The 223,917-nt window shown below is 64.5% G+C and carries 223 protein-coding genes, 1 tRNA gene and 1 riboswitch (2 of these 225 only partly in view); of the genes, 98 read left to right on the top strand and 126 right to left on the bottom strand.

Annotated features, from left to right (window positions below; translation table 11 throughout):
* Both rpoC and IM701_RS14710 read left to right on the top strand, forming a co-directional pair.
* A protein-coding gene (gene rpoC, locus IM701_RS14715; RefSeq protein ID WP_039337853.1) for a DNA-directed RNA polymerase subunit beta' crosses the window boundary here: on the top strand, window positions 1–1,462 show its final stretch. Its footprint begins 2,822 nt before the window's first position; only the last 1,462 of its 4,284 coding nucleotides appear in the window; its start codon lies off the left edge, out of view; its stop codon occupies window positions 1,460–1,462.
* A 179-nt stretch (window positions 1,463–1,641) separates the two neighbouring features.
* Window positions 1,642–3,444, top strand: a complete 1,803-nt coding sequence (locus tag IM701_RS14710; protein ID WP_193827338.1) for a methyl-accepting chemotaxis protein — start codon at window positions 1,642–1,644, stop codon at window positions 3,442–3,444.
* A 60-nt stretch (window positions 3,445–3,504) separates the two neighbouring features.
* On the opposite strand, the gene glpX is transcribed toward IM701_RS14710, so the two are convergent.
* The gene (glpX, locus tag IM701_RS14705) at window positions 3,505–4,488 is read right to left on the bottom strand and encodes a class II fructose-bisphosphatase (protein WP_156451962.1); all 984 of its coding nucleotides are present in this window, start codon (window positions 4,486–4,488) and stop codon (window positions 3,505–3,507) included.
* Window positions 4,489–4,896: 408 nt separating this feature from the next.
* On the opposite strand from glpX, the gene IM701_RS14700 reads away from it, so the two are divergent.
* On the top strand, window positions 4,897–5,175 hold the full coding sequence (locus tag IM701_RS14700; protein WP_193827337.1) for a hypothetical protein: 279 nt from the start codon (window positions 4,897–4,899) through the stop codon (window positions 5,173–5,175).
* A gap of 12 nt (window positions 5,176–5,187) precedes the next feature.
* On the opposite strand, the gene IM701_RS14695 is transcribed toward IM701_RS14700, so the two are convergent.
* Both IM701_RS14695 and IM701_RS14690 read right to left on the bottom strand, forming a co-directional pair.
* Window positions 5,188–6,495, bottom strand: a complete 1,308-nt coding sequence (locus tag IM701_RS14695; protein WP_193827336.1) for a homoserine dehydrogenase — start codon at window positions 6,493–6,495, stop codon at window positions 5,188–5,190.
* Between the two features lie 111 nt (window positions 6,496–6,606).
* Window positions 6,607–7,500, bottom strand: a complete 894-nt coding sequence (locus IM701_RS14690; protein WP_193827335.1) for a hypothetical protein — start codon at window positions 7,498–7,500, stop codon at window positions 6,607–6,609.
* A 333-nt stretch (window positions 7,501–7,833) separates the two neighbouring features.
* Here IM701_RS14690 and IM701_RS14685 point away from each other — a divergent pair, with 333 nt between their 5' ends.
* The 4 genes from IM701_RS14685 (at window position 7,834) to IM701_RS14670 (ending at window position 10,467) form a co-directional block, all read left to right on the top strand.
* The gene (locus tag IM701_RS14685) at window positions 7,834–8,496 is read left to right on the top strand and encodes an energy transducer TonB (RefSeq protein ID WP_039333390.1); all 663 of its coding nucleotides are present in this window, start codon (window positions 7,834–7,836) and stop codon (window positions 8,494–8,496) included.
* Window positions 8,497–8,577: 81 nt separating this feature from the next.
* On the top strand, window positions 8,578–9,333 hold the full coding sequence (locus IM701_RS14680; RefSeq protein ID WP_039333391.1) for a MotA/TolQ/ExbB proton channel family protein: 756 nt from the start codon (window positions 8,578–8,580) through the stop codon (window positions 9,331–9,333).
* Between the two features lie 120 nt (window positions 9,334–9,453).
* Window positions 9,454–9,981: a biopolymer transporter ExbD gene (locus IM701_RS14675; RefSeq protein ID WP_082013322.1), complete on the top strand. Its 528-nt coding sequence runs from the start codon at window positions 9,454–9,456 to the stop codon at window positions 9,979–9,981.
* Window positions 9,982–10,026: 45 nt separating this feature from the next.
* Window positions 10,027–10,467 (top strand): biopolymer transporter ExbD, encoded by a 441-nt coding sequence (locus IM701_RS14670; protein WP_039333396.1) that lies wholly within the window; start codon window positions 10,027–10,029, stop codon window positions 10,465–10,467.
* Window positions 10,468–11,646: 1,179 nt separating this feature from the next.
* Here IM701_RS14670 and IM701_RS14665 read toward each other — a convergent pair.
* The gene (locus IM701_RS14665) at window positions 11,647–11,994 is read right to left on the bottom strand and encodes an arsenate reductase (protein ID WP_193827334.1); all 348 of its coding nucleotides are present in this window, start codon (window positions 11,992–11,994) and stop codon (window positions 11,647–11,649) included.
* Window positions 11,991–12,302, bottom strand: a complete 312-nt coding sequence (locus IM701_RS14660; RefSeq protein ID WP_062346706.1) for an antibiotic biosynthesis monooxygenase — start codon at window positions 12,300–12,302, stop codon at window positions 11,991–11,993. Before IM701_RS14660 ends, IM701_RS14665 begins: the two co-directional genes overlap by 4 nt.
* A gap of 75 nt (window positions 12,303–12,377) precedes the next feature.
* Between IM701_RS14660 and aroC the strand changes: the two genes are divergently transcribed.
* Window positions 12,378–13,460 carry a chorismate synthase gene (aroC, locus tag IM701_RS14655; protein ID WP_193827333.1) on the top strand — a complete coding sequence of 361 codons (1,083 nt, stop codon included), beginning with the start codon at window positions 12,378–12,380 and terminating at the stop codon, window positions 13,458–13,460.
* Between the two features lie 90 nt (window positions 13,461–13,550).
* Complete coding sequence (locus IM701_RS14650; protein ID WP_082734705.1) at window positions 13,551–14,870, top strand: dicarboxylate/amino acid:cation symporter; 1,320 nt, start codon at window positions 13,551–13,553, stop codon at window positions 14,868–14,870.
* 3 nt (window positions 14,871–14,873) lie between these two features.
* On the opposite strand, the gene IM701_RS14645 is transcribed toward IM701_RS14650, so the two are convergent.
* Genes IM701_RS14645 through dapB form a run of 3 tightly spaced genes read right to left on the bottom strand, consistent with a single transcriptional unit; the run spans window position 14,874 to window position 16,715 of the window.
* A complete protein-coding gene (locus IM701_RS14645; RefSeq protein ID WP_062346710.1) occupies window positions 14,874–15,278 on the bottom strand; it encodes a hypothetical protein in 405 nt (134 codons plus the stop codon).
* Entirely contained in the window at window positions 15,275–15,985 is a 711-nt protein-coding gene (nth, locus tag IM701_RS14640) for an endonuclease III (RefSeq protein ID WP_062346712.1), read from the bottom strand. The genes IM701_RS14645 and nth overlap by 4 nt, the downstream gene beginning before the upstream one ends.
* 1 nt (window position 15,986) lies before the next feature.
* Window positions 15,987–16,715 (bottom strand): 4-hydroxy-tetrahydrodipicolinate reductase, encoded by a 729-nt coding sequence (gene dapB, locus IM701_RS14635; protein ID WP_039333406.1) that lies wholly within the window; start codon window positions 16,713–16,715, stop codon window positions 15,987–15,989.
* A 35-nt stretch (window positions 16,716–16,750) separates the two neighbouring features.
* On the opposite strand from dapB, the gene IM701_RS14630 reads away from it, so the two are divergent.
* Both IM701_RS14630 and IM701_RS14625 read left to right on the top strand, forming a co-directional pair.
* Complete coding sequence (locus tag IM701_RS14630; protein WP_039333689.1) at window positions 16,751–17,464, top strand: NAD-dependent deacylase; 714 nt, start codon at window positions 16,751–16,753, stop codon at window positions 17,462–17,464.
* A 70-nt stretch (window positions 17,465–17,534) separates the two neighbouring features.
* Window positions 17,535–17,942 (top strand): thioesterase family protein, encoded by a 408-nt coding sequence (locus IM701_RS14625; protein WP_062346714.1) that lies wholly within the window; start codon window positions 17,535–17,537, stop codon window positions 17,940–17,942.
* 161 nt (window positions 17,943–18,103) lie between these two features.
* Here IM701_RS14625 and IM701_RS14620 read toward each other — a convergent pair whose 3' ends face one another.
* Together IM701_RS14620 and ubiG are read right to left on the bottom strand one after the other, a co-directional pair.
* Complete coding sequence (locus IM701_RS14620) at window positions 18,104–18,283, bottom strand: hypothetical protein (protein WP_039333409.1); 180 nt, start codon at window positions 18,281–18,283, stop codon at window positions 18,104–18,106.
* A 3-nt stretch (window positions 18,284–18,286) separates the two neighbouring features.
* Window positions 18,287–19,039, bottom strand: coding sequence for a bifunctional 2-polyprenyl-6-hydroxyphenol methylase/3-demethylubiquinol 3-O-methyltransferase UbiG (gene ubiG, locus IM701_RS14615; protein ID WP_039333411.1), 753 nt, complete (start codon window positions 19,037–19,039; stop codon window positions 18,287–18,289).
* Window positions 19,040–19,138: 99 nt separating this feature from the next.
* Between ubiG and IM701_RS14610 the strand changes: the two genes are divergently transcribed.
* A complete protein-coding gene (locus tag IM701_RS14610) occupies window positions 19,139–20,380 on the top strand; it encodes an aspartate kinase (protein WP_174544600.1) in 1,242 nt (413 codons plus the stop codon).
* Between the two features lie 12 nt (window positions 20,381–20,392).
* Here IM701_RS14610 and IM701_RS14605 read toward each other — a convergent pair whose 3' ends face one another.
* Both IM701_RS14605 and IM701_RS14600 read right to left on the bottom strand, forming a co-directional pair.
* Entirely contained in the window at window positions 20,393–21,985 is a 1,593-nt protein-coding gene (locus IM701_RS14605; protein ID WP_193827332.1) for a hypothetical protein, read from the bottom strand.
* A gap of 76 nt (window positions 21,986–22,061) precedes the next feature.
* A complete protein-coding gene (locus IM701_RS14600) occupies window positions 22,062–22,736 on the bottom strand; it encodes a pentapeptide repeat-containing protein (RefSeq protein WP_193827331.1) in 675 nt (224 codons plus the stop codon).
* Between the two features lie 307 nt (window positions 22,737–23,043).
* Here IM701_RS14600 and IM701_RS14595 point away from each other — a divergent pair, with 307 nt between their 5' ends.
* Both IM701_RS14595 and IM701_RS14590 read left to right on the top strand, forming a co-directional pair.
* The gene (locus IM701_RS14595; RefSeq protein WP_193827330.1) at window positions 23,044–24,054 is read left to right on the top strand and encodes a nitronate monooxygenase family protein; all 1,011 of its coding nucleotides are present in this window, start codon (window positions 23,044–23,046) and stop codon (window positions 24,052–24,054) included.
* 4 nt (window positions 24,055–24,058) lie between these two features.
* Window positions 24,059–25,294 carry an MFS transporter gene (locus tag IM701_RS14590; RefSeq protein WP_193827329.1) on the top strand — a complete coding sequence of 412 codons (1,236 nt, stop codon included), beginning with the start codon at window positions 24,059–24,061 and terminating at the stop codon, window positions 25,292–25,294.
* A gap of 97 nt (window positions 25,295–25,391) precedes the next feature.
* Here the strand turns inward: IM701_RS14590 and IM701_RS14585 are convergent, their stop codons facing one another.
* On the bottom strand, window positions 25,392–26,027 hold the full coding sequence (locus IM701_RS14585; protein ID WP_039333422.1) for an HNH endonuclease: 636 nt from the start codon (window positions 26,025–26,027) through the stop codon (window positions 25,392–25,394).
* 240 nt (window positions 26,028–26,267) lie between these two features.
* Here IM701_RS14585 and gyrB point away from each other — a divergent pair, with 240 nt between their 5' ends.
* On the top strand, window positions 26,268–28,772 hold the full coding sequence (gyrB, locus tag IM701_RS14580; protein WP_193827328.1) for a DNA topoisomerase (ATP-hydrolyzing) subunit B: 2,505 nt from the start codon (window positions 26,268–26,270) through the stop codon (window positions 28,770–28,772).
* A gap of 44 nt (window positions 28,773–28,816) precedes the next feature.
* Complete coding sequence (locus tag IM701_RS14575; protein WP_193828472.1) at window positions 28,817–29,026, top strand: hypothetical protein; 210 nt, start codon at window positions 28,817–28,819, stop codon at window positions 29,024–29,026.
* Window positions 29,027–29,128: 102 nt separating this feature from the next.
* On the opposite strand, the gene IM701_RS14570 is transcribed toward IM701_RS14575, so the two are convergent.
* The 3 genes from IM701_RS14570 to IM701_RS14560 are packed head-to-tail and all read right to left on the bottom strand — an operon-like array spanning window position 29,129 to window position 35,067.
* On the bottom strand, window positions 29,129–31,543 hold the full coding sequence (locus tag IM701_RS14570; RefSeq protein WP_193827327.1) for a ligase-associated DNA damage response DEXH box helicase: 2,415 nt from the start codon (window positions 31,541–31,543) through the stop codon (window positions 29,129–29,131).
* Window positions 31,544–31,565: 22 nt separating this feature from the next.
* A complete protein-coding gene (locus tag IM701_RS14565) occupies window positions 31,566–33,338 on the bottom strand; it encodes a hypothetical protein (protein WP_193827326.1) in 1,773 nt (590 codons plus the stop codon).
* A 10-nt stretch (window positions 33,339–33,348) separates the two neighbouring features.
* Window positions 33,349–35,067: an Hsp70 family protein gene (locus tag IM701_RS14560; RefSeq protein WP_193827325.1), complete on the bottom strand. Its 1,719-nt coding sequence runs from the start codon at window positions 35,065–35,067 to the stop codon at window positions 33,349–33,351.
* 177 nt (window positions 35,068–35,244) lie between these two features.
* Here IM701_RS14560 and IM701_RS14555 point away from each other — a divergent pair, with 177 nt between their 5' ends.
* Entirely contained in the window at window positions 35,245–36,138 is an 894-nt protein-coding gene (locus tag IM701_RS14555; RefSeq protein WP_230487724.1) for a BON domain-containing protein, read from the top strand.
* Here IM701_RS14555 and pgmG read toward each other — a convergent pair.
* From pgmG to IM701_RS14540, 3 genes are read right to left on the bottom strand one after another with little or no spacing between them, the layout of a single operon-like run.
* Window positions 36,122–37,531, bottom strand: a complete 1,410-nt coding sequence (gene pgmG, locus IM701_RS14550; RefSeq protein WP_193827324.1) for a phosphoglucomutase/phosphomannomutase PgmG — start codon at window positions 37,529–37,531, stop codon at window positions 36,122–36,124. The genes IM701_RS14555 and pgmG overlap by 17 nt on opposite strands.
* Before the next feature lie 24 nt (window positions 37,532–37,555).
* Window positions 37,556–37,846 carry a molecular chaperone DnaJ gene (locus tag IM701_RS14545; protein ID WP_193827323.1) on the bottom strand — a complete coding sequence of 97 codons (291 nt, stop codon included), beginning with the start codon at window positions 37,844–37,846 and terminating at the stop codon, window positions 37,556–37,558.
* On the bottom strand, window positions 37,846–38,676 hold the full coding sequence (locus tag IM701_RS14540) for a division plane positioning ATPase MipZ (protein ID WP_193827322.1): 831 nt from the start codon (window positions 38,674–38,676) through the stop codon (window positions 37,846–37,848). Before IM701_RS14540 ends, IM701_RS14545 begins: the two co-directional genes overlap by 1 nt.
* Window positions 38,677–38,775: 99 nt before the next feature.
* Between IM701_RS14540 and panC the strand changes: the two genes are divergently transcribed.
* Together panC and IM701_RS14530 are read left to right on the top strand one after the other, a co-directional pair.
* Window positions 38,776–39,636, top strand: a complete 861-nt coding sequence (gene panC / locus IM701_RS14535; RefSeq protein WP_193827321.1) for a pantoate--beta-alanine ligase — start codon at window positions 38,776–38,778, stop codon at window positions 39,634–39,636.
* Window positions 39,633–39,977 carry a DUF2322 family protein gene (locus tag IM701_RS14530; protein ID WP_230487723.1) on the top strand — a complete coding sequence of 115 codons (345 nt, stop codon included), beginning with the start codon at window positions 39,633–39,635 and terminating at the stop codon, window positions 39,975–39,977. Before panC ends, IM701_RS14530 begins: the two co-directional genes overlap by 4 nt.
* A 15-nt stretch (window positions 39,978–39,992) precedes the next feature.
* Here the strand turns inward: IM701_RS14530 and IM701_RS14525 are convergent, their stop codons facing one another.
* From IM701_RS14525 to IM701_RS14510, 4 genes are all read right to left on the bottom strand, one after another.
* A complete protein-coding gene (locus IM701_RS14525) occupies window positions 39,993–41,399 on the bottom strand; it encodes a methyl-accepting chemotaxis protein (protein WP_193827320.1) in 1,407 nt (468 codons plus the stop codon).
* A 160-nt stretch (window positions 41,400–41,559) separates the two neighbouring features.
* The gene (locus tag IM701_RS14520; protein ID WP_039333698.1) at window positions 41,560–42,408 is read right to left on the bottom strand and encodes a metallophosphoesterase; all 849 of its coding nucleotides are present in this window, start codon (window positions 42,406–42,408) and stop codon (window positions 41,560–41,562) included.
* Window positions 42,409–42,442: 34 nt separating this feature from the next.
* Complete coding sequence (locus tag IM701_RS14515; RefSeq protein WP_052242214.1) at window positions 42,443–43,315, bottom strand: diacylglycerol kinase family protein; 873 nt, start codon at window positions 43,313–43,315, stop codon at window positions 42,443–42,445.
* Between the two features lie 25 nt (window positions 43,316–43,340).
* A complete protein-coding gene (locus tag IM701_RS14510) occupies window positions 43,341–43,607 on the bottom strand; it encodes a hypothetical protein (protein WP_039333440.1) in 267 nt (88 codons plus the stop codon).
* 250 nt (window positions 43,608–43,857) lie between these two features.
* On the opposite strand from IM701_RS14510, the gene IM701_RS14505 reads away from it, so the two are divergent.
* Window positions 43,858–44,184 carry a UrcA family protein gene (locus IM701_RS14505; protein WP_052242216.1) on the top strand — a complete coding sequence of 109 codons (327 nt, stop codon included), beginning with the start codon at window positions 43,858–43,860 and terminating at the stop codon, window positions 44,182–44,184.
* 128 nt (window positions 44,185–44,312) lie between these two features.
* On the opposite strand, the gene IM701_RS14500 is transcribed toward IM701_RS14505, so the two are convergent.
* On the bottom strand, window positions 44,313–44,807 hold the full coding sequence (locus tag IM701_RS14500) for a helix-turn-helix domain-containing protein (protein WP_174544601.1): 495 nt from the start codon (window positions 44,805–44,807) through the stop codon (window positions 44,313–44,315).
* A gap of 156 nt (window positions 44,808–44,963) precedes the next feature.
* Here IM701_RS14500 and IM701_RS14495 point away from each other — a divergent pair, with 156 nt between their 5' ends.
* The 5 genes from IM701_RS14495 to IM701_RS14475 all read left to right on the top strand — a co-directional run bounded on the left by IM701_RS14495 (window position 44,964) and on the right by IM701_RS14475 (window position 49,245).
* Window positions 44,964–45,320 (top strand): hypothetical protein, encoded by a 357-nt coding sequence (locus IM701_RS14495; RefSeq protein ID WP_052242217.1) that lies wholly within the window; start codon window positions 44,964–44,966, stop codon window positions 45,318–45,320.
* A 205-nt stretch (window positions 45,321–45,525) separates the two neighbouring features.
* Complete coding sequence (locus tag IM701_RS14490) at window positions 45,526–46,164, top strand: hypothetical protein (protein WP_193827319.1); 639 nt, start codon at window positions 45,526–45,528, stop codon at window positions 46,162–46,164.
* Window positions 46,165–46,211: 47 nt separating this feature from the next.
* Entirely contained in the window at window positions 46,212–46,610 is a 399-nt protein-coding gene (msrB, locus tag IM701_RS14485; protein WP_039333442.1) for a peptide-methionine (R)-S-oxide reductase MsrB, read from the top strand.
* Between the two features lie 156 nt (window positions 46,611–46,766).
* Window positions 46,767–48,899 carry a transglycosylase domain-containing protein gene (locus tag IM701_RS14480; RefSeq protein WP_193827318.1) on the top strand — a complete coding sequence of 711 codons (2,133 nt, stop codon included), beginning with the start codon at window positions 46,767–46,769 and terminating at the stop codon, window positions 48,897–48,899.
* 103 nt (window positions 48,900–49,002) lie between these two features.
* A complete protein-coding gene (locus IM701_RS14475) occupies window positions 49,003–49,245 on the top strand; it encodes a hypothetical protein (RefSeq protein WP_039333446.1) in 243 nt (80 codons plus the stop codon).
* A gap of 66 nt (window positions 49,246–49,311) precedes the next feature.
* On the opposite strand, the gene IM701_RS14470 is transcribed toward IM701_RS14475, so the two are convergent.
* From IM701_RS14470 to IM701_RS14450, 5 genes are read right to left on the bottom strand one after another with little or no spacing between them, the layout of a single operon-like run.
* Window positions 49,312–49,512 (bottom strand): DUF1737 domain-containing protein, encoded by a 201-nt coding sequence (locus IM701_RS14470; protein WP_193828469.1) that lies wholly within the window; start codon window positions 49,510–49,512, stop codon window positions 49,312–49,314.
* A complete protein-coding gene (locus tag IM701_RS14465) occupies window positions 49,512–49,997 on the bottom strand; it encodes a GNAT family N-acetyltransferase (RefSeq protein ID WP_193827317.1) in 486 nt (161 codons plus the stop codon). Before IM701_RS14465 ends, IM701_RS14470 begins: the two co-directional genes overlap by 1 nt.
* Window positions 49,994–51,295: an ATP-dependent protease ATPase subunit HslU gene (gene hslU / locus IM701_RS14460; RefSeq protein WP_039333451.1), complete on the bottom strand. Its 1,302-nt coding sequence runs from the start codon at window positions 51,293–51,295 to the stop codon at window positions 49,994–49,996. The genes IM701_RS14465 and hslU overlap by 4 nt, the downstream gene beginning before the upstream one ends.
* On the bottom strand, window positions 51,295–51,852 hold the full coding sequence (gene hslV, locus IM701_RS14455) for an ATP-dependent protease subunit HslV (RefSeq protein WP_039333452.1): 558 nt from the start codon (window positions 51,850–51,852) through the stop codon (window positions 51,295–51,297). The genes hslU and hslV overlap by 1 nt, the downstream gene beginning before the upstream one ends.
* 45 nt (window positions 51,853–51,897) lie before the next feature.
* Window positions 51,898–52,392, bottom strand: a complete 495-nt coding sequence (locus IM701_RS14450) for an outer membrane protein assembly factor BamE (RefSeq protein WP_193827316.1) — start codon at window positions 52,390–52,392, stop codon at window positions 51,898–51,900.
* 190 nt (window positions 52,393–52,582) lie between these two features.
* Here IM701_RS14450 and IM701_RS14445 point away from each other — a divergent pair, with 190 nt between their 5' ends.
* From IM701_RS14445 to IM701_RS14435, 3 genes are read left to right on the top strand one after another with little or no spacing between them, the layout of a single operon-like run.
* Entirely contained in the window at window positions 52,583–53,101 is a 519-nt protein-coding gene (locus IM701_RS14445) for a ubiquinol-cytochrome C chaperone family protein (protein ID WP_039333455.1), read from the top strand.
* Complete coding sequence (locus IM701_RS14440; protein WP_370584330.1) at window positions 53,098–53,613, top strand: DUF177 domain-containing protein; 516 nt, start codon at window positions 53,098–53,100, stop codon at window positions 53,611–53,613. Before IM701_RS14445 ends, IM701_RS14440 begins: the two co-directional genes overlap by 4 nt.
* Before the next feature lie 4 nt (window positions 53,614–53,617).
* Window positions 53,618–55,063: an MATE family efflux transporter gene (locus tag IM701_RS14435; protein ID WP_193827315.1), complete on the top strand. Its 1,446-nt coding sequence runs from the start codon at window positions 53,618–53,620 to the stop codon at window positions 55,061–55,063.
* A 21-nt stretch (window positions 55,064–55,084) separates the two neighbouring features.
* Here IM701_RS14435 and IM701_RS14430 read toward each other — a convergent pair whose 3' ends face one another.
* From IM701_RS14430 to IM701_RS14410, 5 genes are all read right to left on the bottom strand, one after another.
* Window positions 55,085–56,794 carry an ATP-binding protein gene (locus tag IM701_RS14430; protein WP_039333458.1) on the bottom strand — a complete coding sequence of 570 codons (1,710 nt, stop codon included), beginning with the start codon at window positions 56,792–56,794 and terminating at the stop codon, window positions 55,085–55,087.
* Between the two features lie 92 nt (window positions 56,795–56,886).
* A complete protein-coding gene (locus IM701_RS14425) occupies window positions 56,887–57,636 on the bottom strand; it encodes a TIGR02186 family protein (RefSeq protein WP_193828467.1) in 750 nt (249 codons plus the stop codon).
* 14 nt (window positions 57,637–57,650) lie between these two features.
* Window positions 57,651–58,565: a sulfite exporter TauE/SafE family protein gene (locus IM701_RS14420; RefSeq protein ID WP_039333460.1), complete on the bottom strand. Its 915-nt coding sequence runs from the start codon at window positions 58,563–58,565 to the stop codon at window positions 57,651–57,653.
* A 75-nt stretch (window positions 58,566–58,640) separates the two neighbouring features.
* Window positions 58,641–59,738 carry a hypothetical protein gene (locus IM701_RS14415; RefSeq protein ID WP_193827314.1) on the bottom strand — a complete coding sequence of 366 codons (1,098 nt, stop codon included), beginning with the start codon at window positions 59,736–59,738 and terminating at the stop codon, window positions 58,641–58,643.
* The gene (locus tag IM701_RS14410; protein WP_193827313.1) at window positions 59,735–61,159 is read right to left on the bottom strand and encodes a glycosyl transferase family protein; all 1,425 of its coding nucleotides are present in this window, start codon (window positions 61,157–61,159) and stop codon (window positions 59,735–59,737) included. The genes IM701_RS14415 and IM701_RS14410 overlap by 4 nt, the downstream gene beginning before the upstream one ends.
* A 168-nt stretch (window positions 61,160–61,327) precedes the next feature.
* On the opposite strand from IM701_RS14410, the gene nhaA reads away from it, so the two are divergent.
* Window positions 61,328–62,425, top strand: coding sequence for a Na+/H+ antiporter NhaA (gene nhaA, locus IM701_RS14405; RefSeq protein ID WP_370584329.1), 1,098 nt, complete (start codon window positions 61,328–61,330; stop codon window positions 62,423–62,425).
* A gap of 100 nt (window positions 62,426–62,525) precedes the next feature.
* Window positions 62,526–62,981, top strand: coding sequence for a Dps family protein (locus tag IM701_RS14400; protein WP_062343374.1), 456 nt, complete (start codon window positions 62,526–62,528; stop codon window positions 62,979–62,981).
* A 19-nt stretch (window positions 62,982–63,000) separates the two neighbouring features.
* On the opposite strand, the gene gspN is transcribed toward IM701_RS14400, so the two are convergent.
* From gspN to IM701_RS14350, 10 genes are all read right to left on the bottom strand, one after another.
* A complete protein-coding gene (gspN, locus tag IM701_RS14395) occupies window positions 63,001–63,711 on the bottom strand; it encodes a type II secretion system protein N (RefSeq protein WP_193827311.1) in 711 nt (236 codons plus the stop codon).
* The gene (gspM, locus tag IM701_RS14390; protein ID WP_193827310.1) at window positions 63,708–64,184 is read right to left on the bottom strand and encodes a type II secretion system protein GspM; all 477 of its coding nucleotides are present in this window, start codon (window positions 64,182–64,184) and stop codon (window positions 63,708–63,710) included. The genes gspN and gspM overlap by 4 nt, the downstream gene beginning before the upstream one ends.
* Window positions 64,184–65,287: a type II secretion system protein GspL gene (gene gspL, locus IM701_RS14385; protein WP_193827309.1), complete on the bottom strand. Its 1,104-nt coding sequence runs from the start codon at window positions 65,285–65,287 to the stop codon at window positions 64,184–64,186. The genes gspM and gspL overlap by 1 nt, the downstream gene beginning before the upstream one ends.
* Before the next feature lie 9 nt (window positions 65,288–65,296).
* Window positions 65,297–65,770 carry a type II secretion system major pseudopilin GspG gene (gene gspG, locus IM701_RS14380; RefSeq protein ID WP_370584328.1) on the bottom strand — a complete coding sequence of 158 codons (474 nt, stop codon included), beginning with the start codon at window positions 65,768–65,770 and terminating at the stop codon, window positions 65,297–65,299.
* Window positions 65,770–66,999 (bottom strand): type II secretion system inner membrane protein GspF, encoded by a 1,230-nt coding sequence (gene gspF / locus IM701_RS14375; protein ID WP_193827308.1) that lies wholly within the window; start codon window positions 66,997–66,999, stop codon window positions 65,770–65,772. Before gspF ends, gspG begins: the two co-directional genes overlap by 1 nt.
* Window positions 66,999–68,543 (bottom strand): type II secretion system ATPase GspE, encoded by a 1,545-nt coding sequence (gspE, locus tag IM701_RS14370; RefSeq protein WP_193827307.1) that lies wholly within the window; start codon window positions 68,541–68,543, stop codon window positions 66,999–67,001. The genes gspF and gspE overlap by 1 nt, the downstream gene beginning before the upstream one ends.
* 3 nt (window positions 68,544–68,546) lie before the next feature.
* On the bottom strand, window positions 68,547–70,763 hold the full coding sequence (gene gspD / locus IM701_RS14365) for a type II secretion system secretin GspD (RefSeq protein WP_230487722.1): 2,217 nt from the start codon (window positions 70,761–70,763) through the stop codon (window positions 68,547–68,549).
* A gap of 26 nt (window positions 70,764–70,789) precedes the next feature.
* On the bottom strand, window positions 70,790–71,626 hold the full coding sequence (locus tag IM701_RS14360) for a type II secretion system protein N (protein ID WP_193827305.1): 837 nt from the start codon (window positions 71,624–71,626) through the stop codon (window positions 70,790–70,792).
* Window positions 71,627–71,798: 172 nt separating this feature from the next.
* Entirely contained in the window at window positions 71,799–72,218 is a 420-nt protein-coding gene (locus IM701_RS14355; RefSeq protein ID WP_039333473.1) for a DUF983 domain-containing protein, read from the bottom strand.
* Window positions 72,219–72,309: 91 nt separating this feature from the next.
* Window positions 72,310–74,118, bottom strand: coding sequence for a S9 family peptidase (locus IM701_RS14350; protein ID WP_052242229.1), 1,809 nt, complete (start codon window positions 74,116–74,118; stop codon window positions 72,310–72,312).
* Between the two features lie 208 nt (window positions 74,119–74,326).
* On the opposite strand from IM701_RS14350, the gene IM701_RS14345 reads away from it, so the two are divergent.
* Genes IM701_RS14345 through IM701_RS14330 form a run of 4 tightly spaced genes read left to right on the top strand, consistent with a single transcriptional unit; the run spans window position 74,327 to window position 76,904 of the window.
* Window positions 74,327–75,031 (top strand): ferritin-like domain-containing protein, encoded by a 705-nt coding sequence (locus IM701_RS14345; protein WP_230487721.1) that lies wholly within the window; start codon window positions 74,327–74,329, stop codon window positions 75,029–75,031.
* Between the two features lie 44 nt (window positions 75,032–75,075).
* The gene (locus IM701_RS14340) at window positions 75,076–75,687 is read left to right on the top strand and encodes a lysophospholipid acyltransferase family protein (RefSeq protein ID WP_193827304.1); all 612 of its coding nucleotides are present in this window, start codon (window positions 75,076–75,078) and stop codon (window positions 75,685–75,687) included.
* A complete protein-coding gene (locus tag IM701_RS14335; protein WP_193827303.1) occupies window positions 75,680–76,489 on the top strand; it encodes a DUF1295 domain-containing protein in 810 nt (269 codons plus the stop codon). Before IM701_RS14340 ends, IM701_RS14335 begins: the two co-directional genes overlap by 8 nt.
* 1 nt (window position 76,490) lies before the next feature.
* Window positions 76,491–76,904 (top strand): hypothetical protein, encoded by a 414-nt coding sequence (locus IM701_RS14330; RefSeq protein WP_062345370.1) that lies wholly within the window; start codon window positions 76,491–76,493, stop codon window positions 76,902–76,904.
* A gap of 278 nt (window positions 76,905–77,182) precedes the next feature.
* Here IM701_RS14330 and IM701_RS14325 read toward each other — a convergent pair whose 3' ends face one another.
* On the bottom strand, window positions 77,183–78,931 hold the full coding sequence (locus tag IM701_RS14325) for a bifunctional UDP-sugar hydrolase/5'-nucleotidase (protein WP_193827302.1): 1,749 nt from the start codon (window positions 78,929–78,931) through the stop codon (window positions 77,183–77,185).
* Between the two features lie 184 nt (window positions 78,932–79,115).
* On the opposite strand from IM701_RS14325, the gene IM701_RS14320 reads away from it, so the two are divergent.
* Entirely contained in the window at window positions 79,116–79,751 is a 636-nt protein-coding gene (locus tag IM701_RS14320) for a TetR/AcrR family transcriptional regulator (protein WP_062345449.1), read from the top strand.
* Between the two features lie 56 nt (window positions 79,752–79,807).
* On the opposite strand, the gene IM701_RS14315 is transcribed toward IM701_RS14320, so the two are convergent.
* Together IM701_RS14315 and IM701_RS14310 are read right to left on the bottom strand one after the other, a co-directional pair.
* Window positions 79,808–80,266 carry a thermonuclease family protein gene (locus tag IM701_RS14315; protein WP_062780469.1) on the bottom strand — a complete coding sequence of 153 codons (459 nt, stop codon included), beginning with the start codon at window positions 80,264–80,266 and terminating at the stop codon, window positions 79,808–79,810.
* Window positions 80,267–80,591: 325 nt separating this feature from the next.
* Window positions 80,592–80,939, bottom strand: a complete 348-nt coding sequence (locus tag IM701_RS14310; RefSeq protein WP_039333480.1) for a DMT family protein — start codon at window positions 80,937–80,939, stop codon at window positions 80,592–80,594.
* Window positions 80,940–81,050: 111 nt separating this feature from the next.
* Between IM701_RS14310 and IM701_RS14305 the strand changes: the two genes are divergently transcribed.
* Entirely contained in the window at window positions 81,051–81,401 is a 351-nt protein-coding gene (locus IM701_RS14305; protein ID WP_193827301.1) for a hypothetical protein, read from the top strand.
* Window positions 81,402–81,409: 8 nt separating this feature from the next.
* Here IM701_RS14305 and IM701_RS14300 read toward each other — a convergent pair whose 3' ends face one another.
* The 6 genes from IM701_RS14300 to IM701_RS14275 all read right to left on the bottom strand — a co-directional run bounded on the left by IM701_RS14300 (window position 81,410) and on the right by IM701_RS14275 (window position 84,774).
* Window positions 81,410–81,733 (bottom strand): hypothetical protein, encoded by a 324-nt coding sequence (locus tag IM701_RS14300; RefSeq protein WP_062345379.1) that lies wholly within the window; start codon window positions 81,731–81,733, stop codon window positions 81,410–81,412.
* Between the two features lie 150 nt (window positions 81,734–81,883).
* Window positions 81,884–82,756, bottom strand: a complete 873-nt coding sequence (locus tag IM701_RS14295) for a 3-hydroxyacyl-CoA dehydrogenase NAD-binding domain-containing protein (protein ID WP_193827300.1) — start codon at window positions 82,754–82,756, stop codon at window positions 81,884–81,886.
* Between the two features lie 87 nt (window positions 82,757–82,843).
* Window positions 82,844–83,410 carry a cob(I)yrinic acid a,c-diamide adenosyltransferase gene (locus IM701_RS14290; protein WP_062345380.1) on the bottom strand — a complete coding sequence of 189 codons (567 nt, stop codon included), beginning with the start codon at window positions 83,408–83,410 and terminating at the stop codon, window positions 82,844–82,846.
* Window positions 83,411–83,428: 18 nt separating this feature from the next.
* Window positions 83,429–83,659, bottom strand: coding sequence for an HIG1 domain-containing protein (locus tag IM701_RS14285; RefSeq protein ID WP_039333487.1), 231 nt, complete (start codon window positions 83,657–83,659; stop codon window positions 83,429–83,431).
* Window positions 83,656–84,501, bottom strand: coding sequence for a tRNA glutamyl-Q(34) synthetase GluQRS (gluQRS, locus tag IM701_RS14280; RefSeq protein WP_193827299.1), 846 nt, complete (start codon window positions 84,499–84,501; stop codon window positions 83,656–83,658). The genes IM701_RS14285 and gluQRS overlap by 4 nt, the downstream gene beginning before the upstream one ends.
* A 135-nt stretch (window positions 84,502–84,636) precedes the next feature.
* Window positions 84,637–84,774 (bottom strand): hypothetical protein, encoded by a 138-nt coding sequence (locus IM701_RS14275; RefSeq protein ID WP_156135743.1) that lies wholly within the window; start codon window positions 84,772–84,774, stop codon window positions 84,637–84,639.
* Window positions 84,775–84,931: 157 nt separating this feature from the next.
* On the opposite strand from IM701_RS14275, the gene guaA reads away from it, so the two are divergent.
* Together guaA and IM701_RS14265 are read left to right on the top strand one after the other, a co-directional pair.
* The gene (guaA, locus tag IM701_RS14270; protein WP_193827298.1) at window positions 84,932–86,506 is read left to right on the top strand and encodes a glutamine-hydrolyzing GMP synthase; all 1,575 of its coding nucleotides are present in this window, start codon (window positions 84,932–84,934) and stop codon (window positions 86,504–86,506) included.
* Window positions 86,497–86,910, top strand: coding sequence for a GNAT family acetyltransferase (locus IM701_RS14265; protein ID WP_039333494.1), 414 nt, complete (start codon window positions 86,497–86,499; stop codon window positions 86,908–86,910). Before guaA ends, IM701_RS14265 begins: the two co-directional genes overlap by 10 nt.
* Here the strand turns inward: IM701_RS14265 and IM701_RS14260 are convergent.
* Window positions 86,907–87,908, bottom strand: a complete 1,002-nt coding sequence (locus IM701_RS14260; RefSeq protein WP_193827297.1) for a DUF3047 domain-containing protein — start codon at window positions 87,906–87,908, stop codon at window positions 86,907–86,909. The two genes, IM701_RS14265 and IM701_RS14260, sit on opposite strands and share 4 nt — an antisense overlap.
* Window positions 87,909–88,101: 193 nt before the next feature.
* Here IM701_RS14260 and IM701_RS14255 point away from each other — a divergent pair, with 193 nt between their 5' ends.
* Window positions 88,102–90,846 carry a [protein-PII] uridylyltransferase gene (locus tag IM701_RS14255; RefSeq protein ID WP_193827296.1) on the top strand — a complete coding sequence of 915 codons (2,745 nt, stop codon included), beginning with the start codon at window positions 88,102–88,104 and terminating at the stop codon, window positions 90,844–90,846.
* 58 nt (window positions 90,847–90,904) lie between these two features.
* Window positions 90,905–91,465 (top strand): YqgE/AlgH family protein, encoded by a 561-nt coding sequence (locus tag IM701_RS14250; RefSeq protein ID WP_039333498.1) that lies wholly within the window; start codon window positions 90,905–90,907, stop codon window positions 91,463–91,465.
* A gap of 68 nt (window positions 91,466–91,533) precedes the next feature.
* Here the strand turns inward: IM701_RS14250 and IM701_RS14245 are convergent, their stop codons facing one another.
* The 3 genes from IM701_RS14245 to hflK all read right to left on the bottom strand — a co-directional run bounded on the left by IM701_RS14245 (window position 91,534) and on the right by hflK (window position 95,152).
* Window positions 91,534–93,057: a Do family serine endopeptidase gene (locus IM701_RS14245; RefSeq protein WP_174544599.1), complete on the bottom strand. Its 1,524-nt coding sequence runs from the start codon at window positions 93,055–93,057 to the stop codon at window positions 91,534–91,536.
* Between the two features lie 126 nt (window positions 93,058–93,183).
* The gene (gene hflC / locus IM701_RS14240) at window positions 93,184–94,035 is read right to left on the bottom strand and encodes a protease modulator HflC (protein WP_193827295.1); all 852 of its coding nucleotides are present in this window, start codon (window positions 94,033–94,035) and stop codon (window positions 93,184–93,186) included.
* Between the two features lies 1 nt (window position 94,036).
* A complete protein-coding gene (hflK, locus tag IM701_RS14235; protein ID WP_039333728.1) occupies window positions 94,037–95,152 on the bottom strand; it encodes a protease modulator HflK in 1,116 nt (371 codons plus the stop codon).
* A 361-nt stretch (window positions 95,153–95,513) separates the two neighbouring features.
* Between hflK and IM701_RS14230 the strand changes: the two genes are divergently transcribed.
* The 7 genes from IM701_RS14230 to IM701_RS14200 all read left to right on the top strand — a co-directional run bounded on the left by IM701_RS14230 (window position 95,514) and on the right by IM701_RS14200 (window position 104,271).
* Complete coding sequence (locus IM701_RS14230) at window positions 95,514–96,281, top strand: Mrp/NBP35 family ATP-binding protein (protein ID WP_230487866.1); 768 nt, start codon at window positions 95,514–95,516, stop codon at window positions 96,279–96,281.
* Between the two features lie 5 nt (window positions 96,282–96,286).
* Window positions 96,287–98,587 (top strand): xanthine dehydrogenase family protein molybdopterin-binding subunit, encoded by a 2,301-nt coding sequence (locus IM701_RS14225; RefSeq protein WP_193827294.1) that lies wholly within the window; start codon window positions 96,287–96,289, stop codon window positions 98,585–98,587.
* A gap of 20 nt (window positions 98,588–98,607) precedes the next feature.
* Window positions 98,608–99,624 carry a ferrochelatase gene (gene hemH / locus IM701_RS14220; protein WP_156135744.1) on the top strand — a complete coding sequence of 339 codons (1,017 nt, stop codon included), beginning with the start codon at window positions 98,608–98,610 and terminating at the stop codon, window positions 99,622–99,624.
* Window positions 99,625–99,688: 64 nt separating this feature from the next.
* On the top strand, window positions 99,689–101,098 hold the full coding sequence (locus tag IM701_RS14215; RefSeq protein WP_193827293.1) for a cytochrome P450: 1,410 nt from the start codon (window positions 99,689–99,691) through the stop codon (window positions 101,096–101,098).
* Between the two features lie 113 nt (window positions 101,099–101,211).
* Window positions 101,212–101,472, top strand: coding sequence for a 30S ribosomal protein S20 (gene rpsT, locus IM701_RS14210; RefSeq protein ID WP_039333732.1), 261 nt, complete (start codon window positions 101,212–101,214; stop codon window positions 101,470–101,472).
* A 548-nt stretch (window positions 101,473–102,020) separates the two neighbouring features.
* Complete coding sequence (dnaA, locus tag IM701_RS14205) at window positions 102,021–103,439, top strand: chromosomal replication initiator protein DnaA (RefSeq protein ID WP_370584366.1); 1,419 nt, start codon at window positions 102,021–102,023, stop codon at window positions 103,437–103,439.
* 64 nt (window positions 103,440–103,503) lie between these two features.
* The gene (locus tag IM701_RS14200) at window positions 103,504–104,271 is read left to right on the top strand and encodes a HesA/MoeB/ThiF family protein (protein ID WP_039333510.1); all 768 of its coding nucleotides are present in this window, start codon (window positions 103,504–103,506) and stop codon (window positions 104,269–104,271) included.
* A 76-nt stretch (window positions 104,272–104,347) separates the two neighbouring features.
* Here IM701_RS14200 and acnA read toward each other — a convergent pair whose 3' ends face one another.
* Window positions 104,348–107,020, bottom strand: coding sequence for an aconitate hydratase AcnA (gene acnA, locus IM701_RS14195; protein ID WP_039333512.1), 2,673 nt, complete (start codon window positions 107,018–107,020; stop codon window positions 104,348–104,350).
* A 240-nt stretch (window positions 107,021–107,260) separates the two neighbouring features.
* Window positions 107,261–108,148: a DMT family transporter gene (locus tag IM701_RS14190; RefSeq protein ID WP_193827292.1), complete on the bottom strand. Its 888-nt coding sequence runs from the start codon at window positions 108,146–108,148 to the stop codon at window positions 107,261–107,263.
* A 238-nt stretch (window positions 108,149–108,386) separates the two neighbouring features.
* On the opposite strand from IM701_RS14190, the gene IM701_RS14185 reads away from it, so the two are divergent.
* The gene (locus tag IM701_RS14185) at window positions 108,387–109,697 is read left to right on the top strand and encodes a L,D-transpeptidase family protein (RefSeq protein WP_370584365.1); all 1,311 of its coding nucleotides are present in this window, start codon (window positions 108,387–108,389) and stop codon (window positions 109,695–109,697) included.
* 189 nt (window positions 109,698–109,886) lie between these two features.
* On the opposite strand, the gene IM701_RS14180 is transcribed toward IM701_RS14185, so the two are convergent.
* Window positions 109,887–110,510 carry a murein L,D-transpeptidase catalytic domain-containing protein gene (locus IM701_RS14180; RefSeq protein WP_039333517.1) on the bottom strand — a complete coding sequence of 208 codons (624 nt, stop codon included), beginning with the start codon at window positions 110,508–110,510 and terminating at the stop codon, window positions 109,887–109,889.
* Window positions 110,511–110,561: 51 nt separating this feature from the next.
* Window positions 110,562–111,089 (bottom strand): GNAT family N-acetyltransferase, encoded by a 528-nt coding sequence (locus IM701_RS14175; RefSeq protein WP_193827291.1) that lies wholly within the window; start codon window positions 111,087–111,089, stop codon window positions 110,562–110,564.
* A gap of 57 nt (window positions 111,090–111,146) precedes the next feature.
* Here IM701_RS14175 and IM701_RS14170 point away from each other — a divergent pair, with 57 nt between their 5' ends.
* Window positions 111,147–111,689 (top strand): hypothetical protein, encoded by a 543-nt coding sequence (locus IM701_RS14170; protein ID WP_193827290.1) that lies wholly within the window; start codon window positions 111,147–111,149, stop codon window positions 111,687–111,689.
* 4 nt (window positions 111,690–111,693) lie between these two features.
* Here IM701_RS14170 and ispG read toward each other — a convergent pair whose 3' ends face one another.
* The 5 genes from ispG to IM701_RS14145 all read right to left on the bottom strand — a co-directional run bounded on the left by ispG (window position 111,694) and on the right by IM701_RS14145 (window position 115,632).
* Complete coding sequence (gene ispG / locus IM701_RS14165; RefSeq protein ID WP_193827289.1) at window positions 111,694–112,830, bottom strand: flavodoxin-dependent (E)-4-hydroxy-3-methylbut-2-enyl-diphosphate synthase; 1,137 nt, start codon at window positions 112,828–112,830, stop codon at window positions 111,694–111,696.
* 40 nt (window positions 112,831–112,870) lie between these two features.
* Window positions 112,871–113,383, bottom strand: coding sequence for a GNAT family N-acetyltransferase (locus tag IM701_RS14160; protein ID WP_193827288.1), 513 nt, complete (start codon window positions 113,381–113,383; stop codon window positions 112,871–112,873).
* A 41-nt stretch (window positions 113,384–113,424) separates the two neighbouring features.
* Window positions 113,425–113,847: a hypothetical protein gene (locus IM701_RS14155; RefSeq protein WP_039333524.1), complete on the bottom strand. Its 423-nt coding sequence runs from the start codon at window positions 113,845–113,847 to the stop codon at window positions 113,425–113,427.
* Window positions 113,848–113,942: 95 nt separating this feature from the next.
* Entirely contained in the window at window positions 113,943–115,382 is a 1,440-nt protein-coding gene (gene tldD, locus IM701_RS14150) for a metalloprotease TldD (RefSeq protein ID WP_193827287.1), read from the bottom strand.
* A gap of 49 nt (window positions 115,383–115,431) precedes the next feature.
* On the bottom strand, window positions 115,432–115,632 hold the full coding sequence (locus tag IM701_RS14145) for a zinc-finger domain-containing protein (protein ID WP_039333527.1): 201 nt from the start codon (window positions 115,630–115,632) through the stop codon (window positions 115,432–115,434).
* A 70-nt stretch (window positions 115,633–115,702) separates the two neighbouring features.
* Between IM701_RS14145 and IM701_RS14140 the strand changes: the two genes are divergently transcribed.
* Both IM701_RS14140 and nadB read left to right on the top strand, forming a co-directional pair.
* A complete protein-coding gene (locus IM701_RS14140) occupies window positions 115,703–116,662 on the top strand; it encodes an ABC transporter ATP-binding protein (protein ID WP_193828462.1) in 960 nt (319 codons plus the stop codon).
* A gap of 372 nt (window positions 116,663–117,034) precedes the next feature.
* Window positions 117,035–118,657 carry an L-aspartate oxidase gene (gene nadB, locus IM701_RS14135; RefSeq protein WP_230487719.1) on the top strand — a complete coding sequence of 541 codons (1,623 nt, stop codon included), beginning with the start codon at window positions 117,035–117,037 and terminating at the stop codon, window positions 118,655–118,657.
* Window positions 118,658–118,665: 8 nt separating this feature from the next.
* On the opposite strand, the gene IM701_RS14130 is transcribed toward nadB, so the two are convergent.
* From IM701_RS14130 to IM701_RS14120, 3 genes are all read right to left on the bottom strand, one after another.
* The gene (locus IM701_RS14130; RefSeq protein WP_193828461.1) at window positions 118,666–119,193 is read right to left on the bottom strand and encodes a hypothetical protein; all 528 of its coding nucleotides are present in this window, start codon (window positions 119,191–119,193) and stop codon (window positions 118,666–118,668) included.
* 130 nt (window positions 119,194–119,323) lie between these two features.
* Window positions 119,324–120,091, bottom strand: coding sequence for a sulfite exporter TauE/SafE family protein (locus IM701_RS14125; RefSeq protein WP_062345416.1), 768 nt, complete (start codon window positions 120,089–120,091; stop codon window positions 119,324–119,326).
* Between the two features lie 119 nt (window positions 120,092–120,210).
* Window positions 120,211–120,930 carry a tRNA (guanosine(46)-N(7))-methyltransferase TrmB gene (locus IM701_RS14120; protein WP_039333533.1) on the bottom strand — a complete coding sequence of 240 codons (720 nt, stop codon included), beginning with the start codon at window positions 120,928–120,930 and terminating at the stop codon, window positions 120,211–120,213.
* Between the two features lie 112 nt (window positions 120,931–121,042).
* Here IM701_RS14120 and IM701_RS14115 point away from each other — a divergent pair, with 112 nt between their 5' ends.
* A complete protein-coding gene (locus IM701_RS14115; protein ID WP_230487718.1) occupies window positions 121,043–121,861 on the top strand; it encodes a helix-turn-helix transcriptional regulator in 819 nt (272 codons plus the stop codon).
* Window positions 121,862–121,879: 18 nt separating this feature from the next.
* On the opposite strand, the gene IM701_RS14110 is transcribed toward IM701_RS14115, so the two are convergent.
* From IM701_RS14110 to IM701_RS14100, 3 genes are all read right to left on the bottom strand, one after another.
* On the bottom strand, window positions 121,880–122,086 hold the full coding sequence (locus IM701_RS14110; RefSeq protein WP_039333742.1) for a DUF2945 domain-containing protein: 207 nt from the start codon (window positions 122,084–122,086) through the stop codon (window positions 121,880–121,882).
* A gap of 148 nt (window positions 122,087–122,234) precedes the next feature.
* A complete protein-coding gene (gene ctrA, locus IM701_RS14105) occupies window positions 122,235–122,936 on the bottom strand; it encodes a response regulator transcription factor CtrA (protein WP_011443965.1) in 702 nt (233 codons plus the stop codon).
* Window positions 122,937–123,242: 306 nt separating this feature from the next.
* Window positions 123,243–124,253, bottom strand: a complete 1,011-nt coding sequence (locus tag IM701_RS14100) for a tetratricopeptide repeat protein (RefSeq protein WP_193827286.1) — start codon at window positions 124,251–124,253, stop codon at window positions 123,243–123,245.
* Between the two features lie 288 nt (window positions 124,254–124,541).
* Here IM701_RS14100 and IM701_RS14095 point away from each other — a divergent pair, with 288 nt between their 5' ends.
* Genes IM701_RS14095 through IM701_RS14080 form a run of 4 tightly spaced genes read left to right on the top strand, consistent with a single transcriptional unit; the run spans window position 124,542 to window position 130,734 of the window.
* Complete coding sequence (locus IM701_RS14095; RefSeq protein ID WP_230487865.1) at window positions 124,542–127,070, top strand: cyclic nucleotide-binding domain-containing protein; 2,529 nt, start codon at window positions 124,542–124,544, stop codon at window positions 127,068–127,070.
* Window positions 127,071–127,074: 4 nt separating this feature from the next.
* Complete coding sequence (locus IM701_RS14090) at window positions 127,075–127,971, top strand: hypothetical protein (protein WP_193827284.1); 897 nt, start codon at window positions 127,075–127,077, stop codon at window positions 127,969–127,971.
* A gap of 7 nt (window positions 127,972–127,978) precedes the next feature.
* Window positions 127,979–129,862, top strand: coding sequence for a cytochrome c3 family protein (locus tag IM701_RS14085; protein ID WP_193827283.1), 1,884 nt, complete (start codon window positions 127,979–127,981; stop codon window positions 129,860–129,862).
* 20 nt (window positions 129,863–129,882) lie between these two features.
* On the top strand, window positions 129,883–130,734 hold the full coding sequence (locus tag IM701_RS14080) for a phosphodiesterase (protein WP_193827282.1): 852 nt from the start codon (window positions 129,883–129,885) through the stop codon (window positions 130,732–130,734).
* A gap of 4 nt (window positions 130,735–130,738) precedes the next feature.
* Here the strand turns inward: IM701_RS14080 and rpoN are convergent, their stop codons facing one another.
* Both rpoN and lptB read right to left on the bottom strand, forming a co-directional pair.
* Complete coding sequence (rpoN, locus tag IM701_RS14075; RefSeq protein ID WP_193827281.1) at window positions 130,739–132,226, bottom strand: RNA polymerase factor sigma-54; 1,488 nt, start codon at window positions 132,224–132,226, stop codon at window positions 130,739–130,741.
* 43 nt (window positions 132,227–132,269) lie between these two features.
* Window positions 132,270–133,046 (bottom strand): LPS export ABC transporter ATP-binding protein, encoded by a 777-nt coding sequence (gene lptB / locus IM701_RS14070; protein ID WP_039333545.1) that lies wholly within the window; start codon window positions 133,044–133,046, stop codon window positions 132,270–132,272.
* Between the two features lie 228 nt (window positions 133,047–133,274).
* Here lptB and IM701_RS14065 point away from each other — a divergent pair, with 228 nt between their 5' ends.
* On the top strand, window positions 133,275–133,640 hold the full coding sequence (locus IM701_RS14065; protein WP_193827280.1) for a hypothetical protein: 366 nt from the start codon (window positions 133,275–133,277) through the stop codon (window positions 133,638–133,640).
* Between the two features lie 89 nt (window positions 133,641–133,729).
* A complete protein-coding gene (locus tag IM701_RS14060) occupies window positions 133,730–135,076 on the top strand; it encodes a TldD/PmbA family protein (RefSeq protein ID WP_193827279.1) in 1,347 nt (448 codons plus the stop codon).
* A 62-nt stretch (window positions 135,077–135,138) separates the two neighbouring features.
* Here IM701_RS14060 and ppa read toward each other — a convergent pair whose 3' ends face one another.
* The 3 genes from ppa to IM701_RS14045 all read right to left on the bottom strand — a co-directional run bounded on the left by ppa (window position 135,139) and on the right by IM701_RS14045 (window position 138,374).
* Window positions 135,139–135,675, bottom strand: a complete 537-nt coding sequence (gene ppa, locus IM701_RS14055; RefSeq protein WP_039333549.1) for an inorganic diphosphatase — start codon at window positions 135,673–135,675, stop codon at window positions 135,139–135,141.
* 85 nt (window positions 135,676–135,760) lie between these two features.
* A complete protein-coding gene (locus IM701_RS14050; protein WP_193828460.1) occupies window positions 135,761–136,393 on the bottom strand; it encodes a DUF1345 domain-containing protein in 633 nt (210 codons plus the stop codon).
* 22 nt (window positions 136,394–136,415) lie between these two features.
* Entirely contained in the window at window positions 136,416–138,374 is a 1,959-nt protein-coding gene (locus IM701_RS14045) for a M61 family metallopeptidase (RefSeq protein WP_193827278.1), read from the bottom strand.
* Window positions 138,375–138,475: 101 nt separating this feature from the next.
* On the opposite strand from IM701_RS14045, the gene hisS reads away from it, so the two are divergent.
* The 6 genes from hisS (at window position 138,476) to metK (ending at window position 145,953) form a co-directional block, all read left to right on the top strand.
* Window positions 138,476–139,723, top strand: coding sequence for a histidine--tRNA ligase (gene hisS, locus IM701_RS14040; protein ID WP_039333555.1), 1,248 nt, complete (start codon window positions 138,476–138,478; stop codon window positions 139,721–139,723).
* Window positions 139,724–139,841: 118 nt separating this feature from the next.
* Window positions 139,842–140,906, top strand: coding sequence for a peptide chain release factor 1 (gene prfA / locus IM701_RS14035; RefSeq protein ID WP_193827277.1), 1,065 nt, complete (start codon window positions 139,842–139,844; stop codon window positions 140,904–140,906).
* Between the two features lie 9 nt (window positions 140,907–140,915).
* The gene (prmC, locus tag IM701_RS14030; RefSeq protein WP_193827276.1) at window positions 140,916–141,782 is read left to right on the top strand and encodes a peptide chain release factor N(5)-glutamine methyltransferase; all 867 of its coding nucleotides are present in this window, start codon (window positions 140,916–140,918) and stop codon (window positions 141,780–141,782) included.
* A 205-nt stretch (window positions 141,783–141,987) separates the two neighbouring features.
* A complete protein-coding gene (locus tag IM701_RS14025; RefSeq protein WP_193827275.1) occupies window positions 141,988–143,016 on the top strand; it encodes a DUF4167 domain-containing protein in 1,029 nt (342 codons plus the stop codon).
* A gap of 60 nt (window positions 143,017–143,076) precedes the next feature.
* Entirely contained in the window at window positions 143,077–144,669 is a 1,593-nt protein-coding gene (gene lnt, locus IM701_RS14020; protein WP_193827274.1) for an apolipoprotein N-acyltransferase, read from the top strand.
* Window positions 144,670–144,741: 72 nt separating this feature from the next.
* A complete protein-coding gene (metK, locus tag IM701_RS14015; protein WP_039333563.1) occupies window positions 144,742–145,953 on the top strand; it encodes a methionine adenosyltransferase in 1,212 nt (403 codons plus the stop codon).
* A gap of 39 nt (window positions 145,954–145,992) precedes the next feature.
* On the opposite strand, the gene IM701_RS14010 is transcribed toward metK, so the two are convergent.
* The gene (locus tag IM701_RS14010; protein WP_193827273.1) at window positions 145,993–147,291 is read right to left on the bottom strand and encodes an acyl-CoA dehydrogenase family protein; all 1,299 of its coding nucleotides are present in this window, start codon (window positions 147,289–147,291) and stop codon (window positions 145,993–145,995) included.
* Window positions 147,292–147,296: 5 nt separating this feature from the next.
* Window positions 147,297–148,610 (bottom strand): phosphotransferase, encoded by a 1,314-nt coding sequence (locus IM701_RS14005; RefSeq protein WP_193827272.1) that lies wholly within the window; start codon window positions 148,608–148,610, stop codon window positions 147,297–147,299.
* Window positions 148,611–148,827: 217 nt separating this feature from the next.
* On the opposite strand from IM701_RS14005, the gene IM701_RS14000 reads away from it, so the two are divergent.
* On the top strand, window positions 148,828–149,796 hold the full coding sequence (locus IM701_RS14000) for a serine hydrolase (RefSeq protein ID WP_193827271.1): 969 nt from the start codon (window positions 148,828–148,830) through the stop codon (window positions 149,794–149,796).
* Window positions 149,797–149,963: 167 nt separating this feature from the next.
* Here the strand turns inward: IM701_RS14000 and IM701_RS13995 are convergent, their stop codons facing one another.
* The gene (locus IM701_RS13995) at window positions 149,964–150,149 is read right to left on the bottom strand and encodes a hypothetical protein (protein ID WP_039333570.1); all 186 of its coding nucleotides are present in this window, start codon (window positions 150,147–150,149) and stop codon (window positions 149,964–149,966) included.
* A 280-nt stretch (window positions 150,150–150,429) separates the two neighbouring features.
* Here IM701_RS13995 and polA point away from each other — a divergent pair, with 280 nt between their 5' ends.
* Window positions 150,430–153,267 carry a DNA polymerase I gene (gene polA, locus IM701_RS13990; protein WP_193827270.1) on the top strand — a complete coding sequence of 946 codons (2,838 nt, stop codon included), beginning with the start codon at window positions 150,430–150,432 and terminating at the stop codon, window positions 153,265–153,267.
* A gap of 3 nt (window positions 153,268–153,270) precedes the next feature.
* Here the strand turns inward: polA and IM701_RS13985 are convergent, their stop codons facing one another.
* Window positions 153,271–153,969, bottom strand: a complete 699-nt coding sequence (locus IM701_RS13985) for a hypothetical protein (protein ID WP_193827269.1) — start codon at window positions 153,967–153,969, stop codon at window positions 153,271–153,273.
* A gap of 171 nt (window positions 153,970–154,140) precedes the next feature.
* On the opposite strand from IM701_RS13985, the gene IM701_RS13980 reads away from it, so the two are divergent.
* On the top strand, window positions 154,141–155,649 hold the full coding sequence (locus IM701_RS13980) for a YifB family Mg chelatase-like AAA ATPase (RefSeq protein ID WP_193827268.1): 1,509 nt from the start codon (window positions 154,141–154,143) through the stop codon (window positions 155,647–155,649).
* Window positions 155,650–155,651: 2 nt separating this feature from the next.
* On the opposite strand, the gene IM701_RS13975 is transcribed toward IM701_RS13980, so the two are convergent.
* The gene (locus IM701_RS13975) at window positions 155,652–155,900 is read right to left on the bottom strand and encodes a GlsB/YeaQ/YmgE family stress response membrane protein (RefSeq protein ID WP_039333578.1); all 249 of its coding nucleotides are present in this window, start codon (window positions 155,898–155,900) and stop codon (window positions 155,652–155,654) included.
* Window positions 155,901–156,393: 493 nt separating this feature from the next.
* Between IM701_RS13975 and IM701_RS13970 the strand changes: the two genes are divergently transcribed.
* Both IM701_RS13970 and IM701_RS13965 read left to right on the top strand, forming a co-directional pair.
* Window positions 156,394–158,397, top strand: a complete 2,004-nt coding sequence (locus IM701_RS13970) for a ribonucleoside-diphosphate reductase subunit alpha (RefSeq protein WP_039333748.1) — start codon at window positions 156,394–156,396, stop codon at window positions 158,395–158,397.
* A gap of 245 nt (window positions 158,398–158,642) precedes the next feature.
* Complete coding sequence (locus IM701_RS13965) at window positions 158,643–159,020, top strand: PepSY domain-containing protein (protein ID WP_193827267.1); 378 nt, start codon at window positions 158,643–158,645, stop codon at window positions 159,018–159,020.
* A 308-nt stretch (window positions 159,021–159,328) separates the two neighbouring features.
* Here IM701_RS13965 and IM701_RS13960 read toward each other — a convergent pair whose 3' ends face one another.
* The gene (locus tag IM701_RS13960; RefSeq protein WP_039333750.1) at window positions 159,329–159,601 is read right to left on the bottom strand and encodes a DUF2171 domain-containing protein; all 273 of its coding nucleotides are present in this window, start codon (window positions 159,599–159,601) and stop codon (window positions 159,329–159,331) included.
* Between the two features lie 584 nt (window positions 159,602–160,185).
* On the opposite strand from IM701_RS13960, the gene IM701_RS13955 reads away from it, so the two are divergent.
* The 8 genes from IM701_RS13955 (at window position 160,186) to IM701_RS13920 (ending at window position 163,624) form a co-directional block, all read left to right on the top strand.
* Window positions 160,186–161,241, top strand: coding sequence for a ribonucleotide-diphosphate reductase subunit beta (locus tag IM701_RS13955; protein ID WP_039333582.1), 1,056 nt, complete (start codon window positions 160,186–160,188; stop codon window positions 161,239–161,241).
* Between the two features lie 26 nt (window positions 161,242–161,267).
* Window positions 161,268–161,510: a DUF4160 domain-containing protein gene (locus IM701_RS13950; RefSeq protein WP_193827266.1), complete on the top strand. Its 243-nt coding sequence runs from the start codon at window positions 161,268–161,270 to the stop codon at window positions 161,508–161,510.
* The gene (locus tag IM701_RS13945; protein WP_193827265.1) at window positions 161,494–161,748 is read left to right on the top strand and encodes a DUF2442 domain-containing protein; all 255 of its coding nucleotides are present in this window, start codon (window positions 161,494–161,496) and stop codon (window positions 161,746–161,748) included. The genes IM701_RS13950 and IM701_RS13945 overlap by 17 nt, the downstream gene beginning before the upstream one ends.
* A gap of 246 nt (window positions 161,749–161,994) precedes the next feature.
* The gene (locus IM701_RS13940) at window positions 161,995–162,480 is read left to right on the top strand and encodes a nucleotidyltransferase substrate binding protein (RefSeq protein WP_230487863.1); all 486 of its coding nucleotides are present in this window, start codon (window positions 161,995–161,997) and stop codon (window positions 162,478–162,480) included.
* On the top strand, window positions 162,477–162,782 hold the full coding sequence (locus IM701_RS13935) for a nucleotidyltransferase family protein (RefSeq protein ID WP_193827264.1): 306 nt from the start codon (window positions 162,477–162,479) through the stop codon (window positions 162,780–162,782). The genes IM701_RS13940 and IM701_RS13935 overlap by 4 nt, the downstream gene beginning before the upstream one ends.
* Before the next feature lie 14 nt (window positions 162,783–162,796).
* The gene (locus IM701_RS13930; RefSeq protein ID WP_193827263.1) at window positions 162,797–163,078 is read left to right on the top strand and encodes a hypothetical protein; all 282 of its coding nucleotides are present in this window, start codon (window positions 162,797–162,799) and stop codon (window positions 163,076–163,078) included.
* Entirely contained in the window at window positions 163,050–163,376 is a 327-nt protein-coding gene (locus IM701_RS13925; RefSeq protein ID WP_230487716.1) for a DUF1294 domain-containing protein, read from the top strand. Before IM701_RS13930 ends, IM701_RS13925 begins: the two co-directional genes overlap by 29 nt.
* A 65-nt stretch (window positions 163,377–163,441) precedes the next feature.
* Window positions 163,442–163,624 carry a hypothetical protein gene (locus tag IM701_RS13920; protein WP_039333589.1) on the top strand — a complete coding sequence of 61 codons (183 nt, stop codon included), beginning with the start codon at window positions 163,442–163,444 and terminating at the stop codon, window positions 163,622–163,624.
* A gap of 90 nt (window positions 163,625–163,714) precedes the next feature.
* Here IM701_RS13920 and IM701_RS21930 read toward each other — a convergent pair whose 3' ends face one another.
* Window positions 163,715–163,804 carry a PEP-CTERM sorting domain-containing protein gene (locus tag IM701_RS21930; protein ID WP_230487715.1) on the bottom strand — a complete coding sequence of 30 codons (90 nt, stop codon included), beginning with the start codon at window positions 163,802–163,804 and terminating at the stop codon, window positions 163,715–163,717.
* A 4-nt stretch (window positions 163,805–163,808) separates the two neighbouring features.
* Between IM701_RS21930 and IM701_RS21925 the strand changes: the two genes are divergently transcribed.
* Window positions 163,809–164,441: a hypothetical protein gene (locus IM701_RS21925; protein WP_230487714.1), complete on the top strand. Its 633-nt coding sequence runs from the start codon at window positions 163,809–163,811 to the stop codon at window positions 164,439–164,441.
* Between the two features lie 569 nt (window positions 164,442–165,010).
* On the opposite strand, the gene ruvB is transcribed toward IM701_RS21925, so the two are convergent.
* From ruvB to IM701_RS13865, 10 genes are all read right to left on the bottom strand, one after another.
* Complete coding sequence (gene ruvB, locus IM701_RS13910; protein WP_039333591.1) at window positions 165,011–166,039, bottom strand: Holliday junction branch migration DNA helicase RuvB; 1,029 nt, start codon at window positions 166,037–166,039, stop codon at window positions 165,011–165,013.
* The gene (locus IM701_RS13905) at window positions 166,036–166,332 is read right to left on the bottom strand and encodes a type II toxin-antitoxin system RelE/ParE family toxin (RefSeq protein WP_193827261.1); all 297 of its coding nucleotides are present in this window, start codon (window positions 166,330–166,332) and stop codon (window positions 166,036–166,038) included. The genes ruvB and IM701_RS13905 overlap by 4 nt, the downstream gene beginning before the upstream one ends.
* Window positions 166,325–166,573: a hypothetical protein gene (locus IM701_RS13900; protein WP_062345920.1), complete on the bottom strand. Its 249-nt coding sequence runs from the start codon at window positions 166,571–166,573 to the stop codon at window positions 166,325–166,327. The genes IM701_RS13905 and IM701_RS13900 overlap by 8 nt, the downstream gene beginning before the upstream one ends.
* Window positions 166,570–167,388: a hypothetical protein gene (locus IM701_RS13895; protein WP_193827260.1), complete on the bottom strand. Its 819-nt coding sequence runs from the start codon at window positions 167,386–167,388 to the stop codon at window positions 166,570–166,572. Before IM701_RS13895 ends, IM701_RS13900 begins: the two co-directional genes overlap by 4 nt.
* Window positions 167,389–167,393: 5 nt before the next feature.
* The gene (gene ruvA, locus IM701_RS13890; RefSeq protein ID WP_039333598.1) at window positions 167,394–168,011 is read right to left on the bottom strand and encodes a Holliday junction branch migration protein RuvA; all 618 of its coding nucleotides are present in this window, start codon (window positions 168,009–168,011) and stop codon (window positions 167,394–167,396) included.
* 161 nt (window positions 168,012–168,172) lie between these two features.
* Window positions 168,173–168,682 (bottom strand): nucleoside deaminase, encoded by a 510-nt coding sequence (locus tag IM701_RS13885; RefSeq protein WP_230487713.1) that lies wholly within the window; start codon window positions 168,680–168,682, stop codon window positions 168,173–168,175.
* A 36-nt stretch (window positions 168,683–168,718) separates the two neighbouring features.
* Entirely contained in the window at window positions 168,719–169,195 is a 477-nt protein-coding gene (ruvC, locus tag IM701_RS13880) for a crossover junction endodeoxyribonuclease RuvC (protein WP_039333600.1), read from the bottom strand.
* 1 nt (window position 169,196) lies between these two features.
* On the bottom strand, window positions 169,197–169,547 hold the full coding sequence (locus tag IM701_RS13875; protein ID WP_193827259.1) for a DUF3147 family protein: 351 nt from the start codon (window positions 169,545–169,547) through the stop codon (window positions 169,197–169,199).
* Window positions 169,548–169,550: 3 nt separating this feature from the next.
* Window positions 169,551–170,114: a hypothetical protein gene (locus tag IM701_RS13870; RefSeq protein ID WP_193827258.1), complete on the bottom strand. Its 564-nt coding sequence runs from the start codon at window positions 170,112–170,114 to the stop codon at window positions 169,551–169,553.
* Window positions 170,114–170,878 (bottom strand): YebC/PmpR family DNA-binding transcriptional regulator, encoded by a 765-nt coding sequence (locus IM701_RS13865; protein WP_039333607.1) that lies wholly within the window; start codon window positions 170,876–170,878, stop codon window positions 170,114–170,116. The genes IM701_RS13870 and IM701_RS13865 overlap by 1 nt, the downstream gene beginning before the upstream one ends.
* A gap of 107 nt (window positions 170,879–170,985) precedes the next feature.
* Here IM701_RS13865 and IM701_RS13860 point away from each other — a divergent pair, with 107 nt between their 5' ends.
* Window positions 170,986–171,675: a type II CAAX prenyl endopeptidase Rce1 family protein gene (locus IM701_RS13860; RefSeq protein WP_193827257.1), complete on the top strand. Its 690-nt coding sequence runs from the start codon at window positions 170,986–170,988 to the stop codon at window positions 171,673–171,675.
* On the opposite strand, the gene IM701_RS13855 is transcribed toward IM701_RS13860, so the two are convergent.
* From IM701_RS13855 to IM701_RS13845, 3 genes are all read right to left on the bottom strand, one after another.
* Window positions 171,672–172,532, bottom strand: a complete 861-nt coding sequence (locus IM701_RS13855; protein ID WP_193827256.1) for an SDR family oxidoreductase — start codon at window positions 172,530–172,532, stop codon at window positions 171,672–171,674. The two genes, IM701_RS13860 and IM701_RS13855, sit on opposite strands and share 4 nt — an antisense overlap.
* Before the next feature lie 76 nt (window positions 172,533–172,608).
* Window positions 172,609–172,860, bottom strand: a complete 252-nt coding sequence (locus tag IM701_RS13850; RefSeq protein ID WP_039333612.1) for a DUF2312 domain-containing protein — start codon at window positions 172,858–172,860, stop codon at window positions 172,609–172,611.
* 227 nt (window positions 172,861–173,087) lie between these two features.
* Complete coding sequence (locus IM701_RS13845) at window positions 173,088–173,396, bottom strand: DUF1244 domain-containing protein (protein WP_370584326.1); 309 nt, start codon at window positions 173,394–173,396, stop codon at window positions 173,088–173,090.
* 28 nt (window positions 173,397–173,424) lie between these two features.
* On the opposite strand from IM701_RS13845, the gene pyk reads away from it, so the two are divergent.
* Together pyk and IM701_RS13835 are read left to right on the top strand one after the other, a co-directional pair.
* On the top strand, window positions 173,425–174,921 hold the full coding sequence (gene pyk / locus IM701_RS13840) for a pyruvate kinase (protein WP_052242250.1): 1,497 nt from the start codon (window positions 173,425–173,427) through the stop codon (window positions 174,919–174,921).
* Window positions 174,922–175,034: 113 nt separating this feature from the next.
* Window positions 175,035–177,362, top strand: coding sequence for a TonB-dependent receptor (locus IM701_RS13835; protein WP_193827254.1), 2,328 nt, complete (start codon window positions 175,035–175,037; stop codon window positions 177,360–177,362).
* Window positions 177,363–177,401: 39 nt separating this feature from the next.
* Here IM701_RS13835 and IM701_RS13830 read toward each other — a convergent pair whose 3' ends face one another.
* Both IM701_RS13830 and IM701_RS13825 read right to left on the bottom strand, forming a co-directional pair.
* Entirely contained in the window at window positions 177,402–178,703 is a 1,302-nt protein-coding gene (locus IM701_RS13830) for a GGDEF domain-containing protein (protein ID WP_193827253.1), read from the bottom strand.
* A 115-nt stretch (window positions 178,704–178,818) separates the two neighbouring features.
* Window positions 178,819–179,484 (bottom strand): YggS family pyridoxal phosphate-dependent enzyme, encoded by a 666-nt coding sequence (locus tag IM701_RS13825; protein WP_193827252.1) that lies wholly within the window; start codon window positions 179,482–179,484, stop codon window positions 178,819–178,821.
* A 22-nt stretch (window positions 179,485–179,506) separates the two neighbouring features.
* Here IM701_RS13825 and IM701_RS13820 point away from each other — a divergent pair, with 22 nt between their 5' ends.
* The 6 genes from IM701_RS13820 (at window position 179,507) to bioD (ending at window position 187,335) form a co-directional block, all read left to right on the top strand.
* The gene (locus IM701_RS13820; protein WP_062345989.1) at window positions 179,507–180,040 is read left to right on the top strand and encodes a thiamine phosphate synthase; all 534 of its coding nucleotides are present in this window, start codon (window positions 179,507–179,509) and stop codon (window positions 180,038–180,040) included.
* A 95-nt stretch (window positions 180,041–180,135) separates the two neighbouring features.
* Entirely contained in the window at window positions 180,136–182,550 is a 2,415-nt protein-coding gene (locus IM701_RS13815; RefSeq protein ID WP_230487712.1) for a DNA translocase FtsK 4TM domain-containing protein, read from the top strand.
* Window positions 182,551–182,665: 115 nt separating this feature from the next.
* Entirely contained in the window at window positions 182,666–184,369 is a 1,704-nt protein-coding gene (locus IM701_RS13810) for a diguanylate cyclase (protein ID WP_193827251.1), read from the top strand.
* A 133-nt stretch (window positions 184,370–184,502) separates the two neighbouring features.
* The gene (bioB, locus tag IM701_RS13805; RefSeq protein ID WP_193827250.1) at window positions 184,503–185,570 is read left to right on the top strand and encodes a biotin synthase BioB; all 1,068 of its coding nucleotides are present in this window, start codon (window positions 184,503–184,505) and stop codon (window positions 185,568–185,570) included.
* The gene (locus IM701_RS13800; RefSeq protein WP_193827249.1) at window positions 185,570–186,718 is read left to right on the top strand and encodes an 8-amino-7-oxononanoate synthase; all 1,149 of its coding nucleotides are present in this window, start codon (window positions 185,570–185,572) and stop codon (window positions 186,716–186,718) included. Before bioB ends, IM701_RS13800 begins: the two co-directional genes overlap by 1 nt.
* On the top strand, window positions 186,715–187,335 hold the full coding sequence (bioD, locus tag IM701_RS13795) for a dethiobiotin synthase (RefSeq protein WP_039333627.1): 621 nt from the start codon (window positions 186,715–186,717) through the stop codon (window positions 187,333–187,335). The genes IM701_RS13800 and bioD overlap by 4 nt, the downstream gene beginning before the upstream one ends.
* A 516-nt stretch (window positions 187,336–187,851) precedes the next feature.
* Here bioD and IM701_RS13790 read toward each other — a convergent pair.
* The 5 genes from IM701_RS13790 to IM701_RS13770 form a co-directional block, all read right to left on the bottom strand.
* On the bottom strand, window positions 187,852–188,643 hold the full coding sequence (locus IM701_RS13790; RefSeq protein ID WP_039333629.1) for a cyclase family protein: 792 nt from the start codon (window positions 188,641–188,643) through the stop codon (window positions 187,852–187,854).
* Window positions 188,644–188,788: 145 nt separating this feature from the next.
* Complete coding sequence (locus tag IM701_RS13785; protein WP_193827248.1) at window positions 188,789–189,124, bottom strand: hypothetical protein; 336 nt, start codon at window positions 189,122–189,124, stop codon at window positions 188,789–188,791.
* Entirely contained in the window at window positions 189,125–190,282 is a 1,158-nt protein-coding gene (locus tag IM701_RS13780; RefSeq protein WP_193827247.1) for a S9 family peptidase, read from the bottom strand.
* Window positions 190,283–190,285: 3 nt separating this feature from the next.
* Window positions 190,286–191,200 (bottom strand): VOC family protein, encoded by a 915-nt coding sequence (locus IM701_RS13775; protein ID WP_193827246.1) that lies wholly within the window; start codon window positions 191,198–191,200, stop codon window positions 190,286–190,288.
* Between the two features lie 27 nt (window positions 191,201–191,227).
* Window positions 191,228–192,343: an FAD-dependent oxidoreductase gene (locus IM701_RS13770; protein ID WP_193827245.1), complete on the bottom strand. Its 1,116-nt coding sequence runs from the start codon at window positions 192,341–192,343 to the stop codon at window positions 191,228–191,230.
* A gap of 239 nt (window positions 192,344–192,582) precedes the next feature.
* Here IM701_RS13770 and IM701_RS13765 point away from each other — a divergent pair, with 239 nt between their 5' ends.
* Both IM701_RS13765 and IM701_RS13760 read left to right on the top strand, forming a co-directional pair.
* Window positions 192,583–193,785, top strand: coding sequence for an MFS transporter (locus tag IM701_RS13765; protein ID WP_193827244.1), 1,203 nt, complete (start codon window positions 192,583–192,585; stop codon window positions 193,783–193,785).
* Window positions 193,785–194,213 (top strand): nuclear transport factor 2 family protein, encoded by a 429-nt coding sequence (locus tag IM701_RS13760; RefSeq protein WP_193827243.1) that lies wholly within the window; start codon window positions 193,785–193,787, stop codon window positions 194,211–194,213. The genes IM701_RS13765 and IM701_RS13760 overlap by 1 nt, the downstream gene beginning before the upstream one ends.
* Before the next feature lie 35 nt (window positions 194,214–194,248).
* On the opposite strand, the gene IM701_RS13755 is transcribed toward IM701_RS13760, so the two are convergent.
* On the bottom strand, window positions 194,249–195,271 hold the full coding sequence (locus tag IM701_RS13755) for an aromatic ring-hydroxylating dioxygenase subunit alpha (protein WP_062345993.1): 1,023 nt from the start codon (window positions 195,269–195,271) through the stop codon (window positions 194,249–194,251).
* Between the two features lie 65 nt (window positions 195,272–195,336).
* Here IM701_RS13755 and IM701_RS13750 point away from each other — a divergent pair, with 65 nt between their 5' ends.
* Both IM701_RS13750 and IM701_RS13745 read left to right on the top strand, forming a co-directional pair.
* Window positions 195,337–195,957, top strand: coding sequence for a TetR/AcrR family transcriptional regulator (locus IM701_RS13750; protein WP_193827242.1), 621 nt, complete (start codon window positions 195,337–195,339; stop codon window positions 195,955–195,957).
* Window positions 195,958–196,048: 91 nt separating this feature from the next.
* The gene (locus IM701_RS13745) at window positions 196,049–196,966 is read left to right on the top strand and encodes an SDR family oxidoreductase (RefSeq protein WP_193827241.1); all 918 of its coding nucleotides are present in this window, start codon (window positions 196,049–196,051) and stop codon (window positions 196,964–196,966) included.
* Between the two features lie 154 nt (window positions 196,967–197,120).
* Here IM701_RS13745 and IM701_RS13740 read toward each other — a convergent pair.
* Together IM701_RS13740 and IM701_RS13735 are read right to left on the bottom strand one after the other, a co-directional pair.
* Window positions 197,121–197,207, bottom strand: a tRNA-Leu gene (locus tag IM701_RS13740).
* A 131-nt stretch (window positions 197,208–197,338) separates the two neighbouring features.
* Complete coding sequence (locus IM701_RS13735; protein ID WP_193827240.1) at window positions 197,339–198,196, bottom strand: MJ0042-type zinc finger domain-containing protein; 858 nt, start codon at window positions 198,194–198,196, stop codon at window positions 197,339–197,341.
* A 148-nt stretch (window positions 198,197–198,344) separates the two neighbouring features.
* On the opposite strand from IM701_RS13735, the gene ftsE reads away from it, so the two are divergent.
* The 5 genes from ftsE to IM701_RS13710 are packed head-to-tail and all read left to right on the top strand — an operon-like array spanning window position 198,345 to window position 202,543.
* Entirely contained in the window at window positions 198,345–199,094 is a 750-nt protein-coding gene (gene ftsE, locus IM701_RS13730) for a cell division ATP-binding protein FtsE (RefSeq protein ID WP_039333651.1), read from the top strand.
* A complete protein-coding gene (locus tag IM701_RS13725; protein ID WP_193827239.1) occupies window positions 199,091–200,026 on the top strand; it encodes an ABC transporter permease in 936 nt (311 codons plus the stop codon). Before ftsE ends, IM701_RS13725 begins: the two co-directional genes overlap by 4 nt.
* Window positions 200,023–200,583, top strand: coding sequence for a YdcF family protein (locus IM701_RS13720; RefSeq protein ID WP_230487711.1), 561 nt, complete (start codon window positions 200,023–200,025; stop codon window positions 200,581–200,583). Before IM701_RS13725 ends, IM701_RS13720 begins: the two co-directional genes overlap by 4 nt.
* Complete coding sequence (locus IM701_RS13715) at window positions 200,580–201,278, top strand: lysophospholipid acyltransferase family protein (protein ID WP_370584325.1); 699 nt, start codon at window positions 200,580–200,582, stop codon at window positions 201,276–201,278. The genes IM701_RS13720 and IM701_RS13715 overlap by 4 nt, the downstream gene beginning before the upstream one ends.
* Window positions 201,275–202,543: an NRAMP family divalent metal transporter gene (locus IM701_RS13710; protein WP_193827238.1), complete on the top strand. Its 1,269-nt coding sequence runs from the start codon at window positions 201,275–201,277 to the stop codon at window positions 202,541–202,543. The genes IM701_RS13715 and IM701_RS13710 overlap by 4 nt, the downstream gene beginning before the upstream one ends.
* On the opposite strand, the gene IM701_RS13705 is transcribed toward IM701_RS13710, so the two are convergent.
* From IM701_RS13705 to metA, 15 genes are all read right to left on the bottom strand, one after another.
* On the bottom strand, window positions 202,526–203,470 hold the full coding sequence (locus IM701_RS13705) for a prephenate/arogenate dehydrogenase family protein (protein ID WP_193827237.1): 945 nt from the start codon (window positions 203,468–203,470) through the stop codon (window positions 202,526–202,528). The genes IM701_RS13710 and IM701_RS13705 overlap by 18 nt on opposite strands.
* Complete coding sequence (hisC, locus tag IM701_RS13700; RefSeq protein WP_193827236.1) at window positions 203,467–204,582, bottom strand: histidinol-phosphate transaminase; 1,116 nt, start codon at window positions 204,580–204,582, stop codon at window positions 203,467–203,469. Before hisC ends, IM701_RS13705 begins: the two co-directional genes overlap by 4 nt.
* Window positions 204,583–204,766: 184 nt before the next feature.
* Window positions 204,767–206,185: an ammonium transporter gene (locus IM701_RS13695; RefSeq protein WP_193827235.1), complete on the bottom strand. Its 1,419-nt coding sequence runs from the start codon at window positions 206,183–206,185 to the stop codon at window positions 204,767–204,769.
* 35 nt (window positions 206,186–206,220) lie between these two features.
* Window positions 206,221–206,559 (bottom strand): P-II family nitrogen regulator, encoded by a 339-nt coding sequence (locus IM701_RS13690; RefSeq protein WP_039333663.1) that lies wholly within the window; start codon window positions 206,557–206,559, stop codon window positions 206,221–206,223.
* Between the two features lie 210 nt (window positions 206,560–206,769).
* Entirely contained in the window at window positions 206,770–207,483 is a 714-nt protein-coding gene (locus IM701_RS13685) for an endonuclease/exonuclease/phosphatase family protein (protein ID WP_193827234.1), read from the bottom strand.
* Window positions 207,484–207,490: 7 nt separating this feature from the next.
* Window positions 207,491–208,048 carry a pyridoxamine 5'-phosphate oxidase family protein gene (locus tag IM701_RS13680; RefSeq protein WP_039333665.1) on the bottom strand — a complete coding sequence of 186 codons (558 nt, stop codon included), beginning with the start codon at window positions 208,046–208,048 and terminating at the stop codon, window positions 207,491–207,493.
* Complete coding sequence (locus tag IM701_RS13675; protein ID WP_039333667.1) at window positions 208,048–208,920, bottom strand: alpha/beta fold hydrolase; 873 nt, start codon at window positions 208,918–208,920, stop codon at window positions 208,048–208,050. The genes IM701_RS13680 and IM701_RS13675 overlap by 1 nt, the downstream gene beginning before the upstream one ends.
* Window positions 208,921–208,979: 59 nt before the next feature.
* Window positions 208,980–210,500 (bottom strand): peptide chain release factor 3, encoded by a 1,521-nt coding sequence (locus IM701_RS13670; protein WP_193827233.1) that lies wholly within the window; start codon window positions 210,498–210,500, stop codon window positions 208,980–208,982.
* Window positions 210,501–210,511: 11 nt separating this feature from the next.
* Complete coding sequence (locus IM701_RS13665; RefSeq protein ID WP_193827232.1) at window positions 210,512–211,396, bottom strand: aldose 1-epimerase family protein; 885 nt, start codon at window positions 211,394–211,396, stop codon at window positions 210,512–210,514.
* Window positions 211,393–213,783 carry a phenylalanine--tRNA ligase subunit beta gene (gene pheT / locus IM701_RS13660; protein ID WP_193827231.1) on the bottom strand — a complete coding sequence of 797 codons (2,391 nt, stop codon included), beginning with the start codon at window positions 213,781–213,783 and terminating at the stop codon, window positions 211,393–211,395. Before pheT ends, IM701_RS13665 begins: the two co-directional genes overlap by 4 nt.
* On the bottom strand, window positions 213,780–214,880 hold the full coding sequence (pheS, locus tag IM701_RS13655) for a phenylalanine--tRNA ligase subunit alpha (RefSeq protein ID WP_193827230.1): 1,101 nt from the start codon (window positions 214,878–214,880) through the stop codon (window positions 213,780–213,782). The genes pheT and pheS overlap by 4 nt, the downstream gene beginning before the upstream one ends.
* 44 nt (window positions 214,881–214,924) lie before the next feature.
* Window positions 214,925–215,803 carry an AraC family transcriptional regulator gene (locus tag IM701_RS13650; protein WP_230487710.1) on the bottom strand — a complete coding sequence of 293 codons (879 nt, stop codon included), beginning with the start codon at window positions 215,801–215,803 and terminating at the stop codon, window positions 214,925–214,927.
* Window positions 215,804–215,935: 132 nt separating this feature from the next.
* The gene (gene rplT, locus IM701_RS13645; protein WP_039333676.1) at window positions 215,936–216,298 is read right to left on the bottom strand and encodes a 50S ribosomal protein L20; all 363 of its coding nucleotides are present in this window, start codon (window positions 216,296–216,298) and stop codon (window positions 215,936–215,938) included.
* Window positions 216,299–216,311: 13 nt separating this feature from the next.
* Window positions 216,312–216,515, bottom strand: a complete 204-nt coding sequence (rpmI, locus tag IM701_RS13640) for a 50S ribosomal protein L35 (protein WP_039333769.1) — start codon at window positions 216,513–216,515, stop codon at window positions 216,312–216,314.
* 205 nt (window positions 216,516–216,720) lie between these two features.
* Window positions 216,721–217,626, bottom strand: coding sequence for a homoserine O-succinyltransferase (gene metA, locus IM701_RS13635; RefSeq protein ID WP_039333678.1), 906 nt, complete (start codon window positions 217,624–217,626; stop codon window positions 216,721–216,723).
* A gap of 48 nt (window positions 217,627–217,674) precedes the next feature.
* Window positions 217,675–217,794: riboswitch (SAM-I-IV-variant riboswitch) on the bottom strand.
* A 129-nt stretch (window positions 217,795–217,923) separates the two neighbouring features.
* Here metA and IM701_RS13630 point away from each other — a divergent pair.
* The gene (locus tag IM701_RS13630; protein ID WP_193827229.1) at window positions 217,924–218,100 is read left to right on the top strand and encodes a bacterioferritin-associated ferredoxin; all 177 of its coding nucleotides are present in this window, start codon (window positions 217,924–217,926) and stop codon (window positions 218,098–218,100) included.
* 107 nt (window positions 218,101–218,207) lie between these two features.
* Window positions 218,208–218,687, top strand: coding sequence for a bacterioferritin (bfr, locus tag IM701_RS13625; protein ID WP_118073027.1), 480 nt, complete (start codon window positions 218,208–218,210; stop codon window positions 218,685–218,687).
* 23 nt (window positions 218,688–218,710) lie between these two features.
* Here the strand turns inward: bfr and atm1 are convergent, their stop codons facing one another.
* From atm1 to IM701_RS13605, 4 genes are all read right to left on the bottom strand, one after another.
* On the bottom strand, window positions 218,711–220,537 hold the full coding sequence (gene atm1, locus IM701_RS13620; protein ID WP_193827228.1) for a heavy metal ABC transporter ATP-binding protein/permease Atm1: 1,827 nt from the start codon (window positions 220,535–220,537) through the stop codon (window positions 218,711–218,713).
* An 86-nt stretch (window positions 220,538–220,623) separates the two neighbouring features.
* Window positions 220,624–221,586 carry an aspartyl protease family protein gene (locus IM701_RS13615; RefSeq protein WP_230487709.1) on the bottom strand — a complete coding sequence of 321 codons (963 nt, stop codon included), beginning with the start codon at window positions 221,584–221,586 and terminating at the stop codon, window positions 220,624–220,626.
* A gap of 52 nt (window positions 221,587–221,638) precedes the next feature.
* Window positions 221,639–223,162, bottom strand: coding sequence for an oligosaccharide flippase family protein (locus tag IM701_RS13610; RefSeq protein ID WP_193827227.1), 1,524 nt, complete (start codon window positions 223,160–223,162; stop codon window positions 221,639–221,641).
* A gap of 2 nt (window positions 223,163–223,164) precedes the next feature.
* On the bottom strand, window positions 223,165–223,917 hold the 3' portion of the coding sequence (locus IM701_RS13605) for a glycosyltransferase (protein WP_230487708.1). 303 nt of this gene lie beyond the right edge of the window; the window shows 753 of its 1,056 coding nt (coding positions 304–1,056); its start codon lies off the right edge, out of view — the gene reads right to left on this strand; it ends in the stop codon at window positions 223,165–223,167.

Raw genomic sequence — 223,917 nt, 5'->3', positions numbered from 1 at the left:
GCAGTCGCACCTCGAGGCGATCTCGGATGGTACCGTGGTCTACCGCGACATTCCGACGATCACCGACAAGCGCGGCCGTCGTCTGTCGCTGGCTCGCAACGGCGAAATCGTGGTCATGGACACCGAGGGCCGTGAGCGCGCGATCCACCGCGTGCCTTACGGTACTCACCTGCTGCACGAGAACGGCGCCATCATCTCGCAGGGCGATCGCCTGGCCGAGTGGGACCCGTTCACCCTGCCGGTGATCACCGAAAAGCCGGGTATCGTGCGCTATCAGGACCTTGTCGACGGCAAGACCCTGACCGAGCAGACCGACGAAGCCACCGGCATGTCGAGCCGCGTCGTCACCGAGAACCGTGCCGCCGGCCGGGGCAAGAAGGAGGACCTGCGTCCTCGCCTGACCCTGCTCGACGACGATTCGGGCGAAGCTGCACGCTACCTGATGGCTCCGGGCACCACGCTCTCGGTCGAGGACGGCCAGCGCGTCGAAGCGGGCGACATCCTCGCCCGTGCATCGCGCGAAGCCGCCAAGACCCGCGACATCACCGGCGGTCTGCCGCGCGTTGCCGAACTGTTCGAGGCCCGCAAGCCGAAGGACAATTCGATCATCGCCAAGATCGCAGGGCGCATCGAGTTCGTGCGTGACTACAAGGCCAAGCGCAAGATCGCGATCATCCCGGAAGAGGGTGAACCGGTCGAGTACCTCGTGCCGAAGAGCCGCGTGATCGACGTGCAGGAAGGCGACTACGTCAAGAAGGGCGACAACCTGATCTCGGGCTCGCCCGATCCGCACGACATTCTGGAAGTGATGGGTGTCGAGGCTCTGGCCGAATACCTCGTCGCGGAAATCCAGGAAGTCTATCGCTTGCAGGGCGTGAAGATCAACGACAAGCACATCGAGGTGATCGTTCGCCAGATGCTGCAGAAGGTCGAGATCACCAACGGTGGCGACACCACCCTGCTGCCGGGCGAACAGGTCGACCTCGAGGAGATGCTCGAAACCAACGCCAAGCTGGAAGAGGGCATGCAGCCCGCCGAAGGCAAGCCGGTGCTGCTGGGCATCACCAAGGCCTCGCTGCAGACGCGCTCGTTCATCTCGGCCGCGTCGTTCCAGGAAACCACCCGCGTGCTCACGCAGGCGGCCGTGGAAGGCAAGAAGGACTCGCTGATCGGTCTCAAGGAGAACGTGATCGTCGGTCGTCTCATCCCCGCCGGTACCGGTGCGGGCATGAACCGCCTGCGCGTCGCCGCCTCCTCGCGCGATGCCGCGCTGCGTGCCTCCTACCGCAAGCTCCAGGAATCGCTGATCGCTCCGGCGACGGCAGCCGAAGAGCATGCAGCCGAGCTGGCGCAAGGGCCGGAAGCCGCAATCGGTGACGATCCGCTGGCGGCGGTCGAGGGCGAGACCCACGGCACCGACGCCGATGCCGGCGATTACCTGATCGAGGGCGACGAGGCGTAAGGCTTCGTCGATCCGTCAGGGACAGTTTGAAGGCCTCGCCGGAGCGATCCGGCGGGGCCTTTTTACGTCTGCTTGACAGGGGCGCCGGGCTTCTACGGCAGTAGAACTTCCTACGCTCCTGACACGCCAATCTAACTTCGTTGCCTCATGCCATGTATACCAATCTCAAGGGACACGGCATGCTCAGTGAGCAGACTTCACGTGGCGCCAAACTGGTCGTCGCATTGATACTCGCGGCGATCCTGATCGTGGGCGTGGCGGTCAGCTATATTCGGTTCGGCGGACCGCTCCACAAGCAGAACCTGTTGCAGGACGAACTCCTGGCAGACATCCTGCCGCCGCCGGCGTTCGTCGTCGAACCCTATCTTCACGCCACATGGTCGCTGACCGACCCCGCGCACGCCGTTCACGCAAAGGCGGAACTCGCCGAAGAGCGCGCGCTGTTCGAACAGCGCAAGGCCTATTGGGCCACGGCGCCTGTGCCTGATGAACTGCGCAACGAAGTGCAGGCCACCATCGGCACTGCCGATGCATTCTGGCAGGCCATCGACCAGCGATTTCTTCCGGCTCTCGAATCCGGGGATACCGCGACGATGCTGCGAGTCCAGCAGGAGGAACTTGCCCCAGCCTACCTGAAACAGCACGACGCGGTCGAGCATCTCGTTGAGCGGTCCACCGCCTATCGCGCCGCGCTGATGGAAAATGCCAATCGCCTCGTGTTCATCCTGATCGCAGCGTTCGCGGCGATTGCCTGCGCTGTTCTCGCTATCGTGCTGTTTGCCGCCAGGATGATCCGGCAGCGCGTCGTTGCGCCGTTGGTCGAGACTGCCGGGACGATGCAGCGCATGGCCGAAGGCGATTATCGCACCGAGGCTTCGGGGGCGGAGCGGAATGACGAGATCGGCGTGATGGCACGCGCCATTGGTGTTTTCCGGGAGAACGGCATCGCCCGGGCCAAGGCGCAGGAGGAGCAGCAGGCAGTCGTTGCGGCGCTATCGGCAGGCCTTGACTGCATGGCGCGCCAGAATCTCGAACATCGCATCGACCAGCGCTTCCCCGAAGCCTACGAGGAGCTGCGGACGAACTACAACATCGCCGTCGATGCCCTTGCATCGGCAATGCGCACCGTACGTGTGGGCGCAGCGAGTGTGCTCAATTCGATCGCCGAGATCCGCGATGCCAGCGACGATCTGGCGCGGCGCAACGAGCAGCAGGCATCGAGCCTCGCCCAGACCGCATCGGCCATGCAAAGCGTGACCGGCAGCGTGCGGGAAACCGCATCGGGGGCAAAGGATGTCAATGTTGCGATCAGCTCGGCCCATGGCGAGGCCAGCAGTGGCGGCGAAGTGGTGCAGCAGGCCATTGCCGCGATGGCCGCGATCGAAGCATCGGCGCAGGAGATCAGCAATATCATCTCGGTCATCGATGGAATCGCGTTCCAGACCAACCTGCTGGCCCTGAATGCTGGTGTCGAGGCCGCACGCGCGGGCGAATCCGGCAAGGGCTTTGCCGTTGTCGCAACCGAAGTCCGTGCCCTTGCCCAGCGCTCTGCCGAAGCCGCGCAGAACATCAAGACTCTGATCGAGAACAGCACGAGCCAGGTGGAGGAGGGTGTCCGACTGGTTGGCGAAACCGGCTCCCGCCTGACCGGCATCGTCGATCAGATCGCAGCAGTCGATGCTTTGGTCACGCAGATCGCGCAGGCCGCGGCGCGACAGGCGGAAAGTCTTGAGCAGGTCAACGTGGAAGTGGCCGCCATGGACCGGATGACGCAGGCGAACGCGGCAATGGTGGAGGAATCCTCGGCGGCAACCCGCAGCCTGTCCTCCGAGGCGGAGCGGCTGACCGATCTGGTCTCGACCTTCCGCACGCGCGATATCGAAAACCGGCCGACAGAGGTGCCCAACCCGCAGGTCTTGCGGCGCTCTTCCGCGCTCCAAGAGGATGTGGCGCCACCCAGGATCCTGCGCTTCGGTACATGAAAATGCAGCAAGGCCGGACGCCCATGGCATCCGGCCTTGCAGTCAACCCATGCACAGTGGTCAGCGGCCCCTGCGGTGCTCGCCCTTGACCCAGCGCACGGTGCCGGATGAGGCGCGCATCACCACGCTTTCGGTGGTCATCACGCCGCTCTTGTGCACCTTGACGCCTGCCAGCAGCGAGCCGTCGGTCACGCCGGTAGCGGCAAAGATGCAGTCACCCTTGGCCAGCTCGATCAGGTCATACTGCTTGTTCAGGTCCTCGATGCCCCACTTGCGGGCGCGGGCCTTCTCGTCCTCGTTGCGGAACAGCAGGCGGCCCTTGAACTGCCCGCCAACGCAGCGCAGCGCTGCTGCGGCAAGCACGCCTTCCGGAGCGCCGCCAGTGCCCATGTACATGTCGACGCCGGTTTCCTCGTTGGTCACCGCGATCACGCCCGCCACGTCACCATCGGGGATCAGCTTGATGCCGCAACCCAGCGAGCGCAGCTCAGCAATCAGGGCAGAATGGCGCGGACGATCCAGCACGCAGACGTTGATGTCGCCGGGAGCGACGCCCTTGGCCGCTGCCACGGCCTTCACGTTCTCGGTGGGCGACTTGTCGAGGTCGATGATCCCGTCGGGATAGCCGGGGCCACAGGCCAGCTTGTCCATGTAGACGTCCGGTGCGTTGAGCAGGCCGCCTTCTTCAGCCACGGCCAGCACGGCAAGTGCGTTGGGGCCATCCTTGGCGGTGATGGTCGTGCCTTCGAGCGGATCGAGAGCGATGTCGATCTTCGGGCCCTTGCCTGGCGCCGCGCCGACCTTTTCGCCGATATAGAGCATTGGCGCCTCGTCGCGCTCGCCTTCGCCGATCACCACGGTGCCGTCCATGTAGAGTTCGTTGAAGGCAGCCCGCATGGCTTCCACTGCCGCAGCATCGGCGGCCTTCTCGTCTCCACGGCCGATCAGGCGCGAGGCGCCAATCGCCGCGGCCTCGGTCACCCGGACCATTTCGAGCACGAGGACGCGGTCAAGAACCTGCGAAGCGGCGGGATTTTTGGTCATTTCGGTCACGATGGCTCCAGCTTGGTCGGGTGGTGACGAATCTAGCACGAGTATTGTCATGGTTCAGCCGATGTGCAGCATTTCCCCGGCAGACCCGGCTCGACGCGGCGCACAAGCTGTGCAAACGTATGCGCAAACATCACTATGTCTCGCAAAAGGCAATGCGTGGCACAGATGACGCTGGTGTGACCTGGCACTAGACGTGAGGTAAGGGTCTTGTCGAGACAGAGAGTGGCAGTTCTGGCAGGCCTTGCGCTTCTTTTTGGCGCTTGTCCCGCGTCTGCGCAGGATCAGGCGCCCGCGGCAACTCCGGCGAAGCAGGGGCCGGTCGTACCTGGTGCGGCGACCAGCGACGCGGAAGTTGCGCGAAACCTGCTGACCACTTCCCAGACCCAGCGGTGCAGGCCGATGCAGAGGTCTGACGGAACCATCGTGGTCTGCGGCGGCAAGGACGCGAGCGACCGCGAGCGCGTGCCGCTTCGTGACGAAACCGACGGCGCAAAGTCGACCGACGACGGCCTGCCCCGCGCGCCGAACGTCTCGGGCCTGCGCGATTGCAGCCGGGGCTGCATCGGCCTTGGCGGCAAGCCCCACGAGATCTACATGTTCGATATCAAGGCGCTGCCGCCACCGCCGCCGGGCTCGGATGCGGACCGGATTGCCAAGGGCGAAATCCCCGCGCCCTGACGGCGGCGGTCGTTATTCGCCGAGGATATGCATGACCAGCGGCGGCTCTGCCAGAACCGGTGAGCCATCAAGCAGGCGCAGCGCTTCGCTGATCGCGCTTTCCGGCCCTTCGTGCGTGACCAGCGAGACCATGACCGGCGCGTTGTCGGCCCCGCCCTTCTGGATCAGGCTTTCGATGGATACGCCCGCATCGCGCATCGCCGCAGTGATCTCGGCCAGAACACCGGGGCGGTCCGCGACGTTGAAGCGGATATAGGCCTTGCCGGTACGGTGGCCCACGTCTGCGGGAGCCGCATGATCGAGTTCGGCCACGGGAATCGAGAACGGCGCACCGATATCGCCGCGGGCAATGTCGATAAGGTCGGCCACGACCGCACTGGCCGTGGGGCCATCACCGGCGCCCGCGCCCTGAAACAGCAGGCGGCCGACGAAGTTGCCCTCCGCGACGACGGCATTCGTGGCACCATCGACATGGGCGAGCGGGTGGTCGCGGTGGACGAGATGCGGGTGCACGCGCTGGAACAGGCGGCGGTTGCCGGCGGCGTCGACCTCCGTCTCGGCCATGCCGATCAGGCGGATATAGTAGCCGAGCGCATCGGCCTGCGCGATATCGGCCGCCAGCACGCGGCGAATGCCGGTCGCTGCAACCGGCGCGAAGTCTACCGCGGTGCCGAACGCGATCGAGGAGAGGATCGAGAGCTTGTGGGCAGCGTCGATGCCGTCGATGTCGAAGGTCGGATCGGCCTCCGCATAGCCCTTGGCCTGCGCCTCGGCGAGGACGTCGGCAAAGTCGCGGCCGGTGTCCTCCATGGTCGAGAGGATGTAATTGCAGGTGCCGTTGAGGATGCCGTAGACCCGCGCGATCTCGTTGGCGGCAACGCCTTCCTTCAGGCCCTTGATGACCGGGATGCCACCGGCGACTGCCGCCTCGAACTTGAGAGCGACTTTCGCCGCCTCGGCCTTCGTCGCCAGTTCCACGCCGTGGTGCGCGATCATGGCCTTGTTGGCGGTGACCAGCGCCTTGCCTGCTTCGAACGTGGTGCGAGCAAGCGCGAGCGCCGGACCATCGGCACCGCCGACCAGCTCGACCACCACGTCGACGTCGGGCCGCTCGCCCAGGATGACCATGTCGTCTTCCCAGGCATAGCGCGAGACGTCGAAGCCCCGGTCCTTTTGGCGATTGCGCGCGCTGACGGTGGTAATGACGATCGGACGACCCGCACGCCTTGCGATGAGGTCCGCATTGGCCTCGATCAACCGGATTACCCCGCCGCCGACCGTGCCCAGCCCGGCCAGCGCGATGCGCAAAGGTTCGCTCATGTCATTCCCGTCCGCTGAAACTGGCAGATGCCATCAGCAAATTATGCCAATAACAGATTCTGCGCGGCGGGCCTTAGGAGACATGAGCGAGGCGGGCAACCTCGCGTTTGATCAGCGCTCCACTGCGGGCCGGTTGCGGCTGCACTCGCCAAGCTGGGCAATGACGAAGGCGTAATCGTCGGCTGCGGCGCGGACGTGCGCAGCGCTGCCGGAGAGACTCGCGCCCGGTGGCATCTGCGCAGGCAGGCTGCAGGCAAGGCGATACCACGTAAGCGTGTCGCGGGCGGGCGGGCGGGCTGCCTGGTCGACGATCTCGGACAGGCTGACACCCCAGGTCCGCCCCATGCCCGGGCGGCGGACGACAGAGAGCGACACGGGCGCATTGTTCTGGGTTTGCAGGAACACCTGCGTCTCGCCTTCGCCGACAAGATTGCCGGGAACATGCAGGACCTCGCGCACGCCCTTGATCCGCGGCGGCGCGTCGGGCGAAAGCATTTCGGTGAGAATCGCGCGCGTCCGCATCTCGGTTTCGCCTGACCAGGGCAACTGCGCGCCCGCATCGACAAGGCTGATCTCTCCGGCGCGACCGGGCACGGTCCTTGCAAACAGCAGCATGACCGCCTTCGAAAGCTTCGGGACTTTCCCCCGGGCATCGAGCGGAACATCGGCCAGATAGCGCACGGTCTCGCCCATGGCGGGGCCAGTCAGCACGGTCTGGGTGCGGGCTTCGATCAGCACGCGGGCCATTCCCGGGGCTACGCCGGGAGCCTGTTCGGGCTTGAGCCGCGATGCCTTGCGCACCTGCACGCGCAGCACGGTCTCGGCAGCGTCGGCCAGCGAGGCAAGGTCGGCGTAGGTAACAGAAGGCGCCGCCCCGGCGGTGACAGCGCCGTCATCACGCCGAATCGCTGATTGCTGAGCGCTGGCCGAGGTGGCTGCGAATCCTGAAAAGAGCATTGCGAAGGCAGCGGCAGGGAGCGCAGCATTCGATACAAACCTAGGCATAACAGGGTCTCCGGCGGAATCCGCGCTTCGTTTCTGGCTGATTTCAGGCAGTGCAACCATGAATCACGAGTTAACGGATAAAGCATTTGCGCGCCTTTGGCTTCGCCGTTAAAGATGCGCCGGTTCGGGCAATCCAAAACAAGCAGCCCGACGCTTGCCGCCGCCAAACCCCCTGGTTTGATGTCGGCGGACCGGGTTGCCGGCAGGGTGGATTGAAATTTGCTGGATTGGCCTTCGGGCAGGACGGTGATCCTGCGCGCGGGCACCACCTTGGTCAGGGCCGTCATGCGCGTGCTCCGGGCCCGGGTGGGCGATCAGGAGTATTGGAGCTGAATGGCATACGCTGACCAACAGATGAGCGGTAACAAGATCACCGCGCTCATCGTCGTTGCGATTCTTCATGTCGCCGTTGGCTACGCGCTCGTTACGGGCCTGGCTCAAGAGGCGTTCAAGAAGGTCAAAGAGGTGACCTCGGCGGTCAACATCGAGGAAGAGAAGCCGCCGGAGGAGCCGCCGCCGCCGCCGCCTCCGAAGGAGAACACGCCGCCGCCGCCGATCGTCGCGCCTCCGCCGCCGATCAGCTTCAACGCGCCGGCGCCGCAGGTTCAGACGGTCAATGAAGCTCCTCCGATTCCGGCTCCGCCGGCGCCGGTTGCGCTTCCTGCACCGCCTGCCGCTCCGCCCCCGCCGCGCTTCCAGCCCAAGGGCGCTGCGCCAAAGGGCAATCCCGGCAACTGGGCGACGTCGAACGACTACCCCTCGCGTGCGCTTCGCGAAGAGCGTGAAGGCACCACGGGTTTCCGTGTCACGGTCGGTACCGACGGCAAGGTGACGGACTGCCAGATCACCAGATCTTCAGGCAGCCCGGATCTTGACGAGGCGACCTGCGCCAACGTCCGCCGCCGCGCGCGTTTCACGCCCGCGACCGACGGTGAAGGCCAGCCGACCACGGGCTCGTATTCGAACTCGATCCGCTGGGTCATCCCGAAGGATTGATCCGCACCGCGGAGCTGACACGAGAGCCTGGTCCGACCGGCACTCACGCACTTTGATTTGAATTGAAGAGGAAGACTCGCAATGTTCATCTACGCTCTTGCTGCCGCCGCTGGCGCCGCAGCGCCGCAGAAGTCCTTCGGCATCAAGGAAGCCCTGTTCCCGAACGGTCAGCCGAACTGGATCGGCATCGCCACCCTCGTGATCCTCGCGATCATGTCGTTCGGTTCGTTCTACATCCTGTTCACCAAGCTCATGGAGCAGAACAAGATCATCGGCCAGTACAAGAACATCGGCACGTTCTGGCGCGCTCCCTCGCTGCGTGAAGGCGCTGCGAAGCTCGAAAAGAACTCGGCATGGCGCCAGATCGTCGACGACGGCATCGCCGCCGAAGACCAGCACGGCAAGATGACCGACGCCATGGAAGCCCATGACTGGCTGCACGGTTCGCTCGCCCGCTCGGAAGCGTTCGTGAACGCTCGCCTCGCCGGCGGCCTTCCGTTCCTCGCCACCGTCGGTGCTACCGCTCCGTTCATCGGTCTGTTCGGTACCGTGGTCGGCATCTACAACGCGCTGATCAACATCGGCCTCGCCGGTTCGGCCTCGATCGACAAGGTCGCAGGTCCGGTCGGTGAAGCTCTGATCATGACCGCGCTGGGTCTTCTCGTCGCCGTTCCGGCCGTGCTTGCCTACAACTGGCTGCAGGCTCGGAACAAGAAGATCGCAGAGCTGCTCTCGGGCTTCTCGACCGACATCCTGGCGAACATCAACTCGAAGGGCGCTGTGAAGCCTGCTCTTCCGGCTGCTCCGGCCACCCCGGCCGCTCCGGTCAAGAAGTAAGCAAAGAACCGGGTCGGCGGCATGTCGCCGGCCCCTTTCCGGAACGCGGGTCCCAGGCCGGAGTCTTTCTCCGGATCGCTCCGGCCCCTCTCGCGGCTCAAAACGGATAGGATGTAACCCATGGCAATGTCTGTAGGCGGCGCTGGCGGAGAAGAACGCCCGATGTCGGACATCAACACCACGCCGCTCGTGGACGTGATGCTGGTGCTGCTGATCATCTTCCTCATCGCGGTGCCCGTCGCGATCCAGTCGATCGAGAAGCTCAAAGTCCCCGTGCTTGTCAGCGAGGAATCGCAGGACAAGGTCGAGAACCTGATGCTGTCGGTCGTCTCGACGGACGCCGCAGGCCGTAGCCCGAAGGAACCCGGTTACGAGGGTTCTTCGCGCACCGGCCAGTGCCGCGTCTATTTCAACAACATCACCCCGGTGGACAACCAGGAGCTGTACCAGCAGGCTTTCAATCGCCTCGATGCGATCGTGAAGCGTGAAGGCGGCGCCGCCAACATGGACCCCGAGAAGATCCCCGAAGTGCATATCCGTGGCGACGTGAACGTGCCGTGGAAGTGCATCGCAGGGGCCATCTACAACGTCCAGTCCGCTGGCTATCCCAAAGTCGGCTTCATCTCGACGCCGGTCGATCCGGGCTAAGCCCGGACCCTCGACAGGTCCAGAGAGCGAACAGGAGTACCAACCATGGCAATGAGCGGCGGCAAGGATGATGGCTCGCCGATGATGGAAATGAACACGACGCCGTTGATCGACGTCATGCTCGTTCTCCTCATCATGTTCATCATCACCATCCCGGTGGCCACGCATGCGGTGAACATCGACCTCCCGCAGCCGACGAACATCCCCAACAACGTCACGATCGATCCGATCAAGAACAAGCTGGTGCTGACCGCGACCAACCAGATCCTCTGGAATGGTGCTTCGGTAAGCGAAGGCCAGCTGGTCTCGATCATCGCCTCGACGAAGGGGATCAACCCCGAGCCGGAACTGCAGTTCCAGCCCGAGGAATTCGCCAGCTACGAGATCGCGAACCGGCTGATGAAGATCATCACGGACGCCAAGGTCACGAAGTTCGGCTTCGTCGGCAACGAGAACTTCGCCACTTTCGAAAAGGGTCCGAACTAAGGACTTAGCCCGAGGGCTGAAGACAAGAGGGAGCGGTGCGAACCGCTCCCTTTTTTGTTGTGGCAAAGCTTCTGCACCCACGCCTGCTTGGGAAGGGTGTTTCGCGCGGAGGCGCGGAGAAGGTTACGCGCTTGTTTCTCGCAAAGGCACAGAGGGAGCAGAGATCGCAGAGAAGAAAGAGGTATCTGACCCAACGATACAAAGACACGAAGATGGCGCGCCATGTGGCAAAGCCGCCTCACAATGCTGGCATTTCGTGCGATCGGCACTGAAGGCCTGCGGCGCGCGCAATCCCTTTGCGTCTTCCCGTCTTTGCGCATGACAGCCCGGGCGCAGGCCGTACTCTTTTCCGCGATCTCTGCTCGCTCCGCGCCTCTGCGAGAAACCCTTCTTCTCTCCAACAAAGAGCATCATCCGCTGGCGAATGCGGACCGGTGACGCCGGGGGAGGTGCAGATCGCGCGACCGGTGCGGTGCCGTTGTGGCACGCAGCGGGGAGGGCGCGGGACCGGGTGCGAGTGGCCGGGGGGCGGTTCCGGGCCCCTTGTCGGCTCAGCCTGATGGTCGGACACATGTGAAAGGACGAAGCCTTGGCAGCGGCTCGCGTACTGCCTTGGCTTCTGGCAAGCGGCTGCGTGAAAAGAACCTGTCGTTTGTGCTGACACTGTCGCACAATCATGGCGGGTTCCGCATCCGCAGCGTCGCTCAGGGTTCGGCGCCGTGCTATCAGCCCTGGGGTGTCCTGTCTGTCCTTGGGTAACGGCAGGGTTTGCCCGGTGGGTCTGGGCTTTACGCCCCGCATTGAACCCGCTGCGCACCTGCCGCACCGATCGCGCCGGAAGCCTCCGCACACAGCGTCAGCTTCCGAAGGGAGAGGAGCGGGTTGGCCTTGTGCCCTCTCCTGACCTGTGGGCGGAGCATGTAACCTATATGGTTCGTTTTGTCAAGTTATCTTTGCACCACCCTCAGTCGTCATCCCGGGCTTTGACCCGGGATCCCGCTCCCTTGGTTCACAGGAAGCGCAGAAGAAAAGCCCAGCCCCGGGTCAAGCCCGGGGCGACGACTGTTCTTGGAGTGTTGGTGGCGCGCGAGGACAGAGAGACTCCGGCTCCAGACCAGCACGACGATTAGGATCGCTGATAACTGCAAGGGCAGATCGGCGTCACGTTACGAGACGAAATCAGGTTAATGCCGAGGTCCACTCCGCCTCCTTGAAACCGACCAGCAAGCCGCCCCGATGCTCCACGATAGGGCGCTTGATGACGGAAGTGTTTTCGGCGAGCACGGCGGGGGCGTCGTCTCCGGCAAGGGTGGCCTTCTGGGCGTCGTCGAGCTTGCGGAATGTCGTGCCGGCCTTGTTCACCACCTTGTCGAGTCCGGCGGCGGCGATCCATCGGGCGATCCGGGCGGGGTCGGCACCCTGCTTCTTGTAGTCATGGAAGGTGTAGGCGATGCCCTGCTTGTCGAGCCAGACCCGCGCCTTCTTGACCGTGTCGCAGTTGGGGATGCCGTAGACGGTGATGCTCATGAGTCCTGCCTGTTGAAGCGGTGCACGCGCGTTGGCGTGCCCGCGAAAAGGGTATAGCTCTCGTAGTATTCGGTGCGGCCCCTTGCCTGCATTTCGGCGTGATGGGCAACGCGGCGCCATGCCAGTGCCGATGCCTCATCCTCCCATTCAGACAGGGCAATGACCTCGCCGTCGTCGGCAGTATAGCTCTTGAAGGCGAGGTAACCGGGCTGCCGGGCGGCGAGCTCTTCCATCGCCTGGGCATCGGCAGAGTAGGCGGCGGCATCGATATCGGCGCGCTTGCGGTTGCGGAAGACGACGAGGAACATGGGGCAAGCGATAGCGCGATGGCCCGCGCGCCGAAAGGTGGACTTTTCCGCGCATCTGCGACAAAGCGCCATCCCATGAGCCTGAACAGCTTCGGTCACCTCTTCCGTTTCACCACCTGGGGCGAAAGCCACGGGCCCGCGATTGGCGCGGTGGTCGACGGCTGCCCTCCCGGCCTTGCCATCAGCGAGGCACAGATCCAGCCGTTCCTCGACGCGCGCCGCCCCGGCCAGTCGCGCTTTACCACGCAGCGGCAGGAGCCGGACCAGGTGCGCATCCTCTCGGGCGTGTTCGAGGGCCCAGATGGTGTCAGACGCACGACGGGAACGCCGATCAGCCTGATGATCGAGAACGTGGACCAGCGTTCGAAGGACTATGGCGACGTGGCCAAGGCCTATCGCCCCGGTCACGCCGACTATGCCTATGATGCCAAGTACGGTTTCCGCGACTATCGCGGCGGCGGGCGCTCGTCGGCGCGCGAGACGGCTTCGCGCGTGGCCGCTGGCGCCGTGGCGCGTCTGGTCATCCCCGAAGTCCAGATCCTTGCCTGGGTCAGCGAAATCGGTGGCGACCGCATCGACATGGATCACTTCGATGCCGACGAGATCGGCCGCAACCCGTTCTTCTGCCCGGATTCGTGGGCGGCGGCGCGCTGGGAAAAGCGGGTCGACGAGGCGCGCAAATCGGGCTCGTCGCTGGGTGCGGTGGTGGAATGCGTGGCGACGGGGGTTCCGGCCGGCTGGGGCGCACCGCTCTATGCCAAGCTCGATGCCGAACTCGCCCATGCGATGATGGGCATCAATGCGGTCAAGGGCGTGGAGATCGGCGACGGCTTCGAAGCGGCGCGCAATACCGGCGAAGGCAACGCCGATCCGATGCGGCCGGGTTCCGGGGCGCCTGAATTCCTGGCGAACCACGCGGGCGGCATTGCCGGCGGCATTTCGACCGGGCAGCCGGTGACGGTGCGCGTGGCGTTCAAGCCGACGTCCTCAATCCTCACGCCGATGCCGACGATCACGCAAGAGGGTGAGGCGACCGAGCTGTTCACCAAGGGCCGCCATGACCCATGCGTGGGCATTCGCGGGGTTCCTGTGGTTGAGGCGATGATGGCGCTGGTGCTGGCGGACCAGAAGCTGCTGCACCGGGGGCAAGTCGGCTAAAAGCGGCTGCTGTTAAAAGATCGGCGGCGGTTGAGCCGCTGGTGAAAGGTCGTTAGTCTCCTCTGCAACAAAATTGCGGGAGCACGTTTCTTGGCCAAGCGCCTTACCCTCTACATCGTGATCGGCATGGTGCTCGGCATCCTCGTCGGTTACGTGCTCAACACCAGCTATCCCAAGGGCGACGAAACGCTGGCGCAGATCGCCGATACGCTGAAGCTGCTGCCTGACATCTTCCTGCACCTGATCAAGATGATCATCGCGCCCCTGATTCTGGCGACGCTGGTGACGGGCATCGCCGGAATGGGCGACAGCGCGGCGCTGGGCCGGATCGGCGGGCGGGCGCTGGCATGGTTCATCACCGCCAGCCTGATCTCGATCGGTCTCGGCCTCTTGCTGGTGAACCTTTTCAAGCCAGGGGTGGGGCTGGAATTCACGGCCGCCGGGCCAGTGGGCGATCTGGCGACGGCGGACTTCACCTTGCGCCACTTCGTGCTCGAGATTTTCCCGACCAGTGCCCTCGACGCGATGGCTAAGAACAACGTGCTGCAGATCCTCGTGTTCTCGCTGTTCGCGGGCGTGGCGCTGTCGGCCATCGGCGAGACCGGGGCGCCGATCGTGCGCGGCTGCGAGGCGCTGGCGCATCTCATGCTGCAGATCACCGACTATGTCATGCGCATGGCGCCGCTTGCCGTGTTCGGGGCGCTGGCTTCGGTGATCGCGACCAAGGGGCTCGGCATCGTCGTGACCTATGGCGTGTTCGTCTCGGAGTTCTACTTCGGGCTGCTGCTGCTGTGGATCATCCTGCTGACGCTGGGCGGGATCTTCCTCAAGGGCCGCATCTTCCTTCTGGCGCGTTACATTCGCGAGCCGCTGCTGCTGGCGTTTTCGACCGCGAGTTCCGAATCAGCGCTGCCCAAGCTGTTCGAACAACTCGACCGCTTCGGCGTGCCGCGCCGCATTTCAGGGTTCGTGCTGCCGCTGGGCTACAGCTTCAACCTCGACGGTTCGATGATGTACACCAGCTTTGCGACGATGTTCATCGCGCAGGCCTATGGCATCGAGCTTTCCATGGGGCAGCAGATCGCCATGCTGCTGACGCTGATGGTGACCTCGAAGGGCATTGCCGGGGTGCCGCGCGCAAGCCTCGTGGTGATTGCCGCCACGCTGACGCAATTCGGGCTGCCGCTCGAGGGCATCGCCCTGCTGCTCGGCGTCGATACCTTCCTGGACATGGGGCGCACCGCCACCAACGTCGTCGGCAATGCAGTGGCGACCTCGGTCATCACCAAGTGGGAAGGCATGTTGCAACCGCCGCTGGACCCCGATGCCGAGCCACCGCACGCACCTGCCCATACCGTGGCCGATGGTCGGGCAGGGCTTAACCTCGACCCGGTCAACTACGAGAAGTAGGCCCTATTTCTCCAGTTCGACCGGAGTGAATTCGCCCAGACCGCAGGCGCCCCGGTTGATCGGGCCGGGGCCGCCGTTGTTCACCAGCACCGTGATGATGTCGACATTGCAGAGCTGGGTGAGCGAGGTCGAGTAGGAGAAAGCGCGCTCGAACCCGAGGCTGAAGCAACGGTTGGGCAGGGTGTTGCGATACCACTGGCCGCCGCTGGTGCGGAAGTCGATGGTCCAGTCATCGCGGACCTGGCTTTCGCGGATGGTCTGGAGAGGCAGGCAATTGACCGGCTTGCCGACGACCTTTGCCTTGGGAATGTCGCTACGGTGGCCGTCATTGCCCTGTTTTGCATCGGCAGTGCAGCCGGCCACGGCCAGTGCCACCCCTGCGATCAGAAATGGAGTCACGCGCTTCATGCCTTGCTCTCCTTCCTTGCCTTCTGGCCTGCGGGAGCCTTTGCCTTCCTGGCCTGGGCGGGCCTGGCTCCTTTCTCCAGAACCTTGCCCTTGAAGCTGCAAAGATCAACCAGCCCGCAGTGCCAGCATTCGGGCGTCCGCGCCTTGCACACATAGCGTCCGTGCAGGATCAGCCAGTGGTGCGCGCCGACGCGAAACGGCTGGGGAACCTTCTTCTCCAGCCCTTTCTCAACGGCGAGTGGCGTCTTTCCCTTCGCAAGGCCGGTGCGATTGCCGACACGGAAGATATGCGTATCGACCGCAAAGGTTTCCGCGCCGAACGCGCAGTTCATCACGACGTTGGCGGTCTTGCGGCCAACGCCGGGGAGCTGCGTGAGGAGATCGCGGTCTGCCGGAACCTCGCCGCCGTGTTCGCGCACAAGGATTTCGGCCATGGCCATGACGTTCTTGGCCTTGGAATTGAACAGGCCGATGGTCTTGATGTGCTGCTTCAGGCCCTCCTCGCCAAGGTCGAGCATGTCCTGCGGCGTCTTGACGATGGCGAACAGCTTGCGCGTCGCCTTGTTCACGCCGACGTCGGTCGCCTGTGCCGAGAGCGTGACGGCCACCAGCAACTGGTAGACGTTGCCGTATTCCAGCTCTGTCTCGGGCGAGGGGTTGGCCTCGGCGAGGCGGCGGAAAAATTCGAAGATGTCCGCCGACTTCATGTCAGAGGCCCAACACCTCGGGCATGGTGTAGCGGCCCGGTGCCTTGCCGATGATCCACTCCGCCGCGCGGATCGCGCCCTTGGCGAAGATGCCGCGATTCTCGGCAAGGTGGGAGAAGGTCAGGCGTTCGTTATCGGCAAGGAAGTGGACCGAGTGGTCGCCTGCGACAGAGCCGCCGCGCAAGGCGGCAAAGCCGATCGTGCCGGCCTTGCGCGCGCCGGTGATGCCATCGCGGCCACGCACGGCTTCATCGGCCAGATGCACGCCGCGCCCCTTGGCTGCCGCTTCGCCGAGCAGCAGCGCGGTGCCCGAGGGCGCGTCGACCTTCATGCGGTGGTGGGTCTCGACGATCTCGATGTCCCAGTCCTCGCCGAGGCGGGAGGCAGCTTCGCGCACCAGGTGGCTGAGCAAGGTCACGCCCAGCGAGGTGTTCCCGGTCTGCAGCACGGGGATGCTTACCGCTGCCGAATCGATCAGCCAGTGGTGGCGCTCCTCGAGCCCGGTGGTGCCGATGACGATGGGCACGCCGGTGTGGATCGCGGCATCGAGATTGAATTCCAATGCGCCCGGAGCGGAGAAATCGACCAGCACGTCACTGGACTGGGCGAGGGCGAGCGGGTCGCCGCCCTTGTCTATCCCGCCGGCAAATTCGTGCCCGGCTGCTGCAACTGCTGCCTGCAGCGCATTGCCCATTCGTCCAGCGCTGCCGATGATTCCGATTCTGGTCATTGCCTATCCTTCACGTCGCGTGCTTCATGGTCGTGATGAGCACCCCACGCAATATCGTCATTCTTACCGGAGCCGGAATTTCTGCAGAGTCCGGTATCGATACCTTTCGCGGAGGCGGGGGGCTATGGGAGCAGCACCGGGTCGAGGACGTGGCGACGCCCGAGGCCTTCGCGCGTGACCCGAACCTGGTGCTGCGGTTCTATGACATGCGGCGCGAGGCGATCCAGACCAAGGAGCCCAACGCCGCCCATTACGCGCTGGCCCGGCTCGACCGGGAATGGGCGAAGCGGGCGGGTGGCGAAGTGCTGATCGTCACGCAGAACGTCGACGATCTGCACGAGCGGGGCGGTGCGCTGAACGTGCTGCACATGCATGGCGAGCACCTCAAGGCGTGGTGCACCTCTTGCGACCGGCGGCACCGCTGGACCGGGCCGCTGCTCCATCGGCCAGAGTGCCCGACTTGCGGCATGCAGGCGCTGCGTCCGGACGTGGTGTGGTTCGGGGAAGTGCCTTACCGGATGGACGAGATCTATCGGGCGGTTTCGGAAGCGGATCTGTTCGTATCGATCGGCACGTCTGGTGCAGTCTATCCGGCGGCGGGGCTGGTCCGCACCGCGCGGGACCTTGGCGTGCAGACGCTGGAGCTCAATCTCGAGCGTAGTCAGGGGTCGGCGTGGTTCCACGAAACCCGTCTTGGCGCCGCTACGGAGATCGTCCCGGCATGGGTTGAGGAACTTCTCTCAAGTTAAAGTGTTGCTGCAGCGAAAAGGGTGATCTCGCGCCTGTCAAAGTGCCGCGAATCATGTTACCTACATCAGTGTGAGCAACGTGATCCCCCATCTCGTCCCAATCGCCGTAAAGCCCGATGACATCGACTTCATGGGCCACGTCAACAACGCCTCATACCTCACGTGGGTGCAGGATGCGGTGATCGACCACTGGCGTGCGCTGGCCCCGGCCGAGGCGGTCGCCGCGCACCTGTGGGTCGCGCTGAAGCATGAGATCACCTATCGCCGCCCGACCTTTCTCGATGACCAGGTGATAGCCCACGTGATCCTCGAGAAAGTGCAGGGTGCGCGCGCGTTCTACGAGACGATCATCAAGCGCGGCGAAGAAGTGCTGGCCGAGGTCAAGTCGAGCTGGTGCTGCCTCGATGCCGAGACGCTCCGCCCGGCGCGGCTGGCGCGCGAACTGGTCGAGAAGTTCCTGCCTTCTGCGGCGGAGTGAACCTCGTAGCGCCTTCGTGCCAAGCCAGTGTCCTTCGACAAGCTCAGGACGAGCGGATTTTTTTGCAAATTCATCACCGCCGCTCATGCTGAGCCTGTCGAAGCATCGTGCGCCAGGCAGCCTTCGACAAGCTCCGGATGAGCGGGGGCAGGGCAGAGGCCTCAGCGCAGCTTGGCGATGGAAAGGCCGTCGTTCTTGGCGCGCTGCTTGACCGATTCCTCGCTGCGGGTGAGGGCCTTGGCGATGGCCTTGAGGGCCATGCCTTTCTTGGCGAGCGTGTGCAGCTTGCTGATTTCGTCGGCGGTCCAGGCCTGCTTGTGGCGTTCGAAGCGTTCGGCCATGGCTCAATCCTTCCGGGTCACGGTGGCGATGTAGTTGAGCGCGAGGTCGTCGGACAGGTGCAGGCCCTTCGACACGCTCCATGCGATGCCCATGGGATTGCCCATCTTGAGGCCCGCGTCCTCGAGCAGGTCGTGCAGTTCGACCGGCGTGATGAAATCGTCCCAGTGGTGCGTACCCCGGGGCACCATGCCGATGGCCTCTGCGCCTTCGACCAGCAGCAGGCGCGAGCGCGTGGTGCGGTTGGGGGTGGAGAGGATCATCAGCCCGCCGGGGGCGAGCGCAGCCTCCAGTGCAGCAATGAAGGCGGCCTTGTCGGCCACGTGTTCGATCACTTCCATCGAGGTGACGAGGTCGTAGCCTGCAAGGCCGAGCTGGCCGACATCGCCGCAGCGGTAGTCGATGCCGAGCCCTGAACCTTCTGCATGGAGCCGGGCGGCGGCGATGTTCTCTTCGGCTGCGTCCACCCCGGTCACTTCCGCGCCGAGCCGGGCCAGCGGTTCGCACAGCAGGCCGGCGCCGCAACCGACGTCGAGCGCCCTTTTGGCAGCCAGTGGCCTTGCTGCGCGCGAATCGTTGCCGAAATGCGCGTCGATGGCGTCGCGAATGAAGGAGAGGCGCACCGGGTTGAGCTTATGCAGCATGGCCGAGGAGCCCTTGGGGTTCCACCAGTCCGCCGCCAGCTTGCCGAAGTGGGCGGCTTCAGATTCTCTGATGGTCGCTGGGCGAATGGTATTCGCAGAGGTTGCATTGCTCATAAGCCGTCCCTAAAGCGCCCGCGCTGCAAGGTCCACCGACCTTGCGGGCAAGATTCTTACGCGCAAGACTTCAGGAGCAAGCCCTTGGCCCGCATCGTGATGAAATTCGGCGGCACGTCGATGGCCGGAACCGAGCGCATCCGCCGCGTGGCGCGCATCGTGCAGCGCCAGCAGGCCGCGGGGCACGAGGTTGCGGTGGTCGTCTCGGCCATGGCGGGAGAAACCGACCGCCTCGTCAACTTCTGCCGCGAGGCAAACCCGCTTTACGATCCGGCCGAATACGACGTGGTCGTTGCCAGCGGCGAGCAGGTGACGTCTGGTCTTCTGGCGATGCACCTGCAGGCGCTGGGCTGCAAGGCGCGTTCATGGCTCGGCTGGCAGTTGCCGATCCACACCGACGATGCCCATTCCAAGGCGCGCATCGAAGGCATCGATTCGGAAGCGGTGCTGGCCTCGATGGCATCGGGCGAGATTGCCGTGATCCCCGGCTTCCAGGGCGTGTCTGACAAGGGCCGCGTGACCACGCTGGGCCGTGGCGGTTCGGATACCTCGGCCGTGGCCGTGGCGGCGGCGGTCAAGGCCGATCGCTGCGACATCTACACCGACGTCGACGGGGTCTATACCACCGACCCGCGCATCGTCGCCAAGGCGCGCAAGCTGAAGAACGTCACCTACGAGGAAATGCTCGAACTGGCCTCGGTCGGCTCGAAGGTGCTGCAGACCCGTTCGGTCAGCCTTGCCATGAAGGAAGGCGTGCGCGTGCAGGTGCTGTCCTCGTTCATCGACGACGATGCGCCCGCTGCCGACACGATTCCGGGAACGATGATTGTCTCTGACGAAGAGCTTGAAGGATTGGATATGGAACGCCAGCTGATCACCGGCATCGCTGCCGACAAGAACGAAGCCAAGATCACCCTGACGCGCATTTCCGACCGTCCGGGCGCGGTTGCCGCGATCTTCGGCCCGCTGGCCGCCGCCAACATCAACGTCGACATGATCATCCAGAACATCGCCAAGGACAAGGGCGAGACCGACGTGACCTTCACGGTCCCGCTGGCTGACCTCGCCCGTGCCCAGGCGCTGCTGGAAGAGCGCAAGGACACGATCGGCTATTACCGCATGCTGGCCAATAGCAAGGTCGCCAAGATCAGCGTCGTCGGTGTCGGCATGCGCAGCCACGCAGGCGTTGCCGCAACGATGTTCCGCGCGCTGGCCGATCGTGGCATCAACATCCAGGCGATCACCACCAGCGAGATCAAGGTCTCGGTGCTGATCGACGAGGACGAGACCGAACTCGCCGTGCGCGTGCTGCACACCGCCTACGAGATGGACGGCGAATAATCCTTCTGACCCTTAGGGGGACGACAGCGAGAAGACCGCGAGCTGGCGCACGATCCGGCCCGGTCTTCCTCCGCCATGGTGGGGAAACCAGCGCACTGTCAGGCGGCTGGGGTCGCCCCCGTTCGCGCTGATTGCCACGCGCATGGTCTTTTCGATGGCCTCGGGCCGATAGCTGCGGATATCGGCGACCACGGCAAGGACGGGGCAAGGATCGGTCCCGGCGATCCGGGCAGCGAGCAGATCACGCGGCGCCCATGCGTGCACGTAGGCTCCGTGCATGATGACGAAAGGGCGGTAATCGTGCCAGGTTGCGCGCTCATAGTAGCCGAACCGGTCCTGCATATGCTGGCGCAGGCCGATTTCCTTGGCAGGCGAGAAGTCCGGGACTTCCTCGACATTGCGCAAGACGGGGATGGCTGCGTTCCTGCAGCCAGGGAAGCTGGCGAGATGGCGGGCGAGGGACCTGAAATCCTGCTTTGACGGCAAGGGTGTGGGGCGTTGCCAGGTTGCCAGTTCGAGCGCGGTGACAAGGAGCGCGGCGAGGCCGGCGATCGTTGTCAGCGTTGGCCATCTGCGCGAAAGGCTGTCCAGCAGGCCGATCAGCCCGCACCAGCCGAGAACCAGTCCCACCTGAGGACCGCGATAATTCATGCTGGGCACCACGAGAGTGACAATCAGCCCGGCCAGCGTAACGATGACCGGGCCGCAGAGCAGGGCGAGGTCGTGCAGCAGCGGCGCCTTTTCCTGGCGCGGCGTCTTGCGCTTGCCGATCAGGACAATCGCGCCGCCAAGCAGGCATGTCGCGGCCAGAACAAGCATGGCCGGGGTTCCGCCCGTGCGCAGGCCGTTTTGCACGCTGGCGGCCAGGAACCTCACGCTCGGCGCGAAGATCTTGGCCGAGACGCCGAAGTCGTGGAACAGGAGGATCTGGGCGGCATAGGCCATCCCCGCCAGCGCCGTCCCGGCCAGGCCGGCGAGCGCGAGCCGCCACGCCTCCGGACGCGCCAGCACCAGCGCCACGCACATCCAGCACGATGCGTAGAGCGCGAAGAGGTGGGTCGCGCTGGCAAGCGTTGCCGCAGCGACGAACATGCCACCCCAGACACTTGCCGGACCTGCAGCCGAAGTTGCCGCAGCCACGCGCGACGATGCCAGCGCGGCAACGGCGAGCACGAAGCTTACCATCGCATAGGATCGGACCTCCGCGGCGTGTTCACCCCAGAAGGGCGAAGATGCCACCAGGGCGGCAACCAACAGGCGAGGGAGCAGCCTTGTGCCGGGCCGGGGCAAGACCAGCACGGCGGCGATCAAGCCGAGCGAGAATGCCACCGACAGGAGCCGCGCAGACGGCTCGTCAAAGCCCGCCATGCGGACCCATCCCCACAGCAGGGAGTAGAAGGTCGGCGGGTGCGTGTCCTGCACCGCGCGCGCGAGCATGGCCGTAAACGTCGGCTGCTCTGCCAGACGCATCGAGAAGATTTCGTCCTGCCAGAAGCTGCTGACGGAAAGGCCCGCGAAAAGGCGCCAGATTGCCCACAGGACAAGGCCGCCTGCCATGACGGCAGCGATCCTGCCCGCTGCAAACCTTCCGAAAGCCTGACGCATTTCCCGTTTCCCCACTCGGCCCGGAGACGCTGTCGCCTGGCTCTCGACTGGCAGCCAGGCGCCCGGCAGGCAACAGTTACCTGATCAGCAGGCCCCAGCCTGACAGCAGTTGTTCGGCCTGCTCGCGCGAAATCACGGCACCACGGAAGACCCGGGCGTCTTCGAGTTGCAGCCCGCCGAGGTCCGCGCCGCGAAGGTCTGCGCCGGCAAACTGCGCGCCATCGAGATTGGCTTCGCGCAAGCTGCACCCTTCAAGCACGGCGCCGCGGAAGTCGCACTTGGCAAGGTCCGCCTGCGCCATGTCGAGCCGCACCAGCTTCTCCTTGCGGAACGAGAGGCCGGGCAGGCGCGCGCCAACCAGCAGCACTTCCTCGAAGGTGAAGCCCATGCCCTTGGCCATGTGCAGGTCCGCGCCGGTCATGCGCGTGGAGACGACCTTGGCCGAGCCGATGTTGGCGCGGCGCAGCGATGCGTTGTTGAGATCGCAGCCTCGGATCTGCGCTTCTTCAAGATCCGCGCCGGTCAGGTTGGCAAACGGTGCCTTGGTCGACCGCCAGACCGTGCGGGCGAGCCTCCCGCCGGAAAGATCGGCGTGGCGCATCGAGCAGCGTTCGAACGTCCAGCCCGAGAGGTCGAGCTTGGAAAGGTCCGCCTCGTCGAGGTCGCAGGATTCGAGGTGTTGCGGGGCCTTGCCGGCAAGCGCAGCGATGTCGGCACGAACAAGCGTCTGGCCCGAGAGGATTTCCGTCATGCCTCGCGCTTAGGCGAAATCTGCGGCCAGGCAAAATGAAACCCCGCCCTCCGGCCCGATCCGGAGCTAAAGGGCGGGGTGCGACCCGGGCCAGTCTGGGAGATTGAGACGACCGGCTCTCGGGGCTCGGTGGGTGAGGGGGAACCCACTTGATGCAAGCCTTCTACCGGACATGGCATGATCGGTAAAACAGGTTAACTTGCGCAGAGTTATCGCTTCTGGCGATGATGCGGCCAAGTCCGGCCTTGTTGCCGCCCCAAACCCGCCCTAAAGCGCGCGCCGGACTTTCGGACGGGATTCTCGAAGCATGCCTGCAACACCCAAGACATCAGCCCTCATGCGCCGTGGCGCCGAATTTCTCGGCACGGAGCAGGCCATCCTATGCGGAGCGATGAGCTGGGTGTCGGAGCGCAACCTTGTTTCGGCAATCAGCAACGCCGGGGGCTTCGGCGTGATTGCCTGCGGGGCGATGACGCCCGAACTCCTCGATACCGAAATTGCCGCAACCAGGGCGCTGACGGACAAGCCCTTCGGCGTGAACCTGATCACGATGCACCCGGCGCTGTTCGACCTGATCGCGGTCTGTGCGAAGCACAAGGTCGGCCATGTCGTGCTGGCAGGCGGCATTCCGCCCAAGGGCAGCGTCGAGGCGATCAAGGCCTTTGGCGCCAAGGTCATCGTCTTTGCGCCGACGCTGGCGCTGGCGAAGAAGCTGCTGCGTTCCGGTGCGGACGCGCTGGTGATCGAAGGTTCGGAAGCGGGCGGCCATATCGGCCCTGTTTCCACTTCGGTGCTCGCGCAGGAATTCCTGCCCGCGCTGGCTGAAGACCACGTGGTGTTCGTGGCAGGGGGCATCGGGCGGGGGGAGATGATCGCCAGCTATCTCGAGATGGGTGCTTCGGGCGTGCAGCTTGGCACCCGCTTTGCCTGCGCCACGGAATCGATTGCGCACCCGGCATTCAAGGCGGCGTTCTTCCGTGGCAATGCGCGCGATGCGGTCGCTTCAGTGCAGGTCGATCCGCGCCTGCCGGTGATTCCGGTCCGCGCGCTCAAGAACAAGGGCACCGAGGAGTTTACCGCGAAGCAGGTGGAAGTGGCCAAGCTGCTCGACGAGGGCAAGCTCGACATGGCCGCCGCCCAGCTCGAGATCGAGCACTTCTGGGCAGGCGCGCTGCGCCGTGCGGTGATCGACGGCGACGTCGAGCGCGGTTCGGTCATGGCTGGCCAGTCGGTCGGCATGGTGACGAAGGAAGAGCCGGTGGCCGAGATCATCGCCCAGCTCATGGCCGAAAGCGAGAAAGCGCTCTCGCGGCGCTGATCGCATGGCGGCAGGGGCAGCATCAGGGCATCGCGCCTCTTTCGGCGTCGTCTTTGCGATTGTCCTGATCGACATGCTCGGCTTCGGCGTGGTGACGCCGGTGCTGCCGGGCCTGATCATGGACCTGACGCATGTCGATATCGGCACGGCGGCAGGTTACGCCGGCTGGCTGGGGGCGGGCTATGCGGCGATGCAGTTCGTGTTCGCGCCGGTGCTGGGCAATCTCTCCGACCGCTATGGCCGCCGCCCGATCCTGCTCGCGGCGGTGCTCATGCTCGGGCTGGATTACCTGCTGCAGGCGATGGCGCCCAATTTCGGGTGGCTGATTGCCGGGCGGCTGATTGCGGGCGTCACGGGGGCCAGTTTCTCCCCGGCCTATGCCTATATTGCCGACGTTACCCCACCCGAAAAGCGCGCGGCGAACTTCGGGCTGATGGGGCTTGCGTTCGGCATCGGCTTCGTCGTCGGCCCGGCGATGGGCGGGTTGCTCGGGTCGATCGACCCGCGCCTGCCGTTCTACACCGCCGCCGGGCTGGCGCTGGCCAATGCCGTGTTCGGGTTCTTCTTCCTCAAGGAATCGCTGGCCCCTGAAAACCGCCGCCCGTTCGACTGGCGGCAGGCAAACGCCATGGCCTCGCTGCGCGCGCTGAAGGGGCAGAGCCCGACAGTGCTGTGGTTCGTGGCGGCGCTCGGCACGTGGCAACTGGCGCATATCGTCTATCCGGCGGCGTGGTCCTACTTCGCGATTGCCGCCTACGGATTCACGGTCGGCCAGGTCGGCGTGGCGCTGGCGCTGGTGGGGTTCAGCAGCGCGCTGGTGCAGGGGGTGGGCCTGCGCCTGTTCCTGCCGGTGCTGGGTGAGAAACGCGCGGTTGTGCTTGGTGTGGCAGGCCTGTGCGTTTCGGCGGTGCTTTACACTTTGGCGCAGGAGCCTTGGCAGGTCTACGTGGCGATTGGAGTGGGCGCCTTGCAGGGCTTCGTGCAGTCACCGATCTCGGCGTTCAACAGCCGCGCGGTCGATGCGCGCAGCCAGGGCGAGTTGCAGGGCGCGGTGCAGTCGATCGGATCGATCGCAGCGATCATCGGACCGCCGATGTACACGCAGACGCTGGAGAAGTTCAGCGGTCCGAACGCGATATATCACTTGCCGGGAATGCCGATCCTGCTGGCGGCGGCGATTTCTCTGATCACGCTGGCGCTGTTCCTGAAGGGGGCCGCCCTGCTGGAGCGGCGGGCTTAGTTCCAGCGTCCTTCGACAGGCTCAGGACGAGCGGGGATCTCCATAAAACCCGCTCATGCTGAGCTTGTCGAAGCATCTGCCCGCATCGGCTACCGCCTCAGCTTTCCAGTTCGACGTCCCAGTAGAGCCAGTCGCGCCAGGTTTCGTGCAGGTAATTGGGCGGGAAGGCGCGGCCGCGCTCCTGCAATTGCCAGGTGGTCGGGCGGATCGCGCGGTTCATCAGCCGCATGTGCGCCTGTTCTGGGGTGCGTCCGCCCTTCCTGAGATTGCAGGGTGAGCACGCCGCTGCCACGTTCTCCCACGAGGTGCGCCCGCCGAGGCGACGCGGCACGATATGGTCGAAGGTCAGCAGGTCGGGGCTGCCGCAATACTGGCACTGGAAGCGGTCGCGCAGGAACAGGTTGAAGCGGGTGAAGGCGGGATACTCGCTCGGCCGCACGTATTGCCGCAGCGCGATGACCGAGGGCAGCCTCATGCCGAAGCTGGCGCTGTGGACCTCGCGGTCGTACGTCTCGATGATGTCGACGCGTTCGAGGAACACCGCCTTGATCGCGGTCTGCCACGGCCACAGGCTCAAGGGGTAGTAGCTGAGCGGGGTGTAGTCGGCATTGAGGACCAGCGCGGGGCAGTTCGCCAGATGCCGGTCATTGTGCAGAACATCGTTGAAGGCGGTGCTGTCACCGCTGTTGGGCCTGGCCGAAGCCGCCCGATCGATCAGCGCCTTATGGAGCACGTCCCGACTTCTTCCCTGCACACAGAGGCGGGAGCGCCTCCGCAGGGGCAGTCATGGCTTTGCCTGGTGACCGCAGTGTTACACATGCGCTCATGGAACACGCCTGCGAGTCTGGCGTCAAGGGGCTGAATGGGTGCATTTCCACAGCCTGCCTTCGCCGCGCGCCGATCGGGGCTTTCCCTTGTGTAAAACAGGCCGGATTCGCTTGGGTTTTTGCCCTTTCGTGCCTATGTGCAGACTATGTCGAGCACCAACGAAAACACACCCAACACCAACGCCTATGGCGCCGATTCCATCAAGGTCCTGAAAGGCCTCGATGCGGTGCGCAAACGCCCCGGCATGTACATCGGCGATACCGACGATGGTTCGGGCCTGCACCACATGGTTTTCGAGGTTTCCGACAACGCGATCGACGAGGCTTTGGCCGGTCACTGCGATCTGGTGCTGATCGAATTGAACCCCGATGGCTCGGTCTCGGTGGAAGACAACGGGCGCGGCATCCCGACCGACATTCACGCCGAAGAGGGCGTCTCTGCGGCCGAGGTCATCATGACCCAGCTTCACGCGGGCGGCAAGTTCGAGAATACCTCGGACGACAACGCCTACAAGGTTTCGGGCGGCCTCCATGGCGTCGGCGTGTCGGTGGTCAATGCGCTGTCGGAATGGCTGGAGCTGACGATCTGGCGTGACGGCAAGGAGCACTGGATGAAGTTCGCGCACGGCGATGCCGTTGCGCCGCTCGAGGTGCGCGGGCCGGCGCCGGAAGGCAAGAAGGGCACGCGCGTGACCTTCCAGGCGAGCCACGAGACGTTCAAGAACGTGCTTGAGTTCGATTTCGACAAGCTCGAACACCGCTACCGTGAGCTCGCCTTCCTCAATTCGGGCGTGCGCATCATGCTGCGCGACAAGCGGCACGAGGAAGTGAAGGAGCACGATCTCTATTACGAAGGCGGCATCGCGGCCTTCGTGAAGTATCTCGACCGCAACAAGCAGCCCCTGATGCCCGAGCCTGTGGCGATCTCCGCCAACCGCGATGGCATCGGCATCGACGTCGCGCTCGAATGGAACGACAGCTACTACGAAAACGTTCTGTGCTTTACCAACAACATCCCGCAGCGCGATGGCGGCACGCACCTGGCGGCGTTCCGCGCGGCGCTGACCCGCACGCTGAACGGCTATGCCGAGCGGTCGGGCCTGCTCAAGAAGGAGAAGGTCAGCCTTACCGGCGACGACATGCGCGAAGGCCTCACCGCCATCGTCTCGGTCAAGCTGCCCGATCCGAAGTTCTCCTCGCAGACCAAGGACAAGCTGGTTTCGTCGGAAGTGCGTCAGCCGCTCGAAAGCCTGATGGCCGACAAGATGGTCGAATGGCTGGAGGAAAATCCCGGCCACGCCAAGGCCATCGTGCAGAAGGTGATCGACGCCGCCGCCGCACGCGAAGCGGCCAAGCGCGCCCGTGAGTTGACCCGACGCAAGGGCGCGATGGACATCGCCTCGCTGCCGGGCAAGTTGGCGGACTGCCAGGAGCGCGATCCGGCCAAGTGCGAACTGTTCCTGGTCGAGGGTGACTCGGCAGGTGGTTCGGCCAAGCAGGGGCGCGATCGCAAGACGCAGGCGATTCTGCCCTTGAAGGGCAAGATCCTCAACGTGGAGCGAGCCCGCTTCGATCGCATCATCGGCTCGAAGGAAGTCGGCACGCTGATCCAGGCGATGGGCACTGGCCTGCGCGATGAATTCAACATCGACAAGCTGCGCTATCACAAGATCGTGATCATGACCGACGCCGACGTCGACGGCGCGCATATCCGCACGCTGCTGCTGACGTTCTTCCATCGCCAGATGCCCGAGATCATCAAGGCCGGGCACCTCTTCATCGCCCAGCCACCGCTCTACAAGGTCGCCAAGGGCCGCAGCGAGGTTTACCTCAAGGACAACGCTGCGATGGACCGCTATCTGGTCGAGGCGGGGCTTTCGGGCCGTATTCTTGAAACCGCCGGTGGTGCGCGCAGCGGCCCCGATCTCGAGGCGCTGGTCGACCATGCCCTGCGCATGCGCAACCTGATGGGCTTCGTGCCGCGCCGCTATAACCCCTCGATCATCGAGGCGCTGGCGCTTTCGGGCGCGCTCGAGCCGGAGATGGACGCCGAGCAGCGCGATGCCGCTCTGGCTAAGGCGGCAGACTGGCTCAACCGCGGCGATACCGAAGCGCGCTGGAGCGTCGTGGTATCGGAAGAGGGTGGTTATCACGTGCAGCGCCTGTGGCGCGGGGTGACCGATCATCACATGATCGAAGCGGGCTTTCTCGTCAGCGCCGAGGCGCGCAAGCTGGCCAAGCTCGCCGCCGAGAACGCCGAGGTCTATGCCGGGATGGCCCGTCTGGTGCGCGCGACGGCTGCCGAGGCAGAGCCTGCGCCGGTCCTGGCCGAAGGGGATGATGAAGCACCCGCTGCGCCGGCAGCCAAGGTCAAGGATGCAATCACGCGGCCTTCCGAACTGCTCGATGCAGTCTTTGCCGGTGGCCGCAAGGGTCTGTCGATCCAGCGCTACAAGGGCCTTGGCGAGATGAACGCCGAGCAGCTCTGGGAAACCACGCTCGATCCAGACAACCGCTCGCTGTTGCAGGTCAAGGTCGAGGACGCCGACGTGACCGACGAGATCTTCACCCGTCTGATGGGCGACGTGGTGGAGCCGCGCCGCGACTTCATCCAGGAAAACGCGCTCAACGTGGCGAATCTGGACGTTTGATCGTGGCCTTCACCGACGAAATCCCGTGGGACCAGCCCGCCACGATGATCGACCTTGAGGGCCGCGGCCCGATCATCGGCACGATCCGTGACTGTGCGCTGCACTACGGACTCTACAAGCCCCACGCGCGTGACAATGCCCGCGTGCTGCTGACCAAGCCGATCCACCGCGAGGGCCGGGCGACGCGGACGTGGCTGCTCGATCCTTCGGAAATCGCCGAGCTGGCCGACCGGCTGGCGCGCGAGACGAATTGACGAAGAAGCGGGACCCCGGGTCAAGCCCGGGGTGACGAAGGACATGATGCGCTGAAACAACCGCCACCCCGGACTTGATCCGGGGTCCCGCTTTTTTACGCCTCAATCAGCCCGCATCGCCGCAGCGGCAAGACTCTCCGCCTCGACCAGAAGCTCATCATCCGCAGCGCCCGCTGGCGTGGTCTCGCGGCCGATCATCACCAGCACCGGCACGGCGAGCGGGCTGACGCGGTCCAGCTCGACGTGGACCAGTTGGCCAGCCGCGCGATCGAGCAGGTCGCCCAGCCGGCCGACGTCGGTCATCCGCGCGCGGGCATCGGCCCATGCGGCCTGGATCAGCAGGTGGTCAGGCTCGTACTTGCGCAGCACGTCGTAGATCAAGTCGGTCGAGAAGGTGACCTGCTTGCCCGACTTGCGCTTGCCCGGATGCTGCCGTTCGACCAGTCCCGAGATCACCGCCACCTCGCGGAAGGCGCGGCGCAGCAGGTGCGATTCCTGCACCCACTCCACGAACTCGTGCGCGAGGATGTCGGATGAGAGCAGCGGCGCGGGATCAAGGACCGGCCTCGCACCCCAAACGGCCAGCGAATAATCATTGGCCACAAAGCCCAGCGGGGCGAGGCCCAGCTCGTTCATCCGGCGCGTGATCAGCATGCCGAGCGACTGGTTCGCGTTCCAGCCCTCGAACGTGTAGTAGACGGTGTAGTGCTTGTTCTGGTGGGGGAAGCTTTCGGCCAGCAGCATGCCCGGCCCCGGCAGCCGGCTGCGCCAGTCCTGCATTTCCAGCCATTCGCGCACGTCATCAGGGAAGCGCGACCAGCCTGCTCGATCGACCATCAGCCCCCGCACGCGATCGGACAGGTGCGTGGTCAGCGGCAGGCGCGCGCCCATGTAGCTGGGGATCTGACCCGGCTTCTTTGCCGCCCGCACGATCAGTTCAAGATCACGCACGCCTTCGACCTCAAGGTCCATCCCGGCAAAGCGGATCGTATCGCCGGGGGAAAGCGTCGCGCCGAAGCTCTCTTCGACCTTGCCGAGCGAACGGCCGTTGCGAAAGCGCACGTCGAGCATTTCGGAATCGACGATGATTCCGGCATTGAGGCGATGGCGCGCGGCATGTTCGGGGTGGGTCAGTCGCCAGGTACCATGCTTGTCGCGCACGATGCGCTTGAAGCGGTCATAAGCGCGCAAGGCATAGCCGCCGGTTGCCACGAATTCGAGCACGCGCTGCCACTGCGCTTCATCGACCCAGCGGTAGGGATGGGCGGAGCGGACCTCGGCATGGAGCGCCTTCTCGTCAAACGGTCCGGCGCAGGCGCAGGCCATGACGTGCTGCGCCAGCACGTCGAGCCCGCCGGGGCGGAAGTCCTCGCCATCGCGCCGCCCCTCGTGGACCGCTTCCTGCGCCGCGAAAGCTTCGAGAAATTCGAAGCGGTTGCCGGGCGCAAGCAGTGCCCGGCTGGGGCAATCGAGGCGGTGGTTGGCGCGGCCGATGCGCTGCAGCAGGCGCGACGAGCCCTTGGGTGCGCCCATCTGCACGACCAGGTCGACATCGCCCCAGTCCACGCCAAGGTCGAGGCTGGCGGTGCAGACCAGCGCGCGCAACTCGCCGCGGGCCATCGCCCCTTCGACCTTGCGTCGTGCTTCCTTCGACAAGGAGCCGTGGTGGATGCCGATCGGCAGCTTGTCGTCGTTGATGTCCCACAGCAGCTGGAAGATGTATTCGGCGAGGAATCGCGTGTTGGTAAAGATCAGGGTGGTCTGGTTGCGCTTTATCTCGTCATAGAGCTGCGGCACGGCCCAGGCGGCGGCATGCCCGCCCCAGGGCACCCGCTCGTCCTCGGGGTTCATGATCGAAAGTTCCGGCCTTGCGCCCGCTTCGCCCTCGACCAGCCGCACCGAGGCGGCATCGCCATCGGGCGCCAGCCACGCGCAGAAGTCCTGCGGATCGGCCACCGTCGCCGAAAGTGCCGCGCGCCGCATGTCGGGGGCAATTGCCTGCAGCCGCGCCAGCGAGAGCGCCAGAAGATCGCCGCGCTTGCCGGTGGCAAAGGCGTGGACCTCGTCGATTATCACCCGCTTCAGACCCGCGAAGATCGTTGCCGCTTCCGCATAGCTCAGCAGCAAGGACAGCGATTCAGGCGTTGTCAGCAGCACATGCGGCGGCTTGGCGCGCTGGCGGGCCTTGCGGTCCGAAGGCGTATCGCCGCTGCGCGTCTCCACCCGGATAGGCAGGCCGATTTCCTCGATGGGCGTGAGAAGGTTGCGCTGCACGTCATGCGCCAGCGCCTTCAGCGGCGAGACGTAGAGCGTGTGCAGTCCGTCGCCCGGTAGTTCATCGCCTGCGAAATCCTGCAGCGTCGGCAGGAACCCCGCCAGCGTCTTGCCCGCGCCGGTATCGGCCACCAGCAGGGCATGATCGCCCGCACGGGCTGCTTCCAGCATCTCGCTCTGGTGACGCCGCACGCGCCAGCTGCGGCTTTCGAACCAGTCAGTGATCGAGGGAGCGAGCGTCATCGCCCCCAAGATAGGCACGGCCTTACAGAACCGAAAGGATCGCCTCTCGTTCTGTCGCCACCTTCCAGCCAAGCGCGGCGTCGATCAGGCCGATGGTCACCGCGCACTGGTCGGCGTCCGAACCCTTGCCACCCATCGCCTGCCGCACGCGCTTGTCGGGTATGCCGGTTTCGGTGATGACCTTGCCGATCAGTTCACCCGGCACGCTTGCCGTCCCCGGCTTGATCCGCTGCGGCGGGCCGAGCTGGCGGGCGTCGAGCATCTTCACCGCAAGGGTGCGTTCGCGTTCCAGCACGGCAGGAGGAACCTTGACCCCGGATGCCATGCGGCGCGTGCGGAGGAAAGCCATGCAGGCATCAGGCCCGGTCTTTCGCGCGGCGCGCAGCAGGTCGGCACGAATGCGCTGCACATCGGCCAGCAGACCCCCTTTTTCGACAAGCGCAGTCGCATACATGCGTTCGCGCACCAGATCCTGCACTTTCGCGGTGTAGGCCTCATCACTGCTGCCATCTGCGCGCGCGATGGTGCGGTTGGCGCTGAACAGTGCGGCGAGATCGGGCTGGAGCGACTGCAGGCCATCGAAGGTGATCTCTGGCCCGAACACGGCGGTAACCGCGCGGCCGACGATTTCCTTCTCTTGCGCACTCTGGCTGATCGAAATCTCCGGCACCGGCGGGGGTTCGGTCGAGCTGTCGTTGCTGCTGAACACGACCCGCAGGATCTGTACGCCGAAGATGACCGCCAACAGGATCAGTCGACCGCTGCTGAACCAGCCCTGCCCGACGTTTGCGCTGGTGTTCTTTTCCCACAGCGCCACGCGCCACGGATCGAAGTAGTGCTCCACTTCCGGAAAGTTCTTGCGCACGCCTTCGAGCAGTTGCTCCACGTCGGCGCGCTTGACGAACCAGCCCTTGCGGCTGCCCTGTTGCGCGGGCGTGGTCAGTTCGTTCCACGCCTTGTGCAGCGGGTGTTTCGGGTCCTGCACCTTTTCGCGGAAGCGCAGGCCGCGCAGGCGGGCGTTGAGGAAGGCTATGGCCGGCCTTTCCGAAACTTGCCCGCGCTCGCTTTCCCAGCCGAAGACCTTGGCGGCAGGCTCCAGCAGCGGGGCCGAGCGTGGCCAGCTGCGGGCAAGGATACCGGCCAGCCAGTTGTCGATCTCGTCAAAGGCGGTGACGCTGACGGTTTCGGCATTGCGCAGCACGGCCTTGAGGTGGCCGAGCGCCATGGCCTCCTCCCAGCCTTCGAGCGGCGGCAGGGTCTCCTCGTCGTCCACCATGTCTGGCAGAAGCAGCCGATAGAGCGCCTGCTCGTGCGCCCATGCCGGCATGACCGCGTCCGAGGTCGGCTCCAGACCCAGCAGGACGGGGCGTTCGAACGGATCGCGCTTGACCGCGATGGCCTGCTCAGCCGGGGCCTGCGCGGCGACGAAGCCTGGCGTCACGTCAAGCTTCGGAACCGCCTCGCCGAGCTTGCGCGTCAGGCTGGGATCAACCTCGCCCTTCACTGCAGGGGCGGCATAGAGCCAGCTTGATTGTTCGGCCTCGGGAGCGGCCGCTCCGGCATCCCCGAGCGGCGTCACGCCCGCGAAAGGATCGAACTCCTCGTCCGCAGGCGGTGCTGCCTGCATCTTCGCCCAGCGCAGGGCGCTGTCACGCGCCTCGCGCAGCCGGGCATAGCCATCGACGTCCTTGTCGACGTCCATGGCTTTCAGGCGCTCGGCATAGGCTCGCCGGATCGCCGCCACGTCCGGCGTCTTCGCGATCCCGAGGACCTTCCAGGCTTGAGTGGGTGTCATCCCTCTGGCGTCACAGCGGCGGGTTGGCTTCGAGCATGTCGAGAAGCTCTGTCAGCATCGCCGAGGCATCGGCAATGCGCCGCGGTTCCTGGCTGTCGAGCGCGGCCACGAACATGCGGGTGCGATCACCGATGACGGCGCGGACATCGCCCAGGAATTCCTCGTAGCACCGCTCGGCGCGGGCCAGCAGCGCCTGGTTGCCCGCCTCCTCGCGCGGGTGGTGCTTCAGCGCGGCCAGCGCCTGGCGCCGGGCATCGAGATCCTTCGCGGCCTTGCGGTCTTCCTCGTCGATGATGAGGAGGTTGTGCCTGGCGCCGGTCAGCGGCACTTCCACGTCCACCTCGAGCAGGCCCGAACTGTCGTAGGAGAAGCGCACATCGATCGAGACTTCGCCCGCAGGCTTTGCCGGGACCGGCACCTTGATCTGCCCGAGGTGGACGTTGCCCGAAACCTCGCGCGCCTCGCCCTGGTAGATCTTCACCTCGATCTGCTTCTGGTTGTCGCCCATCGTGCTGTAGATACCAGAACGGCTGACCGGGACCGGCGTGTTGCGTTCGATGATCGGCGAGAACAGGCCCTGCTGGATCGTGCCGCGCGCCGAATGCTCAGCTGTCTCGATGCCCAGCGTAAACGGGCAGACGTCGGTGATGCGGATTTCCTCGAGCCCGCCGTCGCGCGCGATCAGCCCGCCCTGGATGGCCGCGCCGAGCGCCACCGCATGGTCAGGATGGACCGAGGAATTTGGGAAGCGTCCGAACAGTCGCGTGATCGCCTTGCGCACCACCGGCATGCGCGTCGCCCCGCCGACAAGCACGACTTCGCTCAAGGACGCGGCGTCGATCTGGCTGTCGCGCAGGGCGCGCACCACCGGATCGCGCAACCGGCGAATCAGCCCTTCGGCCTGGGCCTCGAATTCGCTCGTGGTGATCGTGGTGGAAAGCCGCTGGTCCTCGACCGTCACTGCAAATTCGGCTTCCTGCCCCTCGCTCAGCGCGCGCTTGGCACGTTCGGCGGCCTGCAGCAGCAGGGCCTGTGCGCGCGGTTCTTCCAGCTTGGCGAGCAGGCCGTCGGGATCGAGCCGCCCACGCACGGCCATCGCCAGAGCGGCATTGAAATCATCACCGCCCAGCCGGTTGTCCCCTGCCGAGGCGCGGACCTCGACGATGCCCTCGAACATCTCGACGATCGAGACGTCGAAAGTGCCTCCGCCCAGGTCGAACACCAGAAACGGCTCGCGCTCGGCCTTGTCCTGCAGGCCGAAGGCGAGCGCGGCGGCGGTTGGTTCGTTGATCAGGCGGCGTACGGTTAGGCCCGCCAGTTCACCGGCGCGGCGGGTCGCCTTGCGCTGGCGGTCGTTGAAATAGGCGGGCACGGTGATGACGGCTTCGGTGGGGCGGGTGCCGGTGCAGGCGGCCACATCGTCGCGCAGGGCCATGAGCACGAGCGCGGACAGGTCCTCGGCAGAGAACTCCTTCTTGCCCAGCTTCACCTTGCGGTCGGTGCCCATGAATCGCTTGAAACTGGTTGCGGTGGCCCCATCCTTGAGGCCCATCCGCTCCAGCGCGGCGGCTCCGACCAGCGTCGTGCCATCGGGCAGGACCGAAACGGCAGAAGGGGTGAGCAGCGCCCCGAGGGCATTCGGCACGAGCTTTGCCTCTCCGCCGTTCTCGTTTGCCTGCCACACGGCCACCGCACTGTTGGTGGTCCCCAGATCGATCCCGATGAGCATTCGTCTTCCTGCAGATATCAACCGGCGTGATGCGACAGGGCCCGCGCGGTTGGCAAGCGCAAAGCGCGCCGGGCAGCAGGCACGACGGGATGGACCGTGGATGCGCCGGGGCGAGGGGGCAGGGCGCGCCCCTGTCCGTTTTCTTTCCATGACAACGCCTTGAAAGGAGAAAAAGCCATGGGCCAACGCATGGATTGGAACTCGCGCGACCGCTGGCAGGACGAAGAGCGACGCCAGAGCCGCGATTATTCCGGCGAGTTCGCCCCGGAATTCAACCGGGATCGGTATGACCGCAGCGACCGCGACCGTGACCAGTGGGGTCGCTCCGGCTCGACCGGGGCTTCAACGCCGCTGGGCGATCCGCCAACCGGATGGATGGACCAGGACATGCGCGGCGATCGGCGTACCCACGATTGGGAAGTGGGCGACCGGCACTACACGGGGCAGGCCCGCGCCCCGCAGGGCCGCTCGCGCTGGCGCGATACGGCCAGCGGCAACGCCGCAAACACCGCCGATTATTTCACGGCAGAAGACTATGGCGAAGGCCGTCGTGCCTGGGGCGGGCCAGCCGGATACGGGGCCTATGGCACCGGCTCGGCCGGAGGTTACCCGTCATCCTACGGCTACAGCGGTCGCGGCGGTTACGGCGACCATGATCCCCGCGGCTTTTTCGACCGTGCTGTCGACGAGGTGCGCGGCTGGTTCGGCGCTGATGACGACCGGGACAATAGCCGACGAGGGGGCCAGCGCGAGAGCCATCGCGGAAAGGGCCCGGGCGACTACACGCGCTCGGACGAACGCATCCGCGAGGACGCCAACGATCGCCTGACCGACGACCATCACATAGATGCGCGCCAGATCACGGTGATGGTCACCGAAGGTGAAGTGACGCTGGCCGGCACGGTTGGCAGCCGCGCCGAAAAGCGCCGCGCGGAAGACGTCGTCGAGGACATCGGCGGGGTGAAGCACGTGCAAAACAACCTGCGCGTGAAGGCCGGCAGTGGTCTCGAAGGCCAGGGCGGCACGCTGGGCTGGGGCAACGGCGACCGTTCGGTCACGACGGACGCCTGATCCCCACGGCAGCAAGGCGGGTGTCGACTTCGGCCATGAGCCGGTCGAGCCCGCCTTGGTCGGCGGACTCCGCGCGAACCACCAGCACATCCTCGGTGTTGGATGATCGCAGCAACCACCAGCCGTCGGCCGTGTCGACGCGTACGCCGTCGGTGTCGTTCACCTCGGCGCCATCCGTGCGGAGATTCTGCAATACCTCGGCCACCGCTGTGGCCTTCCGTTCGCGGGGCACGGCAAAGCGCAACTCGGGCGTTGTGACCATTTCGGGCATGGCATCGCGCATCTGCGTGACCGACTTGCCCAGCCTGACGGTTGCCGCGATCAGCCTGACGGCGGCATAGAGCGCATCGTCATATCCGAAGTAACGGTCGGCAAAGAACATGTGGCCGCTCATTTCCCCGGCCAGCGGGGCAAGTGTCTCCTTCATTTTGGACTTGATCGGCGAATGCCCGGTTTTCCACATCAGGGGCGTTCCGCCCAGCTCTGCAATGCGTGCAAACAGCGTTGAGCTGGCTTTCACATCGGCGATAATCGTGGATTTCGGGCGCTCGCGCAGGACTTCCTCGGCATAGATCGCCAGGAGCTGGTCGGCCCAGAGCACGCGACCCCGGCCATCGACAGCCCCGATCCTGTCTCCATCCCCGTCGAATGCCAGTCCGAAGTCGAGGCTTCCCGCCGCGACAGCGCGGCGAAGATCGGTGAGATTGGCTTCCACAGTCGGATCAGGATGATGGTTGGGAAAATGGCCGTCCACGCTCGTGTGAAGAAGGACATGCCGACCGGGCAGCCGGGCGGTCAACGCCTCGATCAGGGGGCCGGCAGCGCCGTTGCCCGCGTCCCAGCCGATGGCGAGTCCTTGCAGCACATCCAGGCCGATGCCATCCAGCGCGCCGATCAGGCAATCGACGTAGGCGGCGGAAACGTCGGCGTCCTCGACGCGCCCGTTGCCGGAAGTCCACGCGCCTTCCTCGGCGATCCGCCCGAGATCGACTATGTCGCTCCCGAAGAACGCCGCACCTTCAAGTACCATCTTGAAGCCATTGTGATTGGCGGGATTGTGGCTGCCGGTTACCTGAACGCCGCCCTGCACCTCTGGGGCTAATCCGCCCGAACCCGGTGTTGCCGCGAAGTAGAGCATCGGGCTCGGCCCCAGTCCGATCCGAACAACGTCAACCCCGCTGGCGGTCAGTCCTTCGACCAGCGTATGTTCCAGCACCGGCGTGCTGATGCGCCCGTCGCAGCCGACCGCTACGCGGGCGCCGCCACGTGATCGTACCACCGAGCCAAAACTGCGCCCCACCGCGCGGGCATCGTCCGCACTCAGCGTTTCGCCGAAGACGCCGCGAATATCGTATTCGCGCAGGATCGAAGGGTGGAAGCGGTGCGCGGTCATCCGGTTGCTGCCTCGGCGACCCGATCAGGCTCCGCGCCGGTCGGCCAGCCGCGCCAGCAGCAGGTCGCGCGCGGCATTGGCCTCATGCACGGCCTCGTTGCTGCCGCCGCGATCGGGATGGACCTTCTGGAGCAGGCGGCGATGCGCCTCGATCACTTCGTCATACCCCGCCTGCGGCCCGATGCCGAGGAGGTTGCGCGCCCGCGCCTCGTTGGCGGCGCGTGGGTCTCCTTGCAAAAGCTCCCACGGCCAGCGCCCTGCCAGCAGCTTGCACGCAAGGCTGGCCAGGATCGCAAGCGTGAGCAGCTTGATCATCAGGCGGCGCTTTCCAGCTTCGGTTCGGGTGCGGTCTTGCCCGGCATCGGCAGGTTGAGGCCCGAGACCAGCGTGCGCAATTCCTGCCGTGCGACGAGGTGGCTCGTGCCCAGTTCGCCCAGGTGTCCCTTGTCGAGCAGGGTCAGCCCGCTCGGGAACAGTTCGCGATAGATCACGCGCTCCGAAAGGCCGCTCGCCACGCGGAAGCCGACGCGCTTGGACAGTTCGGTCAGCGCCTGGTCGATACGGCGCTGGTTGCGCGCTTCGGTATAGCCGGTGCGGTTGCGCACCACGACCCAGTCCATCTCGCGGCGCGCGTCCTTGATCGTTGCCATGGCCCGCTTCTTGCGCGCTTCCCAGATCAGCTCGGCATAGAACGACAGGCGGCGCACCTTGAAGGTTTCGGCATCGACCTGGCCGATCAGGTCGAAGTCGACGAAGCTGTCGTTGAGCGGGGTGACCAGCGAATCCGCCCGCGTCGCAACGTGGCGGGCCAGCACGTCGTCACGCCCGGGGGTATCGAAGATGATGAAGTCGTGGGTTTGCGAAAGCCGCTCGGTCAGCGCGTCGAGCTCCTCGATGCTGTCCCCGCCATAGACCTCGAACGTCGCGGTCGGCAGCGTGATCTCGCGCCGGCGCATCGTCTCGGCCCGGTTCTCGAAGTAGCGGTGCATCGTGCGCTGGCGGGCATCGAGGTCGATCGTCGCCACGCGAGCGCCTTGGTAGGCGAGGGCAACAGCGACGTGGACCGCCGTCGTCGACTTGCCGGTGCCGCCCTTTTCATTGGCGAAGACGATGCGATGCGGGCCAGGGGACGAGGCGCTGGACAAGGCTGGTAACTCACGTGGTTGATACGCTGCACGGGGTTGCGAGAGGCGTCCGCCGCCCGTATCGCCCGTGGCATCTGACTTAGTGGAGTGGCTGCCAAGGTGCAAACGATCAACCGGCTGGAAGACCTGCGCAATGCGGTCGACGCGCTCAAAATCGGGGGAAAAACCGTGGCCTTCGTCCCCACCATGGGCGCGCTGCACGAAGGTCACCTGACGCTTGTGCGCGAAGCGCGCGCACGGGCCAGCCACGTGGTCGCCTCGATATTCGTCAATCCGCGCCAGTTCGGCCCGAACGAGGACCTCGATGCCTACCCGCGCCGGCTCGCCGCCGATGCCGCGCTGCTCGAAGCCGAAGGCGTCGCCGTGCTGTGGGCGCCCACGGTCGATCAGATGTATCCGCAAGGCTATGCCACCAACATCTCGGTCTCGGGCGTCAGCGAGGTCGCCTGCGGCGCCGCACGCCCGGGCCATTTCGATGGCGTCGCCACAGTGGTGTGCAAGCTGTTCAACCAGGTTCGCCCGGACTTTGCCCTGTTCGGGGAGAAGGACTGGCAGCAACTGGCGATCATCCGCCGCATGGCGCGTGACCTTGATCTCACCCAGCCGCACGTTTCGAACATCATCGGGGTCGAGACCGTGCGCGAGACAAGCGGCCTCGCCCTCAGCAGCCGCAACCAATACCTGACGGACCGGGAGCGCGAACAGGCGGCCGGCCTCTCGGCGGCGATGCGCCGCGCGATTTCGGCAATCGAGAGCGGCGCGTCGGTGCCGCAGGCGCTTGACTCGCTCAACGCCGACATCATCGCCGCCGGATTCGCTTCGGTCGACTATGCCGACTTGCGCGATGCCGCCACGCTTGAGGCTATCGAAACCTTCACCGGGCAAAGCGCCCGCCTTCTCGTCGCCGCCCGCATCGGCGCGGCGCGTCTGATCGACAACATGGGAGTGGGCCCGAAATGAGTATCGCAATGACGCCGGTTGCACCGACCGCATCGTTCAAGGACAACCTTGCCCTGCTGCCCTCCATCGACGGCATTGCGCGTATCGATCTGCTCGACGCTTCGGGCACGGTCGTGGCGACGATCCCCAACGAAGCGGGCAAGCAAGGCTCGCTCAAGGTCTACAACTACCTTCAGGTCTGCTTCGGCAGGCTCGATGCCGCGGCTGCCGAGCACGGCCTTGCGATCTTCGCCGAGCACACGCCCGATGCACGGGCGCGTCCGGGCGCTCACCCCAATATCGACCGCATGATCGACGTGATCGTAAAGGGAACTTCGCTGACGATCAGGGCTGTCCCCTGAACTGCCCGAACGTCGTCAGAACTCCGACCAGTCGGTCTCCGGCTCCATTTTCAAAGCCGCATTGCCGGTGCTTCGGTAAGGTGATGCGGCAACGGGGGCGGCGGGCGAGGGGGGCGCCGCCGCAGGGCGGATCGCGGCGACATTGTTCTGCCCTCCGGCGAAACGCTGCACCACGTCTGTCAGGTCGCTCGCCTCACGCGAAAGCGAGCGTGCCGCTGCCGTCGATTCTTCCACCATCGCCGCATTCTGCTGCGTCACGCGGTCAACGTCGGCGACAGTGCGGTTCACCGTGTCGAGGCTGTTCGCCTGTTCGCGGGCCGTGGCCGCGATCTGCGAGACAAGGTCGCTGATCTCGCTCACGCGATTGACGATGCCAACCAGAACCGATCCCGTCTGGCTGACGAGGCTGACGCCCGACGTCACCTGTTCGCCCGATTTCGAGATCAACGTGCGGATGTCGTGGGCCGCGTCGGCTGACCGCTGTGCCAATGCGCGAACTTCCGTGGCGACGACGGCAAAGCCCTTGCCGGCATCACCTGCGCGCGCCGCCTCGACACCGGCGTTAAGCGCCAGCAGGTTGGTCTGGAAGGCGATCCCATCGATCAGGCCGACGATCTTGCCGATCTGGTCTGAGGAAACCGCAATGGCCGACATCGCCTCGACCGCCTTTTCGACGACCCTCCCGGCATTGATCGCCTCCCCCTGCGCCTGCGCGATCGCATCCCACGCTTCGTGGGCCGATTGCGCCATGGCGTTCACGCCCTGTGTGACCTGGTTCAGCGAAGCCGATGTCTGTTCGATGCTTGCGGCCTGATGTTCGTTGCGACGGGCGAGGTCGTTCGAGGCCACGTTGATTTCTTCCGAGCCGTTCATGACGCTGAGGGCGGCTTGGTGAACGCTGCTGAACGCCTTGACCAAGGCATCCACTGCCTGATTGAAATCGCTGCGCAAGTCGTCATAGCCGCCTGGCAGTGGGTCGCGGATGTGGCAGTCGAGCCGGTTGTCGGCCAGCGCGCTCAGCGATGACTTGAGCGTGCTCACGATTATTTCCTGCGTTGCCCGCGCCTTGCGGATCTCTACTGCGTTCTCATTGAATGCAGCCATGGCCTGGGTCATCCTGCCCACGCAGTCGCGGTAATCGGTGTGCAAGATCGCGCTTTCCGTATCGCCGGCGGCCAGCGCTTCCATCCGCAACACGGTATTGACATAGGGCGTACAGATGCGCTCCCGGGCGATCTCGGTCGTCGCCATGATGGCCACGAGCGAAACCACCCCGAGGCCGAGGTTCACCCAGATCGGTGCCAGATCGAAGCAGGCAAGCGCGGTGCCGGTCAGTCCGATGATCGAAAGCACGCTGTATACCAGCAACAGCGCGCGAAACTTCAGGCGGATCGGCGCCTTCCGTTCAAACCAGTCAAGCATTGCGACGCCTTTCCCTTATGCGGGGATCAGCAGCGTGACGTGAGTTGACGCGATAATCCCGGACGTGCCCGCGTCTAGCGGCCAACAACGAAACAATGCCCAAAAGTGCATACGAGCATTTACGGAGGGCAGCGCCCGCCAGGGACCCTTTGCAGAGCGTTCAATGCACCGGCGGATCGACCGCTGGCACGGCCGCCACCGGGGCCACCGGTTCGCCCTCGGTCCGGGGCGGGAGCGCGTTCTCCGGCACGTCGTCGATCAGCATGTCGCGCGTCGGCACGTGTTCGAGGTTGCGGACGCGGACGGTGATATTGTCGCCATCGAGCGTCAGTTCGTTGAAGCTGGGCGGGGTGGAGCGGACGCGCTGGCTGAGCGTGCCCGCGCCGATCATCCGCACCGGCCCGTTGGCCGTGGGGTGGATCAGGTCGAACGCATCGTGGACGTGGCCTGACAGCACGGCGAGGACGTTGCGCCGGGCCAGTTCGGCCAGCGCATGGTTGCCGCCGCGAGTCAGCGCCTTGCCGCGGGTGCCGGCTTCGACCAGGGGGTGATGGCAGGCAACGATGGCGCGTGTGCCGGGCGGGAGCGCGTCGATCGCCGCCAACGTCTGCGCCAGCGCCGCCTTGCCCACAGTGCCTTTCGACCAGTTCAGGCGGAACTGCGCGCGCGCGGTTGTCTTGAGGGGCACGATCTTCGCGCCGGGAATCGGCAGTTCCCGCTCCAGCACGCCTTCGATCGAACGGAATCGACGGTAGGGATCGATAAAGCGTTCGATCAGGTTGAAATAGGGCAGGTCGTGGTTGCCCACCTCGACCGTCACCGGCACGTCCAGCGCCTGGATCCAGTGGCAGGCGGCGGTGAATTCGCGGTGCCGTGCGCGCATCGTCAGATCGCCGGTGATGGCGACGGCATCGGGCTTTTCGCGCGCGATGCATTGCGCGACCCAATCGAGGGCGCGCCGGTCTTCAAGGCCGAAATGGATATCGCTGATGTGGAAGAGGCGGGTCATCGGGCAGGCTTGATCGTCGCTGGGCCCGCTGCGGTCAAGCACCGGGTGCGATAGTGCAAAGGAAGTCGAGCGCGAATTCCTCGCAGGTGACTTCCTCGCGCATGCCGCCTTCGCGCCGCTCGCCGTCGATCATCATGGCGATCGGGCCGTCGCTTTCGAGTGTTGCGGACGAACATTGACCCAGTTCGTCGTGGGGGCCCTGCCGGAAATCGCGCTTCACCAGCATGGCAAAGCCTTGCGCGGCAAACTCGCCCCAGTCGGAAAAGTCGTATCCGTCCACTTCCATGCTGTCACCGTCCAGCGGTGCCATGCGCACGGCGCGATATCCTTCGGGCTGCGCTGCTGTCGCGGGTGCGGATAGGCGAACGCCCGGCCCTTCGCGGGTTTCGCGCAGGGCCGTGGTGAAAGTCTCGGCGATGGTCGGCAGATCAAGATCGCGCACGCTTTCGCGCACGTCGGCCCACATCGCGCCGGGGCCGGCCAGCAGTTCGATGAGTGCGACGCCTTGGGAGGTGCGCAGCGCCTGCCGCCGCACGCGTCGCGCCGAGCCGAGCTTGCCGGTCACTTCCTCTGCCGGAACGTCGCCATGGAGAGACTTCGACAGGAGGTTCTGCGTGCCGCCGGGAAGGACGAGCAGCGCACCGCCCCAGCCTTCGAGTGCTGAGGCCGCGGTATTGATCGTGCCGTCGCCGGTGAAGACGGCAAGCGTCGCGATCCCCTCTGCTTCAAGCTGCGCGCGCGTGGGCAGCTCCTCATCGGGAAAGCGGATGACCCGCGCCGGCGCGCACCCGGCGGCCGAGAGCGAGGCGACGAGATCATCGACCGCCGCGTCGCTGTTGCTGCCGCTTGCGGCGTTCGTCACGAGCCAGAGAGGAGAGAGCGTCATCACCGGCAGAACCGGCAGCACGCGCGGCGGTTCCGCAGCGGCTGCTCTAAACGCGATCTGTCAGGATCAGCCAGGCCGAGAAGCTGTTGAGCATCGAATAGATGACGTAAGCGATCGGTCCGCTGACCACGCCTTCCGAGGCAAACAGCAGCGCGCCGAGCAACAGCAGGAACTCCAGCAGCAGGGTGAAGCGCCCGCCAAAGGCGTGGACCATCCACGGCAGGCGGGCAAGCAGCGGGTGCCCGCTGTCCATCACGGCGCGGTGCAGCGCGAAGTTGCCGATGCCCAGAAGGAAAGTGATCAGAATCGCCATGGACCGGAAGCGACCTTTAGGGAATCGCGCAGGGATTGTCACACCTGCAGTTCGTGGAGTGGACATTGCGTTTCGTCGGACGGGCTGAACACTTGTCGTTCGTAACGGAAAGCTGGTCGAGACGCGCAAGATTTCATCGACCACCGGGCGTAGCGAGAATGCATGCGGTGCACCCGACCAACCGGATCAGCCGCTGAAACGCCCCCCAAGGCCGGTCCCCCCGCCGGCTCCCGTGTCGAAGGAAGTTGCCATGTTTGCCAAGACCCTGTTCTCCGCCGGCCTCCTCGGCCTCGCTCTTGCCGCCAGCCAGCCTGCCTCTGCCGGCACGCGCTCGGTCGTCTATTCCGATCTCGATCTCACCACCAAGCAGGGCGAGGCCCAGCTCAACGCCCGCCTTCGCCAGGCCGCCAAGGACATCTGTGGCCTGAACAAGGCGGACCTGCCGACCAGCGAATGGGAATCGGCGCGCGATTGTTTTGCCCGCTCGATGGCCGATGCCCGCCGCGCCAAGGCCGAAGTGAAGGCGACCGCGCTGGCCGCTGCTCAGAAATCCAAGACCGATCTTGCTGTCCGCTGATCCCGGCAGCTTGCAAACCCGGCGGATCCAGTCCCCCACCGGGTCAAACTCAAGGGACCGTCGCTAGTCCGGCGGTCCCTTTTTCCTGATGGCCCGTCAGTTTGATGGCCAGTCGGCCCAAAGGTCAGTCAGCCAATTTCGCGAAGCTCGGCAGGCTTTGGTTCGGCTTCGATCTCGCCCCGATCACGCCAGGTCAGGTCATTCGGCGTCAGTTCGCGACCGTCGTGCGAAAGAATGCCGATCGGAGCGATCGGCCGTCCGTCGCGGCAATCGCAAAGCACTGGATTGGCAGGCGTGCCCAATTCCCACTTCTCGCCCCACTGGCGCAACGCCAGCATGGCGGGGAGCAGGTCGAGACCCTTCGGCGTCAGGCGATATTCGATGCGGCGCCGGTCATCGGCGCAGTGCTCGCGCTTGAGAATGCCGGCCTCGACCAATCTTGACAGCCGGTTGGAAAGGATGTTGCGGGCGATGCCCAGCGCTTCGAGGAAATCCTCGAAATGGCGCACGCCGTTGAAAGCGGCGCGAAGGATCATGAAGGACCATCGCTCGCCCATGGCTTCGAGCGCAAGGGGCAGGCCGCATTGGGCGATTTCGCCGAGAGGTTCGCGAAGCTTTTCCATGTCGTCCTCTGCATAGCCCATGATCGCCGCCTATTTAAGTTTCTAGTTGCAACCTGAAACCTATCCTGATAGGTAGCGATTCGCAACGGAAATAGCATCCTCTCCAGAACCCTGCAATTTCCGTGGCCCTAACAAGGTTGTTTCAGGGGAAGAACGATGATCTCAGCAAATTCCAGCAGCGCTCTGCGCCAGCTCCTTCCGGCCGTCCTCGCGCTGGTCGGCACCACGCTCAGCTTCGCGGTAACCGCCAACACGGCCCGCGCCAACACCGGCGGCTCGTTCTATTCGGCCACGCTGACCCGTCCGATGGACGGTGCGCAGAAGGTCATCCAGAAGGGTGTCCTGTGGAAGTGCGAAGGCGCCGAATGCTCGGCCCCGCGCGATACATCGCGCCCGGTCATCGTCTGCGCCCGCCTTGCCCAGAAGGTCGGCCCCGTCGCGCGCTTCGCCACCCCGCAGGGCGATCTCGCCGCCGAGGACCTCGCCCGCTGCAACGAGGCAGCGGCCGGATAAGTCCAGCACCAGTCTCCAGCGCGCACTCCCTCTCGTTACCCTGCCGAGTGCGCAATCCCTGACCGTGAAGGTCACATGGGCCGTGAACAGCAAGTCTGTTCGCGGCCCCTTTTTTCGCTATGCTCGTGCCATGCGAATGCCTTCGAGAGTTAGCGCTCTGCTCGCCAGAGTTGCCCTTCTGCCCCTGACAGTTGGATTTGTGCCGGTGCAGGCCCAAGCCCAAGCCCAGGCCCAGGCAGCGCCGCAACTTACAGCTCAAAGCCGCGAGGATCTGCGCTGTTCGGCGGCCTTTGCCATTGTCGCGCTTGAACAATCGGGGGGCGATGCGCTGGAAGGCTGGCCGCCGCTGGCGGTGCGCGGCAAGACCTTCTTTGCCGATTCGGGCGAGCGCGCGATGAAGGAGGGTGCGCTGACCCGCGAGCAGGTGCGCGACCTGATCGCCGAGCAGGTTCAGGCGCTCCAGACCGCGCCCGATCCCGACAAGGCCCTGTCGGCGCTTGCCGGGCCTTGCCTCGCAAGGCTTGACGCCACCGTCCCGCCGCTGATCGCGCCGACCCTCAAGCAATGCGCCGCGATCCTCGGGCTTGCCTACAACGAGGTCCATACCCGCGAAGGGATGAGCACTTCGGCGCAGGATCTCAAGACACTGGAATCGGTGCTTTCATCGCGCGAACGCGAGGCGATCATCGCTGCCGGTGGCAGCGGCGACGACGCTGACCGCACGCTGGCGCAGGCGCGCGAGGCGATGGCGGCTGAGGCGGCGGACGGAAAGGGCGGGGTCGACAAGTACGACATCGCGCGCTGCTACTTGTTCGCCAAACCGCAGGAAAAATCGCACTATTGAGCGGGCGGGGCGGGCTTCCCATATTGGCGGCAAAGGAGATCCCCGCAATGTCCGACAAGATGAACCTGACCGACGCCGAGTGGCGCGAGCGTCTTTCGCCCGAGCAGTACCAGATCCTGCGTCAGGGGGGCACCGAGCGTGCGTTCACCGGGGCTTACGAGAAGAACAAGGCACCCGGCGAGTACCACTGCGCCGGTTGCGGAGCGCCGCTGTTCACATCTGACACCAAGTACGACAGCGGTTCCGGCTGGCCGAGCTTCTACGCCCCGGTCGAGGCCGAGGCGGTCGAGGAAATCGTCGATCGCTCGCACGGGATGGTCCGCACCGAAGTGCGCTGCGCGCGCTGCGACGGGCACCTTGGCCATGTCTTCCCCGATGGTCCGAATCCCACCGGCCTGCGCTATTGCATGAACAGCGCTTCGCTGGATTTCACGCCGAAAGACTGAGTCGGAAAGCGCTCTGAACCGGCAGCATTGGCCGTTCGCCGATTTTGCGGTTAACCCTGCGTTACAACTGCCCTATGCAAAGGGCCGCAGATTTGCGTGGACGGCCTGCGCCGATACCGGAACGAGGCCGAGAATGAGGGAAGCGGTACAAGACTGATGGCCAGACGGGACATTCCCCGCCGCCCCGAGGGCGGCAGGTCGGAGCCGCAACCCAAGAGCAGATCGATGCTGGGCCGATGGGTTCGGCGGTTGCTTGCCTGGGGTGCCGGCTTTGCGCTGCTGGGCACGATCGGGCTGGTGGTGGCCGTTGCCGTCACGGTGCGCTCGCTGCCCGGCTATGGCGAACTGAAATCGAGCCAGACCGGCCAGATGATCGTGGTGCGTGCCGCCGACGGCTCCGAGATCGTGACCCTGGGGCCAAGCTACGGCAAGTGGATCCCTTACGAGCGCATCCCGCAGGACATGAAGGATGCGATGATCTCGGTCGAGGACCGGCGTTATCGCAGCCACTGGGGCGTGGACCCCATCGGCATCGTCCGTTCGCTGATGGTGCGCGTGGAAAGCGGCACATGGAAGCAGGGCGGCTCGACGATCACGCAGCAGCTTGCCCGCAACATCTTCCTCAACAACACCAAGACCTTCGGCCGCAAGGCGCGCGAATGGGTGCTGGCGCTGGCGCTCGAACAGAAGTTCTCGAAAGACCAGATCCTCGAGCTGTACCTCAACAAGGTCTACTTCGGCGGCGGTGCCTATGGCATCGACAGCGCCGCACGCAAGTTCTTCGGCCATTCGGGCGAGGAAATCACGCTGCCTGAGGCGGCGATCATCGCCGGGTTGGTCAAGGCGCCGTCACGATATTCGCCAACGGCCGATGCCGAGGCGGCCGTGGGCCGCGCTGGCGTGGTTCTGCAGACTATGCAGAGCGCGGGCGTGCTGACCGCGCAGGAAGCGCAGAGCGTGGACCTGAAGGCCGTGAAGATGGTCTCGGACAGCGCAGGCCAGAACTCTGCACGCTATTTCACCGACTGGGCGCTGCCGCAGCTCGACCTGATCCTGCCGGAGAACGACAAGCCGATCGAAGTGTGGACCACGCTCGATCCGATCGCGCAGAAGGCCGCGACCAGCGCAGTGGCCGGATTTGCGCCGAAGGGCGCGCAGGGCGCACTTGTTTCCCTTGATCGCGACGGTGCGGTTCTCGCCATGGTCGGCGGCACGGACTATGTAACCTCGAATTACAACCGCGCAGTCAACGCCGTCCGCCAGCCCGGTTCGGCGTGGAAGCTTTTTGTCTATCTCTCGGCGCTCGAGGCGGGATACACGCCGGATGACCGCGTGGTCGACGAGCCGGTGACGATCGATGGCTGGACCCCGCGCAACGACGGCAATCGCTATGCCGGCGAGATCGACCTGCGCACGGCCTTTGCCTATTCCAAGAACACCGTGGCGGCACAGCTGGGCAATGAAGTGGGCTTCGGCACCGTTGCCAACATGGCGCGCCGCTTTGGCATCACCACGCCGATCAACACGCTGCCCTCGATGGTCCTGGGTTCGTCCGAAGCGCGCGTGATCGACATGGTGCGCGCTTTCGCCTCGGTTCAGGCAAAGGGCATGTCGATCACGCCCTACGGCATCCGCAAGGTGACGACGACCGACGGCGAAGTGCTCTACACGCACCGCACGGAGACCGCGCAGCAGCTCGTCCCGCCCTATGTCGCTGCCGCGATGACCGACCTGATGCAGACCGCGGTCAATATCGGCACAGGCCGCGCTGCGCAGATCGGCAGGCCGGTTGCCGGCAAGACCGGCACGACATCGTCAAACAAGGACGGCTGGTTCCTGGGCTTTTCGAGCGGTATCACCACCGGCGTGTGGATGGGGCGCGACGATGCCAAGGCCGTGCCCGGCCTGCAGGGCGGCGCCGCACCGGCGCGCGCCTTTGCGGCCTACATGAAGGTCGCCACGCGCAAGCGCCCGGTCGAACAGTTCGACACTGAACTCAAGCTGCCGGAATGGCAGCTCGAACCCGATGATGAGGCGATGCAGGGCAACCCTGACGACTACTTCTATGTCGACGAGCAGGGCAACCTGGTCGATCCGTCGCGCCGGCGTGGTGATGACGGTGCAATTGATCCCAATGCACCACCCGAGGGCATACCGCCGGAGGTTCCGCAGGCCGCGAACGACGATTTCCTCAACCGCGCCACTGGTCGGCGCGACGGCAACGACCCTGCAGCGGCAGGCGCGAGGCCCCGTCCGACCAATACTCCGCGCCCTGTTCCCCAGCCATGAGCATGCCCAGCAGGAATTCTCGAGCCTGAACCTTTCTGCGGTTCGGGCGTTTGCCTGATCGAGAGGGAAGGCTGCGGGCCTTCCGCCAATCAGGAGACGTGTAATGAGCCTGCTGCAATGGGCCGTCGCAGGAGCGGCGGGATATGCTATCTGGCGCGTGGCGCAGAAGAATCGCGAGGAACAGGCACCGGCCGCTTTCGCGCAAGGCGAGGAGTCGGGCGGCAACTTTGCCAAGGTGCGCAGTGCCGGCACCGAGGGAATGCGATCGGACCCCAAGCGCTGGGACAAGGTCGACCAGGCCTCGGACGAGAGCTTTCCGGCGAGCGATCCGCCGGCAACCTATTGATCGGCGTGCCCAAGCGCTTTGGTGACGGCCGGAGGGTACTCCGGCCGTTGCTGTATGGGGGGACGGCTATTTGACGACGTCTGCCTCGTGCCACACGACCGCCTGTGCCACCTTGATGCAATCCATCCCGCCGTCATAGGTCATCGTGGGTGAGCCATAGAGCCGCCAGCCTTGCGCCAGCGCCTCGGATACCCGCTCGCAGAAGGCGCGGTCGTCCTTGCCTGTCAGCAGGCGGTAGACGGGGCGGTCATCGGGGGTCTGGTACATCATGTTCCTCGGCAGTCGATATGCCAGCAGAACAGCGCGCCGTCCTCCGCGTCAAGCCGTTCGGCCATCTGAACGAAGCCGTTGCGCTCCAGCACCCGCTGCGAGGCGATATTGTCGGTGCGCGTTTCGGCATAAAGCGCATCAACGCGCGGGTCCGATCTGGCCCAGTCGACGAGCGCCTTCAGCGCTGCCGATGCATGACCCCGCCCCTGCGATCCTGGTGCCACGCCATAACCGATCTGCAGCCGGCGCTCCTCGAGCACCGACGTGACCGACATGAGGCCAACGAGTTCGTCATCTGACACGACAAGCCACGCCGGGGGCGAGAAAACCTCGCCAACAGCCTCGGCCAACCCTGCCAGCATTGCCAGTACTTCCGGTTCCGCCACCGGCGTATGCGGCAGGACTATCGCCTGCTCTGGCGGCCGCCCCTCAAGCAGACGCGCGAAGTGCGTCGGCGTTGCCGGGACGAGCCGGACGGTCACAGAATGTACTTCGACAGGTCTGCATTGCCGGCAAGGTTCGCCAGCTTCTCGGCGACATAGGCCTCGTCCACCGTCACCGTCTCGCCGGTGCGGTCCTCGGCATCGAAGCTCACTTCCTCGAGCAGCTTTTCCATCACCGTCTGCAGGCGGCGGGCGCCGATGTTCTCGACGCTTTCGTTCACCTGTGCCGCCGTGCGGGCAATGGCGCGGATGGATTCCGGCGTGAAGTCGAGCGTGACGTTTTCGGTTGCGATCAGCGCACGGTACTGTTCGACGAGGTTTGCGCGCGTTTCCGAAAGAATGCGCACGAAGTCGTCTTCGCTGAGCGCCTTGAGTTCGACGCGGATCGGCAAGCGGCCCTGAAGTTCCGGCAACATGTCGGAGGGCTTGGCCACGTGGAACGCGCCCGAGGCGATGAACAGGACGTGGTCCGTCTTCATCGGGCCGTACTTGGTGGCAACCGTCGTGCCCTCGATCAGCGGCAGCAGATCGCGCTGCACGCCTTCGCGGCTGACCGATCCGCCACGCACATCGGACACGGCAATCTTGTCGATTTCGTCAAGGAAGACGATGCCGTTGGTCTCGGCATTGCGGATCGCCTCGCGCGCCACGTCGTCCTGGTCCATGCGCTTTTCGGCCTCTTCGTCGACCAGCTTGTCCCAGGCGTCGGCGACGCGCATCTTGCGGCGCTTGAGCGCCTGCTTGCCGAACGCCTTGCCCATCATGTCCGACAGGTTGATCATGCCGATGCCGCCGGGCATGCCGGGAATCTCCATGGGAGCGGACGGTGTATCCTCGACCTCGATCTCGACCTCGACGTCGTTCATCGAGCCATCGGCCAGCCTTGCCTTGAAGCTTTCGCGCGTTGCTTCGCTGGCACCATCGCCGACCAGCGCCTTGAGCAGGCGGTCCATCGCGGCCTTGCTGGCAGCGTCTCGCACCGCATCGCGGCGGCGCTCCTTCTCGAGGCGGATCGCCTCTTCCACGAGATCGCGGGCAATCTGTTCAACGTCGCGGCCGACATAGCCGACCTCGGTGAACTTGGTGGCTTCCACCTTCACGAAGGGCGCATCGGCCAGCTTGGCCAGCCGGCGGCTGATCTCGGTCTTGCCGCAGCCCGTGGGCCCGATCATCAGGATGTTCTTCGGGCTGACCTCGTCGCGCAGGTCGGCGGACAGGCGCTGGCGACGCCAGCGGTTGCGCAGCGCGACTGCAACGGCCTTCTTGGCATCGGTCTGGCCGACGATGTGTTCGTCCAGCGCGCGGACAATGGCCTTGGGGGTAAGGGAGTCGTTCATCAGATTTCCTCGACCGTCACGCGGTCGTTGGTGAAGACGCAGACTTCGGCGGCGACCTGCATGGCGCGGCGCGCGATCTTTTCGGCGTCGTCTTCGTAGTCGGTCAGGGCGCGGGCAGCGGCGAGCGCATAGTTGCCGCCCGAACCGATTGCGGCGATTCCGCCTTCCGGTTCAAGCACATCGCCATTCCCGGTAAGGATCAGCATGGTCTCCGCATCGGCCACGATCATCAGTGCTTCGAGATTGCGCAGGTACTTGTCGGTGCGCCAGTCCTTGGCGAGTTCGACCGCGGCGCGCATCAGCTGGCCGCGATGCTGCTCCAGCTTGCGCTCCAACCGTTCGAACAGGGTGAAGGCATCAGCCGTCGCGCCTGCAAATCCGGCAATCACCTTGCCATCTCCGATGCGGCGCACCTTGCGGGCATTCGGCTTCATGACCGTGTTGCCCATGGAAACCTGGCCGTCCCCTGCGATGACGGTGCGGCCGTTCTTCTTCACCCCGATGATGGTGGTGCCGTGCCACTGGATAAGGCCGTGGCTCGCCCTGCTGTCGTCCATCGCCGCGATATGAGGAGCGCGGCGGCGAATTCAAGCGCCCGAGCCTCAGCTGCCGTTGGGACCGGTGCCGGTCGGTGCGCCACCACCGGCGCCGCCCGGAATCGCGCCGACCGCGCCGATGTTGCCGAACAGATCCTGGAAGAAGCTGCGGTCGCGCCCGAGGGTCGGCGTCTTGTCGCTTTCGGGCGAAAGGCGGACGACCTTCTCCATCCCCTGCCGGCCCATCGAGCTGACATTGCCGCGGGCGTCGAAATCGACGACGATGACGCTCTGGTCCGACGTCTGCGGACGGGTGAACGGGCGCTGCCTGGTGTTCTGCGCAACGTAATACCACGTCTGCCGACCGAACTGGCTGGTGAAGGTCGGGCGGCCCAGTGTGCGTTCGACCGAGAGCTTGTTGTCGACGCCAGGCTGGACCGAGGCGACCAGTGCCTCGTCGATGATGTAGCCGCGATGGTCCTTGATGCTGGCACAGCCGGACGCGGCCACGCCGAGGGCGAGCACCGCCGCACCCTGCACCATCAGCCGCATGTTCCGCATTCGCAAACTCCGCTCTTCACTTATCGCCGTCATGCCCGTTTGCATCGGGAATGCACAGCCTATATCGCCGAGATCAATTGGGCGACCCTTAGGGTCCAATCTGGATTACCGCAATGCCGCCCGCAAGCAGCCTGCTGGACGGCCGAGATTTAATCGCCCCTGAACGGGCGGAATGCCAAGGAATGCCGTGATGTCGCTTCTTACCAAGCTGTTCGGACGCAAGCAGGATGATCGCGCCGTCGCGCGGCCCTTGTGGCACCGCACTGTCGAGATCGCGCGCGAGAAGGAATGGTACCGCGATTGTGGTGTCGCCGACACGGTGGGCGGGCGATTCGACATGATCACGCTGATCCTGTCGGTCGTGCTGATCCGCATGGAGCGTGACGCGGAACTCGTCGAGCCTTCGGTGCGGCTTACCGAACTGTTCGTCGAGGACATGGACGGGCAGCTGCGCGAAAGCGGCGTGGGCGACGTTATCGTGGGCAAGCGCGTGGGCCAGTTGATGAGCGTGCTGGGCGGGCGCCTTGGTGCCTATCGCGAGGCGCTGGCGGCGCGGGACGAGGCGCTTATGGCCGAAGCGATCAGCCGCAACGTGACCTTGCACGATGGCACCGATCCGCTGCTGCTGACGCGGCGCGTGCGCGCTTTCGCCGCCGGGCTGGACCTCGTCCCCGCATTCCGCGTTCTCGATGCGGAGATCGGAAAATGACCATGAATTCAGAGTTCTCGCGCATCGTCGATCTGCGTCAGATTGGCGACGAGCCGGTGGTGCTGGAGCCGACCGAGGCAGAGCGCAAGCGTCTGGCGGCGCGTTTCCAACTCTCGGAGGTGAAAGCCATGCAGGCGACCATCTCTCTGAGGCAGGAGGGGGACTCCGTGGAGGCAAGAGGCCATCTCGCCGCCTCCATCGTGCAGGCCTGCGCGATCTCTGGCGAGGACTTCCCGGTGACGATCAGCGAACCCATCTCGCTGCGCTTCGTCCCACCCGGCGCGGCCCATGATCCCGACGAGGAGATCGAGATTACCGCCGACGATTGCGACGAGATCGAATACGAAGGCACCAGCTTCGATCTGGGCGAGGCCGTAGCGCAGAGCCTGGCACTGGCGATCGATCCGTTTGCCGAAGGACCAGATGCCGACAAGGCGCGCGCCGAGCACAATCTCGGCGGCGAAGTTGCCACCGGCCCCTTCGCCGCGCTGGCCGCACTGAAGAAGGACTGAGCGTTTGGCTGGACCTCCGGGGCGCGGTCGGGACCTGACGAGCGGGCCGATCCTCAAGACGCTGGTGCTGTTCTCGGCGCCGACGCTGGCATCCAACATCCTGCAATCGCTCAACGGCTCGATCAATTCGATCTGGGTCGGCCAGTTGCTGGGCGAGGGTGCGCTGGCGGCGACTGCCAATGCCAACGTGGTGATGTTCCTCGTCTTTGCCGCAGCGTTCGGCTTCGGCATGGCGGCCACCGTCAAGATCGGGCAGGCCTTCGGCGCGCGCGACGTGCTGGCGGCGCGGCGGACGTTCGGCTCGGCGGTGGGCTTTTGCGTGCTGCTGTCGCTGGTTGTCGGCACGCTGGGCTGGCTCTTTGCGCCCGAACTGCTGACGGCAATGGCCGCGCCGGGCGAGACCTATGCCTATGCGCTGACCTACCTGCGGGTGATCTTCATCGCCATGCCGGCCTCGATGATCACGGTCATGCTGGGCATGGGCCTGCGGGGCGGGGGCGATGCGGCGACGCCGTTGAAGTTCATGGTCCTGTCTTCGGTGCTCGACGTCGCGCTCAATCCTTTGCTGATCGGCGGTTTCGGGCCGATCCCGGCCATGGGCATCGCCGGAGCGGCTCTGGCGACGGCGATTGCCTCGTTCGTGTCGATGGCGGGCATCGTCGCCTATGTCTACGTCAAGGACCTGCCGTTGCGGCTGCGGGGGCCGGAGCTCAAATGGCTGTGGCCGCGCCGGGACGAACTCGGCTACATCCTGACCAAGGGCCTGCCGATGGGCGCGCAGATGCTGGTTATCTCGGCGGCGGGCATCATCGTGATCGGTCTGGTCAATCGCGAGGGCCTGCTGGTCAGCGCCGCCTATGGCGCGGCGCTGCAGTTGTGGACCTATCTTCAGATGCCGGCGATGGCGATTTCCGCTGCGGTCAGCGCCATGGCCGCGCAGGCGATCGGCGCGGGCCTGGATGAGCGGCTCCACCGCATCTCGCGTGCGGGGGTCATGCTGAACCTTACGGTGACCGGAGCACTATGTGCATTGATCCTGCTGTTCGACCGGCCGGCGCTGGAGCTGTTCCTGGGCGCGGCAAGCCCTGCGGTGGATGAGGCGCGTCATATCCAGTTCCTGGCCAGCTGGAGCTATGTCCTGTTCGGAATCACCATGGTGCTGTTTGGCACGATGCGCGCAGGCGGGGTGGTCTGGACGCCGCTGATCATCCTGTCGATCGCCATGTATCCCGTACGTCTGGGCTTCTATTACGCCTTCTACCCGAGCCTTGGCGCGGATGCCCTGTGGCTGGCATTCCCGGTCAGTTCCGCAGTTGCCGTGGCGCTCTCGGTCCATGCCTATCGCCAGCCACAATGGCGGGATCGCGCACGCGCTGTGCCGGACGAGGAGTGCGAGGAGGAAACCCATGCCGACGCGGACCCCGCCGGACGCATGGCGCCGAGTCTTTAGGGTCCTGACCCCAGGGTCGCGTCAGCGGCTCTGGGCGCGCCAGCGCTGGACCGTGCGTTCGACCGCGCGGTCTTCGCCGCCGCTCTTGCTCCACAGCTCGTAGAACGAAGGGTCATTCGAGGCGGGGCGCTTGATCGCCTCGAGCTCGTCGAACGAGACGCGCATCGGGATCGAGACGCCTTCGCCCGAAATGATGCATTCGCGGTTGCGCAGCGCAGGAATCGTATCGACGAAGCCGCGCGCGCCTTCGGGCATGGCCGCCTTGACGAAGGCCTGGTCGCGCTCGTTGTTGAGGCGCATGGCGATGATCGTGCCGCACTGCGAAAGCACGCCTTCGGCAAGGTCTGACGGACGCTGGGTAATCAAGCCCAGCGAGACGCCGTACTTGCGGCCTTCCTTGGCAATGCGCGAGAGGATGCGGCCGACCGAAGAGCCGTCCGAGTTCTTCTCGCTCGGCACGTAGCGGTGGGCTTCTTCGCAGACCAGCAGAACGGGCCGCGTCTCTTCGTCGCGTGCCCAGATGGCATAGTCGAACACGAGGCGGCTGAGCACGGCGACGACGGTGGAAGTGATTTCCGATGGAACGCCCGAAACATCGATGATCGAGATCGGCTTGCCGTTGGCCGGCATGCGGAAGATCTTCGAGATGAACTCGGCCATCGTGTCGCCCACCAGCATCCCTGAGAACATGAACTGGTAGCGCGGGTCGCTGCGGATTTCCTCGATCTTGGTCTTGAGACGCATGTAGGGAATCGAGTTGGTGCCCTTGTCGAGGCGGCCCATCTCGTTCTGCAGGATGATCATCAGGTCCGACAGCAGATAGGGGATCGGCGAATCAACCGTGATCTTGCCGATCTGTTCGGCAAGGCGGTTCTTCATGCGCGCCGCCAGCAGGCACTTGGCCAGGATGTCCTCGTCAATCTGGCGATCCGTGCCCGACGAGGTGATGAGGATTTCGCAGTGTTCCTCGAAGTTCATCAGCCAGTAGGGCATCTGCAGGTTCGACACGTCGAGCAGTTGCCCGGTGACGCGAAACGCGCTGGAATATTCCCCGTGCGGATCGATCATCACGATGTGGCCCGAAGGCGCCATCTCGCAGATGCGGTGGAGGATCAGCGCGGCAGCGGTCGACTTGCCGGTGCCGGTCGAACCGAGCAGCGCGAAGTGCTTGCCAAGCAGGGCATCGACATAGAGCCCGGCGCGGATATCGCGCGTGGGGAAGACGGTGCCGATCGAGATGTTGGTCCGGCCATCGCTGGCATAGATCTGGCGCAGGTCGTTGCTGGTGGCAGGATAGACCAGTGCGCCGGGGACAGGATAACGGGTAACACCGCGGCGGAAGCCATAGATCTTGCCGGTCAGGCGCTCTTCCTCGCCCTCGCCAAGGAAATCGATCTGGGCGACCACGCCGCCATCGACGGTGGTATCCTGCCGCTGCGTGCGCACGCTGGCGAGGAGCCACGAATTGCCGACGCGAATCTTGATCTGGCTGCCGACCTTGCCCGACATCGACACCGACGGATCGAGGTCGGCCGAGCACTGCTCGAGGCGGGCGAGATCAAGCGCGATGGCCGAGCTTGAGCCGGCAACATCGCGCACGAAGCCGATAGGGTGGCGCGCGTTCTCTGACCCAAGGGCATTCTGGGGTGCCGCCAGAATGGCCGATGCCGATCCGGCCTCTTCCAGGTTGGCGGCAGGCGCCATGAATCCCTGCATCCCCATTTCGGACATTGCGCAAAACCCTTTGGCCATTGTCGGCTGTGGGTCTGGGACTATCCGTTTCGGGTTAAGATCGGCTAAACCAACGAAAGGCAGTGGCCAATTCAGCTTCGGGCAAAGAGCCTGCCCGCGATCCAGCCCATGGCGACCGAGACAATGACCGCAAACAGGCCATAGAGCCACCCGTTGCGATCGGCGGCGACAGCGACGAAGCGCTCGAACCCTTCCTTCTTCACCTCGATCCGGGTGATCGCCGAAGCCACGACCTTGCCCCCGCGGATGGCGAAGGTTTCGGCGGTGTAAGTGCCGGTCTGCACGCTGGATGGCAGACTGATCCGGGCCTGATAGAGCACCTGACCGCTGATCTTCACGCTGCCCTGATCCTCGCGGTAGAGGCCCTGCCGACGCATCAGATCGACCAGCCCTTCGGAAAAGCGCTGCTGCTCACGCGGTTCGATAACGCCGATCGGCGAAAGCTGGAGCCACTTGAGGCCGAGTTCGTAGATCGCCGCTGTCTTGTCATCCACGATCTTCGCGATCGGGCGGGAGGAGGCGATGGCGAAGTAGCTGGGCGCCGAGCGGAATTCGAGCGAATCGGCATTGATCCACATGCCCGCGATCTTCTGCTTTTCGCGCAGGACGATCGACTGCACCGGGCCTTCGAGGACGACGACGATATCGTAATCCTGCGCAGCGCGGCTGCCTTCGGGGCTGAGAATCGCGCCGAACAGGAGCAGGTCGGCCCCGGTAAAGCCCTGGCGGACCTGGATTTCGTGCTGCGAGATTTCGGGCACGAGAATCGGATCGCGCGCACCCAGGAGGAGCAGGCAGGCGGCAAGAGCGGCGCGGCGCATCCGCACGCGGCCGGTCACAGCGGAACCACCGTGTAGATCTCGTCCGGGCGATAGCCGAGCCCGAGCGCCATGCGCAGTGCTACCGCAAGGACGATCACCGCAAGGATCAGGCGGAGCTGTTCGGGCTTCACCTTCTGGGCAAAGTGGGTGCCGATCTGCGCGCCGGTGACCGAACCGACCAGCAGCAGCCCGGCCAGCACGATGTCGACCGCACGCGTGGTGAGCGCATGCATCATCGTGGTGACCATGGTGACGAACAGGATCTGGAACAGCGACGTGCCGACCACCACGTTCACGCCCATGCCGAGGATGTAAAGCATCGCCGGCACGAGGATGAAGCCGCCGCCAATGCCCATGAGCATGGTGAGAATGCCGGTGGCAATGCCGAGCAACAGCGGCGCCAGCGGCGAGATATAAAGACCCGAGCGGTAGAAGCGCCACCGCAGCGGCAGGCTGGCGACAAGCGGATGGTGGCGGCGCTTGCGGGCAGGCAGCGGCTGGCCAGTCTTCTGCGCGCGCAGGGCGGTGATGCTTTCGTGCGCCATCAACCCGCCGATGCCGCCAAGCATCAGCACGTAGAGGATGTTGATCACCGTATCGATCTGGCCGAGCGACTGCAGCAGGCGGAACAGCAGCGAGCCAAGCCCGGTGCCGATCACCCCGCCCGCCACCAGCACTGCGCCGATGTGATAATCGATCCCGCCCCGCCGGGCCTGGGCGAACGCGCCGGAAACGCTGGCGCCGGTCACCTGGCTGGCAGCCGATGCGGCGGCGACGGTGGGGGGCACGCCATAGAAGATCAGCAACGGCGTGGTCAGAAACCCGCCGCCGACGCCGAACATGCCCGAAAGCAGCCCGGTCAGCGCGCCGAGGCCGACGATGACCAGCCCGTTGACCGACAGGTTCGCGATGGGAAGATAGACGTCCATTGCCGTGTCAACGCTAGGCCGGGCGGTGCGTGCCAGCAACCCCGCCGAGCCGGTTTGCGGCCAAAAAACTGTGGCTCAGAAAGCGGAGGTGACCGTCATGGTCGGGCCGCTGCCGGGGCGGGCGTTTCCGGCGATGCGGAAGCGCCAGTCGAGCGCGACGCGGGTCGGTCCGACAAGCTGCCCGCCTTCGAGCCGGAAGGCCACGCGCGGGCCCACATCAAGCCGCACGGCTCCTTCCTGCCCGCCTGACCACATGCCGACCCCGGCGCGCAGATCGCCATTGCGCGAAACGACGCGCCGGACCGGATGATCGAGCAGCGCCTGCGCATCGAAGAAGGCGGTGGCGCCCTTGCCACCGGCGTAACCGGCCTGCCCATAGGCCTCGAGCCGGAAGCCGTGCGGCAGGCGCTGCCAGGGCAGTTCGGTGATCAGTGTGGCGACGGGGCGCACCTGCATCGACGAGCGGGTGGTATCCTGAAGGCGCGCTTCGACGAGGGCGCGGACAGGCAGGCGGCGGACCGGGCGGATGCCGAGGCCCAGCGCGACCTCCTTGTCCTTGCCGGGGGCGTTGATGGCGAGCGAGGTGCGCAGATAGCCATAGGAATCCTGCGGCTCGCCCTTGCCGAAGCGGTAGCGGACGATGGCACCTGCCTGGCTGGCACCATACGACGCCGCACCGGGGGCCTGCGCCGCCGAACCGCTGCCGGCGCGCATCAGCAGCCAGTTCTCGCCGCTCCAGCGCGGATCGTCCTTGGGCACGAGAGGCTCGTAGAATTCCTGCGGATCGGCGGGTTGGCTTCGGGCTGGGGCGACGACGGCGGTGCGGGGCGGCAATGGTACGAGCAGGGGGTGTTGAGGCAGGAACAACGGGACAACAGGTGTGGCTGCCGGGAGCGATGGTCCTGTTGATGCCGCAGCAGCCGGCCGGACGGAAGCTTGCAACGGGGTGATGCTTGTCATGGGTGGCTGAGGGCGGGCGCGCGGGGTGGGGAGCACCTGACGGGCATGCAAGGGCTGGCGCGGCAATGGCGGTGCGCTGGCGGTGATAGTGGGCGGTTCAGTCAGGGCATCGTGCCGCAGGGTCAAGGCGCGACCGGCGATCCAGCCGACAAGCACGAGGGCGAGCGCGAGCAGGGGCTGGCCCCGCCGCGTCGCCGCGGGACCTGCCATCATGCCGCAACCGGCAAAGGCCGCTGCTGCGGATCCGCGTCAAGCTGGGGAGCCTGGCTGACGTGGACGTGATGGACCGTGTGTTCCCAGCGCAGAACGCCGCCTGCCAGCACCCGCACGTAGGCAGTTATGGCGCGACGCGCGGCGAGGACGGCGATGATGTTGCCCACGGGAAACCGGAACACTGCGCGCACGGCTTCGGCGGGGCCGTACTCGCGCCCTGTGAAGAGCGCGCGCATCATCAGCCGCCAGATCAGGCTGGCGAGGTTGAAGGCAAGCAGGCCGCTGAGCAGCGGGCCATCGTCGACCGGGACAGCCAGGCCCGCAGCTTTTGCGAGCACGACCACTGGCCACAGCATGATCAGGAGATATGCGGCGGCCATGACGAGCGCTACCAGCGGCCCGCGGCGATCGCGCAGACGCATCCAGATATCGCCGGGCGCGCATTTCCAGCCCAGTCGGTCCCAGCCCTGAAAGGCGATCCCGTGGACCCAGCGCGTCTTCTGCCGGACCGAGGCGACGAGATCTGCCGGAAAGAACTCCCGCGTGGCGACGAGCGCGCCAGAGCTGTCGCGCACGCGCAGGAATGCAGACCGCCCGCCGGTCTGATGGACGAGGAGACCGCATTCGTAATCCTCGGTCAGGCATTCGGCGGCAAAAGGCTCGGTGCTGGAGCGGGCGATGAGGATGCGGTCAATCGCGCGGCGCGAAAAGGCGCATCCCACCCCTGCCGATGGCAGGGCAGCGCCGATGTGGTGTCGGACCACCATGTCGCGCGCGTGAGCCTCGGCAAATTCGTCGCAGTAGTGGCCCGCGATCCAGGGACTTGCGCGTTGTGGTTCCGGGCGGACAGGGAGTTGCACGAAATCCGCCTGATCGAGCGCGCGGTCCATCAGCGTGAGCGCGGCGGGGTGGACCATGTCCTCGGCATCGTGGAGTATCAGCGCGCGCACGCGCTGGGCGCTGCGCCGTTCATCCTCGCAGATCGCACGATAGATGCGATTGAGGCAGTCGGCCTTCGTCGTCGGGCCATCACGATCATGGATGATGACCCGCAGGCGAGGATCGGGCGCCAGCGCGACAAGCACGGAAATGGTGGCCAGGTCATTGCGATAGCAGCCGACGTAGAGGCGAAAGTTGCGCTGCGGCCAGCTTTGCAGGGTATGGCGCACCATCGGCCCGATCACGCGCGATTCCAGCCATGCGGGAACCAGAACCACGGCAAGGCCATTGAGTTCGGCATTGCAGGGGTGCGAGAGGCGCGGGGTGCGCAGCTTGCCGGTCAGGCGCAGGCGCAGCCACGCGAGGTCCACGGCCAGTTCGTCGATCGCGAAGAGCGCAAACCAGATTGCGGCAAACAGCAGCAATTCGTGCTCGACAACCGCGAGCCATTGCAGCGCGGGATAGGTCGGCCATGGTGACAAGAGCTTGCCCCTGTTTGACGTGCCAGACCCCCGTCGGCACAAGGGAATGCTAGGCCCAAGGCCTGAGTTTCGTGAACACGGGATGATTCGAGAATGGCAGCAAATTCAGGGTTCAGGCGCGCATTGCACAAGTTGACGCACAACGAGGCGGTGCCGGGCATAGTTCTGATGATCTGTGCTGCAGTCGCCTTGGTTCTGGCCAATTCTCCTCTGGCTGAGCCGTGGCATGGCCTGTTCCACCACACCTTGCCGTGGACGCCGATTGCCAAGCTCGACAACCTGCACCTGTGGATCAACGATGCGCTGATGGCGGTGTTCTTCTTTGTCGTCGGGCTGGAGATCAAGCGCGAGATCCTTAACGGCGAACTGTCAAGCCCGAGCCGCCGCCGCCTGCCGGTGATTGCAGCCGTCGCCGGCATGGTGGTGCCCGCGCTGATCTACCTGGGCATAGCCGGTGGCGATCCGGCGCTGCATCGCGGCTGGGCGATTCCTTCCGCCACCGACATCGCCTTTGCCATCGGCGTACTGGCGCTGGCTGGAAAAGGACTGCCATCGTCGCTGCGGCTGTTCCTGCTGACCGTGGCGATCGTCGATGATCTTGGCGCGGTTCTGGTCATCGCGTTCTTCTACACGACCGGGCTGGACCTGATGTGGCTGGGCATTGCCGCCGCCATCTTCCTGGCGCTGGTGGTCGTGAACCGCGCCGGGGTCAGCTCGCTGATCCCCTATATCCTCGGGGCCGTCGCGCTGTGGTTTGCTGTGCTCCATTCGGGCGTCCATGCAACCATTGCCGGCGTTCTCGCCGCGTTGACCGTGCCACTGGCGCTCAACAAGGAGCATGACAGCCCGCTGCTGCGGCTTGAACATGCGCTGGTTGCGCCCAACGGCTTCCTGATCGTGCCTCTGTTCGGCCTGGCCAATGCCGGAGTTGCGCTTGGCTCGATCGATGGAGGGCCGCTGGCGCTGCCGATTGCAATTGCCGCGGGCCTGCTGATCGGCAAGCAGGTGGGCATCCTTGGCAGCATCGTGGCAGCGGAAAAGCTGGGTATCGCCAAGCGGCCGGCCGGCGCCACGATTCGCCAGCTTTGGGGCCTTTCCTTGCTGTGCGGGATCGGCTTCACGATGAGCCTTTTCATCGCCAGCCTCGCTTTCCCGCAAAGCCCGCTGCTGGTCGAAGAGGCGAAGCTGGGTATTCTGGGCGGATCGATAATCTCCGCGCTGGCCGGACTGTTTCTGCTGAAAGGGAGCGTGAAGAGCCAAGCATGATTGACGAATTCGATCAATATTGCCGTATCATTGCATGAAACCTTTCAGTGGATCTGGCGTATAAGGGGCTCAATCCACCCGGACACGAAAGGGGAATGTCATGCCCGGCGACAATGCGAAGAAGGCCCTGATCGACAGCATGAACGGTCTGCTGGCCGATTACTTCACGCTCTACCTGAAGACCAAAAACTACCACTGGCACGTGGCTGGCCCGCAGTTCCGCGAACTGCACCTGCTGTTTGATGAACAGGCTGCCGAGCTGTTCGCGCTGACCGACGTGATTGCCGAGCGCGTGCGCAAGAACGGTGGCGACACGCTGACCGGCATCGGTGCCATTGCCGGCAAGGCTTCGATCAAGGACGACGACCGCAGCAAGGTTGACGCGATGGAAATGGTCAAGGCCTTGCGCGACGACAACGTGGCGCTGGTCAAGGCGATCCGCGCGGTCAAGGAAGCGGCCAGCGAGGCGGGCGACAATGCCACCGAGGGCATGGCCGACGACTGGACCGATCAGGCCGAACAGCGGGCCTGGTTCCTGACGCAGACGCTTGCCTGAGAGCCTTGCGGCCTGAGCCTCAGAAGGTTCCGCCCGTCACGATGCCGACACCATCGGGACGGGTGTCGAACCCCGAGGACTTCAGCGCATCGGCAGTTTCCTGGGGCAGACCTGCCAGCGCAAGGTCTGCCTGCCAGCGTCCGTCGCCGCCGAGCTTGAGCGTCAGGCGTTCCATGCCCTGCAGACCGCGCATCGGTACGACCAGCGCACCCTTTTCACAACGTGCCTGGCCCGAGACAACCATCGCATCGGGCAGAAGCGGGCCAAGCGAAGCCAGAGTCAGGCTGAGGGTGCCTTGCGCCTCGCGGCACTGGCCATTGGCCATGACGACCGAGAAATCGCCGAAGCCAAGCGAGGTTACGGGCAGGCCGCCGAGGCCATCGGGCAGGAGTACCGAGCCGTTTGCGCCGGTAAGGCGCGACGGTGCAATCCGCGCGGAAAAGCCTTCTCTCGAGAGGGCGAACTGAGCGCGGCCAATCAGCAATGGCAGCGGCTCCAGCCCGGCATCGACGGTGCCGAGGGGCAGTGGACCTGCATTCAGATCGGCAATCCGCCCGCTCCAGACGCTGCCCTCGACGCTACGAGCGGAGATCGAATCAGGCAGCGCCATGCCTAGCACCAGCCGCAGCGGGAGCAGAACGAGCAGGGCAGCCACGAACAACGCGCCCAGCGCCAGCCAGCCACGGCGGCCCATCGCAGCGCCGCGGATGAAGATCCACCGCCCGATCACGATGCCGCCTTTCGCACCGTGACGTTGACCGAGACCGTGCCGTCGGGGGCGGGCGTCAGGGTGACCTGTTCCACCGCCAGCCCCTGACCACCCAGTGCATCGAGCCAGGCAAGCACGGCCGAAGGACGCGCGGTCGGGATGACCAGAACGGCCATGTCGGACCCGCGCCGTTCGTTCGACTGCACCACGAAACCGGCTTCCTGCGCACTTGCCCCGGCGATCTGTTCGACCGGCCCTGCCAGCACCGGGGCGCGGGCGGCGGGGGCACGCTTGAGCGCCTCGGTGCCAGCGGTGATGCGGCCCGCCCGCTCGGTCGCCTCGCGATGGCGGGTGGCGGCCTCGTCCAGCGCGTTGCCGACAGGAAGCACGATCCCGTAGATCAGCAGGATCACCGCGGCGAGCGCGCCGGCCACGCCGACCAGAACGCGCTCGCGCTGGGTCAGGCCGATGTACCAGAGGGACACGCGCTGCATCATGGTGCCCTTACGGTGATGGCGGCGACGGTTGCGCCAGTGGGGTCGGGGGCAAGGGCAGGCGGAACGGTGACTTTCCAGCCATTGTTCTGCAGCGCGATCAGCACGGCGTTGACGTCCTCTGCGCGGGGCGCGGCGGCGGTGAAGCGCAAGGTTCCGTCAGCGGCGTAGCCCAGATCGCGCAGCTTCACGCCGGGCACCGGACGCATCGCGTCGAGAACGGCGGCAGCCGGGGCGGCAAAGCTCGCAGCCCCTTCGCCGCGCTTGGCGAGTTCTGCGGCGAGCATGCGCTCGGCCGTGTCGAGATCGGTTGCAGCGGGAAAGCGCTTCTGCGCGAGGCCCAAGGCCCGGGCTTCCTCGGCGCTGCTGTCGAGGTTCCATTTCACGATCCATACCATCATCAGCAACAGGGCGAGCAAGGCCGCCACTGCAGCCATGCGGACTAGGCCAAGCCAATTGGCGGTGCGGAACACCGAGACGCGGCGCGGGGCATAGGCGCCTTGCCGCAGGTTCAGCGGCGGTGCGGCATGAATTTGCGCAAGCCGTTCTGTCAGCGCGTCGTCATCGAGCGCGGTCTGGTCCAGACCTTCTCCCAGCGCTTCGACCAGTGCCTCTTCTGCGGCAAAGGCGGCTGCCGGGGTGCGGGCGAGCAGCTGATCGCCCAAGGCACCAAGCACCAGGGCCCCGTCCTGCCGGGGAAGAACGAGGGCTGCGGGGACGATGGCTTGCGGATCGATTCCGGCCTGCGCCAGCGTGGCCAGCCAATGATCCATGTCGGAAGCGGAAAGGCGGCTGGAGAGCAGGCGGCCTTCCGCTGCGGCGACTGCGACGTGGCGCTCCGTGGCAAGGCCGCCTTGCGCGAGCGCGAGACGTTCAGCCGCAAGCGCCTGCGCCACCGGCATTGCGGGCAGGGGCTTGTCCACGACGGGGGCAAGGGAACTGGGAACAAGCACGGTGACGGCACCGTGGATCGGCAGGTCGGCCGAATATTCCTCCGGCCCGACGCCAGCCTCGTCCACGCGGCGCCAGCGCCAGGGATCACCCTGCGTGGGCGGCAGGAGCAGGATCAACCCGTCAGCAGGAGGAGAGCCGGTGGAGGCCATGGGCGAGCGTCAGTTCTGCCCGGCGTAGATGTCGGCGTTCAGATCGCTGCCGCCGGGCTGACCATCGGCGCCCAGGGAGAAGATCTCGAACGGCCTGCCGTCACGACCCGGGCTCTGGTACTGGTAGGGGCGGCCCCAGGGATCGTTCGGGATGTCCTTCACGTAGCCGCCGGAGCGATAGTTCTGCGGCTGGGCCAGATTTGCGGGGGGGGACTTCAGGGCGCCCAGTCCTTCGGCGAGGCCGGGATAGCTGGCCATGTCGAGGCGGTACATCTCCATACCCTGCTCGAGCGTGGCGATATCGCTGCGCGCCTTGACCACCATCGCCTTGTCCTGGCTGGGCAGGACGTTGATCAGCACCACGGTGGCAAGCAGGCCGATGATGAAGATGACAACCATCAGTTCGACAAGGCTGAAGCCGTTGCGACGGCGCTCTTCCTCGGTCTCAGGCGTCTGGGCAGGCGTAGCTTCGGTCATGGTCATCACAGTCCGGTGAGGTTCTGGAGCTGCAGGATCGGCAGCAGGATGGCGAGGATGATCAGCGCGACGGCTGTGCCCATCACCACGATGATCGCGGGTTCGAGCAAGGCCATGGCGGCGGCGGTGAAAGCTTCGAACTCGCGTTCGAGATAGTCTGCGGCGCGTTCGAGCATGGTGCCGAGCTGGCCCGCCGCCTCGCCGCTGGCAGCAAGGTAGACAAGCAGCGGCGGAAAGGTGCCCGCTTCGCGCAGGGCGGTGGAGAGCGAGCCGCCGGCGCGGACCTTCTCGCTGATCTGGGCGAGCGATTGCGCCTGGACCGCGTTCGACACCGTGCGGGTGGACAGACGCAGGCCATCGACCAGCGGCAGGCGAGCCTCGATCATCGTGGCCAGCGTGCGCGCGAGGCTGGCGGCGTGGACATCGCGGATCAACTTGCCGACGAAGGGCAGGCGCAAGAGCACGGCATCGAAGCGCAGTTTGAAGGCGGGATTGCGTAAGGCGCGGACGAAGCCGACCACCGCCAGCGCGATCAGCGCAAGCAGCGCCCACCACCACGTGCTGAGGAACTGCGAGATGCCGATGACCACGCGGGTCAGCACTGGCAGCTGGCGGCTGGCATTGTCGAACTGTTCGACCACCCGCGGCACGACCGAGATCATCAGGCCGGTGACCACCGCTATGGCGACGAACGAAAGCACGATGGGATAGGCAAGCGCGGCGATGATCTTGCCGCGCACCTGTGCCTGCCGTTCCAGCATGTCGGCCAGCCGGTCGGCGATGGCGGGAAGACTGCCGGAGTTTTCGCCGGCGGCAATCATCGCGCGATAGATCGGCGGGAAGCTCGGCTCCTCGCGGCGCATGGCTTCGGCCAGCGGCAGGCCTTCGACGATCCCGGCGTGAACGTTCGACAGGATGGCCTGTGCCTTGGGCTTTTCGGTCTGCCGCGCGATTGTCCGCAGCGTCTCCTCGAGCGGGCTGACGACCATCAGCGAGGAGAGCTGGCGGGTGAACAGGGCAAGCTGCTTGGCTGAAAGCTTGATGGCGAACAGCGCAAGGCCGGAGGTGGTGGTTGCGGCGTGACGGGCCGACGTGGCGGCATCGGCCTGCACGCTGACCACGAACCATTCCCGCGCGACCAGCTTGTCACGCGCTGCCGCTTCGCTGGCCGCTTCGATCGCGCCGCGGCGTTCCGTCCCCTGGGGGTCGATCGCGTGATAGGCAAAGCGCGCCATCAGCCGTCCCGCCGCATGATGCGGGCTGCCTCTTCGGGCGAGGTGGTGCCGTCCTTGACCATGCGCCGGACGGCCTTGGCCAGAGTGGGAGAATCCGCGAAGGCGTGGCGGGCGATGGCTGCTTCATCCGCATTGTCGTGGATCATCTGGCGGATGGTGTCGTCCACCCGCAGCGCCTCGAACACGCCGACGCGGCCCTGATAGCCGGTCTGGCTGCATTCGCCGCAGCCCTTGGCGGAGAACACCGTCCGCCCCGCCTTCATGCCCAGCACCTCGGCCATGCCCTGATCGAGCACGCGCTCCTCGCGGCAATGCGGGCAGAGGCGGCGGACAAGGCGCTGGGCGATGACTGCGCGCAGGGTGGAGGCGAGGAGGAAGGGTTCGACCCCCATGTCGCGCATGCGCGTGATCGCGCCTGCAGCATCGTTGGTGTGGACAGTCGACAGCACGAGGTGGCCGGTGAGCGAGGCCTGCACGGCGATGTCGGCGGTTTCGCGGTCACGGATTTCGCCGACCATGACGACGTCCGGGTCCTGACGCAGAATGGCGCGCAAGCCCGCAGCGAAGGTGAGGCCAACCTTTGCGTTGACCTGCGTTTGCCCCACGCCATCCACAGCGTATTCCACAGGGTCTTCCACAGTCAGGATGTTGCGCTGGCCATCGTTCAGCCCGCGCAGCGCGGCGTAGAGCGTGGTCGTCTTGCCCGAGCCGGTCGGTCCGGTGACAAGGACGATGCCGTTAGGTTCGGCAATGGCCCGGCGCAGTGTGTCCCCGGCTTTTGCGTCGAGACCCAGCCCCGCGAGATCGATCCCCGCGTTCTCCTTGTCGAGCAGGCGCATGACGACGCGCTCGCCCGCGCGGTTGGGCAGGGTGGAGACGCGCACGTCGACCAGCTTGCCGCCAAGGCTGAGCGAGATGCGGCCGTCCTGCGGCACGCGGCGCTCGGCAATGTCGAGCCGCGCCATGACCTTGATGCGACTGACCAGAACCGGCGCGACATGCGGCGGCATGCGCAGTTTCTCGGTCAAGACACCATCGACGCGCATGCGCACGACCAGCGCGGTCTCGTAAGGCTCGATGTGGATGTCGGACACGCCCTGGCGCAGGCTTTCGGCGATCAAACCGTTGATGAGGCGGATCGCCGGAGCATCGTCGGCACTGTCGAGCAGGTCCTCGGCGGTGGGCAGGCCCAGCGCGAGCGGATCGAGCCCGTCACCCGCAATGCCCATGTCACCGGCCACGGCGGCGGCGGCGCCATCCATCGCATAGGCATCGGCGAGCAGCTTCTCGAATTCGGCAGGGGAGACCCGATGCAGTTCGAGCGGCAAGCCGAAGGTGCTGCGGATTTCCAGCAGGCTGAGCGGATCGCCGCCTTCGCGCAGCGCCACGATGACGCGCCCTGCTTCAACCGCTTCAACAAGAGCCCCCCGATCGCGGGCAAAGGCATAAGGCAGCGTCGGAGGCGTAGCCTCGGCTGGCGCAACGACGGTCACCGCCTCGACCAGCGGTTCCTCGGTGTCGTCGATGGGCCTGACGCTGTCCATCGTTCAGTTCTGCGCGCTGCTCGGCGGAAGTTCGGTCTGTTCAAGCGGAACCGGCGTGGCGCGCGGGCGGATCAGCGTGTCGCCCGGAGCGACAACCGCGACTTGCGCCGAAGGTGCGGCGGGAAGCGTTGCGCCCATGTAGTCGACGATCAATTCGTCGATTGTCGGCTCCTGCTTGGCGTTGAATTCGATCTGCGCCTGGCGGACCACGCCATAGCGCCGCGCGGCAAGCGCCGCCCGGTCGGCCGCATTGCGCAGGATGGTCGGGCGAATGAAGACCATCAGGTTGGTCTTGACCCGGCTGCGCCCGCGCGACTTGAACAGTTCGCCCACCACTGGAATGTCGCCGAGCAGCGGCACCTTCTGCAGCGTGCGCTGCTCGTTGTCGTCAAGCAAACCGCCCAGTGCGACGATCTCGCGGTCGCCCACGGTCACGGTGGTCTTGATCTCGCGCTTGTTGATGATGAGCTCGTCCGACTTGCTCGAGACCGTGCCTGCGATCGAGCTGACTTCCTGGCGCAGATCGAGCCTTACCATGTTTCCGGCATTGATCTGCGGGGTCACGTCCAGCTCGATGCCGACATTCTGGCGCTGCACGGTGCGGAAGGTATCGTTGAAATTGCCGTTCGAAAGCGCTTCGCCGGTGGTGATCGGCACGTCCTGCCCGAAGAGAATCGATGCGGGTACGTTGTTGTTGGTGGTGATGTGCGGGGTGGACAGGATGTTCGAGTTCTTGTCGGTCTGCACAGCGTTTATCAGCGCACCGAGATAGGTGTCCTTGGACAGCTCTGTAAGGAAGCCGGTGTAGGCACCGCTTGCGGAAAGCGCCTTCGTAGCGGCGTTCTCGCGCAGCAGGTCGCCGGCCGTGCTGTTGGTTGTCGTCGTGACGGTGTCGCCATTGATCACTGTGGTCGTCTGGTTGAGATTGTCGGCCAGAAGCCCGCCAGCGATGTCGATGATGTTGGGCGAGGAGTTGGAGAAATTGGTCACGGCGAAGGGCTTGTCCTTGCCGCCGAACAGCAGCTGGACGCCGAGTTCCTTCGCCACGTTGTTCGAAATCTCGACGATGATCGCTTCGACCAGCACCTGCTCCTGCGGCACGTCAAGCTGCCGGATCACCTCGCCGATGCGGCGCTGATCATCGGCAGGCGCGGCGATGATAATCGCGTTGGCACCGGGATAGCGGGTGATCGTGGCCGTGCCGCGCCCGTTGGCAAGCTTGATCGGACCATTGCCGAGCCCGCCCGAGGTTGCGCCGATCGGACTGGTCTGGCTGCCGCCGGTTGCAGCGGCCTGTCCGGTCGAACCTTGCGTGCCCGCGCTCGAGTTCTGGCTGCCGCCGACGCCGCCCAAGGATACGGGCGCGGCGCTGGCCGAAGCCACTTCGCCCCCGCCCTGGCCGCCGAGCAGGCGTTCGAGAACCGGCACGAGCGCGGCGGAATCGGCGTAGTCGAGCCAGACGACCTTGATCTCGCCCCCGGTCGCGGCCCTGGCGTCGAGCTGGCGGGCCATGGCCGCAAGCTTTGCCAGCGTTGCCGGTTCACCGCGCATCAGCACGGCATTGGAGCTGTCCACCGCGACGACCGTGGCCAGCGCACGCGCGCCTTCGCCCCCTGCCGGGACCAGCTGGCTCAACGCCGTGGCGATCTCACGAGCGCCGGCATGATCGAGAATCACGGTCTGCGTGGCGGCGTTGTCGCGGTCGATATCGGCGAGCAGCGCGCGGATGCGGCGCATGTTGTCGGCGTAATCGACGACGACCAGAGAATTGCCAGCCTTGTTCGCGGTGATCGCGCCTTCCTTGCTGATCAGCGGGCGCAGGGTCTCGACCGCTTGCGCAGCGTCGATGGCGCGCAGCCGGATGACCTCGGTCACCATCTGGCTGAGCGCGGCCCCCCGGCTGCCGATGCGCGAGGGATTGGCGGCTGCCCCTTCGGCAGGCTGAATGCGGAACGCGCCGTTGCCGGTCGGCACAGCGACCAGCCCGTTGGCGCGCAAGGTGGAGAGGAAGACCTCGAAGTATTCCGAGCGGCTGAGAGGCCGGTCGGAAACGACGCTGATCTTGGCCTGCACGCGGCTGTCGACGATGAAGGTGCGGCCCGTCACTTCGGCGGCATCGGCCACGAAAGCGCGAATGTCGGCTTCGCGCACGTTGAGCGTGTATTGCGCCAGCGCGGCCTGCGGCACGGCAAGGGCGAGCGCGGCGGCTCCGAGGAGCATTCGGGGGCTAAGGAGCTTGCGCAAGGTCATGGGGCCAATGTGATAGCAAGAGGAAGCTGGCGATCGCCGCGACGCACGGTGACCGCGACTGAAGTGCCGGCGCGAATGGCGCCGGACAGCGCGGCAGCATCCGCCGCGCTGGTGATTGGCTTGCCATCGACCGCCGTGATGACATCGCCGGGCTGGAAGCCCGCGGCACGGAAGGCTGCTCCGTCACCCGACGAGAGGACTTCCACGCCCACGACCTTGCCGCCCTCGGCGCGCGGACCGAAGTTGACCCCGCTGCGCAAGGCGGCGACGCTGACCCCGCCTCCGGGCGCGGCAGGGGGAGGCGCCGCTACGGGGTTCGCCGCGACCACGCCCTGTGCGCTGGGTGCAGGGCCGGACTGGTCGAGATAAAGCAGTTCCCTGGCGCCATTTCGCGACAATTCGACGTGATCGAAAGCGACCGCCGCCAGCGTCACGCCAGGCTGCACTTCGGCGCCGACGCGATAGACCTGCTGCAGGCCGTCGCCCCCGGCAATGATCGCTGTGCCGCCGCCACCGGGCGTAGCGCGCGTGGCGAACAGGGTCAGCGCGAGCGAGGTTACCGCGCCCGACTGTTCTGCCTGCGCCGCAGCGGCGGGCGTGCGGTTGAAAGGATCGACCGAAGCGAAAAGCGCTGCCCGCGCAGTGGGCGACATCATGCGAACGCTGTGCGGGGTCCAATCGCCGAGTGGCGAGACGGGCGTGACAATCGCCCAGAAAAGCGCTGCGGCAAGCCCGGCGATGAGGCTGGCAAGGGTCCACCACAGTATGTCATGCAGGGACGGCAAGGCGGGCCGCAACCCGGCGATCACCAGCCTCCTTTGCCCGAATCCCACGCCAGCGTTCCCCTTCCGAAGCAGCAGGAATAACCGCAAGGCTGCGATTCACAAATGCTTCCGGTTACTTGGTCCGTCAGATGCCAAGCAGTGCAATGCTACGGGAGTGTGACAAAGGCTTGGCAAACTCGCCAGATTGCAGAGCCCACGGCCGGCCCGGCACGGTACCGTGCTATTCGGACTCACGCTCTCGTGCGTTGAGCTTGTTCCACAGGTTCTCCGTGCCTGCCTCGATCGCCTTGTTCACGTACTGCGAGGCCACCAGCCAGCCCTTGAACGGGCGGAGCGTGGCAAGACATCCGATTGCCAGGATCGGCACGGAGGTAAGCACGTGCACCCACCATGGCGGCGCATGGGCAACTTCAAGCCAGACCGCAAAGAAGGTGAGCGGGAAAGCGGTGATGCACAGTGCGAAGAAGGCCGGACCGTCGTCCGCGTTGGCGAACTGGTAATCGAGCCCGCATTCCGGGCAGGTCTTCTGCAGCTTCAGCCAGCCTGCGAACATCGGCCCCTTGCCGCACTTCGGGCACAGCCCCTTCCACCCACAGTGAAGGATCCAGTCGAACTTCGGGTTCTTGGTGAAGATGGCCATGAAACGAATGCCCTGCAATTGCGCGGTTGCAGCCCCCTTAGGCCCCCCCGACGCAACCGCAAAGCAAGAACGCCTGCGATCTTCCCGACAATCAGTTCGCCGGATTATGCTTGTCGAGGAACGCCTCCATCTGCGTCAGGAAGGTCAGCCGGTCTTCCTCGCGGCTGAAAAAATGGTCGCCCTCGGGCTGGATGAAGAACTCATGTGCCTTGCCCGCCTTCTTCAGTCGGTCCACGTAGGTCTTCGACTGGGCGAACGGGACGCGGCGATCCTTCTTGCCGTGGATCACCAGGATGGGAATGCTAGTGCGCGAGGCGTGGTTGATCGGCGAGACATCGGACAGGTCCTCGGCACGGCTGCGCCAGTATTCGGTGGTGCCAAGGCCGCCGACGAAGTTGCGGTCGTACTTGATCATCTCGGGCAGATCCGCCACCCCGGCATAGCTGATCGCGCAGCGGTAGAGGTCCGGATTGCGCTCGGCCGCGCGCATGGCAACGTAGCCGCCGTAGGAACCGCCAACAACGCAGGCGCGCTTGACGTCGCCGATCCCTTCCTTGCCGAGATAGGCAAGGGCATCGTCGACATCGTCCTGCATCCTGTAGCCCCACTGGCCAGCCCCCGCCTGCTGAAAGGCGGTGCCAAAGCCGGAGGAGCCGCGGAAGTTGGGCTGGATGACGGCATAGCCCCGGTCGGCGAGGAACTGCGCCCACCAATCCCAGCTCTCGTCATCGCGCGCAGCGGGACCACCGTGGGGCATGACGATGACCGGCAGGTTCTTCGCGTCAACGCCTGCGGGCAGAGTTAGTACCGCCGTCAGGTCCATTCCGTCGCGGGCCTTGTAAGCCACCGTCTTGACCGGTGCGAGCGCTCGCGTCCCGAGCGTAGGGTTTTCGAGCGCAAGCCGGGTGAGTGGCTGGCCGGCTTCGAAGACATAGTAGGCGCCCGGTGCAGAGGGACTTTCAACCTTGAAAAGCAGCACCTTCTCGTCCCGACTGAGACTGACGATCCGCACCAGCTTGCCGGGGAAGTTTGCCTCCAGCTGCGCCTGGATCTTCTTTCGTCCCTCGTCGATCCACACGGTCCGATAGCGCGTGTCGGTGAAGCCATAGCCGAGCACGCGGGTCTGCTCCTTGTCGAGGTAGAGGTTCGACATGTCATAGGCACCGGCATCGAACAGCTTTTCGCCGACCTGCATCGTCTTGAGATCGAGCTTGTAGGCGGCGTTGGTCCCGCTGCGCGTGCTGAAGGCGATCGCGGAACCGTCGGCGAGGATGACGTCAGGGACGATCAGCTCCTCGGTCCGCCGGACATTGGCGAATTCGTCGAAGTTATCCTTGTTGCTCGCACGATAGAGCGCGCGATAGCGCAGGCCGTCCTTCTCGATCCCGATACCGAGACGCACGTTGCCGTCACGGTCCGCATACCAGTCCTGCACGCCCTCGCGCGGCCAGACCAGCTTGCTGAACGTGTTGGTGGCGACGTCGACCATCGATACGTTGGGCCAGAAACCCTCGTCGGAAAGGTAGAACGAGGTCTGCGAGGCGAGCAGGATGCGCGGCGAACCGTCGCGCGCAACCCAGAGCACGTCGGCCATGCTGAAGCCCGCGCCACCATCGCGGCGGTCGATCAGGAAGTGCGCGTCCGATCCGTCCGTGCGAAAGGCGATCAGCCGGGTGCCGAGGCCCATGCCGCCCGTCGCCGGGATCTCCACCCCGACCGTAGCGATCAGCCATTCGTCATTGACCCAGCGCACGTAGCGCACATCCACGTCCTTCACGGGCAGTCGCGCCTGCAGCCCGCCGCCATCGGCCTTGATGATAACCAGCTCCTGCTTGCCGGCGATCGAGGCCATCGCGACGACAAGCTTGCCGTTTGGCGAGATGCTCGGCGCTTCGATCATTGGCAGATGGGCGAAATCCGCGACAGGTCGCTCCGCCAACGCCGGGGAACTGCTCGTCGCAAAAGCCACAATAGCGACAAACAACACAGTAAATCGATGCAATATGGCCACTCCTGTTCAGCGCGACAGTGATTGACTAGTTCGAAATATCATTCAAGATCAAATTCATTCATATTACAGTCACTTTGCAGAGCGCCAGCATGTCACGATGCCCAAGGTCATCGAATCTCGCGTGATTGAATCTCCCGGTTTCTTGCGCCCCAAACCGGCGCAACGCTTCCGCGCTCGTTTCCTCGACGTCCTCGCGTCGATCTACATCTACAACGAGCATCGGGGCTACACTTCGCTCGACCGGGTACTCGAAGCGGTAAGGGTGCGTTGTCCGGATAACCCTGCCTTCATCGCCGCCATCGAGAAACACCGCGCCGACGAGCGCAAGCATTACGTGATGTTCAGGCGCTGGTTCGAATTGCAGGGGCGGATGCCGCTTGCCGTCGATTCCACTTGCGGGCACATCGATCGCTTCATTCAGAAAGTGTTCGGCTGCACGATCGACGAGCTCGACACGCAGGGCGTGATTGCCAGCCCCGAGGCATTCGAGAAGCTGTGCCGGGTCATCATGCTGACCGAACAGCGGGGCATGCGGCAGGTCGAAATTCTGCTGGAAAATCGCCATGTCCGTTCGGACAAGGCGTTGAAGCGCATATTCGAGGTCGTCGAGAAGGACGAGCCCGACCACTGGATGCCTTATGCGGCATGGCTCGACTCGCAGGGGCGTGAGAAGGCGAAATGGCAGGAGCGCTGGGCCGACTACTGGATCCACAAATCGCTGATGCTGGTTAAACTGCCGAGCCTGTTCCTGCGCCGGTCGACGCCCCGGATGGCTGCCTGGCCTGATTCAGGGGAGCGTTAGACAGGGCACCGCTCCCGCGCTAGTCTCCCGGCGGGGAGAAGACGATGGACGGGGCAATCGAGGACCGCAGGCCCAGCCTGCTGTCGCGCGCGGTGCGAAAGCTGTTGGTGTGGTTTTACCGTAGCCAGGGGTGGAAGGCCGTAGGCGCGCCGCCCGAGGATGGGCGCTGCGTGATCATTGCCGCACCGCATACCTCCAACTGGGACTTCCTCTACTTCATCGGGCTGACCGAGGACTTGGGCCTCAAGCCCCATTTCATGGCGAAGGACAGCCTGTTCCGCTGGCCCTTGGGCGGCTTCATGCGCGACATGGGCGGGGTTTCGATTGATCGTTCGGCCCGCAAGAACGTCGTCGACGCCATGGTCGCCGAGTTTGCGCGCCGCGATCGCTTCATGCTGACCATCGCGCCCGAGGGCACGCGCAGCGCGGTCGGCCAATGGCGCAGCGGGTTCTATCACATCGCCCTGAAGGCGAAGGTGCCGATGGTCGTGGGCATGATGGACTATGGTACCAGAACCGGCGGGCTCGGCCCGGCCATCTGGCCATCTGGCGATTACGAGGCCGACATGCGCAAGATCTTCGACGTCTACCGCAAGGTCACGCCGAAGCATCCCGGCCGTGGGCTGACCGAACCGCCGGAGGTTACCGATGCCTGATGCGCTGCTCCACGCCCTGCTGATCAACGTGGCGATCCTCGTGGTCGGCATGGGCCTGCTGTGGCGCGTGGCGGTGCGCATCGGCGACGTCAGCTTCATCGACGCGGTGTGGGGCGGCGGCATGGGCGTGCTGGCGGTGGCCTCGTGGCTGCACGTGAGCGGTGGCCCCGGCGCGCGGGCGAGCCTGATTGCGGCGATGGCGGTGATCTGGGCGGCGCGATTGGCGTGGCACCTCTACACCCGCTGGCGCGGCCATGGGGAAGACCCGCGCTATGCCAGGATGCTGGGCAAGGCCAAGGCGCAAGGCAATTTCGCGTCGGCTGCGCTGAAGTTCGTGTTCGCTCCGCAGGCGCTGCTGCTGTTCATCACCTGTCTGCCTGCGCAACTGGGCATTCTCGGCAGCGCAAGGCCTGCACCGCTGGGCGCGCTGGCCTTGGCCGGAGCCGCGCTGTGGCTGGTCGGCATCGTGTTCGAGGCGGTGGGCGATGCGCAACTGCGCGCCTTCCGCGCCGATCCCGCCAACAAGGACCGCGTGCTTCAGACCGGCCTGTGGCGCTATACCCGCCACCCCAACTACTTCGGCGACGCCTGCGTCTGGTGGGGCATCTGGCTCGCCGCCGCCGACGCCGGCCGGTGGGTCGCGCTGGCAAGCTTGATCGGCCCGGTGTTCCTCACCTTCACGCTGACGAAGTGGTCGGGCAAGCCGCTGCTGGAAAAGGGCATGGAAGAGCGGCGGCCGGGGTATCGGGAGTACGTGGAGCGGACGTCTGGGTTTGTGCCTTGGTGGCCGAAGCGGGGGTGAAATGAGCAAACCACGCTGGGTGAGCAAGCTTTTCGAGCGCAGACTGTTCTGGGTGGCGACCGGCGCGTTTGCTTCAGCCCTCACAATGCTTTCTGCGCAGGTGATCGACAGGTTCTATTTCAACCAACCGGAAGAGTTGGTGATACGAGGAGCAAATCTGAGTGATGAACTGAAAACTGAACTGATTGAGACAGTTGGAACGTGTTTGGGGCGTTTTGATCTCGATACTGGCCCGCATGACTACAGCGTGCATATTCCAACGAACCGCCTCGGGAAAAAGGACTATGAGTGTCTCCTGAGAAAGGGCACCGGGATCGGGGAATTCGTTAAGGCTGAAGAGTACTATCAAGTCGTTCCGGGTACCGTCTGGGAAGGATCGGGCTGGACCATTGAGAGGCCGCTCCCGTCACCCTGAACTTGTTTCAGGGTCCATCTTTCAGCACGAGCGGCGGCTTGATCGGCGAAATGGATCCTGAAACAAGTTCAGGATGACGGAAGACAGACGTCGGGCATCAATGAGGAACAGGCTATTCGACTGCCTCGCTCTTTCGCCACTCCCCAACCGTCGCCCCGGCGCAGGCCGGGGTCCATTCCGGTTAGGTCCGGCGTTGCTGACAGCGAGGTTTCGCAACGTTGACAGGTCATGGGCCCCGGCCTGCGCCGGGGTGACGGAGGTTGGAGCGGGTACGGCGGTTACCTCACCACCCCAGCCCGCACCTCCTGCGGCACCGTGCGCACGGGCACGGCCTTGATCCAGCTTTCCAGCGCATCGATGTCGGTCGGGCCGGTGACCGTATCGGGCTTACCGACGAAGCCCGAAAAGCCATCGCCGCCCAGCCCGAGGAAGCCATTCACCGTCACGCGGTAGGTCTTCGCCATGTCCAGCGGCTTGCCGTCGAGCGTGATCGTCACGATGCGGTTCCCTGAAGGCCGCGCCGGGTCATAGCGGAACTCGAAACCCACGGACGGCGCCAGCGCTTGTTTCGGCCCGGTATCGTCCAGCCCCTCTTCCAGCACGGCCTTGATCTGCGCGCCGGTCATGCTCTCGGTCACCACGTTGTTGCCGAAGGGCTGGCACAGGTAGATGTCGCCGAAGGTCAGCGTGCCGTCCGCCGCAGGGACCAGCGGGGCGCGGATGCCGAAGGGGTTCATGAAGGCGATCTCAGCGCCCTTGTCCCGCGTCGCACCGAGTTGCGCATCGGCGATGAGATTGCCCAGTGGACCGCCCGCGCCGCCTTCTGCGCCCTCGTTCTTGGGCGCTGCGCGATCAATCTTGCCGATCGGGCGCTGGGTGTATTCCTTCGAGGCCTCGACGTATTTCGCCACGTATTGCGCGATGTCGGCCCGAGGCTGAAACTGCGGGAACAGCGGCGTGTTGCCGAGCGGCCCGCGCGTGGAGGTGTAGGGCACCGATTGCACGATCACGTTTTCGGCCCGCTTCGAAACCACGCGCCCTGCCACCGGATCGATGCTCAGCGTGATGTCGGTAACCAGCTCGCCATAGACGCCCGCGCTGGTCAGCAGGAACGGCTTGGCCGGGTTGAGCTGCGCGTAATCGCAGACATAGGCCCAGTGCGTATGGCCCGAGACGACCACGTCCACGCGGCTATCCAGCCGGTCGAGGATCGGGCGGATGTCTCCGGCGAAATCATTGCAGCCTTGCGGGTTCGGATCGCCCTTGGTCCGCCCGCCTTCGTGGATCAGCACGACGATGGCGTCCGCCCCTTGCGCCTTCAGTTGCGGCACGGCGGCGTTGATCGTGTCAGCCTCATCCTCGAAGGTCAGGCCCTGGATGCCGGTCGGGTTCACCAGATTGGGCGTGCCCTTCAGCGTCAGCCCGATCACGCCCACGGTCACCGCCTGGTTGCCCGAACCGAAGGTCTTGAGCCCGGTTGCCGGAAACAGCGTCGAGCCATCGGCGCGCTTCGTGCTGGCGGCGAGGTACTTGAAGGTTGCGCCGGTGAATTTCTCGAGTGCGCAAGGTTCCTTGTCGGTGAACTTCTCGCAACCTCCATTCTGCATGCGCTGCAGTTCCTGCTGGCCGCGGTCGAATTCGTGATTGCCAACCGCGTTGAAGTCCACGCCGATGCGGTTCATCACGCCGATCGTGGGCTCGTCCAGATAGAGCGAGGAGGCGAGCTGCGAAGCCGAGATCATGTCTCCGGCCGAAACCGTCATTGACTGCGGATGCTTCGCCCGGATCGAATCGATTGCCGATGCCAGCCTCGCCGCGCCGCCTGCGGGGACTGGCGTGATGCCACCCTTCCCATCGCCGACATTCACCGCCTGGCGCGGTGGTTCGAGGCTGCCGTGAAAGTCGTTGATCCCGACGATGCCGACCTCGACCGGCCCCGAGGCTCCGCCGCCCGCCATCGGCGCGACACAGGCGCCGAGAAGTCCGGACAGGGCAAAGGGCAGGACAAGACGAACGCGCTGATGCATCGGGAAAGCGACCTTATCGTAACGGGTGCAACCGGTTGAGGGCGACCTAGCCCATTGGTGTTGCGCTTTGAAGGCCGTTTATGTGGGGCAGGCCGATCAGCCTTCGTATGCGCAACCATTGTCTCGGGCGCCATGCCTCCCTACAATGCGCAAGAGGCCCAAGACTGAGGACGCACAGGGAACCATGGCTCCATCCGCAGCAGAGCAAGACGCCATGCGCGCCCGGCTTGTCGAACTGGCGCAATCCATGGTCGAGGAACGTGGCGGGGCCGGGCTCAACCTCTCGGAACTTGCCGCACGCGCCGGGATCAGCCAGGCCAACCTCTCGCGCTATTTCGAAAGCCGTGAAGAGCTGATGGAGGCGATTGCCGATCACTGGTTCAAGCCGATGGTCGACATCATGGAAGACGTTCTGGCGAGCGACCTGCCGCCGCGCCGCAAGATGTACGAATTCTTCGCCCGGCGCTTTCTGGTGATGAAGAAGAAGTGGGAAGCCGACCCGGCAAAGCTCCAGACCTACATCGAGGTCGGGAACGAGAACTTCGAACAGATCCGCAGCTACATCGACCTTGCCGATCACTACCTCGGCGAAATCATCGGCGAGGGGATGAGCGACGGGCATTTTGCCGGGCTCGAAGTCGATGAGACGATCAGCCTCGTCAACCAGATGTGTGCCCCCTACTGCGCGCTGAATACCATGACCACGTTCATGGAACGCCTGAATGAGGACAAGCTGGCGCGCATCGTCGACGCGGTGTTCGACGGACTTTCCGCCCAGGATCGCGGTGCAAAGGCGCTCACAGGCCTGCGTGCGGCCTGAAACTCCGGGTCAGGCGTGACCGATTATCGGGCCGTTTGCCGGAGCCGTAGCTTGGATCAGGCCTCGCACCAACTGCTGCGCCGGCCCTTCCAAAGTTCGGCGAGGCCTTCGGCCTCGAGAATTGCGCCGAGGCTGCGCCCGTTTCGCGTGACGACCCGCAGCGCGCGGCCATAGCGGTCAGTGCCGCGCCCCTGCACTTCCAGTTCGAACGGTCCGGCATTGAGTAATTCGACCAGCCGGTGTGTCGCCCGCATGCCGAGCCTGGCTTCCGCCACGCATGCAGGCTGGGAAGTTTCGGGCGTGTTGATGTCCGCGATGCGGATCTTGAGGCCGTTGAGCCAGAAGGTGTCGCCATCCACGACGCAGGTCACGCGCGGGCCCGGGGCGCACAATTCGAACCGGGCTTGCGCCGTGTCCGGCGGGGCCGCGCTGGCAAGGGCGTTATCGGCGAGCGACAATGCGGCAAGCGACGTGAGGCCGAGAGCCGTGGCGAGGAGGACTGTGATCTTGTGCATGGACGGGTTCTGGAAGGTCCGGCTCCGTCCCGCGCCTCCGTATGCCTTCGCTCAGTGATGAGGCTAAGGGGAGGGACTCAGGGCTTCCAGCTCAGGTATTTCTCTCAGTGGTAACCACTGGATAACCGGCTCGTGCCATAGTCGTTCCATGTTCGGACCACGGCTCACCACGATATTTGCAAGCCGCTGGAAAGCGCTGTGGTGGGCAGGCTCGATCCTGCTTCTCACCTGGTCGCTGGTGCCTGCTGCCGAGGACCGCGACTCTTCCGGGAGCGCAAGGCCCGCACACGTCGATCCCTGGGCGAAGGACGCGAAATAGCGCCCGCTATTTGCCGCCAAACAGGAACGCCACGGCGGCCATGATGCAGGCGAACGCGGCGAAGTGCCGCCAGTGCAGCGGCTCCTTCAGAAACACGACCATGAACACCCCGAACACGATCAGCGCGATCGCCTCCTGCGTGATCTTGAGCTGACCGGCGCTCCATCCGCTCAATGCGCCGATGCGATTGGCCGGCACGGCCAGGCAATATTCCAGCAAGGCAATGCCCCAGCTGATCAGGATGACCAGAAGCACCGGTCGCTGGGCGACAGCTGCGGGGCCGCCCTGGATGTGCCAGTACCAGGCAATCGTCATGAACAGGTTGGACAGGACAAGCAGGACGATCGTGGTCATTGGTCGGCAAATTCCGATGGGCAGGGGGCCGATGGGAAGGGAATGCGAAAGTTGTGCGAATCTTAACGGTTGAGCCCGCAATAATGCGTAGCCACATGCCAGAGGTAGCCGATGTCCGATGCCAGATCGACTTATCGCTATGCCGTACTTCTGCTGGGCGGAAGCGTGCTGGTCGTGGGTGAGCTGATCGCCAGCGGTCTCAGCAGCAAGGCAAGCGCTCCCGCACAGGCAGACATCGCCACTGCCGAGAATGCCGCAGCGCTTCAAAGACAGTCCGCTTTTGAAAAGTGGGCTGATGAAGGCGAGATGGCAGAGGGGAAAGGGCGACTGATCGGCGAGGTCGAACTGGACGGAAAGATGGTCGAACTTCGCCAGCTTCCTGACGGTGTCGAGCCTGGAGATCCAGATCACGACTTGCCCGCCGACGAGGTCGCGGCAGGGCGGGGTGAACCCGCGCCCTGATTTCGGCTTCAGGCTCCGCGCGGAGTCTCATCGTCTTCGGGCACGCCCTCGCCGTAGATCCCTGCCTCATCGTCGTCGTTGCGCTCGCCGCGATAGGCGCTCATGTCGATCCGGCCGGAGCTGACCATCTGCTTCATGTGGTCAACGAGGTCGGGTACGTCGGCGTCGTCACCACCAAGCCCCTGGCCGGTTACCTTCTCGCCCAGATCCTGCTCGCCCAGCACGCTGGTCGCCCGGGAAAGAGCCTCGTCGGCAACGGTCTGCGCCTGGGCATCGCCGTCTTCCTGCTCGGTATTCACCGCTTCGGGCGCTGGCGTCTTGTCGTCGATCATGGGCGTATCTCCTTTGCCGAAGACTACGCCCTGATCGCCTGCCTGTTCCTCAGAGCGATCCGTTCCGATTGCATCGTACGGATCGCTCTGGATTCTTGTTTTGCCGCGTTTTCCGAGTCACCAGATGATTCCATCTGGTTCGAAAACGCTCTAGCGCGTGGGGACCGGCACTTCGCCGGAATAGTCGTAGAAGCCGCGCCCGCTTTTGCGGCCGAGCCAGCCTGCCTCGACGTACTTCTGCAGCAATGGCGCCGGGCGGTACTTCGGGTCGCCGGTCGAGGCGAGGTAGATCTTCATGATCTCGAGCAGCGTGTCGAGGCCAATGAAGTCCGCCAGCTCCAGCGGGCCCATCGGATGGTTGAGGCCAAGCTTGACGCCCTTGTCGATGTCGACGATCGAACCCGTGCCGCTGCCCAGCACGAAGGCCGCCTCGTTGATGAACGGCACGAATATGCGGTTGACGATGAAGCCCGGCTCGTCCTGCGAGAGCACGATTTCCTTGCCGATGTTCGCCACGTAATCACGCACCGCCTCGATTGTGGAAACCGAAGTGGCAAGGCCAGGGATGACCTCCACCAGCTTCATCAGCGGTACGGGATTGAAGAAGTGGATGCCGATGAAGCGCTCCGGATCCGGCGAGGATACTGCCATGCGCGTGATCGGGATCGACGAGGTGTTCGACGCCATGATTGCATGGGCAGCAAGGTGCTTTCCGGCGGATTCGAAGATCTTGTGCTTGATGTCCTCGCGCTCGGTCGCCGCTTCGATCACCAGGTCGGCTTCAGCGAGGGCGGCGTGATCAGAGAAGGTGTGCAGGTTGGCGACGGTCGTTGCAGCGAGGGCGGCATCGACCTTGCCCTTCTCGACCAGCTTGGAGAGGCCCTTGGCGATCTTGTCCCTGGCCTTGTCAGCCAGTTCGATCGACACGTCGCCGAGCAGGACCTTGAGCCCCGCCTGCGCCGATACCTGGGCGATGCCCGAACCCATCTGGCCCGCACCGATCACTGCAACCGTCTTGATCATGAGGATGTCCCGCTCTGAATGAAATGCGGGAATGGCGGTTAGCGAGCGGCGGGACGTTAGTCCACCTGATGCTAGCGCGAGGCGCGTTCAGGGTTGGCGCGAGGCGCCAGGAACCCACAGCGGGTCGCTGCCCGCATTCGTCGCCCGGGCCAGCACGAACAGATAGTCCGAAAGCCGGTTGAGATAGGCGAGCGCCTGCGGGTTCACCGGCTCTGCATCGGCCAGTGCGACCGCGCTACGCTCTGCCCGGCGCACGGTAGCGCGGGCGACGTGAATCCGCGCCGCGGCCTCCGCTCCGCCTGGCAGGATGAAGCTGGTCAGCGGCGGCAAGCCTTCGTTCAGCGTATCGATCGCCGTCTCCAGCCACGCGACCTGGCTCTCGACCACGCGCAGGACCATCTCGGAAGGGGTGAAGTCATCGCCGGGCGTGGCAAGATCCGCGCCCAGATCGAACAGGTCGTTCTGGATGCGCTGCAGGTTCCGCGCCGTGGTTTCCGACGCGACGACTGCGGCAAGGCCGATCAGGCTGTTGGCCTCGTCCACCTCGCCGATGGCCTGCATGCGGACATCGTGCTTGGCGCGGCGGGAACCGTCGACAAGGCCGGTGGTGCCGTCATCACCGGTGCGCGTGTAGATCTTGTTGAGCTTGACCATTGCTGTGGTGTGCGCGCCTCAGCGCGAGAAGGCGAGCAGGATGGCGACCGTAACCACGGCGAGTCCCTGAAACTTGATGCGATTGAACATCATCTTGTTCTGCAGCAACTGGTTTGCCGTCGCGCCCGAGGCGGGATCGCGGTTGAGATCTTCCTTGGTGCTGTTCAGGAAGGCGATGATCCCGCGCACGAGCGAGACGACCGTCAGCGCGACGAAGATGATGATCAGCGGGATCAGGACGTAGTTCATGGACACTGATCTATGGCGTCGGACAGCGAAATACCAGTGTCAAATAGGGTAGCGCGGACCTCGGCTGCGACGGCGCGCCCGTCCTCGCCCGCCCGCCGCCGGTCCGCCAGGGCCGGGGCGTCGCGGCGCTTCGCCAGCTTGCGCCCATCGGCCTCCACCAGCAAGGGATGATGATGCCACACCGGCACCGGCAGGCCGAGCAGATGCTGGAGCAGGCGGTGGATGTGGGTCGCACGGAAAAGGTCCATGCCTCGCGTCACGTGCGTCACGCCGTCGGTTGCATCGTCAAGCGTTGCGGCAAGGTGGTAGCTGGCCGGCGCATCCTTGCGCCACAGGATCACATCGCCGAAGATTTCAGGCGTGGCGATCTGAACGCCGTGGCGCTCGTCAGTCCACTCGAGTTCGCCCGCGAGCAGCGTCGCCTGCTCCATGTCCAGCCGCCATGCGACTTGCGGGCCGGGCGTAGGCCCGCGGCGCAGGCAGGTGCCGGGGTAGAGCGGACCGTCAGGCCCATGCGCCACGGCGGCGGCGGCAACCTCGGCGCGAGTGCAGGTGCACGGGTACAGAATGCCCATCGCGCGCAGCTCGTTGGCGGCGGTGCGATAATCTCCAACTCTCGAGGACTGGGGGGCAACTTCCCGGTAACTCAGCCGCAACCAGTCGAGGTCTTCGCGGAACTCTGCGGCAAGTTCGGGGCGCGAGCGGGCGCCGTCGATGTCCTCGATGCGCAAAAGGAACTCGCCTTGATCGCGAATGGCTCGGTCATGAGCGACGATTGCGGAAAACGCATGCCCGAGATGGAGCGGTCCGTTGGGACTGGGGGCAAAGCGGGTGACTGTCATGGCGCGAGCCTAGCGCGGTGCGACGGAGGCCGGAAGTCTGTCAGAAAGGGCGCTGGCAGAAGGTGCGCTGGATAAACAAAACGGCTGCCCCGCCGGGGCAGCCGCTTTTGTCGTTTATCGCATTTCCCTGCCTGCTCAGGCGAGCGTGGCAGTCCACATCAGGCTGCTGAGGCCAGCAGCGAGGATGATCGGGAATGCAAAAGCCGTGATGGCGCGCATGGTGTTCCTCCTGTTGAGATCACCTTGCAGGACATCCTCCCAGTTCGTGTTCATCCGGCAGGGTGGGCTGGAAGCATCGGAACTGCGGCCCAAATACGCCGAATGACCTATGCTGCAAGTGCGAACAGGGCACTTGCAGTTGCATGTAACGCAACTGCCACATTTCGCCCGCCATCTGGACAGAAAAGCCCGCTGCCACTATCGGCCAGCCATGAGCATCCAGCCTTCAGAATCGAGCCTGCCAGAGTCCGTCCTGATCGTCGACTTCGGCAGCCAGGTAACGCAGCTTATCGCCCGCCGCGTGCGCGAAGCGGGGGTCTATTCCGAAATCGCACCGTTCACGCAGGCCGAGGCCGCGTTCCACCGGATGAAGCCCAAGGGCATCATCCTCTCGGGATCGCCGGCCAGCGTGCCCGCCGATGGATCCCCTCGCGCTCCGCAAGTGCTGTTCGACAGCGGCCTGCCGATCCTCGGCATCTGCTACGGCCAGCAGGTGATGAGCCATCAGCTTGGCGGCAAGGTCGAGCCGGGCGATTCGGGGGAGTTCGGCCGTGCGTTCCTGACGGTGACCGAACCCTGCGTCCTGTTCGACGGGCTGTGGAAGGAAGGCGAACGTCACCAGGTGTGGATGAGCCACGGCGACAAGGTGACCCAGTTCGCTCCGGGCTTCCGCATCGTCGCGGTATCCGATGGCGCGCCCTTCGCGGTCATCGCCAACGACGAGAAGAAGTACTACGGTACCCAGTTCCACCCCGAAGTGGTCCACACGCCCGACGGGGGCAAGCTGATCGCCAACTTCGTGCGCCACGTCTGCGGCTGCACCGGCGATTGGACCATGGCGGAGTTCCGCAAGACCAAGATCGCCGAAATCCGCGAGCAGGTGGGAAGCAGCCGCGTGATCTGCGGCCTTTCCGGCGGTGTCGATTCGGCGGTAGCCGCAGTCCTGATCCACGAAGCCATCGGCGACCAGCTGACCTGCGTCTTTGTTGACCATGGCCTGATGCGCATGGGCGAGGCCGAGCAGGTCGTGTCGCTCTTCCGCAACCACTACAACATCCCGCTGGTCCACAAGGACGTATCGGCGCTGTTCCTTGGCGGCCTTGCCGGCGTGACCGATCCGGAAGCCAAGCGCAAGTTCATCGGCAAGACCTTCATCGACGTGTTCGAGGCCGAGGCCAAGCAGGTCGGCGGCGCCGACTTCCTGGCGCAAGGCACGCTTTACCCCGACGTGATCGAATCGGTCTCTTTCACCGGCGGCCCTTCGGTGACGATCAAGAGCCACCACAATGTCGGCGGCCTGCCAGAACGCATGAACATGAAGCTGGTCGAGCCGCTTCGCGAACTGTTCAAGGACGAAGTGCGCGCGCTGGGACGCGAACTGGGCCTGCCCGAGATCTTCGTCGGCCGGCACCCCTTCCCGGGCCCGGGCCTCGCCATCCGCATTCCCGGCGAGGTCACGCGCGAACGCTGCGACATCCTGCGCAAGGCCGACGCGATCTATCTCGAGGAAATCCGCAACGCCGGGCTCTACGATGCGATCTGGCAGGCCTTCGCCGTGCTGCTCCCGGTCAAGACCGTGGGTGTCATGGGCGATTTCCGCACCTACGACAGCGTCTGCGCCCTGCGCGCCGTGACCAGCACCGATGGCATGACCGCCGACATTTACCCGTTCGACGCCGGCTTCCTGTCGCGCGTGGCGACCCGCATCGTCAACGAGGTCAAGGGCATCAACCGCGTCGTCTATGACTACACCAGCAAGCCGCCGGGCACGATCGAGTGGGAGTGAGCGTCCGCGCAGCCACTGCGGCGGACCGTGAAGCCACGGTCGCGCTGTGGGAGGTTGCGGGGCTTACACGGCCGTGGAACGACCCCGGCGCCGACTTTGACCTTGCCATGGCGACGCCGACATCGACGATACTGCTGGCCGAAACCGGGGCAGAATTAGGCGGCAGCGTGATGGTCGGCTTCGACGGTCATCGCGGCTGGGTCTATTACCTCGCCACCGCGCCAGACCGCCGCGGGCAAGGCATCGGCCGCGCGCTGATAGGCGCCGCAGAGGACTGGCTAAAGGCGCTTGATAGCCCGAAGATCCAACTCATGGTGCGCGGCGATAACAGCGCCGCGCGCGGCTTCTATGACACCTTGGGTTACGAGCTGCAGGACGTCGTAGTTATCGGCAGGCGCATCTAGCGGAGCCTTATCTGCCGGAAGCGCGCCCTCCCTGCGCTCCGCTGGAACACACTGTTGGCTATCAGCCAGACACGCACGATCCGCTTCGGCATTGCCCCGCCCAACGCCGCCGCATAGTCTTCAGCGACGCGCCGTCGTTCCCCATGCCAATGACCCAAGCCTTGCGACCCGCTGCGCAAGGTCCAGTGCGTTTCTCGTTCACACCACCAGCCGAGCGGGCATCGGAAGACGTGCCCTTCAGGCAGGCCCGCGCTCCACATATACGTGAGATCCCGCCCATTATCGAACTCCACGGCTATGCTCAGGTAATCGTGGGTGAATGCGAGGTCTTCCGGCAGGGACGAAGGAAGTTGCTCCACAAGCCATTCCCAGCTCAGTTCCGTTTGGTCCGTCAGGGCGATGCCGACTTCTCTCTGAAGAATACCCACGTCACCCTCGGTCGAGACCGTGATGTCACCCGGATCGCCCATGTAGATGCGCCCATCGCCGATGCGCCATAGGTACTCCCACCCTTCGGGCTGGCCCGTAGCCGTCGCCTTCTCGTTCGATGGGATGACCCGCAGTCCGACGCCGGGGGCCTGGCGCCGCCGCTTCCCGGGCAAAAGCCCGCCACTCGTGTCAGCGAACTCGGACAGTCCCTTTGTCAGGAACGACAGTTCGCCGGTGCTCCATGCGACGTAGACCGCGTCGTGGGATATCAGCTTGCGCACGGGGCCGTCGCCGATGCGCATGTAAACCGTCGAGCGCGGTTCGACCACAAGCCCCAGCGGCTTGGAGAGCCATTGATGGCCGGTGGCGATCACCTGGAAATGTTCGCCCATGACAAAGCTGTAGCCACTTGGCGTCCATCGTTGTTCAGAGCCATCGAGCAGGATGGTGGCCGAAGGGTCGGGACCGCCCAGGGTCGATCTGCGGGCGGCGGAATTGCGGCGCTGCTGCCTCAAGAAGGCGAGAAAGGTTGCGCTTCTCGCCAGAAGTGATCGCTTGGTCTCGCCCATTGCTCCAATCCCCTCTTGCCTTGGCCGGAAGTGTGGACCTTTTTCCGAAGTGGACAATCCCTGCCTTGGAACAATACGCCCGACCTTCAGCACGCTGGCTGGGCCAGTTGGCCATACTTCTTTGATAGCTTGAGCCGGGAATGCCCCGTTTATCGGCTTACGCATCGGGGAATTGCGCGATAGAGCTTTGCTTATGATGCTTCCCCGGATTGCCAACCAGCGCGCCATCATTGACCGTCGGCAGCTTGCCGATGCCATCGCGGCGGCGTTCGCCGAGAAGGGCGAGAAATCGCGGCAGGCCGTGGTGGAGTTGCTTCGTACCGCGCTGGAAGACGGCCGCGCCGAGATCGCCCGCAGGCTGGAAGCCAAGCCTTCCTCGGGCACGGAAAGCGCGCAGGCGCAGGCCTTCCTTGTCGATCAGCTGGTCCGCATCATCTACGACCATGTCGTCGGGTGCATCTATCGCGCGAGCAATCGCTCGATGGGCGAGCGTATCGCGGTGATCGCGGTTGGCGGCTACGGGCGCGGAGAAATGGCGCCGCATTCGGACGTCGACATCGCGTTCGTCACGCCGATCAAGCCGACATCGTGGTGCGAGCAGGTGATAGAGGCGCTGCTCTATTTCCTGTGGGACCTTGGCCTCAAGGTTGGCCATTCCAGCCGCTCGCTCGACGAGGTCGTGCGCATGGCCAAGAGCGACCTGACCATCCGCACCGCGCTGCTCGAAGGGCGCTATGTCTGGGGCGATCGTGACCTTTTCGACAGCGCGTCGGCCCGTTTCTGGGCGGAAGTCGTCAATGGCACCGAAAAGCAGTTCGTCGCCGAGAAACTGCAGGAGCGGAACGACCGGCACAAGCGGCTGGGCGACAGCCGCTATGTCGTCGAACCCAACGTGAAGGAGGGCAAGGGCGGCCTGCGCGACCTGCACACGCTCTACTGGATCGGCAAGTACATCCACAAGGTGCGCGACGCCTCGGAGCTGGTCGACGTCGGCCTGCTCACGGCAGAGGAATATCGCGCCTTCCGCCGTGCCGAGAACTTCTTCTGGGCGGTGCGCTGCCATCTGCACACCATCACCAGGCGCGCGGAAGACCGGCTGACCTTCGACCTGCAGCGCGAAGTCGCCACCCGCATGAATTTCGCCGATCGCCCCGGCAAGAGCGCGGTCGAGCGGTTCATGCAGTACTTCTTCCTGCAGGCGAAACAGGTCGGCTCGTTGACCGGGGTGTTCCTGGCACAGCTTGACGGGCAGTTCGCCAAGGAAAAGCGCGGCTTCCTCGCCGCCTTGCGCAGCCGCCGTCGCAAGAAGGTGGGGCCGTTCGTGATCGAGGCGGGCAAGCTGGCCGCGCCATCCGACACGACCTTCCAGGAAGATCCGGTCAGGCTGCTGGAGCTGTTTTCCTGTGCCGCATCGGAACAGGTCGAGATCCATCCGGAAACCATGCGCATCGCCCGGCGGGATTCCGGCCTGATCGACGCCGCGCTGCGCAAGGATCCGCGCGCCAATGCGCTGTTCATGGAGACGCTGACCAGCCGCAACGATCCCGAGACGGTGCTGCGCTGGATGAACGAGGCGGGCGTGTTCGGCCGTTTCGTGCCCGACTTCGGCCGGGTCGTCGCGCAGATGCAGTTCGACATGTATCATCACTACACGGTCGACGAGCATACCATCCGCGCGATCGGCCTGCTGGCGCGCATCGAGAAGGGTGAGGTCAAGGACGACCACCCGCTGGCCAGCGAAGTGGTCAGCAAGGTCGCCTCGCGCCGCGTGCTCTACGTCGCAACGCTGCTGCACGACATCGCCAAGGGCCGTCAGGGTGACCATTCGGTGCTTGGCGCGGAAGTGGCGATGAAGCTGTGCCCACGCCTCGGCCTGTCAGCTGCCGAGACCGAAGCGGTGGCCTGGCTGGTGCGCTGGCACCTCTTGATGAGCGCAACGGCGTTCAAGCGCGATCTGGCCGATTACAAGACCATCGCCGATTTCGTGAACACGGTGCAGAGCCAGGAGCGCCTGCGCCTGCTGCTGATCCTGACCGTAGTCGACATTCGCGCAGTGGGGCCGGGCGTGTGGAATTCGTGGAAGCGGCAGCTGCTGGGCGACCTGTTCGTATCGGCAGAGGAAATGCTGCGGCTGGGCCACAAGACCCATGGCCGTGCCGAACGCATCGCCGCCAAGAAGAAGGCCGTCGCCACGATCCTGCGCGAGCGCGATGCGCTGATCGGGACGGTCGGCAAGCAGCTTGGCGATGCATACTGGATTGCCGAGCCGGAAGACATCATCGCGCTCAACCTCCAGCAGATGGACACCGCGCTGGGTGAGCCGCTTTCGGTGGAGGCGCACTGGTATCCGGCACGCGGGGCGACGCTCGTCACGGTGCTGGCGGCGGACCACCCCGGCCTGTTCTACCGCATCGCCGGGGGCATCCACCTTGCCGGTGGCAACATCATCGATGCGCGCATCCACACCGCCCGGAACGGCACTGCGGTCGACAATTTCCTCGTGCAGGACCCCTTGGGCCGCCCGCTCAACGAAGCCAGCCAGATCGCGCGGCTGAAGAATGCGATTGCCGATGCTCTGGCCAACCGGGTGAAGCTGGTGCCACAACTGGCCGCACGTCCGCTGGCGCGGCCACGTGCGGATGCGTTTGACGTGCGCCCGATCGTGATCTTCGATAACAAGGCCTCGAACCGCTTCACCGTGATCGAGGTGGGCGCGCGGGATCGCCCGGCGCTGCTCAACCAGCTTGCCCGCGCGCTTTTCGAGGCGCGGCTGGTGGTCCATTCGGCACACATCGCCACCTATGGCGAACGCGCGGTCGACACGTTCTACGTTACCGACGTGCTGGGCGAGAAGATCGACAGCGAGAGCCGGATGAAGACCGTCGAGAAGCGACTGCTCGAAGCGGCCGAGGATCGCAAGGTCAAGGCGGCGGCGTGATTGCCTGAGGCGATGACCGCACTCGCAATCGCCAAGCCGCGTTCCTATGTCATCAGGGATGAGTGAAGCCGAATATCTTTCCGGACGTCTGCTGCTGGCCATGCCGGGCATGGGCGATGCGCGATTCGATCATGCCGTGGTGGCGATGTGCGTGCATGACGAGCACGGGGCGCTGGGGATCGGCATCGGCCACGTGCGCGATGGGATCACCTTGCACGGGCTGCTGGAAGACGTTGGCATCGATCCCGGCGTTGCGCCCGATGTGCCCATTCTCAACGGCGGCCCGGTAGAGACGGCGCGCGGCTTCGTGCTGCATTCGAACGACTGGGGCGGCGAGGGCAGCGTCACGGTCAATTCGCTGTGCGACCTGTCGGCTTCGATGGATGTGCTGCGTGCGATTGCCGAAGGGCGCGGGCCGAGCCGCTATCTTGTGGCCTTGGGCTACGCCGGATGGGGTGCAGGGCAGCTGGAAGGCGAGATGCGGCGCCATGGCTGGTACGCGGCGCAAGGGCGCCCGGAGATCCTGTTCGAGACGCCAACCGGGCGGCGCTGGCAGCAGGCGTGGAAGCGCGAGGGCATCGATCCTTCGCACCTCGTGGCGCAGACCGGCAGCGCCTGAACTCCGGCCTAACAAAAGAGCCGCCCCATCGCTGGAGCGGCTCTTCCGATTCTTGCCTCTGACTGCGATCAGCGCACGCGCACGGGCACGTATTGCGCCGGCGCGCCACGGCGCTGGATGCGAAGGAGCACGGCTTCGCGGCCTTCGGTCTTGGCCTGGCGGACGATACGTTCGAGATCCGCAATCGAGGCGACGTTGACGTAGTTTGCCGAAAGCACGATGTCGCCGCGCTGCAGGCCCTTGGCTCCGGCATCGGATGACGCATCGACGGCTGTGATGACCACGCCCTTTGCGTCCTCTCCCGCGCCCAACTGGCGGGCGATCTGCGGCGTGAGCGGAATTGCCGCTACGCCAAGCGAGGACTGCAGGACGCTTCCGCTCTGCTGCTGCTTGCCGCCGAAGCCGCCATCTTCCTGCGCGTCGGGGTCGAAGCTCTGCTGGGCGAGTTCTTCCTCGGTCGGGCGCTTGCCGACCACGGTCTGGATGGTCAGGCGCTGCCCATTGCGGAGCAGTTCGATCGGGATACGCTTGCCGGGGGTAGTGTTGGCGACAATGAACGACAGGGTCTGGTCAGGCGTAACGTCCTTCCCATCGACCTTCACCACCACGTCACCGGCCTGCATGCCAGCCTTGGCAGCAGCTTGGCCTGGCTCTACCGCCTGAATGAACTCGCCACGGTTCTTCGGCAGACCGAGCGAGGCGGCAAGGTCTTCCGACAGTGGCTGGATACGCACGCCGAGATAGCCTCGATCGATTGCCTGGCCTGCGCGCAGCTTGTCGACGATGGGCGCGGCGATCTCTGCCGGAATGGCAAAGCCGATGCCGACCGATCCGCCGGTGGGCGAGAAGATGGCGTTGTTGATGCCGATGACGTTGCCGGCCATGTCGAACATCGGGCCACCCGAGTTGCCCCGGTTGATCGAGGCATCGGTCTGCAGATAGCGGTCATAGGCCGAGCCCGAACCGGTGTTGCGATAGACCGCCGAGATAATGCCCTGCGTGACAGTGCCGCCGAGGCCGAAGGGGTTGCCGATGGCGATCACCCAGTCACCCACGCGCGCCTTTCGCGAATCGCCGAACTTGACGAAGGGAAAGGGCGTCGGCCGGCTGATCTTGAGCACGGCGAGGTCCGATGCGGCATCCTTGCCGATCAGCTTGGCGGGGTATTCAGTACCGTCGGGCGTGGTCACGGTGATCGATTCGACCTCGCCCTGCCCATCTGCGGTGATGACGTGGTTGTTGGTCACCACGTAGCCATCGGCGGAGATGATGAAGCCCGAGCCCAGCGACTGGGCTTCTCGCGTCTGCGGGCCACCCTGACCGCCACCGAACAGGTCGCCAAAGGGCGTTCCGGCAAACGGGTTGTTGTTCTGCACCTTCACGCGCTGGCGAGTGGAGATGTTCACCACCGCCGGCTGGAGTTGCTGCGTGAGGTCGGCAAAGCTCGACGGCGCGCCAGCGCGGGGAACGACGCTGCGCATTTCCGACTGGTCGTTCTGCGCGACTTGCGCGCCTGCGGGGAAGCCTGTCACCAGGGTCAGTGCGCTGCCTGCGAGCAGCAGCGCCGAAGTCACACCATAAGCGTATCGCACGTGGCCTGGTCCTCTTTATCTATCATGCGCCGGGGGCGGCGCGGCTGACTTGTGCCAAAGTCGATTCACCCCCCTTGCGATGAACGGACTTTGAATGACGATGTTCCGTACCGTTCAGCTTGGGGATTACTTGCCCTTGAACTGCTTGAGGTACTCGTTGTCGGGCGAAAGCACGATCGAGGTGCTTGATCCCTTCTGCGCAAAGGTTGCGTCGTAGCTCTGCATCGCGCGGTAGAAATCGTAGAACGCCGGGTCCTTGTTGAAGGCATCGGCATAGGTCTTGGCCGCGGTCGCTTCGGCCGTGGCGCGGATGATCTGCGCCTGCTTCTGGCCTTGCGCGCGTATCGTGGCGGCTTCCTGCTGGCGCGCGGTGGCCATCCGGGTGAACGCGGATTCGAGCGGGGTGCCTTCGGGAAGGTCGGCCCGCTTGATGCGCACGTCGATCACCTGTGCGCCATACTCGCGCGCCTCGCGGTCGAGCCCCTCGCGGATTTGCTCCATTGCGCGGCCACGGTCGGCAGTGAGCAGCGAGCCGAACGTGCGCTTGCCGAGTTCCTGACGGAGAGCCGAGTTGAGGATCGGCTGGAGCTGTTCGGCGACGCGTTCGGTCGTCCCGGCGGTCTGTACCATGCGCACCGGATCGATGATGCGGAAGCGGGCAAACGCGTCCACTTCGAGGCGGCGCTGGTCGGCCGAGAGCACCTGCTGGCGCTCCATGTCGAGATCAAGGATCCGCTTGTCGACATTGACCACCTTTTCCATGAACGGAATCCGCAGGACGATACCCGCGCCGGTCTGGCCGAAATCGGTCTTGGGTTCGAACCTGTTGACCACGCGGTTGGGCTGGCCGAGGCGGATGATCACCGCCTGGGTTTTCTCATCGACCACGGTGAGGCAGCTGGCGGCCGCCAGCAGGGCAACGCCTGCGGCGATGACGATGGCCTTGCGTTCGGCCCAAAAGGTCTGGATCGCGCTCATCTTACTGACCCCCTTCCTGCGGCTTCTGGCTGCGCTTCATTTCGGGCAGAGGCAGGTAGGCCTGGGTATTGGGCGTCTCGACGATCACCTTGTCGGTCTGGCTCAGCACACGCTCCATTGTTTCGTAGTACATGCGGCGACGGGTGACTTCGGGGGCGAGCTTGTACTGCTCGTAGACCTTGTCGAACGCGGTCGCTTCACCGCCGGCGCGGGCTGTGAGCTGTTGCGCCCAGGCTTGCGCCCGGTTGATCTCGCTCTGCGCGTCCTGCTGGGCGGCGAGCACTTCCTTGAAGGCATCGACGACCTTGGCCGGCGGATCGGTCTTCTTGATGTCGACGCCCTGGATGACGACCCCCGAGCGATAGGCATCGAGCACGCGCTGCATGCGCTCGCGCACGTTGAGTTCGATCTGCGCGCGGCCGGATCCCATTACGTCGTTGAGGTTAACCTCGGCGATGGACTGGCGCATCGCGGCCTCGGCCACTTCGCGCACGGTCTGGTCAGGGTCGGCCAGCTGGAACATGTAGAGCTTCAGGTCCTTGATGTTCCAGCGGACGAGATAGGTGAGGTCAACCAGGTTCTGGTCGGCGGTGAGCATCAGCTTCTCGCCATCGCCCTCGGGGATCGATTCGCGGCGGATCGAGGTCACGTCCTCGACCTTGACCGACTGGATCGGCCAGGGAAGCGTGACCGCAGTGCCGGAATCCAGCGTGCGCGAATAGGAACCGAAAGTGGTGACCACGCCCTTTTCCTGCGGGGCGATCAGGTGGACCATCGAGGTGCCGAGGAATGCCAGCACGATGAGGCCGACCACGACCGGAGCCCACGACTTGCCATCGGGGCGCTGCGGCAGGCGCGGGATGTTGGGGCCACGGCCGCCGCCACCGTTGCCGCCACCCTTGCGGTTGCGGAAGATGTCTTCGATGTTCGGGCCACGCCGTCCGCTGTCCTTCGGACCATCGCCGGATTGCGGCGGGAGCCAGGGATTGCGCGGGCCTTCGGCACCCGGCGCCGCCGGCGGTGGTGTGGTGTCAGGAGCGTCACCGGAGGACCCGGCGCTCGATGTGGGCGCGTCGTTGCCGCCGCCCGAACCCCAGGGGCTTTTCTTGCCTGTCATGAAAAGGCCCGTCTCCCGGCCAAAGCGCGCGATCATTCCGCCCAAGTCTGTCATGACTTAGGTTATAGGAACCCTGCTCGTGAAAAACAGTGTCCATTCCCGAAAATTCATCTGCTAGGGCCGAACGAACAGCTCCGGGATGGAGCGGAACACGGGAAATGGCGTGAGCATCGACGAACAGGCACTGCGCAATGCGCTCGGGGAAGTGGCAGGGGACCGCCTGCAGACGGTGAAAGTGGCGGGCAATGCTGCGACTGTCATGCTTGAAGTCGGCGGGCTGGAGCGGCTCGATCGGGACAAGCTGGAAATGGCGGTGCGCGACGCTGCGCGCAAAGCGGGCGTTGGCGATTTGCGCCTTGGCATGACGGCAGAGCGCAAGTCGCGCGTGATCATCGCGGTGGGATCGGGCAAGGGTGGCGTCGGCAAGTCGACGCTGTCGGCCAATCTGGCGGTCGCCTTGCACCGGCTCGGGCGCAAGGTCGGTCTGGTCGATGCCGACATCTATGGCCCATCGCAGCCGCGCCTGCTCCTTACCGAAGGCCGCAAGCCGGAGGCCGAGGACAACAAGATCCATCCGATCCCCTCGCCCTATGGCGTGCCGATGCTGTCGATGGGACATCTGGTGCAGCCGGGGCAAGCAATCGCGTGGCGTGGGCCGATGGCGGGCAATGCGCTGGGCCAGCTGATCGACGCGCACTGGAGCGATACCGAAATCATCGTGGTCGACCTGCCGCCGGGCACGGGCGACGTGCAACTGACCATGCTTTCGAAGCATAAGCCGGCCGGTGCGGTGATCGTCTCTACCCCGCAGGACCTGGCGCTGATGGATGCGACCCGCGCGATCGGCCTGTTCGAGCAGGGCAAGGTGCCGATCATCGGCATGGTCGAGAACATGGCCGGCTACATCTGCCCCCATTGCGGCGAGGAGAGCGATCCGTTCGGCGTGGGCGGAGCAGAAGCGGCAGCAAAGACGATGGGCCTGCCGTTTCTCGGTCGCGTCCCGCTCGATATGGCGATCCGGCGCGAGAGCGATGCAGGCAATCCCCCTGCCGCAGGTGACAGCCCGCAGGCCGAGGCATTCCTGTCGATTGCGCGCTCGGTCCTCGCCTGGCTCGACGGGAAGCGCTGAACTTCATGCGCCTGACGCGGCGAGGGATGCTGGTGGGAGCGGGAGTGGGCGGCGCCCTACTCATCGCCTTCCCGCTGATCCCGCGCCGCCATCCCGTGCCGCTACAGGCGGGCAAGGGCGAGCATGTCGTCGATGCTTTCCTGAAGGTCGGCAGGGTCAAGGGTGGAAAGGACTGCGTGCTCACCGTCGCCGTGCCGTTCTGCGAGATGGGGCAGGGAATTACCACGCTGGTCGCGCAGATCGTGGCGGACGAGGCCGGAGCCGACTGGCGCAAGGTGGCGGTGGAAGCCGCGCCGATCAGCCCCGCCTATGCCGATCCGGTCCTTTCGGCAAAGTGGGCACCGTTGTGGATGCCCGCCTTTGCCTCGCTGGGACAGGACGCAGACGGGATGCTGGCGCGGCTCCATGCCGAGCGCGGGCCGTTGATGATCACGGCCGACGGCACGGCGCTGGCGGCTTTCGAAACGCCCTTGCGCGAGGCTGGTGCGGCGCTGCGGGCGATGATGGCACAGGCGGCGGCAGACAAGTGGGGCGTCGGCTGGGAGGAGTGCGAGACGAGAGGCAGCTTCGTTTCGCATCAGAACAAGCGCCTGTCGTTTGCCGAACTGCTTGATGCAGCAGTGGACTACGATCCCCCGGACGTGCCCGTGCTGCGCGCCGAGCCGCCGCGCGAGAAGCCAGGGCAGTTTCCTGAAGGATCGCCGCCCAGCCATCCCCGGCTCGACCTGCCTGCCAAGGTCGATGGCAGCTTCACCTTCGCCGGGGACGTTCGCCTTCCCGGGATGGTCTACGCGGCGATCGCGCATGGACCGCAAGGGGCAAGCGTGCTGTCGAGCTATGACAAGCAGGCGGCGGCGGCAGTGCGTGGCCTTGTCGGCGTGGTCCATGCCAAGCGCTGGCTGGCAGCGGTCGCAACCGACTGGTTCAGTGCCGACAAGGCAGTGCGGGCGATGGAGCCGCGCTTCAAGGCCGACGGCCCGATTGCCGATGCCGAGAAAGTGCTGGTTGCGCTCGACAAGGCGCTGACCAAGGGAGAGCCGCAGCGGCTTCTGGCCGAGGGCGATCCCGACGCGCTGCTCGCCAGACCATCGCTTACGGCGCGCTATGATGTCGAACCGGCGTTCCATGCGCCGCTGGAGACCGTCAGCGCCACGGCGCGGATGCGGCATGGGTTGCTTGAGCTGTGGATCGCGACGCAGGCCCCGGAACGGGCAAGACGTGCGGCGGCCCGGGCGGCAGGTCTCTCGCGCCGGGACGTGATCGTCTATCCGATGCACGCCGGCGGCAGTTTCGATGCACGGCTCGACGTGCGCATCGCCGCAGAAGTGGCGGCGATCTGCAAGGTCATCGGCAAACCGGTGCAGCTGACGTACTCGCGCTGGCAGGAATCGTTGGCGGGCATCCCGCGCACGCCGGTTTCGGCGCAGCTCGACGGGGCGTTGAGTCCGGATAAGACGCAGGTGCTCGGCTGGCGGGCGCGGCTTGCGGTGCCGGCAACAGCAGTTGAATCCGGCGCGCGTCTGCTTGATGGCTGGGGGGTGAGCCAAGCGCTCGAGCTGCAGGATCGGGTTGATCCGATGGCGTGCGAAGGCGCGATGCCACTCTATCGCATTCCGGAAAAGGCGGTGGAGCAGGTGCCGCTGGCGCTGCGCCAGCCAACGGCGCGCTTCCGCGGGCAGGCGCACGGCTATACCGCGTTCTTCACCGAAAGCTTCGTTGACGAGCTGGCGCATGCGGCGGGCAAGGAACCGCTGTCGTTCCGCGTCGGCATGCTCGAGGGTGAGCCGCGGCTGGTGGCCTGCCTGCAAGGTGCCGGACGCCTGGCGCAATGGGGCGGAGGCATCGAGGCCTCGGGGCAGGGGATTGCCTGCCACCAGATGGAACTGGCCACGGGCGGTGGGGCCGTGCGCAAGGGACTGATCGCGGTCGTCGCCACCGCGCGCAGCGAAGCCGGCGTCGTGCGGGTGGACCGCTTGAGTGCGTATGTCGACATCGGGCGCATCGTCAACGTGAGCCTTGCCCGGCAACAGATTGAAGGCGGGTTGATGTTCGGCCTTGCCCACGCGGTCGGCGGGGCGAGCGGCTATGCCAGGGGGCGGCCCTTGGCGGGCAGACTCTCGCAATTGGGGCTACCCCTGCTTGCCGATTGCCCCAAGGTTGATATTGCCTTTGCCGACAGCAACGAAGACCCGTTCGACCCTGGCGAGCTGGGCATGGTCGCGGTGGCTCCTGCCATTGCCAATGCCCTGTTCTCCGCCACGGGCGTGCGCTTCCGCCGCCTGCCCCTGATTTCCGAAGGCCTTTGAGCCTCTTCCCAAGGATTGCAATGGAACGTCCTGCCGATCACCCCAATGTGCTTACCGGCAAGGTCGGCGTGCTTGTCGTCAACCTCGGCACGCCCGACGCGCCCGATGTCGATTCGGTCAAGCGCTACCTCAAGGAGTTCCTGTCCGATCCGCGCGTGGTGGAGATCCCCAGGCTGATCTGGCAGCCGATCCTGCGCGGCATCATCCTCAACACGCGGCCGAAGAAGTCGGCACATGCCTATTCGCAGGTGTGGAGCGAGGACGGCTCGCCGCTGGCTGCGATCACCAAGGCGCAGGCCGGTGCGCTGCAGGAACGTCTGGGCGATGCGGCGATCGTGCGCCATGCGATGCGCTATCAGTCGCCGTCGATGGCCAAGGAGCTCGACGCGCTGGTGGCAGCGGGGTGCGAGCGCATTCTGGTGGCCCCGCTCTATCCGCACTATTCGGGCGCGACGACCGCATCGGCGCTGGACGCCCTGGCCGACTGGATCAAGCTGCGTCGCCGTCTGCCCGCGCTGCGCACGTTACCGCCCTATCACGATGATCCGACCTATATAGGTGCGCTTCATGCCGACATGACGCGGCAGATGGCCGCGCTGGACTTTGCGCCGGAACTGTTGCTGCTGAGCTATCACGGCATGCCCGAGCGCACGCTCTACCTTGGCGACCCCTACCACTGCCACTGCCAGAAGACTTCGCGCCTGCTGTCGGAGCGGTTCGCGCAGAGCCATCCTGGCTTGCGGCTGGTCACGACGTTCCAATCACGCTTCGGGCGGGCCAAGTGGCTCGAGCCTGCGACCGATGCCGTGCTGGCGGTTGAGGCCGAGAAGGGAACGAAGCGCGTGGTCATCGCCGCGCCGGGCTTTTCGGCGGACTGTCTGGAGACGCTGGAAGAGCTGGCGATTCGCGGCAAGGAAGACTTCGAGGCGGCGGGCGGTACGCACTTCGCCGCGCTCGAGTGCCTCAACGCCGGGCAGGCCGGCATGGACCTGCTGGAGACGATGGCACGGCGCGAACTGGCGGGCTGGATCGAATAAGGCTCTTGGCCGCTGCTGACAGGCGTGTTAATTGACCGGTTAAACCAGAACGCCGGGAGACACCATGGCCAGCATCGCACCCGAGGCTGCTGCTAACCTGCATACAGAACGCGCCAATCCGCACTGGGTACGGCTGGGCGGCGATCACAAGCTTGACCATATTCCTGGCGACGACGGCTGGCCCGTGCTCGGCACCACGCTGAAGCAACTGGCCGATCCGATGGGCTTCCAGAAGCGCATGGTCGAAGCTTACGGCCCGGTTTTCCGCACGCGCAGCTTCGGTCGGCGCGGGGTCAACCTGATCGGGGCCGATGCCAACGAACTGGTGCTGTTCGATCGCGACAAGCTGTTCTCGAACGAGCAGGGTTGGGGGCCGGTGCTGAACCTGCTGTTCCCGCGCGGGCTGATGCTGATGGATTTCGAGGCACACCGGGTTGACCGGCGGGCCTTGTCGATCGCGTTCAAGCCCGAGCCGATGCGGGCCTATTGCGGGGTACTGAATACCGGGATTGCCTCGGCGATGGAGCAGTGGGCCAAGAGCACTGGGAATGGCTCGATGCGCTTCTACGACGCGATCAAGGCGCTCACGCTGGACACGGCGGCATCGAGCTTCCTCGGCCTGCCGCTGGGGCCTGAGGCAGACCGGCTGAACAAGGCCTTCGTCGACATGGTGCAGGCCTCGGTCGGCGTGGTGCGCAAGCCGCTGCCCTTCACCAAGATGGGCAAGGGCGTGGCCGGGCGACGGCTGATGGTCGACTACTTCGGGCGGCTGGTGCGCGAGCGTCGGGCCAATCCGGGGCAGGACATGTTCAGCCAGTTCGCGCTCGCGACCCGAGACGACGGCTCGTTGCTGCCGGAGGACGTGGTGGTCGATCACATGATCTTCCTGATGATGGCGGCGCACGACACGATCACCTCTTCAGCAACGGTGCTGTTCTGGCAGCTGGCCAGGAACCCCGGGTGGCAGGACCGCCTGCGGGCCGAGGCGCGCGCGGTGATGGGAGGGGATGGCCTGCCCTTGGCCTACGAGGACCTTGGGCGGATGGAACTGACCGAGATGGCCTTCAAGGAAGCGCTGCGCTTCATGCCGCCGGTGCCGAACATGCCGCGCCGGGCGCTGCGGGACTTCCGCTTCGGCGGCTATGACATTCCGGCCGGGACCCCGATCGGGATCAGTCCGGCAGCGGTTCATGCCGATCCGGCTCACTGGGAATCGCCCGAGATCTTCGATCCCATGCGCTTTACCGCGGACAAGGTGGCGGCGCGGCACAAGTATGCCTGGGTGCCGTTCGGCGGCGGCGCGCACATGTGCCTGGGGCTGCATTTTGCCTATATGCAGGTCAAGCTTCTGGCCAATCACATCCTCACGCGATTCGAGGTGCGGATGGTCGCCGGTGCCGAGCCGCTGTGGCAGGCCTGGCCGATCCCGAAGCCGCGTGACGGCCTGAGGGTGGAGATGCGCCGAATCTGTTGACGATTCGGGTGTCCACAGTTATGGGGCGCGCTTTCCGGCGGGACATCCCGCCACTGGATGAGATTCACGCGGTCGCTCCTGGCGCCCGCCAAGGCACGAGAAACAGGAAGACCATGGCCAACACGCCGCAAGCCCGCAAGCGTATCCGTCGCAATGAACGTCGCGCCGAAATCAACGGCAACCGCCTTTCGCGCATCCGCACCTTCGTGAAGAAGGTCGAGACTGCACTGGCTGGCGGCGACAAGACGGCTGCTGCTGCGGCGCTGAAGGAAGCCCAGCCCGAGCTGGCGCGTGGCGTTGCCCGTGGCGTGCTCCACAAGAACACCGTCGCGCGCAAGATGTCGCGCCTGTCGAAGCGCGTCGCCGCGCTCTGACTTTGGCAGGATGATTCGCTGCTCGAAGCGGCGGACATTTTTCCAGAACGGCACAAATAAAGAACATGGTCGGCGATGATTTCGCCGGCCATTTTCATTTGTGTGCCTACTGATCCGCAGTCTTCCGCATTGTTACATTGTGCAGTCGCAACAAGTCACGGAATCTACGCGATTCGCATGACCGTGCATGACTGCATAAGTAAAAAGCCTTAGTTTTCAGCTATTTGATGCATCTCTGCGGGTTAGGGCGAGTCAAGGGCATTTATTTCAGTTTTTTTGCTCCCTGCCCGCTTGCGCGAAGGGGGCGAACCCCAATAGACAATGCGGACCGGGGGCGGGAATCACTGCCACTTGGTGTCACTTGAAATTTCATCGAACAGGGTCTGCTGCGCCTTGTGCGGCAGAGCAGGGGCATTTTGTGTCTGCGTGCCGGGGAAGCGCGCGGGCCAATTCAGTCGAGGCAGCGAAGCGTGAAAGTAGACGATTTCGCAGGGGGAAGCGCGGTCAGCGCCATGGCGACCACTGCCAAGGGCGAAGGCGAGCGTAGCATGACGGGCAAGAAGGGACGTGACAGCACAATGATCGAGGACCAGGAAGCGCTGGATCTGGCAGCAGACTGGGCCGACATTAGCCAGGGTCTGAAGAAGGACCTTGGGCCGCAACTCCACGCGCAGTGGATCAAGCCAATCCAGCTCGGTTCGTTCTGCAAGGAAACCGGCACGCTCGACCTGTTCCTGCCGACCGAATTCTCCGCGAACTGGGTGGCCGATCGGTTCGCCGATCGCCTCAGCCTTGCCTGGAAGATCGCACGCTCTGAAGTGCGCCAGGTGCGCATCACCGTCCACCCGCGCCGCCGCTCGATGCCGGAGCTGCGTGTCGGTGGCGAAGCGCCGATCGCGCCGCGCGCTCCGGTTCACGCTGCTCCGGCGATGCTCAATTCGGCGCTGTCCGGTCTCGACCCTTCGCTGACTTTCGCCGAGTTCGTCTCCGGCTCCGCCAACGTGCTGGCGGTCAACGCGGCGCAGCGCATGGCCGCGGTCGAGACCCCGCAGTTCTCGCCGCTCTACCTCAAGGGCTCGACCGGACAGGGCAAGACCCACCTGCTCCACGCCATCGGCCACGCCTTTGCCGCCAACAAGCCGGGCGCGCGCATCTTCTACTGCTCGGCAGAGCGGTTCATGATCGAATTCGTCCAGGCCATGCGCTCGAACGAGATGATCGAGTTCAAGGCCCGTCTGCGCGGCTTCGACATGCTGCTGGTGGACGACATCCAGTTCATCATCGGTAAGGCTAGCACGCAGGAGGAATTCCTCCACACGATCGATGCGCTGATGAGCGCAGGCAAGCGCCTCGTCGTCGCCGCTGACCGTGCGCCCCAAGCGCTGGACGGCGTCGAGCAGCGCCTGCTCTCGCGCCTGTCCATGGGTCTGGTGGCGGACATCCAGCCGGCCGACATCGAACTGCGCCGCAAGATTCTCGAGCATCGCCTGGGCCGGTTCGGCAACACGCAAGTGCCGGCGGACGTGATAGAGTTCCTCGCTCGCACCATCAACCGCAACGTGCGCGAGCTTGTTGGTGGCCTCAACAAGCTGATCGCCTATGCACAGCTCACCGGGCAGCCGGTTTCGCTGCAGCTCGCCGAAGAGCAGCTGACCGACATCCTCTCGGCCAACCGCCGTCGCATCACCATCGACGAGATCCAGCGCACGGTCTGCCAGTTCTACCGCGTCGACCGCACGGAAATGGCCTCGAAGCGTCGTGCCCGTGCCGTGGTGCGTCCGCGCCAGGTTGCGATGTATCTCGCCAAGGTGCTGACGCCCCGCTCCTACCCGGAGATCGGCCGCAAGTTCGGCGGACGCGATCACTCGACCGTGATCCACGCCGTGCGCCTGATCGAGGAACTGCGCACCCGCGACGCCGACATGGACGGCGACGTGCGCACGCTGCTGCGGCAGCTGGAGGACTAAGAGAAGGGGAAATGCGAGGGTGATGACCCTCGCATTTCCCCTTCTTCTTCCCTAATTGCGTCGCATGACGCCAGACCGCTTAGACCGCTTCGCCCGCCATATCGTCCTGCCCGAAGTGGGTGCGATGGGGCAGGCGAAACTGGCGCAGAGCCATGCCGTGCTGATCGGCATGGGCGGCATTGGCTCGCCTGCGCTGCAGTACCTCGCGGGAGCAGGAGTTGGCCGCTTGACGCTGGTGGATGACGACGTGGTCGAGGCGAGCAACCTGCAGCGGCAGACCATCTATACCGAAGCCGACATCGGCAAGGCCAAGGCCGAGGCGGCAGCAGCGTGGGTCAAGGCCTTCGATCCAGCGCTGGAGGTTTCGGTGCATGTCCTGCGCATCAATCGCGACAACGCTGAAAGCCTGATCACCGGGGCGGATGTGGTGCTCGACGGCTGCGACAACTTCGCCACGCGGCTTGCCGTTTCGGACGCCTGCGTCAAGGCGGGTGTGCCGCTGACCAGTGCTGCGCTCGGGCGGTTCCAGGGGCAGGTGGCGAACTTTGCCGGTCATCGAGAGGACCATGCCTGCTACCGCTGTTTCGTTGGCGATGCCTTCGATGCCGAGGATTGCGATAGCTGCGCCGATCTTGGCGTGCTGGGCGCGATGGTCGGCATGGTCGGTGCGTTTGGCGCGATGGCGGCGATGCGGGTGCTGCTCGAGGGCGTATCGGCGCTCGGCGATCCCCAGTGGGGGCAATTGCACGTCATGGACGGCCTGAAGCCCTCGCTGCGCACGATGCGCATTGCGCGGGACCCCGAGTGCAAAGGCTGCGGCGTGCCTGCCTGAACGCCTCCTGAAGGCAAAGAAAAGGGCGCGAGGACCGAAGTCCCCGCGCCCTTTCTGTCTGGCCTGAAGCCGCTGCTTACGAGGCGAGCTTGCGCAGCACGTAGTGCAGGATGCCACCGTTCATGAAGTACTCGACTTCGTTGGCGGTATCGATGCGGCACAGCGCCGTGAAGGTCAGCTTGGTGCCGTCCTTGCGCGTCACTTCGACTTCCACGTCCTGGCGCGGCTGCAGGTTGGCAACGCCCTTGATGGTGAAGGTGTCGTCGCCCGAGAGCGCCAGCGAGTGGCGGTTCTGGCCTTCCTTGAACTGCAGCGGCAGCACGCCCATGCCGACGAGGTTCGAGCGGTGGATGCGCTCGAAGCTTTCGACGATCACGGCGCGAACGCCGAGCAGGTTGGTGCCCTTGGCCGCCCAGTCACGGCTGGAGCCAGTGCCGTATTCCTTGCCCGCGATGACCACGGTCGGCGTTCCGGCGGCCTTGTGCTTCATGGCCACGTCGTAGACCGAGCCGACCTCGTCGCCATAGCGCGAGAAGCCGCCTTCGACGCCGGGGACCATTTCGTTCTTGATGCGGATGTTGGCGAAAGTGCCGCGCATCATGACTTCGTGGTGGCCACGGCGCGCGCCGTAGGAGTTGAAGTCCGCCTTCGAGACCTGATGCTCCATCAGCCACTGGCCGGCGGGGCTGTCAGCCTTGATCGAACCGGCCGGCGAGATGTGGTCGGTGGTGATCGAATCGCCAAGGATCAGCAGCGGCTTGGCCTCGATGATGTCGCTGACCGGAGCCGGCGTCATCGACATGCCTTCGAAGTACGGCGGATTGGCGACATAGGTCGACCCGGCGCGCCACGAGTAGGTTTCCGAACCGGTAACGTTGATCGCCTGCCAGTGGGCATCGCCCTTGTAGACGTCGGCATAGCGCGCCTGGAACATGGCGCGGTCCATGCAGCCGGCCATGGTGGTGGCGACTTCGCTGTTCGAGGGCCAGATGTCCTTGAGATAGACATCAACGCCGTCCTTGCTCTTGCCGATCGGGGTGGTGGTGAAGTCTTCGACCACGGTGCCCTTGAGCGCATAGGCAACAACCAGCGGCGGCGAGGCGAGGAAGTTGGCGCGCACGTCGGGGCTCACGCGGCCTTCGAAGTTGCGGTTGCCAGAGATCACGGCAGCGGCAACCAGGCCGTTGTCGTTGATCGCCTTGCTGATCGGCTCGGCGAGCGGGCCCGAGTTGCCTATGCAGGTGGTGCAGCCATAGCCGACGAGGTTGAAGCCAACCGCGTCGAGGTGTTCCTGCAGGCCAGCCTTGTTGAGGTAGTCAGTGACCACCTGCGAGCCGGGTGCCAGCGAGGTCTTGACCCAGGGCTTGGGCTTGAGGCCGAGTTCGTTGGCCTTCTTGGCGACGAGACCGGCAGCCACCAGCACGCCCGGATTCGAGGTGTTGGTGCACGAAGTGATCGCGGCGATGGTCACGTCACCGTCGCCGATGTCGAAGTCCTTGCCTTCGACGGGGACGCGGGCCGGGGTCTTCTTGTAGGTGTTGGCCATGTCGGCATTGAACACGTCGTCGACTTCGGGAAGCGACACGCGGTCCTGCGGACGCTTGGGGCCGGCGAGCGAGGGCACGACGGTGCCGAGGTCGAGTTCGAGGGTCGAGGAGAAGATTGGCTCGACGGCAGGATCGATCCAGAAGCCCTGCTCCTTGGCATAGGCTTCGACGAGCGCGATCTGCGCTTCCTCGCGGCCGGTCAGGCGCATGTAGTCGAGCGTCTTGTCGTCAATGCCGAAGAAGCCGCAGGTGGCGCCGTATTCCGGAGCCATGTTCGCGAGCGTCGCGCGATCAGCCAGCGACAGGGCGGCAAGGCCGGGGCCGTAGTATTCGACGAAGCGGCCGACCACGCCATGCTTGCGCAGCATGTTGGTGCAGGTCAGTACGAGGTCGGTCGCGGTGACGCCTTCCTTGAGCTCGCCGGTGAACTTGAAGCCCACGACTTCGGGGATGAGCATCGAGACCGGCTGGCCGAGCATCGCGGCTTCTGCCTCGATACCGCCCACGCCCCAGCCGAGCACGCCGAGGCCGTTGACCATGGTGGTGTGGCTGTCGGTGCCGACGCAGGTATCAGGGTAGGCAACCGTGACGCCGTTCTGGTCGGTCGAGGTCCACACGGTCTGGGCGATGTTCTCGAGGTTGACCTGGTGGCAGATCCCGGTGCCGGGAGGCACGGCGTAGAAGTTGTTGAGGCTCTTCGAACCCCACTTGAGGAAATCGTAGCGCTCCATGTTGCGCTGGTATTCGATTTCCATGTTCTCTTCGAAGGCCTTGGGGTGGCCGAATTCGTCCACCATGACCGAGTGGTCGATGACGAGGTTGACCGGCACCAGCGGGTTGATCTTGCTGGTGTCACCGCCGAGCGTGGCGATGGCATCGCGCATCGCGGCAAGGTCGACCACGCAGGGCACGCCGGTGAAATCCTGCAGCAGCACGCGCGCGGGGCGGTACTGGATCTCGCTGTTCGATTCGGTGGGGCTCTTCTGCCAGTCGACGATTGCCTTCACGTCATCGGTGGAGACGGTAAAGCCGCCATCCTCGAAGCGGAGAAGGTTTTCGAGAAGGACCTTCATCGAGAAGGGCAGGCGCGAAACGTCGCCGAACTTCTCCGAAGCCTTCTTGAGCGAATAATAGGCATAGTCCTTGCCGCCCACGTTCATCGTGCTGCGGGTGCCGAGCGTATCCTGTCCGACCTGGGTCATGGCTGTGCGTCTTCCCTCCTGTCGCGGCCGTTGCTGTACGGTGCCACGCGGGGAATCGCTCTTGGACCAAAGGCCCGTGGCGGCGCGGCGAGTTACGGCCTGAAAGCGAGAGGGCGATGCGCGCAAAGCGCGGGCACGTCAAGGGCGAGAGGGGCGCAAATCTCGCATGTGCAGCGCGATTTATCCTGGAGGAACACTTATTGATTTGCAATTGCAAGAACGGCCAGCATTGCGCCCGCTTCAGGTGTGCGCGATCGCCTCGGCCGGGGGCTTTCTGGTGGCATAGAGGCACCCTGCGACAATCAGAGTGACCCCGGCGAGCATAGGCACTGTCACCTGTTCCGAGAAGGCGATCCATCCGACAATCGCAGCCCAGATGAACGCCGTATATTCCAGGGGCACCAGAAACTGCGCTTCTGCTCGGCCATAAGCCCAGCTCAAAAGCATGATCGATGCGGCAGACAGGATCGCCGACCCGACGATCAGCCACCAGACCTCACCAGTGGGAAATGGCGCGAACCACCATGCTCCCATACCCAGAAAGCCGAACTGGACGAGAGCCTGGAAGAAGGCCACTTCCTCGGGCTTGGCGAGAAGCGCCTGTTGACGCTGCAGGACCAGATTCCATGCGTAGAGCACCGCGGACACCAGTGTTGCGACAAGCCCCTTCATGGCTTCGGCGTCCGAGGGGCCATCGAACTTGCCGCCAGCAATGACGACCACCCCTGCAAGCGCCAGAAGCGAGCCGCCTATGGCTGCGGGCCTTACCTTCTCTCCCAGCATGATTGCAGCGAGATAGAGCGCGATCAGCGGCGCGATGAAGGACAGCGCAATGCCCTCTGCCAGTGGAAGCCGCACGATGCCATAGAAGAACAGCGTTGCCATGACAGAGGCAACCGACCCGCGCAGGAGGTGTACCTTGAGCACGGTCCAGGCAGGCCAGCCCTGCCCGCGCCAGAGCCACAGCGGAAACGTCAGCAACGATCCGGCAAGGCCTCGCCAGCACATCGCAGCATAGGCGCCGATTGCCAGTGAAGCGGCCTTCATCACCCCGTCCATCACCGAGAACAACGCAAGCCCGAGCATCGTGGCAAGGACAGGGAGCGGTAGCGGGCGATGAGCGTTCATCGCTCAGGCCATAGGCAAACTGGTTGCGATTTGAAACGATCATCTGGCCGCCGGGCGCGATTCAGGCTCCAGACAGGCGCGATACTTGATAGTCCCCCGCTTGATAGTCCAGTGGCCTTGGGGCAGGACATTGGCGGTGGTGCGGCCGCCCGCGACGGCGCAATTGAACAGGGAAGTGCGGAACGTGAAGCTTGCGAAATTCGGTATCGGGACCTCGGGCAAGTTTGGCGTGGCCCTTGTGGCGCTGACGTTCGCGGCACAGCCGCTTGTTGCCCAGACGGCGCCAGCATCCGGTCCGATCGACCTGACCAAGCAAGCCAAGCCGCCAGTGGTCGCGCCAACCGTCGCAGCTCCGGTCGTAACCGCGGCCCCGTCGGCGCCCGTTGCTGCGCCGCATTGGACACAAGCGGATGCTCAGGCCCTACTGGCAGCAATAAAGGGGATCGGAGCAGAAGGGCTGTTCCCCAAAGACTACCGGCCGGAAGCGTTGTCTGCGGCAATCGTGAAGGGCGAAGGTCCGGAGCTCGATGAAACGGCGACGAAGCTCTTCACATGGCTGGCCGAGGACCTGCGCGATGGCCGCACGCCGATGACGGCGCGCGTGCAGTGGTTCGCGGTTGATCCCGATCAGGACGTCAATCCAACCTCGTTGATCCTCGCCGAAGCGCTCGACAAACATGATGTCAAGGGCGCGCTGATGGCCCTCCTGCCGACGGTGCCGGACTACGCTGCGCTGAAGGCGGCTTTGCCCAAGGCGCAGACCCAGAAGCAGGCGGCGCTGATTCGGGCGAACATGGACCGCTGGCGCTGGCTCGCCCGCGATCTCGGTTCGCAGTACCTGCTGACCAATGTGCCCGAGCAGATGCTGCGCCTGACGGTCAAGAACAAGATCATCAGCACCTATAAGGTCATCGTCGGCAAGCCCGGCAAGACTGCGACGCCCCAGCTTGCCGAGACGGTCGAAGGCGTCATCTTCAACCCGACTTGGACCGTGCCGCAGTCGATCGTCGTCGGCGAAGGGCTGGGAGCACGTCTGGTGAACAATCCCAGGCAGGCCGAGCGCGAAGGCTACAAGGTGACCAAGGCGGCTGATGGCACGATCTATGTCGTCCAGCAGCCCGGAGACAACAATTCGCTGGGCCGCATGAAGCTGGATATGCCCAACGAGCATGCGATCTTCCTGCATGATACGCCGAACCGGAACCTGTTCAATCTGACAGCGCGCGCGCTGAGCCACGGCTGCGTGCGCGTCGAACGGGCGACGGAGCTGGCCATGACGATGGCGATCCTCGGCGCGAGCATGACGCCGGACGATGCTGTCGCCGCGCATACTTCGAAGGTCTACACCAAGGTGCCTATGACCAAGACTTTCCCGGTCTATCTGACCTATTTCACCGTGGCGCGCGACGTGAACGGCATGCTGCGGTCATTCCCCGACATCTATAACCGAGACGCGCCGGTGCTGGCGAGTTTTGCCCAGCCGCGCCAGCAGCATACCACGCAGCGCAAGAGCAACGAGGAAGTGATCAAGCTCGACAATCCGCTGTAATTCGACAGTGCCGAGGACAAGGTTCAGCATCTGCCAGCGCAAGCGGCGGTTCGGTGGCGCGGATGAAGCGGCTGTTGCTGCGCAGGCAAGCGAGCTTGTCCTGCATCCCTACCATTGCGACCGGTGTTTTGGCTGGCACTTGACGAGCAGGACGAAGGGGCGGCGCGTCCCTCGTCCCCGATCCGGTATTCAACCCAGGCCCAACCTGTCGGCGTAGAGCAGGCGCCCGCCGGAAAGGTGCCACAAGGCTTCGTTGAAGTCCGCCTCGCTCATGGCGAAGCAGCCGTCAGAGCGGCCCAGCTTGCCCCACTTCTCGAGCATTGCGGGATTGGCGTACCACGCGGAATGCAGCACGATTGCGCGGTCAAGCACGTTGGAGTTGTCCGGTTCCAGGCCGCCCAGGCGAATCGAGGTTCCGTACTTGCCCTTGTACCACTCCCAGGTGACGTAGGCGCCACGCGAGGTGGCAAGGCTGCCGACTTCGTTGGAAAAGGTCTTCAGGAAGCCATCGTGCTCAGGGTCGGAACCGCGGCCGTGCGCGACGAGGAAAGACCTGACTTCGCCGCGTTCCAGATTGGCAAAGTGGAAGCGGGGCAAGGACGAGGGCATAGCAAAGTCCGCAATGCCGACGATATCGGTCCGCCACAGCGACGCGCGGTGCTTCTCCACCTGCTCGGCGGCAATGCGCAGGACTTCGCGGTGCTGCTGGTTGGGATAGTAGGTTGCTGCCGCCACGCGCGGCGGGAACACGGCAGCGACGGCGCTTGCCGCAGCGCCTGCCAGTACCGTTCGCCTGTCGACTTTGTCTGTCATGTCCGGTCCCGTAACACGCTTTCGCCTTATCAAGCGTGAACGGCGAGCATTCTATGCATTTGCGACCGGATTTCCAGCATCTGAGCCAGGCTGTGCCGCGAACTGGCTTCCCAGCTGGCTCAGGGCTTCTCCGTCCACGCGCATGACCGTCCATTCGTCCATGAACCTGGCGCCGAGCGACTTGTAGAAACCGATCGCCGGCTCGTTCCAGTCGAGCACCGACCATTCCAGACGCGCGCAGTCCCGCTCGACCGCCAAGGCGGCCAGATGCGAGAGCAGCGCCTTGCCGAGGCCGGAGCCGCGGGCCTCAGGTTGCACGAACAGGTCTTCGAGGTAGATCCCCGGCTTGCCTTCGAACGTCGAGAAATTGTGGAAGAACAAGGCAAACCCTTGCGGCTCGCCATCCAGCTCTCCGATGACGACTTCGGCATAAGGGCGCGGGCCGAAGAGCTTGGCTGCCAGCACCGCCTCGTCGAAGCGGACCTCGTCCGCCAGCTTTTCATACTCGGCGAGAGCGCGGATGAGTTCGGCGATCAGGGGTGTATCGGCATGGGTCGCCGCGCGGATGGAGATGGTCATGAACGACGACTAGCGATTCGCCAGGAACCTTGCCAGCCCCGCAGAATTGCGAAAGGCATGAACACCATGATCCGCGCCGCGCTTGCCTCGGTACCAGTGCTTCTGGCGCTTGCCGGCTGTTCGCCCGACGGTGGGAGGCCGACGGCTTCGCTACCCGCTCCCGCATCGCAAGCTTCAACGCCGCCAGTTCCGACGCCTTCGGCAGCCGTTACGCGGATCCTTGATCGGGTTGCGGCGGATCAGTTGCTGCGTAATTCCGGCGTGACCTTGCAATGGATCAACTGGAATACGCGCGGCACTGCCAATGCGCGGGACGATGCCGGGGTGATAAGGCTCACAGCAAGTCAGGCTTCGTCGAATGGCCCCGGCCGCCTGTGGCTCGATGGCCGTGTGACGGAGATCGGCGCAGATTACTTCGTCTTTTCAGGCACGATCCGCATTACAGACACGCCCGACGCGGGCCGCAGATGCGAGGCGACCCGCGAAGACTGGCGCTTTGCCGTGACGCAGAATCGCCCATATTGGCGCTTGCGCACCTTCGAATGGTGCGATGAACTCACCGACTACATAGACATCTACAAACCCGCCGCAGGGCACTGACGGGTCATTCAGCCGCTTCGGTGACGTTCCCCGCGTCGGTCGTCGCCGCTTCGATCTCGGCGGCTTTCTTCTCTACCAGCGATACAATGTGGTCCAGCATCTCTTCGGACTGGATAGTGTGGTCGGTCACGCCCGAGAGGTAGACCATGTGCTTGCCGTTGCCGCCGCCGGTGAGGCCGATATCGGTCTCGCGCGCTTCGCCGGGGCCGTTCACGACGCAGCCGAGCACTGACAGCGAGATCGGCGTCTTGATGTGGGAAAGGCGGCTCTCCAGCGCCTCTACCGTGCGGATCACGTCAAAGCCCTGACGCGCACAGGATGGGCACGAGACCACGCGGACACCGCGCGTGCGCAGGCCGAGGCTCTTGAGGATCTCGAAGCCGACGCGGACTTCCTCTTCCGGTTCGGCCGAGAGCGAGACGCGCAAGGTATCGCCGATGCCGGCCCAGAGCAAGTTGCCGATGCCGATCGAGGACTTGACAGTGCCGCCGATCAACCCGCCAGCCTCGGTTATGCCAAGGTGCAGCGGGCAATCGACCGCTTCGGCAAGTCCCATGTAGGCAGCGACCGCGAGGAATACGTCAGAGGCCTTCACCGCCACCTTGTATTCGTGAAAATCGTGGTCCTGCAGCAGCTTGATATGATCGAGCGCGCTTTCGACGAGGGCCTCGGGGCAGGGCTCGCCGTACTTTTCCAGCAGGTCCTTCTCGAGGCTGCCGGCGTTGACGCCGATACGGATCGCGCAGCCATTGGCCTTGGCGGCCCGGACCACTTCCGCCACGCGGTCGTTGCTGCCGATGTTTCCGGGATTGATGCGCAGGCAGGCAGCGCCAGCATCGGCAGCTTCAAGCGCGCGCTTGTAGTGAAAGTGGATATCCGCAACGATCGGGACGCGGGCGGCTTTGGTGATCTGGCGCAGCGCCGTGGTGCTTTCGACGTCCGGGCACGAGACGCGGATGATGTCGGCACCGGCATCCTCGCAGCGGCGGATCTGGTCGATCGTGGCCACGGCATCGGACGTCAGGGTGTTGGTCATCGTTTGCACGGTGATCGGAGCGTCCCCGCCAACGGGAACACTGCCGACCATGATCTGGCGGCTCTTGCGACGCGCGATATCGCGCCAGGGACGGATCGAGGACATGGGCACTCTATAGGGATTAAGGAGCCGGTCCGGAAGGCGTCTAAACCGGCCCGGCAAACATGAATTCGGGATCGCAGTGGTCACCCACCCAGAATTCGATGTCGGCCACCTTGTCGAGGCCATAGCGCCGGTAGAAGCGCTGCGCATCGGGATTGTGAGCATAGACCGAAAGCTGCATCTCGTCCGCGCCCCAGGCCCGCGCTTCGGCCAGGGCCCAGTCCATCAGCCGCGCACCGTGGCCACGCCCGATCAGGTCAGGGTCGGTGTAGAGCTGCTTGAGTTCCATCGGTGAGCTTGCTGGTGTCTTCTGCGGAAGCGAACTCTTGCGGACGATCTTGCAGAAGCTGGTCAGAACGCCCTTGTCCTCGATCACCGCAATCTTCATCTCTAGATCTGCCAGCTGCGACAAAACCGTCGCTTCCGAATGTGATTCCTCAAGGAAGCGTGAGAGGTTTTCGGGGCTGTAAAGGTCGCCGAACTTGGCAATGAAGGCGCGGCGGCCGAGATCGGCAACGGCGGGCGCATCTGCAGTGTTGGCAAGGCGGAGCGTCATGCTCCGCCTTTAGCGCCATGGCGCTGCCAATTCCAACCCGGTCAGCCGGTCTTTTCAGCCTTCACCTTCGTGTAGGGCACGAACTTGCCGAGACCGACCGATCCGCGCCAGAAGCCGACGTTGCGATCGACCATCCGCACGATATCGACACTGCACAACTGTGCTCCGAACGGTGTCGTAACCATGATGTCGTTGTCGGACAGCGAGCTTGCGCCAGAATCGGGACGGTTCACCCAGATGGTGCTGCCAGTATCGTAGACGATGGCCGTCTTGTCATAGATCCGCGTATTGACGACGCGCGGCAGATACAGGCAGTCTTGCGGCTTGCCCGCCACGCGCCCTTCGAGCGCCTTGGCGAGTTCCTGTTCCGGGGTTAGACGAGGCTTGGCATCGGCAGCGGCTCCGGCAAGAAGCAGCGATCCGGCGGCCAGTGCCGCAGCGAATTTGCTGGCGGTATTGATCATCTGGCACTTCCCTTTCGATTCGGTCCCCGACCGTTAGCGCGAAACGGCTTAACCCGCGCTGACCACATAACGCCGCAGCGCCAGCAATCCTTCGATCAGGCCGTGCCGCCGACGGTGAGGCCTTCGACCAGCAAGGTTGGCTGCCCAACGCCTGCCGGAACGCTCTGCCCGCCCTTGCCGCAAACGCCGACACCTTCATCGAGCGCAAGATCGTTGCCGATGCCGATGACCTTGGTGAGGCAGGTCGGCCCGTCGCCGATCAACGTCGCACCCTTGATCGGTGCGCCGAGCTTGCCGTTCTCGATTCGGTAGGCCTCGGTGCACGAGAACACGAACTTGCCGCTCGTGATGTCGACCTGTCCGCCGCCAAAGGACTTGGCGAAGATGCCATTTTTCACGCGGGAAAGCAGTTCGGCCGGATCATCATTGCCGCCGCGCATGAAGGTATTGGTCATGCGCGGCATCGGGGCATGGGCGAAGCTTTCGCGGCGACCGTTGCCGGTAGGGGCCACGCCCATCAGGCGGGCGTTGAGCCGGTCCTGGATGTAGCCCTTGAGGATGCCGTCCTCGATCAGGATGTTCTCCTGAGTCGGCGTGCCTTCGTCGTCAATCGAAAGCGAGCCGCGACGGCCCTGGCCATTGACGCCGAGCAGGGTGCCATCGTCGATCACGGTAACGCCTCGCGCAGCGACGCGTTCGCCGATCCGACCAGAGAAGGCGCTGGTGCCCTTGCGGTTGAAATCACCTTCGAGACCATGGCCGACCGCTTCGTGCAGCAGCACGCCGGGCCAGCCGGGGCCGAGCAGCACGGTCATTTCACCCGCCGGCGCGGCCACCGATTCGAGATTGACCAGCGCCTGGTTCAGCGCTTCGTCGATCGCGCGATTCCACGTTTCTGCCGAGAACAGATCGTCGTAAAGGCGACGGCCGCCGATGCCGAACGAACCCGTTTCACGGCGGCCGTTCTGTTCCGCGACGATCGAGACGTTCAGGCGGACCAGCGGGCGGACGTCATGGGCGACGAATCCATCGGCGCGGACGATTTCCACCACCGACCACGAACCCGAAAGCGACGCCGAAACCTGCGCCACGCGAGGATCGCGAGCCCGGGCCGCCGCATCGATGGTTTCCAGCAGCTTGACCTTGGCCTCGAACGGAACGGCATCGAGCGGCGAGGCTTCGGTGTAGAGGTGGCGGTTGTTGTTGCGGGGCGGCGGGGCAGGTTGGCCCTTCGCCGGATCGAGCAGATTCAGCGTCTCGCCGGCACGGGCAATGGCAGCCGCCGAAATTTCGTTGGCGTGGGCGAAACCGGTCATCTCGCCGGAGACGCCGCGCAAGCCGAAGCCGGCATCGCGCGAATAGTCTGCCGTCTTCAGGCGACCGTCATCGAAACCGAAGCTCTCACTGGCGATGAACTGGAGATAGAGTTCGCCGTCGTCGCAGGATTTCAGCGCATTCGCGGTGAGGTTTTGCGCCTCTTCAGGCGACAGAAGGCCAGAGCGATAGAGCAGCGAGCGGGTGTCGAGATCGGTCATGCCGACCGATATAGGCGCTCAAGACACAAAGGCCATAGAGCGAAGCTGCTTAAGCGGCTTGGGCGTTATCCGCTGGGCCGCCCTTGAGGACGAAGCGCTTGTCGCAATAGCCGCACTCGACATAGCCCTTCTCGTCGATCTCGAGCCAGACGCGCGGATGGCCAAGGGCAACGCCGCCGCGAATGTCGGACGCGCCGTCGCACTTTACGCGATGATGGTCGGTGTAAACGGTTTCGGGTGCCTGAATCATGGGCTGCGGCTAGCAAATCGGCGGGCTTCAGACAATTGCGTTTTCGCTGGCGCTGGTGCAGGCAGCGGCCATGGCAAGCACCAATGAAACTCCCCCCGCAATCCGCATTCGCGATCTGGTGAAACGCTATGCGCCGACGGGCAAGGCGCCCGGCAAGCTGGCGCTGGACGGGGTCAGCTTCGACGTGCCGCAAGGCCAGATTTTCGGACTCCTCGGGCCGAACGGCGCCGGCAAGTCAACCTTGATCAATACATTGGCCGGGTTGGTAATGAAGACGTCGGGCAGCGTCGAGATCTGGGGGCATGACATCGATCACGATGTGCGCAATGCCAAAGCCTCGATCGGGATCGTGCCTCAGGAAATCGTATTCGATCCCTTCTTCACGCCGGCCGAAGTGCTCGACAACCAGGCCGGACTCTACGGCGTGCCCAAGACGATGCGGCGCACCATGGAACTTCTCCGCGCGGTCCACCTGGCCGACAAGGCGGACGCTTATGCGCGATCGCTGTCCGGCGGTATGAAGCGGCGCCTGCTTATCGCCAAGGCGATGGTCCACGCGCCGCCCGTGCTGGTGCTCGATGAGCCAACGGCTGGCGTCGACGTCGAACTGCGTCGCCAGCTGTGGGAACTGGTCGGCGAACTCAATCGCGACGGTGTGACCGTAGTGCTGACGACTCACTACCTCGAGGAGGCCGAAGAGCTTTGCGATCGCATCGCGATCATTAATCATGGCAAGCTGATCGCCAACAAGCCGACGCGCGAACTTGTCGACATGGCGCGGGAAAAGATTGTCGTGCTCACGCTGGATCGTGATCTCGATGCTGCGCCGCAGCATCCAGCGTTTCTCAAGAGTCACCTGTGTGGCGAGCGTCAGTTAGAGATCAATTACGACAAGGATCGCACGACCGCCGGCGAAGTCATGTCCCTTGTGCAGGGGCAGGGTTACGCGATCGTAGACGTTTCGACTCGAGAAGCGGATCTGGAAGACGTGTTCGTCAGCTTGACCAGCATGCCAAAAGAAACAGCGTGATGCGCTGTCCGGGCCGACTAGGTCGATTCGACATCCTTGGTGGCGCGCCAACCTCCGCGTTCCAGCCTGCGAATCGGCGCATTGCAGTTCCGGCAAGTGCCGACGAACGTCCGGCCGTCCCATTCCACGGCTGAGCGCTTGGGGCGATGGCGATTGAGCATGCAAAGGAACTTGGTCTCAAGCATGTGCGGTCAATCTGCGCGAGGGCTTTACGTGAGAATACCTATCATGCTGCACCTGCGAAGCAAGTGACCAACATGGTTAACGGCATTAAAAGCCGGTTACACTTGTCCGGAACCAGCGTCAGGCGCACTTTCGCATCGTGGCATGAGCCGTTACGGCAAGGCCGAGGCAAGATTGGGAGTTAACCGCTTGAGCGGCAATGCAGCAGCAGACGACAACGCGCCAGCCCAGACCATTCACGACGTGCTGGTGGTCGGTTCAGGTGCCGCGGGATTGACGGCCGCCCTGGTTCTTGCCGAGACTTGCCGCGTGCTGGTGCTGGCGAAGGGATCGCTGGACGGCGGGTCCACGAACTGGGCGCAGGGCGGCATCGCAGCGGTTCTCGATGAAGGCGACACGTTCGAGGACCACATTCGCGACACGATGATCGCTGGAGCCGGTCTCAATCGTCGCGAGACGGTCGAGTTCGTCGTCGAGAATGCACCAGCCGCGATCCGGCGCCTTGTTGAACTCGGCGTGCCTTTCAACGCGGCACAAGGCGCCTTGCACTTGACACGCGAGGGCGGCCATTCGCACCGCCGCATCGTCCATGTCGACGACGCGACCGGTGCCGCCGTGCAGAAGGCATTGCTCGATGCTGCGCGGGCGCATTCGAATATCACGCTCTTGCCTGGGCGGACGTGCATCGACCTGATAACCGGGCGGCACGAAGCGGCCCGTTACTCGGGCTCCGGCCGGGTCTGGGGCGTCTATGCGCTCGATGAGGCCAGCGGGAAGGTCGAGGCGCATACGGCCAGTGCAACGATCCTGGCAACCGGTGGCGCAGGGCGCGTCTACCAGTTCAGCACAGCCCCACGCGGTGCGACCGGCGATGGCATCGCCATGGCGTGGCGGGCCGGGGCGCGTGTTTCCAACATGGAAATGATGCAGTTCCATCCCACCTGTCTCTACAACCTCGAGGTCAAGAACTTCCTCATCACCGAAGCGGTGCGTGGCGAGGGTGGTCGCCTTGTGAACCCGCGGACGGGCAAGCGCTTCATGGAGTTCTATGACGCCGAACGGCTCGAACTTGCACCCCGCGATGTCGTGGCACGCGCGATCGACGCCGAGATCAAGAAGTTCGGCCTGGATTACGTCCATCTCGATATCAGCCACATGCCAGCTGATTTCGTTCGCGAACACTTCCCTAACATCTACGAAAAGCTAATGGGGCTGGGCATCGACATGACAACCAGCCCCATTCCGGTCGTGCCGGCCCAGCATTACACCTGCGGCGGCATTCTCATCGATCTTGACGGGCGGACGGATCTGCCGGGCCTCTACGCTGCGGGCGAGTGCACCGAAAGCGGCTTGCATGGGGCCAATCGCCTGGCTTCGAACTCCCTGCTGGAATGCTTCGTGTTCGGCGATGCCGCCGCGCGCGATATCCTGCGCCGGCGCGACAGCTTCGACGCACCTCCCGAAGTGCGCGCGTGGGACGAAAGCCGCGTGACCGATTCTGACGAGGAAGTCGTGATCAAGCAGAACTGGACCGAAATCCGCCGGTTCATGTGGAACTATGTCGGCATCGTGCGCACCAACAAGCGGCTTGAACGCGCGGCCCATCGCATCCAGATGCTCAGCGGTGAGGTCAACGACTATTACGGGCACTTCCGCGTGACCACAGACCTTATCGAGTTGCGCAACCTGTTGCAGAGCGCCGAACTTATCGTCCGCTCGGCTAGGGCGAGGCACGAAAGCCGGGGCCTGCATTACACGCTGGATTATCCCCAGACAGACGCCGTTGCGCGCGATACCGTGCTGGTGCCCTAGAAACCGCTCTAGGCGGCTTCGGCTTCGACGAACTCAGGATAAAACACCGGTTCGCGCAGCGACCAGCCGTGCGCCGTTGCGGCAGCCTCGCTGATCGATTGCAGCAGCGCGCGACGGCGGTCGGGACGGATGACCGGCAAGGCTGCCGCTCCGCAGAAGGCCCCGGGAAGCCAGGGGCGGGCCGCGGCGCCAAGCAGTCGCTCGTACAGGAAGCGATAGGCTGAGAAGCCGGTGATCCTGTTCTGCGCCAGGTCAAAAGCCGTCAACCGTACCAGCGGGCCCATGAACGGCTCGAGCGCGTCGATCCCGTCAACATGAGGGAGCAACTGGCGCAGCAGCGGCAATTCGCGATAGAGATCCGCCTGTTCCTGGATCGACGCGGTTTCATCAGTACTGCGGCCCCAGCGGCGAACGGTTTCGTTACGGCCGCGGGCGACGTCGAGACTGCGGCGGATATAGCGCTGCTCGGCAGCAGTGAAACTGGCGAACTCTCTTATTTCGGCAATGGTAATGCCGCTTGCGCCCAAGTTCGCCATGAAGACCTGCCCTCCAGCCGTGGCGGAGTCGCGCTCGACCCGCCCCCTTTTATTGCATGTCATGGTTAATGCGGAGTAATCTTCAGGCAAGGGCGGGCCCGCACATCAAGATGCGCAAGCCCGCAACGCCTCAGGAAAATGCCTTGTACGCGCCGTAGAGGCTGGTCAGGGTGAGGACGGTGCCGACCATGATCAGCATCGTCTTGGCCGGAATGTGCTTGGCCGCCCAAGCGCCGAACGGCGCCGCTGCAAGCCCCCCGATCAGGAACCCGAGCGTTGCACCGGCAACATCGGCCACGCCGAGGTGCCAGATGAACGCCGCAGATACCGTCAGCGTCAGGAAGAACTCGACGGTATTCACCGTGCCGATCACCTTGCGCGGATCGGCACCCTGGATCAGCAGGTTGGACGTGACGACAGGCCCCCACCCGCCACCGCCTGCGGCATCAAGGAAGCCACCGACGAGCCCGAGCGGCGCAACCCACCCGGCCTCCTTGATCTTGGGCGGATAGAGAATCCCCCGCACCAGCAGGTAGATGCCGATCGCAGAAAGATAGAGCAGCACCCACGGCTTCACCAGCGATGCGTCGATCGACGACAGGACGTAGGCACCGAGTATGCCGCCGGCCATCCCGGGCAGCAGCAGGCGGAAGAACAGCTTCTTGTCGACATTGCCGTGCAGGAGATGGCTTATGCCCGAAGTGGCAGTGGTGAAGCATTCGACGATGTGCACCCGCTGCGACGCCAGGGCGGGGGGAATGCCCAGCACGCCGACCATCAGGGTATTCGAGATCACACCGAATGCCATGCCCAGCGCGCCATCGACCATCTGCGCGGCGAAGCCGACGGCGATGAACGGCAGCAACGCGGCAAAATCGATGCCTGCGAGAAAGTCCATGTGATTCGGTCCCCCATCTGCCGTTGTCGGCCGGGACGAACCGCTACTCCGGATTAATCTCTACCAAAATGCAAGAAATTATACTCTACCGTAAAGGGAGAGTTTTTTGCGACGAAGCGTTAACCGCGTCTGCGGTAGCGGAAATACCACACCTCATGGCCATATACCGTCCGCGCCTTGTGCTCATAGCGCGTTTCAGGCCAGCCGCCGGGGCGGATCTGGAAATCCTTCGCTTCGCTCGCCAGCCATTCGAACTGGTGCTTGTGGCGGCGCATGACCATCAAGGCGTGGCGCAGATAGATCGCGTGGTCCGTGCCGAATCGGAATTCCCCGCCGGGCTTGAGCTTTGCCGCGAACATGTCGACGGGTCCGTCGTTCATCATGCGCCGCTTGGCATGGCGTGCCTTTGGCCAGGGGTCGGGGTGCAGAAGATAGAGAAATGAAAGCGAGCCGTCCGGAATGCGCCGGAGCACTTCCAACGCATCGCCGTGATGAATACGCACGTTGGGGATGGGCGGATGCTCGCCGTTGTCCCCTGAAACGTGCGTAAGCGCCTGGGCCACGCCATTCAGGAACGGCTCCGCACCGATGAAGCCGTGATCGGGCAGCATGTCGGCGCGGAACGCCATGTGCTCGCCCCCACCGAAGCCGATCTCGAAGTGGAGTGGACGAGGCTCGCCAAACAGAGCCTCGGCAGTGATCGGACCTGCTGCAGGCATCGAGATCTGCGGCAGCAGTTCATCGACCAGCGCCTGCTGGCCCTGCCGCAAGGGCTTGCCCTTGGCACGGCCATAGAGGCGGTTGATCGTCGTCGGATCGCCGGGTTTGTAGGCTGTCATGGGGGCGGCGTTTGGCAGGGCGGCCCGCAGGGGTCAATATCATCAGCCTCCCGCGTCCGAGTACAAGAAAATTGGATGGACGGTGCGCGCCTGCTGTGGTGATCAGAGAGCCATGTCTGCAACCGATCATGGCTGCCCCGCGATCGCCGAACTTACCGACAAGGAGTTGGAAGTCCTTCGCCTGCTCACCGCTGGGCACACGATAAAGTCGATCGCCACCGTACTCGACCGTAGCGAGGCCTCGATCAACGAGCGCTTGCGCGATGCGAGGCGCAAGACCGGGATCGGCAGCAGTCGCGAACTGGCGCGGCTGGTGGCGGGACAGGAAATCTGGCCCAGAAAAACTGATCTATCTCCGACCGGCTTCCTGGAAGACGCTGATGAACAGCCCGCACTCGCGGTGCGTCTCTGGCCGAAAGGAAAGATCGCCATGATTACTCTGATACCCCTCGCTGCCGGTCTCATGCTGGTTTCCACCGGCTCGCAACAGGTTGCGCAGGCACCGGCTGCACATTCGGCCGGTGCAATTGCCTCGCCGCTCATCGGTAAGTGGTCGCTCGACACAGCGCGTCTTCCGGCCGAGGAGCGGCCTCGCAGCGTCATGATCGCGTTCAGGGTTTCGCCCGATCGGCAGTGGACGACGCAGGTCGAAATCGTCACGCCCGACGGCAGCCGGATGACCGCAGGCTCAACAGCGAAACTCGATGGCGTGGCCGTACCGATCTCCGGCAACATTCCGATCTACGATGCCGCATCGCTGCGTCAGCCGGCACCTAACACGCTGGTGATGACACTCGGCAAGGAGGGCAGGCAGGTCGCAACGCGAGTCTACACAGTTGCCAAGGACGGCAAGTCGATGACCGAGACGATTGTCTGGGCCGACAAGAGCATGCCGGAGATGGAAACGACGTACTTCACCCGGGTTGGGTGACCGGCATTCGCTTGGCCGTCAGTCGCGTCTTAGCGCCCCCGGCTTGTGCGCCGCGCGCTTGCCCTCTTCGGTCTCGACGAGAAACTCGGGGTTGTCCTTTGACGCGGCGACCTTGTGGCCCTTGATCGTGGTTGGCTTCTCCAGTTTGCGCACCACCTTGCCATGGGCTTCGCCGCCATGGCTTTTCCACGAAACCTTGTCGCCTGCTTTCAATCCCTTGGCCATGTCCTGCTCATCCTCGTTGCATGTCGCATAAGGCAGCGGGCGAGGCGCGCGGCGGTTCCCCTCCATGCCCGCAAGTGCATGGCCCGAATGCCAAACGGCCCGCCGTTTCCGGCGGGCCGTCTCAGGGATGGCTATGGCAAACACGCGGTCAGGCCGCTTCGATCGCGCTCATGTCATCAGGATCGCGCAGCACGTAGCCACGGCCCCAGACGGTTTCGATGTAATTCTCGCCACCGCAGGCATGTGCCAGCTTCTTGCGGAGCTTGCAGATGAACACGTCGATGATCTTGAGTTCCGGTTCGTCCATGCCGCCATAAAGATGGTTGAGGAACATTTCCTTGGTCAGCGTGGTGCCCTTGCGCAGCGAAAGCAGCTCGAGCATTGCGTATTCCTTGCCGGTCAGATGCACGCGGGCACCATCGACCTCGACCGTCTTGGCATCGAGGTTGACCGAAAGCTTGCCGGTGCGGATGACCGACTGCGAATGGCCCTTGGAGCGACGCACCACCGCATGGATGCGGGCGATCAGCTCTTCGCGGTGGAAGGGCTTGGTCACGTAATCGTCGGCGCCGAAGCCGAACGAGCGGACCTTGCTGTCCATTTCCGAAATGCCCGAAAGGATCAGGACCGGCGTCTGCACCTTGGCGACGCGGAGCTTCTTGAGCACGTCGTAGCCGTGCATGTCAGGCAGGTTGAGGTCGAGCAGGATGATGTCGTAATCATACAACTTGCCGAGATCGAGGCCTTCTTCGCCAAGGTCGGTAGAGTAGACATTGAAGCCCTCGGTCGTGAGCATGAGCTCGATCGCCTTGGCCGTTGTAGGTTCGTCCTCGATCAGCAGTACGCGCATTGAACCGCCCCTCTATTGCCATGTCCCTGAGGCAATTAACCCGCCTTCAATTCGGGTTGCCCGCCATTAACCATAGGAGGAATGAACATGAAAGGTTAATTTGTTGTAAAGCGACGAAGCGGTTTCGCGCGGGTTAACGCCCAAGTCTCGGAAAAGTGATTCAATTCGGCGCAGCACTGATTCGATTTGGCACGGAAGGCCTTGATTCCTGGGTGTCCCGAAACGAATCACCGGCGCCGGACCTGAGGCCGCAAGGTTAATGCCGAACGCGCGCCTTTGCCCAATTGCCGGGTTCGCAGGGCCGAATCAGGCCCCGGCTACACCAAGGCTCGAAGCAGCCTCACGCAGTTTGCGTGAGCTCGCACTGTCGTTGCGGAAGGCGGCAAGCCCCCTCTGCAAGGCCTCTGCCGCCTTGCGCGGTTCGCCCAGCTGCATGCGGCTGCGCAGCAGCATGATCCAGCGGTCGACATCGCCGGGATTGGCCTGAAGTTTCGCCTCCAGTCCGTCCACCATGCCGCGAATCATGGCTTCCTGCTGACCCTTGGGCATCCCTTGGGCAGCTTTCATCTGCTCGCTGGTGGGGCCGGGAATTCCTGCCGCAGCCTTGTGCGGACCATCGGTAATCACGCCATTGGCAGGGGCCGCAAACTTTGCTTCGGCAAGGCGCTTCTCGACATCGATCTTGTACTTCTCGCCGACATTGCGAATTACCTCGCGAATGTCTTCGGCGTACGGGGCGTCAGCGGGCGTATCCTCGAGCAGGGCAAACCAGGCGTTGATGGCCTGCCTATGCCGACCAGCCAGGTCCATTGCCACCGCCTGGAAATAGCGCGCACGGGCATCCTTCGGGTCAAGCTTGATCGCCTTGTCGAACGCTGCCTTTGCGTCACGGGGCATCCGCCCTTCTTCCTTGCTGGCAAGCACGAGTGCCTCGCCCAGGAACGACCATGTTTCGGCATGATCTGGGTCGAGCTTCGTCGCCTTCTTCAGCGCGGTGGCAGCTTCGGCGTAGCGTTCGGTCTGGAAATAGGACCAGCCCAGCATCCGCCAGCCCTCGGCATCGTCCGGTTTCTCCGCCAGCTTTGCCTCGAGCTTGGCGATCACGTCATCCACCGAAGGCTGCTGGCTGGGGGCGGCGGGCGGTGGCACGGCCGGAGGAGGGGGCGTGTCCGGGCCGCGAAGCATGGCAACACCGCCAGCGCCCAGCGCGATCAGTCCTGCGGCAATCAGGGCATAGCGGCCGACGCGCGACGTCCCTTGCGCCGGATCACGCGGTGCAGGCTCCCGCGGGTCGCTGGCGGGCTGGGGATCTGTCATCGCTCACTCCTGTCGGGCACCATCCTCGGCGTCCGTGTTATGTGGCGCATATCGTGCCGGTAGGGTCGCTTGCAAGCGTCACCGGCGCACAAGCCGCCTCCCACGTCCGGATGCGCAAATTGCGGGTGGCAATGCGCGGCGCATCGGCTAATGTCATGCCACAGGGGTCGCAAATCGGTTTTTTGAACAGGCAGGTGCGGGAACAGCGCCGTCGGTTCGCGATGCGGGGGACGCATACCGGTGGGCGAGGTTTTCAAGGTTGCGATCATCGGCTCGGGCCCGGCGGGCATGAGTGCTGCCGGCCGTGCGGCGCAGCTCGGCATGAGCCACGTGCTGCTTGAAAAGACCGATCACCTTTCGGACACGATCTACAAGTACCAGACGGGCAAGCACGTGATGGCCACGCCATCGCAGCTTATCCTGCGATCGGATCAGGAGTTCGACGCGGGCAAGAAGGAAGACATCCTCGACAAGTGGAACCGCCGCACCGCCGAGCTCGGCGTGAACGTGAAGTACAATGCCGAGGTGAAATCCATCAAGGGAACCGGCGCCCCGATTCCCGGCTCGGTACAGAAGATTGTCACGAGAGCGCGCGACGGGTCGACCACCACGACCGAGCTCCAGCGCTTCGCACCCCCCTATGCCATCGAGCTGACCAACGGCGAGACGGTCATGGCAGAAACCGTGGTCCTTGCCATCGGCACGCAGGGCAACCCGAACCTCATGCGCTGCCCCGGCGGCGATCTGCCGCATGTGACCTACCAGCTGGACGATCCCTACGCCGTGCTCGACCAGCATATCGTTGTGGTCGGTACCGGTGACGCCGGGATCGAGAACGCGCGTGGCCTCGTCGAGGATCCGGCACAGGGCAACGTCGTCACGGTGCTCAACCGCAGTCCGAAATCGACCAACGTCCGCGAGAGCTTCGCCACCGCCAAGGAGCCCAATGCCAAGGCTCTGGTCGAGGATGACGCGGCAGGCAAGCTGACGATCCGCTACGAGACCGAGACCAAGTCGATCGAGCCCGGCTGGATCACCCTGTCGACCCGCGACGGCGAGGAGCGCATCCGCTGCGACCGCATCATCGCGCGTATCGGTTCGGCGCCACCGCGCGCTTTCGTGGAAGGCTGCGGCATCGAGTTCGCCAGTGCCGACCGCCTCGCCTTCCCGACGCTGTCACCACAGTTCGAATCGACGGCGCCCGGCATTTTCGTGATCGGCGCGCTGGCGGGCTATCCGCTGATCAAGCACTGCATGAACCAGGGCTACGATGTCGTCGAGTTCATCAACGGCAATACCGAACTGAAACCGGCGGACGAGCCACTGCTCGAAGCCAAGTTTGCAGGCTTGCCGGGTAACCGTTCGGTCAATGACTGGCTCGAGTTCCTGCGGACGAATGTCACGATCCTCGATGGCATGACCACGTTGCAGCTGCGCGAATTCATGCTCGATTCGGCCGCGCGCGCCTACGCCAAGGGCGAGACGATCTTCGAGAAGAACGATCCCGGGTCCTCCCTCTTCGCGATTGCCTCGGGCTCGGTTCACGTGCGGCTTGACCCCAACGATCCTACAAAGGTCGTGCCGATTCCCGCCGGCACGATCTTCGGCGAAGTCGGCCTGATTTCCGGGCGCAAGCGTGGCGCCACGATTGTGGCGGCGGAAGACACCATCTGCGTTGAGATCAGCCGCAACGCCGCGCTCAAGCTGCAAAGCCAGGTGCCGACAGCCAAGCGCGCGATAGAGCGCATCTCGACCGAACGTCAGATCCTCCAGATGTTCGGTTCCGGGCTGACGAGCGCCGACATTGCGGAAGTGGTCGAGACCTCGAAGATCCTGCAGGTGCGCGCCGGTGACGCGATCATCCGGGAAGGCGAGGAAGACAAGGACATCTTTGTCATCCGTGTAGGCTCAATGGTCGTGGAAAAGGAAGTTGGCGGCAAGCCGGTGTTCCTGTCCTACCTGCCGGCCGGTTCCTACGTAGGCGAAATGGCGCTGATCGATGGCGGGCGGCGCACGGCAACGGTGCGCGCTGCAATCAAGAGCGAGGTCATCAGAATCGATGGCGAGGCCTTCAGCCGCGTCCTTGCCGCCAAGCCCGCCCTGCTCGAACGTGCGCGCAAGGACATGGAAGTGCGCCGCGCCACGAATGCCTTCATCGAATCCAAGAAGGACAGCTTCTCGGGCGTGGTCGACCTCTATTCCGAACAGGCCAAGTTCCTCGTCAGTCAGGGGTTGGGCGAAGCGACCGACGTCCTGCTGATCGATGAACGGCTCTGCGTCGGCTGTGACAACTGCGAAAAGGCCTGCGCCGACAGTCATGACGGGCTCTCGCGCCTCGATCGCGAGGCAGGCAAGAGCTTTGCTCATCTCCACGTGCCGACATCGTGCCGCCACTGCGAACATCCGCATTGCATGGCGGATTGCCCGCCCAACGCGATCCATCGCGGACCTGATGGCGAGGTGTTCATCAACGATACCTGCATCGGCTGCGGCAACTGTCAGCGTAACTGCCCCTACGGCGTGATCCGCATGGACAAAGTGCCGCCAAAGAAGCCCTCGCTGCTGTCATGGCTGTTCTTCGGCTCGGGCCCGGGGCCGGGCGAGCCACCTTACAAGTGGTCGAAGAAGAACACCAAGTACACTGGCGATCCCGCAGTCGACGAACTGCTCGACCGCAAGAAAGCGATCAAGTGCGACATGTGCGCCGGGATCGAAGGCGGCCCGAGCTGCGTCCGCGCCTGCCCGACCGGCGCTGCCATCCGCGTATCGCCCGACGAATTCCTGACCGTCGCGCGGCTCGAGAACGAGGGGGTCTGAGCCGATGGCATCCGTTGCACCACGCAAGCGTACCGACGCCACCCGCCAGCGCACATCCACGCACGAGGGCTTTCTTACGCACCGGAACCTGTTCTGGGGCAAGCTTTCGGCCCTGCTGGCGGTCGCTCTGATCGCCCTTTACATCTTCGTGCCGCTTCCGGGCACGCACTTCGGTTCAAGCTGGCTGGGCTATACGCTCGGCACGATCGGTGTGCTGCTGATCTTGTGGCTGACGATGCTCGGCATGCGCAAGCGCGCAATTACCCCGGGGCGCTGGAGCCTGAAGGGATGGACTTCAGCCCATGTCTACCTCGGCCTGTGCCTGACAGTGATCGGTACGCTCCATTCGGGCTTTCACCTTGGCTGGAACGTCCATACTCTGGCCTGGGCGCTGATGCTGATCGTGATCGGATCGGGCATCTTCGGCATCTGGGTCTATGCCACGCTGCCGCAGGCGCTGTCAGCCAACCGCTATGACGAAGAAGGCGCGATCACCGAAAAGCAGATGATCGAAGCGCTGCGCTCGCTTGATCGCCAGATCCACGATGCTGCCCAGCCGCTCGACCCTGAAACGGCGACGCTCGTCGGCAAGAGCCTTGATGAAGATCCGTTCGCTGGCAGTTTCTGGAACCGCATCACCGGCAAATACCCCCGATGCGCCACGCGTAGCACGGCAGCGGAACTGCGGCGGCTGCGGGCCTATCGCCCGCGCATTGCCAACGATCCGCTCGACAAGATCGATGCCCTGCTGACGCGCAAGGAGGCGATGCTCGGTCGAATGCGACGGCACCTGAAGCTGAAATCCTGGCTGCAGGCATGGCTCTACATTCACGTGCCCGTGACATTTGCGCTGATCGCGGCGCTTTCCGCCCATATCGTCAGCGTCTTCTTCTACTGGTGAGCGCAAGATGAGCTTTCTAGTCCGTCAGATCGCGCTCAAGTCCAGTGGCGAGGAGATCGTCCGGCCGTCCACGGTCGAAGGCGATGTTCTCACCATCGGCCGTGATGCCGCATGCGACATCCACCTGCCCGACCTTGCCGTCGATCCGCGCCATGCACAGGTCACGCGCGCCGCGGACGGCAGCCTGATTATCGCCTCGATCGGAGCGCAGCCGTTCGAGGTCAACGGCCGCAGCACGACGCAATGTCCGCTGGATCCGCTGGCGGGCGCGGAACTGACCTTTGGGGGTCACCGCATTGCCGTTTCAGTTGATCCTGAGTCGGGGGCGGCAACCTTCACCGTTCGCCGCGTCGAGGCGGTTTCGGACTCGGCCGAGGACAAGGACATCGCCACCGTCTACACGCTCAAGGGCCTGCTGCCCGGCAAGCGCATGTCGGCGTGGACCTTTGCCATACTGGTCCTGGTTTCGTTCCTCGCCTTCCCGATCTACAGCTACATGACCTACAAGCCGCTGGCGATGCAGGAGAAGGCGCGCCGGCCCGATGGCTTCCATGCCGACCAGACCTGGTCCTCGGGGCCGTTGAGCCTTGCCCACAAGAACCTGGGTGGAGATTGCCAGGCCTGCCACACGCAGGCCTTTGTCGCGGTGACTGACAACGCATGCCTGACCTGCCACACCAAGGACGCGCACGATCACATCGCGGACAAGAGGAGGCTGCTGAAGGCGCGCGGCGAACCAACCGGCATGGCCGCGATCCAGCGTGCGGTGGCCAGTGCCTTCAATCGCCCGGCTGGCAGGTGTGTGGATTGTCACACCGAGCATGAGGGGGCGGATGCTATGCCGGCCACCCAGCAGAAGTTCTGCGCGGACTGCCACAACGGAATGAAGGGTCGCTTGCCGGACACGAAGATCGCCGATGCCGCCGATTTCGGAACGGCCCATCCCCAGTTCAAGCCGATGATCATCAGCGGCATGAACGGCAGGAAGCCCCTTTTCCAGCGTGCCAGCTGGACGCCGGGGCTGACCGAGAACAACGGCCTGAAGTTCACCCATGGCCAGCATCTGTCCAAGACCAACGGCATTGCGCAGATGGTGCGCCGCATGCCTGGACGCTTCGCCGCCGGCGATGCGCTGCAGTGCAAGGATTGCCACAAGGCCGATGCCACCGGCACCCGCTTCAAGCCGGTAGTGATGGAAGATTCCTGCCAGTCCTGCCATTCGTTGAGCTTCGACCAGGTCGGCGGCACCTTCCGAACCTTGCGGCATGGCGAGCCTGAACTGGTGGTCGCCGATCTGCGCGCATTCTATCGTGGCGGCGCTCCGGCGCGTCCGGCCAACCTGTCGGGCCTCGCTCGCCGCGTGCCGGGCGACGCTGCGCTGCGTTCCACTGCGGCCGACTATGCCCGCGCGGTGAGGTTCTATCCGACGCGCGCCGAACAGGCGGTGGCGCAAGTCTTCTCAAATGGCGGCATGTGCTACGATTGCCATACCGTCACGCGCGGCGGTTCTGCGGCAAGCGGGGGCTTTGCCGTCCAGCCGGTCGCACAGAACGATCGCTATTACCACAAGGGCTGGTTCGACCATAAGCCGCACAACAAGAGCGATTGCGCCGATTGCCACGTCAACGCCGTCACTTCGAACAAGGCGAGCGATCTGCTCGTCCCGGGGATTGACGGGAAGGGCGGCTGCCGTTCCTGCCATGTCGGCGGCGAGGGAGCGAAGCTTGCATCCGTATCCGTGAAAGACCCGGTCGATTCCTCCTGCGCCATGTGCCACTCCTATCACATGGATGCGGGCGCTCCCTGGGCGCCCAAGAAGGACCGCAAGAAGGACGTGGCGCAAACCGTGGCCGTGGCTGAAAGGCCCCGTTTCCCGGTGAAGCTGCGCTAGCGCGCCGGAACGGGGGGAAGATGCTGATCGCACAGGTCACCGATATTCACCTGGGGTTCGAGCCTGACTCGCCCGGTGAATTCAACCGGCAGCGGCTTGACCGCGTGCTGGGTGAGCTGGCCGCGATGCAGCCGCGCCCGGATTTGCTGCTGGCGACCGGTGACCTGATCGATCGCGGCGACAAGGCCAGTTACGAACGCTTGCGCGAAGCCTTCTCGGGCCTGCCATTCCCGGTCCACTATGCGCTTGGCAACCATGATGAGCGTGCCACTTTCCGCGAGGTTTTCCCCGAGATCACCTTTGACGGTGGCTTTCTCCAATATGTCGTGGAAGCTGGACCGATACGCCTGATCGTGCTCGATACGCTCGAGGAAGGTCGCCACGGTGGAGCCTTCTGCGAGGCTCGGGCCGATTGGCTCAGAGCGCGGCTCGACGAGGCGCCAGAGGCGCGCACGCTGATCGTCCAGCACCACCCCCCGGTGGAGGTCGGCATTCCCTGGATGAACACAGATCCTGCCGAACCATGGGTCGAACGACTGGCGGCATGCCTGCGCGGCAGAAGCAACATCATCGGTATCGTCTGTGGCCATATCCATCGCGCCATCAGCACGGCGTGGGAGGGCACGATTGTCGCCACATGCCCGTCGACGGCGCCGCAAGTCGCGCTGGACCTGCGCCCGATCGATCCAGATTGCCCGGATGAGCGCAACCTGATCATTGCCGATCCACCGGGTTATGCGCTGCACTGGTTCAACGGCCGTGAACTGGTGACGCACTGGGACACGGCAGAGGACCATCAGGTTCTCGCGCGCTATGATGCCAACCTGCAGGGCATGATCCAGCACATGCTGGCCGAGCGTCCCGGCGCTTGAGCGCCTAGCGGACCGCCGCCAGCGCTTTCTGGCGCCGCCGTTGCACCGAACTGCCGAGCCCAATTGCCTCGCGATACTTCGCCACGGTGCGCCGGGCGAGGTCGAAACCCTTGGCTTTCAAGAGATCGACAAGGGCATCGTCCGAAAGGATCGCCTTGGGATCTTCGGCATCGATCAGTTGCCGGATCGCGGCCTTGACCGCTTCGGCCGAAGCGCCTTCGCCGTCCGAAGAGCCTACGCCGGATGTGAAGAAATACTTCAGCTCGAATGTGCCACGCTCGCAATGCAGGTACTTGTTCGAGGTGACGCGGCTGACAGTCGATTCGTGCATCGAGATCGCTTCGGCCACGGTCTTGAGCGTGAGCGGGCGCAAGTGCGCCACGCCATGCCGGAAGAAGCCGTCCTGTTGCTTTACCAGTTCCGATGCCACCTTGAGGATCGTCTTCTGACGCTGGTCGAGCGCTTTCAGCAGCCAGTTGGCGTCCGCCAGCTTGTCGCCCAACCAAGCCTTGGCGTCCTTGCTGATGCAGGCCCTTCGCATCTCGACATAGTAGCTGCGGTTGACCACCAGGCGCGGCAGGGTCGCCTGGTTGAGCGCGATGTTCCACCCGTCCCTTGTCGCGCGCACCAGGATGTCCGGCACGACGGCTTCTGCAGCGCCACCACCGAAGCGCAGGCCGGGGCGGGGATCGTAGCTGCGCAACTCGGCCAGCATGTCGGCGAAATCTTCGTCGTCGACCTGGCACAACCGCTTGAGCCGCGCGATCTCGCCGCGCGCGACGAGGTCCAGGTTGTCTATCAGCCGGGCCATGCAGGGATCGTAGCGATCGGCCTCCTTGGCTTGCAGCGCGATGCACTCGGCAAGGTTGCGCGCGCCGACGCCAGTGGGGTCGAGCGTCTGCACCAGCGTCAATGCGCGTTCGACGACGACGAGTGAAAGCCCGAGCGCTTCGGCAATTTCGCCAAGTGGAATGCCGATGTAGCCTGCCTCGTCCAGCTGATCGATCAGCCAGCGTGCGACGAACAGCATTTGCGGGTCCGAAGTGATCGCGCCGATCTGTGCATGCAGATGCTCGGCCAGCGTCTGATCAAAGCGGCCATGCTCGTCGATATCCGGGCCTTCGCCGCCTGCCGATAAGTCGCGCGAGGAGGAAAGCTCGAATGCGCCAGCATCGCCAGTGTCGCGGTCGCGGTCGAGCGCTGAGACGTCGATGTCGAGAGGTCGATCTTCCTCGACCCGACCTTCAGAGACCAGCTGGTCAACCGGCGAGGATTCCAGATGCGTCCGCCGCAGCTCCTCGGGCAGGGTCTCCACCGGTTCTGTTGGAGAAGGCTCGCCAATCTCCAACAGTGGATTGGCTTCGAGCGCCTCGCCGATGAAGGTTTCCACCTCGAGATTCGATAACGCCAGCAGCTTGATCGCCTGCTGGAGTTGCGGCGTCATCACCAGCGACTGGGTCTGCCTGATGTCCAGCCGAGGCCCGAGCGCCATCTCTCAGACTCCCCCCGAGTCCCGCATCAGTTGCCGCTCTGCCTCACAGGGTGAAACCCTCGCCCAGATAGAGCCTGCGGACGTTGGCGTCGGCAACAAGCGCTTCGGGGCTGCCTGCAAAAAGTACCTGCCCGCCGTAGATGATACAGGCGCGATCCACGATATCGAGTGTTTCGCGCACGTTGTGGTCGGTGATCAGGACGCCGATACCGCGCCCCTTGAGGTCCTTTACCAGATGGCGGATGTCGCTGATCGAAAGCGGGTCGATCCCGGCGAAGGGCTCGTCCAGCAGGATGATCGACGGGCGCGCCGCCAAGGCGCGGGCGATCTCGCAGCGCCTGCGCTCCCCGCCTGAAAGCGCCATGGCCGGGCTGGAGCGCAGCCGGGTCAGCCCGAATTCGTCGAGCAGACGTTCAAGCTCGGAGTCGCGGGTCGCCTTGTCCGGCTCGATCAGTTCGAGCACGGTTGAAATGTTCTGCTCGACAGTCATGCCGCGGAAAATCGAGGTTTCCTGCGGCAGGTACCCGAGGCCGAGGATTGAGCGCCGGTACATCGGCAGCTTGGTGATATCGACACCATCGAGCAGGATGCGGCCCGAATCAGGGCGCACGAGACCCATGATCGAATAGAAGCAGGTGGTCTTCCCCGCGCCGTTGGGGCCCAGTAGGCCCAGCACCTCGCCCTTGCCAACGGAAAGGGAGATGTCGGTGAGAACCGCGCGCTTGTCATAGGATTTGGCGATCGACACGACTTCGAGCCCGCCCTGCGGGATCGGCGGGGCGGCATTCGCGGGTGCGGCAGTCTTTTCGATCACGGTCATCGCTTCGGCTCTGCAGTTTCAGGCGCTTGGCTCTTCCATTAACGCCTCATCGCGATGCGGCAAACCCCGCGCCGCGCATTTGGCAGGATTTATGCATGGTCTGCCTTGTCGAGACGTGAATGCGCAAGGCGTGCCTCGGCGGAACACTCCAGATTGGAATTGATCTTGCAGGTTCGCCTGCCGCATGATCTACTGCTTTCGGAGCAGGGTAGCACAAGGAACGGAGCCATGAACAAGGCCCTCCATTCGCAGGCGGCAAAGTCCGCGGCGATCGACTGGCGCAAGAAGATGAGCAACAATGTTGCCTACGGGCTGCTGGTCTACACCGCGTTGCAGATCTTCGTCACCATGCACGAGCTGCAGGACCAGAGCGCCTCGATCCTTCCAGTCTTCGTGCTGGTGGTGCTGGTTGCGGCCATCATCCCGCTGTTCCGCCATTTCGAGCGCCGCTGGGAGCATCTGAGCGACGACCAGGCGCATGACATGGCGTTCGCCGCGGCATTCAAGCGAGACCAGATCAAGGTTTGGGCGCTTGCGGCGCTGTTGCCATTCCTGATTACTGGCGTCTTCAAGGCGCTTGCCGCATTCTTGTGAACCGAAGTCGGCTTCCTGACCTATAGATTGCCCCCGCCCGTTGAGGGCGCTAGACCCCGCAGCCTTCCCGCTTGCGAAAAGGTCTGTTCATGCTGTCACCCGCCGAAGCCCAGGAGCGCTGCGAAGCGCTGATCGCACGTGCGCGCCGTGCCGGGGCCGATGCGGGCGATGCCGTCTACCTTGGCAACTCTTCGGAATCGGTCTCGGTCCGTCTTGGCGCGCTCGAGGATGTGGAACGGTCCGAGTCCGAAAACATCGGCCTGCGCGTCTTTGTCGGCGGAGCATCGGCCTCGATCGGCTCAACCGATCTAGGCGACGCTGCGCTCGATGAACTGGCCAGCCGGGCCGTTGCCATGGCAAGGCTCGCTCCGGCAGACCCGTTTGCAGGTCTCGCCTCCGAAGAACTCCTGCTGCAGGGTCTCGCCCCCGACCTCGATCTTGATGACGGGACCGAACGCAGCCCCGCAGACCTTCGCCGCCTCGCCGAAGAAGCCGAAGAAGCCGCCCGCGCCATCCCCGGGGTGACCAACAGCGAGGGCGGCGGGGCCAGCGCTGGCCGCGGGCTGTTCGCACTGGCCACCAGCCACGGCTTCTCCGGTGCCTATGCCGCCTCCAGCCACAGCATCTCGGCAAGTGTCGTCGCTGGCGAAGGCGGCAACATGCAGCGCGATTACTCCTGGCGCAGCACCCGCTATGCCGCGGACCTCAAAGGCCCTGCCGAGATCGGTCGCGAAGCGGGCGAGAGAGCCGTACGCCGCCTGAACCCGGGGCGGGTCAGGTCCGGCCCGATGCCGGTCGTGTTCGACCCGCGCGTGGCGAATTCCTTGGTCGGCCATCTGCTGGGAGCAATGAGCGGAGCCTCGATTGCCCGTCGCGCCAGCTTCCTGCTCGATCGCGATGGCCAGAAGCTGTTCGACAGTGCGATCACCATCTCGGACAACCCGCTGGCGCTACGCGGTATGCGCTCGCGCCCGTTCGATGGCGAAGGGCTGCCCACCGCACCGCGCAAGCTGATCGATGCAGGGCGACTGACCGGATGGCTCATGGATTCGGCCGCAGCACGCCAGCTGGGTGCAATGCCGACCGGCCATGCCTCGCGCGGGTCTTCGGGCGCGCCGCACGTGACGTCCAGCAATGTCGTGCTAGAAGCCGGCACCGTCACGCCAGCCCAGCTGATGGCCGACATTGCCGATGGCGTCTATGTTACCGAACTGATCGGGCAGGGCGTCAACGGCGTAACTGGCGACTACAGCCGCGGGGCTTCGGGCTTCCGCATCGTGAATGGCGAACTGGCGGGGCCAATTGCAGAATTTACGGTGGCGGGGAATCTCATCGATATGTTCGCTGCACTGACCGCAGCTGACGACCTCGACGTTTATCGCGGCATCGATACGCCAACCCTGCGTATCGACGGCATGAGCGTGGCGGGCGATTGAAACGAGAGAGGGCGCAAGGTCGGCAGACCCCGCGCCCTCCATCCTGTGCAAGCTTGTAAAGCTCAGCCCTTGGCCGACTTTGCGCGTTCGATCGCTTCGATCGTGATGCGCCTTGCATCATCGGCACCGCCCCAGGTGCCAACGCGTACCCACTTGTCCTTTTCCAGGTCCTTGTAGTGGGTGAAGAAGTGCTCGATCTGCTGCATGACGATCTCGGGCAGGTCTTCGCGTTCCTTCACGTCCGAATAATACGGGAAGGTTGAATCGACCGGAACGCAAACCAGCTTTTCGTCGCCGCCATGTTCGTCCTCGAGGTTGAGTACGGCGATTGGACGGGCGCGGACGACGGAGCCTGCGAGGAACGGAGAGCGCGCGATCACCAGTGCGTCGAGCGGATCGCCATCGGGTGAAAGGGTGTGCGGCACGAAGCCGTAGTTGGCAGGATAGCGCATCGGCGTGTGCAGGATGCGGTCGACGAACAACGCGCCCGATGCCTTGTCGAATTCGTACTTGACCGGCTCGCCGCCGACGGGAACCTCGATGATGACGTTGAGGCTTTCCGGCGGATTGTCACCGGTGGGAATCATGTCGATGCGCATCTTTGGCCCTGTTCATTGGGTGGAGAGAATGCGCCGCCACTAGCGAAGCCGCTTTTGCACCGCAACAAGACTTATGGCGAAACCCCTATCCTAGGGCGTTTATGGTGAAGGCAATCACGCCGATGTTGAACACGAACGCCGCGAACGAGTGCAGCGTGGCAATGCGGCGCACCGTCTTGCTGGTGATCTCGGTGTCCGATGTCTGGAAAGTCATGCCGAGCGTGAAGCTGAAATAGGCAAAGTCCAGGTAGTCGGGCGTCTTCGTGCCCGGAAAGTCGATCCCACCGGCGTCCTTGCCATCGCGGCTGGTGTAGAACAGGTGCGCATAGTGCAGGGCATAGACCGAGTTGGCGAACAGCCAGGTCAGCAGCAGCGTGCCGACGAGCTTGACCATGGCCAACCGGTCTCCGCCCGAGGCCCGTGGCAGCTCGCCGGAAATGGCGGCAAGGACAACCATGGTCACGATCGTGGTGATCGCCAGCACGAGCACACGATTGGCATCGTTCGCCGTGGCGTGGGCGCGCATCTGCGTTACGTCGCTGTCCCGCAGCAGCGGCAGCAAGGAAAGCAGGAAGACGCCTGCTGCAAGATCGAAACTCAATGCTGCCGCGTCGGCAATCTGCTTTGCGCCGGGGATCTGCAAGTAGCCGCAGAAAGCGGCCAGGAGCAGGACAAGAAACAGGACGAAGCGCGGCGGCGCCAGCCGGTTTCCCAGCATGACGCCGTCACGGCTCACAGGCTTACTTCTTCTTCGCCGCAGCCGCGCCCGGACGCTTCGGCGTCAGCAGCAGGTCGAGGCCGGTGGGCGCCTTGCCCGGTGCAACACGTTCGAGCCAAGGGTAGCGCAGGCCATCCTTGTAATCGATCTTCACCGTTTCGAACCGGTTGCCGCGCTTGACCAGCAGTTCGAGGGGCTGACCCTTTTCGCCCTTTGCCGCAGTGACCGCCTTTTTCATGTCATCAGCGCTGTAGGCCGTGCCATTGATTGCCATGATCTGCGTGCCGGTCACGATGCCGGCGTTGAACGCCGGACTGTCCCAGCGGGTGCCGGTAACCTTGCCGTCCTTGTCAAGCGAGATGCCGACCGAGTTGGCAAGGCTCAGGCCCTTCCCGAAGTCCATTGCGGCCTTCATGTAGGGGTTCGGCTCCTCCTTCCAGACAAGCTTGTAGCCCCCCTTCTCGATTCCGTTCAGCGGCGCGGGCTGGCCCGGCTGATTGATGCGGGTGTCGATCAGCTTGGCCCAGTCATAGGGGTAGAGCGCGTTCAGCTTGGTCACGATCTCGTCCACCTCGAACGGGATCTGACCATAGTCGCCCGGATTCATGCCGAAGAACGCCTTGGCGAAATCGTCGATCGACTTCTTGCCGCCGGTGCCTTCGCGCAGGATCTGGTCGATCTCGAGCCAGACCAGCGCGCCTTCGGTGTAGTAGTCTTCATTGCGGGCGAGCGAGGAGTAAGGCTTGGGCTTGCGCGAGGCGAAGACGGGATCGAAGCCTGTATCCTCGACCGAACGCCAGTCACGGCCCGGCTGCTGTGTGAAGCCGCCGGCCCACGCTGCCAGCATGCCGAGCACCGTATCCTTGCCCTGCATGCCCGAACGCGCGGCAAGCACGGCCCCCCAGAACTGGTCCTGGCCTTCGTAGGTCCACAGCAGGTCACCCTGCATCGGCTGACGATAATCGGGCGTCCACAGGCGCGCCGGGCGGCGGAACTTGCCCGACCACGAGTGTGCATATTCGTGCGGCAGCAGGTTGCGGTCCCATTCCTGCTTGGCCCACTCCGTAAAGGCTTCCGGCTCCAGCTGGTTCTCGCTTGACCGGTGATGCTCGAGGCCGATGCCGCCGATCTTGTCGGACAGGGCGAGCAGGAACTCGTAATGGTCAAAGTGGTTGGCGCCGAATGCCAGCTTCGCTTCCTGCACCAGGGCGCTGTGGGCAGCAATGTGTTCCGGCTTGGCTTCGAGCTGCTCAGGCTTGTCGGCCACGACGTTGAGCGTGACGTTCTGCCCGAGGTCCCACTTCTTGAAGTACTTGCCGGCGAAGATCGGCGAATCGACCAGCGTCTCGTAGTCGGTTTCGGCCCAGGTCACGCGGTTGCCGCTCATGCTCATGCCGTCGAGAGCGGTGGCGGGCGTCCAGCCTTGCGGCAGGGTTACGGTGGGCTTCACACGGATGCGGCGCACGTAGTGGCCTGCCGGATAAAGGCTCATCTTCTCCCACTGCAGGTTGAGCATTTCGGGCGTCATCGTGATGCGCCCTTCGGCGCTTTGCAGCGGCGAGGTGTGGATCAGCTTGGCGACGACTTCCTTGGCGCCGTCCGGCAGCATGACGTGGAAGGCATAGACCTCGACCCGGTCACGCTTCCATTCTACCGGCTTGCCATCGACGAAGAACTGCACGCCGACCAGTTCGGCCAAGGGACCGCGCGGGCCATGGTTGCCAGGCAGCCACTGCGGGTAGAGCAGGATCACTTCCTTCGCGCCCGAGGCAACGGGGATCGTCTGCGTGACCTTGTAGGCACCGCGCGCCACGTCGCTCGCGTCGATATCGAGCGTCATCACGCCGGGGTAGGCCACGTCCTGTGCGTCCGGCACGGTCTGCTGGATCGGCACGGCCATGGGCGCAGAATTTGCCGCAAGAGCCTGAGTTGATACGGAAAGGGCGAGGAGGAGCGGGGCTGCCGCGAGCGTCGTCTTCATGGACCGGTTAATGGCGCGAAGCCGTCACATTCGCAACCATTGTCGCCCACCTTTTTCTGACCGCTTTCCGTTTTCGCGCTTTCGGGCTAATCGCGCGCTCCATGAGCACACAGACACCGCAAGCCATCCGTGGCACCCAGGACATCTTCGGCCCCGACGCCGAGGCCTTTGCCTTCGTCGTCGAGACGTTCGAGCGCGTGCGCAAGCTCTACCGCTTCCGCCGCGTGGAAATGCCGGTGTTTGAAAAGACGGCCGTTTTCAGCCGCTCGCTGGGCGAGACGACCGACGTCGTCTCGAAAGAAATGTATTCGTTCGAGGATCGCGGTGGGGAATCGCTGACGCTGCGTCCCGAATTCACCGCCGGCATCGCCCGCGCCTACCTCACCGATGGCTGGCAGCAATACGCGCCGCTCAAGGTCGCCACGCACGGCCCGCTGTTCCGCTATGAACGCCCTCAGAAGGGCCGCTACCGCCAGTTTCACCAGATCGACGCCGAGGTGATCGGCGCGGGTGAGCCGCAGGCGGACGTCGAACTTCTCGTCATGGCCGACCAGCTCCTCAAGGAACTGGGCATTGCGGACGGTGTGACGCTGCAGCTGAACACGCTGGGCGATGGCGCCAGCCGCGAGGCTTGGCGCACGGCGCTGATCGACTACTTCCGCGCCGTGAAGGGCGAGCTGTCCGAGGACTCGCAGGACCGCCTCGAACGCAACCCCTTGCGCATCCTCGACAGCAAGGACCCGCGCGACAAGCCGTTCAACGCCGACGCGCCGAGGATCGACGATTTCCTTAGTGCCGAGGCGCAGGACTTCTTCGCGAAGGTCACCTCAGGTCTCGATGCCGCGGGCGTCGCATGGACCCGCGCTCCGGCGCTGGTGCGCGGCCTTGACTACTACCGCCACACCGCGTTCGAGTTCGTGACCGACCGCCTGGGCGCGCAGGGCACCGTCCTTGGAGGCGGCCGCTATGATGGCCTGATGGAGGCGCTGGGCGGTTCAGCGACGCCTGCTGTCGGCTGGGCTGCGGGGATCGAGCGACTGGCGATGCTGGTGGGCGAGAAGGGCGAGGCCAAGGCCGACGTAATCGTCGTGGTCGAGGACGACGCGCTGCTGACCAGCGGAATTGCGCAGGCTTCGCGATTGCGCCGGGAAGGTGTCTCCGCAGAACTCGTGGCGTCTGGCTCTGCGCGCAAGCGGTTCGACAAGGCGGTCAAGATGGGAGCTAACGCTATACTCGCGCTCGCGATGCGCGATGGGACACCAAGCATGAGGTTCCGCGCGGAAAATGAGGCGCTTACTGCCTTGAACGAGCGACTGGCGGCCTTGGTCGCCGACTTCAGCGGCAAGTGACCATGCATTACTCCGTCACCCCGGGCCTGACCCGGGGTCCCGCTGTTCTTCTTGCGGCGCTTCACCAAGAAGCGGGATCCCGGGCCAGGGCCGGGATGACGCAGTGTGGGGGGAGTCGATGTCGGTAAGCGAAGCCCGTCTTGCCCAGATCGCCAACCGCTTTGCCGAGCTCGAGGCGCGGCTGGCTTCGGGCACGCTGGAAGGCCCGGAGTTCATCGCCGCCAGCCGCGACTATGCCGAACTGGAGCCGGTTGCCCGTGTCGCCCGCGAGATCGCGGACATGCGCGCCGAACTGTTGAGCCTTGCCGCGCTTGACGATCCCGACATGCGCGAGCTGGCGGACGAGGAGCTCCGCCGGATCAACGCCGAATTGCCTGAGGCCGAACACCGCCTCGCCCTCGCCATGCTGCCGCGCGATGCGGCGGACAGCCGCCCGGCCATGCTGGAAATACGCGCTGGCACCGGCGGCGACGAGGCCGCGCTCTTCGCTGCGGACCTCTACCGCATGTACGAACGATATGCCGCCGAGCAGGGCTGGCGGGTCGAGGTCGTCTCGGTCAACGCCAATGATCTCGGCGGCTACAAGGAAGTGGTCGCCAACGTCACGGGCAGCGGGGTCTTCGCCAAGCTCAAGTTCGAAAGCGGCGTGCACCGGGTGCAACGCGTGCCGGTGACGGAGAGTGGTGGCCGCATCCACACGTCTGCCGCGACGGTCGCCGTGTTGCCCGAACCGGACGAAGTGGACATTCGCATCGAGGACAAGGATCTCAAGATCGACGTCTACCGGGCGAGCGGCGCAGGCGGCCAGCACGTCAACACCACCGATTCCGCCGTGCGCATCACCCACCTGCCCACCGGCACGGTCGTCACCTGTCAGGACGGACGCAGCCAGCACAAGAACAAGGACAAGGCAATGCAGGTCCTGCGCGCCCGCCTGTTCGAGGCGCAGCGCGATGCTGCCCAGGGCGAAGAGGCCGAGGCGCGCAAGGCGATGGTCGGATCGGGCGACCGCTCCGAGCGCATCCGCACCTACAACTTCCCGCAAGGCCGAGTGACCGACCACCGCATCAACCTGACGCTGCACCGCCTGCCCGAAATCCTCGAAGGCCCTGGCCTTGCCGAACTGATCGATGCGCTGATCGCCGAGGACCAGGCCAAGCGGCTGGCGGCGATGGATGGGTAACAGCGCCAAGTGAAGGTTGCCGAGGCCCTGCGCGCCGCCGCCGACCGGCTTTCCGCCACATCGGACACGGCCCGCCTCGATGCCGAAGTGCTGATGGCGCATGCGCTGGGCTGTTCGCGGACCGATCTGCTGCTGCGGCACATGGCGGCGGCGGTGCCCGATGGCTTCGATGCGCTGGTCGAGCGGCGGACGGGCCATGAGCCGGTTGCTTATATTACCGGCACTGCCGAGTTCTATGGCATCGAGCTTGCCGTAAGCCCCGCCGTCCTGATCCCGCGCGGCGATACCGAAACGCTGATCGAGGCGGCACGTGAGGCGTTTGCCGGCGAGGCGCCACCCGAGCGAATTCTCGATCTCGGAACAGGCTCGGGCGCTCTGCTGCTGGCGGCGCTGTCGCTATGGCCGGACGCCGAAGGCATCGCGATCGAGCGCTCTCCCGAAGCATCGGCGGTGGCGAAAGCGAACGCCAGACGCCATGCGCCGTCTGCGCGAATCCTCGAAGGCGACTGGACACAGACGGATTGGGCGCAGGGACTGGGCAGGTTTGACCTGGTCCTCTCGAACCCGCCTTATGTCGAGGAACACGCGAATCTCGATGCATCGGTCCGCCAGTACGAGCCAGCATCCGCGCTGTTTTCCGGCCTCGACGGGCTGGACGATTACCGCATTCTGGTGCCGCAGCTTCCTGCCCTCTTCACCGCGCGGGGTATTGCCTTGGTCGAGATAGGCTGGACACAAGCCGACGCCGTTACAGACATCGCGCGTGGGGCCGGGATGTCCGCGCGGGTCCATTGCGATCTGGCAGGGCGAAAAAGGGCGGTCGAAATGGCGGTTTCTGCCAATATTCCTCTTGGCAAGGGACCTGCGGATCACTAATTGTGTTCTTAGGCAGGGGACGGACGAAGGCTTCCCGTCCCGGCCAAATCCACCATTTGCAGGGAATATCGGCCAAAGGGGCCGGGACGAGCGCAGATGCTGGGAACCCCGATTCGCATGACGCGAACCGGTGGCGGAGGGTTGCGCGGCATTACGGGTTGCTCAAGCTTTACGAGAGGCCGCCCCATTTAAGGAAGTGCCTGAGTTGAATAACAATCGTGGTAACAACCGCCGTCGCGGTCGGGGCAACAACAATCGCCCCCAGAACGGTGGTCAGCAGCTCAACCGGATCGACAGCCGTGCGCGGGGCAATGCGCCCCAGATGCTGGAGAAGTATCGCAAGCTCGCGCAGGACGCCCACCTGAATGGCGACCGCGTGCAGGCCGAATACTATCTGCAATTTGCCGACCACTATTTCCGCGTGATCGCCGACACCCGCCTCCGTCAGGAAGAGCAGCGCGCCCGCCAGAACGGCGGCGAGCGCTGGCAGGATCAGGACACCGAGGAAGGCGCGGACGAATTCAGCGTCGAAGGTGATTTTCCCGCGTTCGACCGTCCGGTTTCCACCCGGCGCGAGCGTGAAGACCGCGAAGATCGTGGTGAACGTCAGGATCGGGGCGAACGCCAGGACCGTGGTGACCGCTATGAAGGTCGCCGCGATCGCGAGGACCGCCCCCGTGACGACCGCCCCCGTGACGACCGCCAACGTGACGATCGGCCCCGTGAAGATCGCCAGCGTGAAGAGCGCCCCCGTGAAGACCGGCAGCGTGAAGACCGGCAGCGCGACGATCGCGGTTCCGAAGAGCGCGGCATGCGTCGTGAGGGCGCCCGCCGGTTCGAGCGCAATCGCAGCCGCGATGCCGAATCGGAAGTGGCACCTGCCGAGGCTCTGCCCGGCGAAGGTGTTCCGGCCATCGAGGGTGAGCCGATTGCCGATGCCAACGACAATCCGTTCGTGACCCGGGCTACACGTGGGCTTCGCCCGCGCACCGAGCGGCGTCCGCGCGGCGTCAAAGCTGCGGCTGACGAAGCACCGGCGACGCTGGATGCCTCGTTCCTGCCGCCATCGATCAGCGCCAAGGCCGAGGCCGAGCCTGCTCCGGTAGCAGCACCGGCCCCAGAACCCATTGCCCCCGAGCCCGTTGCCGAAGAGGCCACTGCTCCTGCACCCAAGAAGCGCGGCCGTCCGCGCAAGACTCCGGTCGCCGAAGCGACCGAGCCTGCAGAGGGTTGATTGGTGACGCCGGGATGGGCCGCTTGCGGTCTCTCCCGGCGCACCCCATAGCAGGAAGGCATGACAGCTTCCCGCTTTTCCTCCCGCTTTCGGCCTCGCCTTCCATCGTGTGACAGCCTGCTGACAATTGCCGCTGGTGGCCTTGCTGCCTGCGGTTTTCAGCCGTTGGGCCTGTGGCCGCTGACGCTGGCTGCCCTCGCGTTCCTGATCCACCGCCTCCATGTGGTAAAGACCTGGCGGCAGGCGTTGCTCATCGGATGGCTGTTCGGCGTCGGGCATTTCACCGTTGGCAATGGCTGGATCGCCACGGCTTTCACCTATCAGGCGGAAATGCCGACCTGGCTTGGCTGGATCGCGGTATTCCTGCTTGCGCTCTACCTCGCGGTATTCCCGGCCTTGGCAACGTGGGGTGGCTGGTGGCTGGCAAACACCCGCAAGGCCATGCTCTTGCCGGCCTTTGCCGCGGCGTGGATCGTGTCTGAATGGCTGCGCTCGTGGGTTTTCACCGGGTTTGCGTGGAACCCGCTGGCGATGGTGACACTGGGCGGTTTCGAGCGCCCCGGGCTCGCCCTCGCTGCACAATGGTTGGGAACTTACGCCCTGTCCGGGCTTGTCGTCCTGCTGGCCGGATGGTGGCTCTTTGCGCTCCGGTCCTTCCGACAGGGACAAAGATGGGCTGCGGGTGCCTACTTGCTCGGCCCTGCTGTGCTCATGGTCCTGCCACTTCACGGCGAACGGCTTGAAGGGGCCTTGCCGTTCACGCTGGTCCAGCCGGATGTGCGCCAGGACCTGCTCAACGATCCCGCCAATTTCGAGAATCAGTTCCAGAAGACGGCGAGGCTCTCTCTGGCTCGCAAGCCCGGCGAGAACCGCCTTTTGCTCTGGCCTGAAAGCGGCGTGCCGGACTTTCTGCGCGAGGGCTATTCCCAGTTCTGGTACGACGAGACGACTTATGCCGGCGACCCGGTGCTGGCGCGAGAGCGGCTCGGCAAGGTCGCCGGCAAAGGTGGCCTGCTGCTGACCGGAACGACCGATCTTGCCATGGAGGGGCGCAAGGTGGCGGGCGCCTGGAATGTGGTGACGGCGCTTGATTCTGACGGGGCCATCAAGGGTTCGTACGCCAAGGCGCATCTCGTTCCTTATGGCGAGTACCTGCCGATGCGCTCACTCCTCGAACCGCTGGGTCTGTCGCGACTGGTTGCGGGCAGCCTTGATTTCTTCGCCGGGCCTGGGCCTCGCACACTCGATCTGGGCCGATATGGCAAGGCCGGGGTGCAGATCTGTTACGAGATCATCTTCTCGGGACAGGTGGTGGATCGCGCGCATCGGCCGGATTACCTGTTCAATCCGTCCAACGATGGCTGGTTCGGCGCCTGGGGGCCGCCGCAGCATCTGGCGCAGGCGCGGATGCGCGCCATTGAGGAGGGGTTGCCGGTCTTGCGGGCAACCACGACCGGCATAAGCGCGGTTGTGGATGCCGATGGCGTCGTCCGTCAGTTCGTGCCGCAACATCGCGCCGGCCGGTTGGACGGCGTGATCCCTCCCGCCCATGCGGCGACATTGTTTGCGCGCACCGGGAACATGCTCGCCCTTTTGTGGGCAGTAGCGCTTCTTTTCGTTGCACTGGTTGCAAGTGCCACGCGGAAACGCTAAGCGGGCAGGGACATAAAGCTTTCTTTATATCGCTTGTCTCAAAGCACAGGCCCTCTTGGCATAGGACTCTCGATGCGCACCGATTACCTGTTCACTTCCGAATCCGTATCCGAAGGCCATCCGGACAAGGTTTCCGACCAGATTAGCGACGCGATCGTCGACCTGTTCCTGTCCAAGGATCCCGAAGCGCGCATCGCCTGCGAAACCCTGACCACGACGCAGCTTGTCGTTCTTGCCGGCGAAATCCGCTGCAAGGGCGTGTATGAGAACGGTGAATGGGCTCCGGGCGCGCAGGAAGAGATCGAGCGGACCGTGCGCGAGACGGTCAAGCGCATCGGCTATGCGCAGGACGGCTTCCACTGGGAGAAGTTCGAGTTCATCAACCGCCTGCATGGCCAGTCGGCCCACATCGCGCAGGGCGTCGATGCTGGCGAGAACAAGGACGAGGGCGCGGGCGACCAGGGCATCATGTTCGGCTATGCCACGGATGAAACGCCGGGCCTGATGCCTGCGACGCTCTACTACAGCCACAAGATTCTCGAACGCATGGCCGCCGATCGCCATTCCGGCGCCGCGCCGTTCCTCGAACCCGACGCCAAGAGCCAGGTCACGCTGCGCTATGAAGGCTCGCTGCCGGTTGCGGCCACCGCCATCGTCGTCTCGACGCAACACAAGGCAGGCTACGACGAGAACGACCCGGCCAAGCAGGCCGAACTCGAAGCCTATGTGAAGAGCGTGATTGCCGACGTGATCCCGCCGGTGCTGCTGCGCGAAACCGAATACTTCATCAACCCGACCGGCAGCTTCGAGATCGGCGGTCCTGACGGCGATGCTGGCCTGACCGGCCGCAAGATCATCGTCGACACCTATGGCGGTGCGGCTCCCCACGGCGGCGGCGCATTCTCGGGCAAGGACCCGACCAAGGTTGACCGTTCGGCTGCTTACATCACCCGCTACCTTGCCAAGAACGTGGTCGCAGCAGGCCTTGCCACGCGCTGCACCATCCAGATCGCCTATGCAATCGGCGTGTCGAAGCCGCTGTCGCTCTATGTCGACACGCACGAGACGGGCACCGTCGGCGACGACAAGATCGAGCAGGCGATCCTGGGTATTGCCAAGCTCGGGGGCCTGACCCCGCGCGCGATCCGCACGCACCTGGGGCTCAACAAGCCGATTTACCAGCCGACCGCAGCCTATGGCCATTTCGGTCGCAAGGCCGAAGGCGACTTCTTCCCGTGGGAGCGCACCGACCTCGTCGACGATCTCAAGGCGGCGCTTGCCTGAAGTGTCGGCCGGGGGAGCTGCTGACGGCTCCCCCGCCTGTCAGAACTGGCCCTTCCTCGGCCCGAGATAGCCGAACAGGAAGGCGCCGACCTTCCGCATCTGGATCTCTTCCGCGCCTTCGGTGATGCGGTAGCGGCGGTGATGCCGGAATATGTGCTCGAACGGCTTGTGGCGCGAATAGCCGATGCCCCCGTGGACCTGCATGGCACGGTCGGCGGCTTCGCAGACCAGCCGGTTCGCCCAGTAATTGCACATCGAGACCTTGTCCGAAAGTTCACGCTCGATGCGCTTGTGGCCACCCTCTTCGGCCTCGAGGCGGTCCATCTCCCAGGCCGTCTTGCGGATCAGAAGGCGCAGCATCTCGCACTGCGTGGCAAGCTCCACGAGCGGGAACTGGATCGCCTGGTTGCGGGCAAGCTCCTCGCCGAAAGGCTTGCGTTCCCGCGCATAGCGCACCGACTCCTCGACGCAGAAGGTAGCCGCGCCCAGCGATGATGCTGCCTGGCGGATCCGGTTCTGGTGAACGAAGCTCTGCGCAATGGCCAAGCCTCCGCCAACGGGGCCTAGGATCGCGCTGTCCGGCACCCAGACGTTGGTGAACGAAACGCGCGGGTGGTCGGTCGGCATATTGAAGGTCCACAGGTACTCTTGGATGACCAGCCCCTCGGTCGGGTTGGGCACGAGGAAGCAGGTGATGCCGCGCGCATCGCCCGCATCGCCACTCGTCCGTGCGAAAGTGGCGCAGTGGGTGGCAACGTGCATGCCGGTGGTCCACATCTTCTCGCCATCGATGCGCCAGCCAGATACCCCGTCGCGCGTTTCCGGCACTGCGCGGGTTTCCATGTGGGTGGCGTCGGAGCCGTGATCGGGTTCGGTAAGGCCGAAGGCGGTGCGGCGCGTGCGGGCAAAGCCCCCTTCGATAAACTCCGCTTGCTGTTCCGGTGTGCCGAAATGCTCGAACATGTTCACGAACGGGAAGTTGCCGACGATCGAGTGCTCGTTCTGCAGGTCATTGTGGAGCCCCAGGCCCTTCGCCGCGAAGTGTTCGCGGATCACTGCCATCCACAGGTTCTTGCCGTCCTTGCCGCCGTACTTCTTCGGCGCGGAAAAGCGCCAGTGCCCCGCCGCATCGGCACGGCGGGTGGCTTCGACCAATAGCGCTTCCCATTCATGGCGCGGCAGGCCGCCGTTGTCGAAATCGGTGCGCGCCCATTCGCGGCGGTGGTCGAAGAAGCGGATATTGTCGTCCGCCTGTTCAAGCGGTTTGATCTCTGCCTCGATGAAGGCATCGAGTTCGGCGATGTAGGCGACGAGGTCTTGGGGAAGGTCGAAGTCCATCAGGCTTAGCTCCAGAGGGTGCGGGCGGACGCCAGCGCGGGATACTTGGGCATGTCGGCGGAAAGCGTGGACAGGGTTCGGGAGCGGAGCGTGGCAAGGAGCCCTTCCGTCTGAAGCGACTGGCGCCCGGCAAGAATGTCCTCGGCGAGGACCTTGTCTGCCGGATCAGCGCGCCCGGCAAGTTCGCGGCGCACGATGCCGAGCGCGTTCTGGGCGACGGCTAGCTCCCAGCGCTCACGGCCGTCGAGCTTGCCCTTGACCGTGGCGGCGAGCCATTCCGAAACAGCGGTCAGGACTTCTGTTGCCGTTGGCTCGCCCCGACTTCCGGGTGCGGGCTCGGACGCGGGAGGCAGGAAGCGCTCGCGCTCCGCCTGTGGTGCTTCGCTTTCGAGCAGCAGCAGCAGGTCGAGTTCCTGTTCCGCGCAGCGGCGGGCGACGACGACTCGCTCAAGTGACCGATCGGTGCCGGATCGCCATGATTGGCCCATCGATAGGCAGCCAAGCGCCCACCAAACCGTTCGATAGACCAGCCAGAAGCGGAAGCGGACTGCATCAAACTGTTCACCGCCGGCGTCTTCATAGGCCCGGGCCAGGGTAGCCACATCGGTCAGGCCGAACCCTTGCTTGTCGAGCCTTCCGAATCGCCACACCGTCATGCAGCCATAGGCCAGGTCCTCATGCCCGTCGCCAAGATGGGCCAGTTCCCAATCGAGCACGCCGGACAGGCGCCCTGCGTCAACCATGAGGTTGCCGATGCGGAAATCGCCATGGACGACGACGGGCGATGTCGGCGAGGGCAGGTTGGTGCGAAGCCAGGCGAGGCCCAGCGCAATTACCGGTCGGTCGCCACCGGCTTCCTCGAACTGGCGGGCGAGCCCCTCCACGCCTTCCGCAGGGTCCAGCATCGGAAGGAAAGGCAGGCCTTCTGGCGAAAGGGCGTGAATGCCTGCCATTGCCGCTGCGAGATCGGATGCAAGCTCCGGAGAGGATGAGAGTGCAATTTCCGGATCGGCCGTGCCCGGCAGGCAACGCATGATGAAGCCGATGCCAAGGCCATCCGCGCTCGCAAGTTCGGCGACGACTTCCGGCGCTTTCACGCCGGACGCGTGTGCCTGCCGGATCAGTTCGGCTTCACCATCCATCCCGAGCGGACGCGCCGCGATCCATTCAGCCGAGGGCGCCCGGCGCAACACGAATCGCCCATCTCCACAGGCAAACGCCCATGATTCCATGTTTGCGCCGCCGGATAGCCGCTGCAGGCCGGTAATCCTGCCGCCGTGCCCCGCCCTTGCCATGACTGCCTCGAGCAGCGTTTCCATTGCCTCTCCACGTCCGGCTTTGCCGCCGGTGCGAGGGCACTATCCTTAACCGATCGATTAAAGTCCAGCGCGAATCGCGACTCGCGATTGGTTCCCGCAGCTTGCGCCCATCCGCGCGATGGATGCGCCGAGATGGTCCGAAAGGCACTTTGCCTTAGAATCACAACGCGATACTTGTGTTAAAGACGGATAAACCGGGGTCGGGGTACAAGAAGGCATGAAGTTCCGCACCGCACGAATCATCGCCGCATTGATGGTGGCAGCCCCTGCGCTGGTCGCCACGGTCCCCGCAGTGCAGAGCCGCGCTACGGTTTCGCTTCAGGATCAGCGCGATCAGGCGATCCAGCAGCAGGTGGCCGCGATTGCCGCAGAGGGGCGGGGGCGCATCGGCGTGGCCGCCATGGACCTCGATGGGGGCGGTCAGATTTTCGTGAATGCCGACATGCCGTTCCCGATGGCCAGTACGGCCAAGATTGCGGTCGCGGCCACGTTCCTAGATCTTGTCGAGAAGGGCAGTGCGCGGCTCGACCAGCAATTCCCCATGATGATGCCGGTGCGCGAAACCGGCGCGCGCAGTGCCGAAGCGCCGCTTCGCTCGGGCCAGATCATGACCGCGCAGAGCCTGATGGAGCTTTCCATTACGCGCAGCCACAACGAGGCTACCGACGGATTGATCCAGGCGGTTGGCGGTTACGACAAGGTCAATCGTTGGCTCACGTCCAAGGGCATTACCGGCCAGCGGCTCGACCATACGATGGCAACGCTGGTTCGCGACGATGGCAAGGTCGACGCCGCGCGGGTGATTGATGTGCGCACCTCGAGCACGCCGCGCGCTATGCTTGCGTTGCTGGCCGCCATCGATCGGGGCAATGCCTTGAGTCCGGAAAGCCGAGCCGTGCTGCTCGATACCATGACCCGGACCAGCACGGGCAAGAATCGGATTCGTGCCGGACTGCCTGCGGGTACGCTCGTCGCCCACAAGACGGGCACGCTGTTCGGAGTGACGGACGATGTTGGTATCGTGCGTTTGCCTGATGGCAGGCACCTTGCCGTGGTATTCTTTGTGACCGGGCCCGAAGGTCACACTGCTCACGCCGGTCTGATCGCCCGCATGATGCGCACGATATATGATGGCTACAGCACACCGGTGGCCAAGAGCACGCAGGACCTTGTTCGCCGCCGCTAGGCTCTAAGCCTGAAACACCTACCAAACGCAAAAACGAGGGGCGGCAAGGCGATCTTGCCGCCCCCGTTTTTTGCGCGCCATCAGCCCGGCATACCGCAAAGAGAAAGGGGCGCGATCCGAAGACCACGCCCCTTCTATCTCATGTAACCTGCCCTTGCGGGCGGGGATTACATCGAAGCAGCTTCGCTCGCTTCAGCCGAAGCGTCGGCAGCAGGAGCCGAAGCGTCAGCAGCGACTTCCGAAGCAGCTTCCGAAGCAGCAGCGGTTTCGGTGGCTTCAGCAGCCGGCTTTTCCGAGCAGCCAGCGAGAGCGAAGGCGGTGCCGGCGACAGCGGCGAGGATGAGCTTGCGCATGCGTTACAATCCCTGGATTGAAGTGACCAGCGCCGGGCAAGCAGCCCGCCGCAAAGCCTACTCAAGCGGTAGACTTCGCGACCCAATTAATCGGCAATTCATCGCGTTGCAAGCACAAGACGTATGCATTGTGTCACAGTTTAGCCCGTGTTTGGGCCGAACCGCCTTTTTTTTGCCCGATTTCCGTGCGTTGAGCCGAGGCTTGCATGCGCCGGGTTGAGTTCCGACCACCCTGCAGCAAGGCGATGACGCGGGCATCGCGCCCTGCTAACACCCCCCGATGAGCGAAAAGCAGCATCTCTATCTGGTCGACGGGTCGGCCTATATTTTCCGCGCCTATCATCGCCTCCCGCCGCTGACGAATCCGCAAGGAACGCCGGTTGGCGCGGTCTATGGCTATACGACGATGCTGTGGAAGCTGGCCGAGGACCTGCACAAGGCGGATGGGCCGACGCACCTTGCTGTCATTCTCGACAAGGCCGGAACCTCGTTCCGGAACGACCTCTACGACCAGTACAAGGCCAACCGCCCGCCCCCGCCCGAAGATCTCGTCCCGCAGTTCCCGCTGATCCGCGATGCAACACGTGCGTTCAGCCTCGCCTGCATCGAGGAGGACGCGCTTGAGGCCGATGACCTGATTGCTTCCTACGCGCGGGCAGCGACATTGCGCGGTTGGGACGTGACGATCGTTTCCTCCGACAAGGATCTGATGCAACTGGTCGGCAAGTGCGCCACCGGTGGTGGCTGCATCGACATGCTGGACACGATGAAGAACCAGCGCATCGACATCCCCGAAGTTGTCGAGAAGTTCGGCGTGCCGCCGGAAAAGGTCGGTGACGTCCTGGCGCTTATGGGCGATTCGGTCGACAACGTGCCCGGCATTCGCGGCATCGGCCCGAAGACCGCCACCAAGCTGATCCAGGAATACGGCGATCTCGAATCCGCGCTGGCTGCGGCCCCTGCGATGAAGGCGAGCAAGCTGCGCGAGAGCCTGATCGAGCAGGCCGAGATGGCCCGCCTTTCCCGCGTGCTGGTGCAACTCAAGGAAGATTGCCCGCTGCCGATTCCGATCGAGGACTTTGCCCTCGGCCAGATCCCCCGCGATCCGCTTGCAGCGTTTCTGGAGGAACACGGTTTCACCAGCCTGCTGCGTCGTCTTGACGACGGCAAGGGCAGCCCGGGGCCAAAGACCCAGCTCAATCCCGCCAAGCCCGAAAACATGGCGGCTCCGGCCGCACCTGCGGGCAACCGGCAGTCGCTGCCGTCATGGCCGGCGGTGGATCTTGGCGCCTACGCCTGCATCCAGTCGATGGGCGAGCTGCAGCAGTGGATTGCGCGGGCGTTCGAAGCGCGGGTGGTGGCGATCGATACGGAAACGAGCGCGCTTGACGCAATGCGCGCCAGCCTGGTCGGCGTGAGCCTTGCGCTTGGGCCGAACGATGCCTGCTACATTCCGCTCGGCCACGGCGGCGCAGACATGTTTGCGGAAAGGCCGGTGCAGATCGATCGCGCAGAGGCATTGGCCGCACTGAAGCCGCTCCTGGAAAGTGACGCGGTGTTGAAGGTCGGCCAGAACATCAAATACGACATCAACATCCTTGCGCGCCAGGGCGTCCATGTCGCGCCGATCGACGATACCATGGTGATGAGCTTCTGCCTTGATGCCGGACGCAGCGAGACCGGCCTTGCCGGCCACGGCATGGACGAACTGGCAGAGCGGCACCTGCTGCACACCACGATGAAGTTCAAGGACCTGTGCGGCACCGGCAAGAAGGCGATCTCGTTCGCCGAAGTGCCGCTGGCCGACGCCACGCGCTATGCCGCAGAGGACGCCGACGTCACGTGGCGCCTGCATCGCCTGTTCCAGCCGCGGCTGGTCGACGAGGCGGGCATGCGAATCTACCAGAAGGTCGATCGTCCGCTCGTGCCGGTCGTCGCGATGATGGAACGCAATGGCATCAAGGTGGACCGCGAGCGGTTGTCCAGCCTCTCCACCGAGTTTGCCGCGCAGATCGCGCGCCTCGAAAGCGTGATCTTCGAGAAGTGCGGACAGAGCTTCACCATCGGGAGCCCCAAGCAACTGGGCGAGATCCTGTTCGACAAGCTCGGCTACAAGGGTGGCAAGAAGGGCAAGACCGGGCAGTACTCTACCGACCAGTCGGTGCTCGAAGGTCTGGCCGGGCAAGGGGCGGAAGTGGCGACGCTGGTGCTGGAATGGCGCCAACTGTCCAAGCTCAAGTCGACCTATACCGATGCGCTGCAGGCCGCGATCAATCCCGAGACCGGGCGCGTGCACACCAGCTACAGTCTCGTCGGTGCGCAGACCGGGCGTCTCTCGTCGAACGAACCCAACCTGCAGAACATCCCGATCCGAACCGAGATCGGCCGCCAGATCCGCGATGCCTTCGTTGCCGAGCCAGGCAATGTGCTGCTGGCCGCGGACTACAGCCAGATCGAATTGCGCCTTGCCGCGCACATGGCCGATGTGCCGGCGCTGAAGGAAGCCTTCGCTGCCGGAGAGGACATCCACGCGCGCACCGCAATGGAGATGTTCGGCACCGTCGATCGTGACACGCGAGGGCGGGCCAAGACGATCAACTTCGCCATCCTCTACGGCATCAGCCGCTGGGGCCTGGGGGGGCGTCTGGGCGTTAGCGCGGACGAGGCGCAGGCCATGATCGACCGCTACTTCGAACGCTTCCCCGGCATCCAGCGCTACATCCACGAAACATTGGAGAGCGTGCGCGAGTGTGGCTATTCGCAGACGCTGTTCGGCCGCAAGACGTGGTTCCCGCGCATCGGCTCTAAGAACCAGGCCGAACGGCAGGGCAGCGAGCGTGCCGCGATAAACGCCCCGATCCAGGGCACCAGCGCCGACATCATCAAGCGCGCCATGGCCCGGATGATGCCGGCCCTCGCCGAAGCAGGCTTGCCCCGCGTGAAGATGCTCCTGCAGGTCCACGACGAACTCGTCTTCGAGCTGCCGGAAGGCGATGTGAAGAAAGCCAGGCCGGTGATCGAGCGGGTCATGGCGACGGCGGCCGAGCCTGCGGTGAAGCTCAGTGTGCCGCTTGGCGTGGAGATCGGAACCGGCCTGTCATGGGGCGCAGCGCACTGATCGTCAGTTGAGCGCTGCGTATTGCGCCAGATCGGCGGTGCCGAGCGTCAGGATCTGATCGTTCGGCACCGAGTTGGTCAGCGCGTAGAACGCCGAGGCCTTGTCCGGCCCAAGGCCCATTTCGCGGTAGTAGTCGAGGTACGCGCGGTTGACCGGGTCGGACGCACTGAAATCGTCCGGCTCGAGACCCTCATCGTCGATCCAAGAATGGACCACGAACTCGGCATCGGGCGCAGCGCTGCGGCTCGCTCCCGCAAGGAACAGCTCGACCGCGCCCGAGCGGACCGAGCCGTGTTCCGGCACGCGCGTCGCGATGCCGCGGGCGCGGATCATGCGGCCGAGGCGCAGGTTCGCGTGATCGTCCACCGTGCCGGGGCAGTCCGGCATTTCGAGCATCCGAATGCCGGGGAAGGCGCGCAGCATCTTCTGGAAGTCGGCAGGCGAATAGCTGTCGGTTTCGGCGACGAGTGCGGCCCGGCTGCCATCCAGCACCTCGAACGGCCCGAAGCTGGCGACGCCCTTCACATCGGCGCGGGGCAGCCCGGCGATGCGTTCGGAGCCCGGCTCTTCGACTTCGACGACCGTCGTCTCGGTCCATGTGACGCCATTCTCCACCCAGGTCCTCGTAGTCACCCCGCGCGCAAGCACCGGCTGGCAGGCGAGAATGGCGAAGATCGCGGGAAGAAGCGCGCGGCGGAGCATGGTCAGCCTTCTCCGCGCGCGCGGATTGCCGAATTGCCAAGGGACGCGGTTAAGATCGCCTCACCATGACCCGCGACCGGCTGCGAATGCCTCGAAAATGGCCGCATCCCGCCACCGTACTGGCCGCACCGCTGCTAGGCTAAGTAGCATTGCGGATGGAGTGCAGGATCGATGGTCGCGCTGGTGTCGACGGTGGCCTATCTCGGGCTCGAGGCGCGCGCCGTCGAAGTGCAGTGCCAGGTGGCGCCCGGTTTGCCCGCGTTCCGGCTCGTCGGCCTGCCCGACAAGGCGGTGGGCGAAAGCCGGGAGCGGGTTTCCTCGGCGCTTTCCGCACTCGGTCTCGCATTGCCGCCCAAACGGATTACGGTGAACCTTTCGCCGGCGGATCTGCCCAAGGAAGGCTCGCACTACGATCTCCCGATCGCGCTCGCTTTGCTCGCCGCGATGGGGGTGGTCGATCTCGAACAGATCGCGGACTATGTGGCAGTGGGAGAGCTGGCATTGGATGGCCGCGTGCTGCCATCACCTGGCGTGCTGCTCGCCGCGCTTCATGCCAGCGGTGAAGAGAAGGGCCTGATCTGTCCTGCCGCGCAAGGGCCCGAGGCGCGCTGGGCCAGCGGGATCGACGTGATCGCTGCACCGGACCTCATCGGCCTGCTCAATCACCTGAAGGGGCAGCACCGCCTCCCCCAGCCTTCTCAGGGCGTGGCAGAGCCACCGCGTCGCATGGCCGATCTCAAGCAGGTCAAGGGCCAGGAAACCGCCAAGCGGGCGCTGGAGATTGCGGCGGCTGGCGGGCATAATCTGCTGATGATCGGGCCGCCGGGCGCGGGCAAGTCGCTGATGGCCTCGTGCCTGCCCGGCATCCTGCCTGAGCTGACCCCGTCCGAGGCGCTCGAGGTGTCGATGGTGGCGTCGGTGGCCGGCACGCTCGAGGACGGCCGCATCAGCCGCGCCCGGCCGTTCCGGGCTCCCCACCATTCCGCTTCCATGGCCGCCTTGACCGGGGGCGGGCTGAAAGTGCGTCCCGGCGAAGTGAGCCTTGCGCACCTCGGCGTCCTGTTCCTCGACGAACTGCCCGAGTTTCAGCGCGCCGTGCTCGATTCCCTGCGCCAGCCGCTGGAGACGGGCGAGGTGACCGTGGCCCGCGCCAACGCGCACGTGACCTTCCCGGCGCGCGTGCAGCTGATCGCGGCGATGAACCCGTGCCGCTGCGGCCATCTGGGCGATCCGGCGCTGGGGTGCAGCCGTGCCCCCCGCTGTGCCGGCGACTATCAGTCCAAGGTGTCAGGCCCGCTGCTTGATCGCATAGACCTCCATGTCGAGGTCGATCCGGTCTCCGCGGCGGATCTGGCGCTTCCGCCGCCTGCAGAAGGTTCCGACCAGGTGGCCGCGCGGGTGGCGCGGGCGAGGGCGCTGCAAGTTGCCCGGCTCGAGGGCACCAACGCCCGCAGCAACGCCGAGCTTAACGGCGATCTGCTGGACATCCACGCAACTCCGGACGAACCCGGGCGCAAGCTGCTCGCACAGGCTGCCGAAGCGATGCGCCTCTCCGCGCGCGGCTATACCCGCATGCTGCGCGTGGCGCGGACGATCGCCGATCTGGCCGGCGCGGACACAGTGGGTCGCATCCATGTGGCCGAAGCGCTCAGCTATCGCCGCATTGCGCCTCGGGCTTAGGCTTAAAGATTGCGCCCAAGGAAGATGAGCAGCATCGCTCCGATGACCGAGGCGAGGCAGCCTGCGCGGTTCACGCCTTCGCCGAACGTCCGTCCGCTGCGCCAACTGGCGAACAGGCCTGCGACAAGCGCGCCGCCTACCCCCAGCAGCACGGTCTTGAGCATGCCGATGTCGACGTCGCCGGGATAGAAGAACCGCGCCAGCACGCCGACCACCAGACCGGTGAAGACAATCGAGATCAGATTCAGCACACCTGCACTCCGTTCCTGTGGACACCACATATGGTGCCGGTTGACGCTCTCTTGTCCACAAGTTGGTGGCCAACCCGAAAAATATTTCGACCGGTGTCGTTTCGCCCTTGAAGTGCAGGAAAGTCCACGCGTCGCTGCACTGCACAATAGCTCTTCTGGCGACGAAGCGAATCGCACGTGCGACGAATCGAGTCTCCCTGCGGATGTTTACCCTCTTGTGTCTGAATCCGGTTGAGGCACTATGGGTTGTGGTCGGGCTTCAGGGGGACCTCTAAACCTAGTTTAGAGCGCTTGGGCGTGTTTTGCGCGCAATGGCAACGCATTGCCTGCGCGCATGGCACACGGGGCCGTGATCGGGAATTCTGGAGCCGAGCGCCTGCGGAACAACATGTTCCACTTTCGTTCCGTCTCTTGTAGGATTGGGCCACTCGCCCGATTCGAGTGTCGATTGATCGCCCGGGCCTTGGCTGCGGGGTGCGAACGGGGGTTGAACGTGGATTTCAGAACTGGAGACGGCTCCGTGGTTGCGCAGGACGAACTGGCGCTTGCAGGCGCTCCGGCTGCGGCCGGTGAAGCAAAGGCGATGGATATGGACGCCAAGGACGCAGGCAGCGAAGCACTTGTCGCAGGCATGGCCGCCACCGTCGCAGCGGCTGCCGTTGCGGCCGCGCCGGTCAGCGATTCCAAGAAGGTCAATCCGCGCCGCTTTACCATCGTGACGGATGACAGCCGCGATGCGCGCCTGACCGATTTCGGCAAGGACACGCTGGACGACCGCTACCTGCTCCCCGGCGAGAAGTATCAGGACCTGTTCGCGCGCGTGGCCGATGCCTATGCCGACGATCAGGAGCACGCCCAGCGTCTCTACGACTACATCTCGAAGCTGTGGTTCATGCCGGCCACGCCGGTTCTGTCGAACGGCGGCACCGGGCGCGGCCTTCCGATCTCGTGCTACCTCAACTCGGTCGATGACAGCCTCGAAGGCATTGTCGCGACGTGGAACGAGAACGTCTGGCTCGCCTCGCGCGGCGGCGGCATCGGCACCTATTGGGGCAAGGTCCGCGGCATCGGCGAGAGCGTCGGCCTCAACGGCAAGACCAGCGGCATCATCCCCTTCGTGCGCGTGATGGATTCGCTGACGCTGGCGATCAGCCAGGGTTCGCTGCGGCGCGGTTCGGCGGCCTGCTATCTCGACGTTTCGCACCCGGAAATCGAGGAGTTCCTCGAGATCCGCAAACCTTCGGGTGACTTCAACCGCAAGGCGCTGAACCTCCATCATGGCGTGCTGCTGACCGACGAATTCATGGAAGCCGTGCGCGATGGCACGGAATTCCACCTGCGCAGCCCCAAGGACGGCTCGATTCGCAGCACGGTCGATGCGCGTTCGCTGTTCCAGAAGCTCGTTGAAACCCGCCTTGCCACGGGCGAGCCCTACATTGTGTTCAACGACACGGTGAACCGCATGATGCCCAAGCATCACCGCGACCTGGGGCTGAAGGTCTCGACCTCGAACCTCTGCTCGGAAATCACCCTGCCGACGGGCCGCGATCACCTCGGCAACGATCGTACCGCGGTGTGCTGCCTGTCCTCGCTCAACCTTGAAACCTGGGACGAGTGGAACGGCGACAAGCGCTTCATCGAGGACGTGCTGCGCTTCCTCGACAACGTGCTGCAGGACTACATCGACCGCGCGCCCAGCGAGATGGCCCGTGCCAAGTACTCGGCCATGCGCGAACGCTCGGTCGGCATGGGCGTGATGGGCTTCCACTCCTTCCTCCAGCTCAAGGGCATCGCCTTTGAATCGGCGATGGCCAAGGCGTGGAACCTCAAGATGTTCAAACACGTCGCCGCCAAGGCGGACGAGGCTTCGATCCTGCTCGCGCAGGAACGCGGTGCATGTCCGGACGCTGCCGAAATGGGCGTGATGCAGCGCTTCTCCTGCAAGATGGCGATTGCGCCGACCGCGTCGATCTCGATCATCTGCGGCGGCACCTCTGCCTGCATCGAGCCGATCCCGGCCAACATCTACACGCACAAGACCCTGTCGGGCTCGTTCGTGGTCAAGAACCCCTATCTGCAGAAGCTTCTGGCCGAAAAGAGCAAGGATTCCACCAACGTGTGGAACTCGATCCTCGAGCAGGGTGGCTCGGTCCAGCATCTCGATTTCCTCAGCCCTGAGGAAAAGGCGATCTACAAGACCAGCTTCGAGATCGACCAGCGCTGGCTGCTCGAATTCGCGGCAGACCGCACGCCCTACATCGACCAGGCCCAGTCGCTGAACCTCTACATCCCGGCCGATGTCGACAAGTGGGACCTGATGATGCTCCACTTCCAGGCGTGGGAGAAGGGCATCAAGAGCCTCTATTACCTCCGCTCCAAGTCGGTCCAGCGCGCAGGCTTCGCCGGCGGCGTCGAGGCGGACAACACCGCGCAGGCCCCCAAGATCGAACTCTCGGCCGGCCAGACCGACTACGAGGAATGCCTGGCCTGCCAGTGATGGTGGTGCCAGCCATGCCCTTCGCCTAGGCGAACCCATGCTCCGTCCGGCAGTCTCTATGCGTCACAAGACGTCTGACCGACTGCCGGGCAGCACATCCCCGTTACACCCCGCGACACTTTGCGGCTGGCGCTTCCATGCGACAATCCGCGACAAGACTTGTGCTTGCACGATCCCGGTCAGGCCCGCTAAGGCGGATTTGTCTAATCTTGCGATCAATTCGCATTATCAAAGGGGTTCGTTTCATGCGCAAGTGGCACCGCTGGATCACGGTGTTCTTCGGGGTCTTCATGATCTGGATGGCGTTCACCGGCGTCGCCAGCCACGTGACCGCGCTCTGGCCAGCGGGCGAGCAGGCCGGGCCTCCGCCGGTTCCGCAGGGCTTCGTCTGCCCCGAAACCATGATGTGCCGGCCCAAGGCGCCTCCGGGCGGGATGAAGTCGCTGGTCGGCTGGTTCCACCACCTGCATTCGGGCGAGGAATTCGGACCCGTGGGCACGGCGATATCGCTGATGACCGGTGTGGCGCTGCTGTTCTTCAGCATCTCGGGCCTGTGGATGTACTTCTCGATGTGGAAGAACCGCAAGGACCGCAGCCTCAAGCCCGGCTGGTTCTGGAAGTAAGCGAGTCTTCGCTGGTTGCGCCCCTGACGTCCGTCAGGGGCTTGCGGCACCGGCCCGCTCCCCCGCCCGGCCACCCATTCAGGGTACTCTCGTGGGTAGCCGGGCGGGGGAGCGGGCCGGTGCCGCTAGGAAAGCCCGGATGGGCTTTTCGCACCCCGCAAACAAAGAAAAACGCCCCGCCTTTCGGCGGAGCGCTCTCCGGTCGCGTGGCACGACCTGGTCCCGAAGGGGGCGGGACGTTCTTGCGATCCGGCACCCGGCGATCCGCCGGGACAGGACAGCGGGAAGGCCTCGCTGCCTTTCCGGACTTATTCTTCCTCGAGCATGCCCCAGGCCACATCGCCGTTCGCCGAAAGGCGAACCTTGTCGCCTTCGATTTCGGCGACGAGCCCGGTGGAGAGGTAATGATGGTGGCCGGAATGGGTTCCACCTTCGAAACCCGCGCCGGAGTCCTTCTTGGTCAGCTTGATCCGGTCGCCATCGACGCCATCGACCGTGCCGATGTGCACGCCATCGGCGCCGATCACTTCCATATGCTCTCGGATGCCCGAAGTGCGTTCGGTGCTGTTGCCGTAGCCCATCTGCTCGCCCGCCTGCCCGCCGCCCATCTGGCGCTGGCCCGCGTCGAACTGGACCTGTTGGCCCTCGGTGCCGGAATTGTCGGAACGCGAGCTGTTGGGGCCCTGGTTCTGCCGTTCGGACTGCTGGCCCATCTGGCCACCGGTGTAGTCGCCGCTCCAGCGGTCGCCGCCGGTCTGCTGGTCGGCACCTCCGGGGCTGCGGATGCCTTCCTGACGGTCGGCCTGGCCGGTTCCGCCCTGCTGTTGCTGCTGCCGCTCGCTGGCATTGGCGCCGGTGACGTTGCGGGAATCGTTCGGCTCGTACTCGCCCATGGCAATTCTCCTGCGAATTCTATGAAGTTTCACGGGCGCTGCCGATCGCGCGCCCTTGCCTTCACAACCGTGCGCCGGGTCCGCCGTTCCGCTTCGAAACCGGGCGCAGCGCCAGTCCGATGGCCCCTGTCGCCGGGCCGAGGGTTCCTGCCCCAAAGGGCACGATACAATCGCGTCGAAAACCCCGCCACTATCCCCCGCAAAGGCCGCGCCCGCGCTTTTGCCTGACCGCATCAGACCTTACATTCAAAGAATCAGCACAGGACACCGCCATGCCCCTTCTTGAAGCCCGCCCGACCTACAAGCCCTTCGAATATCCCTGGGCCTACGAATTCTGGAAGCGCCAGCAGCAGATCCACTGGATGCCCGAAGAGGTGCCGTTGGGCGAGGATTGCCGCGATTGGGCGCAGAAGATCTCGGATCACGAGCGCAACCTGCTCACGCAGATCTTCCGCTTCTTCACCCAGGCCGACGTGGAAGTGCAGAACTGCTACCACGAACAATACGGCCGCGTGTTCAAGCCGACCGAGATCAAGATGATGCTCGCCGCCTTCTCCAACATGGAGACGGTGCACATCGCCGCCTATTCGCACCTGCTCGACACCATCGGCATGCCTGAAAGCGAATACGGCATGTTCCTCGAATACGAGGAGCTGAAGGCCAAGCACGATTACCTGCAGACCTTCGGCGTCGACAACGACGAGGACATCGCCCGCACGCTGGCCATGTTCGGCGGCTTCACCGAGGGCCTGCAGCTCTTCGCCAGCTTCGCCATGCTGATGAACTTCCCGCGCTTCAACAAGATGAAGGGCATGGGCCAGATCGTTTCGTGGTCGGTCCGCGATGAATCGCTCCACTGCGAAGGCATCACCCGCCTGTTCCACGCCTTCGTGAAAGAGCGCGGCTGCCTGACCAAGGCGGTGAAGGAAGACATCATCGACTGCTGCCAGAAGACAGTGCGCCTCGAAGATGCCTTCATCGATCTCGCCTTCGAACAAGGCCCGGTCCCGGGCATGAGCGCCAAGGAAATCAAGCGCTACATCCGCTACATCGCCGACTGGCGCCTGTCGCAGCTCGGCCTGCCCGCAATCTACATGATCGAAGACCACCCGCTGCCCTGGCTCGCCCCGCTCCTCAACGGCGTCGAACACGCCAACTTCTTCGAAACCCGCGCCACGGAATACTCGAAGGCGGCGACCAAGGGCGACTGGAACACGGTGTGGTCGAGCTTCGACAAGCGGCGTACGGCGAAGTCGGCGGCGAATGTCGAAGCGCCGGTCGAGGTGGACGTCGACATGTTCGGCGCTGCGGGGATTGCGGCGGAGTGATTGACGTCCTGGAGAGGTGAGAAGCGGTGCCAAAAGTCTTTGACTGGAACGGTTACCGCTTCCATTTCTTCTCAAACGAAGGTGATCCGCGCGAGCCTGCGCATATCCACGTCACCAAGGGCCGCGACACGGCGAAATTCTGGCTTAGCCCTGAGGTCAGCCTGGCTTATGATCGCGGCTTCCCGCCCCGCGTGCTTTCGCAACTGGTTCGTGTTATCGAAGAGCGGCGCGAAGAACTCGAAAGGGCATGGAATGACTATTTCGCCTGAGCCCCTGTCCGTCCGTTTCGACGACCATTGCCTGTGGGTCGAACTCGACGACGGCCGCACAATCGGCGCGCCACTCGCGTGGTTCCCACGCCTGCTTCATGCGTCCGAAGCTGACAGATCAGCATTTTTCATGAGCCGGGACGGCATCCACTGGGAAGGGCTGGACGAGGACATTTCGATTGCGGGTCTGCTAGCGGGGCGTGGCGACCGCATGGGAGTGCACAAAGCAGCAGCCTGACAGCGCACCTCCGCTCACCCCATGGAACGGCAAAGTCCCTCGTTGACGTGGGCTTCCCAGGTGGCACCTTGTGATTGGTCAATCAAAGGGAGCGATTATGTATGATGCGCCAGACGGCGGGCAGGCGTCTTATGACATTCTATTGGAAGCCACGCCCGCTGGCGATCGTCTCGCACGTTCGCTAGTGATACCGGTAGGCAAATACGCCCTCTCAATCCCCGACCCCGAACATGGCGCTTGGACGACGTGGAGAGACATTTCTCCGCCAGACACAGGCTGGAACACCCGCTTCCTGATAGGGCAACGCGAACTGCAGGGCAACGAAGTGCAAGATGTCGTGCGGTTTGCACCTTCTCGGACGTCATCGCCCGCCTAGACGAAGGATTCGAGCGCTATCGGAGTGACGAAAGCGATGCGCAGATCCGCGATGGGCTGATCCAGCGGTTCGAGTTTACCTACGACCTTGCCCACAAGATGCTCCGCAGCGCGCTCGAAGCGGGGGCGGCCAATCCCGAGGAGATTGACCGGCGGACCTTCCCGGACCTGATCCGCACCGGGGTGGAGCAGGGGCTGGTCGCAGGGCAATGGCCCGAGTGGCGCACATTCCGCGAGATGCGCAACATCACCTCGCACACGTATGACGAGGCCAAGGCGGTGCAGGTGGTCGCCGCGATCCCTGCCGTTCTTGCCGAAGCGCGTGGCCTGCTGGACCGCTTGCAGGCGCGGGCGTGACCAGCCTGCTACAGTTGACGCCAGAGGAAATCGACGACGTGCGCACGATCCTGCGTCACTGCCTGCCGGATCGCGTTGCGGTCCGCGCCTTCGGCAGTCGCGCCACCGGAAAGGCCAAGCCCTGGTCCGACCTCGATCTTTCCTTTGAGGCAAAGGAAGCGTTGCTGCTCTCGGTCATGGCGCTCCTGCGCGAGGCTTTCGATGAGTCGGCCCTGCCATGGAAAGTCGACCTCGTGGACTATCGCACCGTATCGGCCGAATTCGCAGCGATCATCGATCGTGACGGCTTGGCCGTTCTCTGACATAGCGCCTCCCCATGGAACTCGACGACCAGCTCCGCCGCTATTTCGGCAGCGATGACTTTGCAGCGATTACCCCTGCCGCGATGGAAGCGGGTATCGAGAAGATGCTCGTCGATTTCGGGCTGGAGAAGGACCTCGCGCGCCGCTTCGGGCTGTGGTCGCTGCTGCACATGCTTGGCAGCGCGCCCGATCTCGACGTGGCGTTCAAGCACGCTGAGGACCGTGATGCGGCGCGCAACTTCATGGACATGATGGCCAAGGCTCACGATGGAATCGATGCTGGAAGCGCTGGCTGATCTGCCGCTGCTCAAGATCGCCGCTGGCTGGCTCCTGCTCGTCAACCTGCAGACTTTCACAGCCTTCTGGTTCGACAAGCGCGCGGCGCTGCGCGGGTTCTGGCGTACGTCCGAAGCAAACCTACTCATGGGGGCGTTCCTCGGAGGTACGCCCGGTGCCTTCTTGGCCCGGCGGGTGTTCCGGCACAAGACGCGCAAGCAGCCTTTCGTCAGCCGGCTCAAGACCATTGCCTTCCTGCAGATCGTGGCGATTGGCGGCGCGATGGGCTGGTATGCCGCCGGCATCCTTCAGGTTTGAGGCAATCGCCGTTTGACGGCGCCGGTCGAAGCGCGCACTCTCCGATCGGGAGAGAGGATCGAGCTATGCCGGCACTGTTCTGGGGGTTTGTCGCAATCGTGGTGCTCGTGCTGGGGCTGGCGCTTATTGCGCTCAAGCCGCAGGCAGATACGCCGGAACGGCGCCGGAAATCCGGCGACAGCTCGGGCGGCATGTGGTGGGCGACCGACGCCGGAAGCGGCGATTGCGGTGATGGCGGCTGCGATTAGAGCAAGAGAATAGCGGACAAGCAAAAAGGGCGGCTTCCCCCCGGACGCCGCCCTTCCCGTAACCCGCTGACGCGGGCCGAATAGTGTGCCTCAGGCCTTCTTCGGCTTGCCGTAGCGACGGCGGGCGACCAGGCCCGCGGCAGCCGCGCCGAACAGGATCACCATCGAAGGCTCGGGCACTTCGGTGCCGCTGCTGGTCGACGAGGTCGTCGTCGTCGTGCCGCCGTTCGAACTGGACGAAGACGTCGAGGACGAGGTTGACGACGAGGTCGAGGAAGACGTCGACGAGGACGTGGAGCTTGAGGTCGAACTGGACGTGGACGACGAGGTCGACGAGCTCGAGGTGACGTTGCCCGAGGACGTCGAGGTTGACGAACTGGTGCTCACGTTGCCCGACGAGGTGCTGACGTTCCCGCTCGAGGTTGAGACGTTGCCGCTGCTGGTGCTGACGTTGCCGGAGCTGGTGCTGACCGATCCGCTCGACGTGCTGACATTGCCGGACGACGTCGAGGTCGAGGTGGAAACGCCGCCGGTCGAAGTCGAGACGCCGCCGGTGGTGGTCGAACTGGTGATGCCGCCCGAACTGGTCGAGGTCGATCCCCCCGACGTTGTCGACGAAGTGGAGCCGCCCGAGGTGGAGGTGGAACCGGTGCTGGTCGACGAGACGACTACGCTGCCACCGCCGCCGCTGCTGCCGCCGAAGAACCCGCCAAAGAAGCCGCCGCCAAAGCCGCCGATGCCGCCGCCGCCGATCACCACGGGCACCCCGCCGCTACCGGTCGATCCGGTCGGCTGCGGCGGCATCGGTGGCATGTAGGGAACCGGCACCATCGCCATCTGCGGCGCGGGCTCGCAAGTCTTGGTGGTGGTCGTCGTCACGATCCGGCGGGCGCGGTGGATTTCGCGCTTGGCCGGGCGCTTCGCGATCCGCTTGGCGGGCTTGGTCGTCTTGACCTTCACGGGCTTGACGTGGTGGATCTCGCCCTTCGAGGGCGCTTCCGAAACGTGCACGGCGCCGCCGCCGAGCATCGCCCCGCCCGCTGCAGCCGCCGCCAGTTTTGCCAATGCCATCCGAACCGACATGATCGTTGCTTCCGTTTCGTATCTTTGCGGAAGGCGCTAACAGACGCGGGTTAATGCTCTGCTGACCCTTCCTTACCGATCGAGGAACGCAGATGGGGCGCGCGGGGGCAATGGCGTTAACCGTGTTGTCAGCCTTGAATCTGCCCGAAAACGGGACCGGAGCGGGGGGACGGTTAACTCTGTGCCAGAATGGGACCGAATGCCCTGCGAGGATGAAGCTTTGAATCCAACTCTACGGCAACTCCCCCACAACTCACCCCTAACTCTCCTGCAACTTTCGCGCGTGGAGGGCAGACTCGGGCGCTAGTCTGCCTGGTCGAAAAGCGAGGGTGTCGAGCCGGTCGGCGGAGTGAGGCCAAGGTGCTGCCATCCCCGGTCGTTGAGGCAGCGCCCCCGCGCCGTGCGCGCGATCATGCCGAGCTGGATCAGATAGGGTTCGATCACTTCCTCGATCGTGTCGCGCGGCTCGGACAGGCCGGCGGCGAGCGTCTCGACGCCGACCGGCCCGCCCTTGTAGATGTCGGCGATCATCGTCAGGTAGCGGCGGTCCTGCAGGTCGAGGCCGATCTTGTCGACCTCGAGCCGGGTCAGCGCGTTGTCGGCAATGGATTGCGTGATCTTGTCCGCGCCTGCCACCTGCGCGAAGTCGCGGACACGGCGCAGCAGGCGGCCGGCGACACGCGGGGTGCCGCGCGAGCGGCGGGCGATTTCGGTGGCGCCGCCCTTGTCGATGCCGATGCCCATGAGGCTGGCCCCGCGCGCCACGACGCGCTCCAGTTCCTCGACCGAGTAGAACTGCAGGCGCACCGGGATGCCGAAGCGGTCGCGCAAGGGGGTCTGCAGCAGGCCCTGCCGCGTCGTCGCGCCGATCAGGGTAAAGGGCGGCAGGTCGATCCGCACCGAGCGGGCCGAAGGGCCTTCGCCGATCATCAGATCGAGCGCGCGGTCCTCCATTGCCGGATAGAGTACTTCCTCGACCACGGGATTGAGGCGGTGGATCTCGTCGATGAACAGGACGTCGCCGTGTTCGAGATTGGTCAGCAGCGCCGCCAGATCGCCTGCCTTGGCGATGACCGGGCCGGAGGTGGCGCGGAAATTGACGCCGAGTTCGCGCGCGATGATCTGCGCGAGCGTGGTCTTGCCTAGGCCCGGCGGCCCGAAGAACAGCACGTGATCCATCGCCTCGCGCCGCATCTTGGCGCTTTCGATGAAGACCTGCAGGTTGTCCTTGGCCGCCGCCTGCCCGACGAATTCGGCCAGCGTCTTGGGCCGCAGCGCGGCGTCCTGATCCTCGATCTGCGAGGCGGCGGAAAGGAGGGGGTTATCAGTCATTGAAAATCGGAATCCTGAACATCGCGGGCGACATGGAACACGCGCAGAACCTCGACGTCCCCGTTTTCTATCACGTAATATAGACGATGCTGTCGGTAGCGGATCGTCCGTACACCATCACCGAGTTCCGGAGCCGACGGGCCTGAGCGTGGATAGCGGCGCAAGCGGGCGAACACGCTGCCAAAGCCACGAGAGTATGCATCAGCGAGTTCGCTGCCGAAGTTCGTTACGCCGTATTCGTCGATCTCATCAAGGTCTGCCAATGCTGCCGCGGTCAGCCGGACGTCAGCCATGCCGTGCCCGGCGGGCTGCGATGATTTCTTCGATCAGGTCTTCAGGTTCGCCCTCGACAATGCCGGAAGCAGCACCTTCCGCGATCTGCTCGCGCAACCATTCCAGCCGATGGGAGCGTTCCTGTTCCTTGCGAACAAGATCGCGCAGGAAATCGCCCACGTCGACGTAATCCCCGGCCGATGCCCGCCGCTCGAGCCATTGGAGCATGGAATCGGGGATGGAAAAGCTGAGGTCGGTCATGGCTGGATCATACCGGGTTGGGAGTTTGGTGGCAAAGAAAGGGGCAAAGGTCTTTCCTTTAATTGACCAACCCCATCGGTCATCGGTGCGAGCATTGTGACTTCGGCTCCGGTGTCCGTGACGATAAGTCTGAACCTTGCGCCCCGAACTGCTACCGACGAGACCTTGTTTACTGCAGGAAAAGAGTATTCCTCCGACCTTTGACCAAAATTCGGATCTACCTCATCCCATCGAACCCTGACTTGTGCGTCGCGGACACCAAGATATACAAGTCGATGTATTGGAAGGTCACCAGAGACTTCTTCGCCCAGATTTACTAATTCGTAGGACGGATCTTTTTTCTTCATCTTTCGAGACCAAATGGTGCGAAATCCATTATATACGGAGTTATCTACAAACCATTCTGCTTCGCCGTTGGGACTTATCCTAATCCCGACACTGTCACCCGGTCGGATCACAGACCCCAGCAAACCATGAGAGGCCTTGAATGCTCCGTCTTTCGGAGCAAAGTAACGCCATCCATCCTCGTGCGGCGCCACGGGAACAAGCAGAGGGTCCATTAACTCAAAGGAAAACGGAAACCCCATTGCGCCTGCCATGCTGCTTCGGAATGGTCTCTCCAGTTTGATTCCGACAGTCGGTACGGAAGTGAATTCCGTGTAGAACGTCTGACCAGCGGTTACGACTACCGCTTCATTTTCCCGAGGAGCGTACTTGCGTTTGACCTGCCCCGAAGCAGGCAAAAAGCTCGAAATAGTCAAAACCACGGTCAGGAGAAGGCGCATAGCAATCTTCAGTGACGTTGAGCTTTCCATGCTTCTCACCCCGCTGCCCTCTTCAGCGCCACGCGCACCAGTTCGTTCAGCCCCGCGTCCTCGCCCAGTTCCTTGACCGCAGCGGCGACGGCGCTGCTTGCCACGGCGGGCTTGAAGCCGAGGTTCTGCAGGGCGGAGACGGCATCGGCGCTGGCGTTGCCGGGCGGTAAGGTGAACGCTTCTCCGCTGGCCATGCCAACTGGCGAAGCGTAGCCTGCCAAACCACCGGCCTTGTCCTTCAGCTCGTTGACGATGCGACTGGCGAGCTTTGGGCCGACGCCGTTGGCGCGGGCGACCATGGCGCTGTCGCCGTGGGCGCAGGCGCGCTGGAGTTCCTCGATCGAGAGGGCCGAGAGGATGGCGAGCGCCACCTTGCTGCCGACGCCCTGCACCGCGGTGAGCAGGCGGAACCAGGCGCGTTCGCCGGCGCTGGTGAAGCCAATCAGGCGCTGGTCGGTTTCGCTCACCTGCATTTCGGTGTGGACGACGACCTTGTCCCCCCGGATGCCGAGATGGGTCAGCGTCTTGGCCGAGCATTGCACGAGATAGCCGACGCCGTTCACGTCGATCACGGCCCAATCGGGCCCGGTGTCATCGAGAATGCCGGTCAGCTTGGCGATCATGGTTTGTTCCTATGGCAGGAACTTTTTGCCGTGGCCAGAGGATACCTGCGCCAAATGCGTGGAGTGGCGGCGGGTGTTGGCGCTAAATGCCCACCTCCAACCCCTCCCGCCTGCGGGAGGGGAGAAGAAAGGGGTGCCCTAAGCCCCTAGCGAAGGGGGCGCTAGTCGTTGGCTTGCTGGTCCTCTGGCACGTCGTCCCATGGGCGGTAGTAGAGCGTGGCGCAGTCGTGGGCGAGGATGCCGCCGGTCAGTGTCAGGTCGTCCTTCCAGGCATCGGCCACGAAATCGAGGGTCGAGAGGTGTCGGTCCTCGAAGTACATCTCGTGGACGTCATCACGCCCCGCGCCATAGACGATGCGCGATATCCCTGCCCAGATCGAGGCCATGGTGCACATGCCGCAGGGCTGGAGCGTGGAATAGAGCGTGGCACCGGGAAATCGCATTTCGCCGGAGGACTTGCCTGCAGCGCGGATCGCCATGACTTCGGCATGGGCGGTGGCGTCGCAATGTTCGGCCGTGCGGTTGACGCCGTGCGAGAGGAGTTGCCCTTCGCGCACGATGATTGCAGCGATGGGGGTGTTGGCGGGATCGGTGCCCTTGCGGGAGATGGCGAGATCGCGCGCGCGCGCCATCCAGTCTTCGTCGCTCAATCTGTCGTTCAGTGCGTCCATCCGGTGCATACGCCGGATCGTGGCAGTCGTTCCGGCCTATCGATGGCTGCCGAGCATGTTGGCGTGGGTTATCGCCACGGCCAAGGCGTCGGAGGCGTCCTCGCCCGCAAGCTGGACGCCGGGGAGCAGGATCTTGAGCATGTGCTGGATCTGCTGCTTTTCCGCACCGCCGGTGCCGACCAGCGCCTTCTTGATGACCTTGGTTGGATACTCGGCCACGGGGATTCCTGCCCGCGCGACCGCGACCATGGCAACGCCGCGTGCCTGCCCGAGCTTTAGGGTGGACTGCGGGTTGACGTTGACGAAGACTTCCTCGACCGCGCCGCTGTCAGGCTTGTAAATGTCGATCACGGCGGCAAGCGCGGAATCGAGTTCGACCAGACGTGAAGCCATGGTGGCCTTGTTGTCGGTGCGGATCTGGCCGTTGGCGACGTGGCTGAGGCGGCTGCCCGACTTGGCGACGACGCCCCAGCCGGTGACGGTGAGGCCGGGGTCGATACCGAGGATTATCATCTTACAGCTTGAGTCCGAAGCGGGGGCCGATCTGCATCATGGCCAGATAGAGCAGCACCGTCAGCACGCAGCCCGCGACCAGAGTAACCCAGAACGGTACGCCGTGGCGCAGCAGCGCGGGGATCACGAGAAACATTGGCAGCGAGGGCAGGACGTACCAGAAGGTTGCTTGCGCATGGACCGCCATGTTCTCCGCATCGGGCCGGGCGTTCCACAGGAACACCATGCCGAGCACCGAGACGAGCGGCAAGGAAGCGACCAGTGCGCCGACAGTGGGCAACTTGCGGCCAATCTCCGAGATCAGCGCGATGAGCAGGCCGGAGAGCACGGCCTTTATGGCGAGCGGCATCATGGTTCAGTAGATAACCTCGAATGGTCCGCCAGGCGTTTCGGCGCCATCCCAGTCCTTGGGTGCTGCCTTGGCAAGGTCGTCATAGGCGCTCCCGTCGAACGAGGCTGGCGACCTGCAGGTGAGGCTGGCGAGCGCATTTTCGCCCGAGGAGCCTTGCAGCACTTCTATTCCCGAGGACTGCCTGCCGGGGTTCTCGTTGAGGCTGCCGGTTTCATCGACGTGGACGACGTAATGCGTCATCCCGTTGGTGAAGCGGATGTAGTCCTGGTTGAGGCCGCCCTGGCTGCGATTGCCGCCGGTGTGGATGTTGCTCCAGTCCGGCGTGCTGGGAATGTGCAATTCGGGACGGCCCTGCGGTCCGAAGCGATAGTGCAGCGAGTTGCGTGCCAGGCAAACGCTGCCAAGCTTCACGCCGAAGCGGCAGGTGTAGACCACGCGTTCGTCGTTTGCGCACAGGCTTGCAGGACGAGCCGCGCCGAGGCGGGCAGGTTTCGCCACCGACCCGCCGGTGGAGAGCAGCGCCGCGAGTGCAACGGCAACTGGAAGCGCTGCCGTTGCCCGTGGCATCAGCCCAGCGTTTCCATGACGTCGTCGGGGATGTCGTAGTTGCCCCAGACGGTCTGGACGTCGTCGTCGTCCTCAAGGACGTCGATCAGCTTGAGCAGGGTGGCGGCGTTGTCGGCATCGACCGAGGTCTTCATGCTCGGCTTCCATGCCAGCTTGACGCCTTCGGCCTCGCCCAGGGTCTTTTCGAGTTCGCGCGCAACTTCGTGCAGCGATTCGACCGCGACCCAGATCTGGTGGCTGCCTGGGTTCTCGTCACCATCGCCCATGTCGGATTCGACGTCTTCGGCACCGGCTTCGATGGCGGCTTCGAGGACCTTCTCCTCGTCACCGACCTTTCCGGGGTATTCGATCAGGCCGAGGCGTTCGAAGCCGTGGCTCACCGCGCCCGATGCGCCAAGGTTGCCGCCGTTCTTCGAGAAGGCGGTGCGGATGTTGGTGGCGGTGCGGTTGCGGTTGTCGGTCAGCGCCTCGACGATGATCGCGACGCCACCCGGGCCATAGCCTTCGTAGCGCACTTCCTCGTAGTTATCGCCTTCGCCCTTCGATGCCTTGTCGATCGCACGGGCGATGTTGTCCTTGGGCATGGACTGGGCCTTGGCCGCGTTGACCGCGGCGCGCAGGCGCGGGTTCATGTCCGGATCGGGCATGCCCATCTTGGCGGCCACGGTGATTTCGCGGCTGAGCTTGGAAAACATCGCCGAGCGCTTTTTGTCCTGCGCGCCCTTGCGGTGCATGATGTTCTTGAATTTGGAATGGCCTGCCATGGTCCGTGCTTCTTGCGAGGTTTTGGAATCTGCATCGCCCCTAGCCGACGTCGCGCGTTCCGGCAATCGGTGTGGCGCATCGGCGCAATTGCAGGCATGAGACACCGATGATCCGCACGACCCTTGCCGAACTGATCGCCTTCCTGCGCCGCCCCGTGCCGATGGCGGCTTCCGGGTTGAACGCTGATGGAGCGCTTTCCCGCTGGTTTGTGCTGACAGCATTCCAGATTGGGGTGCTGGGGCTGGTGGTGATGCCGCTGATCGCGCTGTGGCAGAAGGCCTTTGCGCTATCGCCACCGAATGCCTTCGAAGGAATGGGGCCGCTGGCGCTGTGGGGCGGGGCGGTGCTTTTGGCGCCGGTGCTTGAGGAACTGTTCTTTCGCGGCTGGATGAGCGGGACGCGGCGCGTGCTGGCCCTGATCGGCGTGGTCCTGGCCGGGCTGATCGTTTTCGTGGCGCTGGGCCGGGGCAAGCCGCTCGCGGGTGGGGGAATACTGCTGGCCACGGTCCTTGTTGCGGCGGTGATCTGGTGGCGGAAACGGCGAGACACGGGGGTTCCACCGTGGTTCGCCCGACACTTCGCCCTGCTGCTTTACGGCACCACTGCGGTTTTCGCGGTAATGCACCTTTTCAATTACCCGACGATCACGCTCGCTGCCGTGCCGATGGTGCTGCCGCAATTCTGGTCAGGCCTGATGTTCGCGCACATGCGGGTGAGGCTTGGCCTGCTGGCCTCGATCCTCAACCACATTGCATCGAACGCCATCGTGCTGGCGGTAGCGCTGAACTGGGGTTAGCCGTTCACCACCGTGCCGCCATTGGGATGCAGCACCTGACCCGACATGTAGGAGGAGTCCTCACAGGCGAGGAACAGGAAGCTGGCAGCCACCTCGTTGGGCTGGCCCGGGCGGCCCATCGGCGTGTTCTCGCCGAAGTGTTCGAGCTTCTCCTCCGACGCGCCGCCGCAAGGGTTGAGCGGGGTCCAGATCGGGCCGGGGGCGACCGCATTGACGCGGATGCCTTCGCCCACAAGCTGTTCGGACAGGGCGCGGGTGAAGGCGGTGATGGCGCCCTTGGTGCTTGAGTAGTCGAGCAGTTCGGGTTCACCCTTGTAGCTGGTGATCGAAGTGCAGTTGACGATGGCCGCGCCCGGCCTGAGGTGCTCGCGCGCGGCCTGGACGAGGTAGAACATCGAGAAGATGTTGGTCTGGAAGGTGCGTTGCAGCTGGTCCGCGGTGATGTCGCGGATGTCCTTGTCGGGGTGCTGTTCGCCAGCGTTGTTGACGAGGACGTCGAGGCGGCCCCAGTCGCCGATGACCAGATCGACGAGGGCATGGGCCACTTCCGGATCGCCGAGGTCGCCTGAGAAGGTCAGGGCTTCGCTGCCTTCGGCTTCGCACAGTTCGCGGGTGCGGGCGGCGTCCTCGTTCTCATTGAGATAGGCGATGGCGACTTTCGCGCCCTCGCGTGCGAAGAGGACGGCGACGGCGCGGCCGATGCCGCTATCCGCCCCGGTCACGATCGCCACCTTGCCCTTCAGTCGCCCCGAACCGGGATAGCGCGGCTGCCATTCGGGCTTGGGATCGAGGCTCGCCTCGCTGCCGGGGAGCCCGTCTTCGTGGATCGGCGGGCGGACGGTGGCGGTCTGGGTCATGGGGCTATCCTGCTGAAACTACAGGATGCCAATGGCCGGGCAGGGTGGTGGTTCCGCTCCTGCCCGGGAAACGCGATCAGTCGATGCCGAGAGCGTTCTTATAGGTTTCGAGCACGGCTTCCATCTCACGGCGGTCGTCGGGCTTCATCTTCCGCAGGCGGACGATCTGGCGCATGATCTTGGCGTCATAGCCGGTGGCCTTGGCTTCGTTGTAGACGTCCTTGATGTCGTCGCCGATGCCCTTCTTTTCCTCTTCGAGGCGTTCGATGCGCTCGATCAGGAGGCGCAGGCGATCGTCTGCTGTCTTGGCATCGTCGAATTCGACCATCGGGAAAGTCTCCGGGTATGCGGGTGAATCAATTGGCGCGGCTGATAGACGCGCCACAGGATTCGGGCAAAACCGGGCCTGTGGATAGTCCGGGGATTAGTGGCGTTTTTGTTGACGGCACCGGCCCGCTCCCCCGCCCGACTACCCGGCAAAGGTACCCCTATGGGTAGTCGGGCGGGGGAGCGGGCCGGTGCCGCAAGGAAAAGCCGGACGGCCTTTCCTTCACATCAAGGATGCCCAGCGTTCTTCTTGAGGCTTTCTTCCATCCGCGCGAGCTGCTCGGGCGTTGCCTCGGTCTGGTAGCGGGCCTTCCATTCGGCTGCGGGGAGTCCGTGGATCACTTCGCGTGCGGCGGCCTTGTCGCCCGCAAAGCCGCCTTCGATGATCCAGTCCGCCAGGCAATTGCGGCAGAAGCCCGAAAGACCCATCAGGTCGATGTTCTGGGCATCGTGGCGGTGCTGGAGGTGCTTTACCAGGCGGCGGAAGGCGGCGGCCGCTACGGAATCGGGAAGCGTATCGATTGCATTCGTATCCACGGTAATCTTCCTTGGGTTTTGAAATGGCATGGGCCATAGCGCATCCCGCAGATTCATAAGGAGTACCCAAGCTGTGGCCAAGCTCGATCCTCGCGGACGTAAAGTGAAGATCCTCGCCACGGTAGGACCCGCCAGCCGCGAGCCGGAAATGCTCGAGAAGCTCTTTCGCGCAGGCGCTGACGCCTTCCGTGTCAACATGAGCCATGGCGAGCACGCCACCCATGCCGAAACGATCGCCAATATCCGGGCGCTCGAGAAGAAGGTGAATCGCCCCATCACGATCCTGTGCGATCTGCAGGGGCCGAAGCTGCGGGTGGGCAAGTTCAAGGAAGGCCGTGCGGTGATCCGCCACTCGGGCCATTTCACGCTTGATCGCAATCCCGAGCCGGGTGACGAGACCCGTGTCCAACTGCCGCATCCCGAACTGTTCGGCATCCTGCAGAAGGGCCAGCGCCTGCTGATCGACGATGGCAAGCTGCGCTTGCGCGTGATCCGGGCCGACCAGAACGAGATTCTCTGTTCCGCCGAGGTTGGTGGGGTCATCTCCGATCGCAAGGGGGTCAATGTGCCCGATGCCGTGGTGCCGGTCCCGGCGTTGACCGACAAGGACCGCCGCGACCTTTCGTTTGCCGTCGAGCATGGTGCGGACTGGATCGCCCTGTCGTTCGTGCAGCGTCCAGAGGACGTTGCCGAAGCGCGCCGCCTGATGGGCGGCTACGGTTCGCTGATGGCCAAGATCGAGAAGCCTGCCGCGATCTCGCGTCTGGAAGAGATCATCGAGCTTTCCGACGGCATCATGGTTGCCCGTGGCGACCTTGGCGTGGAGTTGAATCCTGAAGAAGTGCCGCCGCTGCAGAAGCGCATCGTCGAAAGCGCGCGCCGCCAGGGCAAGCCGGTGGTCGTCGCCACGCAGATGCTCGAATCGATGATCGAAGCGCCGACGCCGACCCGCGCCGAAGTGTCCGACGTCGCCAACGCGGTCTATGACGGGGCTGACGCGGTCATGCTCTCGGCCGAAACCGCCGCAGGGGCCTGGCCGGAAGAGGCGGTGACGATCATGCACCGTATCGCTGCGCAGGTCGAAGCCGATCCGGGCTATGGCGCGCGCGTCCACTTCATCGAGACCCTGCCCGATCCGACCACGGCCGACGCGCTGGCACAGGCTGCGGCGAGCATCGCCAACACCCTGCCGATCGCAGGCGTGATCGTCTTCACGGGGTCGGGGTCGACCGCGCGGCGCGTGGCCCGCGAACGGCCTGGCGTGCCGATGCTGGTATTGACGCCATCGCAGAAGACCGCGCGCAAGGTGGGCCTGCTGTGGGGTGCCCACGCCGTCAGCACCAAGGACATCGGCAGCTTCGAGGAGATGATCGCCAAGGGCAAGCGCATGGCCTTGCGTCATGGCTTCGGCACCGCCGGCTCAAGGCTTGTCGCGCTGGCCGGCGTTCCCTTCGGCACGCCCGGGGCCACCAACCTGCTGCACGTCGTCACGCTTACCGGCAACGAACTGGATCAACACGGCTGACATTGATGTAAATATGCCACGCGCTTTGTAAGAATTAATTGCGCACTTGAAAACAGGTTGAACGCCGCTGCGCAGCGGGCATTCTTGCTCCACAAGATAAACGGGAGCTGTGAATGCCAGTTACAAAGAGCAGGGTTTCGCTAGGAATTTGCCGTGGGCTCAGCGCCCTTGCGCTCGTCGTCACGGGTGCGGGCGTGGCCTATGGTCAGGACGCGGCGCAGGATCAGGAGCAGTCGGCGATTGACGTGCTTAACGCCGACATCATCGTCACCGCCACGAAGAAGAAGGACGTCGAGAACGTCCAGGACGTGCCGGTTGCGATCACCGCATTCAATGCCCAGAGCCTGCAGGCGCTGCAGGTGCGCGATATCCAGACGCTGACCTACAGCGCGCCAAACGTCTCGCTCGATCAGGTCGGCACCTCGCGCGGGACCGCCAACTTCTCGATCCGCGGGCTTGGCGTGAACAGCTCGATCCCTTCGATCGACCCGACCGTCGGCGTGTTCGTGGATGGGGTATACATCGGCGTCAACAATGGCCTGGTGTTCGACGTGTTCGACCTGGGTTCGGTAGAAGTGGCGCGCGGGCCGCAGGGCATCCTCTATGGCCGCAACACCACCGGGGGCGCGGTCCTGATCAACACCGGCGATCCGACGCCGGATCTGCGCGCCAACTTCCGCGTGTTCTATGAAGGGCCGATCGATTCCGGGCGCGGATCGGGCAACTTCGCGGCGCAGGCCGTGGTGTCCGGTCCGTTGATCAAGGACGTGCTGAACTTCAAGGTCGGCGGTTACGTCAACAACGACGAGGGCTATTTCAAGAACCTGTTCAATGGCAAGGACTTCGGCAAGGCGCAGACCCAGATCCTGCGCGGTGCGCTGGAATTCCTGCCGTCCGAGGCGATCCGCATGGTTGCCAAGGTCGAATACTTCAACAGCGAGGGCGATGGCCCCGCCGGCCAGAACCACGGCCTCTACAAGCGCGACACCTTCGACTTTGCGATCGATAACGGCGGCTTCTACAAGAACCGCACCTGGTTTGCGACGCACAAGACCGAAATCGACGTGGGTGATGGCAAGATCACCAACATCTTCGGCTTCCGCGATTATGACGCCTCGACCGGGGGCGACATCGATTCCAAGCCGGTATTCATCTTCCACTCGAATTCCTTGTTCAAGCAGCGCCAGTATTCGGATGAAATCCGCTACAACAACCGCTTCGGTGCGCTGGACTTCACGGCAGGCGGTTTCTGGTTCACGCAGGACCTGCGCTACGACGAGCTGCGCTTCTTCCCCACGTTCATCAGCCCGTTGACCCAGATCGGCGGGGGTCGCCAGGATCACGACGTGCTCGGCCTGTTTGCGTCGGGCGACTTCGATGTGACCGACCAGCTGACGCTGACCGCAGGCATCCGCTGGTCCAAGGAAACCAAGGACGTCGCCGTCACCTACATTCGGCCTCGTTCCAATTGTTCGGTCGTGGCCGGCACTTGCCCGACATCCGGGGTCAACCCGCTTATCCCGAACGAGAACAACGGCTTCAAGGACAAGCGTACGTGGGAGAACTGGAGCCCCAAGCTCGGCTTCCAGTATCGCTTCAACGGCGATGCGCAGGTCTACGGCAACTGGACGCGCGGCTTCCGTTCGGGCGGGTACAACTTCCGCATCACCAATGCCCGCGCCTTCGAGGCAGTGGCAGCAACGCGCGGCCTTTCGTTCGACGAGGAGCAGGTCGACAGCTTCGAACTGGGCACCAAGTTCCAGACACCGGATCGCAAGCTGACGCTAAACCTGGCGGCTTTCCGCACAGAGGTTGGCAACATGCAGCGTGAGGTCAACGAAGGGTCTGCGGCGGGTGTTGCCCAGTCCATCTTCAACACTGCCGACGCCCGCATCACCGGCATCGAAGGCGAAGGCCGTTTTGCCGTGGGCAAGAACTTCCTGCTCACCGCGAACTTCGGCTACATCGATGCCGAGTACACCAAGGTGCTGTTCGACATTTCGAGCGACGGCGTGGTCAACGACGCGGACAAGGCGCTCGACCTGCCACGCACTCCGAAGTGGACCTATGGCTTTGGCGTGCTGGGTGATTTCCCGGTGGGCGAAGGCAATGCCATCGTCGCCCGCGCCAACTTCCAGCACCGCGACCGGTTTGCCTATACCGACAACAACTTTGGCTGGATCACCTCGTCCGACAACCTCGACGCCTCGATCAGCTATAAGACCGGTGGGCTGACCTTCACGGTCTATGGCCGCAACCTGCTCGATCAGGTCCAGCATGGTGGGGACACGCAGCTGGGTACGGCGGCGCAGATCCCGGTGTTTGGTGGCCCGCTTTCGACCGGCGTCGACCGGCCGTTTGCCGACAATCCCAAGGCCGGCACGTTCTCGCCGCTGGTGCGCGGACGCGTGCTGGGCGTGGAGTTGAACGCCGACTTCTGATGCCATGGAGTGCTGCGCGGGCCGGTGCTCGCGCAGCATTCAGCTCTGGCGCGAGTTTACGGTTGCAAGCCTTGGCGTTTCACGCCCGGCACGCTTTTCGGCAGCGACCACGCAGTTCTTGCCGGCCTTCTTGGCGGCATAGAGCGCAGCGTCGGCAATTGGCACGATGTCGGTAGCCGACGTTGCGGTTTCCGGGACCGTGGCAATGCCAAGTGAGGCCGAAATCGCGCATTCGTGGCTGGCGCTCAGGGATTCTATGCGTTGGCGCAGCACTTCGGCCTTGTCGAGCACGTCCTCGAGCGAGCAGTCGGGCAGGATGGCGACCAGTTCCTCCCCGCCATAGCGGCAGACCACGTCGGTCGGCCTGAGGCACCCGACGATCTGTGCCGCGACATCGCGCAAGACGGCATCGCCCTTGGCGTGGCCATGTTCGTCGTTCAGTTTCTTGAAGTTGTCGAGATCCAGCATGACCACGGCAGTGCTTGCCCCGGTGCGCGAACCGAGCGACACGAATCGTTCCAGCGCGTCTTCCATGTAGCGGCGGTTGTACAGCCCGGTCAGCGGATCGCGCAGCGACTGGGTGCGCAGCTTCTCGCGCAGGGCAATGTTGGAAAGGGCGAGCGACATGGAGTCCGCCAAGGCGCGGCCGAGGCGGCGGATTTCCATGATGTGATCGTAGGCGCCATCCGAGTCAGGATGGGCGATGATCAGCAGGCCGTGCAGCTGTCCGCAGGCCATCATCGGCATTTCGACGGTGGCGATTTCCGAGGGATGGTGCGCGCAGCACAGGGTTCCGACTGCCGGCGAATTGACGTGCGGCTTGCCGCGCTTCAGCGCCCAGCAGTTCGAGGGCGAGAGCATCTCGGGAACGCTGTAGCCCTCGGGCATGTCCCACGCCCGCGCGAGATCGAGCCGGTCGCGCGAGTTGTTGAACACGAACAGTGCCGCGCCGTAGCCGGGCAGCAAGCGGCGCGCTGTGGCCATCAATACGGCGCCAGCGTCCTCATAGGTCTCGGCGGCCTGGAGCATATCGGTCATCGCGAACAGTTCCTGGATCTGCTCGCGAGAGTCGCGGGTGATAACGTAGTTCGTGATGTTGCGGTTGCGCACAGACTGGGCTGCCCGCTTCAGGACCAGCTGAAGTGCAAATAGACCCACCATGCAGCAGGCTGCAACTATGGCGAGAAAGTCGTGGTACTTGTCGGCCACGACCATCGGCAGGATCACGGCACAAAGCACCAGCGCATGCGCGACCAGAGTCGAGATATGCACTTTCTCAAGGCTTACCTCGTCATCAAGAAGCTGGCGTTTCTCTGAAGATTCACGATCTGCGGCGGCCAAGGGATCCTCCAATCATGAAGGTATGCCGCCGGGCGTTGTAAGATGGGGTTAATTCACCGGGCGTAGGACGACCAGACTCTTACGGAACGCCGGATTAACCACACCATTCAGCGCTTTAACGCTTGCCGAACAAAGCGGACCCGATGCGAACATGTGTCGCGCCCAGTTGCACCGCCGTTTCGAAATCGTCGCTCATGCCCATCGACAGGCGGCTGAGGCCGTTGTCGTCGGCCAGCTTGTCGAGCAAGGCAAAGAACGGCGCGGCTTCGATCCCGGCGGGGGGCACGCACATCAGGCCGACAACTTCCAGACCGGCTTCGCGGGCTTGCGTCAGCAGGGCGGGCAGTTCCGCCACGGCGCAGCCACCCTTCTGCTCTTCGTTGCCGATGTTGACCTGAATGAAGCACGGCACCTTGCGGCCAAGCTTGTCCTGCGCCTTGGCCAGGGCCGTCACGAGGCTGGGGCGATCGACCGAGTGAATACAGTCGAACAGGGCGATGGCATCTTCGGCCTTGTTGGACTGCAGCTGGCCGACAAGGTGAAGCTGGACATCGGGATGGGCTGCACGGATGGCGGGCCACTTGTCCTGCGATTCCTGCACCCGGTTTTCGCCGAACACGCGCTGGCCTTGCGCGATCAGATCGAGGATCGCCTCGGCGGGCTTGGTCTTGGAGATCGCGATCAGAGTGACGTCATCGGCCTTGCGCCCGGCGATGCGGGCGGCCGTGGCGATGCGCGAACGGACCTGTTCGAGCGGCGATGAAGGGACTGCCTGTTCCATGGCGCGGTGCTATAGCGCCACGATGCGAAAGCGCCAGACCATCGCGAAAAGGGTGCCGCGGCGCGTGCTGCTCAGCGATGCGCGCAACGATGCCGGGCTGGAGCGCGCGATTGCGCGGCTCGGGCACGGAGATGCGCTGGTGTTCCGCCACTACCACCTCGACCGTGCGCCACGCCGCGCCCGCTTCGTGACGCTGGCCAGACTGGCGAGACGCCGTGGCGTCATGGTCATCGGCGCCCGCGTGCCGCGGATGTGGCATGTCGATGGTGTCTACGGCGGGGCGAGAGAGATCATGGCTGGTAGCGGCCTGCGTCTGGCGACAGCCCATTCGCTGCAGGAAATAGCCGCAGCAGCACGCGCCAGGGCCGATGCCATCCTGCTTTCGCCGGTCTACCCGACGCGATCGCATCCGGGCGGGAAAGTGCTCGGCCCGGTCCGCTTCCTGATGCTGGCGCGGCTCTCGCCGCTGCCGGTGATCGCACTGGGCGGGATGACCCGCGCCCGTGCCGCGCACCTGCCGGTCCATGGCTGGGCGGCGATCGATGGGCTCGCCTAAACCCTTCACTCATCGCAATTCCTGTCGGGATTCTTGACGGTGAGTCCCCTTCGGGCGCATGATGCGCGCTCAAGGGCAGGGATAGGCACAAGTTCATGGCAAGCCGGGCAGCAACCACCGCGCAGGCACGCGGATCGAACGCGCGAGGAGGCTTGCGTGGAGCCGACTGGCGCGCCGTTCTGCGCCGCTCGCTGCGCCGCAGTCTGGAACTGCTGGGCGGCGGCATTCTCGCGGCGGCGATGGTGTTTCTCGCGCTCGCGCTGTTGAGTTACACGCAGACCGATCCCTCCGGCAGCACGGCTTCGGGAAGCCCGGTCGAGAACTGGATGGGCCTGGCCGGCGCATGGGCATCGGAGCGTGTGCTGCTGTTCTTCGGGTTGCCGGGCGGTTTGCTGCTCCCGCTCCTGTGGGTGTTTTCGCGGCGCCTGTGGGATTCGGAAAGCGATCTCATCGATCTCGACGAGGACGAGGAAGCAGCCGCACCCCCCAGCTGGTGGCGGCCTACGCTGCTGTTGCTTGTTGCCATGGCGCTGATCGGCACTGCGCTCTCGCTCTGGGGGGCGAGCACTTCGAGCCGCCTGCCTGCCGGGCCAGGCGGGCTCTCGGGCCTGCTGGGAGCCGCCGCGGTGAGCGGCCTCGCCGGATTGGTGCCGCAGGTTTCCGCGCTGTGGTTCACGGTTCCGCTTGGGCTTGTCTCGCTTGCAGGAGGCCTTGCCATCGCCAGCCGGATCTTTGCATTCGACTGGGCCGGAATGCTCAGCTTGCCGTCGTTCCTGCGCCGCCAGCCGCGCGAAGTTGCGTTGGGAGACGAAGAGGACGAGGCCACTGTCCGTCCGCCAAAGAAGGAGCGCCGCGAGAAAGAGGCACGCGCGGCTGCCGACGCGATCGACGTCGAGGAGGCGCTCTCGCAGCGCAAGCCGACCGAGATCACCGATCCCACTCGCACGCCTGCGCCTGCGGCTGTGCAGCCCAAGGCACGGCAAGGGGATCTGTTCGACAAGTACGAGCTGCCCTCGATCGAGCTGCTGGTCGAAGCGCCCGCAGGTTCGACCCAGAAGATCGACAAGCTGGCGCTCGAACGCAATGCCCGCCTGCTCGAGAACGTGCTCGACGATTTCAACGTGAAGGGCGAGATCACCGCGGTGCGAACCGGCCCGGTCGTGACGATGTACGAGCTGGAGCCGGCGCCGGGGATCAAGGCCAGCCGCGTGATCGGCCTTGCCGACGACATTGCCCGCAACATGAGCGCGATCTCTGCGCGCGTTTCGGCCATCCCGGGCCGCACGGTCATGGGCATCGAACTGCCCAACGCGATCCGCGACATGGTATCCTTCCGCGAATTGATCGCCTGCGAGAAGTTCGCCAGTTCCAAGGCCTTGCTGCCGATCATCCTGGGCAAGGACATTGCCGGCGAGCCGATCGTGGCCGACCTTGCGACGATGCCCCACCTGCTCGTGGCCGGTACGACCGGTTCGGGCAAGTCGGTCGGTCTCAACTGCATCCTGCTGTCGCTGCTCTACCGGCTGACGCCGGCGCAGTGCCGCCTGATCCTCGTCGATCCCAAGGTGCTGGAGCTCAAGTCCTACGACGACATTCCGCACCTGCTCTCGCCGGTGGTGACCGAGCCGGCCAAGGCTGTCCGCGCGCTCAAGTGGGCGGTCGAGGAGATGGAGCGGCGCTACCGCCAGATGTCCTCGATCGGCGTCCGCAACATTTCGGGCTTCAATGACAAGGTTCGCGCCTCGCTGGCCAAGGGCAAGCCGCTCGGACGACGCATCCAGGTCGGCTTCGATCCCGACACGGGCGAGGAACTGTTCGAGGAACAGCAGCTCGATTACGAGGTGCTGCCGCAGATCGTGGTCATCGTCGACGAACTCGCCGACCTCATGGTGACGGTCGGCAAGGAAATCGAAGTCCTGATCCAGCGTCTCTCGCAAAAGAGCCGTGCAGCCGGTATCCACCTGATCATGGCCACGCAGCGCCCCTCGGTCGACGTCATCACCGGCGTGATCAAGGCCAACCTGCCTACCCGCATCAGCTTTGCCGTTACCAGCCGCATCGACAGCCGCACCATCCTTGGAGAGCAGGGCGCCGAGCAGCTGCTGGGCAAGGGCGACATGCTCTACAAGCCCAACACCGACCCGATAAAGCGCGTCCACGGCCCGTTCGTTTCGGACGAGGAAGTCGAGAAGGTGGCCGATCACTGGCGTGGACAGGGTAGCCCCGAATACGTTGATTCCGTTACGGAAGAGCCGGAAGACGGCGGCTTCGGCTTCGACGATATCGACAGCGCTTCGGACAATCCGGAAGACCGCAAGTACCGTCAGGTCTGCCAGCTCGTGTTCGAAAGCCAGAAGGCCTCTGCCAGCTGGATCCAGCGCCAGATGGGCGTGGGGTACAACACGGCGTCGAAGTGGATCGAGCGTATGGAAGCCGATGGCCTCGTTGGGCCTGCCAATCACGTCGGTCGGCGCGAGATCTACCGCGACAAGGACGGCAACGTCCTTTGAACGCACTTGCGCGCGAACTCATGAACATCCCGACATCGGAACTTAATACGGATGTCGGGGCAATTCTTTCAGGGGATTAACGAGCTTCTAAGTTTGACGAGCTAGCACTGAGTTCATGTTGGGTGGGTTCGGACGCTGGCTGTGCTTGGTGCTGGTGCTCTTCGTCGGTCTGAGGTCCGCTGAAGGGCATGCCGATCCCGTTCGCCCTCGCTCGGTCTGCCACGCCGATGCCGGCATTGGTGAAACCTGGCAGGCAGTCGCATCGGCGCCGTCCCGCTGGCGCTGCGACGACAGTGGCTGGTCCCTGGCCGAAGAGGTTCTGATCCGCTTCGATCTCGGCAAGCAAGAAAACCGGGTTCTTCCGCAGAGCCTCGTCACGCATACTGGCAACTTCGAGCGGGTGGATGTGGGCGTTGTCGGGCAGCGCGGAGATATCCGCTGGTCCTCGTTCTGGCCTGAAGACGTCCATCACCTCGCTGCGGGGCCTTACATGGTGATTCCCGTGACCGGCGTGACCGCGGATGCGCAAGCCGTGGCGGTCAGGGTCGTGAAGCCCTGGGGCAAGACCATCATGAGCGAAATGCGGCTTGATCCCTTTCCCGAAGGGACCGGCTGGCCCTTGCCCCGGATCGTCGTGATGGCGGCGATCTGCGGGATGCTGCTTGTGCCCCTGCTGATCAACACCGCGTTCTATTCCGTTCTGCCGGAACGCTACGTGATCTGGCATCTGGTCATGGTCGCAGCCATGCTGGTGCAGGCCGCCTTCGCCACGGGTTTCCTGCATATCTTCCTTGATGTCGGCGCGCTGTGGGAATGGCAGGTTTCGAACCTCGCCTTTTCTGCCATGGCGGGAGCCGCGCTGCTGTTCGCCGCCAGCTTCATCGAAGCCGACAAGCTCGCGCCGCGCCTGCGGTTGCTGGGGCGGCGATTGGCGCCTGCGATCGGCATCGTCGGTCTCGTCGCCTGCATGCCCGTCGATTGGATGAGGCCATATTCATCGCCTGCGATGCACCTTTCGATCGGCTTGGCGATTGTCGTGCTGGCGGCCATGCTATGGGATGGACACCGCCGCGGCAGCCAATCGGTCCGTCTGCAGATCATTGCCTGGACGCCCATTCTCCTGATCGGGTCCTGGCGCATCTCGGCCTATCTTCTGCCAGGACTCCATCCCACCGAGGCCATCGAGCTATACCAGCTTGCCCTGGCCTTCGAGGTGCTGGTCACGGGCCTCGGAATCGTAAATCGTTTCGTCGAGGTCCGGCAGGAACGGGACCGTGCGACCGCCCGCGCCCTCGAACTCGAAGGCGTTGCCGACCGTGATCCCCTGACCGGGCTCAGGAATCGCCGCACGATCGAGGAGCGTTTCACCCAGCTGTTTGCCGGGGGGTTCCGTACAATGGCCGTCATCGATCTCGATCATTTCAAGAACGTCAACGATACGCACGGTCATGCGATGGGCGACGTGGTGCTGCGTTCGGCGGCCGGTGCCTTGCTCGACGACCGCGACACCAAGGCGATCCGGATGGGCGGCGAGGAGTTCCTGCTGCTTCTGCGCGGTCAGGATGCTGCGGCCCGCGCCGAGCGTTGTCGCCGCGCCATAGCTGTCCGCGTCTCCGCCGAGGTGCCCGGCCTCGACTGCCTGGTGACGGCCAGCATGGGCTTGGTAGAGCACGACACCGGCGGAAATCTGCAGATAGACTTCGCCGCGCTCTATGCTCGCTGCGATCAGCTGCTGTACGAAGCGAAGCGGCTCGGCCGCAATCGCACCATGCGGGAAAAGGTCACCAGTTTCGACGCTGCAAGCCGCGCGGTGGCCTGAAGAAAGCCGACAAAACCGGTTTCGCTCCGTGAAATGCAAATTGCCGGTTTGCAGCTTCGCTAATTCACTTGAGCATGCGGCATCGATTTGCGCTATGGGCCTGCGAAATCGAAGACTGCGAAGGACTCCCGCCGTGCAAGACACCCTGCTCCGCCAGCGCGAAACAACTGCCTCGGTGGCTTCCGTTCGCACCGACTGGACGCGCGAGGAGATCGCCGCGCTGTTCGATCTACCTTTCACCGAGCTGGTGTTCCGCGCCGCAGAGGTTCATCGCCAGCACCACCGGGCGGGCGAAGTGCAGCTGTGCACGCTGCTCTCGATCAAGACCGGCGGCTGCCCCGAGGATTGCGGCTACTGCTCGCAGTCGGTCAAGGCCGACAGCGGCGTCGAGGCGACCAAGCTGATGGAAGTGCAGAAGGTGCTGCAGTCCGCCGCGCAGGCCAAGGACAATGGCTCCAAGCGCTTCTGCATGGGTGCGGCATGGCGCAACCCCAAGGACCGCGACATGCCTGCCATCATCGCCATGATCAAGGGCGTGCGCGAGATGGGCATGGAAACCTGCATGACGCTCGGCATGCTGACGCCCGGCCAGGCCGCGCAACTCGCCGAGGCAGGTCTCGACTACTACAACCACAACATCGACACCTCGCCCGAACGCTACGAGGAAGTCATCACCACCCGCACTTTCGCCGATCGCCTGCAGACGCTGGACAACGTGCGCAATGCCGGGATCAACGTCTGCTCGGGCGGCATCGTCGGCATGGGAGAGACGCGCGCCGACCGCGTCGGCTTCGTCCACGCTCTCGCCACGCTCGAACAGCACCCGGAAAGCGTGCCGGTCAACGCGCTGGTGCCGATAAAGGGCACCGTGCTGGGCGACATGCTGGCCGATACGCCGCTCGCCAAGATTGATGACATCGAGTTCGTCCGCACCGTTGCCGTCGCGCGCATCACCATGCCGCTGTCGATGGTGCGCCTGTCGGCCGGCCGCGAATCCATGTCCGAAGCCACGCAGGCGCTGTGCTTCATGGCCGGTGCCAATTCGATCTTCACCGGTGACAAGCTGCTCACCGCCGCCAACGCCGGTGATGATGCCGATGCTGCCATGTTCGCCCGCCTTGGCCTCAAGCCGATGGAAGGCGAGGAACCGATGCGGGCGATGAAGGCGGTCGGAGGCTGCGCGGGAGGCTGCGCGGCCTGATGGCAGACAGCACCACCCGCACCGGTTCGCTGTGGTCGGCACATGTCGCCGATCTTGCAGGGCTGGGCGAAAAGGCCCGCCTGCGCAGCCTTGCTCACCGGCGCGGGATCGACTTTGCCTCGAACGACTACCTTGCGATGTCTTCGTCGCCCCGGCTCGCGGCGGCGGTGCAGGAAGCCATCGCGCGCGGGGTTCCGTTGGGTTCCGGGGGATCGCGCCTGTTGCGTGGTAATGACCCCGAGCATGAACTGCTGGAGGAAGAAGCAGCCCGCTTTTTCGGCAGCGAATCCGCGTTGTTTTTCTCGGCTGGCTACGCCGCCAATGTCGCGTTGCTGTCCACCCTGCCACAGCGCGGAGACCTGATCGTCCATGACGAACTGGTCCACGCTTCGATGCACGAAGGTCTGCGCCTGACCCGTGCCACGGCGGTCAGTGCTGCACACAACGATCCGCAGAGCTTCGATGATGCCGCCCGCGAATGGCGTGCCAAGGGCAATTCTGGCCGCATCTGGCTCGCCTTCGAGACGCTCTATTCGATGGACGGGGACATGGCCGACGTGGCCGCGATGGCGCAGGTGGCAGAACGGCACGATGCGATCATGCTGATCGACGAGGCCCATGCCACCGGCGTGTTCGGTCCGGATGGGCGCGGCATCGCCGCAACGCTCGATGGCCGGCCGGACACCGTGGTGCTGCGAACCTGCGGCAAGGCGATGGGCTGCGAAGGCGCGCTTGTCCTGGGCCCCAAGGTCGTACGTGATTTCCTGGTCAACCGCGGGCGTCCCTTCATCTTCTCGACCGCGCCTTCACCGCTGGTTTGCGCTGCCGTGCGCGAGGCGGTCCGGATCATGGCGGACGAACCGCAACGCCGCGAAGCCCTGCGCGCCCTTGTCGCCCATGCCGAGCGCGTGCTTGCTCCGCACGGTGCGCTGCCTTCGGGATCGCAGATCCTGCCGCTGATCCTGCACGAGGATGCACGGACCATGGCGGTCGCCGCTTCGCTTCAGGCCAAGGGGTTTGACGTGCGCGGCATCCGTCCGCCCACTGTTCCGCAAGGCACCAGCCGCTTGCGCATCTCGCTGACCCTGAATGCCACTTCCGAAGATGTCGACGCTCTGGGGATGGCTCTTTCAGAGGCACTGCGATGAGCGCCTTTGTCGTGACCGGCACCGATACCGGCATCGGCAAGACGATCTTCTCCGCAGCGCTTACCGGAGCGTTGCACGCGCACTACTGGAAGCCGGTGCAGGCCGGGCTCGATGACGGCGCGGACCGTGACCACGTTGCCAGTCTTTCGGGCGTGCCTGCAGATCAGGTTCTCCCGGAAGCCTACCGTTTGAACACGCCATGTTCACCCCATCGGGCCGCAGAGCTGGACGGGGTCGTCATCGATCTGGCGCAACTGGCGCTGCCCGCAGTGCGGCCGCTGGTCGTCGAAGGGGCAGGGGGCGCGCTGGTGCCTGTCACGCGCAGCACCACCTATGCCGATGTTTTTGCCTGGTGGAACCTTCCGGTCGTCGTCGTGGCGCGGACGGCGCTGGGCACAATCAACCACTCGCTCCTGACCTTCGAGGCTCTGCGTTCGCGCGGCGTCCCGATCCACGGCGTCGCGTTCGTCGGCGAGGGTAACGAGGACAGCGAGGCGACGATCTGCGCAATGGGCAACGTGAAGCGCCTTGGCCGCCTGCCGATGCTCGCCAGGCTCGATCGCGAGAGCCTCGCCGCCGCGTTCGCCGAAAATTTCCGGGTGGGCGACTTCGTCTAGAGCACTTTCCGACCAATCTGGCTCACCGTGACGGAGCCGATTTTGGCCGAGCGCGAGGATCGAGGAGGGAGCCATGCCATCGCATAGTGACCGACGAGAGACGCAGCGATCGGCCAAAAGGGCCCCGCCCCGGAGGGGTCGCCGCAGGGAGCCCCTCGGACAGCGTCGCTTTGTTTGGACGGGCCACCAGCGCGCCCTGCACAAGGCTCCTTGCCGAGAAGCGCCCTGCGACAATCACGGTAAGCCCGATTGGTCGGAAAGTGCTCTAGATCACCAGATGCAGCGCGTTTGCCGCTGCGGTGAGGACCAGGACGCCGATCGCGAAAGCTTCGGCCGGGATGCCGCGCGTTGGCCGGATACGGGTGGGGCTCAGTTGAATCGTCATTGGTAGAGTCCTTGCTCGTGGGAACACGAACCCGAGCGAGGTCGCCTTGGGCCTTTTCGAATCGCGGCAGAATTGCCCGACAAGAACTCTACTAATGCGCTTGAGATTAATGTCAACTGAACAAGTGGAGTTTATTCCTCAAAGATCGCCACGGCGCGGACCCAGCCTGCCGAAGCGCCCCTGATCTTGTGGGGGAAGCAGCTGACCATGAAGCCGTCGGGCGGCAGCACCTCAAGATTGTGCAGCTTCTCGAGGTGGCAGTAGCCGATGTCTCGCCCGGCCTTGTGGCCTTCCCAGATCAGCGAGGTATCGCCGGTTTCCTTGACCTTCTCTGCCGTGTGGACAAAGGGCGCGTCCCAGCTCCAAGCGTCGGTGCCGGTCACGCGCACGCCTCGCGAGGTCAGGTACATCGTCGCTTCGTAGCCCATGCCGCAGCCGATGCTGACGTAGTTGGGATCGCCCACGGCCTTGCCGGCTGCGGTGTTGACCATCACGATCTCAAGCGGCTTGAGCTCGTGCCCGATGCGCTTGAGCTCGTCTTCCACGTCCTGCGCGGTCACGACGTAGCCATCGGGAAAGTGGCGGAAGTCGAGCTTCACACCCGGCTGGAAGCACCATTCCAGTGGAACTTCGTCGATGGTCATCGAGGGCACGGGGTTGCCGTCCTTGCCGTCCATCGTCGGGTGGAAGTGCCACGGCGCATCGAGGTGCGTGCCGTTGTGCGTGGTCAGCGTCACGTTCTCGACCGCTGCGAAGCCCGCGCCGTCCGGCGTCTGCTCCGGCGTCACGCCGGGAAAGAAGAAGCCCAGTTCGGGCATCGTCTCGCCATGCTTCTGATACTCGATCTTGGGGCGCAGGAACGGCGGATCGGTGATGACATCATTCTCGAGATAGATCGAGAGATCGACGAAACGGCGGCTCATGGCAATTTCTCCCTTGCGCTTGCTCAGCGCCTTGTCAGTTCGGTCCGGAGGCCCGCAGGGGTGACCACAAGGGCCAGTGCCGCGCCGAACGCGAGTTTTGCAAGCAGGGCAGGCAGCCATCCGAGCTGCGTTGTCCCCGCCAAGATCAGCACGGCGGCTGCGCCTGCCACGCCCGATGCGGCACCAGCCAAGCCGCACAGGATTGCGCGTGGCAGGACCGCTGCGGGCAGGCGCGATTCACTGTCCAGAGTCCGCACCTTGCCCGCCGCCCGGGCCTTGCGTGCCAGCAAGCTGGCACCAGCGTGGCCATCAGGCCGATCATGAACCCCTGAGGGGCAAAGTCGAAGACATAGCCGCCCACGCTCCACACCGGTACGTCCCTACCTGTGCCGAACACCGCAATGAAGAATGCCGCGCTCAAGGCAACATTTACGGCGATGCTGACCGCAGTCTCGCGGCGGATGTAGGCGGCAGGCTCCATTCAGGCAGTCGTACCACCCAGCGTCTCGGCGAACCAGTCGGCGATCAGGTCGCGCCCGTAGGACATGTTGTCCGCGCCGACGTGTTCGACACCGCCTTCGCGGGCAGTGAAGATCACCTTCTCGCGGCGGGGCGAATTGACGAGCTGATCATAAAGGTCGTCCGCGTACGACACGCTGATCTGGCGATCCTGCGCGCCGTGGGTCACCAGGAAAGGCACCTTGATGGATCCCATGTGCCCGTTCAGGTTCATGTCGGTCGACTTCTCGAGGAACTCTTCCATCGTCTCTGCGCCGAACGCCCACATCACGTGCGCCCAGTAGTGCGGGACCGGGTTTTCACCCTCGCGCTTCATGCGCTTGTCCTGCACTTCGCGCCAATTGTGGTTGGCACCCCATACCGCGCCCGAAGCAAAGCGAGGCTCGTAGGCGACTGCGCGCGGCGCAAAGTGGCCACCGAGCGAGATCCCGGTCATGCCGATGCGCTTGGGATCGACGTCTGCCTGGCTCTCCAGCCAGCCTACCGCCATGCTCGCCCAGTTCTCCGAGTGCGGATCGACCGGGAGGCCCTGCAGGCGCAGTGCCTCGCCCGTTCCCGGCTGGTCGACGCACAGCGTGGAGACGCCCCGGCGGGCCAGGGCTTCGGGGAGGCGGCTCCAGTAAAGCAGCTCCTTGCAGCTATCGAGGCCGTTGCAATATACCACCACCGGATGCGGCCCCGGCCCTTCGGCGCGGGTGTAGAGTGCGGGCATCGTGCCTTTTGCCAGCGGAATTTCGACGCGCTCGCGATTGATCTTGCCCAGCGCTGTCGATTTCGCAAAGGCGTCCAGCGCCTTGGCGTAGGTTTCCTTGCGGCCCGGCGCGCCGTGGCCCTGCATGCGTTCGGCCACCAGCAGGTAGAGCGACGCGCGCTCCAGCTTGTTGGATGCCGAAAACGCGCGGCCCTTGGCTTCGTCCTCTGCAGCAAGTTCGATCAGCTTGTCGCCATAGGCGGCCCACTGCTTCATGAACTGCGGCGTGCCGGCATCGCCGCCATTGGCCGCGGCATCGATGATCGGCTGGCACATGTCGACGATTTCGCCGATCTGGCCGCCGCTCTCCATCGCGATCGAGACGGAGAGGTTCCAGATGTAGTTCGGGAACGGTTCGTAAAGTGCCATCGATCAAGCCTCGCCGACGAGTTCGGGGGTCTTGAACAGGCCCGGGTTGACGTGCGGATGCGGCATCGTCTGCGGACCGCCGACGCCGATGCCCCACTGGTCCATGACCATCGGTGCGGGCACGTGAACCTTGTGCTGGTGCGCTTCGAAGTCCACCTCTTCAAGATCCGATGTGTACTCCGTGACGAAGCCACCCGGGGTCACGAAATAGCTGAAGGTGTTGTTGCCGGCAGTGTGGCGGCCCGGACCCCAGCTGATGTCGATACCCTTGATCTTCAGGCGATGCGCGCCGCGCATCATATCGTCGACCGAGAGCATGTCGTAGGCGACGTGGTTGAGGCAGGCCGGCCCCGGCAGGATGGCGATGCGGTGGTGCGCCGAATTGCAGCGCAGGAAGCACATGAAATCGCCGAGCCAATCCGAGATCTTGAAGCCGAGCACGTCGCAGAAGAACTTCACCGCTTCCTGATGGTTCGGCGAATGCAGCACGATGTGGCTGATCTTGACCGGCACGCCTTCCCAGCGCGCCAGCTCGCGCTTGGCGCCACGGGCAACGTCGCTCGATACTTCGAACATCAGGCCATCGGGCGAGAAGAAGCGGAAGCCGTAGCCGCCGCCGGGCGAGGTCAGGTCGGCAGGCTCGCTGACGATCTGGCATCCGGCATCGGCAACCTTCGTGCGCAGCGCGTCGACGTCGGCACGGCTGTCAGCCGCAAGTGCAATCACGTCGACGCGGTTCTCGTCCGCGCGGCGCAGCTGCACCACGTGGTGCTCGTCATGCCCCTGCGCCTTGAACCAGGCATGGTTCGGGTCCTCGCCCACCGGCTCGAGGCCCCAGACCTCGGTGTAATAGGTCTTCTCGGCGTCGAATTCCTTCACGCCATACCCGACATAGCGGATTTCGGTAACGCGGCTCATTGGGATCTTCCTTGAAATGCGGGTGAATCAGATCGGCTGCGAGACGACTTCGAACATCTCGGCGGTCGCTTTGTGGTTGTCGACCGCGGGCCCCACGCCCAGCTGGCCGTGGCAGATCGCAAGGCTGCTCTCGACGATGTAGCGGCAGCGCTCGAAGCGGCGGTCGCGATAGGCCTTGAGCGCGGCTTCGACGGTGTCGTGACGCTCCAGTTCCTCGGCGACGACGATGGCGTCCTCGATGGCCATGCCTGCGCCCTGGCCGAGATGCGGCGTGGTGGCGTGGACGGCATCCCCCAGCAGGCCGACGCGGCCCTTGCTCCAGTCGCCACGCACCAGCATGCCTTCGAGCGGGCGGTAGACCACGCCCTCATCGTCGGTGATCTGCTCGCCCAGTTCACGGATTGCAGGCGAGCAATTGGCCAGCTTGGCGCGCATCGCGGCGGCAATGCCTTCCTTCGGATACCACGGATTGCCCGGCTCGGGCGTGGTGACATACATGTACATCACGTCCGCGCTCATCGGCACGAGGCCCACGCCGGTCGGGCCATTGTAGACCTGCAAGGCATCGAGTCCCTCGGGGCGCGGGAAGTTGTAACGCCACACCGCCTGGCCGGTGAATACCGGCTTCTCTGCGTCGGGCAGGATGGCGGCGCGTGTCTGTGAATAGACGCCATCGGCGCCGATCACGACGTCGTAGATGCCCGACGAGCCGTCCGAGAAGGTCACGGCCACCTTCTCGCCATCATCGACAATCTCATCGGCCGTGATGCCGAGGCGAATCTCGGCGCCCAGTTCCTTGGCGCTGTCGCCAAGCACCTTCTGCAAGGCGCGGCGGCCGATGCCGACGTTGGCAGGGCGACCTTCGACCAGGCGGGGGCTCGGCACGCGGGCGACCTTGGTGCCATCAGGCAGGAAGATCTCGACCGCATCGAAACCGCAGGCCGCATCCATGAACCTGTCGAGCACGCCGAGCTGGTCCATCGCCCTGAGGACGTTCGACTGCTGGATGATGCCTACGCCATAGACCGACCAGTTCGGGTCCTTTTCCACGGCCGTTACGGTGTGCCCTTTGCGAGCCAGCGCGATGGCCGCCGAAAGTCCGCCAATGCCGGCGCCGATGATTAGAATATCCAGATTTTCCATGGCCTCTGACCGGATCCGTCAGTTCGGAATGCCGGCCCCTCTCGTCTGCTTGATTGGGATTGCGCAGGATTTAGAATGCGCGGACCAATACACCAAGCAAGTAATTTTTATGCCATGGCATCTCTAAAATTGATGGTTTGGCATCAAGTCCATTAGCTTGACTTGCGCAAAAGGCGCGTGGATACCGTTTGAGAATAACGGTTCTAGAATGTGGCGGCAATCGGCCACAGGGAGATCAGATGACCAGTTCCGCCAGGCGCCAACCGGGCATTCCACAAGGCCTCACCATAGTCCTGACCGGCTTCCTGCCCATCGTCGCGATCGTGTCGATGTTCCCGGCGGTGCCCGCGATGATCGCGCATTTCGCGAGCGATCCCACAGCGCCGACCAAGGTGCCGGCCATGGTCTCGGCACCCGGTCTGACCGTCGCGATCCTTGCCCTGTTCGCGGGCCTGCTCGTCGACAAGTTCGGTCGCCGCCGCCTGCTGCTGTGGTCCACGGGACTCTATGGTTTCGTCGGCATGGCACCGATGCTGCTCGACAATCTCGACCACATCTACGCATCGCGCTTGCTGCTGGGTGTCGCAGAAGCGGCGATCCTCACCACGGTAAACACTCTGATCGGAGATTACTGGGACGAAAAGGGGCGCTATCGCTGGCTTTCGATGCAGGGTATCGTCGGCCCGTTCTTCGGCAGCGCCGTCATCTTCACGTCGGGCTATCTCGCTTCGATGAGCTGGAACGCGGTCTTTGCGATCTATGGAGTCGGCTTCCTTTGCTTCTTCGCGATGCTCGCTTTCATTTATGAGCCTGAAAACGACGACACCGCCCGCAAGATGCTGGGCATCGGTGCCGAAGCAAGCACTCCGTTCCCGTGGAAGGGTGTGCTCCTGTTCGGTCTCGTCACCCTGTTCGGCGGCGCACTCTATTATGTCTTCATCATCAATGGCGGCATCGTCTGGCAGGAGCTTGGCGTATCCGATCCGAAGGAAATCGGCCGCCTGACCACGATCCCGAGCATGTTCGTGATCGTCGGCGCGCTGATCTTCTGGACCACCGGGCGCCTCGGCGCGCGCACCCAGTTGACCATTTTCCTCCTGCTGCTCGGCTCAGGACTTGCCGTGATCGGTTCTGCGAGCGACTGGAAGGGCATGGTTGCCGGCATGGCTCTGCAGCAGACCGGCGCCGGCATGGCGGTGCCGACGCTGATCGCCTGGGCGCAAGGCTACCTGCCCTTCGAACACCGCGGGCGCGGCATGGGCGTGTGGACCTCTGCGTTCTTCCTCGGCCAGTTCGTCTCGCCCTTGCTGGTCAGCATGGCCCGCACGTCCAGCGGCTCGATGCAGGGCGCGTTCCTGATCGCGGGTGGCCTTGGCATCGTGATCGCGGTGGTGACGTGGTTCATCGTTACCCCGCGCCAGGCCGAACCGGCGCTGGCCTGATGCGCCGCGTTCTCCTGGCCATCGCGACCGTCGCCCTGCTGGGCAATGGCCCGGCAGCGGCGGACAACCGCCGCATTGTCGAGGACTTCGCCCGGATGTTCTATGTCGAGCGCGACGTGCGCCAGGCCTTCGAGACCTACGTCGCGCCCGACTACATCCAGCATAACCCGGGCGTGCCGGATGGGCGCGAGGTTGCGATCGCGCTGCTGCAGCCGATGTTTTCCGACCGCAACCGCAGCTTCGAGGTCCGCAAGATCCTCGTCGACGGGGACCTTGCCGCGATCCACATCTTCGCAAGGCCCGATCCTGCGGCGCGCGGTGCCGCCGTGGCGGATTTCTACCGCCTCAAGGACGGCAAGATCGTCGAGCACTGGGACGTGATCCAGCCGATCCCGGAAAAGTCGGCCAACGCGCACCCGATGTTCTGAGGGCAATGTTCTGAGTGCGCGCTGGCCGTGGCCGGCTATTGCGCGGCCACAGGCTCCCCTGCTTCGGCGCGGCGCAATTGCATCATCCGCCGTCGGACCCTGATCGCGCCTGCATCAGATGGCAGGATCACCGGGCGCAGATCCCAGAAGTCTGCATCGCCCATCGCTTCCTGCTGCGCGTGCAGCGTCGGATGGTCTTCTTCAAGGAAGGCCTTCTCGAGCAGCGCATGCGCTTCGGGGGTCGGCTCGTGCGTATAGAAATAGTGCGTCGACGTTGCCGTCTCGGGCGTCAGGATATGCGGATCGCCCATCAGCGGCACGACCATGTCCTTGCGGTCCGTGCCTGCCCGGGCAAGGCCAATGTACAGGGCCAGGTTCGACGGCGCATTCCAGCGCATGTGCAGCCACTGGTCGGTCTTCGCGCCTTCCGGAAGCATGGGCACAGCCCAGGCCGGCGGATCGGAGTCGGGCATCGTCCAGTTGTTCCAGATGGCCCCATCGTCTTCCTGAATCACCTCGTGCTCGCCGCAAGCCAGCAGGGCACCGTTCGTGCCGAAGCTTTCGCGGTGGATGAATTCGGCGTGGCTCAGATCCATCAGGTTGTCGGTGACCAGTTCGTAGCTCGCGTCCATCTTGATCGTGCCGCGATGCAGTGGCCTGTCATGGTCGATGAAGCTGTAGTCGGGGATCAGCGCGGGGTCTGCCTTGTCGGCATCGCCCGGCCAGAACCACACCCCGGTGTATTTCTCCACCACCGGCAGCACCTCGACCTTGGCAATGTCGAGCGGTTGGCCGCTGAACGGGTTGTGCGCACAGTTGCCTGCACCGTCGAAGGCGAGGCCATGATAGCCGCAGCGCATCATGTCGCCATCGCGCCCGCCGCGGCTCAGGGGCACGAAGCGGTGGGGGCAGCGATCCGCCATCATCACCATCTCGCCATCCGACTTGCGCCAGATCACCCATGGCCTGTCGAGCAGGCGGCGGGCGAGAAAGCCGCCCTCGGGCACTTCGTGCGACCAACAGGCCATATACCAGCCATTGCGAATGAAGGCGCTCACGGTCATTCTCCCCAGATGTCGAATCAAATACACCAGTTGGTTTCTTTATATCACGGACAGTCGCGATGAGAAGCCCGGTCAGTCGCAATCCGGAAGTGGTGCGCGCCCGCATCCTCGATGCCGCACAGGCCGAGTTCATGGCTGAGGGCTTTGCCGGCGCCAGCACGAACCGCATCCTCGAGCGCTTCGGCGGTTCCAAGCCCACCATGTTCCGTCATTTCGAAACCAAGCGCGCGCTGTTCGAAGCGGTCGTCGCGCGGATCGCCGAACGCTGGCGCGATGTGGTGGACATGGCAGACGTCAGCGATGCCGAACCGCAGGGGTGGCTGGAGTGCTTCGCCCTGCGTGCGCTGACGTGGATTCTCACCGACGAAAGCATCTTCGTGGGTCGCATGGCCATTGCCGAGGGCCATCTGTTTCCCGAAGTGGGCGCAACCTACCGCCAGCACGCGGTCACGCCGCTCAACGATCTGCTCGCCGCGCAACTCGCCGCCTGGACCGAGCGTGGCCTGCTGGCCTGTGACGATCCGGAACGCGCCGCGCTCGCCTTCTTCGACCTTACCCTTGCCGGCGTGGTCAGCCGCAAGCTCTACCGCGTCGAGGCCAGCTTCGATGACGCATCGCTCGCCGACCACGCGAGCACCTGCGTCCGCATCTTCCTCCATGGCCTGCGCAAGCCCGCCTGAACTGCCGCCCGTTCACTGCGGCCGTTTCACTTCGCACAGTTGCCGACAATCCTCACGATTGTTAGCGTTGCAAACGGAAGAGGAACGACACATGACTGGCACGACAAGCGAATTTCAGGGGAAGACCGCCTTCATCACCGGCGGCGTCAACGGCATCGGCTTCGGCATAGCCCGCGCCTTCGCCATGGCCGGGATGGACCTCGTTCTCACCTACCGCAAGGAGCAGGACCGCGAGGATGCGGCCCGCTGGCTCGCCGACAACAACCTCCCGGCGGCGCGCTACGTCCGGCTCGACGTCACCGACCGCGACCGTTTTGCCGCGATCGCTGCCGAGGTGGGCAAGGTCCACGTCCTCGTCAACAATGCGGGCGTCAGCGTGTTCGGCCCGACCGACGAGGCGACCTATGCCGATTACGACTGGATCATGGGCGTCAACTTCGGCGGGGTGGTCAACGGTCTCGTGTCCTTCCTGCCGGGCATGAAGGCCCATGGCGAGGGCGGGCGCGTGGTCAATGTGGCCTCGATGGCGGCCTATCTCTCCGGCCCCCAGGCAGGCATCTACACTGCCAGCAAGTTTGCGGTGCGCGGGCTTACCGAATCCTTGCGCTACAACCTCGCGCCGCATGGCATCGGCGTTTCGCTGATGTGCCCCGGCCTGACCCGCACCAACGCCTGGACCAGTGCGCTGAAGCGGCCCGAAGGCTTTGCCGACTCCGGCTTTGCACCGGCCGACCCGGCCGAGCTCGAACAGTTCGGCACTGCCTTCGAACTCGGCATGGACCCGCTTGAGGTCGGGCAGAAGACCCTGCAGGGCATGATCGAGAACCGCGGCCTGATCCTCACCCACGGCGAATTCGCCGAGGACTTCGAGGAGATCTACCGCACCTCGCTCGAAGCCCTGCCCAAGGAGCCTGTCCCCGAAGGCCGGCTCCATATCGAGCGCCTGCGCCGGGCCGCCAACAAGGCAGCGGCCGAAGGGCAGGCCATCGGCCTTGCAGACCTTACCTGATCACAGAAAAGCGGGGCACGGGCCGCTGTGGCCTGTGCCCCGCCAAGGGTCATGCGTCTCATCCTGCCTGCCGAACGCAGTTCGCAGGAAGAGGTTTCCGCCTGAAGCGAAAATAGGTTGCCCGAAGGCAAGGATCACACTGTTCGGAGAGTGATGGTGCGGTCGAGAAGACTCGAACTTCCACGGGCTTTCGCCCACAACGACCTCAACGTTGCGCGTCTACCAATTCCGCCACGACCGCAAAATCATACGGGGTGTCCGATCCGTGATCGGCGCCCCGTGGTGGGGTAGGAGCGCGCCCCTAGCAAAGGAGTTTGGCCTGCGCAACAAGCTTCGCGCAATTTTTCGCGCGCGCCTCGAAACAGCTGCGGGTCAGTCAGGCTTCCAGCCGATTTCCGCGACCTTTGCCGACTTCGGCACGTCGGTGACCGCAGCGTTGATGGTCACGCTTTCGCCGGGCGCAAGTTCGGCCTGCGGCGGCGGCACCGGCCAGGTCTTCACCACCTTGTCGTTCGAATCGCGCAGCACGATCAGGATTTCGGGCAGGGCGCGCACTTCCTTGCCGGTATTGGTGACAGTTCCGCTCAGGCCGAAGTATTCGGTGCCGTTGGGCAGCTGGCGGCGATCCTGCTTTTCCGGCGGGAAAGAGCGCACGAGATCGGCAGGGCCAGCGCCGAATGTCTGGTTCACGCCGGGGATCCACTGCGGCACGCCAAAATACCATGCCGCCCCGCCCAGTGCCGCGATCGTGACCGCGAACGCCACGGCAGCCATCGTCCACAGCTTGGTGGGATTGCGCCGCGGACGGAACGGGGGCTGGTGCTCGAAGGGTGATTGATCGACCGCTTCCTCCACCGGGGCGAACTTGCGCCGCGCCGGGTGGGGCAGTGGCGGAGGCGTCGGCGGCTCGGCCTCGTCCGGGGCAGCACCGGACTGCGAAGCGCGCGCGAATGGCAAATCGGGTTCAGGCTGGGCCGCAGCCGCGTTCGCCGGCGCCGCATCGGGTGTGGGCGGTGCGCTTGCTTGGGGGGCCGCCTCAGGGGCGGCTGCAACAGGTGCGGCCTCCACCGGCGCGGGTTCGAGTGACGCTTCCCCACGCGCGGGCAGCTCAGGCCCGTTCTGGAACCACGAATGGCGGCACCGTGCGCAACGCACGGTCCTGCCGTCCACGCCGATCGCGGTGTCGGGAACGACATAGCGCGTCGAGCAGGCTGGGCACGCAATGATCATTCGTCGGGTTAAGCATGGCCGTGCCGTGGGAAACAATAGCCACACCACCCAAGAAACGCATCCCCGGCCTTTTTTCCACATGGATTGCCGCGTATAGCCCTTGGGGCGTAACGATCGGCGCAGAACAAACGGGTACAGTCTCCACCTCATGAGCCAGCCAGACGACGCGGAGATTGTCCATTTCGACAACGTCGGCCTGCGCTACGGCACGGGCAAGGAGGTGCTGACCGATGTCAGCTTCACGTTGTATTCCGGGCGCTTCTACTTCCTCACCGGTGCATCGGGCGCGGGCAAGACGAGCATGCTCAAGCTGCTTTACCTTGCCCAGCGCCCTTCGCGCGGGTTGATCCGCATGTTCGGCACCGATGCCATCACCCTGCCGCGAGAACGCCTGCCCGGTTTCCGTCGCCGCCTCGGCGTCGTGTTCCAGGACTTCCGCCTCGTCCCGCACCTGTCTGCGTTCGACAACGTGGCACTGCCCCTGCGCGTGGCCGGCGTGCCCGAGCGGGACATCGTCAAGCCTGTTTCCGACATGCTCGAATGGGTAGGCCTCGGCGATCGCAGCAATGCCCGCCCCGCTACGCTTTCTGGTGGTGAACAACAGCGCGTCGCCATTGCCCGCGCGGTGATCGGACGCCCCGACATGCTTGTGGCTGACGAGCCGACCGGTAACGTCGATCCCGAGATGGCGGTCAAGCTGCTGCGCCTGTTCGAGGCATTGAACCGCCTCGGCACGACCGTGGTCGTCGCCACCCACGACGTGCACCTTATCCAGAAGGTTCCGGAATCGCTGATCATGCGGCTGGACAAGGGCCGCCTGTCCGATCCCACCGGCGCCCTGCGCTATCCGCCGCGCCGCGCCGCCGTTCCGCCGCGCCCGGACGTGCTCGGCGCATGAGCGTACTTCCCGCCATCACCAGCGCCCTGGGTGGCGACTGGCGCGAACGCACCAGCGCGGAAAGCCGACTGCTGCCTCAGGGCAAGCTCTCCGGCCCGATGCCCTGGGTCATCGCGATCATGATCGGCCTGACTGTCGTTGCCACCGCCAGCGGCCTCGCCTTGCGCAACACGGCCCGGGCGGCGAGGGCCGATGTCGCCGGTGGCGTCACCGTCCAGATCGTCCACGGCGCCCCGCGTGAGCGAGACCGTCAGGCCCAGGCTGCCCTGGCTGTCCTGAAGGCGACGCCGGGCATTGCCGAAGCGCGCCTCGTCCCCCAGCAGGAGCTGGACGCGCTGGTGGAGCCCTGGCTCGGCACCACCGCGGGCGACGATGTCAACGCCCTGCCGGTGCCCGCGCTGATCGATGTCCGCCTCGCCGGAAGTGCCGATCCCGCGCGGGTCAAGGCCTTGGGGCAGGCCGTCCAGCGCAAGGCACCGGCGGCTCGCATCGATGCGCAGGCCAGCTGGCTCGCTCCGGTGTTCGAGGCCGTCCATGCGCTGCAATGGCTCGCTGGCGGCCTGATCGCGCTGCTCGCCTTTGCTACCGTCGCCACGGTGCTGCTGGCTTCGCGCAATGCGCTGGGCAACCACCGCAGCACGATCGAGATCGTCCACATGCTCGGAGGCACCGACAGCCAGATCGCTCGTATCTTCCAGCGCTCGATGGCAGTGGACGCAGCCGCGGGCGGCATCGGCGGCCTGCTGCTTGGCGTGGTCGTGACAGGGCTTCTCGGCCGCCAGTTTGCCGCGCTTGGTTCGGGGATGATGGCCGCCGGTGGCCTTGCCTGGAGCGACTGGATCGCAATCTGCTGCATTCCCCTGGCCGGCGTCCTGCTCGCCGTCCTCACCGCGCGCCTGACCGTGCTGAGCGCCTTGAGGCGCATGCTGTGACCAAGCGGGGCATCTTCCGTCGGCTGCTCTCTCTGCTGCTGATCGCCTGGGCGCTCGGCTTTATCTGGTTTGCGGTCTTCCTGCCGCGTCCGGTGGTTGAACCGGTCCGCACCGACGGAGTCGTCGCGCTCACTGGCGGGGGAGGGCGCATCCCTCACGCGCTCAAGGTGCTGGAACGCGGTCGCGCCAGCAAGCTGCTTGTCTCGGGCGTGGACCGTGAAGTGCGCCCGCGCGAGTTCGCCGCCGAATACAAGGTGCCCGATCGCCTGATGCTGTGCTGCATCGTGTTGGGCTACGATGCGGTCGACACGCGGTCGAACGCGGTCGAGGTCACGCGCTGGGTCAAGGAAAACAAGCTGCGCTCCGTCCGTCTTGTCACGACGGACTGGCACATGCGCCGCGCCGCGTTCGACCTTTCGGCCGAGGCGCCGACCCATCTCATCATCGTCGAAGATGCCGTTGTGTCGAAGCCCAGCTTCCGCATCCTTTTCATCGAATACAACAAGTACGTTGCGCGCCTCGTCGTCTGGCTCGGAGCGAAAGCGATCGGTTGGTGATCTTGCGCAATCTGCTATCCATTCCCCGCAGCCTGCTATTTTACGCCGCGTTCTATGGCGGCTCGGTGTTCTTCGTGCTGGGCTCCCTGGCGCTGATGGCGCTCTGGCGAGATGGCTTTCGCGCGGTGGTGCGCGGCTGGGGTGGCTGGCACCGGCTCTGCGCGCGCGTCCTGCTCGGCATTCGCGTCGAACTGGAAAACCCGGTGTTCAAGCCCGGCGTGCTCTATGCCATCCGCCACGAAGCCTTTTTCGAGGCGATCGACCTGCCGTGGCTGTTCCGCCTGCCGGTGGTCTTCGCCAAGGCGGAACTGATGAGCATACCCGGTTGGGGGCTCGCCGGCCGGAACTACGGCCTGATCTCGGTCGAGCGCGAGGCAGGCGCGCGCGCCCTGCGTACGATGCTGACCGAGGCTCGCCGCCTGATCGCCGAGGGCCGCCCTCTGATCATCTTCCCTGAAGGCACCCGTGTCCCGCATGGGCAGCGCCGCCCCCTTCAGGCAGGCTTCGCGGGGATCTACAAGCTGCTTGGCCTGCCGGTCATCCCGGTCGCGGTCGACAGCGGTCCGCTGTATCATCGCACGTGGAAGCAGCCGGGTATCATCCGCTATCGCTTTGCCGAGGAAATCCCGCCCGGTCTCAAGCGCGAGGAAATCGAGGCGCGCGTCGAGGCCGCGATCAACGCGCTCAACGCATGAGCCAATCTGCACCGAGCGAGGAGGAGAAGCGCTCGCTTGTCGAAGTGCTTGGCCCCGGCCTGATCACCGGCGCCGCTGATGACGATCCCTCCGGTATCGGCACTTACAGCCAGGTCGGCGCGCAGTTCGGTTATTCGCTGGCCTGGTCGATGATCCTGGCCTTGCCCCTGCTCGTCTCGATCCAGGCGATCTGCGCGCGGATCGGCGCGACGACGGGGCGCGGCATCGCCCACAACCTGCGCCGCCACTACCATCCCGCGCTGCTGCGCACGATGGTTGCGCTGCTGCTTGTCGCCAACGTCATCAACCTCGGCGCAGACCTTGGCGCGATGGGTGCGGTGCTGGCTCTGCTGATACCGGGGCCGGAACACCTGTTCGTGCTGCTGTTCGGCGTCGCGAGCGTGCTGGCTGAAGTTTTCGTCTCCTATGAACGCTACGCCCGCATCCTTAAATGGACGACGCTCTCGCTGTTCTCCTACATCGCCGTGGTACTGGTCGCCGATGTCGATTGGAGCGCGGCCCTGCGCGGCCTGACCGTGCCCAGCTTCTCGCTTGATCGCGATCACACCATGGCGCTCGTTGCCATCTTCGGCACCACGATCAGCCCTTACCTGTTCTTCTGGCAGGCGGGTCAGGAAGTGGAGGAACGCCACCGTCGCCACGCCAAGCCGCTGTGCATCACCCCGCGTGAGGCTGGCCCCGAACTGCGCCGCATCCGCAACGATACGCTGACCGGCATGGGGTTCTCCAACGTGACTGCGCTGTCCATCGTCATGGCCACCGCCGCGACGCTTCATGCGAGCGGCTTGACCGAGATCCAGTCCGCGCAACAGGCTGCCACGGCCCTGCGCCCCATTGCCGGTGATTTCGCCTTCGCGCTGTTCGCGCTCGGCATCATCGGCACCGGACTGCTCGCCGTGCCGGTCCTGGCCGGATCCGCCGCCTATGCGGTGAGCGAAACCTTCCGCTGGACCGAAGGGCTTGATCGTCGCCCGCGCGAGGCCAAGGCCTTCTACGCCGCCATCGCGCTCGCAACGCTGGGCGGCGTTGCCCTGAATCTCATCGACCTGGACCCGATGCGCGCGCTCTACTGGGCAGCGGTCGTCAACGGTCTGCTAGCCCCGCCGCTGATGGTCGTCACCATGATGATCGCACGCAACCCTCGCATCATGGGCCGCCTCGCCATCTCGCGCCGTCTTGCCGTGGGCGGCTGGCTCTCCACCGCCGCGATGTGGGCCGTGGCGCTGCTATTCCTGTTCGGCTGAAGCCTTCTGCCCATTATGATCGCTGCGCCCGAAGTCGGGCCGCGCATCGTCCTGGCCCATCTCGATGATGCCGCGGCGGATTGCGCGGGTTCGGGTGAAGTGGTCGAAAAGCATGTCGCCATCGCCCTTGCGGATCGCCTTCTGCAACTCGGTCAGGTCTTCGGTGAAGCGCTGCAGCATTTCCAGAACTGCGTCCTTGTTCGAAAGGAACACGTCGCGCCACATCGTCGGGTCCGAGGCGGCAATGCGGGTGAAGTCGCGGAAGCCGCCGGCGGAGTACTTGATCACCTCGCTCTGCGTGACCTGCTCGAGGTCCGATGCAGTACCGACGATGGTGTAGGCGATCAGGTGGGGCAGGTGGCTGGTCACTGCCAGCACCTTGTCATGATGTGCGGCGTCCATCGTCTCGACCCGCGCGCCCAGCGCCTCCCAGAACGCCACCAGCCGCGCTGACAGCGCCGGGTCTGCGTCCGCAGGTGGGGTGACGATGCACCAGCGGTTGCGGAACAGCGTGGCGAACCCTGCGTCCGGCCCGCTGCGCTCGGTCCCTGCCACCGGGTGCGCCGGGATCACGTGATGGCCCGGCAGAGCCTCGGCAAGAGCCGCGGCCACCGTCTCCTTTGACGAGCCCACATCACTGACCAGCGCATCCTTGGCCAAGCCCGGCGCAATCGCCCGCGCGGCGGCGCCCATCGCGCCCACGGGTACGCAGAAGATCACCAGATCCGAACCTTGCGCCGCTGTCTCGGCGCTTTCGGCAATCCGGTGTGCCAGCCCAAGTTCCGCCGCCTGCGCGCGCACGCCGGCATCGGCATCCCATCCGATTACCGTCGTGCCGGGCAGGAACGCCTGCACCGCATGGCCGATCGACCCGCCGAGCAGACCCAGCCCGACGATCGTGACCTGTCGGAAGGGCGTGTCGCTCACTTCGCGCTCTCGCACATGGCGCGAATGGCATCGGCAATCTCGTCCATCTGCACCCTCGTGCCGATGGTGATGCGCAAGGCCTGCGGCAGGCCTTGGCCCGGTAGCCAGCGCGTGATGTAGCCGTGGTCCATCAGGCCAAGGTAGACGTCCTCGGCGCTGACCTTGCCCTCGAACAGGATCAGCACGAAGTTCGCCTTGCTCGGCAGCGGCCGCACGCCATGGTTGCCCAGCGCTTCCAGCTTCTCGACAAAGCGCGCGCGTTCGGCGTTGTTGTGCTCGCGCGAGGCGATGACAAAGGCCTGGTCCTGCACCGCCGCCAGCCCCGCCGCCTGCGCCGTGTTTGAGACATTGAACGGCCCGCGAATACGGTTGAGCATGTCGACGATGTCGGCATGCCCGGTGCCCCAGCCGATGCGCTCTCCGGCAAGGCCATAGATCTTCGAGAAGGTGTGCGTCACCAGCACGTTCGATGCCCGCGCGGCGAGTTCCAGCGCGCCATCGTCATCCGCCGGATCAAGATACTCGGCATAGGCTCCGTCCAGCACCAGCAGCACATCGTTGCGCAGCCCTGCATGGAGCCGCTCGATCTCGGCGCGCGGCAGCCAGCTGCCGGTGGGATTGTTGGGGTTGGCAAGGAACACCACCCGCGTCTTGTCCGTCACGCAGGCGAGCAGTGCATCGACGTCCGTGCCGTAATCGGCATCCGGCGCCACCACCGGCACTGCGCCACAGCGCCGCGCGGCAATGTCGTAGACCGAGAAGCCGTAGCGCACGTAGAGCACCTCATCGCCCGGCCCGGCATAGGCCTGCGCGGCAAGGTTGAGCAGCTCGTCGGAGCCGGTGCCCATCACGATCCGCGCGGGATCGATGCCGTGAACTTCGCCGATGGCCTTGCGCAGTTCCGTGCTGTCCGGATCCGGATAGGTCGCCGGATGGGCAGCCATCCCCCGCGCCTCGAGCGCAGCCGCGCTGGTGCCCAGCGGATTCTCGTTGGCGGAAAGCTTGGTCAGCTTCTGCCCGTCCTTGCCGGTCGACTTGCCGGGGACGTAGGCGTGAATGCCGAGAATCCAGTCTTTCGGCCGAGGAGCGGGAGGAGTCGTTGCGTTTGCCATAACGCCCCGCGCCTTACGGTCTGCCGGGGTTCCGGGCAAGCGAACCGCCGATCGCGAACAAAAAAAGGGCCGGAAGCGGGCTAGCGCTTCCGGCCTTAGTCTGTTCGCAGGAGGAACAAGGTTTGGCGAGGAGGGAGATGAGAGGGAGAGGATCTGGCTCTCCAACCCCGCCAATTCGGTAAAATCAGTAGTTGTAGGCGCGCTCGCCGTGTTCGGAGATGTCGAGGCCTTCACGCTCGGCTTCTTCAGTCGGACGCAGACCCAGGGTCTTGTCGACGATGAAGAAGAGGATCGCGGAGCCCAGTCCCGAGAAGACGAGGGTGAACAGCACGGCCTTGATCTGGGTGAAGACCTGCTTGCCGATGTCGTAGCTGGCAGCATCGAAGCCGGCCGGGAACACGGTGTAGTCGAACACGCCCTGGCCACCGAGCGAAGGAGCCGCGACGATGCCGGTGGCGATGGCGCCAACGATGCCGCCCACGCCATGCACGCCGAACACGTCAAGCGTATCGTCGTACTTCAGCTTGTTCTTGATCGTGCTGACGAAGAGGTAGCAGATCGGCGAGACGACCAAGCCAAGGACGATCGAGGTCATCGGAGCGCCAAGGCCGGAAGCCGGAGTGATCGCAACCAGACCGGCAACCGCACCGGTGGCAGCGCCCAGCATCGAGGGCTTGCCGTGGTGGAGCTGTTCGACAATCGCCCAGGAGACAGCAGCGGCAGCGGTGGCGACGAAGGTGTTGATGAAGGCAACCGCAGTCACGCCATTGGCTTCGAGGTTGGAGCCGGCGTTGAAGCCGAACCAGCCCACCCACAGCAGCGAGGCACCGATCATGGTCATGGTCAGCGAGTGCGGCGGGGTAGCTTCCTTGCCGAAGCCGACGCGCTTGCCGATCATGAGGCAGCCGACGAGACCGGCGATACCAGCGTTGATGTGCACGACAGTGCCGCCAGCGAAGTCGAGAGCGCCCCAGCCCCACAGCAGACCGGCATCGGTCGGAGCATCGGCCAGGAAGTCCGGGCCAGCCCAGTACCAGACCATGTGCGCCATCGGGAAGTAGATGCAGGTCAGCCACAGCACGGTGAAGACCATCAGCGCGCTGAACTTCACGCGCTCGGCAAAGGCGCCGACGATCAGCGCAGGCGTGATGCAGGCGAAGGTCATCTGGAAGATGACGAACGCATATTCAGGGATGTAGACGTTGTTCGAGAACGTCGCTGCATAGGTCGTGGCATCCACGCCCTGCAGGAAGATCTTCGAAAAGCCGCCGACAAAAGCGTTGCCGCTGGTGAAGGCCATCGAATAGCCCCAGCTCACCCAGACGAGTGCTGCGACCGAAACGATCATGAAGACCTGCATCAGCACCGAGAGCATGTTCTTGGTGCGAACAAGGCCGCCGTAAAAGAGAGCGAGCGCCGGAACGCTCATCATCAGGACGAGGGCTGACGAAATCAGCATCCAGGTGGTATCGCCCTTGTCGACCATGCCGGCCATCTGTTCGGCGGTCGGAGCCTTGATCGGCCCATCCTGTGCGAAAGCGGCAGTGGCAGCGAAGAGCGAAGCGCCCGTTCCCGCCAAGCCACCGATCATCTTGCGGATCATGTTGGTTCCCCTAAGGTCGGAAATGGAAGGCGCGCTCAAAGCGCGGTATCCCCGGTTTCACCGGTGCGAATGCGCGTGGCCGATGCGAGGTCGAGGACGAAGATCTTGCCGTCGCCGATCGCTTCGGTGCTGGCAGCCTGCTGGATCGTTTCCACGATCTGCGGCGCAAGATCGTCGCTCGCAGCAACCTCGATCTTCACCTTCGGCAGCATGTTGGTCGAGTATTCGGCGCCACGGTAGATTTCGGTCTGGCCCTTCTGCCGACCAAAGCCCTTCACCTCCGACACCGTCATCCCAGCAACGCCCAGCCCGGACAGTGCTTCACGCACTTCGTCGAGCTTGAACGGCTTGATGATGGCGATGATGAATTTCATTCATGCCCCCTTCTGTTGCCCTCAACGCCGGGCGACCTGCCGGCGAGAAGTATTAAGCAAGGGGCGTGCCAAATCCGGATTTCTACGGATTCAGCCTTTCATGGGAACAAAAATGGCCACGTGATGGTTATCTGCGCCCGATTCTTGTGCAGTCAAAGTCGCATGCCCAATTTTTAGGCAGCGCCCGGTGCACGGATTCGAAGCATCGATTCAGGGCAGGAGAAGATCGGCCCAGACCGGCAGGTGGTCCGATCCCACCGCGGCAAGCGGACTGTGGTGCACACCAAGGCCCTCCACCAGAAGCCCATCACTCACCACGATCCGGTCAAGCTGCGCCACGGGCCGGCGCGAAGGAAAGCTCCGTCCCGGCGCAAGGACTTTTAGCGGCGCAGCGAACGCTCCCAGTGCGCCGCCCGACGGCGACCATTCGTTGAGATCGCCCATCATCACCACATGGCCGGGTTCGGCGTGCCCGGCGACATGCCCGCACACCGTCTCCACCTGCTGGCGGCGGCGCAGGCCGGAAAGATCGAGATGCATGCCCACCACGCGCACCAGCGCGCTGCCCATGCGCAAGGTGGCACAGACCGCCCCGCGCGGCTCGATTGTCGGCAATGGCACGGCGCAGGCTTCCACCACGTCGATCTCGCGCCGCACCAGCAGCGCATTGCCGTGCCAGCCCATGCTCGCTCCGGTCCGCGCCCGATCGTAATGCCCCGGCTCCACGGCACGCCACGGGCTGTGGTCGTCAAGCGTGGCGCGGGGAATCACCGCCTCGCGCAAGCCGAAGCGGCGGTCCGCTTCCTGCAGGGCAATCACGTCGGCATCGATCTCGCGCAGGATTGTCATGATCCGGTCGGGATCACGCTGCCGGTCAAGCCCGACGGCCTTGTGGATGTTGTAGCTGGCGACCTTGAGTTTCAAACCGACGTCAGGCCCCTGAAATATAGCGGTCGGTCGGCGTCACGGGCAGTCCGTCGATGCTGCTGGTGCGCGCCGCCATCTTTGCTTCCCAGGCCGCAGGATCGGATTGCGCGTGGTACTTCACCAGCGTTTGCCGCTCCTGCTCGAGTGTCATCAGCGGCACGCCCCAGCCACAGCTTGTCTGCACGCTGTCCACCGCGATGTCGAAGATCTGGCGTGTGCCTGCCAGAACCGTGAAATGCGCTGCCAGTTCCTGCCATGCGGGATCGGCAGGAAGCACCGGCTTGCCATGGCCATACAACCGAAGGATCAGCGCAGGCTGCTGGAAATTGGTCATCATGATCGTGATGCGGCCATCGGCCATCAGATGCGCGTGCGTCTCGTTGCCCGATCCGGCAAGGTCAAGATAGGCCACGCGATTTGGTCCAAGCACCCGGAAGCAGTCATAACCCTTGGGCGAAAGGTTGATCCGCCCTTCCGCTGCGGCCGTGGCCACGAAGAACACCGACTGCTGCCCGATCATCGCCTCGTGCTCGGGCAGGATGCAGTCGGTGAACTTTGCCATCAGAGGAAGTCCTTCAGCGTCGCGATGAACTTGTCGAACTGGTCGTGGTGCAGCCAGTGCCCGGCGTTCTCGAACTCGATCACCTCGGCATTGCGGAAGTGCTCGATCATCCCGTTCTCGACCGGATTTCCGGCCCAGGAATCCGCGCCGTTCAGCAGCAGGGTCGGACAGGTGATGGCCTTCCACAGCTCGTTGCGCTGCTCGATGGTGATATCATAGGGCGCGCCATCGACGTTGAGATGCGGATCGAACTTCCAGCTGAACGTGCCGTCTTCGTTGCGGTTGATGCCGTGGCGGGTCAGGTGTCGCGCCTGCTCGTCGGTCAGGTAGGGGTTCTCGCCCTTCATGCGCGCATAGGCGTCCTCGAGCGTCGGATAGCGGCGCGGCAGGCGCCCGGCGGCCTTGCGCTTCTCGCCGATGAAATCCCGGACGCGCCGTGCGAAGGGCACGTTCTTCATCATCGCCTCGCGCTCGGGCGTCGGGAACAGCCCCTCGATGGCCACGATCTTGCGCACGTTTTCCGGAAACAGCCCGGCATAGCGCAGGCTGGTGTTCGCGCCCCACGAATGCGAGACGATCGTCACCGGGGCGAGGTCGAGCTGGTGGATCAACTGGGCCACGTCATAGACGAGGTCCATCGTGCGATAGTTGCCGTCCTCGGTCCACTGGCTGTCACCGTGGCCGCGGTGGTCCATGGCGATGATGTGCCAGTCCTCGCGCAGGGCCTCGGCGGTCCAGTCCCACGACCGGCAATGGTCGCGCCCGCCATGGACCAGCAGCAGCGGCGGCTTGTCCGTGTTGCCCCAGTCCACATAGTGGAGGCGCAGGCGCTGAGAGATGAAGGTGTTCGAACTGGGACCGAGTAACTGCATGGGCCGAGTAACTGCGCCGGATAGGCCGCGGTTTCAACCCCCGGATGCCGCTGGGCCCGCTACCTTTCCTTCGTTGCCGAGAAGGTCAGCTCAGGGTTGCGCTCCTGCTGGTAGCCCACATCCCATGACGATCGCGCCATGAAAACAGGGTCGCCATCGCGATCCTTGGCAAGGTTCGATGCATTGAAATCGGCAAAGGACTTGAGCGCCGCGTCGCTGCCCTTGAGCCAGCGTGCGGTATCGAACGGCGAAGGTTCGAGCACCGCCTCGACCTTGTATTCCGCCTCGAGGCGCGAAACCAGCACGTCGAGCTGGAGCTGGCCGACCACGCCGACGATCCACTGGCTGCCGATCTCCGGATAGAATACCTGGATCACGCCTTCTTCGGAAAGGTCGTCCAGCGCCTTGCGCAGCTGCTTGGTCTTGGTCGGGTCCTTCAGCACCACGCGGCGCAGGATTTCCGGCGCGAAGTTCGGCAGCCCCGTAAAGCGCAGGTCGTTCCTTTCCGAAAGCGTATCGCCCACGCGCAGGGTTCCGTGGTTCGGGATGCCGATGATGTCGCCCGCCTCGGCGGTGTCGGCAATCTCGCGGTCCTGCGCGAAGAACAGGATCGGCGAATGCACGGCGATCGGCTTGCCCAGGCCCGAAGGCGTCAGCTTCATGCCCCGCCTGAACGTGCCCGAGACCATGCGCATGAACGCGATACGGTCGCGGTGCTGCGGGTCCATGTTGGCCTGCACCTTGAAGATGAACCCGGTCACGTCGGGCCGCTCCGGTTCCACCGTGCCTTCGCTCGACTTCTGCGGGCGCGGCGGCGGAGCATAGCGGGCGATCGCATCGATCAGCTCGGCAACGCCGAAGTTCTTCAGCGCCGATCCGAAATAGACCGGCGTCAGGTCGCCATGGCGATAGGCTTCGAGATCGAACTCGGGGTAGCCGGCGCGGGCCAGTTCGATTTCCTCGGCAATGTCCTCGGGTATGTCGACCGCGGGTTCGCGCTTGCCCAGGAATTCGCGGCTGTCACCTTCGGGACGGGCGATGGTTTCGTCGGCGAAGTTCATCACGCCCTGAAAGATCCCGCCCATGCCGATCGGCCAGGACATCGGCACGACGTCGAGCGCCAGCGCATCGGCGACTTCGTCCAGCGTCTCGAACACCGAACGGCCTTCGCGGTCGACCTTGTTGACGAAGGTGATGATCGGCACCGAGCGCATGCGGCAGACTTCGAACAGCTTGCGCGTCTGCGGCTCGATACCCTTGGCCGCGTCAATCACCATGATCGCCGAATCGACCGCAGTCAGCGTGCGGTAGGTGTCCTCGGAAAAGTCCTCGTGGCCCGGCGTATCGAGCAGGTTGAAGACAACGCCGTCCTTCTGGAACGTCATCACCGACGACGTCACCGAAATTCCCCGCTGCTGCTCGATCTTCATCCAGTCCGACCGCGCGCGGCGGGCGGCCCCGCGTGCCTTGACCTCGCCGGCAAGGTGGATCGCGCCGCCCTGAAGCAGCAGCTTCTCGGTCAGCGTGGTCTTGCCCGCGTCAGGGTGCGAAATGATGGCGAAGGTGCGGCGATTGGACATGGGGAGCGCGGTTAGCGCGGGTTTACGGTCACGTCCATGCGGAAGCTGCGCGTCGCGCCGGGATCGAGCAGGACGACGCCGGGCTTCTCGCGGAAATCGCCGGTGAAGCCTGCGGGGTCGGCGTAACCCTGCCACGGCTCGATGCAGATGTAGCGCGCGCCCGGAACCTGCCAGACGCCCATCGACGTCGTGTCGGGGAAATGGAGGTCGAGAGTGGTCCCGCCATCGGTGCCATAGGTGAGCGACTTGCTCTCGAACACGTCCCAGATCAGCGCATCGTTGCGGAACAGGTCTTCGTGCAGCCGCAGCTCGCGAGTGTTCGCAGGACTCGGCACTGAGTTGGGGGAGAGTTCGCCAGAGTTGGGAGTGAGTTGCCGTAGAGTTGGACTTTCGGCCCTTTCGAAGACAAGCTTATGATCTTCCTTGGGAAAACCCCCCGGAAGCGGCCAAGCGAAGGCCGGATGGAAGCCGAAGCTGAAGGGCAGCGCTTCCGCGTTGGGATTGAACACGCTGACCTCGGTGTGCAGCGTCATGCCCTCGATGCGGTAGGCCACTTCGAGCACGAAGCCGAACGGATAGACCTCGCGCGTCGCCGGCGAATCCGTCAGGCGGAAGCGTGCCTCCGCCCCTTCGGCATGAACCGGGGCGAAGGCACTGCGTCGTGCAAAGCCATGTTTCGGCATGGAAAATTCGCGACCATCAAGGCGCAAGGTGTCACCCGACAGCGCCCCGACGATCGGAAACAGGAAGGGCGCGTGACCCGACCAGAAGGCCGGGTCCGCATCGGTCATGTATTCCGCCCCCGCAGCATCGGTCAGCGACCAAAGCTCTGCGCCCAAAGGATTTATTTGCGCAGTCAGCTCCTCGCTGGCGATGGTGACGAGATCGTCACTCATCCGCGCAGGACACCGCCGAGCTTGGCGGCAGCCGCCACCACCTTGTCCGAAATCGCCTTGAGCGTCGCCTCATCGAATGACTTCTCGACCGGCTGGAGCGTCACTTCGATGGCAAGGCTCTTCTGGCCCTCTGGCACGCCAGTCCCGCGGAAGTCATCGAAGATCCGTGCCGAAACAATGGCCTGCTTGTCCGCACCCTTGACAGCACGGAGCAGATCGCCCGCAGGGACCGAGGCCGCGACAAGGAAGGCAAAGTCGCGCGTCACCGCCTGCAGTGCAGGTGGCGCAAAGTGCGGGCGGGCGAACTGGCCGGGGCCCTTGCGCGGCGGGATGCGGTCGAGGAACAGCTCGACCACCGCCACGGGACCATCGAGATCGAAGGCCCTGGCGGTTGCCGGATGCAGCATGCCGAAGCGCGCCAGCACCTGCTTTGGCCCGAGGCGCAGGGTGGCCGACTGGCCGGGGTGGAACTGATCGCCAGCCTCGCCCATGACCTGCAGGTTGTCGACCGGAGCGCCCGCTTCTGCAAGCAGCGCCAGCGCTTCGGCCTTGGCGTCGAATGCGTCGAACGGCCTGGCCTTGCCAGTCGCCCAGCCGCGCGAGACGGATTCGCCTGCCAGAACAACGGCTAGGCTCAGCTTTTCGTCGCTCGCGCCATTGGCGCCGCGCAAGTAGCGGCGGCCGATCTCGAACAGGCGCACCGAGGTGGCGCCACGGTGGAGATTGCGCTGGGCGGCCGAGAGCAGGCCGGGCAGCAGCGAGGGGCGCATGACCTTGAGGTCTTCGGAGATCGGGTTGGCCAGCGCCCAAGTTTCCTCGCCATCGGCAAAGTGCGCGGCTTCCTTCTCGGGCAGGAACGACCACGTCACCGCTTCATGCAGGCCACGCGAGGCAGCCGCTCTGCGGACCCGGCGCTCAAGCGTCTGCACCGCAGTTGCGGTCGGCTTGGCCACACCATCTGCGCGCGGCAGCGGCGTGGAAGGCACGGCATCCAGCCCGTGGACGCGGATCACTTCCTCGACGATGTCGGGTGCGCCGTCCACGTCCGGGCGCCAGGTCGGCACGGTGACGGTCCAGTCTTCGGCCACGTCGAAGCCGAGCGCGGCAAGGATGCGCTTCTGTTCGCCATTGCCGACGTCGATGCCGCCAAGGCTCCCGGCCAGCTTCGGATCATAGGCCACGGTCTTGCGCGCCAGCGGCGGCTGCCCTGCGCGCACGACTTCGCTCGCTTCGCCACCGCAGATCTCGAGGATCAGACTGGTCAGCAGGTCGAGCCCGGTATCGAGGAACGCCGGATCGACGCCACGTTCGAACCGCCCGCGCGCGTCGGAAGCTAGCGCCAGCGCCTGCCCGGTGCGGGCGATGGAAGCGGGATCGAAGTACGCGACTTCGAGCAGGACGTCGGTCGTCCCGTCCGAGCAGCCCGAATCTTCGCCACCCATGATCCCGGCGATGTCATGCACGCCGGCATCGTCGGAAATCACCGTCATCCACGGCTGCAGCGCATATTCCTTGCCATTGAGCGCGAGGCAGGTCTCGCCTTCGCGCGCCTTGCGGGCCACGACCGCGCCCGAAAGCTTCGCCATGTCATAGGCGTGAGCCGGGCGGCCATAGCCGAGCATGACGTAATTGGTAATGTCCACCAGGGTCGAGATCGGACGCTGGCCCGCGCTCTTCAGGTAGTCCTGCAGCCACTTCGGGCTCGGCCCATTCTTTACGCCACGAATCACGCGGCCGTAGAAGGCGGGGCAACCTTCAGGATCGTCGGTGCGCACTTCGACCGGACAGGGGAAGCTGCCAGCAACCGGCTTGGCTTCGATCGGCTTGAGCACGCCCAAGCCCGCCGCAGCGAGATCGCGGGCGATGCCGTGAACGCCCATGCAGTCCGGACGGTTGGGCGTGATCGCCACGTCGAACACCGGGTCCGATCCGAGGTAATCGGCAAAGGTCGTGCCGAGCGGCGCGTCTTCGGGCAGTTCGATGATGCCGTCATGCTCTTCGCCAAGGCCAAGCTCGCGCGTCGAGCACATCATGCCGTTGGATTCGACGCCGCGGATGGCGGACTTACGAAGTTCCATGCCATTGGCCGGGACCACTGCGCCGGGCAGGCCGAGCACGCCGACAAGGCCTGCACGCGCATTGGGCGCGCCACAGACAACCTGCAGGGGCGAACCATCACCAAGATCGACGGAGAGCACCTGCAGCTTGTCGGCCTGCGGGTGCTTCTCCGCCGTCAGCACGCGGGCGACGCGGAAGCTCTTGAGCGCCGCCGAGGCATCTTCGACGCCTTCGATCTCCAGGCCCAGCGAGGTCAGCTTTTCGGCGATGGTGCGGGCGTCGGCCTTGGTATCGAGGACCGACTTCAACCACGAAAGCGAGAACTTCACGAACGTACTCCAACACCGCCGGAAAGGGTCGGCACATCGAGCGCGCCGAAGCCGTAGTGGCCAAGCCACCGCACATCGCCATCGAAGAAGGCGCGCAGGTCATCCATGCCGTACTTGAGCATGGCGAGGCGATCGACGCCGGTGCCGAAGGCGAAGCCCTGCCATTCATCGGGATCGAGCCCGCCGAACTCGATGACCTTGCGGTTGACCATGCCGCTGCCCAGCACTTCCATCCAGCCACCGTTCTCCGCATCGCCGCTGCCGCCAACGACGCGCTTGCCGTTGATGAGCGTGTAACCGACGTCGACCTCCACCGATGGTTCGGTGAAGGGGAAGTAGCTCGGGCGCAGGCGCAGGACGATGTCGTCCCGTTCGAAGAAGGCCTTGAGGAAGGTTTCCAGCGTCCACTTGAGATGGCCGAGGTGGATGCCCTTGTCGATGACGAGGCCTTCGATCTGGTGGAACATCGGCGTGTGCGTGGCGTCCGAGTCCGAACGATAGACCCGGCCCGGGGCGATGATGCGGATCGGCGCGCCTTGCGCGATCATCGAGCGGATCTGTACCGGCGAGGTATGCGTGCGCAGCAGCATCGAACGGCCTTCGGCATCCTTGTCAGGGAAATAGAAGGTATCGTGCATCGCGCGCGCCGGATGCGTCTCGGGCATGTTGAGCGCGGTGAAGTTGTGCCAGTCGTCCTCGATCTCGGGACCGCTCGCGACGGCAAAGCCCATGTCGGCGAAGATCTCGGCCAGTTCGTCCATGACCTGCGAAACCGGGTGGACCGAACCCGTGGGCGCTTGCGGCGCGGGAAGGGAAAGGTCGACCGTTTCGGCCGCGAGGCGCGCTTCGAGCGCGGCGCTTTCCAGTGCATTCTTGCGGTCTGCGAGGGCGGCGGTCACCGCTTCGCGTGCGGCGTGAATCTTCGGGCCTTCGCTCTGCCGCTGGTCCGGGGTCATCCCGCCAAGCGACTTGAGCAGGGCGCTGACCCAGCCCTGCTTGCCGAGCGCGGAGACGCGGATCGCCTCCACCGCTTCGGGCGTGCCTGCTTCCGCAATGGCCGCGAGCGTTGCGGCCTGCTGTTGATCGAGGTTTTCCATCGGCAAGCCGCTAGCCGCAAATGCGCCGGAATCAAAGTCTGGAGTTAAGATCGAGTGGGGGTGTGCAGGGCTTGAACCGCCGCGCCGACGAACTCCTTCCGTGCGCGCATGACTTCCTGCAGCACGGGCTTGGGGCAATGGGCATATTCGCTCGGGCTCATGCCCATGAAACGGTGGAAGTCCCGAACGAACTGGGCCTGATCATGGTAGTGACCATCGATCGCGCCGATCCACTTCAGCGACGGGTCCATCATGTACTGCACGAGGCTGCGCATGAAGCGCTGGCGACGCAGGAGGAGCCGGGGCGGGAAGCCGAAGTGCTTGCGGCACAGGCGCTCCACGGTGTGGGTGGGCAACTGGGTCGCCTCGGCCATCTCGCTGACGGAAGCGATGTCCGGATCGACCAAGGCGGCGTGGCAGGCGACAATGCGTGGATCGTCTTCGACGTCGGCCGCCAGGTTCTGTTCGAAGAAGCGGGTGATGCGCGAAAGTTCGGCCTGCTCGTCCTTCTCCTTGCCGAAGACCGAGGCCGCGAGAGGACGGAAGGGGGCAAGGAAAGGCTCGCTGGCGACGTCATAGATATGATCGGCGTGCGCATTGGCGGGCTGGCGCACGAAGCGCGCCCAGCCCAGCGGCAAGAGGCCGATGCCCCAGATGCGCGTGGTGCCGGTGGTGAATTCCAGAGTGGTGCTCGTCGGCCCGGTGGCGTTGGCCTGGACGCCCGCGAACGGAGGCCGACCCGGCAATTGCGAATCCGGAAAGTCGCCCTGGTAGATGCGGATGTTTGCCCATTCAGGGTGGAGGTGATCGGTCACCCGGCCTTGGGGCACGTCGATCTCGGTCAGGTAAAATGTCGTGAAATAGCGCTGCAGCGGCTCTGGCGGCCGATGGAATCGAACCCGGACTGTGCAGTCCCCGGTCAAGCTGTGCGCGCCCCTGTTTACTTTAGTTATGTGTTGTTCATCCGCACCCTGCACTGCGCTTGCGCGAATCGCAACGAAAAAGGGCGGCTCCCGAAGGAACCGCCCTTTTGTTCAGCCTGCTTGCAACGCCGATCAGGCGGCGGGCAGGGCAGCCTTCGCCTGAGCGATGACGGCGGTGAAGATCGCACCTTCGTTCATCGCGAGGTCGGCCATGGTCTTGCGGTCGAGCTCGATCCCGGCAAGCTTGGTGCCATGGATGAACTGCGAGTAGGTCAGGCCTTCGGCGCGGACAGCAGCGTTGATGCGCTGGATCCACAGGGCGCGGAAGCTGCGCTTCTTGACCTTGCGGTCGCGGTATGCGTACTGGCCGGCCTTTTCGACGGCCTGACGGGCGACGCGGATGGTGTTCTTGCGACGGCCGCGATAGCCCTTCGCCTGATCCAGAATCCGCTTGTGCTTGGCTTTGGTGGTTACACCACGCTTGATACGGCTCATAGTTCAGCGCTCCTCAGTTCAGCCCGTAGGGCGCCCACTTCTTGATCACCTTCGCATCGGCGTCGGAGATCACGTCAGTGCCGCGGTTCTGGCGGATGTACTTGGCGTTGTGGCTGATCAGGCGGTGGCGCTTGCCGGCAACGCCGTGCTTCACCTTGCCGGTGGCGGTGAGCTTGAAGCGCTTTTTCACGCCGCTCTTCGTCTTCATCTTGGGCATTTTCGTCTCCTGAGTTCGACGCGTCCGATCTGCCTTGGCAGCCCTTGTGGCCAGGCCGATCATCGAATCCGTGTCGGTTGAAGGTGGGGCCGTTAGGCGATGCGGCGCGGAAAGGCAAGTGTTGTGGAGTCTTTGCACGGTGCGCCCTGGCATCTGCCAAGGGCTGGCGGCACCGGCCCGCTCCCCCGCGAAACGGCACCACTTGTCATTTCCCGATATCCGCCAGATCGTATGGCGTCGTCTGGTACGTCTCGTTGACCCAGTTGCCGTAGAGCAGGTGGCCGTGGCCGCGCCAGGTGTTGGCGGGCATGGCCTGGGGATCGTCACCGGGGAAATAGTGGCGGGGCAAGTACTTGCCTTCGTCCCGCGCATATTCGCCCGCCAGCGTCAGCGTATCGTACTCGAGATGGTTGAACATGTGCAACGTGTTGTGGGCCGGGTCATCGATCAGGCACAGGCCGGTTTCGGCGCTGTCGGCAAGGACCGAAAGGCCGCGACCTTCGGGCAGGTCCTCGCGGCGCACTTCGCTCCAGCGCGACACAGGCACGTCGAACACATCGGGCAGGCCGCGCATGAAGGGACTGGCGGGCGCGTGGTTGATGTGGCGGAACACGCCCGAGGCCTTGGTCGGCAAGGGGTGCTTCTCGATGCCATGGAAATGATGCAGCGCGGCCATCGCGCCCCAGCACACCGACAGCGTGCGGTGCACGTTGGTCTGTGACCAGTCGAAGATGCGGGCGAGCTCGTCCCAGTAGCTGACCTCTTCGTAAGGAATCGTCTCGACCGGTGCGCCCGTTACGATCAAGCCATCGTACTTCTCGGCACGCACGTCCTCCCACGGACGGTAGAAGGCCGAGATGTGACCTGCCGAAGTGTTCTTGCTGACGTGGTCGGAAATGCGCACCAGCTCAAGCTCGACCTGCAGCGGAGTTGCGCCCAGAAGGCGGGCGATCTGGGTCTCGGTGGTGATCTTGTCGGGCATCAGGTTGAGCAGGGCGATCCGCATCGGGCGGATGTCCTGGCGCGCGGCCTCGGTCTCGCTCATCACGATCACGCCCTCGGCCTCGAGTGTGCGGCGGGCAGGGAGATTGTCGGCAATCCTGATCGGCACGTGTAACGTCTTCCTCAAACCTGAGGGAGAAGACGCTCTTCACGGTGTCCGTGTCCGTTTGGTTGCCGGATCGGCCACATCCCCTTTCTGCTTGCGGCAGATCGGGTACCACCTTGCCCGGATCGGCAGGTTGGCGTTGGAGCGTCACTCCAACTCTCGATGTAGGACGACAGATAGAACCGCCTTGAAAGCTTTGCAACGGGGCGAAGGTGCAGGATGTCACTTGCTATTGCGATCCAGTCTCATTATTAATGCGAGTCATTGGCAGGAAGCGTGCTGCCCTGGAGTTTCAGTGCAATGTTCATCTGCATCTGCAATGCCATCCGCGAGAAGGACATCCGCGCCACTGCCCGCTGCCACGCCGGCAATGCAGAGGAGATCTACGGCCGCATGGGCTTCAAGCCGCAGTGCCGGCAGTGCCTTGATGATGCCGAGGACGTGATCACCGACGAGCGCGCCTGCGCGCTGGCATAAGTCCCACGTTGCAAAGTGTTGCAGGCACCCGGTGCGAGTCGTTCGCGCTTTATGCCGCCCATCCTGCAGCGTAACGTCGCTCCATCCATTGCAAAGGAGCCAGCGCGATGAAGGGCGATGCCAAGGTCATCGAATATCTCAACAAGGCCCTGCTCAACGAGCTGACCGCGATCAACCAGTACTGGCTGCACTACCGCCTGCTCGCCAACTGGGGCGTCAAGAAGCTGGCCGAGTACGAGCGCCACGAATCGATCGACGAGATGAAGCACGCCGACATGCTGGCGGACCGCATCCTGTTCCTCGATGGCCTGCCCAACTTCCAGGCGCTCGGCCGCCTGCGCGTTGGCGAATCGGTGGAGGAGATTCTCAAGGCTGACCTTGCCTTGGAGATGGATGCCCTGCCGCTGCTCAGGGATGCCATCGCCCACTGTGAATCCGTGCGCGATTTCGTCAGCCGCGATCTTTTCGCCAAGATCCTCGAGAGCGAGGAAGAGCATGTCGACGTGATCGAGAAGCAGTTCGACATGATCGAGCGCATGGGTCTGGCCAACTACATCCAACTCAACAGCGAAGCCGCCGAAAGCTGATCCTGGCGCTGCGAAGCGGCCTCCTACTCGGCCGCTTCGCTCACTTCCGCGCTTTCCGCCGCCTGACGCGCCCACATTTCGGCGTAGAGGCCATCGCGGCGCAGCAGGTCGGCGTGGTTGCCTTGTTCTGACAGGCGCCCCTGATCCAGCACGAGAATCGTGTCGGAATCGGCAATCGTCGACAAGCGGTGCGCGATCGAGATCGTGGTGCGGTGGCTGGCGACGGCGCGCATGGTGGACAGGATGTCCTGCTCCGTGCGGGTATCGAGCGCACTGGTCGCCTCATCGAACAGCAGGATTGGCGGGTTCTTCACAAGGGTGCGCGCGATGGCGACGCGCTGCTTTTCGCCGCCCGACAGCTTCAGGCCGCGTTCGCCGACTTCGGTGTCATAGCCTTGCGGCAATCGCGCGATGAAGTCTGCGAACGCCGCGCCCTTGGCGGCGGCCTCGACCTCGGCCATTCCTGCACCGTCACGACCATAGGCGATGTTATAGCCTATGGTGTCGTTGAACAGCACCGAGTCCTGCGGAACGATGCCCAGTGCGGCGCGCAAGGAAGCCTGCGTCACGCCTGCAATGTCCTGCCCGTCGATCAGGATACGCCCGGACCACGGGTCATAGAAGCGGAACAGCAGGCGCGCGATGGTCGACTTGCCCGCGCCTGATGGGCCGACGATGGCCACGCGGCTGCCCGCAGGCACTTCGAACGACAGACCGTGCAGGATCTCGCGATCGCGGTCATAACCGAACACGACATTGTCGAACGTCACCGAGGGGCGGTTCACCACCAGCGCAGGCGCATCGGGGGCGTCTGCCACTTCGATATGCGTGTCGATCAGGCGGAACATTTCGGCCATGTCGATGAGGCCCTGCCGGATGGTGCGATAGACCATGCCGAGCATGTCGAGCGGGCGGAAGAGCTGGGTGAGGTACGTGTTGACGAAGACAAGGTCGCCGACCGTCAATTTGCCCTGTGACCAGCCATAGACAGTCCAGGCCATTGCCCCCGCCATCAGCAGGTTGACGATCAGGGCCTGCGCGATGTTGAGGAGGCCAAGGCTGTTTTCGCTCTTCACCGCGGCATCAGCGTAGGCGCGCGCGGCGGAGGCGTATCGCGCTTCCTCGCGCGCTTCGGCGCCGAAGTATTTCACCGTCTCGTAGTTCAGCAGCGAATCGACCGCGCGGGCCAGCGCCTGGCCATCGAGCCGGTTCATCTTCTCGCGCAGCGCCGTACGCCATTCGGTGATGGTGCGCGTGGCGTAGACATAGGCGATCACGGCAAGGATCGTCGCCGTGACCAGTCCCAGCCCGAAGTTCAGCCAGAAGATCACGATGACCGCCGTCAGCTCGATCACCGTCGGCGCAATGTTGAACAGCAGGAAATAGAGCATCGTGTCGATGCTCTTGGTCCCACGCTCGATCACCTTGGTTACCTCGCCGGTGCGGCGGGCGAGGTGGAAGCGCAGCGAAAGCTTGTGGAGGCGGGCGAAGACGTTTTCCGCCAGATGCCGCGTGGCGTCCTGGCCAACGCGCTCGAACACGATGTTGCGCAGGTTGTCGAACAACACCCCGGCAAAGCGACCGAGGGCATAGGCCAGGACGAACGCCAGTGCGACAGTCAGGGCAGGCTGAGCGCCTGCCGGAAGCGTCATTGCGTCGACGGCTTTCTTGTATGCGAATGGCAGCGCAAGTGTCGTCGCCTTGCCGAGCAGTACCATGACCACCGCGCCCATGACCCGGCGGCGCAGGATCGCATTGTCGGCAGGCCAGAGGTACGGGAGGAAGCGCTTGAGCGTGGCCCAGCCATCGTGGCGGGCGTCTTTGGGACTCGTCGGTGTATCAGGTGGCATGGGTTCCCACATAGGGAACGTGGACGGCTATGCCAGAGCTTTGAAAGTTTACAGCGGCAAAGGCGGCCTTGCAGGCAGACTGGCAATCAGAACCGGATGCTCCTGTGCGAGTCCGGCATTGTGGTCCCGGACGGCAGGTCGAACAGCACGCGCCTTGTTGCGAAGTCGATCGCCACCCGCCTGAACATGCGCATCTGCGCCATACCCAGCAGGATTGCCGGGCGCTTGACCAGATCGAGCCGGTGGAACGCCGGGGAGTCGGCAAAGGCGAGGGGGGTATTGTGGATCTGCAACCCTTCGATCTCGATCGTCGAGGCCATGACAATATCCGCATTGAGCGCCTGGCCCGTCACCGAGAACAGTGTCGTCTGCTCGGTGCGGTTGCGGCGGGCCATGGCCTTGCGCAGCGCAAGGTTGCCGATCGAGCTGTCAGACCCGGTATCGAGCACGACGTCGGTGTGGACGCCATCGATGATCGCGTTGGTCATGATCAGCTGGCCCGAACGCCGCTTGGCCTTGACGACGATCTCGAAGCCTTTCGTGCCGCCCAGCGATGCGGCATCGCCAATGGCGATGCGATTGGCGCCGAAGTCTATCAGCACGCGCTGGTCCTGCAGGCTGTCGAGCCCGACGATGCCTTGCGCGCCGATATGCTCGGCTTCCAGCAGCGGCGCGGTCAGGGTATAATATGTCCGCTTGCCGAGGCTTATCTCCTCGACATCGACCAGTTCCACTTGGTGCGAGCCTGCCACGCCGACGACCACGCCATTGCCGGTCACAGGCAGGCCCAACCCTTGCGCCACCTGCCGTGAAAGGACCGTGCGCTCGGAGCCGGTGTCGATCAGGAAATCGTAGGGGCCGCTTTTCCCGATCAGGACCGGGACAGTCATGCGATCATGTCTGTCCCGTTGGAGCTGCACAAGCTCGTCAGCAGGTGATGGGAAGGGCTGGGTCGCCGGTTCGCTGGCGAACGCCGGCGGCACGATGCTGGCCAGCGCAAGCATGAAAAGCCTTCGCGAAAACACCGGCAAAGGGCGGCCCTGTGGCATGGCGACTTCTCCCATGCCTGATTTACGCCTGCATGGGCGCCTTGGCGAGTCCTTAGCGCGTGGCGGGGGACGAGCGACGAATGAGCGCCAGCAGTCCGCGAGCGATCTCGTGGATCTCGGCGTAAAGCGGATGGCCGAGCACTCGCAAGGAGGCGAGCCACAGCACGATCCCGAGCGCAACAGTCGATGCGGCCTGCACCAGCCCGAGTTCGGCGGGACCTTGCCCGATGAAGAACCCCAGCAATACCGGCAGGACTGCGGCCAGCGAGACGGCGGCACTACGCAACCAGCCCAGCAGGATGTCGCGGTAACGCAGCTCGAGTGTCGAAGCCAGCAAGGGCAGGTAGATCACGACCCATAGCCCGGCATGCAGCACGCGCGAGGCGGCCACCCATTCGAGACCGAGCGGCGCAGTAAGTGCGATCAGCACTACGGACAGCACCGTCTCGATGACCATGCAGCGCATGAGCGGCTTCAGCCGTCCCATAAGCACCGGCAGGTCTGCATAGAGCGGCAGCGCGACGTAGCCGATCTGCGAGAGCGCAACCCAGGTGAGCAGGGGCGCCGCTGCCATCCAGCGCTCGCCGTAAAGCAGCCTGATCAGGGGCTCGCCGAGGACCGCGATGCCCGCCATGGCCGGCCAGGTTACCCCGGTATAGGCCGCCAGCACGCGCAGATAGGGTGGCCCCAGGGGTTCACCGCTATCGCGGATCCGGCGAAACGCGGGATAGAAGACGCCGGTAACCGCACCCGCGATCAGCAGCCGCAACTGCAGGGCCAATCCCGATGCGCGCGCAAAGAGGCCGACAGCGGCGCTGTCGATCATGCGCCCGATGACCAGCTCCGGCGCGCGGGCAGAGAGTGAACTGCAGACCACTTGTACGGTGTTGGTGCCGCCCAGTGCCATGACGTCTGCCGCGCGCGCTATCTTTGGCGGCCACGGCAGCATGCCGCCCGAACGCCACTGACTGATGAGCAACCGCGCCGCCTGCTGGGCGAAGGCCCCCCAGGCGAGGGCAAGCGCGCCATGACCAAGGATCGCCAGGATCAATGCGGTCAAGGCGTTGGCCACCGCCGCTCCGACCTCGATCATCGTGTTCGAACGATAGTCCATGCGGCGCTGGCAGGTCGCCTGGGGGACGATCGCCAGCGGCACGAGTAGGTAGGATGCCGCGATGACCAGAGTGATCGGCAGCAATTGCGGATCGCCATAGAAGACAGCGATCGGCCAGGCACTGGCGAGAGCCAGAAGCGCTATCCCCCAGGCGAAGACCACCGAAATCGTGAAAGCGGACCGCAGTTTCTCTGCCGTGAGATCGCGCTCTCCATTGATATAACGCGTGACGCCGAAATCCTGCAGGAATGCGACCAGCGTGACCGCGGCAAAGGCGATCGAGAACCGGCCCAGCTGATCGGGCGTGATGTACCAGCGCGCGAGCACGATGCTGGCCACGAACTGCAGCGCAAAGGAGGCATATTGCGAGATCAGCGCCCAGACGGCTGCCGCGCGGACAGACATCATCGGTGCGCCAGTCCGGTCGGTTGTCTGGTCGGCGGGTGATTGCGGAGCGGCCATCGTCAAATACGCAGGAGCAGGGCTATTGCCAGTCGCATGGCGCGTAATGGCACGCCGAACAGGACAAGACGCATTACCGTGCGCCAAAGCTCTGGTCCGTTGCCCCCGTCGCGAACATGGCCGATCAGGAGGGGGAAACCTGCGCCGCGCATGGCATCGCGCGAATAAATGGCGCCCCGCGCAACCTTGTCCCGGATCTGGCGAGACAGGCCCGGAGTGTCGAATACTTGGTCCAGCGCCTCGACGGCGGGAAGCTGCTGCATGTGCTCTGTGGGATCCGGTCGGCCGAGCTGACGCTCGCGGTAGGCGAGTTGGGCAACGGCGGCCCCGTATTGCTGCGCGAACGCATGGCGGTTCGAAATCTGCCCAGCATAATGCCGATAGCTGAGCAGGCGTTCGGGAATGTTCGCCAGTTTCGTGACCGATGCCAGTCGCAGCCAGAGATCGTAATCCTCGCAATGCCGATAAGCGACACGATAGCCTCCAACGGCGCGAACGATGTCTCGTCGCGCCATGATGGTGGGATGGCTCAGCGGGCTGCGCTGCTCTATGATGGCGAGAACATCGTCGAAGGTGACAGGGTGCTCGGGCGCATGCGTCAGGAACGGCCGGTCATACTCGTCGATGTCCTCGGTCCACGTACCAATGACGCCGTGATCCGGATTGGCCTCGAGAAAGGCAACTTGGCGCGCGAAGCGATCCTGCCGGCAGACGTCATCTGCGTCCATCCGGGCGAACAAGGGAGCACGCGCTGC

It is taken from the genome of Novosphingobium sp. ES2-1 (assembly GCF_015169775.1).
Taxonomy (GTDB): domain Bacteria; phylum Pseudomonadota; class Alphaproteobacteria; order Sphingomonadales; family Sphingomonadaceae; genus Novosphingobium; species Novosphingobium subterraneum.
The sequence above is the reverse complement of the archived record's forward strand: the minus strand, read 5'-3'. Positions and strand labels throughout refer to the sequence as shown.

Bases quoted from the DNA above. Each gene is read 5' to 3' on its own strand.
- IM701_RS14710 (WP_193827338.1), top strand. From the start codon at position 1,642: ATGCTCAGTGAGCAGACTTCACGTGGCGCCAAACTGGTCGTCGCATTG.
- glpX (WP_156451962.1), bottom strand. From the start codon at position 4,488: ATGACCAAAAATCCCGCCGCTTCGCAGGTTCTTGACCGCGTCCTCGTG.
- IM701_RS14700 (WP_193827337.1), top strand. From the start codon at position 4,897: ATGCAGAGGTCTGACGGAACCATCGTGGTCTGCGGCGGCAAGGACGCG.
- IM701_RS14695 (WP_193827336.1), bottom strand. From the start codon at position 6,495: ATGAGCGAACCTTTGCGCATCGCGCTGGCCGGGCTGGGCACGGTCGGC.
- IM701_RS14690 (WP_193827335.1), bottom strand. From the start codon at position 7,500: ATGCCTAGGTTTGTATCGAATGCTGCGCTCCCTGCCGCTGCCTTCGCA.
- IM701_RS14685 (WP_039333390.1), top strand. From the start codon at position 7,834: ATGGCATACGCTGACCAACAGATGAGCGGTAACAAGATCACCGCGCTC.
- IM701_RS14680 (WP_039333391.1), top strand. From the start codon at position 8,578: ATGTTCATCTACGCTCTTGCTGCCGCCGCTGGCGCCGCAGCGCCGCAG.
- IM701_RS14675 (WP_082013322.1), top strand. From the start codon at position 9,454: ATGGCAATGTCTGTAGGCGGCGCTGGCGGAGAAGAACGCCCGATGTCG.
- IM701_RS14670 (WP_039333396.1), top strand. From the start codon at position 10,027: ATGGCAATGAGCGGCGGCAAGGATGATGGCTCGCCGATGATGGAAATG.
- IM701_RS14665 (WP_193827334.1), bottom strand. From the start codon at position 11,994: ATGAGCATCACCGTCTACGGCATCCCCAACTGCGACACGGTCAAGAAG.
- IM701_RS14660 (WP_062346706.1), bottom strand. From the start codon at position 12,302: ATGTTCCTCGTCGTCTTCCGCAACCGCAAGCGCGCCGATATCGATGCC.
- aroC (WP_193827333.1), top strand. From the start codon at position 12,378: ATGAGCCTGAACAGCTTCGGTCACCTCTTCCGTTTCACCACCTGGGGC.
- IM701_RS14645 (WP_062346710.1), bottom strand. From the start codon at position 15,278: ATGAAGCGCGTGACTCCATTTCTGATCGCAGGGGTGGCACTGGCCGTG.
- nth (WP_062346712.1), bottom strand. From the start codon at position 15,985: ATGAAGTCGGCGGACATCTTCGAATTTTTCCGCCGCCTCGCCGAGGCC.
- dapB (WP_039333406.1), bottom strand. From the start codon at position 16,715: ATGACCAGAATCGGAATCATCGGCAGCGCTGGACGAATGGGCAATGCG.
- IM701_RS14630 (WP_039333689.1), top strand. From the start codon at position 16,751: ATGAGCACCCCACGCAATATCGTCATTCTTACCGGAGCCGGAATTTCT.
- IM701_RS14620 (WP_039333409.1), bottom strand. From the start codon at position 18,283: ATGGCCGAACGCTTCGAACGCCACAAGCAGGCCTGGACCGCCGACGAA.
- ubiG (WP_039333411.1), bottom strand. From the start codon at position 19,039: ATGAGCAATGCAACCTCTGCGAATACCATTCGCCCAGCGACCATCAGA.
- IM701_RS14610 (WP_174544600.1), top strand. From the start codon at position 19,139: ATGAAATTCGGCGGCACGTCGATGGCCGGAACCGAGCGCATCCGCCGC.
- IM701_RS14605 (WP_193827332.1), bottom strand. From the start codon at position 21,985: ATGCGTCAGGCTTTCGGAAGGTTTGCAGCGGGCAGGATCGCTGCCGTC.
- IM701_RS14600 (WP_193827331.1), bottom strand. From the start codon at position 22,736: ATGACGGAAATCCTCTCGGGCCAGACGCTTGTTCGTGCCGACATCGCT.
- IM701_RS14595 (WP_193827330.1), top strand. From the start codon at position 23,044: ATGCCTGCAACACCCAAGACATCAGCCCTCATGCGCCGTGGCGCCGAA.
- IM701_RS14590 (WP_193827329.1), top strand. From the start codon at position 24,059: ATGGCGGCAGGGGCAGCATCAGGGCATCGCGCCTCTTTCGGCGTCGTC.
- gyrB (WP_193827328.1), top strand. From the start codon at position 26,268: ATGTCGAGCACCAACGAAAACACACCCAACACCAACGCCTATGGCGCC.
- IM701_RS14575 (WP_193828472.1), top strand. From the start codon at position 28,817: ATGATCGACCTTGAGGGCCGCGGCCCGATCATCGGCACGATCCGTGAC.
- IM701_RS14570 (WP_193827327.1), bottom strand. From the start codon at position 31,543: ATGACGCTCGCTCCCTCGATCACTGACTGGTTCGAAAGCCGCAGCTGG.
- IM701_RS14565 (WP_193827326.1), bottom strand. From the start codon at position 33,338: ATGACACCCACTCAAGCCTGGAAGGTCCTCGGGATCGCGAAGACGCCG.
- IM701_RS14560 (WP_193827325.1), bottom strand. From the start codon at position 35,067: ATGCTCATCGGGATCGATCTGGGGACCACCAACAGTGCGGTGGCCGTG.
- IM701_RS14555 (WP_230487724.1), top strand. From the start codon at position 35,245: ATGGGCCAACGCATGGATTGGAACTCGCGCGACCGCTGGCAGGACGAA.
- pgmG (WP_193827324.1), bottom strand. From the start codon at position 37,531: ATGACCGCGCACCGCTTCCACCCTTCGATCCTGCGCGAATACGATATT.
- IM701_RS14545 (WP_193827323.1), bottom strand. From the start codon at position 37,846: ATGATCAAGCTGCTCACGCTTGCGATCCTGGCCAGCCTTGCGTGCAAG.
- IM701_RS14530 (WP_230487723.1), top strand. From the start codon at position 39,633: ATGAGTATCGCAATGACGCCGGTTGCACCGACCGCATCGTTCAAGGAC.
- IM701_RS14525 (WP_193827320.1), bottom strand. From the start codon at position 41,399: ATGCTTGACTGGTTTGAACGGAAGGCGCCGATCCGCCTGAAGTTTCGC.
- IM701_RS14520 (WP_039333698.1), bottom strand. From the start codon at position 42,408: ATGACCCGCCTCTTCCACATCAGCGATATCCATTTCGGCCTTGAAGAC.
- IM701_RS14510 (WP_039333440.1), bottom strand. From the start codon at position 43,607: ATGGCGATTCTGATCACTTTCCTTCTGGGCATCGGCAACTTCGCGCTG.
- IM701_RS14505 (WP_052242216.1), top strand. From the start codon at position 43,858: ATGTTTGCCAAGACCCTGTTCTCCGCCGGCCTCCTCGGCCTCGCTCTT.
- IM701_RS14500 (WP_174544601.1), bottom strand. From the start codon at position 44,807: ATGGAAAAGCTTCGCGAACCTCTCGGCGAAATCGCCCAATGCGGCCTG.
- IM701_RS14495 (WP_052242217.1), top strand. From the start codon at position 44,964: ATGATCTCAGCAAATTCCAGCAGCGCTCTGCGCCAGCTCCTTCCGGCC.
- msrB (WP_039333442.1), top strand. From the start codon at position 46,212: ATGTCCGACAAGATGAACCTGACCGACGCCGAGTGGCGCGAGCGTCTT.
- IM701_RS14480 (WP_193827318.1), top strand. From the start codon at position 46,767: ATGGCCAGACGGGACATTCCCCGCCGCCCCGAGGGCGGCAGGTCGGAG.
- IM701_RS14475 (WP_039333446.1), top strand. From the start codon at position 49,003: ATGAGCCTGCTGCAATGGGCCGTCGCAGGAGCGGCGGGATATGCTATC.
- IM701_RS14470 (WP_193828469.1), bottom strand. From the start codon at position 49,512: ATGTACCAGACCCCCGATGACCGCCCCGTCTACCGCCTGCTGACAGGC.
- hslU (WP_039333451.1), bottom strand. From the start codon at position 51,295: ATGAACGACTCCCTTACCCCCAAGGCCATTGTCCGCGCGCTGGACGAA.
- hslV (WP_039333452.1), bottom strand. From the start codon at position 51,852: ATGGACGACAGCAGGGCGAGCCACGGCCTTATCCAGTGGCACGGCACC.
- IM701_RS14450 (WP_193827316.1), bottom strand. From the start codon at position 52,392: ATGCGGAACATGCGGCTGATGGTGCAGGGTGCGGCGGTGCTCGCCCTC.
- IM701_RS14445 (WP_039333455.1), top strand. From the start codon at position 52,583: ATGTCGCTTCTTACCAAGCTGTTCGGACGCAAGCAGGATGATCGCGCC.
- IM701_RS14440 (WP_370584330.1), top strand. From the start codon at position 53,098: ATGACCATGAATTCAGAGTTCTCGCGCATCGTCGATCTGCGTCAGATT.
- IM701_RS14430 (WP_039333458.1), bottom strand. From the start codon at position 56,794: ATGTCCGAAATGGGGATGCAGGGATTCATGGCGCCTGCCGCCAACCTG.
- IM701_RS14425 (WP_193828467.1), bottom strand. From the start codon at position 57,636: ATGCGCCGCGCCGCTCTTGCCGCCTGCCTGCTCCTCCTGGGTGCGCGC.
- IM701_RS14420 (WP_039333460.1), bottom strand. From the start codon at position 58,565: ATGGACGTCTATCTTCCCATCGCGAACCTGTCGGTCAACGGGCTGGTC.
- IM701_RS14415 (WP_193827314.1), bottom strand. From the start codon at position 59,738: ATGATGGCAGGTCCCGCGGCGACGCGGCGGGGCCAGCCCCTGCTCGCG.
- nhaA (WP_370584329.1), top strand. From the start codon at position 61,328: ATGATCTGTGCTGCAGTCGCCTTGGTTCTGGCCAATTCTCCTCTGGCT.
- IM701_RS14400 (WP_062343374.1), top strand. From the start codon at position 62,526: ATGCCCGGCGACAATGCGAAGAAGGCCCTGATCGACAGCATGAACGGT.
- gspM (WP_193827310.1), bottom strand. From the start codon at position 64,184: ATGCAGCGCGTGTCCCTCTGGTACATCGGCCTGACCCAGCGCGAGCGC.
- gspL (WP_193827309.1), bottom strand. From the start codon at position 65,287: ATGGCCTCCACCGGCTCTCCTCCTGCTGACGGGTTGATCCTGCTCCTG.
- gspG (WP_370584328.1), bottom strand. From the start codon at position 65,770: ATGACCATGACCGAAGCTACGCCTGCCCAGACGCCTGAGACCGAGGAA.
- gspF (WP_193827308.1), bottom strand. From the start codon at position 66,999: ATGGCGCGCTTTGCCTATCACGCGATCGACCCCCAGGGGACGGAACGC.
- gspE (WP_193827307.1), bottom strand. From the start codon at position 68,543: ATGGACAGCGTCAGGCCCATCGACGACACCGAGGAACCGCTGGTCGAG.
- gspD (WP_230487722.1), bottom strand. From the start codon at position 70,763: ATGCTCCTCGGAGCCGCCGCGCTCGCCCTTGCCGTGCCGCAGGCCGCG.
- IM701_RS14355 (WP_039333473.1), bottom strand. From the start codon at position 72,218: ATGGCCATCTTCACCAAGAACCCGAAGTTCGACTGGATCCTTCACTGT.
- IM701_RS14350 (WP_052242229.1), bottom strand. From the start codon at position 74,118: ATGATCGAAGCGCCGAGCATCTCGCCAAACGGCAAGCTTGTCGTCGCG.
- IM701_RS14345 (WP_230487721.1), top strand. From the start codon at position 74,327: ATGCCCAAGGTCATCGAATCTCGCGTGATTGAATCTCCCGGTTTCTTG.
- IM701_RS14340 (WP_193827304.1), top strand. From the start codon at position 75,076: ATGGACGGGGCAATCGAGGACCGCAGGCCCAGCCTGCTGTCGCGCGCG.
- IM701_RS14335 (WP_193827303.1), top strand. From the start codon at position 75,680: ATGCCTGATGCGCTGCTCCACGCCCTGCTGATCAACGTGGCGATCCTC.
- IM701_RS14330 (WP_062345370.1), top strand. From the start codon at position 76,491: ATGAGCAAACCACGCTGGGTGAGCAAGCTTTTCGAGCGCAGACTGTTC.
- IM701_RS14325 (WP_193827302.1), bottom strand. From the start codon at position 78,931: ATGCATCAGCGCGTTCGTCTTGTCCTGCCCTTTGCCCTGTCCGGACTT.
- IM701_RS14320 (WP_062345449.1), top strand. From the start codon at position 79,116: ATGGCTCCATCCGCAGCAGAGCAAGACGCCATGCGCGCCCGGCTTGTC.
- IM701_RS14315 (WP_062780469.1), bottom strand. From the start codon at position 80,266: ATGCACAAGATCACAGTCCTCCTCGCCACGGCTCTCGGCCTCACGTCG.
- IM701_RS14310 (WP_039333480.1), bottom strand. From the start codon at position 80,939: ATGACCACGATCGTCCTGCTTGTCCTGTCCAACCTGTTCATGACGATT.
- IM701_RS14305 (WP_193827301.1), top strand. From the start codon at position 81,051: ATGTCCGATGCCAGATCGACTTATCGCTATGCCGTACTTCTGCTGGGC.
- IM701_RS14300 (WP_062345379.1), bottom strand. From the start codon at position 81,733: ATGATCGACGACAAGACGCCAGCGCCCGAAGCGGTGAATACCGAGCAG.
- IM701_RS14295 (WP_193827300.1), bottom strand. From the start codon at position 82,756: ATGATCAAGACGGTTGCAGTGATCGGTGCGGGCCAGATGGGTTCGGGC.
- IM701_RS14290 (WP_062345380.1), bottom strand. From the start codon at position 83,410: ATGGTCAAGCTCAACAAGATCTACACGCGCACCGGTGATGACGGCACC.
- IM701_RS14285 (WP_039333487.1), bottom strand. From the start codon at position 83,659: ATGAACTACGTCCTGATCCCGCTGATCATCATCTTCGTCGCGCTGACG.
- gluQRS (WP_193827299.1), bottom strand. From the start codon at position 84,501: ATGACAGTCACCCGCTTTGCCCCCAGTCCCAACGGACCGCTCCATCTC.
- IM701_RS14275 (WP_156135743.1), bottom strand. From the start codon at position 84,774: ATGAACACGAACTGGGAGGATGTCCTGCAAGGTGATCTCAACAGGAGG.
- guaA (WP_193827298.1), top strand. From the start codon at position 84,932: ATGAGCATCCAGCCTTCAGAATCGAGCCTGCCAGAGTCCGTCCTGATC.
- IM701_RS14260 (WP_193827297.1), bottom strand. From the start codon at position 87,908: ATGGGCGAGACCAAGCGATCACTTCTGGCGAGAAGCGCAACCTTTCTC.
- IM701_RS14255 (WP_193827296.1), top strand. From the start codon at position 88,102: ATGATGCTTCCCCGGATTGCCAACCAGCGCGCCATCATTGACCGTCGG.
- IM701_RS14250 (WP_039333498.1), top strand. From the start codon at position 90,905: ATGAGTGAAGCCGAATATCTTTCCGGACGTCTGCTGCTGGCCATGCCG.
- hflC (WP_193827295.1), bottom strand. From the start codon at position 94,035: ATGAGCGCGATCCAGACCTTTTGGGCCGAACGCAAGGCCATCGTCATC.
- hflK (WP_039333728.1), bottom strand. From the start codon at position 95,152: ATGACAGGCAAGAAAAGCCCCTGGGGTTCGGGCGGCGGCAACGACGCG.
- IM701_RS14230 (WP_230487866.1), top strand. From the start codon at position 95,514: ATGACGGCAGAGCGCAAGTCGCGCGTGATCATCGCGGTGGGATCGGGC.
- IM701_RS14225 (WP_193827294.1), top strand. From the start codon at position 96,287: ATGCGCCTGACGCGGCGAGGGATGCTGGTGGGAGCGGGAGTGGGCGGC.
- hemH (WP_156135744.1), top strand. From the start codon at position 98,608: ATGGAACGTCCTGCCGATCACCCCAATGTGCTTACCGGCAAGGTCGGC.
- IM701_RS14215 (WP_193827293.1), top strand. From the start codon at position 99,689: ATGGCCAGCATCGCACCCGAGGCTGCTGCTAACCTGCATACAGAACGC.
- rpsT (WP_039333732.1), top strand. From the start codon at position 101,212: ATGGCCAACACGCCGCAAGCCCGCAAGCGTATCCGTCGCAATGAACGT.
- dnaA (WP_370584366.1), top strand. From the start codon at position 102,021: ATGACGGGCAAGAAGGGACGTGACAGCACAATGATCGAGGACCAGGAA.
- IM701_RS14200 (WP_039333510.1), top strand. From the start codon at position 103,504: ATGACGCCAGACCGCTTAGACCGCTTCGCCCGCCATATCGTCCTGCCC.
- acnA (WP_039333512.1), bottom strand. From the start codon at position 107,020: ATGACCCAGGTCGGACAGGATACGCTCGGCACCCGCAGCACGATGAAC.
- IM701_RS14190 (WP_193827292.1), bottom strand. From the start codon at position 108,148: ATGAACGCTCATCGCCCGCTACCGCTCCCTGTCCTTGCCACGATGCTC.
- IM701_RS14180 (WP_039333517.1), bottom strand. From the start codon at position 110,510: ATGACAGACAAAGTCGACAGGCGAACGGTACTGGCAGGCGCTGCGGCA.
- IM701_RS14175 (WP_193827291.1), bottom strand. From the start codon at position 111,089: ATGACCATCTCCATCCGCGCGGCGACCCATGCCGATACACCCCTGATC.
- IM701_RS14170 (WP_193827290.1), top strand. From the start codon at position 111,147: ATGAACACCATGATCCGCGCCGCGCTTGCCTCGGTACCAGTGCTTCTG.
- ispG (WP_193827289.1), bottom strand. From the start codon at position 112,830: ATGTCCTCGATCCGTCCCTGGCGCGATATCGCGCGTCGCAAGAGCCGC.
- IM701_RS14160 (WP_193827288.1), bottom strand. From the start codon at position 113,383: ATGACGCTCCGCCTTGCCAACACTGCAGATGCGCCCGCCGTTGCCGAT.
- IM701_RS14155 (WP_039333524.1), bottom strand. From the start codon at position 113,847: ATGATCAATACCGCCAGCAAATTCGCTGCGGCACTGGCCGCCGGATCG.
- tldD (WP_193827287.1), bottom strand. From the start codon at position 115,382: ATGACCGATCTCGACACCCGCTCGCTGCTCTATCGCTCTGGCCTTCTG.
- IM701_RS14145 (WP_039333527.1), bottom strand. From the start codon at position 115,632: ATGATTCAGGCACCCGAAACCGTTTACACCGACCATCATCGCGTAAAG.
- IM701_RS14140 (WP_193828462.1), top strand. From the start codon at position 115,703: ATGGCAAGCACCAATGAAACTCCCCCCGCAATCCGCATTCGCGATCTG.
- IM701_RS14130 (WP_193828461.1), bottom strand. From the start codon at position 119,193: ATGGCGAACTTGGGCGCAAGCGGCATTACCATTGCCGAAATAAGAGAG.
- IM701_RS14125 (WP_062345416.1), bottom strand. From the start codon at position 120,091: ATGGACTTTCTCGCAGGCATCGATTTTGCCGCGTTGCTGCCGTTCATC.
- IM701_RS14120 (WP_039333533.1), bottom strand. From the start codon at position 120,930: ATGACAGCCTACAAACCCGGCGATCCGACGACGATCAACCGCCTCTAT.
- IM701_RS14115 (WP_230487718.1), top strand. From the start codon at position 121,043: ATGTCTGCAACCGATCATGGCTGCCCCGCGATCGCCGAACTTACCGAC.
- IM701_RS14110 (WP_039333742.1), bottom strand. From the start codon at position 122,086: ATGGCCAAGGGATTGAAAGCAGGCGACAAGGTTTCGTGGAAAAGCCAT.
- ctrA (WP_011443965.1), bottom strand. From the start codon at position 122,936: ATGCGCGTACTGCTGATCGAGGACGAACCTACAACGGCCAAGGCGATC.
- IM701_RS14100 (WP_193827286.1), bottom strand. From the start codon at position 124,253: ATGACAGATCCCCAGCCCGCCAGCGACCCGCGGGAGCCTGCACCGCGT.
- IM701_RS14095 (WP_230487865.1), top strand. From the start codon at position 124,542: ATGAGTGCTGCCGGCCGTGCGGCGCAGCTCGGCATGAGCCACGTGCTG.
- IM701_RS14090 (WP_193827284.1), top strand. From the start codon at position 127,075: ATGGCATCCGTTGCACCACGCAAGCGTACCGACGCCACCCGCCAGCGC.
- IM701_RS14085 (WP_193827283.1), top strand. From the start codon at position 127,979: ATGAGCTTTCTAGTCCGTCAGATCGCGCTCAAGTCCAGTGGCGAGGAG.
- IM701_RS14080 (WP_193827282.1), top strand. From the start codon at position 129,883: ATGCTGATCGCACAGGTCACCGATATTCACCTGGGGTTCGAGCCTGAC.
- rpoN (WP_193827281.1), bottom strand. From the start codon at position 132,226: ATGGCGCTCGGGCCTCGGCTGGACATCAGGCAGACCCAGTCGCTGGTG.
- lptB (WP_039333545.1), bottom strand. From the start codon at position 133,046: ATGACCGTGATCGAAAAGACTGCCGCACCCGCGAATGCCGCCCCGCCG.
- IM701_RS14065 (WP_193827280.1), top strand. From the start codon at position 133,275: ATGAACAAGGCCCTCCATTCGCAGGCGGCAAAGTCCGCGGCGATCGAC.
- IM701_RS14060 (WP_193827279.1), top strand. From the start codon at position 133,730: ATGCTGTCACCCGCCGAAGCCCAGGAGCGCTGCGAAGCGCTGATCGCA.
- ppa (WP_039333549.1), bottom strand. From the start codon at position 135,675: ATGCGCATCGACATGATTCCCACCGGTGACAATCCGCCGGAAAGCCTC.
- IM701_RS14050 (WP_193828460.1), bottom strand. From the start codon at position 136,393: ATGCTGGGAAACCGGCTGGCGCCGCCGCGCTTCGTCCTGTTTCTTGTC.
- IM701_RS14045 (WP_193827278.1), bottom strand. From the start codon at position 138,374: ATGAAGACGACGCTCGCGGCAGCCCCGCTCCTCCTCGCCCTTTCCGTA.
- hisS (WP_039333555.1), top strand. From the start codon at position 138,476: ATGAGCACACAGACACCGCAAGCCATCCGTGGCACCCAGGACATCTTC.
- prfA (WP_193827277.1), top strand. From the start codon at position 139,842: ATGTCGGTAAGCGAAGCCCGTCTTGCCCAGATCGCCAACCGCTTTGCC.
- lnt (WP_193827274.1), top strand. From the start codon at position 143,077: ATGACAGCTTCCCGCTTTTCCTCCCGCTTTCGGCCTCGCCTTCCATCG.
- metK (WP_039333563.1), top strand. From the start codon at position 144,742: ATGCGCACCGATTACCTGTTCACTTCCGAATCCGTATCCGAAGGCCAT.
- IM701_RS14010 (WP_193827273.1), bottom strand. From the start codon at position 147,291: ATGGACTTCGACCTTCCCCAAGACCTCGTCGCCTACATCGCCGAACTC.
- IM701_RS14005 (WP_193827272.1), bottom strand. From the start codon at position 148,610: ATGGAAACGCTGCTCGAGGCAGTCATGGCAAGGGCGGGGCACGGCGGC.
- IM701_RS14000 (WP_193827271.1), top strand. From the start codon at position 148,828: ATGAAGTTCCGCACCGCACGAATCATCGCCGCATTGATGGTGGCAGCC.
- IM701_RS13995 (WP_039333570.1), bottom strand. From the start codon at position 150,149: ATGCGCAAGCTCATCCTCGCCGCTGTCGCCGGCACCGCCTTCGCTCTC.
- polA (WP_193827270.1), top strand. From the start codon at position 150,430: ATGAGCGAAAAGCAGCATCTCTATCTGGTCGACGGGTCGGCCTATATT.
- IM701_RS13985 (WP_193827269.1), bottom strand. From the start codon at position 153,969: ATGCTCCGCCGCGCGCTTCTTCCCGCGATCTTCGCCATTCTCGCCTGC.
- IM701_RS13980 (WP_193827268.1), top strand. From the start codon at position 154,141: ATGGTCGCGCTGGTGTCGACGGTGGCCTATCTCGGGCTCGAGGCGCGC.
- IM701_RS13965 (WP_193827267.1), top strand. From the start codon at position 158,643: ATGCGCAAGTGGCACCGCTGGATCACGGTGTTCTTCGGGGTCTTCATG.
- IM701_RS13960 (WP_039333750.1), bottom strand. From the start codon at position 159,601: ATGGGCTACGGCAACAGCACCGAACGCACTTCGGGCATCCGAGAGCAT.
- IM701_RS13955 (WP_039333582.1), top strand. From the start codon at position 160,186: ATGCCCCTTCTTGAAGCCCGCCCGACCTACAAGCCCTTCGAATATCCC.
- IM701_RS13945 (WP_193827265.1), top strand. From the start codon at position 161,494: ATGACTATTTCGCCTGAGCCCCTGTCCGTCCGTTTCGACGACCATTGC.
- IM701_RS13930 (WP_193827263.1), top strand. From the start codon at position 162,797: ATGGAACTCGACGACCAGCTCCGCCGCTATTTCGGCAGCGATGACTTT.
- IM701_RS13925 (WP_230487716.1), top strand. From the start codon at position 163,050: ATGGAATCGATGCTGGAAGCGCTGGCTGATCTGCCGCTGCTCAAGATC.
- IM701_RS13920 (WP_039333589.1), top strand. From the start codon at position 163,442: ATGCCGGCACTGTTCTGGGGGTTTGTCGCAATCGTGGTGCTCGTGCTG.
- ruvB (WP_039333591.1), bottom strand. From the start codon at position 166,039: ATGACTGATAACCCCCTCCTTTCCGCCGCCTCGCAGATCGAGGATCAG.
- IM701_RS13905 (WP_193827261.1), bottom strand. From the start codon at position 166,332: ATGGCTGACGTCCGGCTGACCGCGGCAGCATTGGCAGACCTTGATGAG.
- IM701_RS13900 (WP_062345920.1), bottom strand. From the start codon at position 166,573: ATGACCGACCTCAGCTTTTCCATCCCCGATTCCATGCTCCAATGGCTC.
- IM701_RS13895 (WP_193827260.1), bottom strand. From the start codon at position 167,388: ATGGAAAGCTCAACGTCACTGAAGATTGCTATGCGCCTTCTCCTGACC.
- ruvA (WP_039333598.1), bottom strand. From the start codon at position 168,011: ATGATCGCCAAGCTGACCGGCATTCTCGATGACACCGGGCCCGATTGG.
- IM701_RS13885 (WP_230487713.1), bottom strand. From the start codon at position 168,682: ATGGACGCACTGAACGACAGATTGAGCGACGAAGACTGGATGGCGCGC.
- ruvC (WP_039333600.1), bottom strand. From the start codon at position 169,195: ATGATAATCCTCGGTATCGACCCCGGCCTCACCGTCACCGGCTGGGGC.
- IM701_RS13875 (WP_193827259.1), bottom strand. From the start codon at position 169,547: ATGATGCCGCTCGCCATAAAGGCCGTGCTCTCCGGCCTGCTCATCGCG.
- IM701_RS13870 (WP_193827258.1), bottom strand. From the start codon at position 170,114: ATGCCACGGGCAACGGCAGCGCTTCCAGTTGCCGTTGCACTCGCGGCG.
- IM701_RS13865 (WP_039333607.1), bottom strand. From the start codon at position 170,878: ATGGCAGGCCATTCCAAATTCAAGAACATCATGCACCGCAAGGGCGCG.
- IM701_RS13860 (WP_193827257.1), top strand. From the start codon at position 170,986: ATGATCCGCACGACCCTTGCCGAACTGATCGCCTTCCTGCGCCGCCCC.
- IM701_RS13855 (WP_193827256.1), bottom strand. From the start codon at position 172,532: ATGACCCAGACCGCCACCGTCCGCCCGCCGATCCACGAAGACGGGCTC.
- IM701_RS13850 (WP_039333612.1), bottom strand. From the start codon at position 172,860: ATGGTCGAATTCGACGATGCCAAGACAGCAGACGATCGCCTGCGCCTC.
- pyk (WP_052242250.1), top strand. From the start codon at position 173,425: ATGGGCCATAGCGCATCCCGCAGATTCATAAGGAGTACCCAAGCTGTG.
- IM701_RS13835 (WP_193827254.1), top strand. From the start codon at position 175,035: ATGCCAGTTACAAAGAGCAGGGTTTCGCTAGGAATTTGCCGTGGGCTC.
- IM701_RS13825 (WP_193827252.1), bottom strand. From the start codon at position 179,484: ATGGAACAGGCAGTCCCTTCATCGCCGCTCGAACAGGTCCGTTCGCGC.
- IM701_RS13820 (WP_062345989.1), top strand. From the start codon at position 179,507: ATGCGAAAGCGCCAGACCATCGCGAAAAGGGTGCCGCGGCGCGTGCTG.
- IM701_RS13815 (WP_230487712.1), top strand. From the start codon at position 180,136: ATGGCAAGCCGGGCAGCAACCACCGCGCAGGCACGCGGATCGAACGCG.
- IM701_RS13810 (WP_193827251.1), top strand. From the start codon at position 182,666: ATGTTGGGTGGGTTCGGACGCTGGCTGTGCTTGGTGCTGGTGCTCTTC.
- IM701_RS13800 (WP_193827249.1), top strand. From the start codon at position 185,570: ATGGCAGACAGCACCACCCGCACCGGTTCGCTGTGGTCGGCACATGTC.
- bioD (WP_039333627.1), top strand. From the start codon at position 186,715: ATGAGCGCCTTTGTCGTGACCGGCACCGATACCGGCATCGGCAAGACG.
- IM701_RS13790 (WP_039333629.1), bottom strand. From the start codon at position 188,643: ATGAGCCGCCGTTTCGTCGATCTCTCGATCTATCTCGAGAATGATGTC.
- IM701_RS13785 (WP_193827248.1), bottom strand. From the start codon at position 189,124: ATGGAGCCTGCCGCCTACATCCGCCGCGAGACTGCGGTCAGCATCGCC.
- IM701_RS13780 (WP_193827247.1), bottom strand. From the start codon at position 190,282: ATGGCACTTTACGAACCGTTCCCGAACTACATCTGGAACCTCTCCGTC.
- IM701_RS13775 (WP_193827246.1), bottom strand. From the start codon at position 191,200: ATGAGCCGCGTTACCGAAATCCGCTATGTCGGGTATGGCGTGAAGGAA.
- IM701_RS13770 (WP_193827245.1), bottom strand. From the start codon at position 192,343: ATGGAAAATCTGGATATTCTAATCATCGGCGCCGGCATTGGCGGACTT.
- IM701_RS13765 (WP_193827244.1), top strand. From the start codon at position 192,583: ATGACCAGTTCCGCCAGGCGCCAACCGGGCATTCCACAAGGCCTCACC.
- IM701_RS13760 (WP_193827243.1), top strand. From the start codon at position 193,785: ATGCGCCGCGTTCTCCTGGCCATCGCGACCGTCGCCCTGCTGGGCAAT.
- IM701_RS13750 (WP_193827242.1), top strand. From the start codon at position 195,337: ATGAGAAGCCCGGTCAGTCGCAATCCGGAAGTGGTGCGCGCCCGCATC.
- IM701_RS13745 (WP_193827241.1), top strand. From the start codon at position 196,049: ATGACTGGCACGACAAGCGAATTTCAGGGGAAGACCGCCTTCATCACC.
- IM701_RS13735 (WP_193827240.1), bottom strand. From the start codon at position 198,196: ATGATCATTGCGTGCCCAGCCTGCTCGACGCGCTATGTCGTTCCCGAC.
- ftsE (WP_039333651.1), top strand. From the start codon at position 198,345: ATGAGCCAGCCAGACGACGCGGAGATTGTCCATTTCGACAACGTCGGC.
- IM701_RS13725 (WP_193827239.1), top strand. From the start codon at position 199,091: ATGAGCGTACTTCCCGCCATCACCAGCGCCCTGGGTGGCGACTGGCGC.
- IM701_RS13710 (WP_193827238.1), top strand. From the start codon at position 201,275: ATGAGCCAATCTGCACCGAGCGAGGAGGAGAAGCGCTCGCTTGTCGAA.
- hisC (WP_193827236.1), bottom strand. From the start codon at position 204,582: ATGGCAAACGCAACGACTCCTCCCGCTCCTCGGCCGAAAGACTGGATT.
- IM701_RS13695 (WP_193827235.1), bottom strand. From the start codon at position 206,185: ATGATCCGCAAGATGATCGGTGGCTTGGCGGGAACGGGCGCTTCGCTC.
- IM701_RS13690 (WP_039333663.1), bottom strand. From the start codon at position 206,559: ATGAAATTCATCATCGCCATCATCAAGCCGTTCAAGCTCGACGAAGTG.
- IM701_RS13680 (WP_039333665.1), bottom strand. From the start codon at position 208,048: ATGGCAAAGTTCACCGACTGCATCCTGCCCGAGCACGAGGCGATGATC.
- IM701_RS13675 (WP_039333667.1), bottom strand. From the start codon at position 208,920: ATGCAGTTACTCGGTCCCAGTTCGAACACCTTCATCTCTCAGCGCCTG.
- IM701_RS13670 (WP_193827233.1), bottom strand. From the start codon at position 210,500: ATGTCCAATCGCCGCACCTTCGCCATCATTTCGCACCCTGACGCGGGC.
- IM701_RS13665 (WP_193827232.1), bottom strand. From the start codon at position 211,396: ATGAGTGACGATCTCGTCACCATCGCCAGCGAGGAGCTGACTGCGCAA.
- pheS (WP_193827230.1), bottom strand. From the start codon at position 214,880: ATGGAAAACCTCGATCAACAGCAGGCCGCAACGCTCGCGGCCATTGCG.
- rplT (WP_039333676.1), bottom strand. From the start codon at position 216,298: ATGAGCCGTATCAAGCGTGGTGTAACCACCAAAGCCAAGCACAAGCGG.
- rpmI (WP_039333769.1), bottom strand. From the start codon at position 216,515: ATGCCCAAGATGAAGACGAAGAGCGGCGTGAAAAAGCGCTTCAAGCTC.
- IM701_RS13630 (WP_193827229.1), top strand. From the start codon at position 217,924: ATGTTCATCTGCATCTGCAATGCCATCCGCGAGAAGGACATCCGCGCC.
- bfr (WP_118073027.1), top strand. From the start codon at position 218,208: ATGAAGGGCGATGCCAAGGTCATCGAATATCTCAACAAGGCCCTGCTC.
- atm1 (WP_193827228.1), bottom strand. From the start codon at position 220,537: ATGCCACCTGATACACCGACGAGTCCCAAAGACGCCCGCCACGATGGC.
- IM701_RS13615 (WP_230487709.1), bottom strand. From the start codon at position 221,586: ATGCCACAGGGCCGCCCTTTGCCGGTGTTTTCGCGAAGGCTTTTCATG.
- IM701_RS13610 (WP_193827227.1), bottom strand. From the start codon at position 223,162: ATGGCCGCTCCGCAATCACCCGCCGACCAGACAACCGACCGGACTGGC.